This is a genomic window from Amycolatopsis sp. NPDC049159 (genome assembly GCF_040648295.1).
GTDB lineage: Bacteria > Actinomycetota > Actinomycetes > Mycobacteriales > Pseudonocardiaceae > Amycolatopsis > Amycolatopsis pretoriensis_A.
Window position 1 is genome coordinate 60,134 of record NZ_JBEZDL010000013.1, and the last position, 221,706, is coordinate 281,839.

200 protein-coding genes and 1 pseudogene are annotated in these 221,706 nt (G+C 72.5%); 100 read left to right on the forward strand and 101 right to left on the reverse strand.

Annotated elements, in window-relative coordinates:
* Positions 1 to 576 precede the first annotated feature (576 nt).
* Positions 577 to 972, reverse strand: a complete 396-nt coding sequence (locus AB0B33_RS24320) for an STAS domain-containing protein (protein ID WP_247024132.1) — start codon at positions 970 to 972, stop codon at positions 577 to 579.
* A gap of 94 nt (positions 973 to 1,066) precedes the next feature.
* On the reverse strand, positions 1,067 to 1,834 hold the full coding sequence (locus AB0B33_RS24325; RefSeq protein ID WP_360775656.1) for an ANTAR domain-containing protein: 768 nt from the start codon (positions 1,832 to 1,834) through the stop codon (positions 1,067 to 1,069).
* Between the two features lie 218 nt (positions 1,835 to 2,052).
* Between AB0B33_RS24325 and AB0B33_RS24330 the strand changes: the two genes are divergently transcribed.
* Complete coding sequence (locus AB0B33_RS24330; protein WP_360775658.1) at positions 2,053 to 2,991, forward strand: PfkB family carbohydrate kinase; 939 nt, start codon at positions 2,053 to 2,055, stop codon at positions 2,989 to 2,991.
* Between the two features lie 11 nt (positions 2,992 to 3,002).
* Here AB0B33_RS24330 and ligD (AB0B33_RS24335) read toward each other — a convergent pair whose 3' ends face one another.
* The 5 genes from ligD (AB0B33_RS24335) to AB0B33_RS24355 all read right to left on the reverse strand — a co-directional run bounded on the left by ligD (AB0B33_RS24335) (position 3,003) and on the right by AB0B33_RS24355 (position 7,254).
* Complete coding sequence (gene ligD / locus AB0B33_RS24335; protein WP_360775660.1) at positions 3,003 to 4,580, reverse strand: non-homologous end-joining DNA ligase; 1,578 nt, start codon at positions 4,578 to 4,580, stop codon at positions 3,003 to 3,005.
* Between the two features lie 36 nt (positions 4,581 to 4,616).
* Positions 4,617 to 5,168, reverse strand: a complete 552-nt coding sequence (locus AB0B33_RS24340) for a hemerythrin domain-containing protein (RefSeq protein ID WP_360775663.1) — start codon at positions 5,166 to 5,168, stop codon at positions 4,617 to 4,619.
* Between the two features lie 52 nt (positions 5,169 to 5,220).
* Positions 5,221 to 5,406: a hypothetical protein gene (locus AB0B33_RS24345; protein ID WP_247024137.1), complete on the reverse strand. Its 186-nt coding sequence runs from the start codon at positions 5,404 to 5,406 to the stop codon at positions 5,221 to 5,223.
* Positions 5,406 to 5,594 (reverse strand): hypothetical protein, encoded by a 189-nt coding sequence (locus AB0B33_RS24350; protein ID WP_360775666.1) that lies wholly within the window; start codon positions 5,592 to 5,594, stop codon positions 5,406 to 5,408. The genes AB0B33_RS24345 and AB0B33_RS24350 overlap by 1 nt, the downstream gene beginning before the upstream one ends.
* 100 nt (positions 5,595 to 5,694) lie before the next feature.
* Positions 5,695 to 7,254: a glycoside hydrolase family 13 protein gene (locus AB0B33_RS24355; RefSeq protein ID WP_360775669.1), complete on the reverse strand. Its 1,560-nt coding sequence runs from the start codon at positions 7,252 to 7,254 to the stop codon at positions 5,695 to 5,697.
* Between the two features lie 40 nt (positions 7,255 to 7,294).
* Between AB0B33_RS24355 and AB0B33_RS24360 the strand changes: the two genes are divergently transcribed.
* The gene (locus tag AB0B33_RS24360; protein WP_360775672.1) at positions 7,295 to 8,098 is read left to right on the forward strand and encodes a class I SAM-dependent methyltransferase; all 804 of its coding nucleotides are present in this window, start codon (positions 7,295 to 7,297) and stop codon (positions 8,096 to 8,098) included.
* Here AB0B33_RS24360 and AB0B33_RS24365 read toward each other — a convergent pair.
* From AB0B33_RS24365 to AB0B33_RS24400, 8 genes are all read right to left on the reverse strand, one after another.
* Complete coding sequence (locus AB0B33_RS24365) at positions 8,082 to 8,462, reverse strand: hypothetical protein (RefSeq protein WP_360775674.1); 381 nt, start codon at positions 8,460 to 8,462, stop codon at positions 8,082 to 8,084. The two genes, AB0B33_RS24360 and AB0B33_RS24365, sit on opposite strands and share 17 nt — an antisense overlap.
* Positions 8,463 to 8,548: 86 nt before the next feature.
* Positions 8,549 to 11,758: a WXG100 family type VII secretion target gene (locus AB0B33_RS24370; protein WP_360775676.1), complete on the reverse strand. Its 3,210-nt coding sequence runs from the start codon at positions 11,756 to 11,758 to the stop codon at positions 8,549 to 8,551.
* The gene (locus tag AB0B33_RS24375) at positions 11,758 to 12,075 is read right to left on the reverse strand and encodes a hypothetical protein (RefSeq protein WP_360775679.1); all 318 of its coding nucleotides are present in this window, start codon (positions 12,073 to 12,075) and stop codon (positions 11,758 to 11,760) included. Before AB0B33_RS24375 ends, AB0B33_RS24370 begins: the two co-directional genes overlap by 1 nt.
* On the reverse strand, positions 12,072 to 12,335 hold the full coding sequence (locus AB0B33_RS24380; RefSeq protein ID WP_247024143.1) for an acyl carrier protein: 264 nt from the start codon (positions 12,333 to 12,335) through the stop codon (positions 12,072 to 12,074). The genes AB0B33_RS24375 and AB0B33_RS24380 overlap by 4 nt, the downstream gene beginning before the upstream one ends.
* Complete coding sequence (locus tag AB0B33_RS24385; RefSeq protein WP_360775682.1) at positions 12,328 to 13,968, reverse strand: fatty acyl-AMP ligase; 1,641 nt, start codon at positions 13,966 to 13,968, stop codon at positions 12,328 to 12,330. The genes AB0B33_RS24380 and AB0B33_RS24385 overlap by 8 nt, the downstream gene beginning before the upstream one ends.
* A 10-nt stretch (positions 13,969 to 13,978) precedes the next feature.
* Positions 13,979 to 14,284: a cysteine hydrolase gene (locus AB0B33_RS24390; protein ID WP_360775685.1), complete on the reverse strand. Its 306-nt coding sequence runs from the start codon at positions 14,282 to 14,284 to the stop codon at positions 13,979 to 13,981.
* A 198-nt stretch (positions 14,285 to 14,482) separates the two neighbouring features.
* On the reverse strand, positions 14,483 to 15,874 hold the full coding sequence (locus AB0B33_RS24395) for an MFS transporter (protein ID WP_360775688.1): 1,392 nt from the start codon (positions 15,872 to 15,874) through the stop codon (positions 14,483 to 14,485).
* Positions 15,871 to 16,314, reverse strand: a complete 444-nt coding sequence (locus tag AB0B33_RS24400) for a MarR family transcriptional regulator (protein ID WP_360775691.1) — start codon at positions 16,312 to 16,314, stop codon at positions 15,871 to 15,873. The genes AB0B33_RS24395 and AB0B33_RS24400 overlap by 4 nt, the downstream gene beginning before the upstream one ends.
* 80 nt (positions 16,315 to 16,394) lie before the next feature.
* Here AB0B33_RS24400 and AB0B33_RS24405 point away from each other — a divergent pair, with 80 nt between their 5' ends.
* Positions 16,395 to 16,874, forward strand: a complete 480-nt coding sequence (locus tag AB0B33_RS24405) for a DUF2087 domain-containing protein (RefSeq protein ID WP_360775694.1) — start codon at positions 16,395 to 16,397, stop codon at positions 16,872 to 16,874.
* On the opposite strand, the gene AB0B33_RS24410 is transcribed toward AB0B33_RS24405, so the two are convergent.
* Positions 16,838 to 17,791, reverse strand: a complete 954-nt coding sequence (locus AB0B33_RS24410; RefSeq protein ID WP_360775696.1) for a sigma-70 family RNA polymerase sigma factor — start codon at positions 17,789 to 17,791, stop codon at positions 16,838 to 16,840. The genes AB0B33_RS24405 and AB0B33_RS24410 overlap by 37 nt on opposite strands.
* 47 nt (positions 17,792 to 17,838) lie before the next feature.
* A complete protein-coding gene (locus AB0B33_RS24415) occupies positions 17,839 to 18,354 on the reverse strand; it encodes a bifunctional nuclease family protein (RefSeq protein WP_247024150.1) in 516 nt (171 codons plus the stop codon).
* A gap of 159 nt (positions 18,355 to 18,513) precedes the next feature.
* Between AB0B33_RS24415 and AB0B33_RS24420 the strand changes: the two genes are divergently transcribed.
* Both AB0B33_RS24420 and AB0B33_RS24425 read left to right on the forward strand, forming a co-directional pair.
* Positions 18,514 to 18,990 carry an SRPBCC family protein gene (locus AB0B33_RS24420; RefSeq protein ID WP_360775699.1) on the forward strand — a complete coding sequence of 159 codons (477 nt, stop codon included), beginning with the start codon at positions 18,514 to 18,516 and terminating at the stop codon, positions 18,988 to 18,990.
* 81 nt (positions 18,991 to 19,071) lie between these two features.
* On the forward strand, positions 19,072 to 20,505 hold the full coding sequence (locus AB0B33_RS24425; RefSeq protein ID WP_360775702.1) for an MFS transporter: 1,434 nt from the start codon (positions 19,072 to 19,074) through the stop codon (positions 20,503 to 20,505).
* Here the strand turns inward: AB0B33_RS24425 and AB0B33_RS24430 are convergent.
* Positions 20,433 to 21,836, reverse strand: a complete 1,404-nt coding sequence (locus AB0B33_RS24430; protein WP_360775705.1) for a PLP-dependent aminotransferase family protein — start codon at positions 21,834 to 21,836, stop codon at positions 20,433 to 20,435. The genes AB0B33_RS24425 and AB0B33_RS24430 overlap by 73 nt on opposite strands.
* A gap of 81 nt (positions 21,837 to 21,917) precedes the next feature.
* Here AB0B33_RS24430 and AB0B33_RS24435 point away from each other — a divergent pair, with 81 nt between their 5' ends.
* Positions 21,918 to 23,126, forward strand: a complete 1,209-nt coding sequence (locus AB0B33_RS24435) for an MFS transporter (protein ID WP_360775708.1) — start codon at positions 21,918 to 21,920, stop codon at positions 23,124 to 23,126.
* Here AB0B33_RS24435 and AB0B33_RS24440 read toward each other — a convergent pair.
* The gene (locus AB0B33_RS24440; RefSeq protein WP_360775711.1) at positions 23,101 to 24,549 is read right to left on the reverse strand and encodes a helix-turn-helix domain-containing protein; all 1,449 of its coding nucleotides are present in this window, start codon (positions 24,547 to 24,549) and stop codon (positions 23,101 to 23,103) included. The genes AB0B33_RS24435 and AB0B33_RS24440 overlap by 26 nt on opposite strands.
* Positions 24,550 to 24,686: 137 nt before the next feature.
* Here AB0B33_RS24440 and AB0B33_RS24445 point away from each other — a divergent pair, with 137 nt between their 5' ends.
* The 3 genes from AB0B33_RS24445 to AB0B33_RS24455 are packed head-to-tail and all read left to right on the forward strand — an operon-like array spanning position 24,687 to position 27,398.
* The gene (locus tag AB0B33_RS24445) at positions 24,687 to 25,700 is read left to right on the forward strand and encodes an amidohydrolase family protein (protein ID WP_360775714.1); all 1,014 of its coding nucleotides are present in this window, start codon (positions 24,687 to 24,689) and stop codon (positions 25,698 to 25,700) included.
* A gap of 1 nt (position 25,701) precedes the next feature.
* Positions 25,702 to 26,376: an iron-sulfur cluster assembly protein gene (locus AB0B33_RS24450; RefSeq protein WP_360775717.1), complete on the forward strand. Its 675-nt coding sequence runs from the start codon at positions 25,702 to 25,704 to the stop codon at positions 26,374 to 26,376.
* Positions 26,373 to 27,398 carry an NAD(P)-dependent alcohol dehydrogenase gene (locus AB0B33_RS24455; protein WP_360775720.1) on the forward strand — a complete coding sequence of 342 codons (1,026 nt, stop codon included), beginning with the start codon at positions 26,373 to 26,375 and terminating at the stop codon, positions 27,396 to 27,398. Before AB0B33_RS24450 ends, AB0B33_RS24455 begins: the two co-directional genes overlap by 4 nt.
* Positions 27,399 to 27,428: 30 nt before the next feature.
* Here AB0B33_RS24455 and AB0B33_RS24460 read toward each other — a convergent pair whose 3' ends face one another.
* From AB0B33_RS24460 to AB0B33_RS24470, 3 genes are all read right to left on the reverse strand, one after another.
* The gene (locus AB0B33_RS24460) at positions 27,429 to 28,217 is read right to left on the reverse strand and encodes a hypothetical protein (RefSeq protein ID WP_360775723.1); all 789 of its coding nucleotides are present in this window, start codon (positions 28,215 to 28,217) and stop codon (positions 27,429 to 27,431) included.
* Between the two features lie 190 nt (positions 28,218 to 28,407).
* Positions 28,408 to 29,925 (reverse strand): CehA/McbA family metallohydrolase, encoded by a 1,518-nt coding sequence (locus AB0B33_RS24465; RefSeq protein ID WP_360775726.1) that lies wholly within the window; start codon positions 29,923 to 29,925, stop codon positions 28,408 to 28,410.
* 99 nt (positions 29,926 to 30,024) lie between these two features.
* A complete protein-coding gene (locus AB0B33_RS24470) occupies positions 30,025 to 30,351 on the reverse strand; it encodes a hypothetical protein (protein ID WP_360775729.1) in 327 nt (108 codons plus the stop codon).
* Between the two features lie 700 nt (positions 30,352 to 31,051).
* Between AB0B33_RS24470 and AB0B33_RS24475 the strand changes: the two genes are divergently transcribed.
* From AB0B33_RS24475 to AB0B33_RS24505, 7 genes are all read left to right on the forward strand, one after another.
* Positions 31,052 to 31,873, forward strand: a complete 822-nt coding sequence (locus AB0B33_RS24475; RefSeq protein WP_360775732.1) for a hypothetical protein — start codon at positions 31,052 to 31,054, stop codon at positions 31,871 to 31,873.
* A 71-nt stretch (positions 31,874 to 31,944) separates the two neighbouring features.
* On the forward strand, positions 31,945 to 32,184 hold the full coding sequence (locus AB0B33_RS24480) for a hypothetical protein (RefSeq protein WP_247024164.1): 240 nt from the start codon (positions 31,945 to 31,947) through the stop codon (positions 32,182 to 32,184).
* 275 nt (positions 32,185 to 32,459) lie between these two features.
* The gene (locus tag AB0B33_RS24485; RefSeq protein ID WP_360775736.1) at positions 32,460 to 37,931 is read left to right on the forward strand and encodes a biotin carboxylase N-terminal domain-containing protein; all 5,472 of its coding nucleotides are present in this window, start codon (positions 32,460 to 32,462) and stop codon (positions 37,929 to 37,931) included.
* 126 nt (positions 37,932 to 38,057) lie between these two features.
* Positions 38,058 to 38,363: a hypothetical protein gene (locus AB0B33_RS24490; RefSeq protein ID WP_360775739.1), complete on the forward strand. Its 306-nt coding sequence runs from the start codon at positions 38,058 to 38,060 to the stop codon at positions 38,361 to 38,363.
* Positions 38,363 to 39,613 (forward strand): hypothetical protein, encoded by a 1,251-nt coding sequence (locus AB0B33_RS24495; RefSeq protein WP_360775742.1) that lies wholly within the window; start codon positions 38,363 to 38,365, stop codon positions 39,611 to 39,613. The genes AB0B33_RS24490 and AB0B33_RS24495 overlap by 1 nt, the downstream gene beginning before the upstream one ends.
* A gap of 14 nt (positions 39,614 to 39,627) precedes the next feature.
* The gene (locus AB0B33_RS24500) at positions 39,628 to 40,299 is read left to right on the forward strand and encodes an ESX secretion-associated protein EspG (protein WP_360775745.1); all 672 of its coding nucleotides are present in this window, start codon (positions 39,628 to 39,630) and stop codon (positions 40,297 to 40,299) included.
* A 126-nt stretch (positions 40,300 to 40,425) separates the two neighbouring features.
* A complete protein-coding gene (locus AB0B33_RS24505; protein WP_360775748.1) occupies positions 40,426 to 41,745 on the forward strand; it encodes a M14 family zinc carboxypeptidase in 1,320 nt (439 codons plus the stop codon).
* A 1-nt stretch (position 41,746) separates the two neighbouring features.
* Here the strand turns inward: AB0B33_RS24505 and AB0B33_RS24510 are convergent, their stop codons facing one another.
* Both AB0B33_RS24510 and AB0B33_RS24515 read right to left on the reverse strand, forming a co-directional pair.
* The gene (locus AB0B33_RS24510; protein ID WP_360775751.1) at positions 41,747 to 42,784 is read right to left on the reverse strand and encodes a methyltransferase domain-containing protein; all 1,038 of its coding nucleotides are present in this window, start codon (positions 42,782 to 42,784) and stop codon (positions 41,747 to 41,749) included.
* Between the two features lie 68 nt (positions 42,785 to 42,852).
* On the reverse strand, positions 42,853 to 43,521 hold the full coding sequence (locus tag AB0B33_RS24515) for a PadR family transcriptional regulator (RefSeq protein WP_360775753.1): 669 nt from the start codon (positions 43,519 to 43,521) through the stop codon (positions 42,853 to 42,855).
* Here AB0B33_RS24515 and AB0B33_RS24520 point away from each other — a divergent pair.
* The 3 genes from AB0B33_RS24520 (at position 43,510) to AB0B33_RS24530 (ending at position 46,349) form a co-directional block, all read left to right on the forward strand.
* Entirely contained in the window at positions 43,510 to 43,953 is a 444-nt protein-coding gene (locus tag AB0B33_RS24520; protein ID WP_360775757.1) for a hypothetical protein, read from the forward strand. The genes AB0B33_RS24515 and AB0B33_RS24520 overlap by 12 nt on opposite strands.
* 234 nt (positions 43,954 to 44,187) lie before the next feature.
* Positions 44,188 to 45,681, forward strand: a complete 1,494-nt coding sequence (locus tag AB0B33_RS24525; RefSeq protein WP_360775760.1) for a sialidase family protein — start codon at positions 44,188 to 44,190, stop codon at positions 45,679 to 45,681.
* A 110-nt stretch (positions 45,682 to 45,791) separates the two neighbouring features.
* Positions 45,792 to 46,349, forward strand: coding sequence for an STAS domain-containing protein (locus AB0B33_RS24530; protein WP_360775763.1), 558 nt, complete (start codon positions 45,792 to 45,794; stop codon positions 46,347 to 46,349).
* On the opposite strand, the gene AB0B33_RS24535 is transcribed toward AB0B33_RS24530, so the two are convergent.
* From AB0B33_RS24535 to AB0B33_RS24545, 3 genes are all read right to left on the reverse strand, one after another.
* Positions 46,300 to 47,595, reverse strand: coding sequence for an MFS transporter (locus AB0B33_RS24535; protein WP_360775766.1), 1,296 nt, complete (start codon positions 47,593 to 47,595; stop codon positions 46,300 to 46,302). The genes AB0B33_RS24530 and AB0B33_RS24535 overlap by 50 nt on opposite strands.
* Positions 47,596 to 47,672: 77 nt before the next feature.
* A complete protein-coding gene (locus tag AB0B33_RS24540) occupies positions 47,673 to 48,179 on the reverse strand; it encodes a flavodoxin domain-containing protein (RefSeq protein ID WP_247024176.1) in 507 nt (168 codons plus the stop codon).
* A gap of 110 nt (positions 48,180 to 48,289) precedes the next feature.
* Positions 48,290 to 49,429 (reverse strand): nitric oxide synthase oxygenase, encoded by a 1,140-nt coding sequence (locus tag AB0B33_RS24545; protein ID WP_360776186.1) that lies wholly within the window; start codon positions 49,427 to 49,429, stop codon positions 48,290 to 48,292.
* A gap of 439 nt (positions 49,430 to 49,868) precedes the next feature.
* Between AB0B33_RS24545 and AB0B33_RS24550 the strand changes: the two genes are divergently transcribed.
* Genes AB0B33_RS24550 through AB0B33_RS24560 form a run of 3 tightly spaced genes read left to right on the forward strand, consistent with a single transcriptional unit; the run spans position 49,869 to position 54,539 of the window.
* Positions 49,869 to 50,876 carry a GTP-binding protein gene (locus AB0B33_RS24550; protein WP_360775770.1) on the forward strand — a complete coding sequence of 336 codons (1,008 nt, stop codon included), beginning with the start codon at positions 49,869 to 49,871 and terminating at the stop codon, positions 50,874 to 50,876.
* A gap of 59 nt (positions 50,877 to 50,935) precedes the next feature.
* Positions 50,936 to 51,202, forward strand: coding sequence for a hypothetical protein (locus AB0B33_RS24555; protein WP_360775773.1), 267 nt, complete (start codon positions 50,936 to 50,938; stop codon positions 51,200 to 51,202).
* 37 nt (positions 51,203 to 51,239) lie between these two features.
* The gene (locus AB0B33_RS24560) at positions 51,240 to 54,539 is read left to right on the forward strand and encodes a tetratricopeptide repeat protein (protein WP_360775776.1); all 3,300 of its coding nucleotides are present in this window, start codon (positions 51,240 to 51,242) and stop codon (positions 54,537 to 54,539) included.
* Here AB0B33_RS24560 and AB0B33_RS24565 read toward each other — a convergent pair.
* The 3 genes from AB0B33_RS24565 to AB0B33_RS24575 are packed head-to-tail and all read right to left on the reverse strand — an operon-like array spanning position 54,536 to position 57,065.
* Positions 54,536 to 54,982, reverse strand: coding sequence for a GNAT family N-acetyltransferase (locus AB0B33_RS24565; protein WP_360775779.1), 447 nt, complete (start codon positions 54,980 to 54,982; stop codon positions 54,536 to 54,538). The genes AB0B33_RS24560 and AB0B33_RS24565 overlap by 4 nt on opposite strands.
* Before the next feature lie 2 nt (positions 54,983 to 54,984).
* Positions 54,985 to 55,989 (reverse strand): non-homologous end-joining DNA ligase, encoded by a 1,005-nt coding sequence (gene ligD, locus AB0B33_RS24570; protein ID WP_360775781.1) that lies wholly within the window; start codon positions 55,987 to 55,989, stop codon positions 54,985 to 54,987.
* Entirely contained in the window at positions 55,986 to 57,065 is a 1,080-nt protein-coding gene (locus AB0B33_RS24575; protein ID WP_360775784.1) for an ATP-dependent DNA ligase, read from the reverse strand. The genes ligD (AB0B33_RS24570) and AB0B33_RS24575 overlap by 4 nt, the downstream gene beginning before the upstream one ends.
* A gap of 70 nt (positions 57,066 to 57,135) precedes the next feature.
* On the opposite strand from AB0B33_RS24575, the gene AB0B33_RS24580 reads away from it, so the two are divergent.
* Both AB0B33_RS24580 and AB0B33_RS24585 read left to right on the forward strand, forming a co-directional pair.
* Positions 57,136 to 57,642 carry a DinB family protein gene (locus tag AB0B33_RS24580; protein ID WP_360775787.1) on the forward strand — a complete coding sequence of 169 codons (507 nt, stop codon included), beginning with the start codon at positions 57,136 to 57,138 and terminating at the stop codon, positions 57,640 to 57,642.
* Positions 57,642 to 58,565, forward strand: coding sequence for a squalene cyclase (locus AB0B33_RS24585; RefSeq protein ID WP_360775788.1), 924 nt, complete (start codon positions 57,642 to 57,644; stop codon positions 58,563 to 58,565). The genes AB0B33_RS24580 and AB0B33_RS24585 overlap by 1 nt, the downstream gene beginning before the upstream one ends.
* On the opposite strand, the gene AB0B33_RS24590 is transcribed toward AB0B33_RS24585, so the two are convergent.
* Complete coding sequence (locus AB0B33_RS24590; RefSeq protein WP_360775791.1) at positions 58,562 to 59,728, reverse strand: DUF1015 family protein; 1,167 nt, start codon at positions 59,726 to 59,728, stop codon at positions 58,562 to 58,564. The genes AB0B33_RS24585 and AB0B33_RS24590 overlap by 4 nt on opposite strands.
* Positions 59,729 to 59,853: 125 nt before the next feature.
* Between AB0B33_RS24590 and AB0B33_RS24595 the strand changes: the two genes are divergently transcribed.
* Complete coding sequence (locus AB0B33_RS24595; protein WP_360775794.1) at positions 59,854 to 61,371, forward strand: MDR family MFS transporter; 1,518 nt, start codon at positions 59,854 to 59,856, stop codon at positions 61,369 to 61,371.
* Here the strand turns inward: AB0B33_RS24595 and AB0B33_RS24600 are convergent.
* The 3 genes from AB0B33_RS24600 to AB0B33_RS24610 are packed head-to-tail and all read right to left on the reverse strand — an operon-like array spanning position 61,368 to position 63,310.
* Positions 61,368 to 61,907 (reverse strand): TetR/AcrR family transcriptional regulator, encoded by a 540-nt coding sequence (locus AB0B33_RS24600; protein WP_360775797.1) that lies wholly within the window; start codon positions 61,905 to 61,907, stop codon positions 61,368 to 61,370. The two genes, AB0B33_RS24595 and AB0B33_RS24600, sit on opposite strands and share 4 nt — an antisense overlap.
* Before the next feature lie 29 nt (positions 61,908 to 61,936).
* Complete coding sequence (locus tag AB0B33_RS24605) at positions 61,937 to 62,818, reverse strand: TIGR03854 family LLM class F420-dependent oxidoreductase (RefSeq protein ID WP_247024188.1); 882 nt, start codon at positions 62,816 to 62,818, stop codon at positions 61,937 to 61,939.
* 54 nt (positions 62,819 to 62,872) lie between these two features.
* Positions 62,873 to 63,310, reverse strand: a complete 438-nt coding sequence (locus AB0B33_RS24610) for a MarR family transcriptional regulator (RefSeq protein ID WP_247024192.1) — start codon at positions 63,308 to 63,310, stop codon at positions 62,873 to 62,875.
* Between the two features lie 86 nt (positions 63,311 to 63,396).
* Between AB0B33_RS24610 and AB0B33_RS24615 the strand changes: the two are divergent.
* Positions 63,397 to 63,771, forward strand: a pseudogene (locus tag AB0B33_RS24615) (DUF5313 domain-containing protein); the annotation flags it as partial.
* 19 nt (positions 63,772 to 63,790) lie between these two features.
* Complete coding sequence (locus AB0B33_RS24620) at positions 63,791 to 64,729, forward strand: RluA family pseudouridine synthase (protein WP_360775802.1); 939 nt, start codon at positions 63,791 to 63,793, stop codon at positions 64,727 to 64,729.
* A gap of 122 nt (positions 64,730 to 64,851) precedes the next feature.
* Here the strand turns inward: AB0B33_RS24620 and AB0B33_RS24625 are convergent, their stop codons facing one another.
* Positions 64,852 to 65,424 carry a hypothetical protein gene (locus AB0B33_RS24625; protein WP_360776189.1) on the reverse strand — a complete coding sequence of 191 codons (573 nt, stop codon included), beginning with the start codon at positions 65,422 to 65,424 and terminating at the stop codon, positions 64,852 to 64,854.
* A gap of 181 nt (positions 65,425 to 65,605) precedes the next feature.
* On the opposite strand from AB0B33_RS24625, the gene AB0B33_RS24630 reads away from it, so the two are divergent.
* Together AB0B33_RS24630 and AB0B33_RS24635 are read left to right on the forward strand one after the other, a co-directional pair.
* The gene (locus AB0B33_RS24630; RefSeq protein ID WP_360775805.1) at positions 65,606 to 66,181 is read left to right on the forward strand and encodes a dihydrofolate reductase family protein; all 576 of its coding nucleotides are present in this window, start codon (positions 65,606 to 65,608) and stop codon (positions 66,179 to 66,181) included.
* Positions 66,182 to 66,246: 65 nt separating this feature from the next.
* A complete protein-coding gene (locus tag AB0B33_RS24635; RefSeq protein ID WP_360775808.1) occupies positions 66,247 to 66,873 on the forward strand; it encodes an alpha-ketoglutarate-dependent dioxygenase AlkB in 627 nt (208 codons plus the stop codon).
* Positions 66,874 to 66,875: 2 nt separating this feature from the next.
* Here AB0B33_RS24635 and AB0B33_RS24640 read toward each other — a convergent pair whose 3' ends face one another.
* Positions 66,876 to 68,153 (reverse strand): cytochrome P450, encoded by a 1,278-nt coding sequence (locus AB0B33_RS24640; protein ID WP_360775811.1) that lies wholly within the window; start codon positions 68,151 to 68,153, stop codon positions 66,876 to 66,878.
* Positions 68,154 to 68,206: 53 nt separating this feature from the next.
* Positions 68,207 to 69,868: a peptide-N4-asparagine amidase gene (locus AB0B33_RS24645; RefSeq protein WP_360775814.1), complete on the reverse strand. Its 1,662-nt coding sequence runs from the start codon at positions 69,866 to 69,868 to the stop codon at positions 68,207 to 68,209.
* Positions 69,869 to 70,012: 144 nt separating this feature from the next.
* Here AB0B33_RS24645 and AB0B33_RS24650 point away from each other — a divergent pair, with 144 nt between their 5' ends.
* A complete protein-coding gene (locus tag AB0B33_RS24650) occupies positions 70,013 to 70,699 on the forward strand; it encodes a Crp/Fnr family transcriptional regulator (RefSeq protein WP_360775818.1) in 687 nt (228 codons plus the stop codon).
* 3 nt (positions 70,700 to 70,702) lie between these two features.
* Here the strand turns inward: AB0B33_RS24650 and AB0B33_RS24655 are convergent, their stop codons facing one another.
* Entirely contained in the window at positions 70,703 to 71,233 is a 531-nt protein-coding gene (locus AB0B33_RS24655) for a hypothetical protein (RefSeq protein ID WP_360775821.1), read from the reverse strand.
* Between the two features lie 187 nt (positions 71,234 to 71,420).
* Here AB0B33_RS24655 and AB0B33_RS24660 point away from each other — a divergent pair, with 187 nt between their 5' ends.
* The 7 genes from AB0B33_RS24660 to AB0B33_RS24690 are packed head-to-tail and all read left to right on the forward strand — an operon-like array spanning position 71,421 to position 79,116.
* Positions 71,421 to 72,125 (forward strand): Crp/Fnr family transcriptional regulator, encoded by a 705-nt coding sequence (locus tag AB0B33_RS24660; protein ID WP_360775824.1) that lies wholly within the window; start codon positions 71,421 to 71,423, stop codon positions 72,123 to 72,125.
* Between the two features lie 31 nt (positions 72,126 to 72,156).
* Positions 72,157 to 73,413 carry a hypothetical protein gene (locus tag AB0B33_RS24665; RefSeq protein WP_360775827.1) on the forward strand — a complete coding sequence of 419 codons (1,257 nt, stop codon included), beginning with the start codon at positions 72,157 to 72,159 and terminating at the stop codon, positions 73,411 to 73,413.
* The gene (locus AB0B33_RS24670; RefSeq protein WP_360775830.1) at positions 73,410 to 75,692 is read left to right on the forward strand and encodes a hypothetical protein; all 2,283 of its coding nucleotides are present in this window, start codon (positions 73,410 to 73,412) and stop codon (positions 75,690 to 75,692) included. The genes AB0B33_RS24665 and AB0B33_RS24670 overlap by 4 nt, the downstream gene beginning before the upstream one ends.
* Entirely contained in the window at positions 75,689 to 76,708 is a 1,020-nt protein-coding gene (locus tag AB0B33_RS24675; RefSeq protein WP_360775832.1) for a hypothetical protein, read from the forward strand. Before AB0B33_RS24670 ends, AB0B33_RS24675 begins: the two co-directional genes overlap by 4 nt.
* A gap of 48 nt (positions 76,709 to 76,756) precedes the next feature.
* Positions 76,757 to 77,752, forward strand: a complete 996-nt coding sequence (locus AB0B33_RS24680) for a LacI family DNA-binding transcriptional regulator (protein ID WP_360775835.1) — start codon at positions 76,757 to 76,759, stop codon at positions 77,750 to 77,752.
* 9 nt (positions 77,753 to 77,761) lie between these two features.
* Positions 77,762 to 78,628 carry an AraC family transcriptional regulator gene (locus tag AB0B33_RS24685; protein WP_360775838.1) on the forward strand — a complete coding sequence of 289 codons (867 nt, stop codon included), beginning with the start codon at positions 77,762 to 77,764 and terminating at the stop codon, positions 78,626 to 78,628.
* A gap of 59 nt (positions 78,629 to 78,687) precedes the next feature.
* The gene (locus AB0B33_RS24690) at positions 78,688 to 79,116 is read left to right on the forward strand and encodes an SRPBCC family protein (protein ID WP_360775841.1); all 429 of its coding nucleotides are present in this window, start codon (positions 78,688 to 78,690) and stop codon (positions 79,114 to 79,116) included.
* A 37-nt stretch (positions 79,117 to 79,153) separates the two neighbouring features.
* Here the strand turns inward: AB0B33_RS24690 and AB0B33_RS24695 are convergent, their stop codons facing one another.
* A complete protein-coding gene (locus AB0B33_RS24695; RefSeq protein ID WP_360775844.1) occupies positions 79,154 to 79,525 on the reverse strand; it encodes a cupin domain-containing protein in 372 nt (123 codons plus the stop codon).
* 111 nt (positions 79,526 to 79,636) lie between these two features.
* On the opposite strand from AB0B33_RS24695, the gene AB0B33_RS24700 reads away from it, so the two are divergent.
* On the forward strand, positions 79,637 to 82,279 hold the full coding sequence (locus AB0B33_RS24700) for a LuxR C-terminal-related transcriptional regulator (protein WP_360775847.1): 2,643 nt from the start codon (positions 79,637 to 79,639) through the stop codon (positions 82,277 to 82,279).
* Here AB0B33_RS24700 and AB0B33_RS24705 read toward each other — a convergent pair.
* On the reverse strand, positions 82,260 to 82,505 hold the full coding sequence (locus tag AB0B33_RS24705) for an ATP F0F1 synthase subunit C (RefSeq protein WP_360775850.1): 246 nt from the start codon (positions 82,503 to 82,505) through the stop codon (positions 82,260 to 82,262). The genes AB0B33_RS24700 and AB0B33_RS24705 overlap by 20 nt on opposite strands.
* 98 nt (positions 82,506 to 82,603) lie before the next feature.
* Positions 82,604 to 83,668: a serine hydrolase domain-containing protein gene (locus tag AB0B33_RS24710; RefSeq protein WP_360775853.1), complete on the reverse strand. Its 1,065-nt coding sequence runs from the start codon at positions 83,666 to 83,668 to the stop codon at positions 82,604 to 82,606.
* Between the two features lie 247 nt (positions 83,669 to 83,915).
* On the opposite strand from AB0B33_RS24710, the gene AB0B33_RS24715 reads away from it, so the two are divergent.
* Together AB0B33_RS24715 and AB0B33_RS24720 are read left to right on the forward strand one after the other, a co-directional pair.
* On the forward strand, positions 83,916 to 84,977 hold the full coding sequence (locus tag AB0B33_RS24715) for a hypothetical protein (protein ID WP_360775856.1): 1,062 nt from the start codon (positions 83,916 to 83,918) through the stop codon (positions 84,975 to 84,977).
* Positions 84,978 to 85,333: 356 nt separating this feature from the next.
* On the forward strand, positions 85,334 to 85,762 hold the full coding sequence (locus AB0B33_RS24720) for a transposase family protein (protein ID WP_360775859.1): 429 nt from the start codon (positions 85,334 to 85,336) through the stop codon (positions 85,760 to 85,762).
* A 399-nt stretch (positions 85,763 to 86,161) separates the two neighbouring features.
* Here the strand turns inward: AB0B33_RS24720 and AB0B33_RS24725 are convergent, their stop codons facing one another.
* Complete coding sequence (locus AB0B33_RS24725; RefSeq protein ID WP_247024207.1) at positions 86,162 to 86,743, reverse strand: TetR/AcrR family transcriptional regulator; 582 nt, start codon at positions 86,741 to 86,743, stop codon at positions 86,162 to 86,164.
* Positions 86,744 to 86,830: 87 nt separating this feature from the next.
* Here AB0B33_RS24725 and AB0B33_RS24730 point away from each other — a divergent pair, with 87 nt between their 5' ends.
* The 4 genes from AB0B33_RS24730 to AB0B33_RS24745 all read left to right on the forward strand — a co-directional run bounded on the left by AB0B33_RS24730 (position 86,831) and on the right by AB0B33_RS24745 (position 91,468).
* Entirely contained in the window at positions 86,831 to 88,399 is a 1,569-nt protein-coding gene (locus AB0B33_RS24730; protein ID WP_247024208.1) for an MDR family MFS transporter, read from the forward strand.
* A gap of 11 nt (positions 88,400 to 88,410) precedes the next feature.
* A complete protein-coding gene (locus AB0B33_RS24735; protein WP_360775864.1) occupies positions 88,411 to 88,884 on the forward strand; it encodes a universal stress protein in 474 nt (157 codons plus the stop codon).
* 71 nt (positions 88,885 to 88,955) lie between these two features.
* On the forward strand, positions 88,956 to 90,218 hold the full coding sequence (locus AB0B33_RS24740; RefSeq protein WP_360775867.1) for a cation:proton antiporter: 1,263 nt from the start codon (positions 88,956 to 88,958) through the stop codon (positions 90,216 to 90,218).
* Between the two features lie 41 nt (positions 90,219 to 90,259).
* A complete protein-coding gene (locus AB0B33_RS24745; protein WP_360775869.1) occupies positions 90,260 to 91,468 on the forward strand; it encodes an MFS transporter in 1,209 nt (402 codons plus the stop codon).
* Here AB0B33_RS24745 and AB0B33_RS24750 read toward each other — a convergent pair.
* The 4 genes from AB0B33_RS24750 to AB0B33_RS24765 form a co-directional block, all read right to left on the reverse strand.
* Positions 91,465 to 91,668 carry a hypothetical protein gene (locus tag AB0B33_RS24750; protein WP_360775872.1) on the reverse strand — a complete coding sequence of 68 codons (204 nt, stop codon included), beginning with the start codon at positions 91,666 to 91,668 and terminating at the stop codon, positions 91,465 to 91,467. The genes AB0B33_RS24745 and AB0B33_RS24750 overlap by 4 nt on opposite strands.
* 76 nt (positions 91,669 to 91,744) lie before the next feature.
* The gene (locus AB0B33_RS24755) at positions 91,745 to 92,635 is read right to left on the reverse strand and encodes an ROK family protein (protein ID WP_360775875.1); all 891 of its coding nucleotides are present in this window, start codon (positions 92,633 to 92,635) and stop codon (positions 91,745 to 91,747) included.
* Positions 92,632 to 95,442 (reverse strand): beta-mannosidase, encoded by a 2,811-nt coding sequence (locus tag AB0B33_RS24760; protein ID WP_360775878.1) that lies wholly within the window; start codon positions 95,440 to 95,442, stop codon positions 92,632 to 92,634. Before AB0B33_RS24760 ends, AB0B33_RS24755 begins: the two co-directional genes overlap by 4 nt.
* On the reverse strand, positions 95,439 to 96,866 hold the full coding sequence (locus tag AB0B33_RS24765; RefSeq protein ID WP_247024215.1) for an APC family permease: 1,428 nt from the start codon (positions 96,864 to 96,866) through the stop codon (positions 95,439 to 95,441). Before AB0B33_RS24765 ends, AB0B33_RS24760 begins: the two co-directional genes overlap by 4 nt.
* Positions 96,867 to 97,004: 138 nt before the next feature.
* Here AB0B33_RS24765 and AB0B33_RS24770 point away from each other — a divergent pair, with 138 nt between their 5' ends.
* Positions 97,005 to 98,177, forward strand: a complete 1,173-nt coding sequence (locus AB0B33_RS24770; protein WP_360776191.1) for an ROK family protein — start codon at positions 97,005 to 97,007, stop codon at positions 98,175 to 98,177.
* Between the two features lie 85 nt (positions 98,178 to 98,262).
* Here AB0B33_RS24770 and AB0B33_RS24775 read toward each other — a convergent pair whose 3' ends face one another.
* The gene (locus AB0B33_RS24775; RefSeq protein WP_360775883.1) at positions 98,263 to 98,493 is read right to left on the reverse strand and encodes a hypothetical protein; all 231 of its coding nucleotides are present in this window, start codon (positions 98,491 to 98,493) and stop codon (positions 98,263 to 98,265) included.
* A gap of 110 nt (positions 98,494 to 98,603) precedes the next feature.
* On the opposite strand from AB0B33_RS24775, the gene AB0B33_RS24780 reads away from it, so the two are divergent.
* The 3 genes from AB0B33_RS24780 to AB0B33_RS24790 all read left to right on the forward strand — a co-directional run bounded on the left by AB0B33_RS24780 (position 98,604) and on the right by AB0B33_RS24790 (position 101,354).
* The gene (locus AB0B33_RS24780; protein ID WP_360775885.1) at positions 98,604 to 100,091 is read left to right on the forward strand and encodes an MFS transporter; all 1,488 of its coding nucleotides are present in this window, start codon (positions 98,604 to 98,606) and stop codon (positions 100,089 to 100,091) included.
* A 2-nt stretch (positions 100,092 to 100,093) separates the two neighbouring features.
* Complete coding sequence (locus AB0B33_RS24785) at positions 100,094 to 100,651, forward strand: TetR family transcriptional regulator (RefSeq protein WP_247024219.1); 558 nt, start codon at positions 100,094 to 100,096, stop codon at positions 100,649 to 100,651.
* Positions 100,652 to 100,799: 148 nt separating this feature from the next.
* Complete coding sequence (locus tag AB0B33_RS24790; protein ID WP_360775889.1) at positions 100,800 to 101,354, forward strand: snapalysin family zinc-dependent metalloprotease; 555 nt, start codon at positions 100,800 to 100,802, stop codon at positions 101,352 to 101,354.
* On the opposite strand, the gene mftD is transcribed toward AB0B33_RS24790, so the two are convergent.
* The 7 genes from mftD to mftA are packed head-to-tail and all read right to left on the reverse strand — an operon-like array spanning position 101,348 to position 106,950.
* Positions 101,348 to 102,568, reverse strand: coding sequence for a pre-mycofactocin synthase MftD (mftD, locus tag AB0B33_RS24795; protein ID WP_360775892.1), 1,221 nt, complete (start codon positions 102,566 to 102,568; stop codon positions 101,348 to 101,350). The genes AB0B33_RS24790 and mftD overlap by 7 nt on opposite strands.
* The gene (mftF, locus tag AB0B33_RS24800; protein ID WP_360775895.1) at positions 102,565 to 103,974 is read right to left on the reverse strand and encodes a mycofactocin biosynthesis glycosyltransferase MftF; all 1,410 of its coding nucleotides are present in this window, start codon (positions 103,972 to 103,974) and stop codon (positions 102,565 to 102,567) included. The genes mftD and mftF overlap by 4 nt, the downstream gene beginning before the upstream one ends.
* Complete coding sequence (locus AB0B33_RS24805; protein ID WP_360775898.1) at positions 103,971 to 104,756, reverse strand: mycofactocin-coupled SDR family oxidoreductase; 786 nt, start codon at positions 104,754 to 104,756, stop codon at positions 103,971 to 103,973. The genes mftF and AB0B33_RS24805 overlap by 4 nt, the downstream gene beginning before the upstream one ends.
* Positions 104,753 to 105,436, reverse strand: coding sequence for a mycofactocin biosynthesis peptidyl-dipeptidase MftE (gene mftE / locus AB0B33_RS24810; RefSeq protein ID WP_360775901.1), 684 nt, complete (start codon positions 105,434 to 105,436; stop codon positions 104,753 to 104,755). The genes AB0B33_RS24805 and mftE overlap by 4 nt, the downstream gene beginning before the upstream one ends.
* Positions 105,436 to 106,578: a mycofactocin radical SAM maturase gene (mftC, locus tag AB0B33_RS24815; RefSeq protein WP_360775904.1), complete on the reverse strand. Its 1,143-nt coding sequence runs from the start codon at positions 106,576 to 106,578 to the stop codon at positions 105,436 to 105,438. Before mftC ends, mftE begins: the two co-directional genes overlap by 1 nt.
* A complete protein-coding gene (mftB, locus tag AB0B33_RS24820; protein ID WP_360775907.1) occupies positions 106,578 to 106,859 on the reverse strand; it encodes a mycofactocin biosynthesis chaperone MftB in 282 nt (93 codons plus the stop codon). The genes mftC and mftB overlap by 1 nt, the downstream gene beginning before the upstream one ends.
* Entirely contained in the window at positions 106,849 to 106,950 is a 102-nt protein-coding gene (gene mftA, locus AB0B33_RS24825) for a mycofactocin precursor MftA (RefSeq protein ID WP_125307730.1), read from the reverse strand. Before mftA ends, mftB begins: the two co-directional genes overlap by 11 nt.
* Before the next feature lie 109 nt (positions 106,951 to 107,059).
* On the opposite strand from mftA, the gene mftR reads away from it, so the two are divergent.
* Positions 107,060 to 107,680, forward strand: coding sequence for a mycofactocin system transcriptional regulator (gene mftR, locus AB0B33_RS24830; RefSeq protein ID WP_360775911.1), 621 nt, complete (start codon positions 107,060 to 107,062; stop codon positions 107,678 to 107,680).
* A 345-nt stretch (positions 107,681 to 108,025) separates the two neighbouring features.
* Entirely contained in the window at positions 108,026 to 108,184 is a 159-nt protein-coding gene (locus AB0B33_RS24835; protein WP_247024228.1) for a hypothetical protein, read from the forward strand.
* 9 nt (positions 108,185 to 108,193) lie between these two features.
* Here AB0B33_RS24835 and AB0B33_RS24840 read toward each other — a convergent pair whose 3' ends face one another.
* Both AB0B33_RS24840 and AB0B33_RS24845 read right to left on the reverse strand, forming a co-directional pair.
* Positions 108,194 to 109,879, reverse strand: a complete 1,686-nt coding sequence (locus AB0B33_RS24840) for an SIR2 family protein (protein WP_360775915.1) — start codon at positions 109,877 to 109,879, stop codon at positions 108,194 to 108,196.
* A gap of 101 nt (positions 109,880 to 109,980) precedes the next feature.
* The gene (locus tag AB0B33_RS24845; RefSeq protein ID WP_360775918.1) at positions 109,981 to 111,363 is read right to left on the reverse strand and encodes an APC family permease; all 1,383 of its coding nucleotides are present in this window, start codon (positions 111,361 to 111,363) and stop codon (positions 109,981 to 109,983) included.
* 119 nt (positions 111,364 to 111,482) lie between these two features.
* Here AB0B33_RS24845 and AB0B33_RS24850 point away from each other — a divergent pair, with 119 nt between their 5' ends.
* Positions 111,483 to 112,085 (forward strand): TetR/AcrR family transcriptional regulator, encoded by a 603-nt coding sequence (locus tag AB0B33_RS24850; protein ID WP_360775921.1) that lies wholly within the window; start codon positions 111,483 to 111,485, stop codon positions 112,083 to 112,085.
* On the forward strand, positions 112,082 to 113,149 hold the full coding sequence (locus tag AB0B33_RS24855; protein ID WP_360775924.1) for a P1 family peptidase: 1,068 nt from the start codon (positions 112,082 to 112,084) through the stop codon (positions 113,147 to 113,149). Before AB0B33_RS24850 ends, AB0B33_RS24855 begins: the two co-directional genes overlap by 4 nt.
* A gap of 45 nt (positions 113,150 to 113,194) precedes the next feature.
* On the opposite strand, the gene AB0B33_RS24860 is transcribed toward AB0B33_RS24855, so the two are convergent.
* The gene (locus AB0B33_RS24860; protein ID WP_360775927.1) at positions 113,195 to 115,066 is read right to left on the reverse strand and encodes a ricin-type beta-trefoil lectin domain protein; all 1,872 of its coding nucleotides are present in this window, start codon (positions 115,064 to 115,066) and stop codon (positions 113,195 to 113,197) included.
* Between the two features lie 43 nt (positions 115,067 to 115,109).
* Between AB0B33_RS24860 and AB0B33_RS24865 the strand changes: the two genes are divergently transcribed.
* The 4 genes from AB0B33_RS24865 to AB0B33_RS24880 all read left to right on the forward strand — a co-directional run bounded on the left by AB0B33_RS24865 (position 115,110) and on the right by AB0B33_RS24880 (position 116,785).
* The gene (locus tag AB0B33_RS24865) at positions 115,110 to 115,277 is read left to right on the forward strand and encodes a hypothetical protein (RefSeq protein ID WP_360775930.1); all 168 of its coding nucleotides are present in this window, start codon (positions 115,110 to 115,112) and stop codon (positions 115,275 to 115,277) included.
* Positions 115,278 to 115,407: 130 nt separating this feature from the next.
* A complete protein-coding gene (locus tag AB0B33_RS24870) occupies positions 115,408 to 115,560 on the forward strand; it encodes a CopG family transcriptional regulator (RefSeq protein WP_247024235.1) in 153 nt (50 codons plus the stop codon).
* A gap of 2 nt (positions 115,561 to 115,562) precedes the next feature.
* Entirely contained in the window at positions 115,563 to 115,907 is a 345-nt protein-coding gene (locus tag AB0B33_RS24875) for a VOC family protein (protein ID WP_360775934.1), read from the forward strand.
* A 2-nt stretch (positions 115,908 to 115,909) separates the two neighbouring features.
* Complete coding sequence (locus AB0B33_RS24880) at positions 115,910 to 116,785, forward strand: class I SAM-dependent methyltransferase (RefSeq protein WP_360775937.1); 876 nt, start codon at positions 115,910 to 115,912, stop codon at positions 116,783 to 116,785.
* Here the strand turns inward: AB0B33_RS24880 and AB0B33_RS24885 are convergent.
* The gene (locus AB0B33_RS24885) at positions 116,739 to 117,347 is read right to left on the reverse strand and encodes a TetR/AcrR family transcriptional regulator (RefSeq protein WP_360775940.1); all 609 of its coding nucleotides are present in this window, start codon (positions 117,345 to 117,347) and stop codon (positions 116,739 to 116,741) included. The genes AB0B33_RS24880 and AB0B33_RS24885 overlap by 47 nt on opposite strands.
* Positions 117,348 to 117,407: 60 nt before the next feature.
* Between AB0B33_RS24885 and AB0B33_RS24890 the strand changes: the two genes are divergently transcribed.
* The 10 genes from AB0B33_RS24890 to AB0B33_RS24935 are packed head-to-tail and all read left to right on the forward strand — an operon-like array spanning position 117,408 to position 126,208.
* Positions 117,408 to 118,052, forward strand: a complete 645-nt coding sequence (locus tag AB0B33_RS24890; RefSeq protein WP_247025166.1) for a class II aldolase/adducin family protein — start codon at positions 117,408 to 117,410, stop codon at positions 118,050 to 118,052.
* Positions 118,049 to 118,981, forward strand: a complete 933-nt coding sequence (locus AB0B33_RS24895) for a carbohydrate kinase family protein (RefSeq protein ID WP_360775943.1) — start codon at positions 118,049 to 118,051, stop codon at positions 118,979 to 118,981. The genes AB0B33_RS24890 and AB0B33_RS24895 overlap by 4 nt, the downstream gene beginning before the upstream one ends.
* A gap of 49 nt (positions 118,982 to 119,030) precedes the next feature.
* Positions 119,031 to 120,047: an Lrp/AsnC family transcriptional regulator gene (locus AB0B33_RS24900; protein ID WP_360775946.1), complete on the forward strand. Its 1,017-nt coding sequence runs from the start codon at positions 119,031 to 119,033 to the stop codon at positions 120,045 to 120,047.
* Entirely contained in the window at positions 120,044 to 120,931 is an 888-nt protein-coding gene (locus AB0B33_RS24905) for a polysaccharide deacetylase (protein ID WP_360775949.1), read from the forward strand. Before AB0B33_RS24900 ends, AB0B33_RS24905 begins: the two co-directional genes overlap by 4 nt.
* A complete protein-coding gene (locus tag AB0B33_RS24910; RefSeq protein ID WP_247024242.1) occupies positions 120,928 to 122,211 on the forward strand; it encodes an MFS transporter in 1,284 nt (427 codons plus the stop codon). Before AB0B33_RS24905 ends, AB0B33_RS24910 begins: the two co-directional genes overlap by 4 nt.
* Entirely contained in the window at positions 122,211 to 122,990 is a 780-nt protein-coding gene (locus AB0B33_RS24915) for an SDR family oxidoreductase (protein ID WP_360775952.1), read from the forward strand. Before AB0B33_RS24910 ends, AB0B33_RS24915 begins: the two co-directional genes overlap by 1 nt.
* Positions 122,983 to 123,969 (forward strand): 2-dehydropantoate 2-reductase N-terminal domain-containing protein, encoded by a 987-nt coding sequence (locus AB0B33_RS24920; RefSeq protein ID WP_360775955.1) that lies wholly within the window; start codon positions 122,983 to 122,985, stop codon positions 123,967 to 123,969. Before AB0B33_RS24915 ends, AB0B33_RS24920 begins: the two co-directional genes overlap by 8 nt.
* Positions 123,966 to 125,105 carry a M20 family metallopeptidase gene (locus tag AB0B33_RS24925; protein ID WP_360775958.1) on the forward strand — a complete coding sequence of 380 codons (1,140 nt, stop codon included), beginning with the start codon at positions 123,966 to 123,968 and terminating at the stop codon, positions 125,103 to 125,105. The genes AB0B33_RS24920 and AB0B33_RS24925 overlap by 4 nt, the downstream gene beginning before the upstream one ends.
* Before the next feature lie 60 nt (positions 125,106 to 125,165).
* Positions 125,166 to 125,669 (forward strand): helix-turn-helix domain-containing protein, encoded by a 504-nt coding sequence (locus tag AB0B33_RS24930; RefSeq protein WP_360775961.1) that lies wholly within the window; start codon positions 125,166 to 125,168, stop codon positions 125,667 to 125,669.
* A 2-nt stretch (positions 125,670 to 125,671) separates the two neighbouring features.
* The gene (locus AB0B33_RS24935; RefSeq protein ID WP_360775964.1) at positions 125,672 to 126,208 is read left to right on the forward strand and encodes a pyridoxamine 5'-phosphate oxidase family protein; all 537 of its coding nucleotides are present in this window, start codon (positions 125,672 to 125,674) and stop codon (positions 126,206 to 126,208) included.
* Here the strand turns inward: AB0B33_RS24935 and AB0B33_RS24940 are convergent.
* Positions 126,191 to 127,660 carry an FAD-dependent oxidoreductase gene (locus tag AB0B33_RS24940; protein ID WP_360775967.1) on the reverse strand — a complete coding sequence of 490 codons (1,470 nt, stop codon included), beginning with the start codon at positions 127,658 to 127,660 and terminating at the stop codon, positions 126,191 to 126,193. The genes AB0B33_RS24935 and AB0B33_RS24940 overlap by 18 nt on opposite strands.
* A gap of 1 nt (position 127,661) precedes the next feature.
* Positions 127,662 to 128,564, reverse strand: coding sequence for a diiron oxygenase (locus tag AB0B33_RS24945; protein WP_360775970.1), 903 nt, complete (start codon positions 128,562 to 128,564; stop codon positions 127,662 to 127,664).
* Between the two features lie 106 nt (positions 128,565 to 128,670).
* Here AB0B33_RS24945 and AB0B33_RS24950 point away from each other — a divergent pair, with 106 nt between their 5' ends.
* Positions 128,671 to 130,200, forward strand: a complete 1,530-nt coding sequence (locus AB0B33_RS24950; protein ID WP_360775974.1) for an adenylate/guanylate cyclase domain-containing protein — start codon at positions 128,671 to 128,673, stop codon at positions 130,198 to 130,200.
* On the opposite strand, the gene AB0B33_RS24955 is transcribed toward AB0B33_RS24950, so the two are convergent.
* Complete coding sequence (locus AB0B33_RS24955; protein WP_360775977.1) at positions 130,197 to 131,210, reverse strand: alcohol dehydrogenase catalytic domain-containing protein; 1,014 nt, start codon at positions 131,208 to 131,210, stop codon at positions 130,197 to 130,199. The two genes, AB0B33_RS24950 and AB0B33_RS24955, sit on opposite strands and share 4 nt — an antisense overlap.
* Positions 131,211 to 131,506: 296 nt before the next feature.
* Here AB0B33_RS24955 and AB0B33_RS24960 point away from each other — a divergent pair, with 296 nt between their 5' ends.
* Positions 131,507 to 133,369: a DNA/RNA non-specific endonuclease gene (locus tag AB0B33_RS24960; RefSeq protein ID WP_360775980.1), complete on the forward strand. Its 1,863-nt coding sequence runs from the start codon at positions 131,507 to 131,509 to the stop codon at positions 133,367 to 133,369.
* On the opposite strand, the gene AB0B33_RS24965 is transcribed toward AB0B33_RS24960, so the two are convergent.
* Positions 133,364 to 134,182 carry a DUF427 domain-containing protein gene (locus AB0B33_RS24965; RefSeq protein ID WP_360775983.1) on the reverse strand — a complete coding sequence of 273 codons (819 nt, stop codon included), beginning with the start codon at positions 134,180 to 134,182 and terminating at the stop codon, positions 133,364 to 133,366. The two genes, AB0B33_RS24960 and AB0B33_RS24965, sit on opposite strands and share 6 nt — an antisense overlap.
* Before the next feature lie 32 nt (positions 134,183 to 134,214).
* Positions 134,215 to 134,859, reverse strand: coding sequence for a GntR family transcriptional regulator (locus AB0B33_RS24970; protein WP_360775986.1), 645 nt, complete (start codon positions 134,857 to 134,859; stop codon positions 134,215 to 134,217).
* Between the two features lie 22 nt (positions 134,860 to 134,881).
* On the opposite strand from AB0B33_RS24970, the gene AB0B33_RS24975 reads away from it, so the two are divergent.
* Positions 134,882 to 135,298: a VOC family protein gene (locus AB0B33_RS24975; RefSeq protein ID WP_247024255.1), complete on the forward strand. Its 417-nt coding sequence runs from the start codon at positions 134,882 to 134,884 to the stop codon at positions 135,296 to 135,298.
* Here the strand turns inward: AB0B33_RS24975 and AB0B33_RS24980 are convergent.
* Together AB0B33_RS24980 and AB0B33_RS24985 are read right to left on the reverse strand one after the other, a co-directional pair.
* Positions 135,278 to 136,276, reverse strand: a complete 999-nt coding sequence (locus tag AB0B33_RS24980; protein ID WP_360775990.1) for a TerC/Alx family metal homeostasis membrane protein — start codon at positions 136,274 to 136,276, stop codon at positions 135,278 to 135,280. The genes AB0B33_RS24975 and AB0B33_RS24980 overlap by 21 nt on opposite strands.
* Positions 136,277 to 136,355: 79 nt before the next feature.
* On the reverse strand, positions 136,356 to 137,042 hold the full coding sequence (locus AB0B33_RS24985; protein ID WP_247024257.1) for a TetR/AcrR family transcriptional regulator: 687 nt from the start codon (positions 137,040 to 137,042) through the stop codon (positions 136,356 to 136,358).
* 84 nt (positions 137,043 to 137,126) lie between these two features.
* Between AB0B33_RS24985 and AB0B33_RS24990 the strand changes: the two genes are divergently transcribed.
* The 3 genes from AB0B33_RS24990 to AB0B33_RS25000 all read left to right on the forward strand — a co-directional run bounded on the left by AB0B33_RS24990 (position 137,127) and on the right by AB0B33_RS25000 (position 141,099).
* A complete protein-coding gene (locus tag AB0B33_RS24990) occupies positions 137,127 to 137,873 on the forward strand; it encodes a sigma-70 family RNA polymerase sigma factor (protein WP_360775994.1) in 747 nt (248 codons plus the stop codon).
* A 148-nt stretch (positions 137,874 to 138,021) separates the two neighbouring features.
* Positions 138,022 to 139,194, forward strand: a complete 1,173-nt coding sequence (locus AB0B33_RS24995) for a GAF domain-containing protein (protein ID WP_360775997.1) — start codon at positions 138,022 to 138,024, stop codon at positions 139,192 to 139,194.
* Between the two features lie 90 nt (positions 139,195 to 139,284).
* Positions 139,285 to 141,099 carry an NAD(P)/FAD-dependent oxidoreductase gene (locus tag AB0B33_RS25000; RefSeq protein WP_360776000.1) on the forward strand — a complete coding sequence of 605 codons (1,815 nt, stop codon included), beginning with the start codon at positions 139,285 to 139,287 and terminating at the stop codon, positions 141,097 to 141,099.
* On the opposite strand, the gene AB0B33_RS25005 is transcribed toward AB0B33_RS25000, so the two are convergent.
* The 5 genes from AB0B33_RS25005 to AB0B33_RS25025 are packed head-to-tail and all read right to left on the reverse strand — an operon-like array spanning position 141,096 to position 146,530.
* Positions 141,096 to 142,130 (reverse strand): acyl-CoA dehydrogenase family protein, encoded by a 1,035-nt coding sequence (locus tag AB0B33_RS25005; RefSeq protein ID WP_360776003.1) that lies wholly within the window; start codon positions 142,128 to 142,130, stop codon positions 141,096 to 141,098. The genes AB0B33_RS25000 and AB0B33_RS25005 overlap by 4 nt on opposite strands.
* Complete coding sequence (locus AB0B33_RS25010; RefSeq protein ID WP_360776006.1) at positions 142,127 to 143,032, reverse strand: acyl-CoA dehydrogenase family protein; 906 nt, start codon at positions 143,030 to 143,032, stop codon at positions 142,127 to 142,129. Before AB0B33_RS25010 ends, AB0B33_RS25005 begins: the two co-directional genes overlap by 4 nt.
* Positions 143,029 to 144,159 (reverse strand): acyl-CoA dehydrogenase family protein, encoded by a 1,131-nt coding sequence (locus tag AB0B33_RS25015; RefSeq protein ID WP_360776009.1) that lies wholly within the window; start codon positions 144,157 to 144,159, stop codon positions 143,029 to 143,031. Before AB0B33_RS25015 ends, AB0B33_RS25010 begins: the two co-directional genes overlap by 4 nt.
* Entirely contained in the window at positions 144,159 to 145,004 is an 846-nt protein-coding gene (locus AB0B33_RS25020; RefSeq protein WP_360776012.1) for an enoyl-CoA hydratase, read from the reverse strand. Before AB0B33_RS25020 ends, AB0B33_RS25015 begins: the two co-directional genes overlap by 1 nt.
* Positions 145,001 to 146,530, reverse strand: a complete 1,530-nt coding sequence (locus AB0B33_RS25025; RefSeq protein ID WP_360776015.1) for a FadD3 family acyl-CoA ligase — start codon at positions 146,528 to 146,530, stop codon at positions 145,001 to 145,003. Before AB0B33_RS25025 ends, AB0B33_RS25020 begins: the two co-directional genes overlap by 4 nt.
* A gap of 82 nt (positions 146,531 to 146,612) precedes the next feature.
* Between AB0B33_RS25025 and AB0B33_RS25030 the strand changes: the two genes are divergently transcribed.
* The 3 genes from AB0B33_RS25030 to AB0B33_RS25040 are packed head-to-tail and all read left to right on the forward strand — an operon-like array spanning position 146,613 to position 149,679.
* A complete protein-coding gene (locus AB0B33_RS25030; protein WP_360776018.1) occupies positions 146,613 to 147,758 on the forward strand; it encodes an acyl-CoA dehydrogenase family protein in 1,146 nt (381 codons plus the stop codon).
* Complete coding sequence (locus AB0B33_RS25035; RefSeq protein ID WP_360776021.1) at positions 147,755 to 148,516, forward strand: SDR family oxidoreductase; 762 nt, start codon at positions 147,755 to 147,757, stop codon at positions 148,514 to 148,516. Before AB0B33_RS25030 ends, AB0B33_RS25035 begins: the two co-directional genes overlap by 4 nt.
* A gap of 8 nt (positions 148,517 to 148,524) precedes the next feature.
* A complete protein-coding gene (locus tag AB0B33_RS25040) occupies positions 148,525 to 149,679 on the forward strand; it encodes an acetyl-CoA C-acetyltransferase (RefSeq protein WP_360776023.1) in 1,155 nt (384 codons plus the stop codon).
* Positions 149,680 to 149,719: 40 nt separating this feature from the next.
* Here AB0B33_RS25040 and fgd read toward each other — a convergent pair whose 3' ends face one another.
* The 8 genes from fgd to AB0B33_RS25080 form a co-directional block, all read right to left on the reverse strand.
* Entirely contained in the window at positions 149,720 to 150,724 is a 1,005-nt protein-coding gene (gene fgd / locus AB0B33_RS25045) for a glucose-6-phosphate dehydrogenase (coenzyme-F420) (protein WP_247025167.1), read from the reverse strand.
* A gap of 2 nt (positions 150,725 to 150,726) precedes the next feature.
* Entirely contained in the window at positions 150,727 to 151,782 is a 1,056-nt protein-coding gene (locus AB0B33_RS25050; protein ID WP_360776026.1) for a nitronate monooxygenase, read from the reverse strand.
* Positions 151,779 to 152,510, reverse strand: a complete 732-nt coding sequence (locus tag AB0B33_RS25055; RefSeq protein ID WP_360776028.1) for a CoA-transferase — start codon at positions 152,508 to 152,510, stop codon at positions 151,779 to 151,781. Before AB0B33_RS25055 ends, AB0B33_RS25050 begins: the two co-directional genes overlap by 4 nt.
* Complete coding sequence (locus AB0B33_RS25060; protein ID WP_360776031.1) at positions 152,507 to 153,370, reverse strand: CoA-transferase; 864 nt, start codon at positions 153,368 to 153,370, stop codon at positions 152,507 to 152,509. Before AB0B33_RS25060 ends, AB0B33_RS25055 begins: the two co-directional genes overlap by 4 nt.
* A complete protein-coding gene (locus AB0B33_RS25065) occupies positions 153,360 to 154,100 on the reverse strand; it encodes an enoyl-CoA hydratase family protein (RefSeq protein ID WP_360776034.1) in 741 nt (246 codons plus the stop codon). Before AB0B33_RS25065 ends, AB0B33_RS25060 begins: the two co-directional genes overlap by 11 nt.
* Positions 154,100 to 154,978 (reverse strand): SDR family oxidoreductase, encoded by an 879-nt coding sequence (locus tag AB0B33_RS25070; RefSeq protein ID WP_360776036.1) that lies wholly within the window; start codon positions 154,976 to 154,978, stop codon positions 154,100 to 154,102. Before AB0B33_RS25070 ends, AB0B33_RS25065 begins: the two co-directional genes overlap by 1 nt.
* On the reverse strand, positions 154,975 to 155,742 hold the full coding sequence (locus tag AB0B33_RS25075; protein WP_360776039.1) for an SDR family oxidoreductase: 768 nt from the start codon (positions 155,740 to 155,742) through the stop codon (positions 154,975 to 154,977). The genes AB0B33_RS25070 and AB0B33_RS25075 overlap by 4 nt, the downstream gene beginning before the upstream one ends.
* A 216-nt stretch (positions 155,743 to 155,958) precedes the next feature.
* Positions 155,959 to 157,152: a helix-turn-helix domain-containing protein gene (locus AB0B33_RS25080; RefSeq protein WP_360776042.1), complete on the reverse strand. Its 1,194-nt coding sequence runs from the start codon at positions 157,150 to 157,152 to the stop codon at positions 155,959 to 155,961.
* Between the two features lie 80 nt (positions 157,153 to 157,232).
* On the opposite strand from AB0B33_RS25080, the gene AB0B33_RS25085 reads away from it, so the two are divergent.
* Both AB0B33_RS25085 and AB0B33_RS25090 read left to right on the forward strand, forming a co-directional pair.
* Positions 157,233 to 157,901, forward strand: coding sequence for a TetR/AcrR family transcriptional regulator (locus AB0B33_RS25085; protein ID WP_360776045.1), 669 nt, complete (start codon positions 157,233 to 157,235; stop codon positions 157,899 to 157,901).
* Positions 157,902 to 158,082: 181 nt separating this feature from the next.
* Positions 158,083 to 158,730, forward strand: coding sequence for a cutinase family protein (locus AB0B33_RS25090; RefSeq protein ID WP_360776047.1), 648 nt, complete (start codon positions 158,083 to 158,085; stop codon positions 158,728 to 158,730).
* 3 nt (positions 158,731 to 158,733) lie between these two features.
* On the opposite strand, the gene AB0B33_RS25095 is transcribed toward AB0B33_RS25090, so the two are convergent.
* The 7 genes from AB0B33_RS25095 to AB0B33_RS25125 all read right to left on the reverse strand — a co-directional run bounded on the left by AB0B33_RS25095 (position 158,734) and on the right by AB0B33_RS25125 (position 174,447).
* On the reverse strand, positions 158,734 to 159,948 hold the full coding sequence (locus AB0B33_RS25095; protein ID WP_360776049.1) for a lipase family protein: 1,215 nt from the start codon (positions 159,946 to 159,948) through the stop codon (positions 158,734 to 158,736).
* 28 nt (positions 159,949 to 159,976) lie between these two features.
* Complete coding sequence (locus tag AB0B33_RS25100) at positions 159,977 to 160,951, reverse strand: alpha/beta hydrolase family protein (protein ID WP_360776052.1); 975 nt, start codon at positions 160,949 to 160,951, stop codon at positions 159,977 to 159,979.
* Between the two features lie 9 nt (positions 160,952 to 160,960).
* The gene (locus tag AB0B33_RS25105; protein ID WP_360776055.1) at positions 160,961 to 162,538 is read right to left on the reverse strand and encodes an acyl-CoA carboxylase subunit beta; all 1,578 of its coding nucleotides are present in this window, start codon (positions 162,536 to 162,538) and stop codon (positions 160,961 to 160,963) included.
* Positions 162,538 to 169,269, reverse strand: a complete 6,732-nt coding sequence (locus tag AB0B33_RS25110; RefSeq protein ID WP_360776058.1) for a beta-ketoacyl synthase N-terminal-like domain-containing protein — start codon at positions 169,267 to 169,269, stop codon at positions 162,538 to 162,540. The genes AB0B33_RS25105 and AB0B33_RS25110 overlap by 1 nt, the downstream gene beginning before the upstream one ends.
* Positions 169,266 to 170,990 carry a fatty acyl-AMP ligase gene (locus tag AB0B33_RS25115; RefSeq protein ID WP_360776061.1) on the reverse strand — a complete coding sequence of 575 codons (1,725 nt, stop codon included), beginning with the start codon at positions 170,988 to 170,990 and terminating at the stop codon, positions 169,266 to 169,268. The genes AB0B33_RS25110 and AB0B33_RS25115 overlap by 4 nt, the downstream gene beginning before the upstream one ends.
* A gap of 92 nt (positions 170,991 to 171,082) precedes the next feature.
* Positions 171,083 to 172,459, reverse strand: coding sequence for an MFS transporter (locus AB0B33_RS25120; RefSeq protein WP_360776064.1), 1,377 nt, complete (start codon positions 172,457 to 172,459; stop codon positions 171,083 to 171,085).
* Positions 172,456 to 174,447: an MMPL family transporter gene (locus AB0B33_RS25125; protein ID WP_360776067.1), complete on the reverse strand. Its 1,992-nt coding sequence runs from the start codon at positions 174,445 to 174,447 to the stop codon at positions 172,456 to 172,458. Before AB0B33_RS25125 ends, AB0B33_RS25120 begins: the two co-directional genes overlap by 4 nt.
* Before the next feature lie 250 nt (positions 174,448 to 174,697).
* On the opposite strand from AB0B33_RS25125, the gene AB0B33_RS25130 reads away from it, so the two are divergent.
* The 3 genes from AB0B33_RS25130 to AB0B33_RS25140 all read left to right on the forward strand — a co-directional run bounded on the left by AB0B33_RS25130 (position 174,698) and on the right by AB0B33_RS25140 (position 178,439).
* Positions 174,698 to 175,930 carry a helix-turn-helix domain-containing protein gene (locus AB0B33_RS25130; RefSeq protein WP_360776070.1) on the forward strand — a complete coding sequence of 411 codons (1,233 nt, stop codon included), beginning with the start codon at positions 174,698 to 174,700 and terminating at the stop codon, positions 175,928 to 175,930.
* Positions 175,931 to 175,982: 52 nt separating this feature from the next.
* Positions 175,983 to 177,035, forward strand: coding sequence for an aldose epimerase family protein (locus AB0B33_RS25135; protein ID WP_360776073.1), 1,053 nt, complete (start codon positions 175,983 to 175,985; stop codon positions 177,033 to 177,035).
* 699 nt (positions 177,036 to 177,734) lie between these two features.
* Positions 177,735 to 178,439, forward strand: a complete 705-nt coding sequence (locus AB0B33_RS25140; protein ID WP_360776076.1) for a transporter substrate-binding domain-containing protein — start codon at positions 177,735 to 177,737, stop codon at positions 178,437 to 178,439.
* A 3-nt stretch (positions 178,440 to 178,442) separates the two neighbouring features.
* Here AB0B33_RS25140 and AB0B33_RS25145 read toward each other — a convergent pair whose 3' ends face one another.
* Positions 178,443 to 179,396 carry a TIGR03557 family F420-dependent LLM class oxidoreductase gene (locus AB0B33_RS25145; RefSeq protein WP_360776079.1) on the reverse strand — a complete coding sequence of 318 codons (954 nt, stop codon included), beginning with the start codon at positions 179,394 to 179,396 and terminating at the stop codon, positions 178,443 to 178,445.
* Positions 179,397 to 179,677: 281 nt separating this feature from the next.
* Here AB0B33_RS25145 and AB0B33_RS25150 point away from each other — a divergent pair, with 281 nt between their 5' ends.
* The 4 genes from AB0B33_RS25150 (at position 179,678) to AB0B33_RS25165 (ending at position 183,838) form a co-directional block, all read left to right on the forward strand.
* Positions 179,678 to 179,809, forward strand: coding sequence for a hypothetical protein (locus AB0B33_RS25150; protein ID WP_360776082.1), 132 nt, complete (start codon positions 179,678 to 179,680; stop codon positions 179,807 to 179,809).
* 124 nt (positions 179,810 to 179,933) lie between these two features.
* Positions 179,934 to 181,526: an AMP-binding protein gene (locus AB0B33_RS25155; RefSeq protein ID WP_360776085.1), complete on the forward strand. Its 1,593-nt coding sequence runs from the start codon at positions 179,934 to 179,936 to the stop codon at positions 181,524 to 181,526.
* Between the two features lie 425 nt (positions 181,527 to 181,951).
* On the forward strand, positions 181,952 to 183,046 hold the full coding sequence (locus AB0B33_RS25160) for a DnaJ domain-containing protein (protein ID WP_247024289.1): 1,095 nt from the start codon (positions 181,952 to 181,954) through the stop codon (positions 183,044 to 183,046).
* Positions 183,047 to 183,232: 186 nt separating this feature from the next.
* A complete protein-coding gene (locus AB0B33_RS25165; protein WP_360776088.1) occupies positions 183,233 to 183,838 on the forward strand; it encodes a LysE family transporter in 606 nt (201 codons plus the stop codon).
* A 46-nt stretch (positions 183,839 to 183,884) separates the two neighbouring features.
* Here AB0B33_RS25165 and AB0B33_RS25170 read toward each other — a convergent pair whose 3' ends face one another.
* Entirely contained in the window at positions 183,885 to 186,356 is a 2,472-nt protein-coding gene (locus AB0B33_RS25170; protein ID WP_360776091.1) for a M14 family zinc carboxypeptidase, read from the reverse strand.
* A gap of 198 nt (positions 186,357 to 186,554) precedes the next feature.
* Here AB0B33_RS25170 and AB0B33_RS25175 point away from each other — a divergent pair, with 198 nt between their 5' ends.
* Both AB0B33_RS25175 and AB0B33_RS25180 read left to right on the forward strand, forming a co-directional pair.
* The gene (locus AB0B33_RS25175; protein WP_360776094.1) at positions 186,555 to 187,229 is read left to right on the forward strand and encodes a DUF998 domain-containing protein; all 675 of its coding nucleotides are present in this window, start codon (positions 186,555 to 186,557) and stop codon (positions 187,227 to 187,229) included.
* Positions 187,226 to 189,421 carry a hypothetical protein gene (locus AB0B33_RS25180; RefSeq protein WP_360776097.1) on the forward strand — a complete coding sequence of 732 codons (2,196 nt, stop codon included), beginning with the start codon at positions 187,226 to 187,228 and terminating at the stop codon, positions 189,419 to 189,421. The genes AB0B33_RS25175 and AB0B33_RS25180 overlap by 4 nt, the downstream gene beginning before the upstream one ends.
* On the opposite strand, the gene AB0B33_RS25185 is transcribed toward AB0B33_RS25180, so the two are convergent.
* Positions 189,422 to 189,973, reverse strand: coding sequence for an ester cyclase (locus AB0B33_RS25185; RefSeq protein ID WP_360776100.1), 552 nt, complete (start codon positions 189,971 to 189,973; stop codon positions 189,422 to 189,424). It lies immediately after the preceding gene.
* A 75-nt stretch (positions 189,974 to 190,048) separates the two neighbouring features.
* Between AB0B33_RS25185 and AB0B33_RS25190 the strand changes: the two genes are divergently transcribed.
* Both AB0B33_RS25190 and AB0B33_RS25195 read left to right on the forward strand, forming a co-directional pair.
* Positions 190,049 to 191,353, forward strand: coding sequence for a cytochrome P450 (locus AB0B33_RS25190; protein ID WP_360776103.1), 1,305 nt, complete (start codon positions 190,049 to 190,051; stop codon positions 191,351 to 191,353).
* On the forward strand, positions 191,350 to 192,000 hold the full coding sequence (locus AB0B33_RS25195; RefSeq protein WP_360776106.1) for a TetR/AcrR family transcriptional regulator C-terminal domain-containing protein: 651 nt from the start codon (positions 191,350 to 191,352) through the stop codon (positions 191,998 to 192,000). Before AB0B33_RS25190 ends, AB0B33_RS25195 begins: the two co-directional genes overlap by 4 nt.
* On the opposite strand, the gene AB0B33_RS25200 is transcribed toward AB0B33_RS25195, so the two are convergent.
* The 4 genes from AB0B33_RS25200 to AB0B33_RS25215 all read right to left on the reverse strand — a co-directional run bounded on the left by AB0B33_RS25200 (position 191,997) and on the right by AB0B33_RS25215 (position 196,439).
* On the reverse strand, positions 191,997 to 192,650 hold the full coding sequence (locus AB0B33_RS25200) for a GTP pyrophosphokinase family protein (protein WP_360776109.1): 654 nt from the start codon (positions 192,648 to 192,650) through the stop codon (positions 191,997 to 191,999). The two genes, AB0B33_RS25195 and AB0B33_RS25200, sit on opposite strands and share 4 nt — an antisense overlap.
* Positions 192,651 to 192,816: 166 nt before the next feature.
* Complete coding sequence (locus AB0B33_RS25205) at positions 192,817 to 194,265, reverse strand: hypothetical protein (RefSeq protein ID WP_360776112.1); 1,449 nt, start codon at positions 194,263 to 194,265, stop codon at positions 192,817 to 192,819.
* Positions 194,266 to 194,362: 97 nt separating this feature from the next.
* The gene (locus tag AB0B33_RS25210) at positions 194,363 to 195,238 is read right to left on the reverse strand and encodes an LLM class F420-dependent oxidoreductase (protein ID WP_360776117.1); all 876 of its coding nucleotides are present in this window, start codon (positions 195,236 to 195,238) and stop codon (positions 194,363 to 194,365) included.
* Between the two features lie 67 nt (positions 195,239 to 195,305).
* The gene (locus tag AB0B33_RS25215) at positions 195,306 to 196,439 is read right to left on the reverse strand and encodes an adenosylhomocysteinase (protein ID WP_360776120.1); all 1,134 of its coding nucleotides are present in this window, start codon (positions 196,437 to 196,439) and stop codon (positions 195,306 to 195,308) included.
* Positions 196,440 to 196,634: 195 nt separating this feature from the next.
* On the opposite strand from AB0B33_RS25215, the gene AB0B33_RS25220 reads away from it, so the two are divergent.
* Positions 196,635 to 196,889: an FCD domain-containing protein gene (locus tag AB0B33_RS25220; RefSeq protein WP_360776123.1), complete on the forward strand. Its 255-nt coding sequence runs from the start codon at positions 196,635 to 196,637 to the stop codon at positions 196,887 to 196,889.
* Here the strand turns inward: AB0B33_RS25220 and AB0B33_RS25225 are convergent.
* From AB0B33_RS25225 to AB0B33_RS25250, 6 genes are all read right to left on the reverse strand, one after another.
* A complete protein-coding gene (locus AB0B33_RS25225) occupies positions 196,840 to 198,081 on the reverse strand; it encodes an alpha/beta hydrolase (protein WP_360776126.1) in 1,242 nt (413 codons plus the stop codon). The genes AB0B33_RS25220 and AB0B33_RS25225 overlap by 50 nt on opposite strands.
* Positions 198,082 to 198,120: 39 nt before the next feature.
* The gene (locus tag AB0B33_RS25230) at positions 198,121 to 198,534 is read right to left on the reverse strand and encodes a hypothetical protein (protein WP_360776129.1); all 414 of its coding nucleotides are present in this window, start codon (positions 198,532 to 198,534) and stop codon (positions 198,121 to 198,123) included.
* A gap of 243 nt (positions 198,535 to 198,777) precedes the next feature.
* On the reverse strand, positions 198,778 to 201,987 hold the full coding sequence (locus AB0B33_RS25235) for a protein kinase (protein WP_360776132.1): 3,210 nt from the start codon (positions 201,985 to 201,987) through the stop codon (positions 198,778 to 198,780).
* Positions 201,988 to 202,647, reverse strand: coding sequence for an SAVMC3_10250 family protein (locus AB0B33_RS25240; protein ID WP_360776135.1), 660 nt, complete (start codon positions 202,645 to 202,647; stop codon positions 201,988 to 201,990). It abuts the gene before it with no gap.
* Between the two features lie 33 nt (positions 202,648 to 202,680).
* Positions 202,681 to 203,691 (reverse strand): YdcF family protein, encoded by a 1,011-nt coding sequence (locus tag AB0B33_RS25245; protein WP_360776138.1) that lies wholly within the window; start codon positions 203,689 to 203,691, stop codon positions 202,681 to 202,683.
* Complete coding sequence (locus AB0B33_RS25250) at positions 203,688 to 204,539, reverse strand: phosphatase PAP2 family protein (protein WP_360776141.1); 852 nt, start codon at positions 204,537 to 204,539, stop codon at positions 203,688 to 203,690. Before AB0B33_RS25250 ends, AB0B33_RS25245 begins: the two co-directional genes overlap by 4 nt.
* A 300-nt stretch (positions 204,540 to 204,839) precedes the next feature.
* On the opposite strand from AB0B33_RS25250, the gene AB0B33_RS25255 reads away from it, so the two are divergent.
* Positions 204,840 to 207,653: an AbfB domain-containing protein gene (locus AB0B33_RS25255; RefSeq protein ID WP_360776144.1), complete on the forward strand. Its 2,814-nt coding sequence runs from the start codon at positions 204,840 to 204,842 to the stop codon at positions 207,651 to 207,653.
* Between the two features lie 59 nt (positions 207,654 to 207,712).
* Here AB0B33_RS25255 and AB0B33_RS25260 read toward each other — a convergent pair whose 3' ends face one another.
* Positions 207,713 to 208,711: a hypothetical protein gene (locus AB0B33_RS25260; protein WP_360776147.1), complete on the reverse strand. Its 999-nt coding sequence runs from the start codon at positions 208,709 to 208,711 to the stop codon at positions 207,713 to 207,715.
* 68 nt (positions 208,712 to 208,779) lie between these two features.
* Here AB0B33_RS25260 and AB0B33_RS25265 point away from each other — a divergent pair, with 68 nt between their 5' ends.
* Together AB0B33_RS25265 and AB0B33_RS25270 are read left to right on the forward strand one after the other, a co-directional pair.
* Entirely contained in the window at positions 208,780 to 209,364 is a 585-nt protein-coding gene (locus tag AB0B33_RS25265; RefSeq protein ID WP_360776150.1) for a TetR/AcrR family transcriptional regulator, read from the forward strand.
* A complete protein-coding gene (locus AB0B33_RS25270) occupies positions 209,361 to 210,368 on the forward strand; it encodes a hypothetical protein (protein WP_360776153.1) in 1,008 nt (335 codons plus the stop codon). Before AB0B33_RS25265 ends, AB0B33_RS25270 begins: the two co-directional genes overlap by 4 nt.
* Here AB0B33_RS25270 and AB0B33_RS25275 read toward each other — a convergent pair.
* Positions 210,320 to 211,486, reverse strand: coding sequence for a lipase family protein (locus AB0B33_RS25275; RefSeq protein WP_360776156.1), 1,167 nt, complete (start codon positions 211,484 to 211,486; stop codon positions 210,320 to 210,322). The genes AB0B33_RS25270 and AB0B33_RS25275 overlap by 49 nt on opposite strands.
* 37 nt (positions 211,487 to 211,523) lie before the next feature.
* Positions 211,524 to 213,077, reverse strand: coding sequence for a GMC oxidoreductase (locus AB0B33_RS25280; RefSeq protein WP_360776159.1), 1,554 nt, complete (start codon positions 213,075 to 213,077; stop codon positions 211,524 to 211,526).
* A 104-nt stretch (positions 213,078 to 213,181) separates the two neighbouring features.
* On the opposite strand from AB0B33_RS25280, the gene AB0B33_RS25285 reads away from it, so the two are divergent.
* The 8 genes from AB0B33_RS25285 to AB0B33_RS25320 all read left to right on the forward strand — a co-directional run bounded on the left by AB0B33_RS25285 (position 213,182) and on the right by AB0B33_RS25320 (position 221,258).
* Positions 213,182 to 213,742 carry a helix-turn-helix domain-containing protein gene (locus tag AB0B33_RS25285; protein WP_360776162.1) on the forward strand — a complete coding sequence of 187 codons (561 nt, stop codon included), beginning with the start codon at positions 213,182 to 213,184 and terminating at the stop codon, positions 213,740 to 213,742.
* Positions 213,743 to 213,902: 160 nt separating this feature from the next.
* On the forward strand, positions 213,903 to 217,028 hold the full coding sequence (locus AB0B33_RS25290; RefSeq protein WP_360776165.1) for a family 43 glycosylhydrolase: 3,126 nt from the start codon (positions 213,903 to 213,905) through the stop codon (positions 217,026 to 217,028).
* 117 nt (positions 217,029 to 217,145) lie between these two features.
* Positions 217,146 to 217,490: a hypothetical protein gene (locus AB0B33_RS25295; protein WP_360776168.1), complete on the forward strand. Its 345-nt coding sequence runs from the start codon at positions 217,146 to 217,148 to the stop codon at positions 217,488 to 217,490.
* 151 nt (positions 217,491 to 217,641) lie between these two features.
* A complete protein-coding gene (locus AB0B33_RS25300) occupies positions 217,642 to 218,112 on the forward strand; it encodes a MarR family transcriptional regulator (protein WP_360776171.1) in 471 nt (156 codons plus the stop codon).
* A 102-nt stretch (positions 218,113 to 218,214) separates the two neighbouring features.
* On the forward strand, positions 218,215 to 218,802 hold the full coding sequence (locus tag AB0B33_RS25305) for an RNA polymerase sigma factor (protein ID WP_360776174.1): 588 nt from the start codon (positions 218,215 to 218,217) through the stop codon (positions 218,800 to 218,802).
* Entirely contained in the window at positions 218,795 to 219,679 is an 885-nt protein-coding gene (locus AB0B33_RS25310; RefSeq protein ID WP_360776177.1) for a CU044_5270 family protein, read from the forward strand. The genes AB0B33_RS25305 and AB0B33_RS25310 overlap by 8 nt, the downstream gene beginning before the upstream one ends.
* A gap of 15 nt (positions 219,680 to 219,694) precedes the next feature.
* Positions 219,695 to 220,321, forward strand: a complete 627-nt coding sequence (locus AB0B33_RS25315; protein ID WP_360776180.1) for a TetR/AcrR family transcriptional regulator — start codon at positions 219,695 to 219,697, stop codon at positions 220,319 to 220,321.
* 67 nt (positions 220,322 to 220,388) lie between these two features.
* Positions 220,389 to 221,258, forward strand: coding sequence for a trypsin-like serine protease (locus AB0B33_RS25320; protein WP_360776183.1), 870 nt, complete (start codon positions 220,389 to 220,391; stop codon positions 221,256 to 221,258).
* Positions 221,259 to 221,706: the final 448 nt, after the last annotated feature.

The window sequence follows — 221,706 nt, forward strand, 5'->3', positions numbered from 1 at the left end:
CCGAGACCTCCACCCGCACGTGGGCCCCGCCCCAGAGCAGCGGCCGCGGGCGCTCCCCTGAAACCGGAACTCCAACCGGCCACCGCGGACCTACCAATCGCCCGCTGGACGACCCGCTGAAGCCCGAGACCTCCACCCGCACGTGGGCCCCGCCCCAGAGCAGCGGCCGCGGGCGCTCCCCTGAAACCGGAACTCCAACCGGCCACCGCGGACCTACCGATCGCCCGCTGGACGACCCGCTGAGGCCGGGAGCGCCCCACTCGCGCCGGTGGCGCCGAGCTGCGGGCGTGCTGGGCACCGCCTGCGGCTCCTCGCCAGCCGGCCGCCGCGGCTCTCGGCGAGCCTGGTTGTGCAGCAGGATGCCTCGGCAAGCCGCGGGTGCGCTGGGCTGCCCCGTCGAAGTCGCAAGGCCAGTGGGTCGCCGCGGCGTGCTGAACAGTGCCGTGCCCCTCGGCGGGCCCGTCATGCGCCGAGCGCCTCCCCACAGGCCGCGGCGGCTGGCCGCGGGCCCCCACCAAAGCCGGCAATGTCGGCCGGCCACGGGCGTACTGGACACCGCTGCGAACCGGGGCCCCTCTAGCAGGCCGCGTCGCGCATTCCTGTGGCCAGCAGCTCCCGCAGCGCGTCGGACAGCGACGCGAACATCGGCACCCCCGCGGCCAACCCCGTCACCCGGAACAGCCGGGCGAGCGTGCGGCTGTTCGCCACCACGCAGAACCGGCGGCCCTCGGCCTCAGCCCGTTCCGCGGCCGCCGCCAGCGCGCGGGCGCCGGCCAGGCCCACGAAGGCCACGTGCGTCAGGTCCGCCACCGTCGTCCCCGGTGGGGCCGAGCCCAGCTCGCGCTCGAGGATCGGCAAGGTCAGGGCGTCGATCTCGCCGGCGAAGGTCAGCACGAGGAGACCGGGGCGGTACGCCGTCCGGCGCGCCGTGAGGGGCGCGGACCGGGTCGGGACCGGTGGGGTGGGGGACACGGGTTCGGCAGGCCTTCCGCGCCGGGCGGGCCGGCGACGCGACGGGTGATCAACGACGGGGTCTTGGTACCCAAACCCCCGAACGGGAAACGCCCTATTTCGCGGTGAACGCCGCCCAGAGCCGTTCGGCCGCGCGGTGGGCGGGCTCGCCGGGGCGGATCTCGCGGGTGCCCGGCGGCTGTGGTGCGACGCCGCCGCCGAGGTGCTCCACCAGGGCGACCGCCAGCTCCCGGACCTTGACGTTGAACTCCTGGCTCGCCCGGCGCAGCGTCTGCCACGCCTCGTCGGGCGGGCACCGGCGGACGGCCATGATCGCGCCCTTCGCCTGTTCGATGGCGGCGCGTGAGGCGAGCAGTTCCAGCATCTGGTCGGGATCGCCCGCGGTGGCGGTCTCGGCGACCACCAGGGTCATCTCGGTGAGCTTCTCGTACCGCCGCAGGATCGCGAGCGGGCCGGGGCCGGACGGCCGGTCGAGCGTCGCCGACAGCACGAACGCGCCGGTGTCGTCCCAGTACCCGGGGACCGCGACCGCGCCGCGGACCGCCTCGTACCGGACGTCCGCGAACGCCGCCCCGCCGGCCAGCTCCGGCCAGCGCGGGTCGGCGAACAGGTCGTCCGTCGTGACCGGCGCGCCGGTGGCGTCCGCGAGGGCCACCGGGCCGCCGCGCTCCAGCTGCGCGGGCACGAGGTGTTCGGCGACACCCGCGGTGGCCAGCACCCGCAGCGGCCGGTCGCCGTGGCTGACGGTCAGCGCCGCGCCCAGGCACCCCGGCACCTCACCCGCGATCCGCTCCAGCAACGCCTGCAGCAGCTCGGCCAACGGCTTCCACCGGTCGGCCGCGCTCACCAACGTCTCGGTCACCGACACCTCCACCCGTGTTCCCTTCTTGATTTACCGCATGACGCGCCCGCCCACACCCGGCGGCGCGCCGCGGCGGCGCGGGTGCGTCCGTCCGGCGCAACGCCGCCGGGCCGTCGAACACCGCACAACCCGAACGAGCGGTTTGCCCGCCGCCGCCGGACGGGTAGCCGATCAGTGGAACCCGAGGAGGGCACGATGTCCGAGCGGCGGTACCGGTGATGTTCAGCGAAGTCGTCGTAGTCGGGCAGATCGCCCGCGACCTGGTGATCGAAGTGCCCGAGACGCCGGAGGCCGGTTCCCCGGCCCCGGTGCGGCACCGGCAGGAGCTGCTCGGCGGGAAGGGCGCCAACCAGGCCGTCGCGCTGAGCCAGCTCGGGACGTCGGTGGCGCTGGTCGGCGTCGTCGGCCGGGACCGCACGGGGGATTCGCTGCTCACGCAGGCCAGAGCCGACCGGATCGGCACCTCGCACGTCGTCCGCCGCCCCGGCGTCGAGACGGCGCTGCTCGTGGACGTCGTCGACGAGCGCGGCCGGCGCCGCTACCTCGAGCACATCCCGGACGAAACGCTGCTCACCGAGGCCGACGTCCTCGCCGCGTCGGCGCCGATCTCGGCCGCCGGCTCCCTCATCGTGCAGCTGCAGCAGCCCGCCCCGGTGGCACTGCTGGCCGCGCGGCTGGCGCACACCGCGGGCACCCGCGTGGTGCTGGACGGCGCCCCGCAGGACGACGCACTCACCCCGGACCTGCTCGCCCTCGCCGACGTCGTGCGCGCGGACGGCCACGAAGCCGAGCTGCTCACCGGGCAGCCGGTGCCCGACGTCGCCGCGGCCGCCCGGGCCGCCGCCGGCCTCCGGCAGCGCGGGCCGTCGCTGGTCGTGCTGGAGGTGGGCGCGGAGGGGAACCTCTTCGCCGGGCCGGAGGGCACCTGGTTCGTGCCGCACGTCGAGACCGACGTCGTCGACCCGACCGGAGCCGGCGACGCGCTGGTCGCGGCCCTGACCGCGGCGCTCACCCGCCGCCACCCGCTGGAGACGGCGGCCGGCCTGGCCGTCGCGGCGGCCGCGGCGACGACCGAGCACGCGGGCGGCCGGCCGCACCTGTCCCGTCCGGTGCTCGACCGGCTGCAGCCGAGGCACCTGCAGACCGTCCACGCCTGACCCGGAAGCGGTCACCGGTCCAGGCCCGGCAGGCTCTGCTCGAGCCCGAGCAGAGCCGCGAAAGGGTCGCCACGCTCGGCGAGGCGGGCCGGGACGTCGCGGATCGTCCACCGGTCCGGGGCCAGCTCCGGGTCGTCGAGCTCGTCCCACTCCAGCGGCACCGAGACCGGGGCGCCCGGGCGAGGCCGCACGCTGTACGGCGCGACCAGCGTCTTGTTCAGCACGTTCTGCGTGTAGTCGAGCCGGGCGCGGCCACGGCGCTTGTCCTTGGTCCACGCCCAGCTGACCAGGTCCGGCAGCACCCGCCCGATCGTCCGGGACACCGTTTCCGCCCACGCGCGCGTCTGCTCGTACGTGCAGTGCGCCGCGATCGGCACCCACACCTGGATCCCGCGCTGCCCGGTCACCTTCGGCCGCCCGGTCAGGCCGAAGTGCTCCAGCGCGGTGCGGTGCAGCCGGGCCAGCTCGACGACCTCGGCGAACGACGTCTCCGGACCCGGGTCGATGTCGAACAGCACCCACGTCGGGTGGTCGACGTCCGCCGCCCGGGACGTCCAGGCGTGCAGCTCGAGCGCGCCGTAGTTCGCCAGCCACGCCAAGGTCGCGACGCTGTCGGCGACGACGTACCGCTGGCTCTCCCCCGGCTCCGCCCGCTCGTTGCGCCAGGTCGTCAGCCACTCGGGCGCGTGCCGCGGGACCTCCTTCTGCCAGAAGCCCGGCTCGGTCACGCCCTGCGGGAAGCGCTGGGTGTTGAGCGGGCGGCCCGCCAGGTACGGCAGCATGACCGGCCCGGCGGTCGCGTAGTACCGGATGAGGTCCCGCTTAGTGAGCGGGCGGCGGGGCGCCGGGAAGAGGACCTTGTCCAGGTTGGTGAGGGCGAGCTCGCGGCCCGCGACCGACCACTTGCCCTTGGCGCCGAGCGCGTCGAGCGCCGCCAGCTCGTCGTCGGTCGCCGCGGCGAACCCCACGGCTTCCTCCGCCTCGCCGGCCGGCCGGTCGCCGTGCCACAGCGCGTCGGGCGCGGCCGCCACCTCGTCGTTGGTGCGGCCGCTCTTGACCGAGCGCGGGTGGTCTTCGGCGTCCCAGCCGGCCCGGGCGTGCTCGTCCTGCTTGTGCAGCAGGAACCACTGGTCCCGCTCCCCGCGGTTCGTGCGGACGAGGACGAACCGGCCGGCCAGCTTCTCGCCGTCGAGGTCGAAGTGCAGCGTCCCGTCCTCGATCGCCTTCGCCGGGTCGGCGTCGACCGGCCGCCACTCGCCGCGGTCCCAGACGATGACGTCCCCGCCGCCGTACTCGCCGTGCGGGATCACCCCTTCGAACCCGGCGTACTCGATCGGGTGGTCTTCGACGTGCACAGCGAGCCGGCGGGCTTTCGGGTCCAGCGTCGGCCCCTTCGGCACCGCCCAGCTGACCAGGACCCCGCCGAGCTCGAGGCGGAAGTCGTAGTGCAGCCGGCGCGCCCGGTGCCGCTGCACGACGAACCGGTGACCGGCGGGCCCGGCCGGCTCCCCGCCGGCCGGCTCGGCGGTGCGGTCGAAGTCGCGCATCTCCTGGTAGCGCCGCAGTTTGCGGGCCGGGACGTCTGCCATGCCGGCGGGGTACCCACTATCCGAGTCTTGCCGAAGTCAGCGCAGCGCGGCGCGGATCAGGTCGCGCGCCCGGTCCGCGATCGCCGCGGGCGGGCCCAGCAGCAGGTTGGCCTTGGCGCTTTCGACGCCCGGGTGCGGCCGGGTGGGCGCCACCGCTTCGGCCAGCTTGGCGGTCGCCGCCATCGCGCGCAGCCGCTCCGGCGGCCGGTGGGCGCGCAGCAACGGGAATTCCTCGCGCTCCTCGTGTTCGGCGTGCGCCAGCACGTCTTCGCGCAGCTGCACGAGCAGCGTGTCGAACCCGTCCGCCTCGGGCCCCATCTTCTGCAGCGTCGTCAGCAGCTCCTTGGCCCGGTGCTCCTCCCCGAGCCGCGCGTCGACGACCGGGCCCGCCGCGGGTTCGAGGTCCCGGATCTCCGGGTGCACCACCAGTTCCTCCGCCGTCTCGTGCACCGCGAGCAGCCGCACGAGGTCATGGAACAGCTCCTCGCGCCGGTCGCCGTCGGCGGTCTCCAGCCCGGCGAACAGCGCGCGGATCTCCCGGTGCTGGCGCTGCAGAAACTCGATGACGTCTTCTTCGTTCTCGGGCACGGAAAGCCTCCTCGTTCGGGTGGTGGAGGAGGCTTTCCCCGTCCCGGGCGGGTTACCCGTCCCGCTTCGCCTTTGTGAGCCACACCGCGCCCGCGACGGCCAGCGCGATCCCCGCCGCGGTCCACCACGACCACCACGTGAAGAACGCGACGACCAGCCCGACGGCGAGCAGCACCCCGCCGCCCACCGCGGCGGTGTCGTCGTTGCCCGAGCGCGAGAACCCCCCGGCGACGGCCATCAGCCCACCCGCCCGTCGACCGCGGCCACGACGAGGGCGGCGCAGCGGGCCAGCGGCACCCCACGCTCCCGGGCCATCGACGCCAGGGCCGCGTGCGCGGCCGTCCGGTTCAACCCTTGGGCCGCAAGGACTTCCAGTGCCAGGCCGACGACGTCGGTGGCGGGCGGCGTGGCGGTGCGCACGGGCATCGGGGTACCTCCGGGGCGGTCGGGTGCGACGGACGCGACCGGGTACCCCGCCGCGTCCGGTTCCACACCGCTCCAGCGAACCATTCCGGGTGACGGTGGTTCACCTCCCGGCGAGCCACACCGCGCCGTCCGGGGGCACCCGGCCGTCGTCCAGCGGACCGCTCGCGAGGAGCACCCGCGCGCCGTCCGGGAGCTCGTACGGCTCGCCGGACAGGTTGACCACGCACCCGAAGCCCGGCTCGCGCGTGAACGACAGCACGCCGTCCGGGGCGGGCCGCCAGGTCATCGTCCCGTCGCCCAGCGCGGGGTGCTCCCGGCGCGCGGCGAGGGCGGCGCGGTAGAGGTGGAGCATCGAGCCCGGGTCGCCGTCCTGGGCTTCGGCGGTCAGCGCGCGCCAGCGGGCGGGCTGCGGCAGCCACGTCGGCGCGTCGCCCTCGGTGAAGCCGAACGGCGGTTCCGTGCCCGACCACGGCAGCGGCACGCGGCAGCCGTCACGGCCGCGGCGGGTGTGGCCGGAACGCTCCCACGTCGGGTCGGCGAGCACCTCCTCCGGCAGGTCCTCGACCTCCTCCAGCCCCAGCTCCTCGCCCTGGTACAGGTAGGCGCCGCCGGGCAGGGCGAGCATGAGCAGCGCCGCGGCCCGGGCCCGGCGCGGGTCACCGAAGCGCGTCACGTGCCGGACGACGTCGTGGTTGGACAGCACCCACGTCGCGGGCGCGCCGACCGCGCCGAGCGCTTCGAGGGTCCGGTCGATCACCGCGCGCAGGGCGGTGGCGTCCCACTCGCAGCGGAGGAAGTCGAAGTTGAACGCGGTGTGCAGCTCGTCCGGGCGGACGTACCGGGCGAGGCGGTCCGGCCGGTCGACCCACGCCTCGGCGACGAACACCCGGTCCGGGCCGAACTCGCCGGCCACCTTCCGCCACGCGCGGTAGATGTCGTGGACGCCGTCGCGGTCCCAGTGCGGGTGCCCGGTGCGGTCGGGCGGCTGCGCGATCTCCTCGTCCTCGGCGCCGAGGTCGGGGAACGCGGGGTCTTTGAGCAGGCCGTGGGCGACGTCGATGCGCACGCCGTCGACGCCGCGGGCGAACCAGAACCGCAGCAGGTCTTCGAATTCGGCCCGGACCCCGGGGTTGTCCCAGTTCAGGTCGGGCTGCTCGGGGGCGAACAGGTGCAGGTACCACTCGCCGTCGGCGGCGCGGGTCCAGGCGGGCCCGCCGAAGACGCTGCGCCAGTCGGTCGGCGGCCGCTCGCCGCCGGGGCCGCGGCCCGGCCGGAAGTGGTAGCGCGCGCGTTCGGGCGAGCCGGGCCCGGCGGCGAGCGCGGCCCGGAACCAGCGGTGGTGGTCGGAGGTGTGGTTCGGCACGACGTCGATCAGCACCCGCAGCCCGAGCCGGTGCGCTTCGGCGACCAGCGCCGGCAGGTCGTCGTCGGTGCCGAAGAGCGGCTCGACGGCCCGGTGGTCCTCGACGTCGTACCCGCCGTCGACCATCGGCGAGCGGTACCACGGCGTGGTCCACACCGCGTCGATCCCCAGCTCGGCCAGGTACCCCAGCCGGGAGCGCAGCCCGGCGAGATCACCGGTGCCGTCGCTGTCAGAGTCGGCGAAGCTGCGTACGTAGACCTCGTAAACCACGGCGTCCCGCCACCAATTCGCGTCCATGGCACCGAGTATCCGGGACTCGCCGGGCTAGGCTCGGAACGTGACCTGGGAGTGGGACGCGACCCTGTACGCCGGCAGCGCCGCCCACTACGCGCGGGGCCGGCTCCCCTACCCGGCGGCGCTCGGCACGGCCTTCGCCGCCGAGCTGGGGCTGGACGGCACCGGGCGGCTGCTCGACGTCGGCTGCGGGCCCGGTTCCCTGACGCTGCTGGCGCCGTACTTCGCCGAAGCGGTCGGGCTCGACGCGGACGCGGACATGCTCCGCGAAGCGGCCCGGCCCGGCATCGGGAACTGCCGGTGGGTGCACCGGCGGGCCGAAGAGCTGCCGGCCGGGCTCGGGCGGTTCCGGCTGGTCACCTTCGCCCAGTCCTTCCACTGGCTGGACCGGCCGCGGGTGGCCGCGACGGCCCGCGGGATGCTCGCGCCCGGCGGCGTCCTCGCCCACGTCCACGCGGCGACGCACGAAGGCGCCGAAGGATCCGTGCCGCGGGCCGCGATCGCCGAGCTGGTGCGGAAGCACCTCGGCTCGGTGCGACGCGCGGGCCGGGGCGTCCTGCCCGACGGCACGCCCGGCGGCGAAGCGGAGATCTACCGCGCTGCCGGCTTCGCGGGCCCGCGACGGTTCGAGGTCCCCGGCCCGGTCGTCACCCGGAGCCTGGACGAGGTGGTCGACAGCGTCTTTTCGCTGTCCAGCGCGGCACCCCACCTCTTCGGCGACCGCCGCGGCGAGTTCGAAGGCGAGCTCCGGCGGCTGCTGCGCGAGGCGAGCCCGGCCGGCACGTTCACCGAACGGTTCCGCGAGATCGCCGTCGACCTCTGGACGCCGGTCACCAGGGGTTGTTGAAGTCCTCGTCCTCCTCGGCGGCGGTGCGGGGCCGCCGGGTGGATCGCGGCTCGTCCCGCCCGGGCCGCGCCGGCGGAGCCGGGGCCGACGGCGCGAACCCGCCGGGCCCGGGGTACTCCTCCGCGGCGAACGCCGAAGCCGGCTCGGCGTGCGACCGGTCGGTGCTCCAGCCGGACTTCGTCTTGCGCTGCGCCATTTCGCGGACGTGCTGGACGTACCGCTCGGCCGCCTGGACCTGCTTGGTCATGTACTCCTGGGAGCGGGCCTTGATCTCCTCGCCCTGCTGTTCGCGCAGGGCACGGCGATCGGCCTGCTCCCGGACCAGGCCGTCCAGCTCCGCCTTCATCCCGGCGATGTCGCTCATGCGCGCCCCTCGCCGACGCTCGGCGCGGCCTGAGCGGCACGCGCGGTGTTCGATGATTCGCTCGCAAGCTCACTCATGCGTCTCCCTCACCAGCTCCGGCGGGCGGTCGGCGGGTCTTCGTCGTCGTTGAGGGAGCCGATGATCCGGCGGCCGGGCTCACCGAGGTTGTCGAAGACAGCGCCTTCGATCCGGTAGGCGGGCGACTTGCGTTCGGTGTCTCCCCCGCCCGCGCCTTGGCCGCCGCCCATGGCACCCATGCCCGCCATCCCGCCGCCCATCGACGAGCCCGGTGCGCCGGTCGCCCCGGCGGCCGCGGGCGCGAACGCCGCGACGGGCTGCGGCTGCGCGCCGCCCGCGCCGGTGTGGGCGCCCCCGGACATCGGCGTCTCGCCGAGCCCCGCGCCGCCCGGGTCGAAGCCCGCGCCGGTGAGGCCGGCCCCGCCGTGCGAACCCCCGCCGATCCCGGCCGGCGACGGGCTGCCCCCGCCGCCGTGCGAGCCGCCGCCGTGGTCCCCGGCGCCGTGGTCTCCGGCCCCGTGGTCGCCGGCGCCGGGGTCTCCGGCGCCGTGCGGCTTGAGGTCCTCGAGGGTGCCGCGGTGGGTGGGCAGGTCGTCGTCGAGCTTCTTCGACGGCGTGTCCCCGAGCGCGTCCGACGGCTTGTCGTCTTCGCCGAGGGTGTAGGTCGTCGGCTTCCCGGTGCCGTCGTCGACGGTGACGACGGTCGGGCCGTCCGCGCCGTCGGGCCGCTCCGCGGTGATCTTGAGGTCGCCGTCCTGGATGTGGATCTTGCCGTCCGGGCCCGGGCGGTAGCAGTCGTCGTCCGTCCCTTGTGGACCGTCGGTGGACTTGCCGTCGCCGGACCAGTCGAGCTTGAAGTCCTTGGGGTCGCCGGGTCCGTCGCCGACCTTGATGTCCATCTTGCCGTCGTGGTCCGGCTCGGTCATCTCGAAGGTCTTGTCGCCCTGCTTGACCTTGAGGACGTCGGGGTCGTCGTCGCCCTTGGCGTCGGGCTTGCCGTCGCCGTCCTTGTCGCCGCCGAGCAGGCTGTCCGGCTTGCCGTCGCCGTCCTTGTCCGCGAGCGGGTCGTCGGGCTTGCCGTCGCCGTCGGCGTCCAGGCCGGTGTCGCCCGGCTCGGTCTTGATCGGGTCGCCGTCCAGGCCCTTGAGCGCGTCGGCCGCCTTCTTCTTGGCGTCTTCCACCGCCTGCTGCGCGTCGGCCTTGCCGTCGTCACCGGAACCGGAACCGTCACCGGAGCCGGACCCCTCGCCGCCGCCCGAGCCCGAACCGCCGCCGAGGCCGCCGGCGCCGTCGTCGGTCTGGATGCCGGGGCCGCTGAACTCGCTCAGCGCGTCCGCGGCCTTCTTCTTGGCCGCCTCGGCAGCGGCGGCCGCGGCGTCCTGGCCGCTCGAGGACGGGGACGGCGTCGAGGAGGGCGACGTGCCGTCCGAACCCGGACCCCCGCCCGAACCCGAGCCGCCACCCGGACCACTGCCTGCCCCGCCGCCCGAGTCACCGCCGAGTCCCGCGCCCGCGCCGGAGTCCGTCTGGATGCCGGGGCCGCTGAACTGGCCCAGCGCGTCCGCGGCCTTCTTCTTGGCTTCCTCCGCGGCCTGGGCCGCCTGCTGCTTGGCCGCCTCCGCCTGGGCCGCGCCGTCGTCCTGGCCGCCGCCCGGCGAGCCGGAACCGCCGCCCGCGGAACCGCCGCCTCCGGTGGACCCGTCCGGGATCGGCGGGATCGAGCCGCCGGAGCCGGAGCCCCCACCCGAACCGCTGCCGGAACCACTGCCCGAGCCGCCGCCCGCCCCGCTGGGTGTGTCGGTGCCGGAACCCCCGCCGGAGCCGGAGCCCCCGCCCGGCGCACCGGAGCCCGAGCTCGTGTCGGGGATCGGCGGCACCTGGCCACCGCCCCCACCGGTGCCCGAACCACCGGAACCCGAGCCGGACCCACTGCCCGAACCACCGGAACCCGAGCCGGACCCACTGCCCGAACCACCGGAGCCGGACCCGCCGCCCGAGCCGCTACCCGAACCGGATCCGCCGCCCGAGCCACCCGGACCGCCACCGGCGCCGCCGGTCGTGCCGGGACCACCGGGACCGCCCGAGCCCGCGCCGCCGGTGCCGCCGGCGCCCTCGAACTCGTTCTTGACGCTGCCCATGACCTTGTCGAGGGCGTCGTACGCCTGGTCGACGAGGTCCTTCGTGTCCTTGCAGGTCTTTTCGAAGCCCTTGTACAGCCGGTCCCACATGTCGGGGTTGAACTGGTTCTGGATCCACTGCTTGGCCAGGTCCTGGCCGTGCTTCTTGATCTCGTCGCCGTCGCAGCAGCCCTGGTCGTTGAGGGTCTTGACCAGGTTGGTGCCGAAGTTGAGGTCCATCCAGCCCGCGATCTGGGCGAGGTCCTGCTCGTTGCCGTGCTCGCCGCTGGCGACCGCGACGACCTTCTGCGCCATCGTGTAGTCGGCCTTGCCGACCAGGTCGGTGTACATCCCGATGACGGCGTCGGCCTTGCCCTTGCACAGCTGGAACACCGTCGTGGCGGTGTTCTTCGTCGCCTCGCTCGCGTTGCCGAGCGTCTGCGACAGCTTGGCCGCCTTGGGCTGGATCTTGTCGTTGTAGTTGTCGGACGCCGCATCGGCACCCGCGCCGCTCCAGGTCTGGTACAGGGTGCCCAGCTGGGAACCGGTGTCCTGCACCGTCCGGTCCACCGTCTCCGAACCGCGCTTGAAGTGCGCGGCGTCGGCGACGAAGTCCGCGAAGCTGATGCCGCGCTGCTCGTCGAACGGCGTGCGGATGTCCTTGTCGAGGTCGAGCGCGCGGGTGTTGCCGCGGCAGTCGTCCGGGATCTTGGCCAGCAGCGAGCCGAACGTCTCGAACAGCTTCAGCGCGGGCGCGGCGGCGTCGAAGATCTCGTCGGACGTCTTCGTCCCGCTGGTGGTCCCGTCGTCACCGGACGCGGGCGGCTGGCTGCCGTCGAGCTTCGACTTGCCCTCGTCGACGGCCTTCTTTTCCTGGTCTTCGTTGTAGGAGTTCTGGTCGCCGCTCTGCTTGGCCTTGTCGAAGGCCTCGTCGACCGACTGCCCGGCGAACAGCGGGTTGGCGCTGTACGCGTTCGCGTACTTCTCCGCTTCCTGCCGCTTCTGCTTGATCTCGTCCGGTTCCTGGTCGGCCAGGAACGGCGGCGGTGGCGGGTTTTCGCGCAGCCAGCTGCTGATCAGCGCGCTCTTCTGGCCCGCGGGGACGCTCGGGTCGTCCAGCAGCGCCTTGACGTCGGACCACTTCTTCTTCTCGTCCGCCATCAGAGCGTGCCCCCGGCGTTGGTGATCGCTCCGGACTGGTTGTCCTCGTTGGTGCTGTAGTTCGACCCGGCGGTGCCGAGGTTGGTGCCGAACGACCCCAGCGTGCTGCTGTAGCCGGAGACCGCGGCCCACAGCGCTTGCGCGCCCGCGGTGTACTTCGTCGCGTGGGTGCCGTGCGCCCGGCCGAACTTCTCCGCGGTCACCTGCGAATTCTGCAGGTCCGGGTTGTCGTCCAGCAGGTTTTCCGCCAGGTCACCGATCGTCTTCGAGGCCGTCGACAACGCCTCGGTCGTCGCGGTGTACCCCCCGCCGCTCATTTCAGCGCCTCTCCCTCAGTTCCGCCAGTTCCCAGGGCTTCCGCGAGCACGGCGGCCACCGAACCCACGTCGGTGAACCGATCGAGCTGGTCCAGGTCGATCGTCACGCCGTAGTAGACCTCCAGCGCCGCCAGCAGCTTGATCCGGCCTTTCGAGTCGATCCCCAGCTCCTCCAGGGGAGCGTCGGGCTCGACGAGGGCCGGGTCGAGCCGGAAGGTCTCGCTGACGACCTTCGTGACCTCGGCGCGGTGATCACCCACGGTCGCCACCATAACGTGCCTTCGCGGCCGACCGGGCGACCTTCCCGCTGGAGGTGCGCGGAAGTCCACCGGAAGGGACCAGATGCACCCTGCGGAGGGTGAGAGCGTGCTCGGCGGACACCGCGCGCAGCACGGCCCGGGTCACTTCCTTGACGTCCGCCTCGGCCCCGCGCGCCCACTCGGCGACCACCACCGCGCCTTCGCCGTCGTCGTCGGTCACGCCGAACGCGGCGACGCGGTCGCGGCGGACGGCCGGGTGGGCCTCCGCGGCCGCGGCCTCGATGTCCTGCGGGTGGAAGTTGCGGCCGTCGACGACGATGAGGTCCTTGAGCCGCCCGGTCACGTAGAGGTCGCCGCGGTGCACGACGCCGAGGTCGCCGGTGCGCAGCCAGCCGCCGAGCCCGTCGAGGACGCCGCCGAACGCGGCGGCGTCGCCGCGCCCCCAGTAGCCGGTGGCGACGTTCGGGCCGTGGATCCAGATCTCGCCGACGGTGCCGTCGGGCTGCTCGTGTCCGTCGTGGACGATCCGCACGCGCTGCCCGACCGGCCGCCCGACGGACACCAGTTCCTGCCCGTCGACGATTTCGACCGCCTGCCCCTGCGCGAGGGCTTCGCGGTCGAAAACGGCGCCGCGCGGCCCTTCCGGCCCGGCGCTCGCGACGTACACGGTGGCTTCGGCGAGCCCGTAGGACGGCCGGTACGCCTCGCGCCGGAACCCGTGCGGGCCGAAGACCGCCAGGAAGCGTTCCCCCGTGCCCGGGCGGACGGGCTCGGCGCCGTTGAGCGCGACCCGCACGTCCGAGAGGTCGAGGCCGTCTTCCGCGCCGGCCTCGGCCGCGAGGTCGTAGGCGAAGTTCGGGGCCGCGGTGAACACGGCGGGGTAGTCGGCCAGCTGCCGCAGCCACCGCCGCGGCCGGTGCACGAACTCCGCCGGCGCCATGAACACCGCCCGGCCGCCGGCGAAGACCGGCAGGCACAGCAGCTGGATCAGGCCCATGTCGTGGAAGAACGGGATCCAGCCCGCGCAGGTCGTGCCTTCGTCGACGGCGTAGGCCCGGCCGCCCTGCCAGCAGGCGGCGACGATCGCCCGGTGCGGGATCACCGCGCCCGCCGGCTCGCGCGTCGACCCGGACGTGTACTGCAGGTACGCGGGCGCTTCCGGGTCCGGGAACACCGGATCGGCGCCCGGGCCGGTCAGCTCGTCGACCACGACGACGTGCTCGTGCGCGGGCAGCCGCGCCGCCGCGGCCGCCGACGTCAGCCACACGCGGGCGCCGGAGTCGGCCAGCACTCCGGCGAGCCGCTCGGCCTGCGCCGCGTTCGACGGCACCATCAGCGGGACCGCGACGAGCCCGGCGGCCAGCGCGCCGAAGAACGCGAGCGGGTAGGCGAGCTCCTGGCCCGCGAGGATCGCGACCCGCTCCCCCGGCTCGGCGGCCCGCCGCAGCTCCCCCGCGACCACGCGGACCCGGGCGGCGAACTCGGCCCAGGTCAGCGTGTGCTCGGCGGCGTGGGAGTGGTCCTGGTGGGTGTAGAGCGGCCGCGGATCGTCCGCGCGGGCGAAGAGCCGCTCCACGATCGAGACGCGCAGCACGTCCTCGGGCACGGTCACCGGCGCGGTCGGACGGGGCACGCTGCGGAACCTACCGGTCGGCCCAGAGGTCCCCGAGCCCGGCCACGTCCACGACCGCGCACGTGCGCGGGAACAGCGTCCCGGTGAGGAAGTCGCGCGTCGCCGCTTCCCGGCCGGCGCAGGCGTCGCGCAGCACGACTGTGCGGAAGTCGCGGTCCATCGCTTCGCGGACCGTGCTCAGCACGACGCCGCTGGTGCTGATCCCGGCGAGGACCAGCGTCGTGATCCCGCGCGCACGCAGCCGCGCTTCGAGGCCGGTGGTGGTGAAGGCACCCACGCGGATCTTGCGCACCCGGACGTCCTCGTCCTCGGGCACGAGCCGCGTCGATCTGCGTGGCGGGCGCGTCGGCGTGCATCGCGGCCCGGTGGCCCGCGGTCGCGATCGCCGCGAACACGCTCGTTTCCGGGATGGCGTCGAATTCGGCGTCTTCGAACGCGACGCGCACCCAGCCGACGTGCCCGCCGTGCGCGCGGACGCCGCCGATGGCGGCGGCGCAAAGCGGTGCGGTCCGGGTCAAGCGGGGGCATCTTCGTCCTCGGGCCGGGGGGTGCGGCGGGGCAGGGCACGGTCGAACACGGTCAGCAGCAGGAACAGGACGCCGATGCCGACGAGCAGCAGCGCGAACCCGTGCAGGCCGGCGGTTTCGGCGGCGGGGCCGAAGAAAGCGCCTTGCAGCGCGGAAGAGACGATCGCGCCGAGGTAGCCGAAGGTGCGCAGCAGCCCGGCCGACGCGGCGATGTCGGTGGGATTCGCCTGGCGGTACACGGAGTTCTGCAGCGCGAGGCTGTTCAACCCCTGCGGCACCCCGGCCACGAGCGCGATGACGACGAGCAGCCAGACGGCGGCCGAGGCGTCCAGGGTCAGCAGCAGCGCGCAGCCCGCGAGCTGCCCGACCGCGGCGACGACCAGCTTGCCGCGCACGGCTTCCCGGCGGCCGCTGACGAGGGAGACGACGATCGCGGTCGCGAACAGCGGCAGTGTCGCGAGCCCCGCCTGGGCCGCCGACAGGCCGCGGGCGTGCTCGAGCCATTGTGTGTAGCCGTAGAGGAAGCTGTACGCGACAACGTAGGCGAGCAACGCGCGGCCGTAGGTGCGCAGCAGCGGGCCGTTGCGGCCGAGCAGCCGCAGGTCGATGAACGGGTGCGCGCAGGTCAGTTCGCGAACGGCGAAGCCGATGGCCCCGGCGGTCGCGAGGACCGGCAGGTACCACTGCCCCGCGGCCGGGTGCATCAGGAACAGCAGCAACGCGACGAGCATGCCGGCGAACAGTGCCATGCCGGGGAAATCGAGGTCGAACCCGCCTTTCGACGCGCGTTTCGGCGCCTTCAGGAAGCGGCGGGCGCCGAGGACGAAGGCGACGAGCGCGATCGGGATGTTGATCGCGAAGGTCGCCCGCCAGCCGCCGACGCCGATCAGCAGGCCGCCCAGCGCCGGGCCGATCACCGAGATCGTCTGGGTCGAGACCGCCAGGACCGTGAGGACGGACGCGGGGCTGTCGTGGCCGGTGCGTTCGCTTTCGTCGCGGATCAGCCGCATCGCCGCCGGGTAGCCCGCGCAGGTGCCGAAGCCGAGCACGACCCGGGCGGCGATCAGCACGCCGAGGTTGGGCGCGAACGTGCCGAGCACGCCCGCCACGCCGACCAGCGCCGTGGCCGGGAGGAACAGCCGGCGCGGGCCGTAGCGGTCGATCAGCCGGCCGGCGACCGGCTGCCCGACGGCGGTGGCCAGGTACAACGCGGAGATCAGCCACGCGGTGGCCGACGCGGGCTGGCCGAACGCCACGCCGATCGGCACCAGCGCGACCGCGATGATCGTGGAGTTGACCGGGTTGAGCACCGCGCCCGAGATGAGCGGGGCCAGCAGCTTCCGGTCGAACCCGGCCCGCGGCCGTTCGCGCGTCGTCATGGTTCGACGATGCGGCCGAGCAGGGCGAGCGCCTCGTTGACCACGGCGACTTCGGCTTCGGTGAGCTGCTCCGCGAGCGCACGGGCCAGCCACTCCTCCCGTGACGCGCGGGCCCCCTTGGCGTGCGCGCGGCCTTCGGGCGTGAAGAAGATGAGCTGGCGGCGGCCGTCTCCGGGGTCGTCCTCGCGGCGCACCAGGCCGAGCTTTTCCAGCGCGGCCACGGTCGCGGCCATCGACTGCGGGCGCACCCGCTCGGCGCCGGCCAGCACGCTCGCCGTCGTCGGCTCCAGCTTCGCGAGCCGGGCGAGCGCCGAGGCCTGCGCGGACGTCAGGTCGCCGACCGCCGTCGCGTCCATCATCTTCCGCCGCAGCCGTCCCACGAGCACGCGCAACGCCTGCGCGGCCGCGATCGCCGGAGCGGGAACCGTTTTCGGAGGCATATCGACAGGGTAAACTGATCAGGCAACCCTGTCGAGTTTCGCCGACGACGGCGCCGGTGATTTCCGGTACCTTCCGGGCCATGGCCTCACCGGAAGCACTGGTCTCCGCGCTCGCGGACCCGGAACGACTGCTGCTGTTCGCCCGCATCTGCGCCGCGCCCGAGGGGCTGCCGGCCGGCGAGGTCCCGGCCAAGCTCGTCAGACGGCTGGCCGACGCCGGGCTCGTGACCGCCGACGGCGACCACTACCGGCCGGTGCCCGGCGTCTTCCGCGAAGCGCTCGCGAAGGGGCCGACGGACCCGCTCGACGGGCTGTTCCGCCACGGCAGGCTCGTCACCATCCCGCATTCGGGCAAGCGGCGGCAGCTGCTGCTCGCCCACCTCGCCGAGCGGTTCGAGCCCGGCCGCCTCTACACCGAGCAGGACGTCCGCGAGAAGCTCGTGATGGTCCACGACGACCACGCGACCCTGCGCCGCTACCTGATCGACGAAGGCCTGCTGCAGCGCAGCAACGACGGCGGTGCCTACGGGCGCCCGTCGGAGGCCCGCGCCGCCGGCTGAGTCGCGGGCAGGTCGAAGGACGCCAGCACGGCGGGGTCGGCGAACACGACGTTGTGCGCCACGCCCGCTTTCGTCACGGTGAACACCTGCAGGGTGTGCAGCCGGTACACCCCGGTGCCGTCGCGGCAGTACGCGACCAGCGCGGGCTGGCCGTTGGCCGTCGCGGGCGTCATCCGCCAGTCCGGGCCGCGCACGGCGAACAGCCGCTCGAGGAACCGGCCGTAGTCGTCGCGGCCGCGGAACCACAGCGGCACCGGCGGCATCTCCATCACGACGTCGTCGGTCAGCAGCCCGACCAGGCCGGCGACGTCGGCGCGTTCGAACGCCCGCACGTAGCGGTCCAGCACCGCGCGCACCGCCGCGTCGGCCGGCTCGGCGACCTCCTCCACGGACAGCCCGCCGAGGCCGGCCCGGGCCCGCTGCAGCGCACTGTTGACCGAGGCCGGAGTGGTGTCGAGGAAGCCGGCCACCTCCGCGGCGCTGAACTCGAGGACGTCCCGCAGGATCAGCACCGCACGCTGCTTCGGCGGGAGCGTCTGCATCGCCGCCAGCAAGGCCAGCCGGAGCGTGCCCCGGCCGGGGTCGTCCGAGCGCGCGTCCGGGAACGGCTGCAGCCACGGGATTTCGAACGACGGCGTCAGCGGGGCGGCCGGGTCTTCACTCGGCCGGCCGAGCCCGGACGGCAGCGGGCGCCGGGCGCGTCCCTCCAGCGCGGTCAGGCAGACGTTGGTCGCGATGCGGTAGAGCCAGGTGCGCACCGAGGCCCGCGCCGGGTCGTAGCCCGGCCACGCCTTCCAGGCGCGGACCAGCGTGTCCTGCACCAGGTCCTCGGCCTCCTGCACCGAGCCGAGCATGCGGTAGCAGTGCGCCAGCAGCTCACGGCGGTGCGGCTCGGTGGCCGCGGCGAAGTCCGGCATCGGCGTCCCTCCCGCCGCGGAATGTACCGGCGCGAGGGGCGGATCGCTCACAGATCGTCGAAGTCCTCGGGCCGCAGGCCGTCGAGCTCGGCGCGGAAGCGGGCGACCTCGGCCTCGGTGTCGAGCACGTCGGCGGCCGGCCCTTCCGTCTCCTGCTCGACCTCCAGCTGCACGGACGCGACGTCGAGCACCTCTTCGGCGACGCTGATCGGCGCGCCCTGGCGCAGGCCGAGGGCGACCGCGTCGCTGGGGCGGGCGGACACGCGGGTGCCGGAGGCGAGCACGAGGTCGGCGTAGAAGATGCCGTCGCGCACCTCGGTCAGCTCGACCGCGGCGACGCCCTGGCCGAACGCCGCGAGCACGTCACCGAGCAGCTCGATCGTGCCGGGGCGCGGCTGCGCGATCTGTTCCCTGGCTCGCACCAGCGCCTCGGCTTCGCCGTAGCCGATCATGATGGCGAGCCAGCGCCGGGCGCCGTCGGGTTCCCGGAGCAACATCAGGGGTGCTTCCCCCGGCACCGGAACGGCCATCCCCACGACCTCGATCGGGATCACGCTGACCACCGCACCCTCCGTGTCAAGACTCCTCCGCGCGCCAGGTACCCAGAATGACCGGATCGCAACCCGGTTCGCGCCACCGGTTTTTTCACCGCGGCTCTCCTCGGCTGCGGAGTACGCCGGGATGCCTTGCCCGGGCCGCGGGCGCGCTGTCACCGTCGTGGGGTGGAACCGACGATTTCGCGCAGCGTCACCGTCCCCGCCGACGCGGGCACGGTGTGGTCGTGGGTCACCGACCTGCCCCGGATGGGCGAGCTGAGCCCCGAGAACGTCGGCGGCCGCTGGCTCGACGGCACCGGCCCGGCCCTCGGCGCGCGGTTCCGCGGCCGCAACGTGAACGGCGCCCTGCAGTGGTGGACGCGGGTGCGGGTGGTCGCGTTCGAGCCGGAGCGCCGGTTCGCCTTCGACGTGCGGACGCCGTTCGGCTCGCGGGTCTCGCGCTGGGAGTACGTGCTGGCGCCGGCGCCGGGCGGCTGCGTGGTGACCGAGAACTGGTACCGGATCGGCAGCTGGATCGTGCGGAAGTTCATGGGCCCGCGGGTCACCGGCCGCGCCGACCGGCCCGGGTACAACGTCGAGTCGATCGAGTACACGCTCGCGGCGCTCAAGGCGCGCGCCGAGGAGCAGGCCGCCGCCGCGTGAGCTAGGTCGCTCCGAACTGGTCAGTCTCTTGTTGAAACTCACGTTCTCCGGCTAGGTTGCTTTTCCGGACCTAGGAGGGACATGACCGACACCGCGCCGAAGCCCGGCCTCGTGCTGCTGGTCGTCTCGACGGCGGCGTTCCTGGCCAGCCTCGACACGTTCATCGTCACGATCGCCTTCCCCGGCATCCGGGCCGCGTTCCCGGGCGACGACCTGGCGACGCTGTCGTGGGTGCTCAACGGCTACACGGTGCTGTTCGCCGCCTGCCTCGCCCCGGCCGGGCGGCTGGCCGACCGCTACGGCCGGAAGCGGCTGTTCCTCGCCGGGGTCGCGGTGTTCACGGTGGCCTCGGCGGCCTGCGCGGTGGCGCCGTCGATCCCGGTCCTCGTGCTCTTCCGCGCGGTGCAGGCGATCGGCGCGGCGCTCGTGATGCCGACTTCGCTGGCGTTGCTGCTGACGGCGTTCCCGCCGCACCGGCGGCCGCTGGCGGTGGGCGTCTGGGCGTCGGTGGGCGCGGCGGCCGCGGCCCTCGGCCCGCCGGTCGGCGGCCTGCTCGTCGAGGCGTCCTGGCGCTGGGTGTTCCTGGTGAACCTCCCGATCTGCGCGGCGACGCTGCTGGCCGGCCCGCGGGTGCTGCGCGAGTCGCGCGACACCTCGACCGGCGTCCCGGACCTGCTCGGCGCGGCCGGTCTCCTGGCCGGCGTGGGCGCCCTCGCCTACGCGCTGGTGTCGGCCCCGGACGACGGCTGGGGTTCCGGCGGCGTCCTGGCGGCGTTCGCGGTGGCGGCGCTCGCGCTGGCCTGGGTCCCGCTGCGCTCGGCCCGCCACGCGGTCCCGGTGCTGGACCTGCCCGCACTGCGCGTCCCGACGCTGTGGCTGGCGTGCGCGACGACGGGCGCGTTCGCGGCCGGCTTCGCGGCGATGCTGTTCGGCAACGTGCTGTTCCTGACGTCGATCTGGCACGACTCGATCCTGGTCGCGGGCCTGTCACTGGCCCCGGGCCCGCTGATGGTGGTCCCGGTGTCCATCCTCGGCGGCCGGTTCGTCCACCGCTTCGGCCCGGGCCCGATCGTCGCCCTCGGCGGCGTCTCGTTCGGCGCGGGCGTGCTGATCTGGCTGCTGCGCATGGACGCGATCCCGGACTACGCGGCCGCGATGCTGCCGGGCCAGTTGCTGACGGGCATCGGGGTCGGGCTGATCCTGCCGAGCCTGTCGGGCGTGGTGGGCACGGTCCTGCCGCCGGCGAGGTGGGGCGCGGGTTCGTCGATGGTGACGACGATGCGCCAGATCGGAACGGTGCTGGGAACGGCGGTGCTGGTGGCGGTGTTCGCGGGAACGCCGGACCTGACGGACTTCCGCCGCGGCTGGCTGGTGGTACTGGCCACGGCGGTGGCGACGTGCGCGGGCGGGCTGCTGATCGCGGCCCGGCGGCGGACGGACCACTACGGGGAACCCCAGGCCCCGTCCAGCACTTCGAGTCCGTCGTCGATCCTCTCCACCGGGATCGAGCCGTAGCCCAGCACCAACCCGGGCTGCGGGAAGCCGCCGCACAGATCCGACAGCGTCTGCACCGCGGCCCCCGAAGCCGCGGCCCGCGAGGCGATCGGCTCCAGGTCCACCTCCGCCAGCGCGCACAAATGCAGCCCGGCCGCCGACGGGACCACCCGGAGGCGGTCCGCGAACCGGCGGTCCAAAGTGGACACCAGCCGCTCGTGCCGGTCCGCGTACACCTTCGTCGCGCGGCGGAGGTGGCGGGCGAACAGGCCCTCGTCGATGAAGCGGGCCAAAGCCGCCTGCGCTGGGAGGTCGCCGTGCCAGTCGGAGAGCTGGCGGGCGTGGCGCAACGCTTCCCGCAGCGACGCCGGGGCGACCAGGAAACCCAGGCGCAGCATCGGGAGCAGCGTCTTCGAGAACGATCCCACGTACGCCACCCGCCCGCCGCGGTCCAGGCTCTGCAACGGCTCCAGCGGCCGGTCCGAGAACCGGAATTCGCTGTCGTAGTCGTCTTCCACGATCACCGCGTCCGCGCGGGCGGCCCAGGCCAGCAGCGCCGTCCGCCGGGCCAGGGACATCGGGGTGCCGAGCGGGAACTGGTGGGACGGCGTCACGTACACCAGCTTCGTGCGCGGAGGCAGCGCCGCGACGTCGAGGCCTTCGCCGTCCACCGGTACTCCGACCACGTCGGCGCCGTGCGACGCGAACAGCAGCTTCGCCAGCCGGTAGCCGGGCTCTTCGACGGCGACCCGGTCGCCCGGGGACAGCAGCACGCGGCACAGGAGGTCCAAAGCCTGCTGCGCGCCTTGGGTGACCAGGACGTCGCCGGTGTCCGCGCGCACCGAACGCGAGACACCGGCGTGGCGGGCGATCGCCGCGCGCAGGGCCGGGTGGCCGCCCGGGTCGGCGTACTGGGCCACGCCGTCGCGGAGTTCGCGGGAGAGGAAGCGGCGCCAGGTTTCGAGGGGGAACAGCGCCGGGTCCGGGATGCCGACCCGGAAGTCGAAGCGCGGCACCTGGACGTCGGCGGCGACCGGGGGCGGCAGCGAGCGCCAGACCGGCTTCGGTTGCGGCCCCGCCGCCGAGGGTGCCGAACGCGGTCGCGGCGCAGGCAGCGACGCCGAGACGTACGTGCCGGCGCCGACGCGGCCGGTGAGGAAGCCGTCGGCGGTGAGGCGGTCGTAGGCCACCGCGACCGTGTTGCGCGAGACCGCCAGGCGCCGGGCCAGTTCGCGGGTCGGCGGCAGCCGCTCCCCCGCGCGCAGCCTGCCGTCCAGGACGGCGTCGCGCAGCTGGCGGTAGATCCGGACGCTGAGGTCGCCACGCCCGGCCAGGCTGACGTGGAAGTCCATCGCGCGAGCCTACATTGGCCCAATCCAGATAGTCAGAATTGGATCTGGGATCAAGCCAAAGCCGGACCTACCGTCATCCTCATGACGAAGACCCCGGACCGCCTGCTCGCCGCCGCTCAGCTGGTGGGCTCGCTCGGCGACGGCGCGTTCCTGACCTGCTCGGTGCTGTTCTTCACCCGGATCGCCGGGCTGACCCCGGCGCAGGTCGGGCTCGGCCTCACCCTCGGCTGGGCGGTCGGCTCGGTCGCCGGGGTGCCGCTGGGCCACCTCGCCGACCGGCACGGCGCCCGCGGCTCCGCGGTGCTGCTGGCCCTGGCGACCGGCGCGTCGATCCTGACGTTCCTGGTGGTCCGCTCGCCGGTGCTGTTCGTGCTCGCCGCCTGCCTCTACGGCAGCTGCCAGACCGGCCTGGCCGCCGCCCGCCAGGCGCTGCTGGCCGCGCTCGCCGATCCGGAACGCCGGACGCGCATCCGGGCGCAGCTGCAGTCCGCGGGCAACGCCGGGCTCGCGGTCGGCGCCGGCCTGGGCGGGCTCGCGCTTTCGGCCGACACCGCCTCGGCGTACCTCACGGTCTTCGTCCTCGACGCCGGGAGCTTCGCGGTCACCGCGGCGCTGCTGCTCGCGCTCCCCGCCGTGCCGGTGGCGGCGCCGCGCACCGGCGAGCCGAAGCTGGCCGTGCTGCGCGACCGCCCGTACGCGCTGGTGACCCTGCTCAACGCGATCCTGCTGCTGCGCATGCCGTTGCTGAGCGTCGCGATCCCGCTGTGGATCGTCGAACACACCGCCGCGCCGAGCTGGACGGTGTCCGCGCTGTTCGTGCTCAACACGGTCGTGGTGGTGCTGCTGCAGGTGCGGGTCGCCGGACGGCTGGCGGGCACCGGCGCCGCGGCGCGGATGGTCCGCCGGTCCGGGGTGCTGCTGCTCGTCTCCTGCGTGGCCTTCGCGGGCTCGGCGTACGGCAGTTCGCCGTGGATCGCTTTCGCGGTGCTGGTCGTGGGCGCGCTGGTGCAGGTGGCCGGCGAGATGCTGCAGTCGGCGGGCTCGTGGGAGATCGGCTTCGCGCTCGCGCCGGCCGATCAGCAGGGTCAGTACCAGGGCTTCTTCGGCACCGGCGTGTCGGTGGCCCGCGCGCTCGGGCCGGTGCTGCTCAGCACCGTCGTGATCGGCTGGGGCCTGCCGGGCTGGCTGCTGCTGGGCGCGGTCTTCCTGGCCGCGGGCTGGGCGATGGGGCCGGCGGTCCGCTGGGCCCAGGCCGCGAAGCCCGTCAGGATTTCAGTCGCCGCGCGTTGAGCCCGTACTGCGCCAGTTTCCGGTAGAGCGTCGCGCGGCCCATGCCGAGCTTCGCCGCGGCCTGCACGACCGTCGCGCCCGGCTCGGCCAGGCAGCGGACGATCTCGTCGCGTTCCAGCGCCTGCAGCCGGCTCAGCCGGTGCCCGACCCCGGTGAAGACCTCCGCGGGCAGCTGCGGGGTGTCGACCACCTGAGACCGTGAAGCGGCTTCGCGCACAACGCGCCGAAGCTGCTTCGCGTTCTCCGGCCAGTCGTACGCCGTCAGCGCGCGAGCCGCCGCCGGGGTGAACGTGACGTCGCGGCCGCGGTCGCGCCGGGCGAAGTGGCGGGCCAGCGGGAGGACGTCGTCCGGGCGGAACCGCAGCGCCGGGACCTCCACGACCCGGTCGACCAGCGGGCTCAGCGCGACCGGCACCGAAGCGGCGTCCGCGGCGGTGAGGACGAACGGCGGCAGCTCGTCGTGCCGGACCTCGGCGAAGAGCCGGGCCAGCTCCTCCGCCGCCCACGCCGGCAGCGCGTCCACGCCCGAGACGATGACGCAGGTTTCGGCCTTGGCCAGCTCGGGCGTCCACAGCGTCAGCCAGCTGCCGACGTCGTCGGGGGCCGGCGGGCGCGCGTTGAGGACGCGTTCGCGGGGCCGCAGCTCCCGCCGCGCCAGCGACGCCAGCGCCGTCTTGCCCGCGCCCGGTTCGCCGACGACCGCGACGACCCGGCCGCCGGCCAGCGCGGTCCGCGCTTCGGCGACCGCCGTGCTCCAGGCCGGCGAGAGCCGCGGCAGGTCGCCGGGGTCGACCCGGTCGGCGTAGACGCGGAAGACCTCGCCCCGCGGCGTCGGGCGGGCGGTGCGGCCGGACGCGCGGGCCAGCATCAGCGCGGCGGTGTTCCCGGCCGCGGCCTGGGCCAGCGCGAGCAGCAGCTCCGAGGACTGCTCCGACCACGTCGTCAGGTTGACGCTGCCGGCCAGCCCGCCGGTCAGGGGGTCCAGCACCGGCACCGCCGCGCACGTGTAGCCGCGCAGGTCGGTGCAGTAGTGCTCGGCCGCGCGCACCAGCGAGGGCGCCCGGTCGGCCAGCGCCAGGCCCAGCCCGTTGGTGCCCGCGTTGCTCTCCGCGAAGTAGAAGCCGGGTGCCAGGTGCACCTTGTCGAGCGAGCGGTTGATGCCGGCGTCCGTGCACAGCCGGCTCAGCACGAGGCCTTCGCTGTCGGTGATCATCAGGCTGATCGGCTCGTTGGCCAGCGTCGCCTGCAGGCCGCGCAGCACTTCGGTGCCGCATTCGTAGAGCAGCGAGCCGGTGTCGACCGCACCGGAGAACACCGGCACGACCTCGTCTTCCGGGACGCCGTAGCGCTCGCTGCGCTGCCAGGACGCCCGCAGCCGGGCCGCGTCGAACGAACGCGTGACCTGCATTCGCGGGTACTCCACCTCGGCCTCCCGGGACGCCTCGTCGCGTCGGACTCCCAGCCTACGTCCGCCGTCCGGGCCGCGGCCGCCCCGCGCTGTCTCATATCGAGACACCCGGCGGGTCCCTGACCAGCGCCGACATCCCTAGCGTCCCCCGCATGTACAGCAAAGACGGCGAGACCTACTTCATCGTGGACGCCCACGTGGCGCTCTGGGACGCGCGCCCGGAGAACCAGCGGAACATCCACGGAAAGCAGTTCATCGACTGCTTCTACGACTACCACCGCAACCTGAGCCCCGAAGCCGAGGTCTGGCCCTATGAGGACTACCTCTACCAGGGCGGCGAGCGGCTGATGCGCGACCTGTTCGAGAACGGCTACGTCGACCACGCAATCTTCCAGCCCGCGCACCTCGGCGCGTTCTACGAGAACGGCTTCGGGCAGACCGAAGAAGCCTTCGCGCTGACGCGCAAGCACGAAGGGAAGCTCACCTACAACCACTTCTTCGACCCGCGCTTCGAGCAGGCCGGGATCGACCAGCTGCGCCGCGACGCCGAGCGCTTCAACCTCAAGGGCGTCAAGCTCTACACCGCCGAGTGGCAGGGCGATTCGCGCGGCTACAAGCTCGACGACAAGTGGACGTACAAGTACTTCGAAGCCTGCCAGGAACTGGGCATCAGGAACATCCACGTCCACAAGGGACCGACGATCCGGCCGCTGGACCGCGACGCCTTCGACGTCGCCGACGTCGACCACGCGGCGACCGACTTCACCGACCTCAACTTCGTGGTCGAGCACTGCGGCCTGCCGCGGCTGGAGGACTTCTGCTGGATCGCGACGCAGGAGCCGAACGTCCACGCGGGACTCGCGGTCGCCATCCCGTTCATCCACACGCGGCCGCGGTACTTCGCGCAGATCATCGGCGAGCTGCTGTACTGGCTGGACGAGGACCGCATCCAGTTCTCCAGCGACTACGCGCTGTGGACGCCGAAGTGGCTCATCGAGCGGTTCGTCGACTTCCAGATCCCCGAGGACCTGCCGGAGTACGCGCCGCTGACCGTCGAGCAGAAGAAGAAGATCCTCGGGCTCAACGCGGCGGCGATGTACGACATCCCGGTCCCGGCGGAACTGCGGCTGGCTCCGGTCGAGCCGCAGGCCGTCTCGGTGGCGTGACGTGGATGCCTTCACCGCGCTGGACGCGGTTCTCGATCCGGAGCTGGACGAGCCCATCACCGACCTCGGCTTCGTCAAGTCCCTCGCCGTCGACGGCGGCCGCGTGACCGTCCACTTGCGGCTGCCGACGTCGTTCTGCGCGCCGAACTTCGCCTACCTCATGGCCTCGGACGCGAAGGACGTGCTGACGGCGCTGCCGTGGACCACCGAAGTCGTGGTGGAGCTCGACGACCACCACGACTCCCCGCTGATCAACGCCGGTCTCGCCGCGGACGCGGGGTACCGCGGGACGTTCGGCCACGAGGCCGACGAAGACCTCGAAGAACTGCGGGAAACCTTCCGCCGCAAGGCCCACCAGGCGGCGATGGAACGCGCGCTGACCGTGCTGCTGCGGGCGGACGAGGACGTCGACCTGCACGGCGTCACCCTCGCGGACCTGCCGGACGTGCCCGCTTCAGCGGCTTTGCGCCGCCGCCGCGAGGCCCTCGGGCTTCCGGCCGAGCCGTCGTCGCCGGTGCTGGTCGACCACGACGGAACCCCGTTCCCCCGCGAGGAAATCCCGCTGCGGCTGCGGTTCGCCCGATCGGTCCGCATCTCGATCGAGGGCAACTCGCACTTCTGCCGCGGCCTGCTCCGCACCCGCTACCCCGAGTCCACTGTGGAGGTACCAGCGTGAAAGCCGTCCAGGTCGTCGGGTACGACGAACCGCTGCGGATGACCGACGTCCCGGAGCCGTCGGCGACCGGGCCGTACGACGTCGTCGTGCGGATCGGCGGCGCCGGCGTGTGCCGCACCGACCTCCACATCCTGGAGGGGCAGTGGAAGGAGAAGTCCGGCGTCACGCTGCCCTACACGATCGGGCACGAGAACGCGGGCTGGGTGCACGCGGTCGGCAGCGCGGTCACGAACGTCGCCGAGGGCGACAAGGTGATCGTGCACCCGCTCATCACGTGCGGGCTGTGCCGCGCGTGCCGCTTCGGCGACGACGTCCACTGCGAGCAGTCGCAGTTCCCCGGCATCGACACCGCGGGCGGCTACGCGGAGTACCTCAAGACGTCCGCGCGCAGCGTCGTGAAGATCGACGACTCGCTGGAGCCGGCCGACGTCGCGGCGCTCGCGGACGCCGGGCTGACGGCGTACCACGCGGCGGCCAAGGCGACCCGGCGGCTGCGGCCGGGCGACAAGTGCGTCGTCATCGGCGCGGGCGGGCTCGGCCACATCGGCATCCAGGTGCTCAAGGCGATCTCGGCCGCCGAGCTGATCGTCGTCGACCGCAACCCGGACGCGGTGAAGCTGGCCCTCTCGATCGGCGCCGACCACGGCGTCATCGCCGACGGCTCGCAGGTCTCCGCGGTCCTCGACCTGACCGGCGGCCACGGGGCGGAAGCCGTCATCGACTTCGTCGGCGAGGGCGGGGCGACCCGCGACGGGATCGCGATGCTGCGGCGGGCCGGCGACTACCACGTCGTCGGCTACGGCGAGAACATCGACGTCCCGACGATCGACGTCATCTCGACGGAGATCACTCTGGTCGGCAACCTGGTGGGCTCGTACAACGACCTGTGCGAACTGATGGTGCTGGCCGCGCAGGGCCGCGTGAAGCTGCACACGGCCCGCTACCGGCTGGCCGAGTTCCAGACGGCCCTGGACGACCTCACCGCGGGGCGCATCCGCGGCCGCGCGATCCTCGTCCCGTGACCGAGTAGCGCACTTTCACGTGAAAGTGCGCTACTCGCTCGGCTGGGCCGCCGGGGCCTGGTGGAGCGAGAGGTCCTGACCGGCGGCGGAGTCCTGGGCCCAGGCGCCGGACTCCGCCGTCCACGTCTGCCCGGCGTAGCTCACCTTGTCCACGCCCAGCGCCTCCGCGCGGCCGACCAGCCAGCTCGCGTACGCCCAGCCCTGGGCGGCCGGGTGGGCGCCGCTCAGCGTGGCCGTGCCCAGCTCCGCCGTCGCCTTGGCGGCGAGGTCGCCCGGGGCCGCGAGGGTCAGGTTGCGGCAGGTCAGCGCGGCCGGGAACTGGCCGTTGAACGCCGCGGCCATGGCGCGGGCCTGCGACTCCCACTGCGCGTACGCGTCCGGCACCCCCGAACGCTGGATCTCCTGGGCGGCCTCGGTGATCGGCAGCGTCTCCCAGCCCGGCAGCTTCTCGAGCTTCTCGTAGAACGCCGTCGCCGCGTAGACGGGGTCGCGCAGCTGCGCGATCGTGCCCCAGCCCTGGCTGGGCCGCTGCTGGAACAGCCCGACCGAGTCGCGGTCACCGCCCTCGAGGTTGCGCAGCTTCGACTCCTGCAACGCCGTGGCCAGCGCGACCGTGGCCGCGTGCGCGGGCAGGCCCAGCTTCGTCCCGACCGCCGAGATCGTCGCCGCGTTGTCCATCTGCTCCGGCGTGAACGTGTAGCCGTCCTGCCCCGGCTGCGCGACGGTGCACCCCGGCGTCCGCACCGGACTGCGCGACAGCACCACCGCCACGACGATCCCCGCGGTCAGCACGACGACCGCCCCCAGGAAGATCGCCACCTTCAGGCCACACCCGCGCACCCTGCCTCGCCTTCACCCGTTCGCACCAGTCTGCCAAAACCAGGACGCGGGGCGGCGGGTGGAGGTTCAGTGACCGGTGTCTCGGCAGGCCGGGCCCGGGTGCGGTTCGAAGCGCGCCCGGGCGGAGTGACCCGGCGCACCGGACCGGCAGGGCTCGGTGGACCTCCGCTCAGTGACCCGTGCCGAGGAAGATCGGGTTCGACATCGCGACCATCGCGTTCGGCTGGCTCGTGTTCGGGCCGCCCGACGGACGGCGGACCTCGACGCGCACCCAGCGCGAATAACGCGGGTACGTCGTCCACGTCACCGTGGCCGCTCCCGAGTCGCCGATCGTCTCCGTGTGCTCCGGCCCCAGCTGGTCCTGGAACGTCACCGTCGTCCCCGGTACCCCGCCGACCGCCGCGCGCACCGTCACCGGTGTCCCCGTGCCCACCGGCAGCGACGAGCCGATGCCGGCCGTCCGGCCACCACCGGAGGCTGTGAAGTCCAGCTGGACCGCGGCCGACTCGGCCAGCCACGAACGCCCGGCCTTCAGCCCGGCCAGGAGTTCCTTCCGGCGGAGCCGGTCGGCGAGCACGACCGTGTGCGGCAGCCCCACCCGCTGGTCCGGGTTGTGCGCGTCGGAGTCGCCGATCGCCGGGATGAACCGGCCGCCGCGCAGCAGGCCGTCCCAGTGGATGACGCTCGCCTCGTCGTCCTGGGTCCACGGGCCGTTCCAGACCTCGACCAGGTCGGCGATCTCGTACGCGAACTCGTAGGTGCAGCCGAAGCAGTTGGCGAACGGGTGCGCCGCGGTGACCAGGCCGCCCGCGCGGTGCACCTGGTCGGTGAACCGGCGGAAGTCCTGCGGGTCGGCCGCGCGGTAGCGCCAGTCGATCCAGGTGCCGGCGGGCAGGCCGATCGCGGGCCAGTGCCCGGACCGCGTCGTCACCTCTTCGCCGTTGAGGATCAGCAGGTCGTCGGTGGCGTACCGACCCCACACCAGCTGCGAGCTGGACGTGTTGTGGTCGGTCGAGACGATGAAGTCGAGGCCGGCCGCGCGGGCGTCGGCGACCAGCTGGTCCGGCGTGCGGCGGCCGTCGGAGTGGACGGTGTGCAGGTGGCCGTCGCCGCGGTACCAGGCGCGGCCGCGCTCCCGGGCGGGCGCGGTCTCCGGCGCCGGGTCCGGCCGGAACGTCTCGGCGTCCGGGCCGAAGGTGAGCGTGATGTCCACTTTGTAGTTCAGGCCCTGCGGCGCGACCGTGTACGGGCCGAGGATGACGTGCCAGCGGCCGGGCCTGATCGGGCCGGCCAGGTAGCCGGGCGTGGCCTCGGACGCGCTGATCGAGAACCGGTCGCGGAACCCGCCCGACCAGCCGCGGAAGCCGCGGGCGTTGCCCAGTTCGTGGCCCTCGGGCCCGAACACCCCGATGTCGCAGGCGTTCCCGCGGGTGCCGGCGGGCACCTGGGGCTTGTCGTAGGAGTAGCCGACGTCGATCTGCCGCACCCCGCGCGGGACGTCGACGGGCAGGTAGTACCAGTCCGGGACGTCCGGCTTCAGGGTGCCGGTGACGGTCCGGGTCTGGCTGCCGGTGCCGCCCGGCTGGTCGGCGAACGCGACGCCGGGCAGCATCCCGAAGGCCGCCCCGGCCGCCGCCACCCCGCTCGCGCGCAGCAGCGCCCGGCGGCTCAGGTCCCCAGAACTCATGCGTACCTCCGCATCGAAAGACGTCCCGACGCTAGGCCGCGAACGCGAACGCGGACAAGAACCGGCGGTGAACTTTCGGCGCGTGGCGGCCGGTTCCGGTCAGGACCTGGCGCGCCGGGCGAGGATCTTCGCGAGCGCGACCACGGTGACGGCGGCGGCCAGCCCGAGCCGCGTGACGTCGATCGCGGGCACCCAGGTCACGCTGCCGCCCCGGACGACGAACGCGCCGGCGGGCCGGGCGAGCACCCCGAACCCGGCGCCCTCCCGCACCGGCAGGGCACCGGTGTCACCGCCGCCACCGCCCCCGCCGCCGAACACCGTCGCGGCCGGGATGACGACGGCGCCGTCCCGCTCGACGGGCTCGCCGTAGACGAGTTTCGCGGAGAACAGGTTCTGGGCCGACGCGGCCAGCTGCCCGAGTTTCATCCCGCCATCCTGGCCGTACCGGCCCGCCGCGCGCACCTCCCGCCGGGCTGTCCACTACGGATTCGGTGCAGCGCTGAAAAAATTGCGCTGAAGGTGTGGCAAAAAGATGTATCGGAAAGCTTTCCCCGGATTCGGCGGTAGCTTCGCACCGCACGAATCCATTCGGGACAGGCGTCTGCTCGATCGAAGACTTCCCGCCCGGAACCACCGATCTCTCCTGCACCCACGACGACGCCGGCGGTTTCCACAATTACGTCAAGCAGTTCACGGCGCCGAACTTCTGGTACACCGACGGCGGGGTGCTGTCCTGGCTCTACGGCGAGCAGCACGACGACTGGCAGGGCACGTACGGCTTCGACGCGTGCGTCGCCGAGTACCACTCCGGGCACGGAACCATGGACGGCAACGGCGTCTTCCGGATGCCGATGGGCGGCACCCGGGGCGGCTCGGCCTTGGCGAGCTCGGCCGACATGCGGCTGGGCAACGAGGTCGCCCGCTACCTGGGCCTGCGGATGATCTTCGGGTTCGAGTCCACCAGCGTGGACAGCCCGGACTACGGCGCGTACTTCTTCGGCAAGTGGAACGGCAACGGCCACAAGTTCGGCAAGGCGTGGCTGGACGCGTCCTGGGACATCGACCACCACCAGGCGCCCTCGGCCGTCGTGTGCGGTGCGACGCAGGCCGAGGCGCAGGACCGGCTGTGGAACGAGGGCTCCTTCTCGAGCGCCGCCGCGGCTCTCGCCGGCGCAGCTGGGCGAGCTGGCCGGGCGGCGGGCTGCCGGCGGCGCCGGGCCCGCACGGCGTCGTGCTGGGTGCCGAGGGGAGCGGCCCGCGGCTGACCGTCGACCACCGCGGCGTCCGCGAGAGCACGTTCGCCGAGGCGGACGGCACCGGCCGGGACGCGCCGAGCGCTGCCGAAGCGGTCCGGATCGCCCAGGACGCCGTCGAGACGTTCGGCCTGGCCGACCGCGTCGACCTCGTGGCGGACAAGGTGCGCCACTCCTACCACGCGGGCGGCACGCTCGAGGAGGTCGCGGACCCGCGCGTGCGCGAAACCCACGTGGTGTGCACGCAGCTGGTCGACGGCCACCCGGTCGTCACGCCCGGCCTGGGCGAGGTGCGGGTCGCCATCGACGGCGGCGGCACCGGCACGACGATCGTCGACGCCACCCGCGAGGTCGACCGGCTGACCGGGAGCGCACCGGCGGCACCGCCGGCCACCCGCGAGGCGGTTCGCGAACCGTCCACTGTGGACGAGGCACTGGACGCGGCGCTGCAGCGCTGCTTCGTCGCCTCTCGGCCGGCCGCCGAGGTCCGCGCGGTCCCGGATTCGACGGCGGTCGGCTACGCGCTGCGCGGCGACGACGGCACGCACGTCGTCCGGCGGACGGTCGAGGTGGACTGCGGCGAAGGGCTCGCGAAGCGGTACGTGCTGGAGGCGCCGCTGCGGTGTGTGCGGGGGCGGGGCGGGCCGGCACCCGGTCGGGGGGGGGTGCCGGCCCGCCGCACATCCGAAGTGTGAACCCGGTGTATCCGGGGCATTAACCAGGCACACCTGTGTCCAAGGGGAGTGCGTACCGAGGGGAGACCGCGATGACCTTCGACTTCGTCGGCCGCTGGCTGGGCCGGCATCGCGAACAGCCGGGCGTCACGGTGGACCTTTCGTGCGGTGGCCGCGTCACGCTGCGCGAGATCGACGGGCGCCCGGTGCTGGCCATCACGACCGCGCCCGGGCCGGACGGGCGGTGCGAAGTCGCCGCCGTGCCGTTGTCGGATGCCGAACGCCGCGAGCTGGGCCAGGTCCTCGGCCCGGCCGTCCTGCTGGCCTCCTGACCGGGGCCCCTACTTTCGCGGATCTGGATGTTTTCCGGCTCGAACCCGCCGTAGGCTGCGCACCGTGCTTTGTGGCAGCCCTCGCGAGAAACGCGGTCCCGGCAGTGTGGCGCGGGTCGCTTTTTGTGGGGTTCCCACAACGCAGCCGCCTCGGCATGCGCCATGGCGGACATTGGTCTACCCCGCGGTAATCCAGCAGGGTGTAGACAGGTGCAGGCGACGCTCCAGGACAGGTGCGTCGCCTTCTGTGCGTGGGTACTTGGGAGGCTCAGCCGGTGTTCAGTCGTGTCGCCATCGTCAACCGCGGAGAGGCCGCGATGCGGCTCATCCACGCCGTCCGGGATCTGTCGGCGGAAACCGGGACGCGGATCGAGACGGTCGCCCTCTACACCGACGCGGACCGCACCGCCACGTTCGTCCGTGAGGCCGACCTGGCCTACGACCTCGGCCCCGCCTCGGCCCGGCCCTACCTCGACCTCGCCAAGCTCGAGCAGGCGCTGATCGAGACGAAGGCCGACGCCGCGTGGGTGGGCTGGGGTTTCGTGGCCGAGGACCCGGCGTTCGCCGAACTGTGCGAGAAGGTCGGCGTCACCTTCGTCGGGCCGAGCGCCGACGCGATGCGCAAGCTCGGCGACAAGATCGGCGCGAAGCTGATCGCCGAAGAGGTCGGCGTGCCGGTCGCGCCGTGGAGCCGCGGCGAGGTCGCGACCCTCGAAGCCGCCCTCGAGGCCGGCGACCGGATCGGCTACCCCCTGATGCTGAAGGCGACCGCCGGCGGCGGCGGGCGCGGCATCCGCATGGTGGCCTCCGGCGAAGACCTCGCCGACGCCTACGAGCGCACCAGCCAGGAAGCCCTGCGCGCGTTCGGCTCCGGCGTCGTGTTCCTGGAGCGCCTGGTCACCGGCGCCCGCCACGTCGAGGTCCAGGTCATCTCCGACGGCACGACGGCGTGGGCGCTCGGCGTCCGCGACTGCTCGGTGCAGCGCCGCAACCAGAAGATCATCGAAGAGTCCGCTTCCCCCGTCCTCGCGCCGGAGCAGACCGCCGAGCTGAAGACGTCGGCGGAGCGGCTCGCGGTCGCGGTCGGCTACCGCGGCGCGTGCACCGTCGAATTCCTGTACCACCCGGGCGAGAAGCTGTTCGCCTTCCTCGAGGTCAACACCCGCCTGCAGGTCGAGCACCCGATCACCGAGATCACCACCGGCACCGACCTGGTCAAGCTGCAGCTGCACGTCGCGGGCGGCGGCAAGCTCGAAGGCACCCAGCCCGCCGAGCTCGGCCACGCGATCGAAGCCCGGCTCAACGCCGAAGACCCCGACCGCGACTTCGCGCCCTCCCCCGGCCGCATCGCGCGGCTCGCCCTGCCCGCCGGCCCCGGCATCCGCGTCGACACCGGCGTCAGCGAGGGCGACACCATCCCGGCCGACTTCGACTCGATGATCGCCAAGATCATCGCCTACGGCCGCGACCGCGCCGAGGCGCTCGGGCGCCTGCGCCGCGCGATGGCCGAGACCACCGTCATCATCGAGGGCGGCGCGACCAACAAGAGCTTCGTGCTCGACCTGCTCGACCAGCCCGAGGTGATCGACGCCAGCGCCGACACCGGCTGGATCGACCGCGTCCGCGCCGAGGGCCGCCTGGTCACCCACCGGCACTCCGCGATCGCGCTCGCGGCGGCCGCCATCGAGGCCTACCAGGACGAAGAAGACGTCACCATCCAGCGGCTGCTGGCCACCGCCCACGGCGGGCGCCCGCAGGTGCAGCACGAAAGCGGCCGCCCGCTCGACCTCAAGCTCCGCGGCGTCGGCTACCGCGTCAGCGTGGCCCGCGCCGGGCGGAAGCGCTTCCGCGTCGGCGTCTCGGCCGGCACGTCGGACGTGCACCACGCCGAGGTCGAGATCGACCGCTTCGACGCCCACAGCGGCCAGATCCTGGTCAACGGGCGGCGGTTCCGCCTGATCTCGGCCACGCACGGCCCGATCCACCTGGTCGAGGTCGACGGCGTCACCCACCGCGTCAGCCGCGACGAGGGCGGCGTCGTCCGCTCCCCCGCGCCCGCGCTGGTCGTCGCCACCCCGCTGTCCGTCGGCGACGAGGTCGAGGCGAACGCGCCGATCCTCGTGCTGGAGAGCATGAAGATGGAGACGGTGCTGCGCGCGCCGTTCCGCGCCCGCGTCCGCGAGTGCCCGGTTTCCGTCGGCAGCCAGGTCGAGACGGGCGCGCCGCTGATGCGCCTGGAGCCGCTGACCGACGGCGACGAGGCCCAGGCGGCCGAAGAGACCGAGACCGTCGAGATCGAGCTGCCGTCGGTGCCGGACGGCGTGTCCGCGGCCGAGCGCGTCGCCCGCGGCCTGCAGGACCTGCGGAGCCTGCTGCTCGGCTTCGACGTCGACCCGGCCGAGCGCAAGCGGCTCGTCGCGGCCTACCTGGAAGCGCGTGCCGAGCTGGGCAACCGGCCGGTCGAGGGTGAGCTGGACCTGCTCACCGTCTTCGCCGACCTGTCCGAGCTGAGCCGCAACACCCCCGGCGGCGAGCTCGACACCGAGCCCAACGGCGCCGTGCACAGCTCGCGCGAGTTCTTCCACAGCTACCTGCAGAGCCTCGACGTCGAACGCGCCGGCGTCACCGAAGGCTTCCAGGCCCGGCTCCGCCAGGTGCTGGCGCACTACGGCGTCGCCGACCTCGACCGCACGCCGGAGCTGGAGGCCGCGGTCTTCCGGATCTTCCTGGCGCAGCAGCGGATGTCGGCCGACATCGCCGTCGTTTCGGACCTGCTGCGGCAGTGGCTGACCGGCGCGCCGCCGGCGGAGTCGCTCAGCGAGCGGGCCGGACTCACCCTGGAGCACCTGGTCGAGGCCACGCAGGTGCGCTTCCCCGCGGTGTCCGACCTCGCCCGCGGCGTCGTGTTCCGCTGGTTCGCCCAGCCGCTGCTGCGCCGCAACCGCGCCGAGGTGTACGCCGCCGTCCGCACCGAGCTGCGCTACCTCGACCAGCACCCGGACGCACCGGACCGCGCCGACCGGATCCAGGCGATGATCACCGGCTCGCAGCCGCTCGTCCGGCTGGTCGGCCAGCGGATCGGGCGCCCGGGCCGCGACCACGCGCCGCTGCTGGAAGTGCTGACCCGCCGCTACTACGGCAACCGGCGGCTGTCCGGGGTGGCCGTGCGCGACGCCGGTGGCTCCCGGTGGCTGACCGCCGGGCTGGAGACCGCCGACGGCGTGCTGCCCCTGGTCACCACCGCCGTCGACATCGCCGCCCTGCCCGACGCCCTCGCCGCGCTCGGCGAGGTGGCCACCGAAGGCGTGGTCGCCGACCTGTACCTGCGCTGGGAGGACCAGCCCGACGTCGACGCGACCGCCGAGCGGCTCGGCGCGCTGCTGGCCGGGCACCCGGTGCCCGCGAGCGTGCGGCGGGTCGTGTTCACCGTGGCCGGCACCGGCGGCGCGGTGATGCACCACCACTTCACGTTCGAGCGCGACGGCGAGGCGTTCGCCGAGGACCGGCTGATCCGCGGCCTGCACCCGCAGATCGCCCAGCGCCTGCAGCTGCAGCGCCTGCGCGAGTTCGACCTCACGCGGCTGCCGTCGGCGGACGAGGAGATCTACCTCTTCAAGGCCGTGGCGAAGACCAACCCGGCCGACGAGCGGCTGATCGCGATGGGCCAGGTCCGCGACCTGACGCCGCTGCGCGAAGCCGACGGCCGCCTGGTCGCGCTGCCCGCGCTCGAGGACGCGGTCACCGCCTGCCTCGACGCGATCCGCAACATCCAGGCGCAGCGGCCGCAGAACAAGCGGTTCGACACCAACCGGATCATGATGTACGTCTGGCCGCCGACCGACCTCACCACCGACGAGCTGAACACGCTGGTCCAGCGCATCCTGCCGACGTCGGTGGGCGCCGGGCTGGAGGAGGTCCAGTTCCTGGCGCGGCGGCGCACGGACGCGGGCAAGCTGACCGAGCTCGCCGTCCGGATCACCTTCGACCCCGGCCACGGCGCGCGGCTGCACGTCGACCACCCGTCGACCGAGCCGGTCAAGCCGCTGGACGACTACCGCCTGAAGGTCCTGCGTGCGGCGCGGCGCGGGACGGTGTACCCGTACGAGCTGACCGACCTGCTCGCCGGTCCCGGCGGCACGTTCACCGAGCACGACCTCGACGAGAGCGGTGTCCTGGTCCCGGTGGACCGGCCGAAGGGCAAGAACACCGCCGCGCTCGTGGCGGGCGTCGTCACGACCCCGACCGAGCGGCACCCCGAAGGCGTCACGCGGGTGGTGCTCCTCGGCGACCCGACGAAGTCGCTGGGCGCGCTGTCGGAGCCGGAGTGCTCGCGAGTCATCGCGGCGCTCGACCTGGCCGAGCGGATGCGCGTCCCGCTGGAGTGGCTCGCCCTCTCTTCGGGCGCGCGGATCTCGATGTCCTCGGGCACCGAGAACATGGACTGGGTCGCCGCGGCGCTCAAGCGGATCGTCACGTTCACCCAGGACGGCGGCGAGATCAACATCGTGGTCAACGGCATCAACGTCGGCGCCCAGCCGTACTGGAACGCCGAAGCGACGATGCTCATGCACACCAAGGGCATCCTGGTGATGACGCCGGACTCGGCGATGGTGCTCACCGGCAAGCAGGCGCTGGACTTCTCCGGCGGTGTGTCGGCCGAGGACAACTTCGGCATCGGCGGCTACGACCGCGTGATGGGCCCGAACGGCCAGGCGCAGTACTGGGCGCCGAACCTGCCGGCCGCGCGGGAAGTCCTGATGGCGCACTACGAGCACACCTACATCGCGCCGGGCGAGTCCGGGCCGCGGAAGGTGGCCACGACCGACCCGGCGGGCCGCGACGTCTCGTCGTTCCCGCACGCCGTCGTCGGCAGCGACTTCCGGACCGTCGGGGAGATCTTCTCGGCCGAGCACAACCCGGACCGCAAGAAGCCGTTCGACATCCGCACGGTGATGCGCGCGCTGTCCGACCAGGACCACCCGGTGCTGGAACGCTGGGCGGGCATGGCGGACGCGGAGACCTCCGCGGTGCAGGACGTGCACATCGGCGGCCGCCCGGTCTGCCTGATCGGCATCGAGTCGCGGTCGGTGCCCCGCCGCGGCTTCCCGCCCACCGACGGCCCGGACACCTACACCGCGGGCACGCTGTTCCCGCGTTCGTCGAAGAAGACCGCGCGCGCGATCAACGCGGCGTCGGGCAACCGGCCGCTGGTCGTGCTGGCCAACCTGTCGGGCTTCGACGGCTCTCCGGAGTCCCTGCGCAAGCTGCAGCTGGAGTACGGCGCGGAGATCGGCCGGGCGATCGTCAACTTCGAGGGCCCGATCGTGTTCACCGTGATTTCGCGGTACCACGGCGGCGCGTTCGTGGTGTTCTCCAAGACGCTCAACCCGAACATGACGGTGCTGGCCCTCGAGGGTTCGTTCGCGTCGGTGCTCGGCGGTGCCCCGGCGGCCGCGGTGGTGTTCGCCGGCGACGTGAACAACCGCACGGCGAACGACCCGCGGGTGACCGAGCTGCAGGCCCAGGTCGCGGCGGCGGGCGGCGCCGAGCGGGCGGCGCTCAACGCCAAGCTGGCCGAGGTCCAGTCGTCGGTCCGCGCGGAGAAGGTCAGCGAGGTGGCCGCGGAGTTCGACCGCGTGCACAGCATCCAGCGGGCGGTCGAGGTCGGCTCGGTGGACGCGATCATCAGCGCGGCCGAGCTGCGGCCGCGGATCATCGAGGCCATCGAGCACGGCCTGAAGAAGTAGCTCTCCCCAGCCGAACCGGGGCCGGTCACCCACGTGACCGGCCCCGGTTCCGTTTTCCGTAACGGGCCGGGCGGACCCCGCGACTGTCCACTTGCGGCTTCCGCCGCGAGCCGGAGAGGGGACCCGTTGACGCACACCGACTTCGCGCTGGACCCCGACGAAGTACGGGTGCTCCTGGAGCGGCTGCAGGTCGCGAACGACCGCTTGACCGACGCGTGGGCCGACACCGGCCTGCTGACGGGCTCGCGCTCCCCCGCGGGTGATCCGGCGAGCGAGGCCTACACCGCGCGCCTCGCCACGCTGTTCGCGGCCGACCGCGACCACCTCCGGCAGCGGATCGCGTTCCTGCACGACCTGGTCGCGAAGGTCGGCGCGTCGGCCGGGCGGCTGAGCGCGCAGGACGCCGCCGCGGCCGGGGACCTGGCGGGCTGATGCTGTTCCCCTGGTCGAACCCCCGGGTGCGGGCCGCGGCCGACCGCGCCGGCCCGGCGTCCGTGCGTTCGACGGAGGACGCCGAGAAGTGGTCCGCGGGCCTGGCGCACCAGGACGTCGAGGCGCGGGTCGTCTCCCTCGAAGACCTCGTGGACCTGGTGCACGGCGGCAGCGGCACCGGCTGGGCCGAGGCCGCCGAAGCGGCGCAGCGGGTGGGGATGGCGCACCGCGAAGTGGCCGACCTGCTGCATTCGGTGCTCAACCGGCTCGACTCCGCGTGGCGCGGCGACGCGGCCGACGCCGCCGGCGCCACCACCCGCGCGTTCGGCGGCGCCCTCGACACGACCGAGGCGCGGTACGTCCACAATGGACTGAACATCACCGGGGCGGACCACCACTACCGGCAGCTCCGCGCCGAGCTAGCGCACCTGGGACCGCGTCCGGAGAAGAGCCTCTGGGACCACCTCACGCCGTGGGACACCGACACGGAAAAGGCGATCACCGCCTACAACGAGAACGCGGCGCGGTACCTGGAGCACTACCACGCCTACGCCGCCCACCTGGACGACCAGGCCCGCGCCCTGCGGTACGACGAAGGCGACCCGGCCGCCGATCGTGCACGCCCCACCGGCGGTGGTTGCGCCGCCGATCCGGCCTGCGGCGGAAGCACTCCCGCCGTCACCCGGCCGTACTCCGGCTTCCCCGCGACGACCGGCTTCCCGGCTCCCGCCACCCAGGCCCCGGCCGGTGCGGTCCCGCCCCCGGAACCCGCCGTTCCGCCACCGGCGTTCGCGGCACCGCCTGCTCCGGCCGCCTTCTCCCCGGCGCCGGGACCACTGCCGGACTCGCCGGTCACCGCCGCCCCACCCGACGCGACGAGCACGACCGGCTTCGTCCCGACCGGACCCCCGGCGTTCGCCACCCCGGCGGCACCGGTTTCCCCACCGGGGGCGGGAGCCGTTCCGCCGGGCTTCGGAGCCGTCCCGCCGGGCTTCACCGGCAATCCCCGCGGCGGCCTCGTCGGCGGAGAACTCCGCACGGCCGGTGAGAGCCTCCGGGGCGCGGGCGGCACCGGTCCGGGTTCCGGAGCCGCCCCGGCTTCCGGCCGGGGTTCGCGGCGAGAGGGCGACCGGGACCACGAACGCAAGTACGTCCTCGACGACGGCTCCCTCTTCACCGACGAAGAACGGTACGGCTGGGTCGACCCGGTCACCGGCCGGACCACCGTCGACCCCACCATCGGTGCCTGAGCCGGGAGAACCACATGCCCGTCTTCGACGAACCCGTCGTCCTGCCCCGGCCGGCGTTCCTCACCGCCTGGCGCCTGCTCGACCTCGGCGACGCACCCGCGGCCCTCGGCACCGGCCGCCACCACTGGCTCCGCGATGACGCCGCGGCGGAGCTGGAGAAGCGCACGATGGGCACGCTCACCGGCCTCGGGCTCGCGCGCAACGGCCGCCTCAACGACCTCTGGCGCACGTCCCTGCGGACCCTCGCGCACGCCGACCGCGAGTTCTACTCCTGGACCACCCGCCGCGACGGCGGGCACGGCGCCGTCCTCGTCGCGGCGCGGGGCGAGGACGCGGTCCGGCTGGTCGCCGACGACGTAGCGGTGCTCGTCGAGCCCGTGCGCCCGGCCCGGCTCGCGACCAGCCTCCTCGACGGCCTGCCCGAGCTCGACGGCGCCGACGTCCCGGACCAGGTGCAGACCGCGAGCGTCGCGCCGCTGCGGGAACCGCGGGAAGCGGTCCACCAGCTCTACACCGCACGGCGCGAGCGCGGCGTCCGGATCCGCTCGAACCCGGCCACCGCGCTCGACCTCGACCGCGGCCGCGTGCTGACCTACCCGGTCGGCGAAGACGCCGTCGTCGTCGCGCCGGGCACCCCGCGGCTGATCGTCGCCCTGCTGAACGAGACGCACGCCGGGCTGGTCTGAGCGCGCCGGGTTTCGCGACTTTCGGGGGTGTGCCGGGTTTGCCCGTCCCGACACACTGTGCGTGCCGGTGCGGTGACCAAGGGTTCCCGCCGGACCTCCATCCGTGCGGCGTGAGGAGATCCTCCGATGGCGTCAAGGTCCCTGTCCCGGCTCGCCCTCGCGGCGACCGGGGTCCTGCTCACCACCCTGCTCGGCGGCACGGCCACCGCGCAGCCGGCGGACACCCCCGTCTTCTGGCGGGTGCCGGCCACGGCCACCCAGGCGCGGGCGCTCACCGACGCCGGGTTCGACGTCGAAGAGGGCGATGCCGGCGCGGTGTACGTCGTCGGCGGTCAGGCGGTCGCGAACCAGTTGCGGGCGCGGGGTTTCCGGCCGTCGTTCTTCGACACCGTGTACAAGGACCTGCCCGCGCAAGGGAACGCGCTGGCGGCCGACACGTACTACGGCGGCTACCGGACGGTCACCGCGCACGAGAACCACCTCTCCGCCGTCGCTTCCGCGCACCCGGACCTGGCCACGAAGTACACGATCGGCCAGTCGTGGAAGAAGACGAAGGGCCAGGGCGGCCACGACATCCAGGCGCTCTGCCTGACGAAGAAGCAGGCGGGCGACTGCACGCTGTCGACGACGTCGCCGAAGCCGAAGTTCTTCCTGATGGCCCAGATCCACGCGCGCGAGCTGTCCACCGGCGAGCTCGCCTGGCGCTGGATCGACTACCTCGCCGACGGCTACGCGACCGACGCCACCGCGAAGTCCATTTTGGACACCACCGAGGTGTGGGTGGTGCCGATCTCGAACCCGGACGGCGTCGACATCGTCGCCTCGGGCGGGAATTCGCCGAAGCTGCAGCGCAAGAACGCGAACAACACCCGCGGCGGCTGCAGCGGCACGAACATCGGCATCGACCTCAACCGCAACTCGACGTTCAAGTGGGGTGGTGACTCGAACTCCGCGTGCTCGGAGACGTACCAGGGCGTGAGCGCGGGGTCCGAGCCGGAGACGCAGGCGCTGGAGAAGCTGGCCCGCGCGATCTTCCCGGACCAGCGCGGCACCGGGAACAACGACCCCGCGCCGGCCACCGCCAAGGGCACGATGATCACGCTGCACAGCTACGGCAACGACATCATCATCCCGTGGGGCTTCACCCAGTCCACCTCGCCGAACGACGCGCAGTACCGCCGCCTCGGCGCGAAGTACGCGGCGTCCAACGGTTATCTCGTCGGCACCAACGAGGAAACCGTCGGCTACGACACCTCCGGCACCACCGACGACTTCACCTACGGCGAACTGGGTGTCGCCAGCGTGACGTTCGAGGTCGGCGGTTCGAGCGGCACCTGCGGCGGCTTCCTCCCCCGCTACACCTGCGTCGACAGCACGTTCTGGCCGAAGAACAAGGGCGCGCTGATCACGGCCGCGAAGGCCGCGGCGGCGCCGTACCAGCAGTAGGTCAGGGCCGGCAGGCGTAGATGCAGTTCTGCGGACGCGGGGACCCGAGCACTTCGACGTGCCGGAACCCCGCGTCCGCGAGCATCGCGGTGGCGGTTTCGGTACCCCACATGGCCCCCAGCGCGGCGCCGCCCTCGGCCAGCGACGTCGTCGTGCAGTACATCAGGCTGATCGAATAGCACAACGCGGCGAGCGGGTCACCGACGTTTTCGGCGACGTCGCCGGAGAAGTTCGTGTCCACCATGAAGAACACGCCGTCGGGCGCGAGCGCGCCGCGGATCCGGCCCAGCACGACGTCCGGCCGGTCCTGGTCGTGGACGGCGTCGAAGGCGGTGATCACGTCGTACGGCGGATCGGCCGTCAGCTCGGCGGCGTCCCCCACGGCGAACTCGGCGTTCGGGAGGTCCTGGGTGTTTTCGCGGGCCTGGTCGACGACGCCGGGGTTGATGTCGATCCCGGTGAACCGCGACGCGGGGAAGGCCCGCGCGGCGACGGCGACGGCGTTCCCGGTGCCGCAGCCGAGGTCGAGCACCCGAGCCCCGGCGGCGAGCCGTTCGGTCAGGCCGGGGACGGCCCCGAAGAAGCCGTCGACGAGGTGCTCGCGGTAGATGTGCTTCCAGCTGTCGCCGGTCTTGGCGCCGAGGGTTTCGAGGTGGGGCCCGTACGCCGAGCGCGGGACGCCGCCACCTTCGGCGAACGCGCGTTCCAGCTCGGGGAGGATGCCGGTGAAGGCGCTCAGGGTGAGCAGCGAGGGCATGAGGTTCGCCGCGGTCTCGCCGAGCAGGAACTTCGCGTGCTCCGGCGGGAAGGTGTACTCGCCGGCGTCGAGGGTGAAGAGGCCGCCGGTGACCATGGCACCGAGCCACTCGCGGACGTACCGCTCTTGAAGACCGGCGCGTTCGGCCAGCCCGGCACTGGTGGCGGGCCCCCGGGCGGCGGCTTCGAAGAGCCCGGTGCGGTGGCCGACGCCGATCAGCATGGTGAGGGCGCTGCCGGTCATGATCGTCGTGAGGTGGGCGGCGAAGTCCTTTTCCTCCATGGGAGGCGAGCTTACGGTCCGGCCGGGCGGGATCGGCTCGCCACTTCCCCCGCCCGGCCGAGGCGCCGTCAGGCTTCCTCGTCCTCCAGGCCCGCGTCGGCCAGTACGGCGTAGACCCGCCGCCGGGCGTCCGCGAGGATCTTCTTCACCTCGGCCACCTGGGCTTCGGTGCCGCTGTGCCCGACCTGCGCGGCGGCGCCGGACAGCTCGCCCAGCGCGTGCCACAGCGCGGCGAACCGGTCGGCGTTCGGCTCCTCCTCGGGCTCACCCCACAGCGCGGCGAACTCTTCCTCCCGGCCGGCGACGTGCGCACGGCCCGCATCGGTCAGCTCGGCCACCCGACGGCCGGCGGTCTCGACGGTGTGGACCAGGCCTTCGTCCTCCAGCTGCTGCAGGATCGGGTACACGGAGCCGGGACTGGGCCGCCAGCGGTCGTGGGTCCGGCGGCGGATCTCCTGCATCAGCTGGTAGCCGTGCATCGGCTCCTCGGCCAGCAGCGCCAGGACGGCCGGGCGCACCGGACGCGCCGCGGGCCGCCCGCCGCGGAACTCCCGCACCCGCTGCCACGCACCCCCACCGCCGCCCCAGCCGCCCGGACCACCGAACGACCCGGGACCACCGGGGAACCCGGGAAACCCCGGCGGCATCGGCGGCTGGGGCGGGTGCGGCGGGAACCCGCCCGGCGGGCCCCCGCGCGCCAGGTCCGGGCCACCATCCCAATCCTCGTGCCCCGGCACCCCGTGCAGCTCCGGCTCGTGCCCCGGCCCACCGTGACCGCCCAGTCCGCCGTGCCCACCCGGCCCGTGGCCAGGCACGTCGTGCAGGCCCGGCCCACCGTGCCCACCTGGCCCGTGGCCAGGCACGTCGTGCAGGCCCGGCCCACCGTGCCCACCTGGCCCGTGGCCGGGCCCGCCGTGCATCCCGGGTACGTGGCCGTGCAGCCCCGGCCCGCCGTACTCACCCGGATCGTGGCCGGGCCCACCGTGCGGTCCCGGCCCACCACGGCCGCCGTGGTCGTGGTCCGGGCCGCCGTGATCGCCCGGCTCGTACCCGTGCAGGCCGTGCAGGCCCGGGCCGCCGTGGCCGGGCATCCCCGGCATCCCGTGCCCACCCGGGCCGTGGCCGAAGGGGCCGCCGAACCCGGCGAAGATCCGTCCTGCTCGCGCTGACCTGTCCATGCGTTCTCCTCGTGGTAGCCGTATCGTCGACATTCACACGATATATCGCCGCTCGATCGGCGGCAACCCACCCGGAGGAGAACCACCGAGCCCCGGCGACGGCCGCGTTCACCGGAAATTTCCTCCCCGGCCATGAATAGTTCGTTATACGCCGGGTTGTACGGGTCTTGTACGGACCGCGTCGACGCTGCCGCCGAGACGCAAGACGAACCCGTAAGGAGAACCGTGAACCTCACCCGGATCGCCAGAGGCCTCCTGGCCGGGCTGCTGGGGTGCGCCGCCGTGGCCGTGCCGGCGACCATCGGCACCGCCGCCGCGCAGGCCGACGTCAGCAGCACCCTGGTGTTCGCCAAGAACACCGAAGGCCACGACTGCTACCGCATCCCCACCGTCGTCAAGGCGAACAACGGCGACCTGCTCGCCTTCGCCGAAGGCCGCAACGGCGGCGCCAGTACCTGCAACGACCTCGGCGAAATCGACCTCGTGCTGAAGCGCTCCACCGACGGCGGCAAGACGTGGGGCGCCGTGCAGACGGTCATCAAGGCCAACGGCGACACCAAGGGCAACCCGGCGCCGATCGTCGTCCCGGGCAGCAACCGGGTCGTGCTGCTGTCCACGATGCAGTGCTACACCAACCCCGCCTGCGGCCGCGTCCCGCGCGTGTCCCTCAGCGAGGACAACGGGAAGACGTGGGGCGCGCCGCGCGTTCTGACCACCGAACTCGGGTTCGCGAGCGCGCCGGGCTGGCTCGCCACCGGGCCGTCGCACGGGATCGTGCTCACCCGCGGCGCGCACGCCGGGCGGCTCGTCGCCGGGGTCAGCTGGACCACCGGCGGCAAGGACACCGGCGCGCTGGTCTACAGCGACGACCAGGGCACCACGTGGCGCCGCGGGGCGACCGACTCGCCGACGACCGCGATCAACCCGCAGGAGATCAGCGTCACCGAGCTGCTCGACGGCCGCGTCTACGCCGCCGCGCGCAACCAGGCCAACGACGGCGACAAGTGCCTGGCGGGCGGGACGCGCAACCGCGCCTTCGCGCTCAGCTCGGACGGCGGCGCGACCTTCAGCTCGAAGTTCGCCTTCGCCACCGACCTCGTCGCGCCGACCGTCCAGGGCTCGACGGCCCGGATGAGCGCCACCGACACCGGCGGCAGGTACAACCGGGTCGTGTTCGCCGCACCGTCCACTTGCGACCGTCGCAAGGAGCTGCGCGTGCACTCTTCGTTCGACGAAGGCGCGAACTGGACCGGCACCGCGGGCAGCCTGCTCGTGTGGGGCCAGGACGCGGCGTACTCCGACATGGTCCAGCTGTCCCCGTCGTCGGTCGGCGTGCTGTTCGAAGCCGGGCCGGAGCTCCACGCGAACGACACGATCCGCTACGCCACGGTGACCGACGCCGCACTGGGCGCCCCGGCCTGCGGGCTCGGGTACGGCGTCATCGATTCGGCGCCGCTCGGCACGGCGGGCACGGCCTACCTGTCCTACAACGCCGCCACCGGCAAGAACTGCGTCAGCGCGATGAAGAGCGCCAACGCCGGCAAGGCGACGCAGACGTCGGCCTTCCTGGAAGTGCAGGGCTCGGCGCGGGTCACGGACTCGGGTGCGTTCTCGTACTTCGCCGGCCCGGTCGCCGCGGCCGCGGCGGACAAGTGCGTGAAGTGGGGCGGCGCGGCCGACGGCCAGGCCTACACCAGCGGGTTCGAACACTGCGGCTGACGCGGTGGAGGGGACCGCGCCGTGGCCGGGTCCCCTCCCCGTGGCCGCCGAACGCGTCACACCCGCGCCCCGGGTGTTGCACCGGGGCCTCCGGGAGCGATGTAACAACCATGGTCCGCCCCGAAGACGAACAGGACCGCGCACTGGCCGCGGCGCTGCGGGAGTGGGCGCGTCAGGTCGACTCTGTCCCCTACCCCGCCAAGCTCGACATCGACGCCCTGCTGGAGCGGCACTACCAGTCCCAGCGAGAACCGCCGCCCGCCGCGTCGCTGGTGGTCACCGCGACCGCCGACGCCACCGTCGTAGCGGTCACCGGGGACATCGACCTGGCCCGCGAGGACCGGCTGCACGGCCGGCTCGCCGAAGAGGTCGCGCTGGCCCCGCGGGGTCTCGTGCTGGACCTGGCCGGCGTGCGCCACTGCTCCGCCCGCGGGGTGGCGCTGCTGCACGAGGTGGCCGGGCGCGCCACCCGCGCCCGGGTCCCGTTCGCCGTAGCCGGGTGTCCCGCGGTGGTCCGGCGGGCGATCGAAACCCTCCGGCTGAGCCTGCCGCTGCACGCCACCGCCGACGACGCCGTCGAGTGGCTCGGGATCCTGGCCCGGCTGCAGGCGGAGGGGGCTACTTCGCGGCCGCTGGGGCCGTGGCCACCGCCGCCTCGCCGAACTTGATCCCCTTGGCCTCCTTGCCGATCGCGGTCAGCACCGCCACCGCGACCAGGCCGGGGACCACGGTCCACACGAGGGCCGAGGTGTACCCGTGCGACTCCGCGATGGCCTGCTGGATCGGCAGGTTCAGCGCGGCCAGCAGGTTGCCCAGCTGGTAGGTCACGCCCGGGTAGAACCCGCGGATGGCGTCCGGCGACATCTCGGTCAGGTGCGCCGGGATCACGCCCCACGCGCCCTGCACCATGATCTGCATCAGGAACGAGCCGAGCGCGAGCATCCCCGCGCCGTGGTCGAACGCGAAGATCGGGATCACCGGCAGGCCGAGCACCGCCGCCGTGACGATCGTGCGGCGGCGGCCGAGCCGTTCGGACAGCGTGCCGAAGGTCAGGCCGCCGATGATGGCGCCGACGTTGTACAGCACGGCGATCCACGTGCTCGTCGCCGCGCTGAGCCCGGCGCCGCCGTTCTCGTGGGCCTTCAGGAAGCTCGGGTAGACGTCCTGGGTGCCGTGGCTCATCCAGTTGAACGCCGTCATCAGCAGGATCAGGTAGCCGAAGCGGCGGATGACCTTCGGGTTCAGCAGGATGTCCTTGACCGACGTCCGGCTCACCCGCAGCTTCTCCCGCGCGACTTCCCAGACTTCCGACTCCTTCACGCGCGCCCGGATCAGCAGGCTGATCAGCGCCGGGAAGATGCTCAGCACGAAGATCCAGCGCCATTCGAGGTCGAGCAGCGAGTGGAACAGCAGGTACGCGAGCGCGGCCAGCAGGTAGCCGATCGAGTAGCCGACCTGCAGCAGGCCGGAGAAGAACCCGCGGCGGGCCACCGGGATCTTCTCCATCGCCAGCGCCGCGCCGAGGCCCCACTCGCCGCCCATGCCGACGCCGTAGACGAACCGCAGGACCAGCAGCACCGTGAAGTTGGGGGCGAACGCGCACAGCAGGCCGGCCACCGAATACAGCAGGACGTCGGCCATCAGCGGGATCCGGCGTCCCACGCGGTCGGCCCACAGGCCGAACAGCAGCGCGCCGACCGGGCGCATGACCAGCGTGGCCGTGGTGATGAACGCCAGCTGCGTCGCCGTCGCGCCGAACGACTTGTCCTTCGCGATGTCCGCGAGGACGAAGACGACGAGGAAGTAGTCGAAGGAGTCCATGCTCCAGCCGAGCAGCGCCGCGAGGAAGGCGTTGCGCTGATCGGATGTAAGCGCTTTCTTCCCCGGAGCCGGTTCCGTCTTGTTTTCCGTCACGTTTGCCCCGTCCCGTCGGTTTTTCACCGGAAGACCGCAGGCACGGTCTAGCACCCACCGCGGGGTACGGGCAAGGGTCAGAGCGTGACGCGGGTGCGGACGCGGCGGCCGACGTCCCGGGCCCAGGCCTTGATCCGGTCCCAGTCGCGGAAGTCGCCGGCGCGGCGGCCGGAGGCCAGCAGCCGCGGGATCAGCCCGTGCACGGTCGCCGGGTCGAGGCGGCCGCCGAAGGTCGCGGTGCGCTCGGCGTCGATGCGCGCGGCGAGCAGCGCCACGTTCGGCGGCAGGCTGACCTGCTGGCCGGCGGCGCCCGGGCCGCACGGTCCGCTGTGGAACAGCCACACCGGACGCTCGGCCAGCGCCCGGGCGTTGCGCTCCAGCAACCGGACCGCCTCGGGCCGCCACCGGTGGTAGTACAGGGCGCTGCCGACGATGACCGCGCCGTAGCCGTCGACCCCGGCGACGTCGGCGGCGTCGCGAACGTCCGCGGTCAGGCCGCTCCCGCCGAGCTCGGCCGCGATCACCTCGGCGATCTGCCGGGTTCCGCCGTGGCGCCCGGCGTAGGCGACGAGGACTACGGACATGCCTCCATTGTCGGCCCTGGCGGACCGGGCCGCCCCGCGGGCCGCTCACGATCCGCCATACGGGCGCTCTTACGTTGCTCTTCGTGGGTCCGCGAGCCGCCCGTTCACCCTCAAGGGCTCGCGGGCGGTAAAAACGCCGGGCGCAGCGCCGGATCAGGCTCGTCGTAGTAGCGGTGGAACACCGCTGTCTGCCCGCCGGACACGGGCGGCACGATCCAGCTCCAGTCGGCCGGGCAGCGGCGTCCCGCACGCTCTTCGCGCTCCAGGTGGGCCAGGAAGCGCTGCGACTCGGTGTGGTGGTCGGCGATCGTCACGCCGGCGGCGTCGAACGAGTGCTGGACCGCCAGGGTCAGCTCGACCAGCGCCCGGTCGCGCCACAGCGTGCGCTCGGACGCCGTCGGCAGGCCCATCAGCTCGGCGATGACCGGCAGCAGGTCGTAGCGCTGCTCGTCGGCCAGGTTCCGGGCGCCGATCTCGGTGCCGAGGTACCAGCCGTTGAACGGCGCCGCCGGGTAGGTGACGCCGCCGATCTCCAGCGGCATGTTGCTGATCGCCGGCACGGCGTGCCAGCGCAGGCCGAGGCCGGCGAACCAGCGGTGGTCGGGGTGGGTGAGCGGGACCTCCAGCACGGCGTCCGGGGGCAGCGTGAACAGCCGCGGTTCGCCGGGCAGCGCCTCGACCAGCAGCGGGAGGACGTCGAAGGACCCTCTTCGTTCCGGCGGCCGCCAGCCGAGTCTTCGCACCTGCTCGGTGAACCCGGCGTACCGGGGGTCGCCGAGCACGGAGCCGTCGTCGAGGCGGTACCCGGCGTAGCGGATCAGCTGCTCGTTGTGGATGCGCGGGCCCGGCGCGTCCGGGGTGTCCGGGGCGAACACGGTGACGGTCGGGCGGATCCGGCCGCCGCGGGTGGCCTGGCGCAGGTGGGCGACGCATTCGCCGGCGATCGCCGCGGGGTCGGTGACCCGCCGCCGGTCGCGGATGCGGAGGCTGCGCCAGTACAGCCTGCCGATGCAGCGGGCCGAGTTGCGCCACGCGACGCGCGCGCCGTACGCCAGCTCGGCCGCGGTGTGGCGGTAGGTTCCCGCTTCGGCGATTTCCGCGCGGACCGCGGCGAGCCGGTTCTCGAACCGCTCCCCCGCTTCGGCGGCGCCCTCGGCGAACATCCGGTCCAGGAATTCTTCCGCTTCGGCGGAATTGACGCTCTGCTCCTCCGATACGCGCTGTGGGTAAAGCGGCAGCGGCGCCGTCACCCGCTCAGGTGTAACGGTCACCGCGCTTCCCCACTCTCCGGAATCGTGTTCTGCAGCCCGACGAAAAGGTTCACCGTTCCTCCGATGGTCGCCGACGACAAGCCGGCCTGGAGGTCCTGCCGCCCCCGGCACCTCCGGCCAGGCGGGGGAGAGTACCCGACGATTCGCGCGACGCACTCCCCCGATCGTGAATTCCACTCCGCCGGTCCCGGAATGCAGCTTCGGCCAGGGAAAACGTCGGCAAGATAACTGTCACCAAGCGTCATTCGGACATGGCGCAGCGCATTTCCCGTCAATCGATCACAGTGGACAGTGCGGCTTTCGTGATCCTTTCCCGGAAAGGGCCGTTCGGCTGTTCGTGCGCTTTCGCCGAACGGCCTTTCCGGGGCGCGGTCCCCCGTGTATCAGCGCGCCCGCGCGCGACGTTAGAGTCGCGGGCATGAGCCGGATTCCCGTGGTCCTCGTCGCCGGGTTCCTCGGCGCGGGCAAGACGACGCTGCTCAACCACCTGCTCGCCAACCGCGAGGGTGCCCGGGTCGGCGTCGTGGTCAACGACTTCGGCCAGGTGAACGTCGACGCGCTCGCGGTCGCCGGCCAGGTCGACACGATGGTTTCGCTGGGCAACGGCTGCCTGTGCTGCGCCGTCGACGCCAGCGGCCTCGACGCGATGCTCACGCGGCTCTCGTCGTCCGAAGCGGGCATCGACGTCATCGTCGTCGAGGCCAGCGGAATCGCCGAGCCCCGCGACCTGATCCGGCTGATGATCGCCAGCGAGAACCCGGACATCCGCTACGGCGGGCTGGCCGAGGTCGTGGACGCGGTGGAGTTCGAAGCCGCCCGGGAGCGCCACCCCGAACTGGCCGACCACCTGCGGCTGGCCGACGTCGTGGTGCTGAACAAGGCCGACCGCGTGTCCGCGGAGGACCTCGCCAAGCTCACCGCGGCCGTCGAAGAGCTGGCGCCGGGCCGCCCGCTGCTGGTCACCGAGCACGGCCGCGTCGACCCGCGGCTGTTCTTCGACCCGGAACCCCGCGGCGAGCGCGTCGGCCAGCTGTCGTTCGACGACCTGCGCGAGGAGCACGACCACTCGCGGCACCTGCACGCGAGCTACCAGACGGTCACGTTCACGGCCGGGACGCCGCTGGCGCCCCGCGCGTTCGTGGACTTCCTGGAGCGCCGCCCACCTGGGCTCTACCGCATGAAGGGCCAGGCCGACTTCGGCATCGACGCCCGCTTCCACCTGCACACGGTCGGCGGCTTCGTCGAGCTGGCGCGGTCGCCGTGGCCCGCGCGGGCACCGCACCGCACCGAGCTGGTGCTGATCGGCGCGGGCCTCGACACCGGCGCCGTCCTGGCCGAGCTGGAGAGCTGCGTGGCCCCCGACCCCGCGGTGGTCGACGAACGCGGCCTGCTGCACATCCTGCGTTACCTCCCCGACCAGGCCTGACACGCCGACGACCGGCAAATGCGCTCCCGCCCCACCCACGGCGACGGACACTGTCGCCCATGACGACCACCGCGGTGAGCGCACCCCGCTGGTACCGGGTCGGCGTGCTGCCCGAAGACGTCCCCCTGGCCCACCTGATGACCCGCTCCGGCGACCTCCGCTACCGCCGCTCGGCGTGCGGCGAGCGCGAATCCCGCAGCTGGAAACCGGTCGACTTGACGACAGCGGAGGTGACGCCCTGCCCGGGCTGCGTCGCAACGCTGTCGGGAGCATCGGCGACCGAGGGCGAGGACCGCGGCCAGCTGTCGCTGGACCTGGAGGTCTAGGCAGGGCGAAGGGCCGGGAAAGGACGATCGCGGCGCGGTGAAGAGACGGTGGGGGTGGCTCGCGGGCGCCGTGGCGGTGCTCGCCGCCTCCGTGTCGGTCGGCGTCTGGGGATTGCCGTTCGTCGGCTCGTGGTCGGATCGGACGCGCGACGTCGTCGAGGCGTTCAGCTGGATCTTCGCCATCGGTACGCCGGCGGTGGCGGCGGCGGTGTGGGCAGCCAGAGGGGTCCGAGCTGCCGGGAGGCGCCGGACGGAGCCGTCGCTGGCCGGCCGGGCCCTGTTCCTGGTGTCGGGCGCGTTGCCGACGCCGCGAAGCACCACGCTCTGGCAGCTGCGGGTGAAACGGGCGATCGCGTCGCCGTCCAGCGCGGACCGGCACGCGCCGCCCCATGTCCCCCGGGCTCTCGAGAGCGGCCTCGACGAGCAACTGCGGCGGGGTGGGCCGGTGCTGCTGCACGGTCCCGCCGCGGCGGGCAAGACCAGGGTCGCGGCCGAAGCGCTGCGGCGGGTGTTCCCGGACCGGCCGTTGCTGATCCCCGCAGACGGCCCTCGCTTGCGTGAGCTGGTCGACCTGGACCTGGTAACCGCGGAATGCGTCGTCTTCCTCGACGACCTCGAACGCTTCCTGGTGCCGGGCGGCCTCGACCTCGCACTCCTGCAGCGGCTGGTCCCCGCGGTCGCGATCCTCGCGACCCTGCGGGACGACGAGCTCGCCCGATTCGGCCAGGCGTCCCGCCAGGCGGCGGACGAACTGGCCGCGGGCGGCATCCCACTCGCCGCGGTCGACCTGCTGGACCAGATCACCGACGAACGCCGGATCCCGGTCGCGCGCGACCTGACGGACGACGAGCGCGACCGCGCCCACGAACTCGCCCGCCGCGACCGGCGGATCGCCCAGGCCCTGGCGGCGCGGGAGGGCTTCGCCGAGTACCTGGCCGCGGGTGCGGCCATGGTCGAGCGGTGGACAGTAGGCGAAGGGCCGTTGTTCCAAGTGGGCAGCGCGCTGATCACGGCGGCGGTGGAATGCCGCCGGGCCGGGGTGCACGAGCCGTTGCCGGTGGAGCTCTTGGCGGGTTTGGCCCGCGAGTTCGTCGATCCGGCCTGGCGGGACCGCGGCGACCTGCCCTCGGTCGAAGAAGCGTCCGCCTGGGCGACCCGGCGCGTCCTCCAGGCGAGCTCATGTCTGCAGCCCCACCGGGACAAGACCCTGATGGCGATGGACTACCTGGTCGACCACGCCGACCGCGGCGGTCCACCCGGCCACGGCCGCGAAGTGCCGGACGCGGTGTGGAACGCGGTGCTCGACCGACCGGCTCCCGAACGCGCTTACAGCGTGGGTGTCACGGCCTACCTGCGAAGCAGGCGTGACGTCGCGCAGCGCGCATTCCGCGCCGCGGCCGAAGGCGGCCACCTCGAAGGGATGACGGCGTTCGGGGTCCTCTGCTACCAGGGTGAGCGCCTCGCTGAGGCCGAGCAGTGGTGGGCGGAAGCGGCCGGCCAAGGGCAAACCTCGGCGATGGTCAACCTCGGGGTCGCCCACGACAAGCGCGCCGAGCGCGAGACCGCGCTTGCTTGGTGGCGCCGCGCGGCCGACTTGGGTGACCCCGAAGCCGTCTACCGCCTGGGATGCGTCGAAGAAGAGGCGGGGAACACGGCCGCGGCGGAAGAGTGCTTCCGGGCCGCCGCCGAACAAGGCGAACCGCGGGCGTTCTCCAGCCTCGGCGAGCTGCACCGGCAAGCCGGCCGGCTGGACGAGGCGCTGGGCATGTTCCGGGAGTCCTTCCGGCTCGGTCAGCCGTTGGCGGCCTTTTGCGTAGCGTTCGTCCACCAGGAAAGGAAGGAGCTGAAGGAAGCCGCGAAGTGGTTCGCGATCGCGGCCGATCTGAAGACTCCCTTCGCGATCACCAGGCTCGCCACCGTCATGCTCCAGCTGGGGGAAGAAGACCGGGCGGAGGCGTTGTTCCGCAAAGCCGCCGAGGACGACGACGGCGAAGCGCTCGCCTGGCTGGCCGGCAAGACAGACGACGTCGCGGAGTCCGATCGGCTGTACCGGAAAGCAGCGGAGCAGGGGTTCCGCAGTGCCATGACCATCACGGCGATCCGCCTGTTCGCCCGCGGGGACGCGGCCGGCGCCGAACACTGGTACCGGAAGGCGGCGACGGACGGCGAGCCGGCGGCGACGGCCGCCCTGGGGTCGCTCCTGCACACCAGCGGCCGTTACACCGAGGCCGAAAAGTGGTACCGGCGAGTGATCGAGTCACAGCTCGAGGCCGACCCACGCGCGCCGGGACTGGAAGACCAGGTCATGGGCGGCTGCGTGGTCAACCTGTCGAAAATTCTTTACCGCCGCGGAAAACCGGCCGAGGCGGAAGAACTCCTGAGGCGGGGTTCGGCCGCCGGTCTGCCGACGGTCATGACTCATCTCGCGGCTCGCCTCACGAAGAGCCGGCACAAAAGCGAAGCGATGGAGTTGTACGTCCGTGCCGCCGAGGCCGGCGAGGTCGACGCTCTGGTCGTGCTCGGCGAGCTGGCGCTGCAGGAAGGCGACATGGCCGCGACGGAAAAGTGGTTCACGCTCGCCGCGGAACAGTCGGACGTCGACGCCCTCGTGAACCTCGCAGTTCTTCGCCGGAAGGCGGGGGACGTCGAAGGGATGAAGAAGTTCCTGCGGCTCGCGGCCGATCTGGGCGATCCGGACGCCATGGTGGATCTGGGCCGCTCAGCGGATGCCGAGCAGGACGAGAACCAGGCCGAGCTGTGGTACACCCGTGCCGCCGACCACGGAGACGTACCGGCGATGTCGGTGCTCGGCCGCCGGGCGTTGAAGCGGGACGACCCGGAGCTGGCGATGTCCTGGTTCGCCCGGGCCGCGGAAGCCGGCAGCGTCGAAGCGGCCTTCGACTGCGGCACCATCTTGCTGGATCGGGGAAACCCCGCCGAAGCGGCGATCTGGTGGCAGCGCGCCGCGGCCGGCGGCGACCTGCGCGCCACCATGAACCTCGGAGTGTGGCTGAAGAGCCAGGGCGACGTCGCCGCCGGAGTGAAGCTGATCGAGCACGCCGCCCGCGGCGGGCAGGCGGAAGCGATGCTGGCTCTCAGCAGGCACCAGGCCGATCGGGGGCAGTTGCCGGAAGCCATCAGCTGGGCCGTGCGGGCCGCACACCATCGGCACTTCGAGGCCTTTGCGCACACCGCGGCCTTGAACGCGATCGCCGGTGAATTCGAGCAAGCAGCCGAGTGGTACCGCCTCGCCGCCGCGATCGGCGACCCCGCCGGAGAAAGGGGATTGGCGCGGCTCGAGCGGATCGCCGCCGCACGAGGTAGCAACGAAGTCTAACCGAGCGCCTTCTCGTAGCAGATCGACTCGGGATCGCTTTCGTGCGGCGGGAAGTTCGGCACCCGGCGGTACCCCGCGCGCTCGTACAAGCGGATCGCCGCCGGCTGGTGGCGGGCCGTTTCCAGGCGGAGGCGGCGTGCGCCCTGGCCGCGGGCGAGGCGCTCGGACTCCGCCACCAGGGCGCCCGGGACGTCGGTGCCGCGGGCGTCCGGGGCGACGAACAGGCGCTTCAGCTCGGACACGCCCGGCTCGACCGGTTCGACCGCGCAGCAGCCGATCGCGCGGGGGCCGTCGTGGGCCAGGAGGTAGCGGCTCGCCGGGTCCAGCGGGTGGGGCCGGACGTCCGGGGGCAGGTCGTGGACCACGATCAGCTCGGCCGTCATCGCCGTCATCAAGGCGAGCAGCAACCCGTCGTCGGCCGGGCACTCCGCGACGGTCGCCACCTTCACGCCTTCTTCGCCCGGCTCGGCGCCACCCGCGGCGGCTCGTTGGGCATCTTCGGGTAGACCGGCGGCCACGGCGCGTCCATCAGCCCGTTCGCCAGGTCCGCTTCGGACATCGCCAGCAGCGGCTCGATCGACTGCGGCCGCTCCCCCGCGCCGGCCCACGGATCGCCGCGCTCGGCCACGCGCGCGGGCACCGTGCTCAGCGTGAGCTCGTCCGGCTCCACGGTGTCCAGTTCGTCCCAGCCGATCGGCGTGGACACCTGCCCGCCCACCCGCGGGCGCACGCACCAGGTGCCGAACACGGTCTTGTGCGGCGCGTTCTGGTTGAAGTCGACGAACACGCGCGAGCCGCGTTCCTCCTTCCACCACTGCGCGGTGATCTTCTCCGGGTGACGGCGTTCGAGCGCCCGCGCCAGCGCGACCGCCGCGGCCCGCACCTGGAAGCTGTCCCAGCGCGGTTCGAGCAGCACGTACAGGTGCAGGCCCCGCGAACCGGACGTCTTCAGGTGGCCTTCGATGCCGTGCTCGGCCAGGAACTCCCGGGTCAGCACAGCGGCCTCGCGCAGGTCGTCGAAACCGATGCCGGGCGACGGATCCAGGTCGACGCGCAGCTCGTCGGCGACCTCCGGCGTGTCCGCCAGGTACGGCCACACGTGGAAGCCGAGGCAGCCGAGGTTCACCGCCCACAGGATGTGCGCGAGGTCCTTCGCCACCAGCGCGTCGCTCGTCGTGCCGTTCGGCGTCGAGACGACGGCGGTGCTCAGCCACGGCGGCGCGCCCTTCGGCACGCGTTTCTGGAACCAGTTCTTGCCACCGGCACCGTCCGGGTAGCGCTCCAGCAGCAGCGGGCGCCCGCCGAGCCGGGCCAGCAGCGGGCCGGAGATCGCGCGGTAGTACTCGACGAGGTCGAGCTTCGTCTCGCCGCGCTCCGGGAAGTAGACCTTGCCCGGGCTGCTGATCTTGACCTCGACGCCGTCGACGTCCAGCAGCACCGCCTCGCTCATCGCGCCTCCCCGAACAGCTTGGCGAGCTCGGCGGGCGGCGCCTCGTCGAGCTGGGCGTACGTGCACGACTCCGGCGTGCGGTCGGGCCGGAACCGGACCAGCCGCCCGCCGTGGCGGAACCGGCCGCCCTGCAGGTGCTCGTAGCGGACCTCCGCCACCCATTCGGGCCGCAGCGGCTCCCAGGAGAGGTCCTTCTGCGGCGCCCAGCGGCTCATCGCGCCCGGTTGCCGGCCGGGCTCGGGTTCGTACTCGGCCCAGGACCGCCACGGGTGGTTCTCGAGCGCGTTCTCCCGCAGCGGCGCCAGCTCGTCGACCAGCTCGGCCCGCCGCGCCTTGGTGAAGCTGCTGGCCACGCCGACGTGGTGCAGCACGCCCTCGCCGTCGAACAGCCCCAGCAGCAGCGAACCGACGCCGGCGCCGTCCTTGTGCCAGCGGAACCCGGTCACGACGCAGTCGGCCGTGCGCTCGTGCTTGACCTTCAGCATCACCCGCTTGTCCTGCTCGTACGGCAGGTCCGCGGGCTTGGCCATGACGCCGTCGAAGCCCGCGCCCTCGAACCGGGTGAACCAGTCCTCGGCCTGCGCCGGGTCGTCGCTCAGCGGGGTCAGGTGGACGCGCTGCAGCCCTTCGGCGTCGGTGCGCAGGATGCTCTCCAGCCGCGCGCGCCGCTCGCGGAACGGCTCGCCGGTGAGGTCGGTGTCGCCGAGGGCGAGCAGGTCGAACGCGACGAAGCTGGCCGGCGTCTCCTCGGCGAGCTTGCGCACGCGCGAGGCCGCCGGGTGCAGCCGCAGCTGCAGCGCCTCGAAGTCCAGCCCCGCCGGCGTGACCAGCACGATCTCGCCGTCCACGACGCAGCGGGGCGGCAGCGCGGCGGCCAGCAGCTCGGCCAGCTCGGGGAAGTAGCGGGTCAGCGGGCGGTCGTTGCGCGAACCCAGCTCGATCTCGTCGCCGTCGCGGAACACGACGCAGCGGAAACCGTCCCACTTGGGCTCGAACAGCAGCCCCGGGTCACGAGGCACCTCGTGCACGGCTTTCGCGAGCATCGGCCGCACCGGCGGCATCACGGGCAAGTCCACCGCGCGAGCTTAAAACACAGGTACGACACTTCTTGAAAACAACACAGTTGAGCGTGATACACACTGACTCGTGACCACCGAACGCCCAGAACCGCCCCTGACCGGGGGCGAGCGCGAAATGCTGCGCACCTTCCTCGACTTCCACCGCGCCACCCTCGCGATGAAGTGCGACGGACTGTCCGACGAGGACCTCCGCCGCGCCGCCAGCCCACCGTCGACGCTGTCGCTGCTCGGCCTGGTCCGGCACATGGCCGAAGTGGAGCGCACCTGGTTCCGGCGCGTGATCAACGCCGAAGACGTCCCGCTGCGGTGGTCGGCCGAAGGCGACTTCCAGGCCGCCTACGACGCGAGCTCCTCGACGCGTGAGGAAGCCTTCGAAGCGTGGCAGACCGAAGTGGAGCACTCCCGCAAGATCGAAGCGGCGGCCGAGTCTCTCGACGTCACCGGGTACCAGGCCCGCTGGGGCGAGGACGTCTCGCTGCGGCTGGTGATGCTGCACATGATCCACGAGTACGCCCGCCACAACGGCCACGCGGACTTCATCCGGGAAGCCGTCGACGGCGCCACGGGAGCCTGATGGACGTGCTCGCGTGGCTGCTCGACTCGGACCCGGCGCTGCGCTGGCAGGTCGAGCGCGACCTCGCGGGCACCCCACCCGAGATCTGGGAGGCGACGCGCGCCCGCGTCGCGACGGAAGGGTTCGGCGCGCGCCTGCTGGCGGCGCAGGACCTCGACGGCCAGTGGGCGGGCGGCGCGTTCTTCCCGGCCGGCTTCCGCGGTGACGAACCGCAACCGTGGACCGCGACGACGTGGTCGCTGAACGCCCTGCGCGAATGGGGTCTCGACGCCGCGGTCCTGAGCGGCACGGCCGGGCTGCTGGCCGCGAACAGCCGCTGGGAGTACGACGACCTGCCGTATTGGAACGGCGAAGTCGACTGCTGCATCAACGCGTGGACGCTGGCCAACGGCGTGTGGCTGGGCGCCGACGTCGCCGGCATCGCCGACTGGTTCGCCCGACACCGGCTGCCGGACGGCGGCTGGAACTGCGAGTGGGTCGAGGGGTCGACGCGCTCGTCCGTCCACTCGACACTCAACTCGCTCAAAGGCCTGCTGGCGCACGAAACCGCGACCGGCGGCACCGCGGAAACCCGCGAAGCCCGCCGCCTCGGCGAGGAGTACCTCCTGGAACGCGGGCTGTTCCGGCGGCGGTCGACGGGTGCGCCGCTCGCGCCGTGGGTGCGCGAATTCGGCTACCCGATGCGCTGGCACTACGACGTCCTCAACGCCGCTTCGTACTTCCGCGACGCGGGGCGCCCGGACGAGCGGCCGGCGGCGGCGATCGAGCTGATCCGCGCGGCCCGTCAGCCGGACGGCACGTGGCTCCAGCAGCGCACCGACGCCGGCCGCGTGTGGTTCCCGGTGGACGTCCCGGCCGGGCAGCCGTCGAAGTGGCTGACGTTCTTCGCGACCCGCGTCCTGGACTGGTGGGACGCCCGCTAGAGCTCCGCGAGCAGGAGCCCGCTGCGCGGCTTCGGCGTGAAGTAGGTGGCCTTGCGCGGCATCCGGCGGCCCGCCGCGTGCACGGCGAGGACGTCGGCGTGGCTCACCGGTGCCAGCAGGACCACCGCGTCGGCGTCCGGCGGCACCGGGCGGCCGTCCGGGAGCGGGTGCGTGCACGGGCCGTCGGGGTCGATCCCGAGCGCGTCGGCGAAGAGGATCCGCTCGACGATCTCGTGGTCGATCACCGGTCCGGGCCCGGCGAAGCCCGTCCGCGGCAGCGGGACCCTCAGCACCGCGTCGCTCGCGCGTACGACAGCCTCGCCGGTGACCGGGACCGCGTGCTCGTCGTAGCGGACGTCCAGGCCCGCCGCGGACCAGCGCGACACCAGGTCCTCCGGGCCGAAGCCGGTACCGGTGAGCACCCGGTGGATCGCGCCGATCCGCAGCGACGGACCCGCGGTGACCAGGGCGAGCAGCCCACCGTGCCCGGCCGCCGCGGCCGCGGCCACGCGGTGGTTGCCGTCGGCGACCAGCAGTTCGGCGGCACCGGCCGCGCCGAGCAGGCGGTGCTGCAGCGGCCCGGCGGGCACCACCCACAGGTCGTGCCGCCGCCCGGCCGCGTCCGAAGTGGACAGATCGGGCAGGCCGAGCGCGCCGCACGCGCGCGTCACCTCTTCGGTCAGCAGCTCGCCGCCGGCGGCCGGGACGAGCAGCGCCGCGCTGGTCGCGCAGCCCAGCCCGGCGAGCACGGCGGCCCGCTCGGCGACGACGTCGGGGTAGACGTCCTCGGTGTGCCGGACCCGGGCGGTGCCGTCGTCGGTCACCGCGGCCGGGTCGACCAGGCAGAGCAGGCCCAGCGCGACACCGTCCGGCCCTTCGATCCGGTAGGGCGCGACGACGTCCCGCACCGGCCGGTAGGCCCGCTTGCGGAGCCGTTCGAGCGCCGCGCGGGCGATCGGCACGGCGGCGGCCAGGTCGAGGCCGCGCGCCAGCGCCGCGGGCGTGCGCGCGGGGTGCTGCACGGCCAGCAGCGTGTCCCCCGCGCCGGGCTTGGCCAGCGCGTAGGCCACCCGGTCGGGCTCGGCGAACTCGTCGACGTCGGGGCCGGGGACCTCGTCGCGGACCACCCAGCCCCGGCCGATCGGCCGGATCCAGTCGTTCATCCCTCCCATCTTCCGCGAAGAGGCCGAAGACGGAAATTCACTGGGTGCGCCGCCCCGTCGATGGAATGCTTAGGACTGCAAAGCAGTTGACCCCGGTCATGACCGTCCCGAGGAGCAGCCCGCCGATGACGACACCCGCCGCCACCAGCGTGAAGGGGGTCGGCTTCCGATCCGAACGCGGCCCGGTGCTGGTCGCCGTCATGCTCAGCACCGCGCTGGTCGCGCTGGACAGCACGATCATCGCGACCGCGGTGCCCTCGGTGGTGCGCGACCTCGGCGGGTTTTCGCAGTTCCCGTGGCTGTTCTCGATCTACCTGCTCACCCAGGCCGTCACGGTGCCGCTCTACGGCAAGTTCGCCGACGTCCTCGGCCGGCGCCCGGTGATGTTCTTCGGGATCGCGGCGTTCCTCGTCGGCTCGGTGCTGTGCGGCGCCGCGTGGAGCATGCCGGTGCTGATCGCCGCCCGCGCGGTGCAGGGCATCGGCGCGGGCGCGATCCAGCCGATGTCGATGACGATCATCGGCGACCTCTACACGGTGGAGGAACGCGCCAGGGTGCAGGGCTACGTCGCCAGCGTCTGGGGCGTCGCGTCGGTCGTCGGCCCGACGCTGGGCGGCGTGTTCGCCGAATACCTGGACTGGCGGTGGATCTTCTTCGTCAACCTGCCGCTGGGCGCGATCGCCGCGCTGATGCTGCACCGCAACTTCGCCGAGCGGGTGGAGCGCAAGCCGCACAAGGTCGACTACACCGGCGCCGCGCTGCTCACCGTCGGCTGCTCGCTGGTGATCCTGGCCCTGCTCGAAGGCGGCGTCGCGTGGGCGTGGGGTTCGCTGCCGAGCGTGGGGATCTTCGCCGCGGGCGCGGCGCTGCTGGTCGCGTTCGTGCTGGTGGAGAAGCACGCGGCCGAGCCGGTGCTGCCGCTGTGGGTGTTCACCCGGCGGACCCTGGTCGGCGGCAACCTGGTCGCGGTCGTGGTCGGCGCGGTCCTGATGGGCCTGACGTCGTACCTGCCGACGTACGCGCAGGGCGTGCTCGGCGCGGGCGCGCTGGTGGCCGGGTTCGCGGTGGCGGCGCTGACGGTCGGCTGGCCGATCTCGGCTTCCCTGGCCGGCAAGATCTACCTGCGCATCGGCTTCCGCGACACGGCGCTGATCGGCAGCGTGTTCATCATCGCGGGCGGCGTGCTGGTGGCGATGCTCGGCGCGACGTCGTCGATCTGGGCGGCGGCGACCGCGGCGTTCGTCCTCGGCATCGGCCTCGGCCTGGCGGCGAGCCCGACCCTGGTGGCGATCCAGTCGGTGGTCGGCTGGGACCGCCGCGGCGTGGTGACGGCGACGAACCTGTTCAGCCGGTCGTTGGGCAGCGCGGTCGGCGCGGCGGTGTTCGGCGCGATCGCCAACGCGACACTGGCTTCGCGGTTCGCGAACCCGCCGGCGGAGGTGGCGGGCAAGCTGCCGCCGTCGGTGGACGCGACGAGCCTGGTGCTGGGCGGGCACACCGACGACACCCCGGTGGCGAGGTTCGTCCGGGGCGCGCTGAGCGACGCGACCCACTACGTGTTCGTGGGCCTGCTGGCGGTGGCGGTGCTGTCGGTGGTGGCGCTGCTGCTGATGCCGCGCAAGACCGAGCAGCTGGAGTTCTAGGCGCGCCCGAGCAGCGCGAGGATCCCCTCGATCGCCTGCTCGAACGGCTCGGTGCTGTCGGCGGCCTTGGCAAGGACGTAACCGCCTTGCAGGGTCGCCACGACGGCCGCCGCGGTCGCCGCCGGGTCGAGGCCGCCGTCGTCCTCGGCCACCACCTCGGCGAGCCGGGTGCGCAGCCAGGAGAAGGTCTCTTCGACCGGCTCCCGGAGGGCGGGCGCGGCCATCACGTCCGGGTCCTGCGTCAGGCGGCCGACCGGGCAGCCTTTCAAGACGTCGCGCTCACGGCGGAGGTACGCCGCGATGCGCTCGAGCGGCGCGCCCGGCCCGGACAGCTGCGCTTCGGCGGCGGCGCGCATCTCCTCGGCCGTGCGGTCGATGGCCGCGCGCGCCAGCTCCTCCTTGCCGGCGAAGTGGTGGTACATGCTGCCCTGGCCGGCGCCGGCGAGCCGCTGGATGGTCTTCGGGCTGGTCCCGACGTAACCGCGCTCCCACAGCAGCGTGCGGGTGCTTTCGATGAGACGTTCCCTCGTGTCCACGGAACTCAGTGTACCTACCAGTAGGTACATCAGTTCTGCAGCGGCATGAGCTCCGCCTGGAAGTTCGCCAGGAACTCGTCGAAGTCGCCGTGGCCGGGCCGGATGACGAACTTCGACAGCCCGGCCTCGATGTGCTGTTCCACCAGCCGGCGCGCCTCGGGCCAGCTCGTCGCCACCAGGTCGGTGACCGGCACGCCGGGACGCCGCTTGGCCGCCGCGGCGATCAGCTCGTCCGGCAGCCCCTTGTCGGCCACGGCCAGGCTGAGCCCGAAGTGGTCCGCTTCGATCTCCCGGCCCGCCTCCGCCGCGGCTTCCTGGATCGCGATGCGGGCGTCGCGCGCCTGGGCCGGCGTGTGGAAGCTGCCGAGCCACCCGTCGGCGAGCCGTCCCGTGCGGCGCAGGGCGGCCGGCGCCGCTCCCCCGAGCCAGACGTCGAGCCGCTTGGCCGGGCGCGGCCCGAGGTGGACGCCGTCGACGTGGAAGAACTCGCCGTCGAAGGAGACTTCGTCCTCTTCGAGCAGCCGCCGCAGCAGGGTCAGTGACTCGTCGAAGACGGCGGCCCGGCGCCCGGCGGGCACCGGGAAGAGGTCGTGCTCGGCGGCGCGGGCCGGGCGCAGCCCGAAGACCGGCAGCACCCGCTTGGGCGCCAGGCCGGCCAGGGTGAGCAGCTGCTTCGCGACGAGCACCGGGTGCCGGCCCGGCAGGATCGCCACACCCGTGCCGACCTTGAGCTTCGCGGTCGTCGCGAGCGCGTGCGTCATGCCGATGAGGGGATCGACTTCGGGTGAGTAGACGAGTTCCGACAGCCAGAGCGAGTCGACGCCGGCGTCCTCCAGCCGCCGCGCCAGCCCGGCGAACTCGCCGGGTCCCGTTCCCGCCGCGGGTGCGACGCCCAGCCTGATCTTCAGCACGGTTCCTCCCGGAAGGCTCTCCCAGGGGCAACGCGCCGGGCGGCCGGGAATTCCTCAGGCGGTCGCGCTGATCACCCGGCTCAGCGCGGCGTGCAGCGCCTCCAGCTCCGGCAGGTCCATCCCGAGGGTCTCGACGACCTTGTACGGGATCTTCTCCGCCTCCGCCCGCAGTGCGCGCCCCTGCTCCGTCAGCTCGACGGTCAGCTGCCGCTCGTCCGCGCGGCTCCGCGCCCGTGTCACGTACCCCAGTGCCTCCAGCCGTTTCAGCAGCGGGGACAGCGTCGCGGGCTCGTGGCGCAGCGACGCGCCGAGGTCCTTCACCGAGCGCGGCGAGCGTTCCCACAGCGCGAGCATCACCAGGTACTGCGGGTGGGTCAGGCCGTACGGCTCGAGCAGCGGCCGGTAGATCGCGATCACGCTGCGCGAAGCCACCGACAGCGCGAAACACACCTGCCGGTCCAGCTTCAGCGGGTCCTCACCCAGGTCGATCATGTCCCCGATCCTACTGTGTCGCCGGTCGCGCTAATGATTAGTGCACTAAGCATTAGTGTACTATGGAACTCATGGAACGACCGAGTGTGCTCCGCTGGTTCGGCTACGCCGTGGGCGTCCGGCTTCCCGCGCGCCTCAACGACTGGGCCCTGCACGACGCGACGTCGAAGCACTGGCGGGCGCGGTACGTCCTGCAGCGGTCGGTCGGCATCCTGCCGCTGTGCGCGGTGTGGCTGCTGCTGCCCGGCTCGATCTGGCTGCGGCTCTCGCTGGTTCTCATGGCCGCGCTCGTCGCGTACTTCTACTCCTGCGCGTACATGGAGGAGAGCGTCGAGCACCGGCTCGGCCGGCAGGGCTTCCCGCACAACACCGGACGCCGCCTGCGCGCCGAAGCCGCCGAGTCGAAGAACGCCGAAGCGACCGCCCGCTACCTCGCGCGCTACCGGACCCCCTCGGAGGGTTGGTTAGAGTCCGGGGACCATGAGACGCAAGCTCCGGCCCCCGATCCCGCCGCGCCACGGGCTGGACCCCGCCCGGCTGAAGCTCCCTGACGAGGGCGGGTGGCCGACCCTGCTGGCGCACCTCGTCGACCGGCTGCCGAGGGTGGCACCGGACCGCATCGAGGAAATGCTGCGCGAGGAGCGTATCCACGGCCTCGACGGCCCGCTCGGCGTCGACACGCCGTTCGAGCCCGGCTCGTTCATCTGGTTCCACCGCGACCTGCCGGACGAGGTGCCGGTCCCGTTCGAGATCCGTGTCGTGCACCGCGACGAGCACCTGCTGGTCGTCGACAAGCCGCACTTCCTGGCGACCATCCCGCGCGGCCAGCACATCCTGGAGACGGCGCTCGTGCGCTTGCGGCGCGAGCTGGACCTCCCGCAGCTCTCGCCCGCGCACCGGCTCGACCGGGTCACCGCCGGCCTGGTGATGTTCGTGATCACGCCGGAGCTGCGCGGCAAGTACCAGACGCTGTTCCGCGACCGCCGCGTGCACAAGGAGTACGAGGCGATCGCCCCGTACGACGCCACCCTGGAGCTGCCGCGGACGGTCCGGAGCCGGATCGTCAAGGAGCGCGGGGTGCTCGCCGCGCGCGAGGAGCCGGGCGAGCCGAACGCGGAGACGTACGTCGAACTGGCCGAGCACCGCGACGGCCTGGGCCGCTACCGGCTCCGGCCCTCGACCGGCCGCACCCACCAGCTGCGCGTCCACCTCAGCGGCCTCGGCATCCCCATCCTCGGCGACGACTTCTACCCGCAACTGCGGGAAAAGCCCCTCGGCGACTTCACGAAACCGTTGCAGCTGCTGGCGAAGGTGCTCGCGTTCGACGACCCGGTCACCGGGACACCCCACCGCTTCACCAGCGGCCTGCGGCTTTCCGCGTGGGACGACCTCGCCGCGTGGGCGGCACCCCCGGCGTGACCCGGGAACGCCGCCGGTGCGTCCGAGCGCCGGCCAGCGCCAAATCCGCTCCCGATGACCGTTGCGGACGCAACAAAGCAAGACGCGGCGAACGACCAACGGCAGGCCGGGCTGCGTCTCTCCTACTTGTGCCAGAACTTCACGCCGCTCCACTGCACCGTGATCGGCCCCGCGCCGCTGGACGTGCGGTAGCTGCCGAACTTGTCGTAGTAACTGCCGCTCGCGCTGGCGATCGTCTGCTTCAGCGAGCCGTTGAGGTACACCTTGTGCGAGCTGCCCACCTGGTTGATCGTGTTCACCCGCACCGCCGTGCCGACGGTCGCGCCGCTGCCCAGCGTCGCCCCGCCCTCCACCGCGTACATCCGGCCGCCCTTCTCGACGGCCAGCAGGAAGTACGGCCCGGCGTTCGAGCCGTCGCGGAACGTCTGCTTGAGACTGATCCGCGTGCCGCTCATGCCGGCGATCTTGAACGAGCCCTCGAACTGGTGGGTGCCGCCGGTGTAGGTGGTGTAGCGGCGTTCCGCGCGCTGGTCACCGCTGCCGGTCGAGCACGTCAGCTGGAAGGTGAGGCCGGAGAGCTGCCCGCAGCCCCGCTCCTGCTCGGTGTAGCCCGGCGAGTCCGGGGTCCACGGACCGGTCCCGACCTGGGCGTCCGCCGTGGGCGTGAGGATCGCGAGTCCTGCCGCGACCGCCATGAGCACGCCCGCACCGTGAATTCTGCGCACCGTCGACCTCCTGGGTCACTCGAGGCGGCGGTGCTGTGACTGTACGAGCCGGAGCCGTCACGGACAAGAGTTTTCCCGGGCGGTGTCGAATCCGCCGGACCTCGTTCGACAGACTCGTGAAGGCACCACCGATCATCCCCGAGGAGCACCCATGCGCACCCTGATCTCCACGTCGTTCGTCTCGCTCGACGGCGTCGTCGAAGCCCCGGGCGGCGAGGCCGGCTACCGCAACGCGGGCTGGACCTTCAAGGACGTCGAGTTCGACCCGGCCGCCTACGAGATGAAGGGCACCGAGCAGGAAGAGGCCACCGCGCTGCTGCTGGGCCGCGTCAGCTACGAGGCGTTCGCGCCGGTCTGGCCGGGCATGACCGTCGAGTTCGCCGGCTACAACGCGATGCCGAAGTACGTCGTGTCGACCACCCTGCAGGACACCGAACTGGTGGACAACTGGGGCGAGACGACGATCCTGCGGTCGCTGGACGACGTCGCCGCGCTCAAGGAGACCGAGGGCGGGCCGATCATCGTCAACGGCAGCGCCACCCTGAACCGCTCGCTCGCCGACGCGGGCCTGCTCGACCGGCTCCACCTGCTGGTGTTCCCGGTGCTGCTCGGGGCGGGCAAGCGGCTGTTCAGCGAGACCGACAAGGACAAGCAGAGCCTGAAGCTGATCGACAGCGCGTCGTACGGCAACGGGATCCAGAAGCTGGTCTACGAGTTCGTGCGCTGACCGCCGCGGGTCCGGCCGGTGTTTCACGTAGAACACCTGTTCGAACGTGGTGTACGGTCGGACCCATGACGACCCCGGCACTGCAGGCTTCGCTGTTCGGCGAATCCGGCCCCGTCACGCTGCACCCGCTGGCACCGCGCCGGACCGAACTCGGCTCCGGCGCGTGGATCGACGTCCAGCCGGGCTGGCTCGACGGCGCCGACGAGGTGTTCACCGACCTCGTCACCGGCGTCCCGTGGCAGGCCGAGCGGCGCCGGATGTACGACCGGCTCGTCGACGTCCCCCGGCTGCTGTGCTTCTACGGCGAAGCGGCGCCGCTCCCCCACCCCGTGCTGGCCGAGGCGCGCGCCGCGCTGAGCGAGCACTACGCCGGCGAACTCGGCGAACCGTTCCGCACGGCGGGCCTCTGCTACTACCGAGACGGCCGCGACAGCGTCGCCTGGCACGGCGACACGATCGGCCGCGGCAGCACGGAGGACACGATGGTGGCGATCATCTCGGTCGGCACGGCCCGCCAGCTGGCCCTGCGCCCCCGCGGCGGCGGCGAGTCCCACCGCTACGCCCTCGGCCACGGCGACCTCATCGTGATGGGCGGCTCGTGCCAGCGCACGTGGGAACACGCGATCCCGAAGACGAGCCGTGCGGTCGGCCCGCGGATCAGCATCCAGTTCCGGCCGCGCGGCGTGCGCTGAGGTCAGTCGACCAGGACCGGCAGCTCGTCCAGTCCGTACACAATGGACACCTGGCGGAACGAAAGATCCTTCTCCGGCACCGCGAGCCGCAGGTTCGGGAAGCGCTTGATCAGTGCCGGGTACGCCGTGCGCAGTTCCATGCGGGCCAGCTCCGCGCCGATGCAGCGGTGGATGCCGTAGCTGAACGCCAGGTGCGACGTCGGCTCGCGGGTGGCGTCGAAGTCGTCCATGCCCGCGCCCAGCTTCGGGTCGCGGTCCGCGGCCGACAGCGACACCAGCACGATGTCGCCCTCGGCGATGTGGACGCCGGCGATGTCCATGTCCTGCTTGGCGAAGCGCGGGAACGCCATCTGCACCACGGTCAGGTAGCGCAGCAGCTCCTCGACGAAGCGGTGCACGGACTCGTCGTCGCCGCGGACGGCTTCCACCGCCTTCTCGTCGCGCAGCAGCACCAGCGCGCCGAGCGCCAGCATGCTCGCCGTCGTCTCCAGGCCGCCGGTGAGGACGCCGTCGGCGAGACCGGCCAGCTCGCGGTCGTCGATCTCGTCGCCGTGTTCCTTGATCAGCATGCCGAGCAGGCCGTCACCGGGCTCCTCGCGCTGCTTCTTCACGATGTCGAGCAGGTAGGTCAGCGACTCCGACATCGCGCCGAGCGACGCGCCCGCACCGCCGAAGAGGTCGAAGCGCGCGGTGCTCAGCCGCTGGAACTCGGCGCGGTCCTCATAGGACACCCCGAGCAGTTCGCAGATGGTCAGCGACGGGATCGGCAGCGCGAACGCCTGCCACAGGTCGACCGGGCCGCCGGTCTTGGCCATCGCGTCAAGCTGCTCGGCGACGATCTCGTCGATCCGCGGGGCCAGCCGGCCGAGCCGTCGCATGGTGAACTCGGGCGTGAGCAGCTTGCGCAGCCGCGTGTGCACCGGCGGGTCCGCGAAGCCGAGGCCGCCGGGGTTCTGGTCCGCGGTCACCCCGGCGTTGCCGACGAGGTTGCCGAAGTCGCTGGAGAACCCGGTGGCCTTGCCGAGGATGGCCTTCGCCTCGTCGTAACCCGTGACCAGCCAAGCGTTCATCCCGAAGGGCAGGTCGAGCTTGCCGATCGGCGCCTCGGCGCGGCGCTCGGCCATCGCGGCGACCGGGTCGAGCCCGTCGCGCTTGAGCGGCAGCAGCGCCGAATCGGGCAGGAGCGATGACATCTTTTCGAGGTCGAAGCCTTTTTTCGACTGCCGGGCGAGGTACCGGCGGCCGGCCCAGCCCAGGACCCGTGAGCGCAGACTCCCCATGTACCCGACAGTACCGCACTAGCCCGATCGGGTGAGCGACGGCGAGACGGGGCTCACCCCCGGGGCGGTACCTCCCGGTCCACGGTGATCAGCCCGTGCTCGCTCGCGGCGTAGTGGAAGTACGGGCGGCCCCGGTCGTCCGAGCCGGCGAACGACGTCTGCGAGCGCCCGTCGGCTTCGGTGTTGACGCCGTTCGTGCGGGCCAGCACGCCCGAGGAGCTCAGCCACTCCCGCGACGCGCGCACCGGCCGCCAGCTCCGGCCGTCGCCGGTGAGGTCGCCGAGGACCTTGGTCATTTCGGCCGCGCCGGAGATCCGCAGGTTCTGGTCGTCGGTGACGTTCGCGGTGGCGTCGGTGGTCAGCGGGTAGGACCACGTGTGCCGCGCGGCGGACCGCACCCGTCCGTCCACTGTGGACGTCGATGTCTGCTGCCCCGAATCGGCCTGGACGACGTGCTGGGTGAAGCCGCCGCCGGTGACGTCGTCGCTGTTGCGGTAGTCGCGGGTGCGTTCGACGCGCGTGTACACGCGGCCGGCGGAGGTGTCGACGTAGCCCGCGGTCACGTCGTGGCGCTTCGCGGTGACGGTGACGTTCACGCCGCCGTCGATGTCCTTCACCGTCGTTTTCCGCACGGGCGCGGCGGCGACGTCGTCCTGGACCAGTGCGCCGGACGTGCGCGTCGCGTTTTTGTCGGTGTAGAGCAGGAGCGTCGGGACGACGGTGAACTCGCCGCCGATGTCCGGGAAGGAGAAGGAGAAGTCATGCGCACCGCCGTCCACGAGCCGGCCCGCGAACGGTGTCACGTCGTAGGTTTCGGCGTGCAGGCTGAAGGTGTCGATCGCGACGATCGGCCGCCACAGCTGCGGCACGATCCCGCCGGAGTAGATGTGCGGGAAGGTGAACGCGCTGCCGGCGGCGGTCCCGTCGATCGCGAAGTTCGCTTCGCGGTAAGGCCCCTTGCCGCACAACCCGGCGGCCGGATACTTCGCGGAGACGTCGTCGGGGACGTCGTCGAACCACTGCTCGTCGCACGCGTGCCCTTCGAGGGTGACCTCGAGGTAGGCGCGGGTGATGTTGCGCGGCAGGTCTTTCGCGCTGAAGTGCACGGTGGGCGCGGCGGGCGTCGCGTCGGCGTGCCCGAACCCGGCGACGTGGTCGGCGGTATCGGGCGCGGGGTGCCTGCGGTCGGCCTGGTAGTAGGTGAGCGTCACGGTCTGGGCGTAGACACCGGTGTAGACGGGCGAGTTGTAGTTCTCGATACCCCCGCGGAAAGGCTGCGGCGAGCGCAACAAGGCGGCGTAGGGCGTGAGGTCCTTGTCGAAGTGGTAGGTGATCGCCCGGCGGCCCTCGCCACTGGGCTCTTCGGTCGTGCCCCACCAGACCTCGGTCCCCCCGATCCGCAGATCCCCGATCCGGTCGTACTGCCGCCCGCTCACGGTGACGCTCTGATCCATGACGACCTTCGCCCACGGCCCCGGACAAGCCTTGGGCGGCGCGAGCGTGCCTTCGTAGAACTGCGGCGTGCCGTCGGCGGCGTTGGAGCGGAAGGCATCGGCGAGGGTGACGCTGCAGTGCGCGGTGTCGGGCCGCGTCACCGCGGGCGCGGCGGTCACCGGATCGTCGGTGTCCCCTTCCACGACGGGCGAGGCCGAGGCGACGGCCCCGGAGAGCACCCACGTCAGCACCAGCGACAGGACGATCGTGAAGATCCGCACCCGGTCACCCTAGTCCCGCGGCGCCGACGTGGTCCTCCGACGAACGGCTGGACATCGACGCGACAAAACCCGGCCACCCAGCTCGCCGCACTTGGGTCCGCCGGTGGCGGTCCGTACCATGCTCGGCGGCGAGGGAGGACAGCCTTGAGCAGCCTGACCGGGAACTTTCCCCAGAGCAGCTTCCTGGCAAATCTGCCGGAGGCATCGAGAACCGGCCTGCTCGAATTGGGTGTCCCGCGCGAGTACTCCCCGGGCAAGGTCCTGCTCCGCGAGGGTGAAAGCACTTCGCACGTCCTCGTGATCGTGACCGGATTCGTCAAGGTGACGGCCTCGACGCCGGAAGGGACCGTGGCCCTGCTCGCGATCCGCGCCGCCGGTGAACTGATCGGCGAGCTCGCGAGCATGGACGGACAGCCCCGGGTGGCGACGGTCACTTGCGCTGGCCAGGTCCGCGCCAGGCTCGTCACCCAGCCCGAATTCCGCCACTTCCTCGGCGGCCACCCGGAAGTGGCGCTGGCGGTCGGGAGCAGTGTGGGCGGCAAGCTCCGCTGGGCCACCCGCCGGAGAGTCGACTTCGGGAGCCGCGAGGTGCGGATCCGGCTCGCGCGAGTGCTGCTCGAGCTGGCCACAGCGTACGGCACGGCCGAGCAGGCCGGTGTCGAGATCGGGGTGGACCTCACCCAGCCCGAGCTGGCCGGGCTGGTCGGCGCCGCCGAGCCGACGGTCCACCGCGCACTCGCCGGGTTCCGGCACGCCGGCCTCGTCGGCACCGGCTACCGGCGGATCGTCGTCGTCGACCGCGCCCGGCTGGAGACCGTCGCGGACGGATGAGTCCTAGGCGAACCCGGTGACCAGGAGCAGGAGCGGACCGCAGAGGAACAGCACCCCGGTGCCGGCCAGGGCACGCCGGACGTGGTGGTGTTTGACCATGGCCAGCTCCGCGAGCAGCTTGGAGAGCTGCTGAGCTTCAGTGCACTGCTGACGCAACGAAACGGGAACCCTCGTCAGGGAAGCACCCGCCACGGTCGGAAAGGCGAACCGGTTGGGCACGGCGAGGCGTTCCGTTCGCGGCCGCAGAGCCTGGACCAGCTCGTACGCCGAATAGACGTAACCCAAGACGAAGAACGCCAGGATCGCGAAGACGACGGCTCGCAGGCCGGGCGACGGCTGGGCCGCCGGGAGGAACGCCAGCTGGGCGGCGACCAGAGCCGTGATCGTGCTCTGCACCGCGACCACGGTCCGCACCTTTTCGTCCGCGTGCTGAACCGCGCCTTGGAATGACGTCACCGTGCTCAACGCTGTGTCCAGCTCACGCGCCACCGCGGCGCCCGGTACCGAGGCGCGTTTCATCGTCCTGAGGCTCATGCACGTCTCCGTTCTTCTCCCGGCCACCAGCTTCGCGAACCCCGGATTCCCGCACCCCATCAGACGACGGGTTCGCCGGCGACGAAGGCGGGTTCCATGGCGTAACAGCCCACGCACGCGCCGCGACACGAGCACTCGGACCTCGGGAGTTGCGCTGAACCAAAGACGAGAGTGGCCCGCGGACTCGGTGCTCGGCCTCCTGGGGGCGCGCACCAGGAACGCCCTGCTGAGCTCCGGGACCACCGTGGCCTACGGCCCGCGGCAGACCGTGATCAGGCAAGGCGAGCAGAGCCATCACGTGGTGATCCCGCTGTCCGGCACGCTCAAGGTCATGGTCGACACCGAGTTCGGCCGCCCGATCTTGCTCGCGTTGCGCGGGCCGGGCGACATCCTCGGCGAAATGTCCGTCTTCGAGGGACGGCAGCGCTCGGCCAACGTGCAGACCTGCACCTCCGTCCGGGCGAAACTCGTCGGCAAAGCCCAGCTGAACGAGTTCCTCGACCGCCATCCCGACGTGTGGCGGGCGGTGGCCAGCTCCCTGAGCACCCGGCTCCACTGGGCGAACAGCCGTCGCGCCGAGATCCTCACGTGCCCGGCTCCGCTACGCGTCGGCCGGGTGCTGGCCGACATCGTCCAGCGCCACGGCCGCCGCACCGCCGACGGCTGGGTCCTCGACCTGTCCCTCACCCAAGCCGAGATCGCATCGCTCACCGGTGTCGCGCTGAGCACCTTCGAGAAGACGACTCAGCGCCTCCACCGGCTGGGCGTCCTCCGGAGCGAATATCGACGCATCGTGGTCGGGGACCTGGGCGCCCTGCTCCGATTCAGCAACCTCGCCGACCGAAACCCGTATCAGTACGGGGTCGAAGGGACGGATGTGGCTCAGAGTTAGGACAACTCGAAATCGATCACCGGAGGTCACCGTGGCGGACGACGGACAGTTCTCCCGGACGCTGCTGCTCGCGGTGGACGCCTGGCGGTACGGAACCCGGGACGACCTGCAGCAGCGCGACCTGCAGCGAGCGCTCGGAACCGCCGTGCGCGAGTCGGCGCTGCGCAGCGACCTCGACCCGGCGCGGTGGCAGCGGCAAGACGCCGGCGACGGGATGTTCACGCCGATCACGGACGGAAGCGCCGAGCCGAAGGTGATCGGTTCCTTCGTCCGGGAGCTGGACGAGTGGCTCGGCCGGTACAACCACGACCTCCAGCCACAGGCCCGGCTTCGGCTGCGGGTGGCGGTTCACCACGGTGTGGCGATCCCGGCGGCCCTGGGCCACGCCGGAGCCGCCCCGGTGCACGTCTGCCGGCTGCGTGACGCCCGCGTCGTCCGCGAATTGCTCGAAGTGTTCTCCGAGGCGAATCTCGTTCTCGCCGTTTCCGAGGAGATCTTCGAGGGCTCCGTCCGCCCGCGACACACGTCGTTGTCCGTGAAGGACTTCACCCGGGTCGAGGTGGCCGAGCAGGCGAAGGAGTTCTTCGCCACGGCTTGGGTGCACGTGCCAGGGGTGGCCGGTGAGCGGGTCGGTGCCCAGCTCGACGCCTTCGCCGTAAGCCTGAGCTTCGCCGGGACAGCCGTCCCTCCTCCCCGGTTCTTCGAGCAGGCCGTGTGCCGGTCGTTCGACGCCATCGGCGCGCCTGGCCCGGAAGGAGCGGAGGCATCCGGTGAGGTTCTTTCCTTCCCCGTGCCCGCCGGCCTCTCCGGAACCGTGCTGACCGGAACCTGGATCGAGCACCTGCGCAAGAACACCGGCGCACAGTTCCCCGGCATCCGGTTGGCGGCGGGGATCGCCAGGGCTCCTGACCCGGCGGTGGCCTGCGCCGAGGCGACCCGGCTCGCCGGTTCGGACGCGGCCGGCCGCCTGCTCGCCGCCTCGACTCGAAGCCGTCTCGTCATCGTCGTGTCCGAGGAGGTCTACGACGCGGTGGTGAGCCGGGGTGGGAGGTTCGTGTTCCCCATGTCCTACCGGCATCACGAAGCCGGAACGGGTTGCTGGTTCAGGGTTCCGGGCCATTCGATACCCCCGGATCCCGGACCGCCGCAGGACCAGCCGGCCACCGGGGCCGGCTCGCCGAGCGCCACCGCCACGACCTACGGAGACCACTCCACGGCCATCGGCCACGGCACGTTCACCGCCCCGTTCATCATGGGCGACGTGCACCAGCACGGGAGCGACCGATGACCGAAGCGTCGAGCACGCCGTCGCCGACGGGACCGGCGGACAGCTCCGGCCCCGCGGGCGGCGCCAAACCGGATTCCTCAGCAGCACCTGACACCGGCGAGAAAACCGACGGCAACCTCCTCGGCGAAGAGAAGCGCAGCTTCACCAAGACGTTCCGGCAGGGGCAGCACTTCCTCTCCCCCGAGATCAACCAGTACGGTCCGGCGGCGTCGATCGGCCGGGCCGACATCAAGGAGCTTCAGGTCGGTGACCGGACCCAGATCTTCATCGGGCACACCGTTTCCCGCACTTCGGGCCCGGTCCGCGAGGAAGTCCTGGCGTGGATCCGGGATCGCTACCTCGAGGTGTCCGGCTACGAGGAAATGCTCGACGCCCTGAAGGCCAACCGGGTCCTGCTCCTGCGCGGCCACCCGGGCACCGGCCGGGTCACCACCGCGCTGCACCTGCTGGACCACCTCGCCGAGGGGCGGGTCTTCCGCTTGGACAGCGGAGAAACCGTCAAGTCACTGACCGAGGCCGGACTGTCCGAAAACAACGCCGGTTACGTGGCCGAAGTCCCCCGGCGCGTCGCGAGCTCGCTCACCGAAACCCACTTGGAGAAGCTGCACGGGCTGTTCAAAGGCGGCGAATCCTATTGCGTCCTGGTCAGCGAGACCGATCCCCGGCCTTCCCACGTCTTCGGCGGGTACGCGCACGACTACACCGCTCCGGACGCCGGGGCGCTCCTGGAGAAGCACGCGTCGCACGAAGCCATCACCGAGGACGCGGAAGACTTCGAAGACCGGATGTCGAGCCTGCTGACCGCGGACTGGGTCGCCAAGGCACTCGGCCCCTGCCCGCGTCCGCTCGAATCCGTCCGGATGGCCGCGCTGCTGGCCCAGCACGCGAGGGACGAACTCACCCAGGTCGACGTCGAGCGCGAAGCTGCCCAAGCGGTGTACTTCCAGATCACCGAGTGGTTCGCTGGGCTCCAGGCGATGCCGACCGGCGAAGAGCGCGACGAGGCACTGCGCCTCGCCGCCTTCCGGATCGCGCTGGCGGTCCTCAACGAATCGCCGTACCACATCGTCGCAGACGCGGCCGGCCGGCTGGCCCGGCGGCTCGTCGCCGCCACCGGGCCGACCGGTACTAGGCGTACTTCGCTGTTCTCGGACGACCAGGAGAACCGACTGCCGGCCCTGCGCGCCAAGGTGGTCGACGGGCACACCACCTTCGGCCACGAACTGGTACCCATGCCGCTGCTGTTCTTCCACGACGAGCGATACCCCAGCGCCGTTCTCAAGTACGTCTGGGAAACCCACCACCGCATGCGGGACGCCATCGCCTGGTGGCTGACCAAGCTGAGCAAGGACACCCGACCCATCGTCTGGGTTCGGGCCGCGCAAGCCACCGGGTACCTGTGCGGACTCGACTTCATCTACGGCTTCGGGAAGATGATCCAGCCCGGCGCCTTCGCCGTCCCCGGCAAGATGAGCTCGACCCGGCGACGGATATCCGCGGCCATCGCGCTCGACCAGGCCGCCCAGGAGGAAGCCCTCCGGCCGGCGATCCGCGAGCGACTACGCCGTTGGTGCCGCTCCGGGAGCTACTCGGCGCGCTGGACCACGGCGTCCGCGCACGGGTTCACCATCGGCAGGCGTTACGCCACCGAATCGTTGAACGAGTTGCGCATCCTCGGAACTCCGACGGAACGACCGCCGACCACCGGTCCGGACGGCGTACTCGTCGAGGTCGCCGGGTTCAGCGTGGCGAAGATCTTCGCGTTCGGCGAAATCCGGCCGGTTCTCGACTGCCTCGGCCGGTGGATCCGGAACGATCGCAGCAGTCTTCGCCGCCTCGCCCTGTCCGCGATCGATCACCTGACCGATCTCTACGGGTTCGAACTCGACTACCTGGCGATTTCAGTGACCGGTGAGCGACCCGAACTGCCCGCGGCAGCGGAGAAGTGGCCGCTGCTGCTGACGCTGCAATGGCAGCAACCGGACCTCACCGAGCCGATCGCCGATCTGCTTCGCCAGTCCCTCCGCGCACGGGCGGGCGGGAACACCGCCAAGAAGTTGCTCGGCAAGTGGATCCGCGTGGCCGAGCGGGACGGCGACTGCCTGGAAACCCTGGCCCGGTTCCTCCCCTACGTGATTGAAACCGATAGCGACGAGCGCCGCCTCGACCACCTGATCGAGAAACTGCGAGAGGACTGGGTCGATCCGCTGCGGCCCGAAGTCGCGGCACGACTGACCGAAGCGGTACGCGCCCGAAAAGAGAGGTACGCGTCGGCATGAGTGACGAGAAGAAATCGGCCGAGACACCACCACAGCCGGTCGAGCAACCGCCGGTTCACACTCCGGAACCCAACTGGCGAGAGGATGCGAAGCAGGAAACTTCACCGGAGGAGGAGGTTCGCACCGTCGAGCCGTCCAACTTCAAGCCGCTCGTCGGCGAATACCGGATCGGCCGCTTGGACTTCCTGGTCCGGCGAGCTCCGGCGCGGCCTTGGATCGCCCTGGTCTTCGTGCACAAGAACGGGACCATGACCACGTTGCGGGACGGGAAGCAGCCCACCCTCCCGCAACTGTTGTGGGGCGGATTCCGGAGCCAGTACGAAGTGGACATGTCGCTGCGCCGCCTGACCCTGGCGATCACCCTGCCGAGCGCGGAAGACGTTTTCGTTTTCCGCGCGGCGGTCGATGTGCAATGGCGGGTCGTGGCTCCCGAACTGGTGGTGAAAGGCGGCCTGACAGACATCCGCCGAGTACTCGTGCCGCAGTTGCTCGAGGGACTCCGGCAGGAGACGCGATCCCTTCGAGTCGGCGACGTCGAGTCCGCGGAAAAGGCGGCCGCCGCTCGGTTCGAGCACGCCTGGCTCGAAGAAGAGCACGGGTTGCGGACCACCGTGCTCGTGCGTTTGCGGATGGACAAACAGGCCGAGCACAACCTGCGGCTCGCGTCCGAAGTGCAGGCGTTCAAGACGCTGATCAAGGGCGGCGACATCGACCAGTTCGCGCTTCAGCTGGCCCAGAATCCCCAGCAGGTCGGCCCGGTGGTCCAGGAACTCGTCAAAGAGCGAGACACCCACCGTCGTCAGGTATTCGACTTCATCACCAAATTGCTCGCGTCGGACGCGCTGGATCGCTGGCAGATCGACGATCAGGTCCGCGTCACGCTCGAATGGCTCAAGGTCTCGATCAACCGGGTCATCTCCGGCACCGACGAAGCCCGCCAGCTGTCTTTCACCGGGACTCCGCCGAGTTCGGTCAACGGCCACGACAACGGTGCGGTGGCCGACACAACCCCTTAAAACGTTTCAGATCGTGGTAGGCTCACGCCTTCTCAGCGAGGGGGTGCGGTGGTCGGCATCAAGGACGTCGCCAAGCGCGCGGGCGTCTCGATCGGCACGGTGTCCAATGTGGTCAACCGGCCGCACGTGGTCGCGACGGCCACCCGGAACCGGGTGCTTTCGGTGATCGAAGAGCTCGGCTACGTCCGGGACGAGTCGGCCCGGCAACTGCGCGCCGGCCGGAGCCGGATCATGGGGCTGCTCGTGCTCGATCTCGGGAACCCGTTCTTCGTCGACGTCGCCCGCGGGGCCGAGCAGGCCGCGCACGCCGAGGGCCTCAACATCATCACCTGCAACAGCGGCCAGCGTTCCGACCTCGAGGCGTCGTACCTGGCGATGTTCGCCGAGCAGCGGGTGCGCGGAGTGCTGCTCAGCCCGGTCGCGACGTCCGGTGAGGCCCTGCGCGCGTTCCGGCGCAGCGGCACGCCCTACGTCTTCGTCGACCGCAAGGCGCCGGCGTCGGAGGCCAGTTCGGTGGCGGTGGACGACATCGCGGGCGGTGCGCTCGCGGCCCGGCACCTGCTGGAGACCGGGCACCACCGGATCGCGTTCGTCAACGGCCCGGCGATCCTCACCCAGTGCCGCGACCGCGAACAGGGCGTCCGCTCCGCCCTCGCGGGTTCGACGGCGGAGCTGACCGTACTGGAGGCGATCGGCCTGGACGTCAGTTCGGGCCGCGACGCGGGCGCGCGCCTGCTGGGCACGAGCCCCCGCCCGACGGCGGTCTTCTGCGCGAACGACCTGCTCGCCCTCGGCGTGCTGCAGGCCATGGTCGGCGCCGGCATCCGCGTCCCGGAGGAGATGGCGATCGTCGGCTACGACGACATCGAGTTCGCCGGCGCGGCCGCGGTCCCGCTGACGTCGGTCCGCCAGCCGGCCCGCCGCCTCGGCCGCACCGCGGCGGAACTCCTCCTGGCGGAGACGGCGGACACGACGGTGGAGCGCCAGGCGGTGGTCTTCACCCCGGAACTGGTCGTCCGCGAATCGACCCGCGTCCGCCGGTAGCCTCGGGCCATGGTGTTCGACTCCGCCCGGTTCGACCTCCAGCCCTACGCCGGTGTCCCCTGGGAGCGCTACGTCCGGCGGACCTTCTGCAGCTGGGAGCACCTGAACTGGCGGTCGCTGCTGGTCCAGCGGTTCGAGCACGTGCCCGTCGCCGAGGAGGTGCGCCTGCCCGGCACCGCCGACCTGCACCTGGTGCTCCCGGTGTCCGGCCGGGCGGAAACGGCGGCCGGCGCGCCCTGGGTTCCCGGGCGGCTCCAGCTGGGGATCCCGCACCGGCCCGCGCTGCGCCGCTACCGCGGGGGCGCGTCGATGCGCAGCGTCCAGATCCACGTCCCGCGCGACACCGTCGACACCGTCGCGGCCGAACTGGGCGGCGCCGTGGACTTCGACGCCGTGGCCGCGTCGCTGGCCACCGGGGACGCCCTGCTCGAAGAAGCCGTCCGCACGCTCGGATTCCCCGGTGAGGCCGGCGAGCTCTACGCCGAATCCGCCGCCGCCTTCCTGACCACGCACCTGCTCACCCGGCACGGGCAGCGGCCCGCCGGGCGGACGCCCGCCCGGGAAGACGCTCGCGTGCGCACCGCCGTGGCGCTCATGCGCGAGCGGCTCGCCGAGCCGGTCACCCTCGCCGACCTCGCCGCCGAGGTGCACCTGTCCGTCTTCCACCTCGTGCGGGTGTTCAAGGAGACCACCGGCGAGACGCCGCACCGGTTCCTCACCCGGCTGCGGATCGAGGAGGCGAAGCGGCTGCTGCGCACCACGGACCTCGCGCTCGACCGGATCGCGGCGCGCTGCGGCTTCGCCGGCCCCGGCCCGCTTTCGGCCGCCTTCCTGCGGCACACCGGCACCCGCCCGTCGGCCTACCGCAATTCCTGAGCGGGGCACCGCAATCCCGGACGTGGAACCGGGACCGGCCGCCGCCCTAGCGTTGCGCCATGACCGCAACGCAGTCCTACGACGTCACGGCCGACTCCACCGCACCGCCCTCGGCCGTGTGGGCCCTGTTGCTCGACGCACCCGGCTGGCCGTCGTGGTCGCGGATCGACGCGCTGGAAAGCGAGCAGCCGGCCGGGGTCGGCGCGGTCCGGGCGTTCCGCACCGGGAAGGTCGTCACGAAGGAGCGGATCACCGCGCTGGAGCCCGGACGCCGTTTCGCCTACGAGGGCGCGGAAAACCCGCAGCTGACGGACTACCGGGCCGCCGTCGAACTGCTCGGACTCCCCGGCGGCGGGACGCGGATCCGGTGGCACGGCACGTATTCGGCGCGCTGGGGGATACGCTGGTTCCTGCGCCGGTACCTCCGCCGCTTCATGCAGGACATGGCCAACGGACTGGCCGCCCACGCCGCCCGCGTGCAGCAGTGACGGACGGCCGCCCACGGCGGCAGGTGCGGTCGGTCCTTCAGAAGGTGACACCGGCTTCGGCGGCCCGGGTGTCGTCGAGGAAGTCCTGTTCGATGCGCGGGGAGGCGTGGATGCACATCATGCGGAGCGGCTCGGCGCCGACCGCGCGGAACGCGTGCGCGGTGCCTGCCCCGACGACCACGACGTCGCCCTGGTTCGCCGTGACTTCGCCCTCGGAGGTGCGGATGAGCGCTTCGCCGGCGAGCACCACCCACGTCTCCGAGTACGGGTGGACGTGCGCGGCCGGGCCCTGGCCCTCGGTGTTGTGCACGTGGAAGAACGAGATGCCCGAGCCGTAGGCCTCGCCTTCGAACCGGGCGGTGCGCCCGCTGCCGATGCGCAGGTCGTCTTCCTTCGCGATGACCACCATGGGGTTCTCCTTTCGGGGTGTGGTGGTCATCCTCGGGCCGGCCGCGGCCGCGTGACATCCGTGGTGACCACGGATTCCGCCACGGAGAACCCGTGCGGCATACTCCGTGGCATGCCGCCCGCGCCGACGATCTCGCCGCGCGAGCGCGAGGTCCTGCTGGCGCTCGCGGACCGGCTGACCAACGCCGAGATCGCGGAGCGGCTCTTCGTTTCGGTGCGGACCGTCGAGAGCCACGTGTCCGCGCTGCTGCGCAAACTGGACGCCCGCGACCGCCGCGGACTGGCCGCGAAGGCACCGGAGTTCACGGCCGAAGCGGCGGGGCTCGTGGTCGGCGCGCCGAAGCCGCCGACGAGCTTCGTCGGGCGGATCGCCGAGCGCGACGCCGTCGTGCGGCTGGTCGCCGAGAGCCGGGTGACGACCGTGCTCGGGCCGGGCGGGGTGGGCAAGACCCGGCTGGCCGTGGCCGCGACCGAGGTGGCGTCGGCGGGCTTCCCGGGCGGCGCGACGTTCGTCAGCCTCGTCCCCAGCCGGCCGGGTTCGGTGCTCGAGTCGGTCGCGGCCGGGCTCGGCGTCGTCCCGCGGCCGCAGCAGCCGCTGCCCGACGCCGTCGCGGCGCAGCTGGCCGGGCGCGCCCTGCTGGTGCTGGACAACTGCGAGCACGTGGCCGACGACGTCGCCGACGTGATCACCACGCTGACCGCGGCGAACCCGGGCCTGAGCGTGCTGACGACCAGCCGCGAACGGCTCGGTGTCCCCGGCGAGACGGTGCTGCAGCTGGGTCCCCTGCCCGCGGCGGCCGCCCTGTTCACCGAACGGGCGAAGGCGGTCGACCCGGCGTTCGAAGCCGACCCGGCGCAGGTGGCCGAGTTGTGTCGTGAGCTGGGCGGCTCCCCGCTGAACATCGAACTGGCCGCCGCGCGGGTCGCCTCGCTCGGCATCGCCGGCCTGCGCGCGGGCCTGGCCGACGACCCGCTGCGGGTACTGGCCGCCGGCCGCGGCGGGGAGCCGCGGCACCGGTCGCTGCGCTCGGTGGTCGAGTGGAGCCACCGCCTGCTGACGGACGAGGAGCGCACGGCACTGGCCCGCGTCTCCCGCTTCCGCCACGGCTTCGACCTCGACGGCGCGACGGCCCTGTCCCCCGACCTGTCGGTCGGCGCCCTCTCGGACCTGCTGGGGCGGCTGGTGGACAAGTCACTGGCGCACCGGACGCCAGGCGGGTGGGCCCTCTACGACGGCGTCGCCCGGTTCGCGCGCGAGCGGTTGGCGGATTCGGCCGAGGCACCCGAAATCACGGACCGCTACTTGCAGTGGGCCACCCGCCGCGCCCGGGAGTTGATCGCCCGCCTGGGCGGCGACTGGCGCGACGAGTTCGACCGGCTCGCCGACGACCTGCGTGCGTGCGTGGCGGAGGGGCACGAGCACGACCTTGCCGCCGAGTTCGCGCGGCTGACCTACGCGCGCGGGTTCCTGGCCGAGGCGGCGGCCCACTGGCGCACGGCCGCGGACCGGGCCCCCTCCCCCGCGAGCGCCGCCCTGGACCTGGCCCGCGCGGGCAGCTGCGCGCACCTGCTCAACCACGCCCGCGACCACTACGACCTGCTGCTCGTCGCCGCTGAGCGCGCCGACGGCGATCCCGCCACGAGGGCGCTCTGCCTGGCCGACGCCGTCGTGCTGGCCGAACGCTTCCGGGGCGCCGGGTTCATCACCCACCCGGTGCCCGACGGCGAACTGGACCGGATGCTCGCCGAAGCCACGGCGCTGGCGGAGGGCGTCGCCTCACCGACGGCGCACGCGCACGTGGCCGTCGCTCGGGCGTGGCTGTCCGGGCCGACGCCGCAAACGGTGACCGCCGAAGCGGCCGGCCTCGCCGTTGCCGCCGCCGGGGATCCGCTGCTCCTCAGTGCCTCGCTCGACGCCCGCTGCACCGCCGAAGCCCTCGCCGGACGGCCGGATCTGGCCCACCGCACCACGCAAGAGCGCCTCGAGCTCGTCACCGCCGTGGACCGGAGCGATCCGCGGGCCGCGCTCGAGGTGCTCGACGCCTTCCGGTCCGCGATCGCCTACGCCGTCGCCACCGGGGCGCCGGCCGACGCGCTCCGCGTGAGCAGGCAGGCCGCCGGGGATCCGGCGATCGCCGGGCACCCGTACTGGGGCACGAGCGGGCTGGTCACCGCCCTCGTGCTGACCGGGCGGTTCGCCGACGTCCGCACGCTCGCCGAAGAGATGTGGCAAGCCACCGCCGGAAACGGGCCGCCGCGCAACGCCACCCTCGGGGTTCCGCTGCTGGCGGCCGCGCTCGCCGCCGGGCTTTCCGGCGACGAACCGGCGATGACGACGTGGCGCGCCCGCGCGGCCGCCGTCGCCGGCGTCGCCACCCCGGCCGGGTCGCCGAACCTCGCGCCGCTGGACGCGTTCGTCCGCGGCCGGGTCGCGCTGCACACCGGTACCGGCCTCGAGAAGGCTTTCGCCGACGCCGCAACGGACTTCGCGCCCGGCCGGTTCGACGGGTACGCCGCCGGCGTGGCGGCCGAGCTGGCGGTGGTGCTCGACGTCCCCGACGCCGAGCACCACCTCCGGCGCGCCGGACGGCACACCGAGCACAACAGCTGGACGGCCGCGGCCGCGATCCGCGCCCGAGCCCGCCTTCGGCACGACGCCGGACTGCTGCGGGACGCCGCGGACCACTTCGCCGGAATCGGCGCCGCATTCGAAGCGGAAACGACGTCGCGCGAACTCACTTCGTGGACGCGATGAAATAGATCACGATGCCGATCAACGCGAGCACTTCGGTGAGCACGAACGTCGAATAGGCGATCGCCTGCAGTTTCCCCCGCGCTTCCGGCTGCCGCGCGGTACCGTTGATGACGGCGGCGAAGATGAGGCCGACGCCGATTCCGGGGCCGATCGCGCCGAGGCCGTAGCCGATCGCCGCCAAGCCGGGGTTGATGTTGGCTGCCTGGGCCAGAACGTAGTCACTCATGACATTCCCCTTCACAACGAATGCAGAAGAATCGAAGGTTTCGGGAATTCGAGAACCGAGCGGTCCGGACACCACAAGAGTAGCAGAAAACGTCTTGCTCAAGCCATGATCGCGTCGTAGGCCGCCATCACGAGCCCGAGCCCGCGGGCGTACCCGTCCTCCCACCGGACCTGGTTCATCACGTACGCCACCGTCATGCCGAGATCGGCGTCGACGAGCACCACCGAACCACCCCAGCCGCCCCACGAACACGTGCGGCCGTCCAGCCGGTACCCGAGGCCGTAACGGATCGGGGCGCCGATCACGCGGTCCACGCCGTCGTGCTGTTCCTCGAAAACGCGCTCGCTGCCGGCCGCCGAAAGGAGCCGGACGCCGCCGGCCACTCCCCCGCACGCCAGCGCCGACTGCAGCGTGGCCACCGAGCGGGCGTTGCCGTAACCGTTGACGGCAGGCAGTTCTGCGCGTCGCCACGCCGTCGCGTGCGAATCCGACACCCCGAGCAGGAAGCCCGGCGGCTTGTCGCCCCGGGGATCGGCGAGCAGCGGCGCGACCCGGTGGTCGTGCTCGGCGCCCAGCCCGATGTGGAAGTCGGCGCCCACCGGACCGGCGATCTCTTCGGCGAAGAACGTGCCGAGGCTGCGCCCGGTGACGCGGCGGACGACCTCGCCGATCAGGAACCCGAAGGTGACGGAGTGGTAGCCCGCCGCGCTGCCCGGCGGCCACTGCGGCGCCTGCGCGGCCAGCCGCGCCGTCACGGCGGGCCAGTCGTAGAGGTCCTCGACCGTGATCGGCCCGTCGAAGTCCGGCAGGCCCGCGGTGTGCCCGAGCAGGTGCCGCACCAGCACGGTTTCCTTGCCCGCGGCGGCGAATTCGGGCCAGTACGCCGCGACCGGCGCGTCCAGGTCCAGCTGCCCGCGGTCGGCCAGCACCAGCGCGCACAGCGCGGTCATCGTCTTGGTCGTGGACCAGACGGTGGTGATGGTGTCGCGCTCCCACGCCGTGGTGCGCGCCGCGTCGAGGTGCCCGCCCCACAGGTCGGCCACGAGCTCGCCGTCCACGACGACGGCGACCGAAGCGCCCACGTCGCCGGCGTCCAGCGAGGCCGCCAGCGCCTCGCCCACCTTGTCGAACCCGTTGTCACACTCACCCCAGATGTCGGCCACGGCAGCAAGGTAGCCCCGCCGACCCTGGGCGCACGACCCATTTTCCGCGTCGCGCCCGGCGAAAGATCACCGGAAATCCGGGAACGGGAAAACGGCGAACGGGAAACGGACCTGTTCGACCTTCCGGTCCAGCGCAATTCCACCGGTGGCACCACGGAAATCGCCCTTACCCGTTCGGGCGAGAGCCGGGAAGCGGAAAAAGGGGTAACGTCGGCCGCCGTTCCACCACTGAGGGGAAGGCCGAACCGTGCCGTACACCCATTTCCGTTACATCGCCTACGAAGTCCCGACGGCCACCCGCCGCACCGACGTGCCGGGGCCGACGCTGGCGGGGCTGCCGCCCGGCAAGCTCTGCGATCCGGTGCCCGACATCGCCGTGCCGAAAGCGCCGGAGAGCACCGACTGGTTCATCCGGCTGCGGCGGCTCGCCGCGGTGGTCAACATCGCGCGGGCGAACGTGGGCGACGACGACCCCGGCACGCTGAAGGTGTTCGTGGCACCGGAGTTCTACCTCCGGCCGGCCGACCCGGCGACGAGCCACACCTACTCCACGAACCAGTACTCGCAGGTCTGGGACGCGCTGGAGAAGATGTTCCGGACCCCGCGGTTCAAGAACTGGCTGATCGTGCCGGGTTCGGTGCTCTGGTATTCGGACGTGCTGGTCGCGAACGAGAAGACCTACTTCAACAGCGTGCTGTACCTGCGCGGCGGGGCCGACGGCGGCGAGGCCGGGCGCATCGAAAAGAAACTGGCTTCGTCGATGGACGGGGTGCCGACCCGGTCCGCGGTCGGGAACGTCAGCGAGCCGTTGGTGAAACGGGCGTACTCGGAAGCGGCGTTCCTCCGGGAGCGGTTGTTCGAAATCGACGCGAAAGCGCATTTCGGTCTCGAAATCTGCCTCGACCACCGCCTGAAGGTGCTCAAGCAGACCCTGGCCGACCGCCAGGCCGACGGCGCCGACCCGTGGAAGCGCGGCGGCCCCGCCCTGCACGTGCTGACCGCGGGCGGCATGCCGCTCAACCCGGCGTCGGTCGCCGCCCGGCCCGGCGGCTACGTCCTGCGCAACGATGGTTACGCCGATCCGCCGGCCTCGGAGCTGCGCAAGGTGACCGCGTACCAGCTGCCTTCGAACGCGCCGGGGCAGGCGTGGGACGACAAGGCGGTCGCCACGCTCGAAGCCGATCCCGGCACCGCCGTCGAGATCCCCCTCCGCGGCGACGCGGTGCTCGTGCCCCCGATCGCCGGCCCGGGCACCTACGACATGCCGGCCCAGCGCCTGCGGCTCTACCCGCCCCTGCCGCTGCCCTGAGCCACGCCCGGCCCGCCGAAGCGCCCCGATGTGGCGTTGGTTGCGTTGGACGCACCGAACGCCACATTGGGGTTGTTTCATCGTGGTTGTGCCTGGCGGGGACGCTGGAGCAGGCCTGTTTCGCCGGCGGGGCGGGAAGTGGCGCCGGGACCGGCGTGGTGACCCGGACATGGGCGAAGCCCTCGGCAAGTTCGAGATGTGAGTCAACAACCCGCCGAGGGCTTCGGTTCTCTTTCCTGCCAGGTCACCTTCCCCTTTCCCGCCAGACCCTGCATCTGGTCGCCGAACCGATCCGGACACGACGGCGGCGGGTGCGGCCACGATGCTGCAAAGCCGCCCCGGCCGAGCAGGCACTGGTGGTGCCGACGGTGCTGCGCCATGACCCGCGGCTGGCTCACATCGGCGGCGGTCAGGGTGTAGCGGCCTCCACGGTGCGGCGCTGGGTGCTGGAGGTCATCGCCCTGCCGGCCGCTCGTGCTCGCCGGTTGGGGCAGGTGTCGAACCGGCCGGCCCGCTCCGGTGCGTCGGTGGTGCTGGTGGACGGGACCTTGATCCGGACCCGCCGCCGCACCCGCCGCGCCAACCGGGCCAATTACAGCGGCAAACACAAACAGCACGGGTTGGTCGTGCTCGGCGTGACCGACGAGACGGGCCGGCTGATGTGGGTCTCGGCGGTGCTGCCAGGCCGGACCGCCGACATCACCGCCTCCCGCCGGTTGCGTCTGCGGGAACGGGTGCACACCCACGGTCTGTCCCCGGCCGGGATCAGAGGGTGCCACAGCTGACACAAAGACATCCGCGACACGCGTGCTTGCAGCCGGTGCGGCGGGCGTGTGAGCGATCGTGCTCACGCCCTACAAAGCCGAAGCGAGCCGGCCGTTGACCGCGGGTCAGCGGCAGGCCAACGCGGCTTTCTCGGCGATGCGTTGCGCGGTGGAGGGCGGCTTCGCCGCCCTCCACGTCCTGGCGCATCCTGGACAAGCTGCGGTTGCACTCTCGTCATGCCACGACCTTTTTGCGGGCGTTGCTGGTGTTGAGCCAGCACGAGCAACGCGTCCGTGATGCTGACCGGGCGGCAGGAGCCTGACCGTTACCACAGCTGGTCAACCCAGCATGACCAGCACAAACCACGATGAAACAACCCCATTAAGGTGCTCGGCCGGACCGTCGAACACCCCGCGAACTCAATCGAAGTGGACGCGGCCGAGCAGGTCGTCCACCAGTTCGGCCAGTGGGCGTTCGTCCGCGCTTTCCAGCCACAGCACGGCTCCGGTGCGCAACGCGGCGAGGAACGTCGCCGCCATCAGGCGGGCCGTTCCCTCGGCCAGGCCGGGCTCGCGCGTCACCAGCACGGTGGCCAGGTCGCGTTCCAGCGCGATCTGGTCGCCCGCCTGCCGGGCCAGCAGCGACGGGTGCCGTCGCAGCAGGCGCAGCTGCGCCACCCACTCGCGGTCGGGCGCGGCCCCCGCGCGGTTCAGGTCGCGGCTTGCCGCGCGCAGCGCCGGCCACGGCTGCTCCCCCGCCGGCCTCCCCTCGACCAGGGACACCAGCTCGCGGGTGCGCTCGCGGTCGGCGTGCAGGACCGCGTCCTCCTTGTTCGCGAAGTAGTTGGAGAACGTCCTCCGCGACACGCCCACGGCGTCGGCGATGTCCTCGACCGTCACGCCGTCGAGCCCGTGCTCCATCGCCAGCCGCAGCGCCGCCTCGTGCAGCGACTGCCGCGTCGCCGCCTTCTTGCGGTCGCGCAGCGAGCCGGGGATGTCCATGCAGGCAGCCTAGCGACGGGAATAAGTTGCTCATTGCGCAAGTTTGCTCAATGAGCAATACTTGCCCGGATCGTGCGAAGGGATGCCATGAAGTCCGAAACAACCGACCCGTCCGGGGCGATGCGGCACCGCGAAGTGCTCGAATCGCTGTCCGGCCTGCTGCTGGCCCTGTTCGTGGCCATGATCAGCTCGACCGTCGTGTCGACGTCGCTGCCGCTGATCATCGGCTCGCTGAACGGCACCCAGACGCAGTACACGTGGGTCGTCACGGCCACGCTGCTCGCGGCGACGGCCACCACCCCGATCTGGGGCAAGCTCGCCGACCTGTTCAACAAGAAGACGCTGGTCCAGGTCGCGATCGTGATCTTCGTGGCCGGCTCGACGATCAGCGGGTTCAGCCAGGACACCGGCCAGCTGATCGCCGCGCGCGCGTTCCAGGGCATCGGCGTCGGCGGCCTGCAGGCGCTGGTCCAGGTCGTGATCGCCGCGATCATCCCGCCGCGCGAGCGCGGCCGGTACAACGGCTACCTCGGCGCCGTCATGGCGGTCGCCACGGTCGGCGGGCCGCTGCTGGGCGGCCTGATCGTGGACGTGCCGTGGCTGGGCTGGCGCTGGTGCTTCTTCGTCGGCGTCCCGATCGCGGTGCTCGCGTTCATCGTGCTGCAGCGCACCCTCAAGCTGGAGACCGTGCGCCGCGACGACGTGAAGGTCGACTACCTCGGCGCCGCGCTGATCGCGGCCGGCGTGAGCGTGCTGCTGATCTGGGTCTCCTTCGTCGGCAACGCCTTCGACTGGCTCTCCTGGCAGACCGGGGTCATGGTCGCGGGCGGGCTCGTGCTGCTCGCGCTCGCCGTGCTGGTGGAGACGAAGGTGCGTGAACCGGTCGTGCCGCTGAAGATCGTCGTCCAGCGCACGCCGGCGCTGGCGATCCTCGCGAGCCTCGCGGTCGGCATGGCGATGTTCGGCGGCGCGGTGTTCCTCGGCCAGTACTTCCAGATCGGCCGCGGCTACACCCCCACCGAAGCCGGCCTGCTGACCATGCCGCTGATGGCGGGCGTGCTCGTTTCCTCGACCGTCTCCGGACGGCTGATCAGCCGCACCGGCAAGATCAAGCCGTACATCGTCGGCGGCACCATCACCCTGGTCGTCGGCTTCCTCGCGCTGGGCACGGTCGACCACGCCACGCCGCTGTGGATCGTCGGGATCGCGATGGCCGTGGTCGGTCTCGGCGTGGGCATGACCATGCAGAACCTCGTGCTGGCCGTGCAGAACGACGTCCCGCTGCGCGACCTCGGCGCGGCGAGCGCGTCGGTGACGTTCTTCCGGTCCCTCGGCGGCACCATCGGCGTGTCGGTGCTCGGCGCCGTCCTCGCCAACCGCGTCTCCGCCGACCTGGCCGCGGCCCTGCACGTGCCGGCGGGTCAGGCGTCGACGGGCGGGGTCAGCGCGCTGAACCTCAAGGCGCTGCCGCCGGAGGTCCAGGCGGTCGTGCACACGGTGTACGGCGACGCCACCGCGCACATCTTCCTGATTTCGGCGGCGGTCGCGGTCGTCGGTGTCCTCGCGGCGCTGCTGCTGAAGCCGATCACCCTGCGCACGACGATCGACCTGGACAAGGACGGCGAGCCCGCCGCGCCGGAACCGGCCGCGCGGTAGGAGTGGATCCGATGGAGGGGGCGTTCCAGTCCACTGTGGAGCACTTCGGCCCGCGCCGCGACCCGGCGGCGCGGGCCATCCTGGCCGGGGTGGACGGCTCCGACACGGCCATGCGGGCGGCGGCCTTCGCGTTCGGCATGGCACGGCGGCAGGGCAGCCGGCTGGTCGTCGCCTTCGTCGCCGGCCACGCGCCGCTCATGCCGCTGCGGCCGGCCGTCGCGACGCTGATCGACCACGACACGGCCACCCACCTCTCGGCGGAACTGCGCGGCCAGATGCGCGAAGCGGCCGAGGAGCTGGGGGTGCCGGTCACGTTCGTGACGTCGTTCGGCGACCCGTACGCGACGCTCCGGGACACCGCGGACCGCTGCCAGGCCGACACGGTGGTGGTCGGTGCCTCCCAGAAGGCGGGGCACCGGTTCGCGGGTTCGGTCGCGACGAAGCTCATCCGGGCGGGTCATTGGCCGGTCCTCGTGGTCCCGTGAGCCACGTCTCCCTCCACATCGGACGGTAGGCTCGGCGGCGACCCGAAGCCGACCCCCAGCCGTGGAGCCCGATGTTCATCCCCGCACTCCTGGTGCTTTCGGCCGCCTTCCTGCTCCGCTCGCTCGCGGCCGCGCAGCTCGACCGGTGGAACATCGCCGCCCCGGTGCTGATGGTGGTGTGCGGGGCCGCGGCCGCGCTGACCGTGGCGCCGGACGCGCTGGTCGAGGTGTTCAACACCGAGATCGCCCAGCACGTCGCCGAGCTCATCCTCGCGATGCTGTTGTTCGTCGACGCCACCGAGGTCCGCGGCGGACGGCTGTGGGGCCGCTCCCCCGGCCTCGTCGCGCGCGTGCTGCTCATCGCCATGCCGGTGAGCATCGCGCTGGCCGTGCTGCTCGGGGCCGTGCTCCTGCCCGACCTGTCGTGGCCGCTGCTCCTGCTGATCGCGTGCATCGTGATCCCGAGCGACTTCGCCGCGGCCGAGCGCGTGGTCCGCGACCGCAACCTGACGACGCGGGTGCGCGGCGTCCTCAACATCGAAAGCGGCTACAACGACGGGCTCGTCTCGCCGGTGTTCCTGTTCGCGCTGATCCTGGCGCGGACCGACAACCAGCAGAACACCGCGGAAGACGCGCTCGCGACGGCGCTGCCGTTCGCCATCAAGGCGGTCATCATGGGCGCCGCGATCGGCGCGCTGATCGGGCTCCTGCTGTTCCTGGCCGCCCGCGCCGGCTGGACGTCCGCGCAGGGCCGCCGGATCGCCGTGCTGACGACCCCGCTGCTGGCCTACGCGGCGACCGTCGCGATCGGCGGCAACGGCTTCGTCGCCTCGTTCGTGTGCGGCATCGCGTTCCGGTACGTCTTCCGCGGCAGCGCCGCCGCCTACATCCGCAAGGTGCCGGAGCGGGCCCGCGACGTCCTGACCAGCCCGACGGCCGAGCTGCAGCTGCTGGAGGAGGTCACCGGCCTGCTGACCATGGGCATGTGGTTCGTGGTCGGCGCGATCAGCGTGCTGGTGGTCCAGTTCGGGCTGAGCTGGCAGGTCGTGGTGTTCTGCCTCGCCGCGCTGACCGTCCTGCGTATCGGCCCGGTGCTGCTGTCCCTGCTCAAGACGGACCTGCCCGGCCGCGACCGGTTCCTCATCGGCGCGCTCGGCCCGCGCGGGACGACGTCGATCGTGTTCGGCCTGCTCGCGCTCAACGGGCTCGCCACCGGCGACGAAGACATCGTGCTGACGATCACGGTGGTCTGCGTGCTGGGCAGCGTGGTCCTGCACGGGATCGGCTCGGCACCGCTGACGAACCGCCTCGGTGTGGGGCGCCGGCGGCCGTAAATCGGTTGGGTCGAGGGCCCGGCTTGGGCAGGGTGGTGATCATGGCGAGCAGATGGGTGCGGTTGCAGGCTGTCGCGGTGTCCGGTTCGTCCGCCGAAGGGCTGATGCTGGCCGCGTTGCCCCTGCTCGCCGTGTCCGTCACGACCGATCCGCGGGAGATCTCGCTGGTCAACGTCGCCGGGCAGGCGCCGTGGCTGCTGCTGTCGCTGTTCGCCGGGGTGCTCATCGACCGCGTGCGGCGGACCGCCGTGCTGGCCTGGGCCTACGCCGTGCAGGTCGGGGCCGCGCTGGTGCTCGGGGCGGTCGCGTCGGCCGGGTCGCTGAGCCTGCCGGTGCTGCTTGTCGTCGCGTTCGTCGTCACCTCCGCGCAGGTGCTCGGCGACGGCGCCAGCGGCGCGCTCGTGCCGGAGCTGGTCGCCCCGGACCGCCTGGCCCACGCCAACGCGCGGCTGACGGTGATCGACCGGGGCGTGGTGCAGTTCGTCGTGCCGCCGCTGACCGGCTTCCTGGTCGCCGTCACGGCCGGGGCGCCCGCGTGGCTGGCGGCCGCCTGCGCGCTGCTGGCGCTGCTGCTGACCCGCCGCATCCCGTCGACGTCCGTGGTCGCCGCGCGCACCCACCCGCTGCGCGACCTCTCAGCCGGGCTCACCCACCTGGTCCGGACGCCGCTGCTGCGCTCGATCACGCTGAACGTCGCGCTCGGTTCGTTCGCCGCGAGCGCCGGCAACGCGATGTTCGTGCTGTACGCGACGCAGATCCTGCACGTCGGCTCGGTCGGCTACGGCCTGCTGCTCGCGTGCATGGCGGTCGGCTGGGTGGTGTCGTCGTTCGTGGTCCAGCGCATCGTCGACCGCCTCGGCTATTCGTGGTCGATGCGGCTGGCGCAGAGCCTGGGCGCGGTGGCCCCGCTGCTGCTGGCGGTGCTCCCGCCGTGGCCGCCGCTCATCGGCGTGGTGCTGGTGTTCCTGACCTCGACGGTGCTGGTCTGGAACGTCTGCTCGCAGTCCAGCCGCCAGCGCTTCACCCCGGCGCCACTGCTGGGCCGGGTGCTGACCAGCCACCGGGCGCTGGCCTGGGGGTTGACGCCGCTGGGGGCGTTGACCGGCGGTTTGGTCGCGGCGCACTGGAGCCTGCGGGGCGTGTGGGTGATGGCCGCGGCGGTGCAGGCGCTGAGCGCGGTGCTGGTCTGGTTCCAGCTTTCCCCGGCGGCTTTCCGGCGGACCGAGGAGCTGGCGGCGGCCGGAGCCTAGGCCGGGCGGCCGAGAACGCGGCGAGGGCGAACGCGGCCGCGATCCCGAGGAAGCTCCCCTGCCACGCCAGTTCGGGGTAAGACCACGAACGCGGTGGTCACCACCAGCACGATCATGGACAGGTTCGCGATCCACACGCCCAGGTCGCCGATCCACGCCGGCCGCGCCACCGTGAGGGCGAGCACCGGCGCGGTCACCACGACCGCGGCACCCGGCCGCTGTCACGTGATGCCGGGTGGCGCGCCGGGTCGGGGCACCGGTGCGCCACCCGGACGCCTACCCTCCCAGCGCCAGCGCCACCGCGCCCAGCAGCGCCGCGTCCTGGTCGAACCGGGCCGACACCAGCTCGGGCGGGAACGGGACCGCGTGCGCCAGGCGGTCCGCCAGCGCCGGCAGCAGCACGTCCGCCGAGCGGACCAAGCCCCCGCCGACCGCGATGCGCTGGGGATCCAGGGCGATCGCCAGGTTGGCCACGTGCATCGACAGCTCGTCCAGGGCCGCCGTCACCAGTTCCTTGGCCTCCACGTTCTCCTTGGCCAGTGCGAACAGCTCCCCGGCGGTGACCGGGCGGCCGAGCAACTCGCTCGCCCGGCCGCCCAGCCCACGCCCACCGACGGCTTCCTCGAGCGGCGCCGCTCCGCTCGCGAAACCCTCGGTGTCCTGCGGTGAGAGCAGGTTGTACCCGATCTCACCCGCAGCTCCGTTGGCGCCGGTCAGCAACCGGCCGCCGACCAGCACCGCTGCCGCGATGCCGGTGCCCAGGGAGAGGAACACCGCCGGGTCGGCGCCGGCCAGTGCGCCCCAGCGCCATTCCGCCAGTGCCGCCGCCTTCGCGTCCGTGCCCACCGAGATCGGCACGGCCGGGAACTCCGCGGCCACCAGCTCCGCCAGGTGCAGCTGCTCCCAGCCCGGCACGTTCGGTGCCAGCAGGATCTCCTCCGGCAGCACGATCCCCGGGCTGACGACGCCGACGGCAGCCGGCTCGGCACCCGCCTCGGCCAGGAGCGACCGGGCCCCGGCCAGCGCGCGCACCACCACCTGCTCGGCCCCCGCGTGCGCGTCGGTGTCCAGCCGGCGCGTGGCCAGCAGGGTGCCGTCGCGGTCGGCGAGCCCCAGCGCCACCTTCGTGCCGCCGAAGTCGATCCCGAGAATCCGGTCCTCGCTCACGCGCCGCTCCCCCGCACCACGATCCGGCCCGTGTTCAGCCCGTCGACGCTGATCACCGGCGCCGCACCCCGCAGGTCCGACGCTTTGTACGTGACCGTCAGCGTCTGCGACTGGCCCGGCCACAGCGTGATGTCGTTGTCGTCCCAGGTCGCGTTCGCGAGCTGGTTGTCCCCCGCCGCCTCACGGCCGTCCGGCGTGCCACGGCGGACGTCGGCCCGCAGGAAGAACGCCGCGCCCGGCGTCTTCGACGTGTTGGTCACGGTCACCGTGGAGACCAGGTCGCCACCGCCGAAGCGGGTCGACGCCACGGCGGCGACCTGCGACTTCGGCAGGTCCTGCAGCGCCTGCAGGTTGCTGTACTGCGACAGCGTCGCCTGCGGGTTGCCGAGCGTCTTGCCCCAGTCGACGACGTCCTTCTGCGTGGACAGCCAGTAGACGTTCCGGTCGACGACCTTCCCGCCGTGGGAGACCTGCAGCTCCACGAAGTAGACCTGCGCCTTCGCCGGCGCCTTCGTCTCGGCGGGCACCTTGGGCTTCAGGACCCCGGTCCGCACGCCCTGCGAACCCAGCGAGAGGCCGGACGCGGTCTGGTCGTCGAGGACCCTCCCCGCGGTGTCCAGCACGCGGGCCTGCACCGAAAGCCCGGACTGCGTCGCCGCGCCGAGGTTGTCGAGCGTCACGGATCCGTTGTCGTAGCCGTAAAGCGCGTGCAGCGGCTGGTTCGCCTTCTTGGCGCCGAAGAACGCGCCCGCCTGGTCGCCGTCGTCGTTGTAGAGCGACCACAGCAGCGTCGGCCAGCCCTTGTTCAGCTGCCAGTAGACGACACCGGTCGACGGGCTGTCCTTGTCCTTCGAGTGGTGCAGGAAGGCTTCGAACTGCGAGCGCGTGTTCTCGTAGTTCGCGATGTTCGCCAGGTCCACATAGGACTTGAGCGAGTTCCACTTCCCGTACCGCTGCCGGATCGACTGGTCGAGCGTGTACAGCGTGCCGAACGCGTAACCGCCGTGACCGGGCTCGAAGTTCGCGTGGTACTGGTTGTACGCCGGGTCCTGCCAGAGCTTCGCCTGCTCGGTCGGCGAGAGGAACCGCTTGATCGAGTCGAGCGTCGGCACGGTGTGCCCGGCGCTCTGCTCGCTCGCGAAGCCCCACGCGCCACCGGCGTTCGTGCGGGAGGAATCCTCGGCGTCGAAGTGCGAGCTGTCGTACCAGTAGGACGGCGGAACCCAGTCGTACGGCCCCTCCTTCTCCCCGGACTGGCCCAGCGCCGGCGTGCTCTTGTACTCCGCCGAGGCGATCACCGGCACCTGGAAGTCGGCTTCCCCGAACGCCTTAAGCGTCTCGGACTCCTGGCGCGGCACCGGCTCGTTGTCGCTCCAGCCGTAGTTGAAGACGCTGGGGTGGTTCCGCTCCATCTGCGCGATCGTGTACGCCGAGTCGTGCATGATCCGGTAGTCGCGCTCGGTCAGCGTCGAGGCGTCCTCGGGCTGCCAGGCGTCACAGCACAGGAACCCGCCGATGACGAGCAGCCCGGCGCGGTCGGCCTGGTCGTAGAAGTCCTGCGGCATGTCGTGGCCCTCGAGCCGGACGCCGGACAGGCCCATGTTCTTGATCAGCGCGATCTGGTGCGCGGTGTCGGCGGCGTCGTAGCGCAGGAACAGGTCCGGCGCGAAGCCGCCGCCGCGGAACACGAAGTCCTTGCCGTTGATCGTGAACTGCCGCGCGCCCTCCGGCAGGGCCGCGGACTTCCCGACCAGGCGCGAGGTCACCGTGCGGATGCCGAAGGTGCTCTTCGACGACGTCGAGAGCGTGCCGTCCTGCGAGACCGCGGTGCTCAGCGTGTACAGCGGCTGGTCGCCCATCGAGTACGGCCACCAGACGCGCGGGTGCGCGATCTTCACCGGCGCGAACGCCACGGTCCGCTTGGTGTTCGCGGGGATCGTCACGCGCTGCTTGACGACGACCGGCGCGCCCGAGGGCGGGGTGATCGTCGCGGCGACGTCGCCGGTCCGCGGCGCGGCCGCGTCGTTGGTGACGTCGACCTTCACCGTCAGCTTCGAGCTGGACAGGTCGGCGGCGTTGTCCTGCACGACGTGGGCGTTGTCGCCGGTGAGCGCGTCGGACACCTGCAGCGTCGGCGGGAACTGGATGCCGGTGTTGTTGTCCGGCGGGATCTGGCCCCAGTCGACCTGGTCGAGGGTGTACATCTTCAGCGGGTCGTTCGGGTAGACCTTGATCGCCAGGGTGTTCTTGCCCGGCTTGACCAGCTTCGTGACGTCGAAGGTGTGCCCGGCGAACGCGCCGCTGACGATGTCCTTCGTGGCGACGAGCTTGCCGTTCACCCAGACGTCGCCTTCGCCGACGATGCCCGGGATGGTCAGCTTCGCGTGCTGGCCGGCCTTGAAGCCGGGAGCGAAGTCGGTCCGGTACCACCACGGGTCGGAGAACGGTTTCGTGACGACGGGGCCGAGCTTGTCCACGTACCCGAAGCACTTGCGCATGTTGTCCGAGTAGAAGACGTTCGGGCACTTGCCGTTCTGGACGAGGGCGGTGATCTCGGTGCCGGGCGCGCCGGCGTCGTCCGGCTTCACCGGCAGCCAGCCACGGGTGGCGTACCCCGGCGTGGAGACCTTTTCCCCGCCGTCCTTGACGTTCGCGGTGGTCAGCACCTGCCAGCCCTGCGTGCCGATGGTGGTGAGCCCGTGTGGCTTGGCGAACGCCTGCGTGTCTTGAGCGGCGGCCGGGCCGGCGACGGCGAGCACGCCGGGGACGAGCACCAGTGCGGCCACCGCCGCGAGTTTCCGGGTCATGCCTGGGCCCCTTCCGGGTCGGCGGCGAAAGCTTCCTTGATCTCCTTGGGACCGAACGGCCACGTGTTCTCCGTCTTGGCGTAGACGAGGTACGCGAGCGCGCCGAGGGCGATCCAGCCCAGCGACAGCCCGATGGACAGCGGCGTCGCGGAAACGTAGATGTAGACCCAGCCGACCAGCGCGAGCAGCGTCGGCAGCGGGTAGAGCCACTGCCGGTAGGGCCGCTTCAGCTCCGGCTGGCGGCGGCGCAGCGTCCAGATGGCCGCGACCTGGGCCAGCGACTGGATGATGACCAGGGTGGAGACGGCGGCGTTGATGACGTCGGTCAGCGTGAACAGCGAGCCGATGATCGTGATGGCGCCCATGGTGAGCACGCCGGCGGTCGGCAGGTTCAGCTTGGGGTGCAGCTTGCCGAACATGGACAGGAACACCTTGTCCCGCGCGGCTTCGAACGGCACGCGCGAGCCGCCGAGCAGGCCGGCGAACACCGAGCCGATGGCCGCGACGACGATGAAGACGGTGACGATCTTCGCCGTCACGGTGCCCCACGCCTGCTCCAGCACGGTCGAGGCGACCGAGGTGGCGGTCTTCAGCTCTTCCAGCGGAACCGAGCCGAGGACGCCGACCTGCAGCAGGAAGTACAGGCTCATGATGCCCACGATGGAGAAGAGGATCGACCGCGGGAGCGTCCGGCCCGGGTCGCGGACCTCGCCGCCGAGGTAGGCGCTGGTGTTGTAGCCGAGGTAGTCGTAGATCGCGATGATCAGGCCGGCGCCGAGGCCGCCCCAGAACGTGCCCGTGCCGGCCGAACTGAACGCGCCCGGGGTGAAGGCGAACGCCTGCGCGCCGCTGAAGTGCGTGAACGCGGCGACGACGGTGGTGAGCACCGCGATCAGCATGACCACGAACAGCACCGTCGTGAGCTTGCCGATCTGGCCGATCTTGCGGAACAGCGCGGCGACGATGACGAGCGTGATGCCGACGCCGATGATCTTGCCCAGCGGCGTGGTGCCCGCGTCGTCGGTGACGCCGGGGATCAGGTAGCCGAGGTACTGGACGAGCCCGATGATGCCGGTGGACATGATCAGCGGGATGAACAGCACCGCGCTCCACACGAACAGGAACGGCATCAGCCGTCCGGTGCGGTACTGGAACGCTTCGCGCAGGTACAGGTAGGTGCCGCCGGCGCCCGGCATGGCGGCGCCGAGTTCGGCCCAGATGAGCCCGTCGGCCAGCGCGACGATCGCCCCGATGATCCAGCCGAACATCGCCTGCGGCCCGCCCATGGTGGCGACCATGGCGGGGATCGTGACGAACGGGCCGATACCGCACATCTGCGTCATGTTGATCGCGGTCGCCTGCAGCGGGCCGATCTTGCGCTCAAGGGCCGGTTGCGGCGCCCCTGAACGAGTGGGTGAACTCACGACGTGCCTCCGGCTAGTAGTTAGTAAAGTTTCTTAACATAGAACGGGCGGAGTCGAAAGAGTTCCGTGGATAAACTTGCGGCAACACAGGAGGATTCAGTGGGGCAAAACGGGCCGCAGGTGGGAACCCCGGCGAACATGCGGGCGCTGAACCAGCGCCTGGTCCTGGACCGGCTTCGCGGTCAGGGCGAGGCGACGCGACCGCAGATCGCGGCGGACACGGGACTTTCGAAACCCACGGTCGGACAGGCGCTGCTCGACCTCGAGCAGCACGGACTGGTCCGGACCACTGGGCGCAGCCTGGCCGGGCCGGGGCGCGCGGCGGTCGTCTACCAGGCCGCGCCGGACGCCGGGCACGTCGTCGGCGTCGACATCGGGCGGCGCGCGATCCGGATCGCCGTCGCCGACCTCGAAGGCAGCATCGTCGCCCGGCTCGACGAGCCCAACCGGTGCCGCTCGGCGAGCGCGCTGGTGCGCACGGTGAGCGAATCCGTCGAACGCGCGGTGGCCGCGGCCGGGCTGCGGCCGCACGAGGTGGTGGCGACGGTCGTCGGCACCCCCGGCGTCCCCGACCCGGCGACGGGCACGGTGCACCGCGCACCCAACCTGCGCGGCTGGGAGCGGCGCGGGCTGCTGCACGAACTCGTCGCCGCGCTGGCCGTCGCCGGCTCGGACGTCGTGGTGGAGAACGACGCGAACCTGTGCGCGGTCGGCGAGCACGCCCTCGGCGCGGCGCTCGGCGTCGACGTGCTGGTGTGCCTGACGGTCGGCACCGGCATCGGCATGGGCCTGCTGGTCGACGGCCAGCTGTTCCGCGGCGCGCACGGCGCGGCGGGCGAGATCGCGGACCTGCCCTACGGCCCGCTGCCCGCCGGCGCGGCCGCCCGCCGCCCCGGCCCGGTCGAAACGGCGGCCGCGGGCCAGGCGGTGGTCGACGCGGCCCGCGCGCTGGGCTTGACGAAGGCACGCACGGCGAAGGACGTGTTCCGGCTGGCCCGGTCAGGCGACGCGCGGGCGCTGCGCGTGGTCGAGGAAGAAGCCGAGAAGCTGGCGTACGTGGTCTCGGCGGTGACGGCCGTCCTGGACCCCCGCCTGATCGTGCTGGGCGGCGGCATCGGCGGCAACGCGGACCTGCTGGCCGAGCCGATGCGGCGCGCGCTGGCGGCGACGATCCCGGTCGTCCCGGAGATCGCGGCCGGCCAGCTGGGCGAGGACGCGGTGCTGGCGGGCGCGATCGCGACGGCGCTGGGCACGGCCCGCGAGCTGGTCTTCGACCGCCGCGGCCTGCACCGCACGGCCAGCGGCGCCTGACCGGTCAGCCGCGCGCCCACTGTTCCAGCACCGCGACCTGCCTCGCCCCGCCCTCGACCACGCCGCGATCCTCGCTACAGGTGAGCTAGTCCGAGGGACCGCGCAAGGTCAGCACCACCCGCAGCACGTACTCCACCGCCGTCGGGAAGGTCGCGCCGCGAAGTTCACCGCGGTCGGCCAGGTTGCGGGAGGCGAACTCCAGTTCGCGCTCCGGCCCACCCCGGCGGACGACCAGGGCCGCGATGTCCTCGAGGTCGAGGTCCGGGTGGTCGAGCCGGATCAGCGCGAACTCGATCATCAGCTCTTCGGCCGTCATCCCGCTCCTCCCGACTCCTCCAGCGTAGCCACAACCGCCGGGCCGGGACCGGCATTCCGTGGCCGAGCTCACCCGCATTACTGTACCGTCCAGACGGTATAGTAGTCGGCATGACCACGACCCGCGCCCCGATCCGGCAGACCCTCAGCCCCCGTCGCCGGTGGGCCGCGCTGGGCGTGCTCGTCGGCGCGGTGCTCCTGCTCGCGATCGACGGCACCGTGCTGTACCTCGCCGTGCCGTCCCTGACCCGCGAGCTCGCGCCGACCGCCACCGAAATCCTGTGGATCGGCGACATCTACTCGCTCGCGCTGGCCGGCCTGCTCGTCACGGCGGGCAACCTCGCCGACCGCTTCGGCCGCAAGAAGGTGCTGCTCCTCGGCACGGCCGCGTTCGGCATCGCCTCCGTGCTGGCCGCCTTCTCCCCCACCGCCGGCGTGCTCGTCCTCGCGCGGCTGCTGCTCGGCGTCGCGGGCGCGACGATCATGCCCTCGACACTCTCGCTGATCCGCACGCTGTTCACCGACCCGCGCGAGCGCACCCGCGCCATCGCGATCTGGTCGGCCGGGTCCGGCGGCGGCATCGCGCTCGGCCCGCTCGTCGGCGGCACCCTGCTGGAGCACTACTGGTGGGGTTCGGTGTTCCTGATCAACGTGCCGGTCGTCGTGGTCTTCCTGATCGCGGGCGCGTTCCTGCTGCCGGAGTCGCGGGACCCGAACCCGGGCCGCTTCGACCTGCTCTCGGCGGCCCTCTCGATGGTGGCGATCGTGCCGCTGGTGTACGCGGTCAAGCACGCCGTCAGCGAGGGCCTCGACGTCCGGGTGGCCGTGGCCGCCGTGCTGGGCGTCGCCGCCGGCGTGCTGTTCCTCCGCCGTCAGCGGCGGGCGGCCGATCCGCTGATCGACGTCGGGCTGTTCCGCAACGGCGCCTTCAGCGGCGCGGTGCTCGCGAACTTCATCTCGGTCTTCGCGTTGATGGGACTGCTGTTCTTCTTCTCGCAGTACCTGCAGCTGGTTCGCGGCTTCTCGCCGCTGCGGGCCGGGCTCGCGGAGATGCCCGCGACGCTGGCCTCGATCGTCGTCGTGGCCGCCGTCGGCGTGCTCGTCCGGCGGCTCGGCCAGGGCCGGGCGGTCGCCGCGGGCCTGGGCGTCGCCGCGCTCGGGCTGGCGCTGGTCGCGGTCGCCGAGCAGGCGCCGCAGTACTGGTGGCTGGGCCTGACGCTGGTACCGGTCGGGCTCGGCGTCGGCCTGGCGCTGACGCTGACCGTCGACTCGGTGCTGTCCGCCGTCCCGCGGGACAAGGCGGGCTCGGCGTCGGCGATCTCCGAAACGGCCTACGAACTCGGTGCGGCGCTGGGCATCGCGCTCCTCGGCTCGCTGGTCACCGTGGTGTACCGCGCTTTCCTGCCCGCGGGGGCGCCCGGCGAGGTCCGGGAGTCCCTCGCCTCGGCGGTGTCCGCGCTCGACCCGGCGTCGGACCTCGCCCAGGCGGCCCGGGACGCCTTCACCGGCGCCATGCAGGTCACGTCGCTGGCGGCGGCCGCCGTCACCGCCGTCGCGGCGCTGATCGCCTGGCGTACGATTCCGTCCGGAAAGGACTGAGCATGCCTCGCAAAGCCGGGCGCAGCCCGGAGGAAACGCGCCGGGCGCTGCTCGACGCGGCCGCGACCGCCATCCGCACGCGCGGGATCTCGGCGTCCCTCGACGACATCGCGCGGGTGGCCGGGGTGTCGAAAGGCGGGCTGCTGTACCACTTCCCGGCGAAGGACGCGCTGGTGCGCACGCTCGCCCAGGACATCCTCGACACCTTCCGCACCGAGGTCCACGCGGCGCTCGACCCGGCCGACACCGCCCCGGGCCGGCTCGTGCGCGCCTACGTCCGGGCGTCGCTGGACACGTCCCAGGACGAGGTCGCGATCCGGGAGAACATCGCGCTGATCGCCCAGCTCATCTCGATCCCGGAGATCGCCGGGCTGGCCCGCGCGGACGCCGAGCGGTGGGACCGCGAGCTGCACGACGACGGCCTGCCGGCGGACGTGGTCACGCTGGTGGTCGCGGCGGCCGACGGGGCGAGCACGGCACCGCTGTGGGGCGTCGGCATCGACGTCGCGGCGGCACGGAGGCTGGAGCGGCAGCTGCTCGACCTGACCCGGGGCACCTGACCAGGGCCGTGTCAACCCGTCGAAGGTGTTGGTAAATCACCACTTCCCGGCCCCTACGTTAGTCGGCTCCGGCGAACGTGTCTTCCGGGTAAATTTTCGACAGCGCGCGCAATTCCGGCAAATCCCCGTCCCCACGAGGAGTTCTCCGATGTCGAGGAAGTTCGCCCTGGTCGGCGCAGCCGCACTCGCCCTGACCATGACCCCGCTCGCCGCGGGGACCGCGTCGGCCGCCACGGACCAGGAAGCCGCGGTCACGACGGTGTACTACAGCACCGCCAGCGCACCGTCGTTCCGCTCGGTGATCAACGCCGGTGCCGCCAACTGGAACAACAGCGTGACCAACGTCAGACTGGTCGAGCGCAACTCCGGCGCCAGCCTGCGCTACACCGAGGGCAACGACCCGCGTGGGTCCTACGCCTCGACCAACGGTCACGGCAGCGGCACCATCTTCATCGACTACACCCAGGCCCGGCAGTACAACCCGACCCGCATCGCGGCGCACGAGACCGGTCACGCCCTCGGGCTGCCGGACCACTACTCGGGCCCGTGCTCGGAGCTGATGTCGGGTGGCGGCCCCGGCCCGTCCTGCACCAACGCGGTGCCGAACTCGACCGAGCGCAGCCGCGTGAACTCGCTGTGGGCCAACGGCCTCGTGGCGACGAACGCGCAGGAGCGCGTCTACGAAACCGTGTACGGCTACTGAGTTCGCTGAAGGTGGCCCGGGCTCCGGTCCGGGCCACCTTCGCGCGCGGCCCCGAGTTCGGCCGCGAAGCCCGCCGGCACCAGCACGTCCTCCCGGGTGAGTTCGTGGACGCTCTTCTTGCCCAGCGCCAGCAACGTCGAGTCGATCCCGTTGCGCAGCACGTCGAGGACGTTCTCCACCCCGGCCTGCCCGCCGGCGGCCAGCCCCCACAGGTACGCGCGGCCGATCAGCACCGCCTTGGCGCCCAGCGCCAGCGCTTTCACGACGTCGCTGCCGCGGCGGATCCCGCCGTCCAGCAGGACTTCCACCTCCGAGCCGACCGCGTCCGCGATCGAGGGCAGGGCGCGGATCGTCGCCGGGGTGCCGTCGAGGTTGTTGCCGCCGTGGTTGGACACCGACAGCGCGCTGACGCCGGCGTCGACCGCGCGGCGGGCCTCGTCGACCCGGATCACGCCCTTGAGCAGGAACGGCCCGTCCCACCGCGCACGCAGCCAGGCCACGTCCTCCCACGACGGCGGCGGCGTCTGCATCCACTGGCCGTAAGCGCCGAAGAACGTCGGTGCTTCTTCGCCCGGCGACGCCATGTTCGGCACGCTCAAGTCGGGCAGCCGCCGCGTTTTGACGTAGTCCAGGAGCCAACGCGGGCGGGCGATGCCTTCCGGGGCGAACCGCAGCAGCTCGCGCGGAGTCAGCCGCTCGGGGATGTGCGGGCTGCCCCAGTCGCGGCTGTGCGAGAACGACCAGTCGAGCGTCAGGATGATGCCGACGGCCCCCGCGGCGCGGGCCCGGTCCAGCCGCCGCTCGATGTCGTCGCGGGTGCCCGTCCAGTAGACCTGGAAGTACGTGTTCGGGTTCGCGGCGACCACCTCCTCGATCGGCTTGCTGCCGAAGGAGGACAGCCCGATCGACGTCCCACGCGCGGCGGCCGCCCTGGCCACCGCGACCTCGCCGTCGGGGTGCACGGCCTGCACCCCGGTCGGGGAGATCAGCACCGGGAGGGCGACGTCGCGGCCGAGCACGTGCGTGGCCAGGTCGCGCTGCCCGTAGTGGCCGGCCGTGCGCGGCGCGAACCGCAGTTCGTCGAACGCGCCGAGGTTGTCGGCCAGCGTGAGGCCCTTTTCCGAGCCCGCGATGAGGGCGGAGTAGACCGAAGCGGGCAGCCGTTTCTTCGCGCGCCGCTGTGCCTCCGCGACGGATTCGAACCAGGTGGTCATCGGGTTCCCTTCGTGGTGAAGCGCAGCGGGCGCCGGACGAGCGCCGGGCGGACCGGCTCGAGCGTGCGGTGGGCCAGGCAGCCGGCCCAGACGCCGCCGCCGTACGCGACGTCGTCGGCGATCGCCGCCGCGGTGTAGCGGACGGGATCGAGTCCGGGCCGGGTCTTGGCCCACGCCGTCAGCGGCGGGCCGAGCAGCAGCGATGCCACGGCGGCGCGGCGGCCCCACCCCCGCGGGACGAGCAGGGCGGCGAGCAGCGGCGCCGCGAACTGGGTGCCGTAGCGGCCGCAGCCGAGCCACGTCTGGTGCACGGCGGTGGCCATCGCGCGCACGACGCCGTCGGCCGGGACGTCGTGGGCGCGCAGGGTGCGGACCATGCCGCCCACCGCGCCGGCGAACCCGCCCGCGGCGAGCAGCGGACGCCCGGCCAGCAGCGCGCCGACGGTCAGCGCGGGCCACGGGTGCAGCCCCAGCGGCGCGAGCGCGCCCGGGTGCCGCTTCGCCAGCGGCGCGGCGGAAGTGCCGTAGCGGGCGCGCCGGCCCAGCAGGGCGCGCCAGGTTTCCGGTTCGTCGTGGCCGACGGTGACGTCGGGGGCGTACCGGACGCGGTACCCGGCCGCGTGCAGCCGCCAGACCAGGTCGACGTCCTCGCCGACGCGCAGCGCGGGATCGAACGCGCCGGCCTCGACGAGCGCGCTCCGGCGGACGACGAGCGCGGCGGTCGGCACGTACGACGTCCGGGTGCCGGGCGCGACCCGCGCGGGCCGGTCGCCGAGGTCGAGGCTGGAGGCGGCGCGCGTGTACCGGCCGGCCGCGGTGTCCGCGGCGAGCGGGCACACCCGGGGCGCGACCGCGGCGACGAGCGGGTCGGCGAAGTGCGCGGCCAGCGGCTCCACCCAGCCGGGCGCGGGCACGCAGTCACTGTCCACAAAGGCCACCAGCTCGGTGGGAACGTGGTCCAGCGCGGTGTTGCGCGCGGCGCCGGGGCCGCCGTTGACGTCCCGGCGCACGAGTTCCGCGCCGTGCGCGGCGGCCACCCCGGCGATGGCGGCGGGGTCTTCGGAGCCGTCGTCGACGACGAGGACGGGGTGCCGGTCGCCGAGCCCGGCGAGGCAGCGGGCCAGAGGTCCTGGCCGGCCGAGGGCCGGGACGACGACCGTGACGTCCGCGGCGCGGTCCGGTTCGGGCGGCAACGGGTGGGCGAGCCCGGCGTCGGTGAGGTGCCGGGCGAGCGCGCCGGTGGCCGCGGAGGAGACCGGGCCGTCGGCGAGTTCGCGCAGCGCGGCCTGCCCGGCGGCGGTCAACCGCAGGACACGGGCCGGGGAGCCGCCGAAGAGGAGGGCGGCGGTCAGCTGCCGGGTGTCGCGGTCGAGGGCGATGCGGAACCCGGGTGGCAACGGCGTCACAGGGCCAGCCCGCCGTCCACGGGCACGACGGCCCCGGTCACGGCCCCGCTGTCCGGCCCGGCGAGGAACGCCAGCACAGCGGCGACTTCGCCGGCGTCGAGCAGGCGGTGCACGGGTTGCTGCGCGGCGAAGGCGGCCGCGTCGGGCAGGGCGTAGAGGCGGGCGCTCTCGGCGAGGATCGGGGTGTCGGTCGAGCCCGGGCTGACGGCGTTGGCGGTCACGCCGGTCTCCCCCAGTTCGGCCCCGAGCGCGCGGACGAGCCCGGCGACCCCGGCTTTCGCGGCGCAGTAGGCGGCGAGCATGGGCAACCCCCGCGTGGCGGCGGCCGAAGCGACGGCCAGGAACCGCCCCGACCGCGGTTGTGGCCTGCGAAGCAGGGCGGGCACGGCGGCGCGGGCGAGGTGGACGACGCCGTGGAGGTCGACCTCCAGGACGGCCCGCTCCTGGTCTTCGGGCACCTCCCACAGGGGTACTCCCCCGGCGATGACCCCGGCGGCGGCGATGGCGACGTCGAGGCCACCCCAGCATCGTTCGGCTTCCTGGACGGCGGCGGCCATGGCCGCGGGATCCCTCACGTCGGCGACGAAAGCGGCGGCGTGCTCACCGGCTTTTTCCACGACGGCGGCGAGGTCGGCTTCGGTCCCCATGGGGTAGGGCAGGGCGGGGTCGTCGGCGGCCACGTCGACGGCGAGGACGGCGTAGCCCTGCTGCGCCAGGCGCAGGACGGTGGCGGCCCCGATCCCCCGCGCGGCCCCGGTGACGAGCGCCGTCCGGTGCGTCATGCCCGCCTCCATTCGTCCACATGCGACACCAGCGCGGCCGTCAGCCCGGCCAGCAGTTCCTCGCCTTCCACCGCGGTCGCGCCGGTCGGATCGCCGAGTACTCCGGTCGCCGTGACCGCCCGCACTCCGCCCGCCCGCAGCAACGGCAGCAGCTCCCCGAGAGGGCGCCGATCCCCCGCGACCGCTCGTTCCATCCGGACGCTGCCCGGCCGCATCGTCAGCTGCAGGGCCGTTTCCGCGCGGCCCGCGTGCGGCTCCCCCGGCCACCGCGGCCGGAACACCGACACGTCCCGCGACTCCGCCCGAAGCCGGGCCGCCGCACGCGTCACCGGCCCGGTGTTGCCGCCGTGCGCGGACACGAACAGCAGCCGCCCGAACGTCTCCGCCGCCGAGCGGCCCAGCTCCAGCAGCAGGAACTCCGTCGCCTCCTGGCCGATCGACAGCGTCCCCGCGAACCCCGCGTGCTCGCCGCTCGAGCCGTACGGCACCGCGGGGGCCACCAGGACTTCCGGGCGCGCCGCCGCCAGGCCGTCGCACAGGGCGAGGGCGATGTCGGTGTCCGTCGTCAGCGGCAGGTGCGGGCCGTGCTGCTCGGTCGCGCCGATCGGGACCGCCAGGATCGCGCCCGCCGCCGCGCGGGCGGCGACGCCGGGCGAGGACAGGTCCGCGAGGCGCACCATCAGGCCAGCGGGTTTTCGTCGCAGGGGCGGCGCATCCCGATGGTGACCGGGACCGGACGCCGCCGGTGCGAGTGGTCCAGCGACGGCTTCGGGACGCTGGTGACGCCCGCCAGCGCGAGTTCGCCGTGGCCGCGCACGCACTCCGGGTCCGGGCCGTCGAGCGGCAGGCCGGTGAAGAACTTCGCGGCCATGCAGCCGCCGCGGCAGGCGTCGAACGCCGAGCACGACGTGCACGCGCCCGCGCTTTGCGGGCTGCGCAGTTCCGTGAACAGCTCGGATTCGCGCCAGACGCGCGTGAAGCCGCCCTCGGACCGGGTGTTGCCGGCCAGGAAGGTGTCGTGGATGGCGAACGGGCAGGCGTAGACGTCGCCGACCGGGTCGACCAGGCACACCACCCGCCCGGCGCCGCACAGGTTCAGGCCCGGCAGCCCGCCGCCGCCGTAGCCGGCCAGGTGGAAGAACGAGTCGCCGGTGAGCACGTTCTCGCCGTGCGCCACGAGCCAGTCGTAGAGCTCCCGCTGCTGGGCGGCCGTCGGGTGCAGCTCGTCCCAGGTGTCGGCGCCGCGGCCGGACGGGCGCAGCCGCGTGATCCGCAGCTGGGCGCGGTAGCGGTCGGCGATCGCCTTGAACGCGTCGAGCTGGGCGATGTTGTGGCGCGTCATGACGACCGAGATCTTGAAGTTCTCGAAACCGGCGTCGGCGAGGTGCTCCATGGCGCGGATCGCGGTGGCGTAGGAGCCGACGCCGCGCACGTGGTCGTTGACCTCGGCGGTGGCGCCGTCCAGGGAGATCTGGACGTCGACGTAGTCGCTCCCGGCCAGCCGTCGCGCGACTTCGGGCGTGATCTTGACGCCGTTGGTGGAGAACTTGACGCCGACGTGGTGCTCGGTGGCGTAGTCGACGAGCTCCCAGAAGTCCGGGCGCACGGTCGGCTCACCGCCGCCGATGTTGACGTAGAAGATCTGCATGCGCTCGAACTCGTCGATCAGCGCCTTGCACTCCACTGTGGACAGTTCGCGCGGGTCGCGCCGACCGGAGGAGGAAAGGCAGTGCACGCAGGAAAGGTTGCAGGCGTAGGTCAGTTCCCAGGTGAGGCAGATGGGCGCGTCGAGCCCGTACTGGAATTCGTCCACGAGGGACATCAGAGACTCCTCGGCTGGATCATCCGCGACTCGGCCAGTGCGGCGAGCGCGGCGCGGTAGCGCGGCAGCTCGGGGGCCCCGACCCCGGCACCGGCGCAGGCGGCGCGGGCGCTCGCGTGCGCGTCCAGCGACCGGACGACGTCCAGCAGGGCCGGGCTCTTCAGGAACGACAGGCGGCGGGTGCCGAAGTGGTAGAGCAGCGCCCCGAACCGTTCCGGCCGGATCGCGACCCGGCTGTCGAGCCGCCAGGCCGCGTCCAGGTCGAACGGCTCAGTAGACACCGCACATCCCGTCGATCGAGACCTCCTCGACCAGCAGGTCTTCGGCGACGGGGGTCTCTTCGACGGGCTCTTCGGCGATCTTCTCGGTCATCGTGACTCCTTCGGCACGGAACTCCTATTTCGACACACTGTGACGAATATCGAGCAGAGTAATGTCACGCAGTGTCGGAAACAACCCCCGGAAAGGGAACGGCACCCGGATGACCCAACGCACCCCCGCGGCCCGCCGCGGCAGGCCACCCGGCACGAGCGCCCGCGAACTGGAGGTCATCGCGCTGCGCCTGTTCACCGAACGCGGCTTCCACGAGACGACGGTCGACGAGATCGCCGCGACCGCGGGCGTCAGCCGCCGCACGTTCTTCCGCTACTACGACGCCAAGTCCGACGTCCTGTGGAACGAGTTCGACGCGGAGGTCGGCACGATCACCGAGCACCTCGCCGCGGCCGACGGCACCCTGCCGGTCCTGGACGCGGTCCGCGAGGCGGTCATCGCGGCCAACCACTACCGCGCCGAGGACGTCACGGAACTCCGCATGCGCATGCACCTGCTCAGTTCGGTCCCGGAACTGGCGGCGAGCGCGACCCGCCACTACGACGCGTGGGAGCGCGCGGTGAGCGCGTACGTCGGCGCGCGCACGGGCCAGCCGGCGGACGCGCTGTACCCGCTGGCGGTGGGCCGCGCGGTGCTGGCCACGTGCCGAGCGGCGTACGAACGCTGGTCGGCCCGCGCGGACGCGGATCTGACCGTGTACCTGGACGCGGCTCTGCGAGCGTTGGCCACCGGCTTCGCCGACCCGTCCCCCATCGAACCCGGGAACTGAGGGCGGCCGCTGAATAAACAGGGCCGCGCCGATTCGGCTTCCCGCGGTAACAGTTCGGCCGGGGCCGGCGACTTCGGTAGCAACCAGATTGCCCACTGATACCACCGCCCGTAACATATTCACTGCGATCTGCCAGATTGAGGCAGGTCCGGCGTTGGTACCCCGAAGTGATCTGATCAGCCGACTGGATGCGGAGGGTGATCGCATGAATGCCTGGAAACCGTGGGCAGCGACATCAACCCCCGATCGGCGTAATGTGGGTAGCGGGGAGTGTTCTTCAACCACTCCTCAAGACCGCTGTGGCATCCTCCGCACAGAGGTCGTCCGACGCGAAGGGTTGACGCCATGAGCACAGACGCGGCGGCGCGCGAACGGGAAACCCCCAGCGGACGCGGCGAGCCGATCATCGGCCAATCCCCCAAGCGGAAAGTCGGCAACTCGGTCTACGTTTCCGTACCCGGCCGCGTGCCGGTCATCAAGGCGAAGCGCGCCAAGAAGGACTGACGCCTGCCCTCAGTTCGGGTGGATCGCGTACTGCGCGGCCTTGTCCAGGCTGTCGAGCAGCAGGTTCTTGGCCGCCGAATCCAGCTTGCTGATCAAGGACAGATCCTCGTCCGCCACGCGCTCGCCGTTGGTCCTGATCACGAACGTCGAGTTGAGCGTGATGGCACCCACCGTCAGGACGTCGGCCGGGTCCTCCCCGATCATCCGGTCACTCCCGATCCCGGCCAGCAGGATGGGGGTGGCGAAGATCCCCCGCCAGATCTGGGCGATCGGGGTCGGCGTCAGGTTCGTCGCCTGCACGTTGCCGGTGAAGACCGCTTGCGCGGCCGCGAACTCCGTTTCCCGGCTGATCTTCACGTGGTGGCGCAACGACCAATCTTCGCGGTGCGCGTACACCGACGTCCCGACGAGGTTGAGGATGTAGCGGTGCCGCTCGTCTTCGAGCTCCCGGCTGCGCAGCCACAGGAACAGGCCGAAGTTCTCGCCCGCGCCACCGCCGAGCGGATGACCGTACTGCCGGGCGAGTTCCCGCAGGACCTGCAGCGGGCCGTCGTCGATTTCCAGCGCCAGGTGCAATCGGGTCGTGAGTTCTTCGGCGGCCTGGCCGGTGGGGATTTCCGCGCCTTTCCCGCAGCCGACGCCCGCGTAGCAGTCGTCCAGCGCCCGCGTGAGCCGCCGGCGGTAGACGAGCGAGGCGTCGCTCTTCACGGTGGGCCGGTACCGCCGCGGTTCCACGACGGCGAGCGCGAGATCCGAGATGACCTGGTTCAGCTGTGAGTAGGACTTCAGGAAGATCGGCCGGAGCCCCAGCTTGTCCTCGAGGTAGCGCGCCGAGCTGATGGCGTAGCGAGCGGCCTCGGTCGTGGTGACTCCGTTGACGCCGGGTGGCACCACCAGGGAGAAGCGCGGCGGCCTCGCCTCCGCGGTGGCGTAGAGCGGGCCGATGAGGTTCGGGTCCGACATGCCCAGCCCGATGAAGATCGTGCAGGCACCCTCGAGTGCGTTCGAGATGACGTCCCGCACCTGCGCACCGTGCTTCAGGAATTGGGACTCGGTCAGGACGATCGGCTCCTCCGGATCGCCGTCCTGGCGGACCAGGCCGTGCAGGTGCATCACGCCGATCCGGCCGAGGCGCCGATCCCAGGCCTTCCACGCGGAACTGCCGCCCGGCTTGAGCGAGAACGATTCCACGTCTTCTTCCTCGAAGTACGCCCTCAGCGCCGCTTCGAGGATCTCGTCGAAGTTCGTCGTCAGCAGCCGCGCCCTCTTGCCGGCGTACTTCCGGTTCGCGCAGACCAGCCGGGCGATCGAATCCGCCAGCACTCCCGGCGTGGCGTGCGAGTCGGAATAGAGCGCTCGCCGGATGATCGTGTGGTCCTCGACGTCCTGCCCGCCGTCCTTCAGGATCTGCAGGACGATTTCGGCCTTCCGCATCAAATCGGAATCATCTCGCAGCGCGATCTTCTTCGTGCTCGCGTTCTTGATCTCGTTGGTCATCTTGTCGATGAGGTCCCGCCAGGACGGCAGGCTGGAGTTCATCGACACCCCGGCGCCGACGACGACGGTCAGCGGCTTCTTCCGCGCCCGCACGGTTTCGAACAGTTCGCCGAGGTAGGGCTGCGCGTCGAAGCAGAAGATGTCGCCCCGGTCGAACAGATCGGGGTCGAGCATTCTCGACGGAGAACCTTCGGCCATGCGCAAACCTCGGTGCATCGTATTCGTTTCGTCCGGATATCGCCTCCGCTAGGTCGTGCAACGCACTGGTCCTGTTACAAGGTTCCCGCACGCACGAGTTGTCAACTATTTGTCCGGGAATCGGAAGTGTGCTCCACCGGTTCGGCCAGCTGCCACCCGCCTCGGCGCCGCAGCACCAGTACGTAATACCCCACCGCCAGCAGGACGATCCCCGCCGTCACGATCAGGCTCGGGCGGCCGACCGCCGGGTCCACGACGTTCTGGTACACCACGAACACCAGCACCGCCAACGCCAGCACCGGGGCCACCGGGAACCACGGCATCCGGTACTGCGCGTGGGCCGTCGCGCCGGTGCGGCGGCCGACGATCGCGCCCAGGCAAAGGGCCGCGTACACCGCCACGATGGACGTGCTCGTCACCACCAGCAGCAGCTGCGGGTCCACGAAACACAGCGCCGCCGCGACGATCCCCGTGCCGGCCGTCGCCACCCACGGGGTGCCGAAGCGGGGGTGGACCGCCGCCAGGGCTCGGTTGACCGCGCCCGGCCAGGCTCGGTCGCGGCCGCTGCTGAAGACCAGGCGGGAGCTGATCAGGACGATCGCCAGAACCGCGTTCATGATCGCCAGCGCCACCGCCAGGCTGAGCACCGTGTCGAGCGTGCTGCCGCCGCGGGCGGTGATGAACGTCGACAGCATGTTCTCCGAGCCGAACAGCGCGCCCAGGTCGGGCGCGCCCAGCAGGACCGCCGTCACCGGGACCAGCTCGGCGACCACCGTGATCGCCAGCGCCAGGAGGATCGCGCGGGCGATGCCGCGAGGGGCGTCCTGGGTCTCCTCGCCGAAGTACACCGCCGAGCCGTAGCCGTTGTAGGCGAACATCGCCACCGACGTCGCGATCGCGATGGCGCCGATCGTCGCGGGGCCGCCGCCGGCCGCCACCGGGTGGGCGACCAGGTCGGTGAGCGGGCGGGCCGGGTGGAGCAGCCCGAGCGCGCTGACCACCACCAGCGCCAGGATCTCGATGGCCAGGAAGATACCCGTCACCCAGGCGTTCAGCTTGATGTCGAACACCCCGACACCGGCGGCCAGCACGCACGTCACCGCCGCGGCCACCGGGCCGGGCAGGCCCGGGAACAGCACCCCCAGGTACGTCCCGACGCCGAGCGCGATCACCGCGACGATCAGCACCTGCGTGATGATCATCAGCCCCAGCACGGCGAACCCGGGCAGCCGCCCCAGCGTGCGGGCCACGATCGCGTACTCGCCGCCCGCGACCGGGAACGCCGACGCGAGCTCGGCGTAGACGAAGGCCATGAACACGCCGACCACCGCAGCGGCCGCGAAGCTGAAGAACGCGCCGGTCCCCGCGCCGGCGAGCACCCCCGGCGCGATGATGAACACCGACGACGCGGGGCTGATCGCCGAGAGCGTGATGAGCAGGGTGCCGAGGGTGCGCAGGCCGCGGCGCAGGGCAGGAGTGGTCACGAGCGGGCCTCCAGTTCTTTGAAGCTCCTTCGAACAACCAGGTGACCACGCATCAAAGGCGCTCGTGGCAGACAAGTCAAGGTCTTGTTTTTTCCGAAGTTCCTTCGAAGAATGACCTCATGGCACGACCGAGCAGGGCCCCCGAGCGGCGGGCCGAGCTGATCGCGGTGGCGCGCCGCGCCGTCGTCGAACGTGGCATCCTCAACCTGCGGCTGCGGGACGTCGCCGACGGCGCCGGCCTGTCCTCGGGCTCGGTCCTCTACTACTTCCCCACCCTGACCGACCTCCTGCGCGAGGTGCAGCAGGAAGCCGTCGAGCGCTTCTGCACCCAGCGCGAGGACGCCGCCCGGGGCGGGACACCGCGCGAACGCCTGCTGGCCACGATCCGCAGCGGCCTGCCCACCGGGCCGTCCGACGAACTGTGCGTGCTGCTCTACGAACTCGGCACGATCGCCCGCCGCGACCCCGCCTACGCCGCCCGGCACGTCGCCCTGTTCGAGCGGCAGGTGCGGATCTACACCGGCATCCTCGAAGCCGGGGCGGCGACCGGCGAATTCACCCTGACCGCCGAGCCGGTCGCGATCGCGCGCAACCTCGTCGCACTCGAGGACGGCTACGGCCTGCACCTCACCCAGGCGGTGCCCACAGTGGACCGGGCCACCGCCGAAGCGATGCTGCTTTCCTTCGCCCGCACCGCCTGCACCTGGGAGGACCTGTCATGACCCGTGCCCGCGACCTGGGCATCACCCTGCCCGGCCGGCCCGGCACGCACAACGCGCTCACCGACGTCGCGGGCGTCGAAGTCGGCTACACGACGTTGATCGAAGGCGATTCGGTGCGCACCGGCGTCACCGCGGTCCTCCCCCGCGGCCGGGCGGACTTCGCCGTGCCGTGCGCGGCCGGGACGTTCTCCCTGAACGGCAACGGCGAGATGACCGGCACCGCGTGGCTCGCCGAGACCGGGTCGCTGGCCCTGCCGGTGCTGATCACCAACACCCACGCCGTCGGGCCGTGCCACCGCGGCGTGATCGACTGGGTGGTGCGCGAGCGCCCCGACGTCGCCGCGGAATGGCTGCTGCCGGTGGTCGCCGAGACGTGGGACGGCTACCTCAACGACATCAACGCCCCGACGATCCACAGTGGACACACGGGCGCGGCCCTCGACGCCGCCCGGGGCGGAGCGCTCGACGAAGGTTCGGTCGGCGGCGGCACCGGGATGACCTGCTACGGCTTCAAGGGCGGCACCGGCACGGCGTCCCGGCTGGTGCCCTACGGCTCCGACGAGTACACCGTGGGCGTGCTGGTGCAGGCGAACTTCGGCAGCCGCCGCGAGCTCACGGTCGCGGGCGACCACGTGGGACCGCGGCTGGCGGCGGACGACCCGATGGCGCACTGGGCGCCGGCCCCGCCCGGCGCGGGTTCGGTCATCGTCGTGGTCGGCACGGACGCGCCGTTGCTGCCGGGCCAGTGCACGGCGCTCGCCCGGCGCGTCCCGCTCGGCCTGGCCCGCACCGGCACGACGGGTTCGCACTTCTCGGGCGACCTGTTCCTCGCCTTCAGCACGGCGAACCCCGGCGCGCTGACGAGCGCGTTCCCCCGCACCGCGGAAGCCGAGTACGAGCAACTGCGGTTCGTGCCGTGGGGCCGGATCGACCCGTTCTTCGAGGCGGTCGTGCAGGCGGTGGAGGAAGCGGTGCTCAACGCGCTCGTCGCGAACCGCGAGATGACCGGCCACCGCGGGCACCGCGCGCCCGCATTTCCCGCCGATTTTTCCCGGCGGAACTGACCGGATCGGCCCCCGACGGTGCGCCCGGTGGTCCGGCCGCCCGGGTCACCGCCGGGTCCACTGCTGGTTGGCACCGCCGCCGCAGGCCCACAGGATGATCTTCGTGCCGTTCCCGGTGGCCGCGCCGCCGGCGTCCAGCCAGAGCCCGGACACCGCGTTCGTGATGGTCCCGTTCGCGTTCAGGGTCCACTGCTGGTTGCGCCGGCCGTTGCAGTCCCAGCTGACCACCGCGGTTCCGTTGGCGGTGCCGTTGTCGTAGGCGTCCAGGCACTTCGTGCCGTTGACGACGAGCTGGCCGCGGGCCGGCACCCACGTCTGGTTCGGTCCCCCGGCGCAGTCCCACAGCTGCGCCTGGACGCCGTTGGTGATGCTGTTGTCGTCGATGTCGAGGCACCGGCCCGACTGCGTGCCGGCCACCTGGACGCCGTTCGTCCCGGGCAGCGGCAGGACGGCGACGTCGCTGAGCTGCGGTGGCGTGCCCGAGAACGTGAGGTTGTCGGTGCCCTTGCCCAGGGAGACGACGGCGGAGACGGTCCTGGCCGCTCCCCCGGTCGCCGGGAAGGCGACGACGGTCGGCTGCTGGCCGTTCACCGCGAGGGTCGCGGTCCGGGTGGTGGTCGCGCTGTAGGTGAAGGTCGCGACGGCCGATCCCGTCGCGGCCGCGGTGATCGTGGTGCCGTGCGTGGCCGCGGCGTCGGTGCCTTGGACGGTCAGCAGCACGGAGTCGTTGGCCGGGACGCTCACGCTGTATCCGTTGGCGTAACTGCCTTTGTCGGAAGCGCTCCAGAGGTTCCGGACCTTCGCGGTGGCGGCGGTGAGGCCGAGGTCGGCCCACCGCGCGGTCATGGTCGCCGCCGACGACGTCCGGTTGAGCAAGAGCACCGCGCGTTTCCCGGAACCGGCCAGGACCTTGCCGTACACCTGGAGCCCGGCGGCGTCCTCGGCGACCTTCACGCCCTGCAGGCCGCGCGGATCCTGGTCGACGGCGATGACTTCGCGGTTCTTGAGGACGTTCGCCGTCTCCGCGCTCATCGTCACGAGGTTGTTGCCGGCGAGCAGCGGCGCCCCGGAGACCGCCCACATCCCGAACTCGGTCCGCCCCTGCGCGGCGGACAGCCCCGGCATCCCGACGGTCAGCATGTCGGGGTCGTTGACGTACCCGGTGTGCTGCGAAACGGGGTGCTGCGCCTGGTCGAAGTTGGTGAGCGCCTGCGGGAGGGTCGCGGTCTGGCCGTAGTAGATGATGTCCGTGCTGGTCCGCCACATCGGGGCGGTGCCGGCGCCCCAGTTCCACGGGTTCTTCTTGCCCCAGTCACAGATCGAGAGGGTGAGCGTGCGCCCGGTCTGCGCGGTGGCGGCTGTGTTGGCGTCGCTGATCGCCCGGTAGGTGCTCGCCGGGTCGAGGCCTTCGGCGTCGCCGCCGCACCAGTCGACCTTGACGAAGTCGAAGCCCCAGCGCTGGAACTGCAGCAGGTCCTGCAGGTAGTGGCCTTCACTGCCGGACCCGGGCGCCGCGGGCCGCCCGGTCGGGTAGTAGTACCCGCAACCGTCCCGCCCGGCGTCGGTGTAGATGCCCGCCTTCAACCCCTTGCCGTGCAGGTAATCCGCGATGGCTGCCATGCCGCCGGGCCATTCGGCGGTGTCGACGGTGATGTTCCCGGAGCCGTCGCGGGTGCCCTGCCACCAGCCTTCGTCGATGTTGACGTAGGTGTAGCCGGCGTCCTTGAGCCCGGCGGAGACGAGCGCGTCGGCCTGCGCTTTGATGGTGGCGTAGTCGATCTTGGCGGCGAAGGTGTTCCAGGAGGCCCAGCCCATGACGGGAGCTGGAGTCACCACCTCTGCCGCTGCGGCGGCTCCTGCGCCTTGGACGACTCCGGCGAACGCCAGGAGCACGGACAGCAGAACGCGCAGCTTCATCGCATCGCTCCGACCTCGTCGTCAGGAATGTTAGCGTTAACAAATGGTGCTGGTTCTGCATTTTGGACGGCGGGGCGATCGCCCGTCAAGCGGCGAACGGCCGACCTTCGGCAGCACCTACTCGCTGAGCCATTCCGCCGACGGCCGGAAATATCCCGCCCAGCCGAAGATCAACGAGCCTCGGAGATCGATGTTCGTGGCGCCGTCGTAGCGAATGACGAGGCCGGAGAACGACCACCGGTTCGGTCACGGCAATCCGGTCGAACACGGTCGAACGCCGCCGCGTAGACCGGCCCAGCACCAGGGCGCCTCTAGCTTGCTAGCATGCTAGGATCAGCCGCGTGGGCGATGACGACGTCAAACAGTTCAACGTGTACCTGCCGATCGGCCTGATCCGGCAGCTCAAGCACCGAGCCGTCGAAACCGAACAATCGCTGTCGGCGCTCGTCGCCGAAGCGCTGCGCGCCTATCTCGGAACCGAAGAGGAGCACTGAACATGACGACCGAGGGCATCGACGCCGTGTACCTGGAGACGCACAACTGGGGCAAGGCCGCCAAGTTCTTCCAGGCGCTGGGCTACGAAATCGACTTCGCGACCGACCACAACTCGGGGCTGCTCCGCAACGGCGACGGACCCCCCTTGTTCATCGCCGAGGTACCCGCGAGCCAGGAACCGCGGCAGCAGGTCGTCTTCAAGGTGCCGGACGCCGACGCCTTCCGGGCCGACGACATCGTCGAAGTGGTCACCCCGTTCGAGGACACCCACTACGGGACCCGCGAGATGACCGTCCGCGATCCCGACGGGCGGACCTGGACGCTCTCGGCGCCGGCGGCGGGCTGACGATGACCGCGCCGGACAGCACCGCGGTGCGGACCGCCTTGTGGCGGGCGCTGCACGTCGCCGTCGATCCGCCGCCGCACGTGTTCGACGACGAACTCGGGCTGCGGCTGGCCGGTCCGGGCGAGGGCTGGCGGGACCGGGACGACATGGACCCGGCCACCGCCGGGCGGTACCGGGCCGGGATGGTCGCGCGGGCGCGGTTCGTCGAGGACCTCGTCGTCGAACACGCGAGCCGCGGGGTCGGGCAGTACGTCCTCCTCGGAGCCGGGCTGGACACCTTCGCCCAGCGCCGCCCGGAAGTCGCGGCGCGGCTGCGCGTGTTCGAGGTCGACCAGCCCGGCCCGCAGGCCTGGAAACGCGCGCGCCTCGACGAACTCGGGCTCGGCGTCCCCGAGTGGCTGCGGCTGGTACCGGTCGACTTCGAGACCACGTCGTGGTGGGACCGGCTCACGGACGCGGGTTTCGCGGCGGACGAACCCGCGGTCGTCGCGTCCACCGGCGTCAGCATGTACCTGACCAAGGCGGCGAACGCGGCCACGCTGCGCCGGATCGCCGGGTTCGCCCCGGGTTCCACGCTGGCGATGACGTTCATGCTGCCGCCCGAGCTCCTCGACGACGGCGAGCGCGCCCGGCACCGCGCCACCGCGGGCAAGGCGGAAGCGGCCGGGACGCCGTTCGTCAGCTCCTTCTCCCCCGCCGAAATCCTGGCGCTCGCCAAGGAAGCCGGGTTCGGCGAGGCGGTGCACGTCTCGGGCGACGAGCTGGACGAGCGCTACTTCGCCGGGCGCGCCGACGGGCTGCGGCTCGCCCGCGGCGAGGAATTCCTCGTCGCTACGGCCGGGGCAGCTGACCGAGGTAGGCCCGCAGCATCGTCTTGACCGGGTCCAGCAGTTCGGGCGCGCCGTCGCCGCGGAACGCTTCCTGGAGCACGGCGTCCGCGGCGAGGAACGCCGTGCGGCACGCCACCGCGGCCGCGTAGTCGTCACGCAGGAGGCGCTGGGCGACCAGGATGCGGTGCACGCCGATGGCCATCACGCGCTTGTGCGCGCGGTCGGCTTCCCGGGCGCCGTCGGTGAGGCCGCGCCCGAACCACAGGGCGCGGAACCCGGGCTCGGCGCGGTAGAGCCCGGCGAACGCGTCGACGAGGAGGCCGACCGGGTCGTCCCAGGCCTCCTCCGCCGCTCGCTCGGCGACGGCGTCCATGAGGTCTTCCAGCCGGGCGAGGTAGCCCACGGCCAGCGCCTCGGTGATCGCCTCTCGATCCGGCAGGTACTGGTAGAGCGCGCCGACCGAGACGCCGGCCTCGGCGGCGACGCGGGTCGTCGTCAGCGCTTCGACGCCTTCGCGGGCGAGCAGGCGGTCCGCGGCCGCCAGCACCCTGGCCAGCTTTTCCCGCGAGCGCGCCTGGCGCGGCACCCGGCGCGGCCGGCCTTCGGTCATCCGCTCCCCAAACCTGAACGTGACTTTGTTTCGTATTTATCCTAGCCTCGGCGCATGGCAATGGCGAGTTCGATGCTCGACGAAGCACGGCGGTCGGTGGCGAGGGCCTGTCACGGGCTCGCGGGTGAAGGCCTGCTCATCGGCAGCGCGGGCAACGTGAGCGTCCGGGTGGGCGAGCACGTGGCGGTGACGGCGACCGGCGTCGTGCTGGGCCGGGCCACGGCCTACGACGTCACCGTCGTCGACCTCGACGGCGAGGTGGTCGCCGGCGAGCGGACCCCGACCTCGGAACTGGAGCTGCACCTGGGGATCTACCGGCGCTACGGCGCGGGCGCGGTGGTGCACACCCACTCCCCGCAGGCCACCGCGGTGTCCCTGGTGCTCGACGAGCTGCCGTGCGTCCACTACCAACAGCTGGCCCTCGGCGGCGCGATCCGGGTCGCCCCGTTCGCCGTCTTCGGGTCGGCGGAGCTGGCCGCGGAAACGCTCACCGCGCTCGACGGCAAGTCCGCGGCGCTGCTGGCCAACCACGGCGCGGTCGCCCACGGTCCCTCCCTCGAAGCCGCGGTCGACAACGCGCTGCTGCTCGAGTGGGCGTGCGGCCTGTACGTGCGGGCCGCGACGCTCGGCGCCCCGCGGGTCCTCGATCCCGCGCAGCAGGAAGCCGTCGTGGCCGCGGCCGTGCGCCGGGGGTACGGGCAGTGACGCAGACGGTCGTGACGCTCGGGGCGCACGTGTTCGACGTGCAGGTCCGCCCGGTCGAAGCCATCCCCGACGGCCAGGGCGCGACCCTGGTGGAGCAGATCCGGTTCGGCCCGGCGGGCACGGCCGCGGGCACCGCGGTCACGCTGGCCAAGCTGGGCGCGGCGGTCCGCACGGCGGGCGCGATCGGCACCGACCCGGTCGGTGACCTGCTGCTGGCGATGCTCGCGCGCCACGGCGTCGACACGTCCCTGGTACTGCGCCGCGAGAGCGTGCAGACGTCGGCGTCGGTGCTGCCCATCCGCGCCGACGGCAGCCGCCCCGCCTTCCACGTCCCCGGCGCGAACCTGACCTACGAGCCCTCGGACGCCCCGGGGTCGGAGATCGCCCGCGCGACGCACCTGCACCTGGGCGGCCCGGAGCTGATGGGCGGCGAAAAAGCGGCGCAGATCCTCGGCCCGGCCCGCGCGGCCGGCGTGGTGACCTCGGCCGACCTGCTCGCCCCCGGTGACCCCGGAGTGCTGGCCTGGCTCGCGCCCGCGTTGTCCTCTTTGGACTACCTGCTGCCGAACGAGGACCAGCTGCTGGGCTTGACGAACGCGGACACCCTCGAAGGCGGCGCCCACGCGCTCCTCGACGCCGGCGTCGGCTGCGTCGCGGTGACGCGGGGCGCGCTCGGCGCCCTGGTGGTGACGGCGCGGGAGGCGCTCGAAGTGCCGGCGTTCGCGGTCCCGGTGGTGGACACGACCGGCTGCGGCGACGCCTTCTCGGCGGGCTTCCTCCGTGGCCTGGGCCTCGGCCGCTCGCTGCGGGACGCGGCCGTCCTGGGCAGCGCGGCCGCCGCGCTGGTGGCCCAGGGCCTCGGCAGCGACCACGGCGACTTCGACCTCGCGGCGGCGGACGCTCTCGCCGCAGTCACGCCCACTCTCTGACGCATTCTTGCATCGCCACCCCTTGACTTGACGTTTTCCTGCATTCAGGATGCCTCTCGTGCAGATCGAAGGCAAGGCACCTGAACTGGACCGGCGGATCGTCGCGGCCCTGCAGCTCAACGGCCGGGCGTCCTGGGGCGCCGTCGCGCGGCACGTCGGGGCCAGCGAGTCCACCGTCCTCCGCCGGGCCGCGCAGCTCACCGACAGCGGCCGCCTCCGGGTGATCGGGGTCGTGGACGTGCTGCGATGCGGTCTCGGCGTGCCCGTGATCGCGCGGCTGCGGTGCCGGCCGGGTACGGCCAACGGCGTGGCCGAGGCGCTCGCCGCGCGGCCCGAGGTGCGGTACGCGACCGTGCTCGCCGGCAGTGCCGACTGCTCCGCCGAGTTCGTCCTGCCCTCCTACCGCGAGATCGCGCGGCTGCAGGAGAACGGCTTCCCCGGCGACGGGGACGTCCGCGACGCCGAGACCTTCGCCGTCATGCGGACGTTCACCTCCAACCACGACTGGGACTCCGGCGAACTGAGCCGCGAGGCCGTCACCGACCTGCGCGGCGGCGAGGTCCGGCCGTTCGAAGAGCAGCACTGGGAGCGCCCGCCCGAGCAGCTCGACGAGCTGGACCTCGCGATCTGCGCGGCGCTCGGCGAAGACGCGCGGGTGCCGTTCAAGGAGGTGTCCAGGCACGTCGGGACCAGCGAGTCCACTGTGGCCAGACGCGTCGACTCGCTGGTGCGCCGCGGGTGCCTGCGGTTCCGGACGCTCGCCGAGCCGTCGATGTTCGGCTACGCCCTCGAATTCATGCTCTGGCTTTCGGTGGTCCCCGGCGAGCTCGACCGCGCCGGCCAGCAGCTCGCCGCCCACCCCGGCACGAAGTACCTCTCCGCCACCACCGGCCGGTTCAACCTCGTCGGCCAGATCGTGCTGCGGCACTACGGCGAGCTGTACCGGCACACCACCGACGTCGTCGGCGCGCTGCCCGGGCTCCGGGAAGCCGACGTGACCCTGCAGGTTTCGACGCTCAAGCGCGCGTGGGCCCCGACACCCGCCGCCAAGCTGGAGGACGCATGACCGAACAACCGTGGCAGTGGGACGAAGCGACCTGGCGCGGCCACGTCGAGCACGTCCGCGCGGGGCGCCCGCTGCGCCCGGCGGCGTGGCCCGGCGGCGCGAAGGTGGCCGTGGCGCTGTCCTTCGACTCCGACCACGAAACACCCTCGCTGCGGGACGGCGACGTCCTGCCCGGCAAGATGGCGCAAGGCGAGTACGGCGCCCGCGTCGGCGTCCCCCGCATCCTGAAGCTCCTGCAGCGGCACGACGCGCCCGCGTCCTTCTTCGTGCCCGCCGTGTCCGCTCTGCTCCACGACGGCGAAGTCAAGTCCTATGTGGACGCCGGGCACGAAGTGGCGCTGCACGGCTGGATCCACGAGCGCAACACCGCCCTCACCGAAACCGAGGAACGCGACCTCGCCTTCCGCGCCGCCGACGTGCTCGAGCGCCTCGCCGGCACCCGGCCGGTGGGCATCCGGACGCCGTCGTGGGACTTCTCCGCGCACACCCTCGCCATCACCCGCGAGCTGGGCCTGGCCTACGACTCGTCGCTGATGGCCGACGACGACTGCTACGAGCTCCTCGAACACGGCGAGCCGACCGGGATCGTCGAGCTGCCGGTCGAGTGGATCCGCGACGACGCGCCGTACTTCATGATGGACCGGTTCGCCTCGCTGCGGCCCTACACCCCGCCCCGCGGCGTGCTTTCGATCTGGCGCGACGAGTTCGACGCCGCGTACGCCGAGGGCGGGATCTTCCAGCTCACCATGCACCCGCACATCATCGGGCACCGGTCCCGGATCGCCGTCCTCGCCGAACTGCTCGACCACATCGGCGGCCACGACGGGGTCTGGTACGCCACGCACGCCCAGATCGTCGACCACGTCCTCCGGGAGCAGGCATGACCACTGTGGACACCGTCGTCAGCCACCGCTTGACGGCCCAGCAGCGCAAGGCGATCGTCGCCGGCGCCGTCGGCAACACCGTCGAGTGGGTCGACTGGGCCGTCTACGCGACCTTCGCGCCGGTCTTCGCCGGCCAGTTCTTCGCCGGCGGCAACGAAACCACGGCCCTGCTGTCCACGTTGGCCGTGTTCGCCGTCGGGTTCGTCATGCGGCCGATCGGCGGCGCGGTGCTCGGCGCGTACGCCGACCGGAAGGGCCGCAAGAAGGGCTTGACGCTCACCATCTCGCTGATGGCCGCGGCGTCGATCGTCATCGCGTTGTGCCCGACGTACGCGCAGATCGGCGTGCTGGCCCCGATCGTGCTGCTGCTCGCCCGGCTCGTGCAGGGCTTCTCGGCGGGCGGCGAATTCGGGTCGTCGTCGGCGTTCCTCATCGAGTCCGCCGCACCCGGGCGCCGCGCGTTCGCCGGTTCGTGGCAGCAGGTTTCGGTCGGTCTCGGCTCGCTGATCGCCGCGCTGATGGGCACGATCCTCAACGCGACGCTGTCCGACGGAGACCTGCACGGCTGGGGCTGGCGGCTGGCGTTCGGCATCGCCGGCCTGCTCGGCCTCGTCGGTCTGTGGCTGCGCGTGTCGGTGCACGAAACCGAGGCGTTCACCAAGATCTCCGCCCAGCCGCGGCGGAACCCGGTCGTCGCGATGCTGCGCGACCACCCGGGCGCGGCGCTGCGCGTGGCCGGCGTGACCATCGCCGGGACGCTGATCTACTACGTGTGGGTCTCCTACATGCCGGCCTACGCCCACCTGAGCACCGGCATCCCGCTCAAGACCGCGCTGCTCGCCAACACCCTCGCGATGGTCGTGTTCATCGCGCTGCTGCCGTTCGGCGGCCTGCTGTCCGACCGGATCGGGCGCAAGACGACGATGACCGCGTTCGCCGCCGGGTTCGTGGTGTTCGCCTGGCCCGCGTTCCACTTCCTGGGCAACAGCTTCTGGAGCGTCTTCGTCATCGAGCTGATCGGGCTGGTGCTGATCGTCGGCTACTCGGCGAACTGCGCGGTGATCATGGCCGAGCAGTTCCCGGCCGAGGTGCGCACCACCGGCATCGGCCTGCCGTACGCGCTCGCCGTGGCGATCTTCGGCGGGACCGCGCCGTACGTGACGACGTGGCTGAACGCGAACCACCTCGGCCACCTGGTGTGGGTCTACGTCGCCGCGGCCGCGCTCATCGGCGTCGCGGTCTACCTGACCATGCCCGAGACCAAGGGAAAGGAGCTGTAGTGCGGACCGTGCTCGTCACCGGCGCCGGCGGCGGGATCGGCGCGGCCATAGCCGCCCGGTTCGCCGCCGCGGGCGACCGCCTCGTCCTGGCCGACCTGCGCCCGGCCGAACTGTCCGCGGTGGCGGCCCGGCTCGGCACCGACGTCGTCGAGCTGCCCGGCGACCTCGCGGACGCCGGATTCGCCGGGGGACTCGTCGGGCAGGCCGGACCGGTCGACGTCCTCGTCAACGCGGCGGGGATCTACCCGGCCACTCCCCTGCTGGAGATGACCGCGGCGACCTGGGACCGCGTGCAGGACGTCAACGTCCGGGCCGCTTTGCTCACCACCGTCGCGTTCGGACGGTCCCACGTGGCCGCCGGGACCACCGGCGCGGTCGTCAACATCTCCTCCGGCGCGGCGACCCGGGCGCGGCCCGGCGCCGCCCACTACGCGACGTCGAAGGCCGCGCTGGAGATGCTCACCAAGGCGTGCGCGGTGGAACTCGGCCCGCACGGCATCCGCGTGAACGCCGTCAGCCCCGGCTTCGTCACCGTGGACAGCTCCGCCAACCCCGTCACCGAGGCGTACGCGGAAGCGGTGTCGGTCAACCCGCTCGGCCGTCGCGGCGAACCGCGGGAGGTCGCCGACGCGGTGTTCTGGCTCGCCGGACCGGAAGCGGCCTGGATCACCGGCGCGGTCCTGCGCGTCGACGGCGGGTCCACCGCGGGCGCGGCCGGCCTGCCGCTGCACTGGACCGGGGAAACCCCCGTGCAACAAGGAAAGGAAGCGCATGTCTGACCGGCGCTCGTACACGGTGGTCGGTGGCGGCGCGATCGGGGGGACGCTCGCGTTCCACCTCGCGCGCGCCGGCCACCCGGTGTCCATCGTGGACGCCGACGCGGCGCACGTGGCCGCGATCGAAGCCCGCGGCCTCACCTTGCGCCGCCCGGAGGGCGCCGAAACCGTCGAACTGCCCGCGTTCACCCCCGCGGACGCCCCGCCGGTCCTCGGCCGCGTCCTGCTGGCCGTCAAGGCCCAGGCCACCGAAACGGTCCTGGAGTGGCTGACACCGCGGCTGGCGGAAGACGGCTTCGTCGTGTCCCTGCAGAACGGGCTCAACGAGCGGCTGATCGCGTCCCGCGTCGGTCCGGAACGGACGGTCGGCGCGTTCGTGAACCTGTTCGCCGACGTCGTCGAACCCGGTGTCGTGCGGGACGGCGGCCTCGGCGCCCTGGTCGTCGGCGAACCCGACGGCCGGATCACGCCGCGGGTCGAGGAGGTCGTCGCGGACCTGCAGGTGTGGGGTCCGGCGAAGGCGACCGCGAACGTCGAGGGCTACCTGTGGGCGAAGCTGGGGTTCGGCGCGATGCTCACCACGACCGCGCTCGCCGACGCGCCGATGGCCGACCTGATCGACCGGCACCGGCCGCTCATGCACGCGCTGACCGCGGAGGTCTTCGCCGCCGCGGGCGAGCGCACCCTGGAGGCGTTCGACCAGTTCGACCCGGCCGCCTACCTCCCGGGCGCGACCGGCCGCGAGGAGGCGACCGACCGCCTGGTCGCGTGGCTGCGGAGCCAGCCGAAGGACCGCAGCGGCATCTGGCGCGACATCGCCGTGCGGCACCGGCCGGTCGAGGTCCACCACCACTACGCGCCGGTGCTCGCGGAGGCTCCCGTGCCGCTGCTGCGCGCGGTGCTGGCCCGGCTGCGCGAAGTCGAGAGCGGCGCCGTCGCGATGTCCGAAGACCACCTGACCGAATTGGAGCGAGCTCTGTGATCCGGGACCTGCACGAGTGGGTGCGCGCGCACCGCGACGACCTCCTCGCCGACCTCGCCGCGTACGTCGGCATCGAGACGCCGAGTGACGACAAGCCCGCTTTGGACCGCGGACTGTCCTGGGTGGACGGCCGGCTGCGCGAGCGGCTGGGCACCCCGGAGAACGTCCGGGACGTCGACGGCGGGCGCTACGGCGACATCAAGGTCTACGACTTCGCCGGCAGCGGAGAACCGGTGCTGCTGCTCTGCCACTACGACACGGTGTGGCCGCTGGGCACCCTGGCGGAGTGGCCGTTCACCGTGGACGGCGACCGCGCGACCGGACCGGGGATCTTCGACATGAAGTCGGGCCTGGTGCACGCGGTGTGGGCGCTGCGCGCGCTCGACGCCGCCGGGCTGCCGCGCCCGGCCGTCCGCCTGGTCCTCAACGGCGACGAGGAGATCGGCAGCCCGGCGTCGCGGCCGGTGATCGAGGAAGCCGCCGCGGGCACCCGTGCCACGCTGGTGTTCGAGGCGAGCGCCGGCGGCGCGGTGAAGACCGCGCGCAAGGGCGTCGGCCTGTTCCGGGTGCGCACGACGGGCGTCGAGGCCCACGCGGGCCTGGACCCGGCGAAGGGCGCGAGCGCGATCGACGAACTGGCGCGCGCGATCCTGGCCCTGCACGGACTGTCCGATCCGGACGCCGGCACGACGGTCAACGTCGGCGTGATCGACGGCGGCACGCGCTCCAACGTGATCGCGGGCGCGGCTTCGGGGCAGATCGACGTCCGCGTGTCGAGCGCGTCGGAGGCGGCCCGCATCGACGCGGGCCTGGCCGCGCTCAAGCCCCACGACCCCCGAGCGACCCTCACCATCGAGGGCGGCTGGAACCGCCCGGTGATGGAACGCTCCGCCGCCATCGCGAAGGTGTACGAACTGGCGCGCGAAGAAGCGGCGGAGCTGGGCGTGACGCTGCGGGAGTGTTCGGTGGGCGGCGCGAGCGACGGCAACTTCGTGGCGGCACTGGGCCACCCGGTCCTGGACGGCTTCGGCGCGGTCGGCGACGGCGCCCACGCGCGGCACGAGCACATCAGCGTCGAGGGGATGCTGGAGCGCACGGCGCTGGCCGCCGCCGTCCTGCACCGCCTCGCGGGTTGACCACCGGCCGCGTGCCGCGCATACTGCTCTCGTAATGCAACCAGTTTTGAGGTGAGAGCGGTGCGCGACACGCGGTCCGGGTGCCCGATCTCCCTGTCGCTGGAAATCTTCGGCGACCGGTGGACGCTGCTCGTGCTGCGTGACGTCGTCTTCGGCGGCGCCCGGCACTTCCGCGAGCTGCTCGGCGGTGCCGAGCGGATCTCGTCGAACGTGCTGGCGGACCGGCTCGGCGTGCTCGTCGAACACGGGCTGCTCACCCGGGCCGGCGACCCTTCGCACAAGCAGAAGGTCACCTACAGCCTGACCGAGCGGGCCATCGAGCTCGTCCCGGTGCTCGTGCAGCTCAGCGCGTGGGGCGTCCGGCACCTGCCGGTCGCCGACGAGTACGCCGCGCGCGCCGCGGTGCTCACGGACGGCGGTCCGCCGCTGTGGGAAGCCTTCATGGACGAGCTGCGCGAGGCCCACCTCGGAACCCGTCGCGGAGAAGCGCCGGACGGTCCCCCCGTCGCGGCGCGCCTGGCAGCGGCCTACACGGCGGCGCTGCCGGGCCGACGATCGGAGTGACGATGGAAACCCGGCTCGACGAACGGTTCAGCGACCCCGGTACCCGGGCCACGGACTGGGCCGAAACCGCGCGAGCGCTGGAAGCGGCGCAGATCAGCTGGCTCACCACGGTGCGGTCCGACGGCCGCCCGCACGTCACGCCGCTGGTCGCGGTGTGGCTGGACGGCACACTGCACTTCGCGACCGGCGAGACCGAGCAGAAGTACCTCAACCTGACCGCGAACCCGAACGTCGTGCTGACCACCGGCCGCGACTCCTGGGACGACGCGCTGGACGTCGTGGTCGAAGGCGTCGCCCGCCGCGTCAAGGGCCGCGCCGAGCTGACCCGGCTCGCCGAGGCCTGGCTGGCCAAGTGGGACGGCAGCTGGGTCTACGAGGCCACCGACGACGGCTTCCGGCAGGGCGGCCACGACGCCGCGGTGTTCGCGGTCGAGCCGGCGAAGGTCCTGGCCTTCGGCCGCAAGCGCACCACGACGGACGCCTCGATGCTGTCCACTGTGGAATTCACCCACACCAGCCATTCACCGGCGGGCGGCTGACCGGCCGAACACCCGGGCCAGTCCGCGCCGGGGTGCGCGGGTGCACAGCCGGCCGGCGACGGCGTCCTCCAGCAGGGCGCCGACCGTCTCCCGGGCGCACGCCTTGTTCGCGCCGATCCCGCCCGACGGGCCGCGCTTGATCCAGCCCGCGACGTACGTCCCGGGCGTGACCCGGCCCGAGACGTTCGGCACGGTCCCGGTTTCGGCGTCGAACGGCAGCCCCGCAACCGGCGCGCCGCGGAAGCCCGCGGCCCGGACCACCCGGCCCGCCGGGATCTCGGCGCCGCCGGAGGTGAGCACGCTGCGCACCTCGGTGTCGCCGGTGAACGCGACCGGCGAAGAGTGGAACCGCAGCACGGTCCGCCGTCCGTCCGGCGGTGGCGACGACCAGTCCACGGCCTCCCGCGGCAGCCCCCGGAGCAACGCGGCTTTCCCGTCCCCGCCGTCGATCGCCGCGGCGATGCGTGGGTCGTGGCCGTCCACGACGAGGTCGCCCCGGGCCGCCAGCGCCAGCAGTTCCGACCGCGTGTACGCGGCGTCCTCCGGGCCCCGGCGGGCCAGCACCACGACCTCGCGGACCTTGCTCGACCGCAGCTGAGCCAGGGCCGCCGGGGCAAGGGACGTACCGGCCAGCGAAGACGGATCCGCCGTCAGGATCCGGGCGACGTCGAGGGCCACGTTGCCGGTGCCCACCACGACCACCCGCTCGGCCGAGAGGTCGACGGCGTCCGGCGCGATGTCCGGGTGGCCGTTGTACCAGCCGACCACCGCGGCGGCCGGGAGGCTGCCGGGCAGGTCTTCGCCCGGGATGCCGAGGGGCCGGGCCTCCGTCGCGCCGACCGCGTAGATCACCGCGTCGTGGCGCTCGGCCAGCTCCGGACCGGCCTCGACGCCGAGCCGCAGGCGCAGCCGCGGGTGGTCGTGGAAGCGGGCGAACGTCTCGCCGATCTTCTTCGTCGACGGGTGGTCGGGCGCGACGCCGTAACGGATCAGCCCGCCCGCCGCCGGCAGCCGGTCGATGAGCGTGACCCGGGAATCGGTGTGCAGCAACAGGTCCTCGACCGCGTACATGCCCGCCGGCCCGGTGCCGACGACCGCGACGTCGAGCGGCGCGAAGTCGCTCGGGAGGATCCGGGCGAACGACGGCGGCGACCACCGGTGGAAGTTCGGCGCGACGGTGGCCTCGGCCAGCACGTCCCGCTCCGCGTAGTACTCCGCGTTGATGTCGGGGTAGGCCGCGAGCGGCCCGGTCAGGGCGCCGGCCGGGAAGATCGCGTCGACCGGGCACGCGTCGGCGCAGGCACCGCAGTCGATGCACGTGTCCGGGTCGACGTAGAGCATGTCGGTCGTGCCGAAGTCCGGCTCGTCCGGCGTCGGGTGGATGCAGTTGACCGGGCAGACCGACACGCAGGACGCGTCGGCGCAGCAGGTCTGCGTGATCGCGAACGCCATGTCAGATCAGGTTCGCGCGCTTGTAGAACCACAGCGACGGCTTGGTGAGCAGCCCGGCCGAGTGCAGGAACTCCATCAGCCCGGAGCAGCTCGAGCGCAGCATCGACTTGTGGTGTTCGTTCGCCTTCGCCTCGCGCCGCGCCCGCTTGCCGTCCAGCCCGGCGTTCTCGTACACCTTGGCGTTCACCATGCTGGTGACGATGAAGTACGACGCCACCGCGACGACGAAGCCGTTGATCTGGCGGCGCAGCCACCCGGCGCCTTCGAGCCGCTCGCGGGTCTCCTCGCGGGCGAACTTCATGTGCCGCGACTCCTCGACCACGTGGATGTTGTTGATGGTCCGCACGAACGGGACCACGCGCTCGTCGCGCATCCAGTCGCGCTGCATGACGTCGAGGACCTCTTCGGCGACGAGGATCGCCGCGTACGCCGCTTCCCCGGTCGCGGTGGCCTTGAAGACCCGGCCCAGTTCGACGACGAACCGGCGCGGCCGGTACGCGGGCGCGCGCAGCTTCGCGGCACCGCGGGCGAACATGATCGAGTGGCGGCACTCGTCGGCGATCTCGGTCAGCGCCCACTGGAACGCCGGGTCCGTCGGGTCCTTGCCGTAGAAGTCGCGCAGCACCATCTGCTGGAGGATCATCTCGAACCAGATCCCGGTGCTCGCCACCGACGCCGCCTCCTGGCGGGTCAGCTCGCGCTGCTGCCCGGGCGTCATTTCGGCCCAGTAGGAGGTCCCGTAGAGCGTGCTCCACTCCGGGCTCGCACCGTGGTAGTCGGTGTCGAGCGGCGTCTCCCAGTCGACCTCCTTGACGGGGTCGTAGGACAGCTGCTCCGACGAGTCGAGCAGCCGCCGCGCCACGGTCTCCCGGTCCGACACGCCCGCTTCGCCGATGCTCGTCATGGCCGACCTCCTCGTCAGGTGTTACCCAAGTTCACTGTTACCAACCGTAACACATACTTTCCCGCCCGCCAGCGGGCATCTGAGTGAACGGTTGTACACTCAGCTGGTGAAACCCCTGCCGTACGGCTCCGGGCTGCTCGGCCCGCTGGACCAGAACGTCACGGCGTTGCGGCGGCGGGTCCAGCGGCTGCTCACGGCCGCCCTGATCGCCACCAACGTCATCGGCGCACTGGTCGTGGTCGGGCTCGCGGCCCTGCTCATGCCGGCGCCGGGGATGTCCGCCGACCTCGTCCGCGTCACCGCGATCGCGGTACCCGTGTACGTCGTTTCGGCGGTCGTCGTCGGCACGCTGTGGGGCACCGGCGGCGCGTTGCGGACGCTGCACTGGGCGGCCGAGGGGCGCCGGCCCACCGACGCCGAACGCACCGCGAGCCTGCGCGTCCCGCTGCGGCTCACCGTGCTGCAGGCCGTGCTGTGGGGCGTCGCGACACTGGTGTTCGGCGGGCTCGCCGTCCTCGTCCAGCCGTCGGTGGCGCTGACCGAGCTCCTCGTCGTCGCCTTCGCCGCCGTCGTCGTCTGCGCGATCGCCTACCTGTTCGGCGAGTTCGCGCTGCGGCCGTACGCGGCACTGGCGCTGGCGGGCACGACGCCGCCGCGCCCGGTCACCGGCGGCGTCAACCTGCGGATGCTGCTGTTCTGGTGCCTGGGCACCGGGGTGCCGGTGGCCGGGCTGGTGGTGACCGCGGTGCTGGCCTGGGTCCGCGGCGACGTCTCGACGACGAAGCTGGCCGTGTCGGTGATCGTGCTCGGGCTGGTCGTGCTGTGCTTCGGCCTGCTGGTCACGGTGTTCACCGCCCGCGCGGTGGTCAACCCGATCACGTCGGTCCAGGACGCGCTGGGCCGCGTCCGGGCGGGCGAGTTCGCCGTGGAGATCCCGGTCTACGACGGCAGCGAGCTCGGCCTGCTGCAGGCGGGGTTCAACGGGATGGCGGCCGGGCTGGCCGAGCGCGAGCGAATGCGCGACCTGTTCGGCAGGCACGTCGGCCACGAGGTCGCGGTCGAGGCCATGCGCACGGCCACCGAGCTGGGCGGCACGGTGCGGACGGTGTCGGTGCTGTTCGTCGACCTCGTCGGCTCGACGGCGCTGGCCGCGAGCCGCCCGCCCGAGGAGGTCGTCGCCCTGCTGAACCGGTTCTTCGCCGTGGTGGTCGACGAGGTCGACCGGCACCACGGGCTGGTCAACAAGTTCGTCGGCGACGCCGCACTGGCGATCTTCGGGGTGCCGGCCCCGCTCGCCGACCACGCGACGTGCGCACTGGCCGCCGCCCGCGCGATCGCCCGCCGCCTGGCCGCGGAGGTCCCGGACGGCCCGGCCGGCCTCGGCGTGGCCACCGGCGACGCGGTCGCGGGCAACGTCGGCGACCCGCGCCGCTTCGAGTACACGGTGATCGGCGACCCGGTCAACGAAGCCGCCCGGCTGACGGAGCTGGCCAAGAACGCCCCCGCCCGCCTGCTGGCCTCCTGGACGGCGGTCGAGTCCGCCGCGGAGACCGAGGCGGCCCAGTGGGTGGCGAAGGAGGAAGTGGTGCTGCGCGGACGATCCCGCCCCACCACGCTCGCGTCGCCGAGGACTTAGCGCCGCGGGTCGATGTGGACCTTCGGCCCCGCACCGCCGGGCCGCTCCCCCGCCAGCACCGCGCCGACCCCGTCGAGGCCGACGGTCGCCCCCACCAGCGGGCGCGGGTCGACCGCTCCGCTCGCGTACGCCTCGATCGCCTCCGCCAGGCCCGGTGACGCCGACAGGACCCCGACGGCCGTGACGTCCTTGAAGACCAGCGCACGCGTGTCCACCCGGCTGGGGTCGCCCGACAGTCCGATGTAGACGACCCGCCCGGCCGGCTCCACGAGGTCCACCGCGAGCGCGGGCGCCGCGGCCGCGCCGGTGGCGTCGACGACCGCGTCGAACGGCAGGTCCGGCAGCGTCTCGCGGGTCCAGACGCCGGTGAAGCCCAGGCCGCGGGCGAAGTCCAGCGCGGCCACGCCCATCAGGTGCACCTCGGCACCCGCGGCCCGCAGGAACATCGCCGTCAGCAGCCCGATCGTGCCCGGCCCGAGCACGAGCACCCGGTCGCCGGGGCCGGCCTGGGCGGCCCGTGCCGCGCGCAGGGCGTTGCCGCCGGGTTCGACCAGGGCGCCGAGCACGGCGTCCACCGGGTCCGGCAGCGCGTGCAGCGACCACGCCGGCACGGCGAGCCGCTCGGCCAGCGCGCCCGGCCGGCCACCGCGGATGCCGACCTCCTCGCGCTGCTCGCAGGTGTGCTGGTGCCCCTTCCGGCACCGGCGGCACGTCCGGTCGCCGAGCATCGTGTCGCCCATGACCCGGCGGCCGAGCCAGGCGGGGTCGACGCCGTCGCCGATAGCCGAGACCGTGCCCGCCCATTCGTGCCCGAGCCGCATCGGGTAGGCGGCGTGGCCGTCGTGCAGGTAGGGCATCTCGCCGGTGAAGAACTCGACGTCGGTGCCGCACACGCCGGCGCGCTCGACGTCGACGACGACCTCACCCGGTGCCGCGGCCGGCGCGGGAACCTCCCGCACGGCGTACTCCCGGGGGCCGGTGAGCACGAACGCCCGCATGATCGAAGACATGGCAGGATGCTCGCACGCTTGCCCGCCGGTGGCGGTCTCGCCCGTCCACGCACGTTCGCCCTGACCCGGTCCGGGACGTCGTGAACGACCCGTTCACCGCGTCCGGCGCGGTGAACGACCCGTTCACGACGTTGCGAACCGCCGGACCGGCCGCGCGCCGGGCGGTTATTTTTCTCCCTTTCTCCGAATGAAGCGAAAATGAACCATCACATTCCGGCCGATACAACGGAATTCGTGTAACGGACCCCGGACGAATGCGACTAACGCGGTGATTCCGCTTCGTCCGGGGAGGCACCGTGGACGTCAAGACCGAACGGCCGTCCGCTCAGCAAGCGGCCGCCGCCGCGCGAGCCGGACGGCGGATCGTCGAACGGCGGGCCAAGATCGCGCTGCTGCGCACGCCCGGCGGGATCGCCAGGGCCGACGAGCCGCGCCGCGTGGCCACCCGGATCGACCGGCTCGCCCGCTACCACCCCGACGTGCGCCCGGTCAGCCCGGCGGCGATCGTGGCAGGCGAGCCCGCGGCGATGGCGGCCGCGGGCGCGATCCTCGAACGGATCATCCTCACCGACGACCTCCTCGGCGTCGGCTACCTCGAAGGCGGTGTCCGGGCGGCGTCGGCCGTGGGCCGGGTCAACATCCGTGACGACCGCGGCCGGCTCACCGGCTACGGCACCGGGTCGCTGGTGTCGCCGGAACTGCTGCTCACCAACCACCACGTGCTGCCCGACGCGGCGACCGCCGGGTTCAGCGTGATCGAGTTCGACTACCAGGACGGCGTCGACGGCCTGCCCCGGCCGGTGCGCGCGTTCCGGCTGGACCCCGGCCGCTTCTTCGTCGCGGACGAGGATCTCGACTTCGCGCTCGTCGCCGTGCAGGCGTCCGCGGACGACCTCGCCGCCTTCGGGTACAACCGGCTGATCGGCACCGAGGGCAAGGCGATCGTCGGCGACTTCGTCACCATCGTCCAGCACCCCCAGGGCGACAAGAAGAAGGTCGCGCTGCGGGAGAACCGCGTCGTCGACGTGCTGGAGCAGTTCCTGCACTACGAGACCGACACCGAACCCGGGTCGTCGGGCTCGCCGGTGTTCAACGACCAGTGGGAGGTCGTGGCGCTGCACCACGCGAGCGTCCCCACCGGCGACCACGCCGAGCTCGGCCGCTTCATCAACGAAGGCATCCGGGTCAGCAAGCTGCTGGCTTTCCTGCGCACGCACCGGTTCCCGGCCGAGCAGCAGGCCCTCGTCGACCGGCTGGCCGGCCGCGCCCTGCCCGTGGCGGCCGCCCGGCCGGAGACCGGCCGGATCGACCCGGACTACTCGAACCGCGAGGGCTACGACCCGGCCTTCCTGCCCGGGCACGCCGTGCCGCTGCCCGCCCTGCCCGAGGCCCTCGTGCCGCTGGCCGCGCTCAACCGGCAGGCCACCGCCGAACCGCGGTACGTGCTGCCGTACCACCACTTCAGCGTCGTGCTGCACAAGGAGCGGCGGCTCGCGCTGTTCACCGCGGTCAACATCGACGGGCGCACCAGCCGGTCACTGCACCGCGAAGCCGATCACTGGTCGCTGGACCCGCGCGTCGAGGAGGCCGAGCAGGTCGGTGAGGAGATCTACCGGGCCAACCCGCTCGACCGCGGCCACCTGGTCCGCCGCCTCGACCCGGCGTGGGGTGCGACCGAAGCGATCGCCCAGCTGGGCAACGACGACACGTTCCACTTCACGAACTGTTCGCCGCAGCACAAGGACTTCAACCAGAACAAGACCACGTGGGCCGGGCTCGAGGACTACGTGCTGAACAACGCGGACAACCACGACCTCAAGGTCACCGTGCTGACCGGCCCGGTGCTGGCCGAGGACGACGACCGCTACCGCGGGGTGCGGTTGCCGCGCCAGTTCTGGAAGGTCGTCGCGATGGTGAAGACCGACGGCACGCTCTCGGCGACGGCCTACCTGCTGAGCCAGGAGGAACTGATCAAGGGACTGGAGCTGGCGGGCGAGTTCAGCTACGGCGCCTACCGCACCTACCAGGTCCCGGTCCGGCGCGTCGCCGAGCTGACCGGGCTGTCGTTCGGCGAGCTGCCGGACGCGGACCCGTTGGCGCAGCAGGAATCCACGCGCGAGGTGCGCGAGATCGGCGGTCCGGCGGACCTGGTGCTATGACCAGGGCGTGACCGGCCGCGGCTGCCGCTCCCCGTCCAGGAAGACGTCGACGCGTTCGGTCAGGAAGGCGATGTACCCGGCGACGTCCCGCGCGTCGGACAGCGGTTCGCCGTACGTCCAGGCGAGATCGGGGTGCGCGCCCACCGACCAGTAGCTCGCGTGTCCTTTGTAGGCGCACGTGGTGCGGGTGCCCGACGGGGTCAGCAGCTCCATCCGGACGTCTTCGCGCGGCAGGTAGTAGCGGGTGGTGATGCCGGTTTCGAACAGCATCCGGGGCGCGGCCGAGTCGGCCACGACGACGCCGTCGACCTCGATCCGGACCCGGCTGTCGCCGCGCCGGACGTCGATGCGCGAGAACGGGTCCCGCGGATGGCCGACGATCGGTTCGGCTTCCTCGAGCCACTCGTCGAAGGCGGCGAAGTCGAGGACGACGTGCTCGCCCAGGTCGGGGTCGGCGGGCCGGAAACCCGCGCCCGGCAGCGTCACGCCGTCGCCGGCCAGGGTCAGCGGCTCGCCCGCGCACGTGTGCACGGCGAACGCGGTCCGCGGGTCGAGGACCGGCGGGCCGCCCTCGGCCAGCCGGACCGGGTGCTCCGGCGCCGCCGCGGTGTCCGCGGGGGCCGGGGTCGCGCGCAGGTCCGCGAGCGGGAACGCGTACGAGGGCACCACCCGCTTCGGTTCCCAGACCAGCACGGCCCGGCGCGAGTCGGCGAACGTCCGTCCACTCGCGACCGCCCGCACCCGCTTCGCCACCGGTTCGTAGCGCAGTTCGGCCAGGTCGCCGGTGAACCGCGCACCCATGCGTGTCGCCATCGGTCCACGATCCGCGCCGGACGACGCCGGCGTCAACTCCCGCGCAGGATCTCGTACGCGTGACGGCGGTGCACGGCGAAGAGCTCGAGCGCCGCGTCGAGGTCACGCGCCCGCAGCGCCTCGGCGAGCTCGCGGTGCTCGGCCGGGATGCCGTCGAGGTAGCCCTCGGCCTCGACGCCGATCCGGGTCAGCAGGAACAGGTGCACCTGCGAGCGGATCGCTTCCCACGCTTCGCGCAGGCGCCGGTGGCCGGCGGCGGCGTAGACCGCGTCGTGGAACGCGAGGTCGCAGCGGACCATTTCGTGCGCGTCGGCGGCCCGTTCCATCCGGCCGACGACGGCGTCGACCTCGGCCAGGTCGGGCGCGCGCTCGACCACCAGGGCGACGGCGAGCTGTTCGAGCGCCGCCCGCAGGCTGTCCAGCTCGGCGACGTCCGCGTCGGACAGCGCGGTGACCGTGGTGCCCCGGTGCCACTCGCTGCGGACGAGCCCCTCGCGCTCCAGTTTGAGCAGCGCTTCCCGCACCGGCCCGCGGCTGACGCCCAGCGCTTCCGCGAGCTCCACCTCCCGCAGCGCGCTGCCCGGCGCGTAGACACCGCCGAAGATCGCGTCGCGGACGCGGTCGGCCACCTCGTCGGCCAGCCCGCGCCGGCGCGCGGGGGCCACTTGAGCACTCATGTCGTAATGTTAACATCCAGACATGACTCTCCCTCGCTTCCACCTCGCGATGCCCGTCGACGACCTCGCCGCCGCCCGCCGCTTCTACGGCGAAGTCCTCGGCCTCGAACCGGGCCGCAGCGCCGACACCTGGGTCGACTGGAACCTGCACGGGCACCAGTTCGTGACGCACCTGGCGCCGTCCCGGCCGGAGCGGGTGCACAACCCGGTCGACGGCCACGACGTGCCGGTGCCGCACTTCGGGCTGCTCCTGACCGTCGAGGAGTTCCACGCCCTGGCCGAGCGGCTGCGCGCGGCCGGGACGGCGTTCGTGATCGAGCCCTACCTCCGGTTCGCAGGGCAGCCCGGTGAGCAGTGGACGATGTTCCTGCTCGACCCGGCCGGGAACGCCCTGGAGTTCAAGGCGTTCGCCGACGACTCACAGGTCTTCGCGGTCTGAGGCGGACCCGCGCAGCGAGCCCGGGTGCGCCTTCGCCCCGGGGTCGCGGCGGGTCTTGAGCAGGCTGGCGACGGTCACCACGGCCAGCACGCCGATGATCACCGCGAGGCTGACCGGGGTGGCGATTTCCGGGACGCGCTCGTCGAGGTCGACGTGCGCCCAGTGCAGGATCAGCTTCACCCCGATGAACGCGAGGATCACCGCGAGCCCGGCCGAGAGGTAGACGAGCCGGTCGAGCAGGCCCTTCACGAGGAAGTACAGCGCGCGCAGGCCCAGCAGCGCGAAGGCGTTCGCGGCGAAGACGATGAACGGCTCGTCGGTCACCCCGAACACCGCCGGGATCGAGTCCAGCGCGAACAGCAGGTCGACGCCGCCGATCGCGACCAGGACGACCACCAGCGGGGTGACGAGCCGCCGCCCGCCGGCCGTGGTGGTCAGCCGGCCGCCGTCGTAGGTCTCCGACACCGGCAGCAGCCGCCGCGCGGTGCGCACGACGAGGTTGTGCTCGATGTCGGGGTCGGCGTCGCGGTGCCGGAACAGCTGGACGCCGGTGAAGATCAGCAGCAGGCCGAACAGCAGGAACATGAAGGAGAACAACGCGAGCAGGGCCGCGCCGAGCGCGATGAAGAGCCCGCGCATCACCAGGGCGAGGATGATCCCGAACGTGAGCACCTTGTGCTGGTGCTCCTCCGGGACCGCGAACGTCGTCATGATGATCACGAACACGAAGAGGTTGTCGACCGACAGGCTCTTCTCGACGATGTAGCCGGCGAAGTACTCCGCACCGAACTCGCCGCCGTGGGCGAGCGCCAGCCAGACGCCGAACGCCACCGCGACGAGGATGTAGCCCACCGACCAGGCGACGGCCTCGCCGAACCCGACCCGGTGCGGCCGGACCGCGGCGAGCACGAGGTCGACGGCCAGCAAGGCCAGGACGATGCCGATGGTGACGAGCCACGTGCCGGCCCCGATGCCCATCCGTTCCCCCGCTCCCGCGTGCTTGCGGCGATCGTAAGGGCGGGCCCGCCACCGCGCACCCGGACTCCACTGTGGACGGTCAGGGCGCGGTCAGGTCGGCCGCGGCGAGCGGCACGTCCGGGTCGAGGGTGACGCCGCCCGCGCGCAGGGTGTCGTCGACGATCCCCCAGACCCAGCGCGCCAGCAGGGCGGCCAGCTCGGCGCGGGTGACGCCGCGGGGGTTCTCGAGCCAGCGCGAGGTGCTCGTCTCCACCAGGCCGACGAGCCCGAAGGAGACGGCCTCGCAGACGCGGGTGTCCATGCCGAAGAGCCCGAGGTAGTGCTCGAAGACGACGGTGAGCTGCCGGGCGATGGCGGTCTTGCCGTCGGCGAAGACGTCGGGGGCGCCGTCCATGCCGTGCCGGGTCAGGTAGCGGTAGAGCGAGCCGTGCTCGGCCAGCCAGCGGGTGTGCGCGCCGATCGCCGTCCGGATCAGGTCCATCGGCGTGCCGGCGGGGCTCCACAGCGGCGCGAACTCGGTGGTGATCAGCTCCGCCACCCGGCCCGCGATGGCGTGCTGGAGGTCGGCGGCGCCGTCGAAGTGCCGGTAGAGCCGCGTGCGGGCGACGCCGGCTTCGTCGGCGATCTGCTCGGTGGACACCTCGGGCCCGTACCGCGCGATGGCGCGCAGGCCCGCCTCGACGAACTCGCCGCGACGGCGTTCCCGCTGCCCGGCCCACCGCGCGGCCCGCCCATCCGGCGGCCGCGGTCTGTCCGTCGATGTCATCGGCACGGAGTGTACCGGCGCGACGCTATCGCGTACACTGCCGTACCTCTTACTTTGGGTGCAGCGTGGTCACGGAGAGTACCGATGAGGACAGCAAACGAGGACCCGCCGGACGCGGAACTGCTCGCCGCCCTCCGCGCCGGCGACCTCGCCGCGGGCGGCCTCCTGTTCCGCCGCCACGAGGGCCCGTTGCGCCGCATCGCCGGCAGCTGGGCGAACCAGCCCGCCGAGCGCGACGATCTGGTGGCCGAGGCCTTCACCCGGGTCCTGGCCGTGGTCCGCGCCGGCGGCGGCCCGGACGGCGACCTGCGCCCGTACTTGGTCGTGACGATGCGGAACCTGGTGTCCCGCTGGGGAAAGCAGGGCAGCCGGGTCGAGCTGTGCGAGACGGTCCCCGAGGCTCGCGCGACCTGCGGAGCCGATGAGCGGGCGCTGCACCGGTCGAACGAGAAGCTGGTGTGGACGGCGTACTGCACGCTGCCGGGGCGGTGGCGGACGGTGCTGTGGCGCACCGAAGCCGAGGGCGACACCCCGACGGAGGTCGCTCCCCTGCTCGGACTTTCACCCAACAGTGTGGCGGCGCTGGCGATGCGGGCGCGGGAAGGGCTGCGGCAGGCGTACCTGCAGGTCCAGGTGCCGGACGCGGAGGAGCCGATCTGCCGCGAGCCCCGGCGGCGGATGGGAGCCTGGGTCCGCGGGGCGTTGTCGCCCCGGCGAGCGACGGCGATCGCGGAGCACATCGCCCGCTGCGCCCCCTGCCGCACGGTGGCCAGCGGCCTGGACGAGGCCAACCGCGAACTCCCGGCGACGGCGGCCCGCCTCACCGGCTGACCCCGGACTGGTTTCGAACCGGCTGCTGCGGACAACGCAACCCCTCGGTCGAGCGCCGGACGCGGTGCGGGGGCCCCGGGGGTTGCGGGAAGGTTGCCCCACCCCCCACCAGGCGGGTTACCGTGAGGCCACGGCCCAGGAGGTGGCGGTGGACGAAGGCGTCTGCGCGGTCCGGCCCGGCACCGACGTCGCCGGGCACGCCCGGCTGCTCGCGGGCATCCACGACGCCGTCCTGGCCGGCAAAGCGCCCCGGACCGCGCCACGCCTGCTCGTCGAACGGTCCTGGCGCCGCGTGGCCGCGCAAGGCGTCGATCCCGACCGGCCGCCCGCGCCCGATCCCCTCGGCGCCGCCGAAGTCGAACGGCGCCGGACCGGCTGCCGGCTGCACGAAGTGCTGCCCGAGCTGCGGGGCGCGCTGACGTCGGTCGCCGAAGACGCGCACCACCTCATGGTCGTCACCGATGCCGACGGCGTCGTCCTGTGGCGGGAAGGGGCGCGCCGGGTGCGGCACCGCGCCGACTCGCTCGGGTTCACCGAAGGGGCCACCTGGTCGGAGCCCGCCATCGGGAGCAACGCGATCGGGACCGCGCTGGCCGAGGCCGCGCCCGTGCAGATGTTCGCCGCCGAGCACTTCGTGCGGTCGCACCACGCCTGGGCCTGCACCGCCTACCCCCTGCACGACCCGCGGACCGGGGAGCTGCTCGGCATCGTCGACGTCAGCGGGCCGGCCGAGACCGTGCACCCGATGACGGTCGCGCTGGTCGGCACGTCCGTGCGGCTCGCCGAAGCCCTCCTGTGGCAGCGGCACGAAGCCCGGCTCCACGGGCTCCGGCAGCTGTCCGGGCACGTCCTCACCGGCGGTCCCGGGCTGGTCGTCGACGACCACGGCTGGGTCGCCGCGCACCGCGGGGTGCCGGGGCTCGACCGGGTCGCCGCGCCGAGCCCGGGAGTCCCGGTCGCGGTGCGCGGGCTCGGGACGTGCGAACCCGAGCCGGTGCCCGGGGGCTGGCTGCTGCGGCCGAGCCGGCGCGGACCGCTGCGGCTCACGCTCGAACTCGGGCCGCCGCGGGCGATCGTCGAAGGCTCGGCGCGGTGGACGCACCCGCTCGGGCGGCGCCAGGCCGAGCTGCTGCGGCTGATCGCGACCGCGGGTCCGGCCGGGGTGTCGGCCGCGCAGCTGTCGGAAACCGTTTACGGCGACCGCACGCACGTGGTGACCGTGCGCGCCGAGCTGTCGCGGCTGCGCAAGCTCGTCGGCGGCCTGCTGCTCGCCCGCCCGTACCGGCTCGCGCCCGGCGTCGAAGTCGTCGTGCAACCTTAGGGCAACCCTTACGCGGACCCCGGCCGCCGGGGTTGGCTGCCCTCAACGCGCCGCCGACGACGACGGTGCCCGAGACGGGGAGGTCCGCTCATGACCCAGACCCTCGAACCCGCCGCGGCGCTCGGTGCCCGGCAGCGCGTCGACGGCTGGCTCGCCGACTTCGAGGCCGCGCTCGCGGCCCGGGACGCCGACCGGGCCGCCGCCCTCTTCGCCACGACGTCGTTCTGGCGCGACCTGGTCGCCTTCACCTGGAACCTCAAGACCGTCGAAAACCGTGACGGCGTAAAAGATCTGCTGCTCGCCACGATGGAAACCACCGACGCGAGCGGCTTCCACGCCACCGAAGAACCGACCGGAAGCGACGGCGTCGTCGAGGCGTGGATCGGCTTCGAAACCGCGGCCGGCCGCGGACGCGGGCACCTGCGGCTCACCGACGAAGGCGCGTTCACGCTCCTCACCACGCTGCACGAGCTGAAGGGCCACGAGGAGCCGCTCGGCACCGCCCGGCCCAAGGGCGCCGAACACGGCGTCAACCGCGACCGCGTCACCTGGTCCGAAGCGCGGGACGCGGAAGCGACGGAGCTGGGCACGACGCGGCAGCCGTACGTGCTCGTCATCGGCGGCGGCCAGGGCGGGATCGCGCTGGGCGCCCGGCTGCGCCAGCTCGGCGTGCCGCACGTGGTCGTCGACCGGTACGCCCGCCCCGGCGACCAGTGGCGCGGCCGCTACAAGTCGCTGTGCCTGCACGACCCGGTCTGGTACGACCACCTCCCCTACCTCGACTTCCCGCGCAACTGGCCGGTCTTCGCGCCGAAGGACAAGATCGCCGACTGGCTCGAGATGTACACGAAGGTCATGGAGGTCAACTACTGGTCGTCGACGACCTGCCGGAGCGCCTCCTACGACGAGGAAGCGAAGGAATGGACGGTCGTCCTCGACCGCGACGGCGAAGAGGTCGTCCTCAAGCCGAAGCAGCTGGTGCTCGCGACCGGCATGTCGGGCAAGCCGAACATCCCGGTGCTGCCCGGCCAGGACCGCTTCCGGGGCGAGCAGCACCACAGCTCCCAGCACCCCGGCCCGGACGCCTACCGCGGCAAGAAGGCCGTGGTCATCGGGTCCAACAACTCGGCGTTCGACATCTGCGGCGCGCTGTGGGAGGCCGGCGCCGACGTCACCATGGTCCAGCGCAGCTCCACGCACATCGTGAAGTCCGACTCCCTGATGGACCTCGGCCTGGGCGACCTCTACTCCGAGCGCGCGCTGGCCGCCGGGATGACGACGCAGAAGGCGGACCTGACGTTCGCCTCGCTCCCCTACCGGATCATGCACACCTTCCAGCAGCCGGTGTACGCCGCGATCAAGGAGCGCGACCAGGAGTTCTACGACCGCCTCGAGGCCGCGGGTTTCCGCCACGACTGGGGCGACGACGACTCCGGCCTGTTCATGAAGTACCTGCGCCGCGGCTCGGGCTACTACATCGACGTGGGCGCCGCGGACCTGGTGGCCGACGGCGAGGTCAAGCTCGCACACGGCCAGGTCACCGAGCTGACGGAGAACTCGGTGAAGCTCGACGACGGCACGGAGCTGGAAGCGGACCTGGTCGTCTACGCCACCGGGTACGGCTCGATGAACGGCTGGGCCGCGGACCTGATCAGCCAGGAGGTCGCCGACAAGGTCGGCAAGGTGTGGGGCCTGGGCTCGGACACCACGAAGGACCCGGGCCCGTGGGAAGGCGAGCAGCGGAACATGTGGAAACCCACGCGGCAGGAGGGGCTGTGGTTCCACGGCGGGAACCTGCACCAGTCCCGCCACTACTCGCTTTACCTCGCGCTGCAGCTCAAGGCCCGCGCCGAAGGCCTGCCGACGCCGGTGTACGGGCTGCAGGAGGTGCACCACCTGGCCTAGCAGCCGAGCGCGCGCACGGGATCGCCGAACAGGAGGGCGGTCCCGTGCGCTCGCTTGAAGTACAGGTGGGCGTCGTGTTCCCAGGTGATCGCGATGCCGCCGTGCAGCTGGATCATTTCCGCGGCCGCGTGCGAAAACGCTTCGCCGCACACGACTTTCGCGGTCGACACCGCTTCCGCGTCACCGTCCACAATGGCCGCGTACAACGCCGAGCGCGCGGCCTCGACGTGGACGTGGACGTCGGCCATCCGGTGCTTCAACGCCTGGAAGGACCCGATCGGGCGGCCGAACTGACGGCGTTGCTTCGTGTACTCCACTGTCAGTTCCAGCGCCCGGGCCGCCGCGCCGACCTGCTCCGCGGCCACCGCGATCACCGCCGTGTCGAGCACCTGCCGCAACGGCCGGTCGAACCCGCCGGTGTCGAGGCGCCGGGCCGGGGTCGAGGCGAAGTCCACGACGGCCAGCCTGCGGGTCGGGTCGAGGGTGGTCACGTGCTCGCGGTGAACGCCGTCCAGCGGCACTTCGAAGAGCCCGGTGCCGTCCGAAGTGCGGGCCACGGCCAGGAGGACGCCCGCGAGGTCGCCGTCCAGGACGTAGTGGGCGCGGCCGTCGAGGCCGGTGGGCGACGCGGTCAGCTCCGGTGTCCAGTTCTCGCCGGACCAGGCCAGCGCGGCGAGGGTGGTGCCCGCGGCGATGCCGGGCAGCAACCGTTCGCAGGCTTCGTCGTTGCCGGCGCGGAGCAGGGCCTCGCCGCAGAGCAGCGCCGACCCCAGCAGCGGCGACGGCGTCAGCGTCCGGCCGAGTTCCTGCAGCACCACGCACGATTCGGCGAGTCCCGCGCCCGCGCCGCCGTAGTGCTCCGGGATGGCGAGGGCGGCGACGCCGATCTGCTCGCACAGCGTCGACCACAGCTTGTCGTCGTAGCCCAGCGGCGAGTCCATCGCGGCCCGCACCGCCGATCGGCGGGTCAGCAGCGCCCGGACGGCCTCCCGCAGGGCACGCGCCTCCTCGGTGTCCATCGGGTCGGTCATCGCAGCACCCGGTCGCGGTGGAACGACCCGGTCCCCCACGCCCCGGCCAGCGCGCGGACCTTCGTGAGCCGCAGGCCGAGGTCGTGTTCGGCGGTGTAGCCGATGGCGCCGTGCACCTGCAGCGCGGTCCGCGCGGCCAGGCAGGCGGCGTCGGCGGCCATGACCTTGGCCGCCGAGACGTCCCTGGCGAACGTCCCCCCGGCGACGGCCGCGCCGTGGAGCAGCGGCCGCGCCAGTTCGAGCCGGGTGACGACGTCGGCGAGCAGGTGCTTGATCGCCTGGTACTCGCCGATGGCGCGGCCGTACTGGCGGCGCTGCTTGGCGTAGGCGACGGAGGTGTCCAGGAGCCATTGACCCGCACCGAGGAGCTGCGCGGCCACCGCGAGCACGCCGAGGTCGGGCACGGGTCCCGCGGCCGCGCCGGGGACCCGGAACAGGCGCCGGACCGGGTCGATCGAGCGGACCGCTTCCGCCGCGGTGAGTTCCGCGCCGGTCAGGTCCAGGACCACGCCGGCGACGTCGGCGTCGAGGGCGAGGGGGACTTCCGGCGGGGCGACGACGGTGGCCAGGAGGTCGCCCTCGGCGAGGGCGGTCAGCTTGGCGCCGGTCAGCAGCGCCGGGGCGACCGCGGCCGACTCGGCGAGCGGGCCAGGGACCGCGTGGTAACCCAGTGCTTCGAAGGCGACGACCAGGTCGACCGGGCCGGCGCCGAGACCGCCGTCGTCCTCGCCCACGAGCAGCGCGAACACCCCGACGTCGGCGAGCGCGCGCCAGAGCTTGAGGCCGCGGTCGTGCTCCCCGGCCGCCCACGCCCGGGCGGTGGTCGCGGTGTCCGCCCCGCCGAGCAGCTCGTGCAGCGTCGCGGAGAACTGCCGGTGTTCCGGCGAAAGCTGGAACCTCATCGGCGGGCCTCCCTCGGGAGCTTCAGCAGCCGCTCGGCGATCGTGTTCCGCTGGATCTGGTCCGTGCCGCCGTAGATCGGCCCGGCGAGGGAGAACAGGTAGCCGTTCACCCAGTCCTGGTCCGTTTCCCCGGCCGGGCCGAGGACGTCGAGCGCGGTCTCGTGCAGTTCGACGTCGAGGTGGGACCAGAAGAGCTTGTTCACGCTGGACTCCGGGCCCAGCTCGCCGCCCTCGGCGAGCCTGCTCACCGTCCCGAACGTGTAGAGCTGGTAGGCCCGCGCCCCGATCCACGCGTCGGCCACGCGGTCCTTTGTGGACTCCGGCTCGTCCTGCGCGCGCCACAGGCCGACGAGCCGATCGGCGGCGGCGAGGAACCGGCCGGGGCTGCGCAACGACAGGCCGCGCTCGTTGTTGGCCGTCGTCATCGCGACCCGCCACCCCTGCCCGGCTTCGCCGATCACGTCGGCGTCGGGCACGAACACGTCGTCGAAGAAGATCTCCGCGAACCCGGGTTCCCCGTCCAGCTGCGGGATCGGCCGCACGGTGACGCCGTCGGCACGCAGGTCGGCCATGAAGTACGTCAGCCCGTGGTGGCGCTGCGCGGCCGGGTCGGTGCGGAACAGGCCGAACGCCCGATCGGCGAAGGCGGCCCGCGAACTCCACGTCTTCTGCCCCGACAGCAGCCAGCCGCCGTCGGTGCGCACGGCCGTGCTGCGCAGCGCGGCGATGTCGCTGCCCGCCTCGGGTTCCGACCACGCCTGTGCCCAGATCTGCTCGCCGCGGGCCATCGGCGGGAGGATCCGGTCGCGCTGCTCCTGCGTGCCGTGGGCGAACAACGTCGGGCCGAGCATGAAGATGCCGTTCTGGCTCACCCGGCCCGGCGCGCGGGCGGCGTAGTACTCCTCCTCGAACAGCAGCCACTGCAGCATCGAAGCGTCCCGGCCGTGGTACTCGGCCGGCCACGACACGACCGACCACCGCGCCTCGGCCAGCTGCGCTTCCCATTCCCGGTGCGCCGCGAAGCCTTCCGCGGTGTCCATCGACGGCAGCACCCGCACGTGCGAAGCCAGCCATTCCCGGGCCTCGTCGCGGAAAGCCGCCGAAGCCCCGTCGATGTCGAGGTCCATCAGCCCCCCTTGTTCGCGTCGCGCATCGACCGCGCCGACTGGCCGCCGAGCGCGTCATCCGAGGTCTCCGCGTTGTGGGCGTGCGCGAAGTGGTGCAGCCCGAACACCGAGTCCATTCCGGACCGCAGCCCCATCAGGTCCTCGGCCTGGTTGACCGCCTTCTTCGCCAGCGCCAGCCCGAACGACGGCATCCCGCTGATCTTCTCCGCCAGCGCCAAGGTGTGCTCTTCCAGCTCCGCGCGCGGCACGATCCGGGTGACCATGCCCCATTCCTTGGCCTGCTGCACGGTGAACCGTTCGCCGGTGAACAGCACTTCCTTCGCCGCGCGGGGCCCGAGCACCCACGGGTGCGCGAAGTACTCGACACCCGGGATCCCCATGCGCACCACGGGATCGGCGAAGAACGCGTCGTCGGCCGCCACGATCAGGTCGCACACCCACGCCAGCATCAGCCCACCGGCGATGCACGCGCCCTGCACGCTGGCGATCATCGGCTTCGGGATTTCCCGCCACCGGCGGCACATCCCGAGGTACACCTCGGACTCGCGGGCGAACCGCTGGTCGCCGCCCACCTTGTCGGTGTGGTCCCACCACATCACGGCGCGCCGGTCGAACGGCTGGTCCGCGTCCCGGCCCGGGCTGCCGATGTCGTGCCCGGCGGAGAAGTGCTTGCCCGCCCCCGCCAGCACGATCACCTTGACCTCGGGGTCGTTCACCGCGGCCGTGAAGGCGTCGTCCAGCGCGTACGTCATCGCGGAGTTCTGGGCGTTGCGGTAGTCCGGCCGGTTCATCGTGACGACCGCGACCGGCCCGCGCCGCTCGGAACGGACCACCGGTTCACTCATGCGTTCTCCTCGGTCAGCAGCCGCTTCAGCACCTTGCCGGAAGCGTTGCGGGGCAGTGCGTCCACGAACTCGACGGACCGCGGGGTCTTGTAGTTGGCGAGCCGGTCGCGGCAGAACGCGACGACCGCCTCGGCCGTCAGCCCGGTGCCGACGACGAAGGCCTTGCCGACCTCGCCGAGCCGCCCGTCCGGGACGCCGACGACGGCGACGTCGCGGACGCCGTCCAGTTCGGTCAGCGCGTGCTCGACCTCGGCCGGGTAGACGTTGAAGCCGCCGCAGATGTACATGTCCTTGAGCCGGCCGGTGATCGTCAGGTTGCCGGCCTCGTCGAGCTCGCCGACGTCCCCGGTGTGCAGCCAGCCTGCTTCGTCGACGGCTTTCGCGGTGGCTCCGGGGTCGTCGAGGTAGCCGAGCATCACGTTCGGGCCGCGGACGACGATCTCGCCGGGCGAGCCGTGGATCGCGACTTCGAACCCGGCGGTCGCGCGGCCGGACGTCCGGGACACCAGCTCGGCGTCGTCGCCGGGGCGGCACATCGTCACCACGACGGCTTCGGTGAGGCCGTAGGCGGTGAGCACGATCTCGAACCCCAGCTCGGCCCGCATCCGCCGGACCAGGGACGCGGGGACGGTGGCCGCCCCGGTCACCGCGAGCCGCAGCGACGGCAGGTCGCCCCGGCGTTCCTGGAGCAGGGACTGGAAGATCGTCGGCGCGCCGGGCAGCACGGAGATGCGCTCCCGCTCGATGAGGGCCAGTGCCGCGCGGACGTCGAACACGGCTTGCGGGACGATCGTCGCGCCGGTCAGCAACCCGACCAGGATCCCGGCCTTGTAGCCGAAGCTGTGGAAGAACGGGTTGATCACCAGGTAGCGGTCGTCGGCGGTGACCCGCCCGCAGTCCGCCCACGCGGCCGCGACGCCGACCGCCTGGCGGTGGGCCGAGAGCACGCCCTTGGACCGGCCGCTGGTGCCCGAGGTGAACAGGATGTCGCTGACGTCGTCCGGCCGTACCGCGTCGGCCCGCGCTTCAGCCTCGGCGAGGGACACACGCTCGGCGAGCCCGAGGAACTCGTCCCAGCCGAGGGTGCCCTCGACCGGCCGGTGCGGCTCTTCCAGGGCCACCCGGACGACGGTGCCGAGGTCGGGCAGCTGCGCCCCGGTCGCCCGGACGGCGGCGTAGCGGTCGGTGCCGAGGAAGTCCGCGGCCACGACCAGCGCCTTCGCCCGGCCGCGGACGAGCAGGTCGACGGTCTCGGCGGCGGTGAACCGGGTGTTGACCGGCACCAGCGTCGCGCCCGCGTAGAGCGCGCCCAGCGCCGTGAGGACCCAGTGGTGGGTGTTCGGCAACGTGATCGCGACGCGGTCGCCGGGCTCGACGCCGCGGGCGAGGAAGGCTCGCGCGACCGTTCGAACACGTTCCAGAAGCTGGTCGAAGCCGAGCCTCAGCTCCCCGTCGACCAGGGCCTCCGTGGAACCGAACTTATCGGCAGCGTCCCGGACGACGGCCGGGATCGTGGTTCTTCCCACCACACCCTCCTCTGGACCGGCAAACTAGAACGTGTTCTCATTACCCTAGGTGCCGGACCGGCCCGGCAGCAAGGAGGCGTGCGTGGAAGCGACGGGATTCCGCCGTGAAGTCGCCGGCTGGCTGGCCGCCAACCTGACCGGCGAGTTCGCCCGGCTGCGCGGCCTGGGCGGCCCGGGACGCGAGCACGAGGAGTTCGACCTGCGGCTGGCCTGGGAACGCCACCTCGCCGCCGCGGGCTGGACCGGCGTCGGCTGGCCCGTCGAGCACGGCGGCCGCGGGCTGTCCCTGGCCGAGCAGGTCGCCTTCCACGAGGAGTACGCCGCTTCCGGCGCCCCCGCCCGCGTCAACCACATCGGCGAACAGCTCCTCGGCCCGACGCTGATCGCGTTCGGCACACCGGAGCAGCGATCCCGGTTCCTGCCGAAGATCCTCGCCGTCGAGGAGCTGTGGTGCCAGGGCTACTCCGAGCCCGGCGCCGGCTCCGACCTCGCCGCCGTCTCGACGTCCGCGGTCCGGCGCGACGGCGAATGGGTCGTCAACGGCCAGAAGATCTGGACTTCGCTGGCGCACGTGGCCGACTGGTGCTTCGTCGTCGCCCGCACCGAACCCGGCTCCCGGCGTCACCACGGCCTGTCCTACCTGCTGGTGCCGCTGCGCCAGGACGGCGTCACCGTGCGGCCGATCCAGCAGCTCACCGGCACGTCGGAGTTCAACGAAGTCTTCTTCGACGACGCCCGTACCGACGCCGGCCTCGTCGTCGGCGAACCCGGTGAGGGGTGGAAGATCGCGATGGCCACCCTCGGGTTCGAACGCGGGGTGTCGACGCTCGGCCAGCAGATCGGCTTCCGCCGCGAACTCGACGACATCACGGCCGAGGCCGAACGGCTCGGCACCTACGACGACCCGCTGCTGCGCGCCGACCTCGCCCGCGCCCGGATCGGCCTGCGCGTCCTGCGGGCCCACGCCCTGCGGACGCTCGGACAGGCCGCAGGGCCGGAAGTCGCCGTCGGCAAGCTCCTGTGGGCGCAGTGGCACCGCGGCCTGGGCGAACTGGCCATGCGCGCCCGCGGAGCGCGTTCGCTCACCTCGGCCACCACCGAACTGGACGACTGGCAGCGCCTCTACCTGTTCACCCGCGCCGACACCCTCTACGGCGGCTCGGACGAAATCGAACGGAACATCATCGCCGAGCGCGTCCTCGGCCTGCCCCGGGAGGCCCGCCCGTGATCCCGAACTACCCACCCGGCCACGACCTGCTCGCCGGCAAGGTCGTCGTGGTCACCGCCGCGGCCGGCACCGGCATCGGCTCGGCCGTGGCCAAGCGCTGCCGGGAGGAGGGCGCGAAAGTCGTCATCAGCGACTGGCACGAGCGGCGGCTGAAGGAGAAGGCCGCCGAACTCGGCGACGTGCACGCCATCCCGTGCGACGTCACGCGGGAAGACCAGGTCCAAGCCCTCATCGACGGCGCCGTCGAGCACTACGGGCGCATCGACGTCATGGTCAACAACGCCGGGCTCGGCGGCACGAAGTCCGTGCTGGACATGACCGACGACGAGTGGTCCCGCGTCCTCGACATCACGCTCACCGGCACCTTCCGCTGCACCCGCGCGGCGCTGAAGCAGTTCGTAGCCCAGGGTGGCGGCGGCGCGATCGTCAACAACGCGTCGGTGATCGGCTGGCGCGCCCAGGCCGGGCAGGCGCACTACGCGGCCGCGAAGGCCGGGGTCATGGCGCTCACCCGCTGCTCCGCGCTCGACGCCGCCGAACACCACGTCCGGGTCAACGCCGTCGCCCCCAGCCTCGCGATGCACCCCTTCCTCGCCAAGGTGACCAGCGACGAACTCCTCGAAGACCTCACGAAACGCGAGGCGTTCGGCCGCGCCGCCGAACCGTGGGAGGTCGCCAACGTCATGGTCTTCCTCGCCAGCGACTACGCCGGTTACCTCACCGGCGAAGTCGTCTCCGTCAGCAGCCAGCACCCCTAGGAGCGCCCGTGCCCGAAGCCTTCCTCCTCGACGCGGTCCGCACCCCGGTCGGCCGGCGCGGCGGCGCCCTGTCCGGGTGGCACTCCGCCGACCTCGGCGCGCACGTCATCCAGGCGGTCGTCGCCCGCGCGGGCGTCGACCCGGACCTCGTCGACGACGTCATCCTCGGCTGCACCGACACGCTCGGCCCGCAGTCGGGCAACATCGCGCGCACGGCGTGGCTGGCGGCGGGGTTCGGCGACCACGTACCGGGGGTGACGGTCGACCGGCAGTGCGGGTCGAGCCAGCAGGCCGTCCACTTCGCCGCGCAGGCGGTCATGTCGGGGACGCAGGACCTGGTGCTGGCGGGCGGCGTGCAGAACATGAGCCGCATCCCGATCAGCGCGGCCATGCTGGCCGGGCGCGAACACGGCTTCGAAGACCCGTTCTCCGGGTCGAAGGGCTGGCAGGAGCGCTACGGCAGCGTCGAGGTCTCGCAGTTCCGCAGCGCGGACATGATCGCCTCGCACTGGGACATCAGCCGGGAGACCATGGAGGAGTACGCCTTCCACAGCCACCAGCGGGCCATCGCCGCCGTCGACTCCGGGCGGTTCGACGCGGAAATCGCGCCGGTCGACGGCTTCCGGCACGACGAGGGGCCGCGCCGGGACACGTCGCTGGAGCGGATGCGCGGGCTGAAGCCGCTCGCTCCGGAGTCCCGGCTGACCGCGGCCGTGGCCAGCCAGATCTCCGACGGCGCGAGCGCGGCCCTGCTGGCGTCCGCGTCGTTCGTCGAGGAGCACGGCCTGACGCCCCGGGCACGGATCCACCACCTGTCGGTGCGCGCCGCGGACCCGGTGTGGATGCTGACCGGCCCGATCCCGGCCACCGCGCACGCACTGCGCCGCGCCGGGCTCACGATCGGCGACATCGACCTGTTCGAGGTCAACGAAGCCTTCGCCAGCGTCGTGCTGGCGTGGCTGGACGAAACCGGCGCGGACCCCGACCGGGTCAACGTGAACGGGGGCGGCATCGCCCTCGGCCACCCGATCGGGGCCACCGGCACCAAGCTCCTGGCGACGCTCCTGCACGAACTGGAACGCCGCGGCGGCCGCTACGGCCTGCAGACGATGTGCGAAGGCGGCGGCACCGCCAACGTCACCATCATCGAACGCCTGTCGTGAGTGTTCAGGCGGGTGCTAACCCGCCTGAACACTCACGACGTCAGGCGAGCTCGCGCAGCTTCGGCAGGACGTCCTCGGAGAACTGGCTCAGGAACCGCTCCTGGTCGTGGCCCGGGCCGTGCACGACCAGGTGGTTCAGGCCCGCGTCCACGTACGGCTTGACCAGCGCCACGGCCTCGTCCGGGTCGGACGCCACGATCCAGCGCTTCGCGACCTGCTCGATCGGCAGCTCGTTGGCCAGCCGCTCCATCTCGTCGGCCGACGAGATCGTGTGCTTCTGCTCCGCCGTCAGCGACAGCGGGGCCCAGAAGCGCGTGTTCTCCAGCGCCTTCTCCGGGTCGCGGTCGTAGGAGATCTTGACCTCGATCATCCGGTCGATGTCCTTGACCTCGCGCCCGGCGGCTTCCGCGCCCTCGGCCACGGCCGGCATCAGCTTCTCGGTGTAGAGGTCCATGCCCTTGCCCGAGGTGCAGATGAAGCCGTCGCCCGCGCGGCCCGCGTACTTGGCCACCACCGGGCCGCCCGCGGCGATGTACACCGGCAGCGGCTGGTCGGGGCGGTCGTAGATCCGCGCGTCGACGAGCTTGTAGTACTCGCCGTCGTGCGAGACGTTGTCCTCGGTCCACAGGCGGCGCATCAGCGTGATCGCCTCGCGCAGCCGCGCGAACCGCTCCTTGAACTCCGGCCACTCCATGCCGGAGACGGCGATCTCGTTGAGCGCCTCGCCGGTGCCGACCCCGAGGATCACCCGGCCCTCCGAAAGCAGGGACATCGACGCGAACGCCTGCGCGATCACCGCCGGGTTGTACCGGAACGTCGGGGTCAGCACGCTCGTGCCGATCTGCACCCGGTTCGTCCGCTCCGCCACCGCCGGGATGAACGCCAGCGCCCACGGCGCGTGCCCGCCTTCGTGCCGCCAGGGCAGGAAGTGGTCGGCCACCCAGACCGAGTCCAGGCCGACCTCCTCGGCGCGCACGGCGAACTCGACCAGGTCGCGCGCCCCGAACTGCTCCGGCGACGCCTTGTAACCGACCTTGAGCGCCACTGTCATCCTCCCGTTTCCCGGCCGAGGCGCCGCAGGATCTCACCCGCCTCGGCCACCGTGCCCTCGACGATCTCGCCGACCGTGGGCAGGTCGTGGATCATGCCCACCACCTGCCCCGACGCTAGCACCCCGGCGTCGGTCCGGCCCTCGACCAGCCCCGCACGCAGCAGCATGGGGGTGTTGGCCGCCATGACCAGCTGACTCCAGGTGAGATCGTTGCCGTGCTTCATCGCGAAGCCTTCTTTGACCATGGCAACCGGGGACAGTCCGGTGATATTCCGGAACCGGAGGGCGTTCCGCGCGGCCTGCGCGAGTCCCTTCACGCGGCCGGCGCGCTCCAGCTTGTCGACGAGCGCGGTGCGCAGCACCCGGTGCGGCAGGCCGTCCACCCGGCGGGTGACGACGGTCCCGGCGAGCCCCTGCTCGAGGTACACGCGCTTGACCTCGTCCGGGACCGTGCTCTCCTTGCTGAGCAGGAACCGGGTGCCCATCGCCACGCCCGCGGCCCCGTAGGCCAGCGCGGCGGCGAGCCCGCGGCCGTCGAAGAAGCCGCCGGCCGCGATCACCGGGATGTCGACGGTGTCGAGCACGGACGGCAGCAGGAGCGTCGTGGCGACACCGCCGGTGTGGCCACCGCCTTCGCCGCCCTGGACGATGACGGCGTCCGCGCCCCAGCCCGCGACCTTCTCGGCGTGCCGGGCGGCGCCGACCGACGGGACCACGACGATGCCGTGGTCGCGCAGCTTCGCGATCATCTCCTTCCGCGGCGCGAGCGCGAACGACGCCACCTTCACGCCTTCGCGGATCAGCAGGTCCACCCGGTCGCCCGCGTCGGCGGCGTCGGCACGCAGGTTGACGCCGAACGGCTTCTCCGTGCGCTTCTTGACCTCCGTGATGGCGGCTTCGAGCTCGAGGTAGGTCATCGTGGCCGAGGCGAGGATGCCGAGCGCGCCCGCTTCGGCGGTCGCCGAGACCAGCCGCGGGCCGGCCACCCAGCCCATGCCGGTCTGGACGATCGGGTGCTCGACGCCGGCGAGGTCGGTCAGCGCGGTCTTCACGCCGGGACTTCCTTGTCGCGGAAGTTCTTCGGGTCGAGCACGTCCCGGATCAGCCGCAGTTCTTCCGCCGTCGGTTCGCGGCTGGTTCCGGCTCCGGAAAAGTCGATCTCGAAGCTGGTCGCCGCCGCGACCTCGTCGCGCGTGACGCCCGGGTGCAGCGACACCGCGCGCATCGAGTGGTCCGGGGTGCCGAAGCCGAAGACGCCGAGGTTGGTGACGACCCGGTGGACGTCGTGGTACTTCTCGGCGGACGGCCCCGCCTTGGCCGCGTTGTCGTAGCCGACACCGGAAACGACGTCCACGGCGTCCACGAACACCCGCGGGGAATGCCTCGGCACCCAGTAGCTGGTGCGGTGGTTGACCGTGTTGCCGGGCGCGCCGCGCACGCCGAGCAGCTGCTTCTTCGGGTGCGCGTGGTCGCCGATGGCGGAGATGTTCTGGTTGCCGTGGCGGTCGACCTGGTTCGCGCCCATCACGACGTGCCGCCGCCCGTGCGGGACGATCGTGTCCAGCACCTTCCGGAACGGCTGCCAGCCCTCGACCACGCCGTCGGGCGTGACCAGGTACGCCTCGCCGTCGGACATCAGCAGGTCCGGCTCGAACGTCAGCCGCGCGAGCTTCGCGCCCAGCTGCGGGATCAGGCCCATCGGGCTGGCCACGATCTCGCCGTCGCCGCGGAACAGCTCGGCCACCGCCACCACGGCGATCTCGGCCCGGGTCGCACTCATGCCGCCTCCGCCTCGAACTTGTCCACTTCGGACAGGTACGCGCGCTCGTCACCGGAGAGGAACCGGTCCGCGAACCCGGACCAGGCATCGAGATCCTTCGCGCACGTCGCGTAGTGGCGCTGGAACCGTTCGTCCCGGCCGTAGTCCGGCGCCGCCGTGGTGAAGTGCGCACCCCGCGGCGCCTCGACGACGCCGTCCACGCTGCCGCGGTTGAGCAGCAACGACTGCACCGCCCCGCCCGCCAGCAAGTCCGGCGTCTCGACGACTTTCTCGACCGACACGAACCGTTTCGCCGCCGCCAGGCAGAACAGGTCGTCGAAGTACGGGTCCGGCCCGAGGTACTGGGCGTTGCCGCGGGCGTCGGCGCGGTTGAGGTGCACCAGCGCCACGTCCAGGTGCCGCGCCGGGACCGCGACCAGTTCCTCGGCGTCGGCGTACGGCGAGCGCACGGTCCGCAGGTCCGGGTTCGCGCGCATCACCTCCGACCCGAGCCCGGCGCGCATCGGCAGGAACGGAAGCCGTTGCGCCGCCGCGGAAAGCGCGGCGCCGAACATGCCCTCGTCGTACTCGGTCACCTCGATCGCGCCGGTCTCCCGCGCCCGGCCGAACCACGGGTCGAACGGGATCGAGTCCAGCGTGACGAACCCGAACACGACCCGCTTGACCTTGCCGGCCGCGCACAGCAGGCCGACGTCCGGGCCGCCGTAGGAGACGACGGTGAGATCCTTGACGGGCGTCCGGAGGATCGCGCGGACCAGGGCCATCGGCTTGCGCCGCGAACCCCAGCCGCCGATGCCGAGGGTCATGCCGTCTTCCAGTTCCGCCGCGGCTTCGTCGGCGGTCATGCGCTTATCGGCCATTCAAGAACTCCTCGCGGGCCTCGTCGGACGCGCCGAGCAGGTTCAGCTCGAAGGTGAACCCCTGCTCGAACCGGTAGCTGCGGTGCACCTGCTGGGTGTCGATCCCGTTCAACGCCTCCTTGGCGGCCCGGATCACGCGCGGGTCCTTCCCGGCGATGTCGGCGGCGACGGCCATCGCCGCGTCGTCGAGTTCGGCGCGGGGCACGACCTGGTACACCGAGCCGTGGGCGTGCAGCTCGGCGGCGGTGATGGTGCGGGCGGTGAAGTACAGCGTGCGCATCAGGTGCTGCGGCACCAGCCGGGCCAGGTGCGTCGCCGCGCCGAGCGCCCCGCGTTCCACTTCGGGGACACCGAAAGTGGCGTCGTCGGACGCGATGACGACGTCGGCGTTGCCGACCAGCCCGATGCCGCCGCCGAGGCAGAAGCCGTGCACGGCCGCGACGACCGGCACCTCGCAGTCGTAGACCGCGCCGAAAGCCGCGTAGCAGCCCCGGTTCGCGCCGACGAGCGCGTCGTACCCCGCGCTGCGCTGGATCTCCTTGATGTCCACGCCCGCGTTGAAGCCCCGCCCCTCGGCGCGCAGGACGACGACGTGCACGTCCGGGTCGCGCCCGGCCCGCGTGAGCGCGTCGGCGAGGTCGAACCAGCCCTGGACGGGCAGCGCGTTGACCGGCGGGAAGTCGACCGTGACGACCTCGACTTGCGCGTCGCGCTTGGTGCGGATGCCCATCAGCTCGCTCCGTAGACGGGTTCGGGCTCGGGCGCGCGCTCGAGCAGGTCGGCAACGACCGGGCCCAGTTCCGCCGGGTCCCAGCGCTCCCCCTTGTCCACGGCCGGGCCGTGCCGCCAGCCCTGCGCGAGGGACACCTTGCCGCCCTCGACCTCGAACATCCGGCCGGTGACGTGCGAAGATTCCGCGCTGCCCAGCCACACGACGAGCGGCGAGACGTTCTCCGGCGCCATCGCGTCGAAGCCGCTCTCGGGCCTCGCCATCGACGCGAAGACCCCTTCGGTCATCCGCGTCCGCGCGGCCGGCGCGATCGCGTTCACCGTCACCCCGTACCGCGCCAGCTCGGCCGCCGCCACGACGGTCAACCCGGCGATACCGGCCTTCGCCGCCGAATAGTTGCCCTGGCCGACGCTGCCCAGCAACCCGGCGCCCGAACTGGTGTTGATCACCCGCGCCCGCGGCGGCCGGCCCGCTTTGGCCTCGGCCCGCCAGTGCCCGGCGGCGTGCCGCAACGGCGCGAAATGTCCCTTCAGGTGCACGCGGATCACCGCGTCCCACTCGTCCTCGTCCAGGTTGGCCAGCATCCGGTCCCGGACGAACCCCGCGTTGTTGACCAGCACGTCGAGGCGCCCGAAGGTCTCCAGCGCCGCGCCGATCAGTTCCGCGGCCCCGGCCCAGTCGGCGATGTCCGAGGTGTTCGCCACCGCCTTCCCGCCGCGTTCCCCGATCTCGGCGACGACCTCGGCGGTCGCGTCCCCGGCCACGTCGTTGACCACGACCAGCGCCCCTTCGGCGGCGAACGCGAGGGCGTGCGCGCGCCCGATCCCGCGTCCGGCTCCGGTCACCACGACCACCCGGTCCTGGCACAACCCGCTCACGAATCCTCCCGATGGTTGACGTCGGCCGCGGCGAGGAAGGCCGGGACCTCACCGCCGCCGTGCACGCGCAGGGTGGCGCCCGAGACGTAGGAAGCCAGCGGCGAAGCCAGGAACGCGGCACAGGCGCCGACCTCCCGGGGTTCGGCGAGCCGGCCCAGCGGCACGGTCTTCCCGACCGCCTCGACCGCGGCTTCGCTGCCGTAGTGCAGGTGCGACTGCTCGGTCCGCACCATCCCGACGGCCAGCCCGTTGACCCGCACCTTCGGCGCCCACTCGACGGCCAGGCTCGCGGTCAGGTTGTCCAGCCCCGCCTTCGCCGCCCCGTAGGCCGCCGTCCCCGGCGAGGCGCGCGTCCCGCTGACGCTGGAGATCATCACGATCGAGCCGCCGTCGTCCTGCCGCTGCATCACGGCGTTGGCGTGCTGCGAGACCAGCAGCGGGGCCAGCAGGTTGAGCTGCACGATCTTTTCGTGCAACCGCGGCGAGCCCTCCGCGGCCGGGACGTAGGGCGCCCCACCGGCGTTGTTCACGACGACGTCGAGCCGCCCGTGCCGGTCGACGATCCCCTCGACGAGCGCGGCGACCTGCCCGTCGTCCCGGACATCGCATTGGACGAATTCGGCGTCGGTGGGTGCCTCGCGCCGCGCGCAGGTGATCACGCGTGCCCCGTGGGCCAGGAACACGTTGCAGATGCCCTGGCCCACGCCACGGACACCGCCGGTGACCAGCACCACGGCACCGGCCAGGCCCAGATCGGTCTTCACGTCACAAAACTAGAACACGTTCTCGCTTTGGGCAAGGTGGCGTGCCCGGTCCGGATCTCATGAACGAGTCGTTCACCGCGTCCGGCGAGGTGAAAGGGTCTTTCATGACATCCGGACCGCCGGACCGGCCGCGCCGATCCAACCTTGCCGGCGCCGTATCACCGGACGCGATGAACGAGTCGTTCACGACACTCGCCCGCGCGGCTCCGGCGACAGTCAGGCTCGCCGCGACCTGAGCCCCGAAGCGCGCAACGCCGCCTGCATCGCGAACCGGGCGTCGGCGTCCTCCAGCCGCTCCCCGAACGCCTGCTTCAGCTGCCGCACGCGGTAGCGCACCGTCTGCGGGTGCACCGAAAGCTCCACGGCGATCTTCTCCGAGTTGCCCCCGTTCTGCAGCCAGGACAGCAGCGTCTCGCCCAGCCGCCGCCGCGTGCGGTCCGGGAACTGCGCCAGCGGGGCCAGTTCGCGGTCGGCCAGCTGGTCCGCCAGGGGCGCGTCGGACAGCAGCCACAGCGTGGTCAGGTACTCCGCGGACCACGTCACCGGGACGTCCGGGAGCGCGCCGTCGGCCACCAGGCGCAGGGCGGTGCGGGCCCAGCGCAGGGAGTCCGCCGCCGAAGCGACGTCCGTCGCCGGGCCGACCGCCACGCGCGTGCCGAGGCGGGTCAGCGCGCCGGCGGCGGCCGGGGCGGGCAGGAGCAGGTACGGCTGCGGGGGTTCGAGGTCGGTGAGCACCTCGGGACCCCACGACGTGCCGGCCGCCGTCTCCGCCGCGATCGCCACCACCGAACCGGGGACGGGCCAGCCGGCCGCGGCCGCGAGCTCGGCGAGGACCGGCTCCGGGAGGGTGCCCGGGCCGACGAGCAGCCGCAGCAGCCGGCGGCGCAGGCCCGCCCGCGTGCCGTCGATCTCCGCGCGCGCCTCGCGGTAGCCCTGCGCCGACATCCGGGCCAGCTCGTCCGCGTAGCCGAACAGCATCTCGGCCAGCCGCGCCATCGCCGCCGACGACAGCCGGTGGCGACGGCCCAGCCGCATGATCCAGCGCCAGCCCGCGCGGGTGCCGGCGCGGTACGCCGCCTGGAGGTCGTCGAGCATCCGGCCTTCGCGGGCTTCGCCCGCACCGAGCCGGTGGCAAGTCGCGTACAGCCGGTCGCGCGGCGCCCGCGGGTCCTCGACGAGGTCCACGAAGAGCGCGACCGCGCACTCGACGCCGTGCCGGGTCACGCGGCCGTAGGACCCGTCCCCCGGCCGGGCGTAGACCGGGACGACCCGCCACACCTCCTGGACGATCCAGTCCACCAGTGCCGGCAGGGCCGGACGCATGAGCGCCGCCAGCTCGCTCCTCCCGAGGATCTCTTCGCCGTCGTCCCGGTGAGCCGGAACGCGTGGCCGGGCACTTTCGGGGGACACCAAGGGTTCCTCCACCGGGGACGGGCGACGGAACGAGCTTTACCGGACGGTAAAGCAGCGGGACCGTACAGTACACCTCCATGAGCCGGCCGAGTCGTCCTGATCGATCCAGCGCTCGCCGCAGCCCGGCCGCCCGGCCCACCGACGGCGAACTGCTCGACGCCGCCCGCGCGGTCTTCGCCGAGCGCGGCTACGCCCAGGCCACCATGGGGCTGATCGCCGAGCGCGCCGACTCCACCAAACCCACGCTCTACGCCCACTTCGGGGACAAAGCGGCCCTCTTCCGCGCCACCGTGACCCGCGAAGTCGCCGCGCTGCGGGACTGGGTGCTCACCGCCTACGAAACCGCGAGCGCGCGGCCACTGGAAGAGCGCGTGCGGCTCTCGGTGATGGCGATGTTCGGCTACGCCGGCGCCCACCCGGACAGCTTCCGGCTGCTGTTCGACTCCGCCGTCGACGAGATGTCGAACGAGCGCCGCGCGCTGGCCGACACCGTCACCACACACGTCCTCGGCCGGATCCACGAGCACCTGCTGGCCCACGGCCGCACGCCCGGCCCGGGCGCGGACCTGCTCGCCGCGATGATGGTGGGCCTCGTCGGCCGCGCCGCGATGCACGTTTCGCACTCCCCCGGCGTCGACCCGATCGCGGCGGGCGAACTGGCCACCGGGTTCGTCCTGGCCGCGCTGCGCGGCCTCGACCCGGCGCTGCTCGACCGCGTCGACGACGCGCGCCAGTGCGCCACCTGAGCATCCACACCGGACTGGTTGTCACCCGCCGGACAATTCCCGCCGGCCTTCGCAATTGACTCTTGCCGCGGTCGGCGGCCACTGCGACGCTGCCGTTACCCGCAAGCGCCGAAATGCATTTCCGATCCACCCGGAAAGCGCTTGCCGAACCCGTTTTCCCGCGAAGAGGTGTTGATCAGCCATGAAAACGCGCTTGTTTTCCGCCGCCGCCGCACTCGGTATCGCCATCACCGGTCTGAGCGTCGCGGCCGCGCCGGCGGCGTCCGCCGCGCCGTGCACCGACATCGACGTCCCGGTCGCCCGCGGCACCGGCGAACCCGGCACGCTCGGGTTCATCGTCGGCGACCCCGTCTACCAGGCGGTCCAGAATTCGCTGCGCCCGCGCACGCTGAGCAGCTACCGGGTGGACTACCCGGCCGACCTCGGCGAGCCCGCGTCCGTGCAGAAGGGCAACACGGACCTGGTCAACCACGTCAAGGCCCAGGCCGCGGCCTGCCCGCAGCAGCGGTTCGTGCTGGTCGGCTATTCCCAGGGCGCGAACGTCGTCGACAACTCGATCGGCATCAGCAGCGACGGCGCCGTCGTCGGCGGCCCGATCGTCGCGACCATCCCCGCGGAGCTCGCGCCCCGGATCGCCGCGATCCTGCTGTTCGGCAACCCGATCCGCGCGCTCGGCCGCCAGGTCACCGGCACCTACCAGAGCCGCACCAAGGACTACTGCGCCACCGGCGACCCGATCTGCCAGGCGGGCGGGTTCAACTTCCTGGCCCACCTGAGCTACGGGAACAAAGCCGCCGACGCAGCAGCCTTCGCCGCCGCGAAGGTCTGATCGTCAGCAGTTCGACGGCGCCGCCGCCCCCGTGAAGCGGTTGACGATCCACTGGTGGGCGTCGGCGTTGCCCGCCAGGATTCCTGTCGCGTGGTCGGAGATGTAGGTCTTCCACTGCTCACGGACGCCGGCCGCGCAGTACGTCCGGTGCAGCGTCTCCGCCTGCGGGGTGTTGACGATTTCGTCGGTGCTCGCGTGGTACTGGAACACCGGCACCCGCGGCGGGTTCGCGCCCAGCTTGTTCTGCGCGAGCCGCGCCTGCCACTGCGGGGTCGCCAGCGGATTCGACGTCGTGTAATCACTGATCTTCTTGAACGAATAGTTCAGCAGCAGTTCCGCCACGCACGCGTTCTTCTTGGCGTCGGACAACTGCTGACGGCCGGTGTCGTTGAGGAACGAATCCAGTTTCAGGTCCGGGTAGGCCGCGTCCAGCCCGACCGCGGCGAACGCGAGGAACCCGAACCCGATGTACCCGTCGAGGCCCTTGGCGACCTCGGTCAGGTCGGCCGGGACGCCGCCCGCGACGACGCCGACGAGGTTCAGCTCCGGTGCGTACGAAGGCTGCTTCTCCCCCGCCCACATCGCCCCGCCGCCGCCCTGCGAGTAGCCCTGGAAGATCACCTTGGCGCTCTTCGCCAGCCGGGCGGACGGCAGGTTCTGCGCCGCCCGCACCGAGTCGATCACGGCCGGGCCCATCGACTGCCCGGTGATGTAGGTCGGCACGGTCGCCGGCGAGTAGCCCTCGTAGTCGGTCACCGCGACCGCGTAGCCCGAGGACAGCGAGTCGTTGATGGCCGGCTGGTCGTACAGCGTGCCCCGCTCCATCGCCTTGGACGCCGTGCACTTGAACGCCGGGCCCTGTGTACCCACCGCGTACCCGACGATCGGCGCCGCCGCGGGGTCCTTCCCCTTGGGCACCAGGATGGTCCCGGTCACCGCGTCCGGACGGCCCTGGGCGTTGGTCGAGAGGTACATCACCTGCCAGGCGTCGGCGTTGGCCGCGTTCAGCAGCGGGACCGTGGGCCGCCAGCGCAGCACGTCCCCGGGTTTCCCGGCCGGCAGCGGCGACGGCGGGGTGTAGAACGAGTCGTCGAACGGCCCCGGCAGGATCGGGGCGGCGGCCGCGCCGGCGGGCGGGCTCGCGGCCACCACCCCCAGCGCCACCAGGCAGCAGCTCACCAGCGCCGACACCAGCTGTCGCACGTGGACGGACTTCACCACAACCTCCATCGGTCGAACGGGAAGATCAGGCCGGAAGGCCCAGTGCGCCGGCGAGGACCGGCCACGAGTTGTGCAGGGCCCGCTGCCAGTACGGCCAGCTGTGCGTGCCAGGCCCGTAGTAGTCGACGGTCGCGGGAATCCCCTTGGAGCGCAGCAGGTCCGTGAAGCTCTGCGACGACAGCAGCGCCGACGGCTCCAGGACGTCGGACTGGCCGGGCGGGTCGAGCGGGCCGGTCTGCCCGTTGCCGCAGGAGATGTAGAGCGCCGTACCGCGCAGCTGGTCGGCGTGGTCGTAGGGGTTGCCCGCCGACCAGAGCGGCCGCATCCCGAAGGAGTCGCCCCACAGCTGCAGGTAGTTGAAGATGCCGGCCCGGGCGAGGATGCCGATGATCCAGACCGGGATGCCGGGGAAGAGCGTGTTCGGTACGCCGCTGTAGGACGCGGCCGCGCCGAACATCCCCGGGTGCTTGAACGCGTAGGCGAGCGCGCCGTACCCGCCGATCGACAACCCGGCGACCGCCCGTCGGGTACCCCCGTGGTACCCGCGTTCGACGATCTGGCGCACTTCGGCGGTGTGGAACGTGTCCCAGTCCGGGGTACCGCTCAGGCCGAAGTTCCACCACTTGGTGTACATCCCGGCCGGCCCGTCCGTCGGCATCACGACGAGCGCGTCCTTGTTCGCGGTGAACGCCTTGACGTCGGTGAACTGGTCCCACGACTTGTAGTCGACCGGCTCGCAGCAGCCGTGCAGCAGGAACAGCACCGGCCAGGTCCGGCTCGGCTGCGCCGCCCAGCCGGCCGGCACGATCAGCCGGACCATCCCGGTGGTCCCGAGCGCGGGCGAACTGATCTTGAGGTCGACGGTCCGGGCGTCCAGCCAGGTTTCCGAGACGACCTTCGCACCGTCGTCGGCCACCGCCGGGGCCGCCTGGGCCGGGGCGACGCCGCCGCCGGCGAGCAGGAGCACCGCCGACAACGCCAGCAAAGCCAATCGCTTCATCGCGACTCCTCACAAGGGGATGTTGCCGTGCTTCTTCGCCGGCAGGGTCTGACGTTTGGTCCGCAGGGTCCGCAGCGCCCGCGCCACGTGCAGGCGGGTTTGCGACGGCGTGACGACCTGGTCGACGTAGCCGCGTTCGGCGGCCAGGTACGGGCCGCCGTGGTGCTCGCGGTACTCGTCGGTGAGCCGGCGGCGCGCCGCTTCCCGCTGTTCCGGGGGCCGGGCGGCCAGTTCACGCCGGTGCAGCACCTGCACCGCGCCTTCGGCCCCCATCACCGCGATTTCGGCGGTGGGCCAGGCCAGCACGACGTCGGCGCCGAGGTGCTTCGAGCCCATCACCGCGTAGCCGCCGCCGTAAGCCTTGCGCACGACGACGGTCACCTTCGGCACCGTCGCCTCCGAGTAGGCGTAGATCAGCTTGGCGCCGCGGCGGATGATCCCGCCGCGTTCCTGCCCGGTGCCCGGCAGGTAGCCGGGGACGTCGGCGAGGGTGAGCAGCGGGATGCCGAAGGCGTCGCAGAAGCGTACGAACCGGGCGGCCTTCTCGGACGCGTCGATGTCGAGGACGCCGGCCTGGTGGCGTGGCTGGTTGGCGACGATGCCGACCGTCCGGCCCTCGACCCGGCCGAACGCGCAGATCATGTTGGCCGCGAAAGCGCTGTGCACCTCGGTGTACTCGCCGTCGTCGGCCAGCGCGGCGATCAGCTCGGCCATGTCGTAGGTCCGGTGCGGCGAGTCGGGCACCAGCCGGTCGAGCGCGAGGTCGGCCGGCGTGACGACCGCGCTGGTGTCGTCGGCGTATTCCGGGGCGAGGTCGAGGTTGTTCGACGGCAGGTAGGCGAGCAGGGTCTGCACCCACTCGACGGCGTCCTCCTCGTTCGCGGCCCGGTGGTGGGCGTTGCCGGCCACTTCGGACTGCACGGCCGCGCCGCCGAGCTCCTGCGCGGTCACCCGCTCGCCGGTGACGGCGTGCACGACGTCCGGGCCGGTGACGAACATGTGCGAAGTCCCGTCGACCATCACGGTGAAGTCGGTGATCGCCGGCGCGTAGACGGCGCCGCCCGCGCACGGGCCCATGATCATCGAAATCTGCGGGATGACGCCGGACGCGTGGGCGTTGCGGCGGCCGAGCTCGGCGTAGTACGCGAGCGAGACGACGCCTTCCTGGATCCGCGCGCCGCCGGAGTCGTTGATCCCGACGACCGGGCAGCCCAGCGACATCGCGAGGTCCATCACCTTGAGGACCTTCTCGCCCGAGACCTCGCCCATGCTGCCGCCGAAGACGCTGAAGTCCTGCGAGAACACGCAGATCTGCCGCCCGTCGACGGTGCCGTGCCCGGTCACGACGCCGTCGCCCCACGGCCTGTTCGCGTCCATCCCGAACTCGGCGCACCGGTGCCGCGCGAACTGGTCGAGTTCCACGAAGGACCCGGGGTCCAGCAGCAGCCCGATGCGTTCGCGCGCGGTCAGCTTTCCCTTGGCGTGCTGCCGGTCGACGGCCCGCTTCTCGGCGATCCGCACGGCTTCGTCCTGCCGGGCGGCGAGGTCGGCGATCCGGAACGCCGTCCCCGGCGTGAGCTCGTCCATCACCGCACCACCGTTCCGAGCCGGGCAGCGAGCGCGGCGGCCAGCGCCGTCACGTGCGGCGGGTCGATCATCGACACGTGGTCACCGGGCACCCGCACGACTTCGAGGGCGCCGCAGTACGCGTCCCAGCCGAGGGTGTCGTCGGTGCGCAGGTACCGCGGGTCCAGCGCGGTGGTCAGCGGATGCGGCTCCTGCGCCCGCAGCAGCACCACGCGCCCGCCGCAGGGCTCGGGGACGTACCGCTCGGCGACCCTAGCGTCCACATAGGACTCGTACTGGTGCCGCAGCACGCCGGCGCCGAGGTCCGGCACGAGTTCGGCCAGCTTCGCCATGACCCACCGGATCTGGGCGTCTTCGTCGAGCCGCGTGAGTTCTTCGCGCGGCACCGAGAACGGCACCCCGTACGTGCGCGAGACGTGGTCGGCGAACCGGTCGAAGCGGTCCAGCAGCAGCTCTTGCGCCGGTGTGCCGGGTGCGGGCAGCGGCAGGATGGTGTCGATCAGGAACACCAGTTCGGCGCCGCCGAGCTGCCGCGCGGTCTCGTAGGCGAGGCAGCCGCCGAACGACCAGCCGCCGAGCCGGTAGGGCCCGTCCGGCTGGATCTCGCGGACCAGCTCGGCGTAGCAGGCGGCCTTGGCCTCGACGGTGTCCTCGTCGTCGATCCGCTCGAACCCGTACACCGGCTGCCCTTCCGGCAGCAGCCGCACGAGTTCGCGGTACACGCTCGCCCGGCCACCCGCGGGGTGGAACAGGAACACCGGATCGCCGGCCCCGTCCCGCAACACCCGCACCGGCCCGCCGCCGTGCCCCTCGAGCTCGTCCCGCACCAGATCGGCCATCGCGGCGACGGTCGGGGTGTCGAACAGCCGCTCGGGCAAGACATCGAGCTCGGCGGCGAACAGCGCCCGCAGCCGTTCCGGATCCCCGCCGGCGGCGAAGAAGTCGTCGTGCACCCCGGGTTCGGCCCCGCCGACGACGGTCCGCCAGTGCCGCGCGACCCACCGTTCAGCGGGATCCCGCGGCCCGGCGACCACCCGCTCGACCGGCGCGGCGGTCCCGAACCCGGCCTGCTCGGCGAGGTGCCCGGCGAGTTCGGCGAGGCTGGCTCCGCGCAGGAGGAGCGGAATCGGCAGCGGCAGCCCGAAGTCGCGTTCGACGGCGCCGCGAGCGCGCATGGCCGAGAGCGAGTCCAGCCCGAGCCGGGTGAGCGGCACGTCCCGATCGACTTCGGCGAAGCCGAGGAGTCCCGCGATGAGCCCGGCGAGGTGGTCGCCGATCGCGGCCCTGGCCTGCTCGGGCGTCGCCGCCCTCAGTGCCTCCACACCGTCCCAAGTGGACTCGCGCCGCGGGGTGAAGATTTCGAAGAACGGACGTTCGCCGAGACGTGGGAACATTTCCAGCACGGTTTCGGCGTCGATGCGGGCGACCCCGGTCTCTCGCCGATCCCGCGCCAGCACGGCGTCCAAGGCGGCCAGGGCTTCTTCGGTACCGAGCGGGGTGAGCACCGGATTGACCGACCCGGCCGCGGCGCCGACCTCGCCCCAGGCACCCCAGTTGATGGTCGCGGCGGGAAGCCCCCGCGCTCGCCGCCAGGCGACGAGGGCATCGGCCCAGGCGTTGGCACTGGCGTAGGCGGCCTGCCCCGGCGACCCGAACAACGCGGCGGCGGAGGAGTAGACGAGCCACCAGTCGAGGTCGTGCTCGGCGGTCGCTTGGTGCAACCGCCAGGCACCCAGAGCTTTGGGCCGCCAGACGGCTTCGATCGTCGGGCCATCGAGGGTGATCGCGGCCCCATCGCCAAGCACCCCGGCGGCGTGCAGCACCCCACGAAGCGGCACACCCCCTTCGACGGCAACCGCAACCAGCTCCTCGGCGATCCCCGGCTCGGCGATGTCGCCGGGCACCACGCGGACTTCGACGCCCGGGTAGGCGCGGGACTGAGCATTTTCGGCCTGGTCGCCGGTCACTTGCCCGCCCACGCCTGCCTCGGCGAGACCACCAGCCACTTCCCCAGCCACGGCCACCTCGGCGAAACCGCCGGCCGCCTGCCCACCCGCGGCCGCTTCGGCGAAACCACCGACCACTTGCCCGTCCACGCCCGCTTCAGCGAGGCCACCGGCCACTTGCCCACCCACGCCTGCCTCGGCGCAACCGTCAACCCCTTCCCCAGCCGCGGCCGCTTCGGCAGAACCGCCGGCGCCCTGCTCAGCCATGCCCGGCTCGGCGAGGCCACCGGCCACTTGCCCACCCGCGCCTGCCCCGGCGAGCTCACCAGTCACCTGCCTGCCCGCCCCGGCGAGCCCGCCGGCCGCTCGCCCAGCCAAGCCCACCTCGGCGAGACCATCGGCGGGCCGCCCAGCGCCGGCCGCTTCGGCGAAGCCGTCGGCGCCTTGCCCAGCCATGCCCGGTTCGGCGTGGCTGCCAGCCGCTCGCCCACCCACGCCCGGCGCGCCAGCCGTTCGCTCAGTCGCGCCCGAATCGGCGAGGTTCGCAGCCGAGCCCCCCTCGGCGCGCAGCGATCCGAAGCCCAGCTCGGCCGGGTCCACCGCACGGCGGCTGCTGAGCACCACCCGCGTCGCCCCGCGCTCGGCCAGCCACTTCGCCGCCACCAAACCGAGGCCGCCCAGCCCGCCCGTGATGATGTACGCGCCCTCCCGCACCGGCTCGCGGATCGGGTCGCCGAGCTCCGGACGGGAGAGCCTCCGCGCGTACCGGACACCGTCGCGCCAAGCGATCTCGTCGTCCGGGGCGTCCGCGTGGATCTCGTCGCGCAACCGGGCGAAGTCGTCGCAGTCCACCAGCGACGCCCGCAGCTCCGGGTGCTCGAACGCGAGCACCCGCACCAGCCCGCGCACCGCAGCCGGCCCGGGATCGCCCGCCTCCCCGGGCCGCACGGCCTGCGCGCCCGCCGTGACCAGCCACAACCGCGGCGGTGCCGGCAGCTCGGCCAGCTCGGCGACGACCCCCGTCAGCGTCTCGACCAGCCGCGCGGCCGCCTCGGGGTCCGGACCGCCCGCCGAACCCAGGCGGGCGATGACCGCGGTCGTCTCACCGTCCCGCAACAGCTTCGCCAGCGCCGCGCGGTCTCCGAGACCGGCGGTGTCCAGCTCGATCCAGTGGTGCTCGCGCGACGGTGCCTCGGGCAGCTCCACCGGCTGCCAAGCCGCCTCGAGCAGGAGGCGCCCCACCGCCGCATCGCGCAGCCGGCGGCAATAGACGTCGCGGAACTCCACCAGGATCACGTCCTCGGCGTCGACCAGCTGGACGCTCCCGAGCAGGCCGTCGCCGGACGGCGCGACCACCGCGTCCACCCGCACGCCCCGCCGGGGTTCGCCCGCGACGACCACCTCGCCGATCGAAAGCGGCAGGTAGAGGCCGTCCGCCGAACCGACCGCCGCGGCCAGTGCGTGCAGGCAGGCGTCGGCGAGGGCCGGGTGCAGCACGTACGCCGGGTGGTCGGCCTCGGGCAGTGCGATCGACGCCGACGCGCGGCCGCCGCTGGCCACGACCCGGCGCAGGCCGCGGAACGCCGGCCCGTAGGACTGCCCCAGCTCCGCCAGCGCGCGGTAGACGTCGACGGGCTCGCCCTCGACCGCCCCGAGCGGCGGGGACGGCGTCCCGCCGGTCCCGATCCGCGCGGTGGCGTGGCGGACCCACTCGCCGGACGCGGACCTGGCGTGCACGCTCAGCTCGCCGCCGGTCAGGGTGGTCGTCACCTCGGTGTGCCCGGCGAGCGGGAGCACCTCCCGCAGTTCGAGGTCGTGCACGTGCCGGCCGGCGGCCAAGGCCAGCTCGAGGAACCCGGTCGCCGGGAACACCGGGCGGTCCCGCACGGTGTGGTCGGCCAGCCACGGCAGCACCTCGGTGCCGACGTCGGCGCGCCAGAGGTGCCCACCGTCCGGGTGTTCGATGTGGACACCCAGCAGCGGGTGGCCGCCGCCGGCGCGGACGGGCCGCCGCGGCCAGAACCGCTCGTGCCGCCAGACCGGCCCCGGCAGCTCGACCGGCGCCGCCGCGGGCCGGGCGGCGAGCACGCCGGGCAGGCCCAGCACGTGCAGCCGGGCGAGGCTGGTCAGGAACGCCGTCCGCTCGTCGGCCCGGCGGCTCCCCGACGCCAGGCCGAGCACGCCGGCCTGCTCGATCGCGGCCAGCGCGACGGGGTGCGGCGCGATCTCGACGAAGACGGTGTGCCCGTCGCCGGCCGCCGCGGCGAGGGCCTGGCTGAACCGCACCGGACGGCGCAGGTTCGCGGCCCAGTACTCGACGTCGAACGCGGGCGTCTCCCGCGGATCGTCGAGAACGCTGCTGTAGCAGGGAATTGTGGCCGGACCGGGGACGAGCCCGGCCAGGTCGGCGCGCAGCCGCCCGAGCACGGCGTCGACGGCGGCGGAGTGCCCGGCCCCGCCGACCGGCAGCCGTCTTGCCAGCCTGCCGAGGCTCTCGGCGTGCTCGACCAGCGCTTCGACCTGGTCGGCGGGCCCGCTGACGGTGCACTGCGTCGCCGACGCGTACACCGCGATGGCGACCTCGGGGAAGTCCGCGAGTTCGGCCGGCGACAGCTCGACGACGGCCATCGCCCCCTCCCCCGACTCGTCGAGTTCGGTGAGCAGCCGTGCCCGGGTGGCCATGACCCGCAGGCCATCGCCGACGTCCAGCGCCCCGGCGACCACGGCCGCGGCGACCTCGCCCATGGAGTGCCCCAAGACAGCGGCCGGCGTGACACCGTGCGCCCGCCACAGCGCGGCGAGGGCGAGCTGCACGCCGAAGAGGGTGAGCTGGGTCGCGGCCAGGTCCGGCAGGTCGCGGCTCAATGCCTCGCGCAGCGAAAACCCGGCCTTCGCACGGAAAACGGGATCGAGCGCGTCGACCTCGGCCCGGAAGGCGGGCTCGGCGCCGAGGAGGAGCCTGCCCATCCCGCACCACTGCGAACCGTAACCGGAGAAGACGAAGACGACGCTGGGCTCGTGCTCGGCTTCGCCCACGACACCGGGGCCCGCCGCCAGCTCACGCAGGGCCTCGACCACCTCGCCGCGGCTCTCCCCCACCACCGCACCCCGCGCCGGCAGGTGCTCCCTCCGGTGGGCCAGCGTCGCCGCGACCGCCCCCAGCGGCACATCGGACGCGGCGAGCCAGTCGGCCAGCTCCCCGGCCCGCGCCCGCACCACCCCGTCCGACCGCGCCGAAAGCGCGAACACCTGCGGCTCCGCCGACTCCCCCCGAGGCGGGAACGCCGCGGCGGGCCATTCCTCCAGCACGACGTGGGCGTTGGTCCCTCCGAACCCGAACGCCGAGACCCCGGCCCGCGCGGTCCCGGAGTACCGCGGCCACGAAGTCCCCTCCGTGACCACCCGCAGCCCGCTGAAGTCGATATACGGATTCGGCGTGCTGAAGTGCAGGCTCGCCGGCAGCCGCCGGTGCGTCATGGCCAGCACCACCTTGAGCAGCCCGGCGATCCCGGCCGCCCCTTCGAGGTGCCCGAGGTTGCTCTTCACCGACCCGAGCAGCAACGGCCGGTCCGCGCCGCGCCCGAGTACCGCCGTGAGTGCCCCCGCCTCCAGCGGATCCCCCAGCGGCGTGCCGGTCCCGTGCGCCTCGACGTAGTCCACAGTGGACGGATCGATGCCCGCGTAGGCGTCCCGCAGCAGTGCGGCCTGTGCCTCGGGGTTCGGTGCCGTCAACCCGTTGGAGCGCCCGTCCGAATTCACCGCGCTGCCGCGCACCAGCGCCAGCACCCGGTCGCCGTCCCGCCGGGCCGCGCGCAACGGCTTCAGCACGACCACGCCGCACCCCTCGCCCCGGACGATCCCGTCCGCGCTCGCGTCGAACGGCTTGCACCGGCCGTCGGCGGCGAGCACCCCCGCGCGGTGGAAGCCCGCCGTGATCCCCGGCGACAGCAGCACGTTCACCCCCGCCGCCAGCGCGAGGTCGCTCTCGCCGCGGCGCAGGCTCTCCACCGCCTGGTGCACCGCCACCAGCGACGACGAGCACGCCGTGTCCAGCGTCAGGCTCGGCCCGCGCAGGTCGAGCAGGTACGACAGCCGGTTCGCGGCGATGCTCGCCGCCGCGCCGGTGCCCGACCAGACGTCGACGCCCGCGACGTCGGTCATCGTCAGCGAGCCGTATTCGGTGGCCGACAGCCCGACGAACACGCCGGTCCGGCTGCCGCGCAGGCGCTCCGGCGGGATCCCGGCGTGCTCCAGCGCCGCCCACGCGACCTCCAGGAGGATCCGCTGCTGCGGGTCCATCGCCTCGGCTTCGCGCGGGGTGATGCCGAAGAACGCCGCGTCGAACCCGGCGACGTCGTCGAGGAAACCGCCGCGCGCCGGCAGCCCGGCCAGGTCTTCCGCGGGCGCGAACGTCTCCCAGCGGCCTTCCGGGACCTCGCCGATGGCGTCCCCGCCGCCGTCGAGGAACCGCCAGAACGCCGCCGGCGACTCGAGCCCACCCGGCAGGCGGCAGCCGAGGCCGACGATCGCGATCGGCTCCCCGGCCTCCCGCCGCGGCTCCGGGACCGGCGCCGTCTCCACTGTGGACAGGTGGGCGGCGAGCGCGGCGATCGTCGGGTACTGCCAGACGAGCGTCGGCGCCAGCGGCCGGCCGACGAACCGGCCCAGGTCGGCGGCGAGCACCGTCGCGTCCCGTGAGGACAGTCCGAGTTCCTGGAGCGGGCGGTCGGCGTCGACGTCGCCGAGCCGGGCGAGCAGCCAGGCGCGGATCCCGGCCGCGTTCACCCGAGCCGCCGCTCGGTCAGCGAACCGTCCGCATAGGACGCCCGGGAGCGCGCCCGGCTGATCTTGCCGCTCGACGTGCGCGGCACCTCGCCGGGCGCCAGGAAGACGACGTCGTGCAGGCGCAGCCCGTGCCCGGCCGACACCGCGGCCCGCAGGTCCGCCGCGGCGTCGGCGACGCCGGCTTCGAAGTCCTTGGCGCGTTCCAGCACGACCACCGCGGCCTCCCCGTCGGGGACTTCGATCGCGAACGCCGCCGCCGAGTGCGGTCGCACGGCGGGATGCGCTTCCACGGTCTGCTCGATGTCCTGCGGGTAGTGGTTGCGGCCGTCGACGACGACCAGGTCCTTGAGCCGGCCGGTGACGAACAGCTCGCCGTCGAAGACCACGCCGAGGTCGCCGGTCGCCAGCCAGCCCTCGCCGGTGTCCGGGTCGAGCGGGGGCAGGCCGAAGGTCGCCGCCGACGCGTCGGGCCGTCCCCAGTAGCCGCGGCCGACGTTCGGGCCGCTGACCCGGATTTCGCCGACTTCCCCCGGCTCGACGTCGCTCCCGGTCACCGGGTCGGCGATCCGCACCCGCTGGCCCGCCGGGCGGCCGCACGAGACGAGCGTCGTGCCGGACGCGGCCGGCACGGCGAGCCCGGCGGCGAGGCGGTCCCGGTCGAACGTGACCTGCCGGGCCACTTTCCCGCTGTCCGTCACGGAAACGAGCACGGTGGCCTCCGCCAGGCCGTAGGAGGAGCGGTGGACCTCGGGTCGCAGCCCGCACCCGCCGAAGGCGTCCTGGAACTTCGCGATGGTGGCCGGCAGCACCGGTTCGCTGCCGTTGATCAGCGACACGACCCGGCTCAGCTCCAGGAAGTCCTTTTCGGCCTCGGTCACGCGGGAAGCGCTGTAGGCGTAGGCGAAGTTGGGGGCCGCGCTGATCGCGCCCGGACTCGCGGAAAGCGCTTGCAGCCACCGCGCCGGACGTTCGAGGAACGCCAGCGGGTCCATCAGCACCGAAGCCATCCCGCCCATCATGGGCGCACCGATGCCGAGGATCAGGCCCATGTCGTGGAACAGCGGCAGCCAGCTGACCGTCGACGTCGTCCGGCTCTCGACCCCGTAGGCGGCGCAGGCTTGACGCGCGTTGGCGAGCACGTTCCGGTGGGTCAGCACGACCCCGGCGGGCGACCGCGTCGACCCCGACGTGTACTGCAGGTAGGCGGGCGCGTCGGGATCCGGCCGGGGCCACTCGCGCGCTTCGGCTTCCGGCAGCGCGTCGACGGCGACAACCTCCGGCCCGGCGGTGAATTCGCAAACAGCGTCGAAGTCGGCCGAGGTCGTCAGCACGACCCGCGGGGTGCAGTCGGCGAGCGCGCCGGCGAGGCGGCCCTCGTGGCCGGGCAGGCCGGGCGCGAACAGCGGCACCGCGACCAGCCCCGCCCGCAGCGCGCCGAGGAACGCCACGACGTAGCCGACCGACTGCCCGGCCAGCACCGCCGCCCGCTCCCCCGGTGCCGCGAGGTCCGCGAGCCGCGCGGCGACCGCGTCGACGCGCTCGTCGAGGGCACGCCAGGAGAGCGTGACCGCGCGACCGTCCGCGGTGGCGCGGTAGTCGAGGTGCGTCACGGCGGTTTCGTCGCCGAGCACCCGCGCCCACCGGCCCAGCAGGGTCGCGAACGATTCGCCGTCGCCGAGCGTTTCCGGTGTACCGGGAATCGGCTGGGAAATGGTTTCCATGGTCCCTCGCAGAGAGCGTTTACCGGCGCAGTGAATAGCCGCGCCCGTGCGGTTGTCAATCGGCGGATCCCGGATGCTCACCGGGAAACGGGTCAGGGCACCGCGCGTTTGTCACGCGGCGACGAAGTATCGGCGGAACGGGTCTTCGACACGCGCACGGCCAGCAGCGCACCGGCGAACGTCAACCCGGCCGCGGTGAGCAGCCCGGTGGTGTAGCCTCCGGCCAGCGCGGCCGGGGGTGCGGTACCCGCTTCGAGCCGCGCCGCGCGCACCGCCGTCAGCACCGCGCCGATCAGCGCGACACCGAGCGCGCTCGACAGCTCGCGCGCCGCGGTGAGCAAGCCCGACGCCGTGCCGGAATGCCGCTCCGCCACGACGTCCAGCGCGTGCGACGTCATCGGGACGGTGAACGCCGAGCCCGCCCCGATCAGGACCAGGCCGGGCACGCGGGGCCAGATCTGCGGGATCGCGTTCACCGCGGCGAGCGCGAGCAGCCCGGCCCCGACCACGGCGAGCCCCGCCGCGACCGTCCGAAGTGGACCGTGGTGGGCGACGGCTCCCGGCACCAGCGGCGTCGCGGCGACGACCGCCACCGCGACCAGCACCAGGGGCAGCCCGGCGCCGACCGGGCCGAGGCCGAGGAACTCCTGGTGCAGCAACGGCGTGAAGAAGAAGATCCCGGAAATCCCGAGTCCCCACAGCAGCTGCAGGCCGAGCGAGCCGGCGAACACGCGGTTCCCGGTCAGCTCCGCGGGGACCAGCCGGTCCCGCGCCCGCCGCTCCCGGACGGCGAACCCCACGCCGAGCGCGGCACCCGCGGCGAACAGCGGGAGCGCGAACCGGGGTTCGGCCAGTGCGGCGGTGAGCAGCACCAGGCTCGCCGTCACCAGGACCATCGCCGCGAGCGGCGGCGCGCGGGTGTCCCCACCGGCCCGGCCGGGGACCGTCGGCAGCAGCACCAGCATCGCCACCACGAACGGGAGGTTCACGAAGAAGATCCAGGCCCAGCCGAGGTATTCGCTCAGCACCCCGCCGAGCGCGGGGCCGAGCGCCAATGCCGCGGCGAGGCACGCGGTCCAGACCGCCGCACCGAGCGTGCGACCGCGCGCGTCGAGGTTCGTGCGCAGGAGGCTGAGCAGGCCCGGCACCAGGAACGCGGCCGCCATCCCCTGCAGCACCCGGGCGGCGACCAGCAGCCACAGCGACCCGGCCAGCCCACCTGCCGCCGCGCCGAGCCCGAACGCGAGCAGCGCGGCGGTCAGCGTCCGGCGAGGACCCCAGCGGTCGGCCAGCGCGCCCCCGGCCGGTAGCAAGCCGGCGAAGGGGAGCATGTAGCCGAGCGCGATCCACTGCAGCGCATCGAGGTCGAGAGCGAGGTCGCGGCCGATCGACGGCGCACCGGCGGCAACGATGGTGTTGTCGAGCGTCGTGACGAACGCACCGAGCGCGAGGAGTACGAGGGTCTTCATCGCGTGCTCCCCACCGGCTCGCGGGTGAGGACGGGCCGCCGTCGCGGGAACCACCAGTTAGCGGCGCCGAAACGGGCCATCACGGCGGGCACGAGCACGCAGCGGACGACGACCGCGTCCAGCAGCACGGCGACGGTCAGCCCGACCCCCGCTTCCCGCACGACGCGGGCGTCGACGAAGGCGAACGACACGAACACCAGCGCCATGATCAGCGCGGCCGCGCTGATGGTCCGGCCGGTCGCCGCGACGCCGTCGACGACCGCGGCCCGGGTGTCGCCGTGGCGGCGCCAGGCTTCCTGGATGCGGGCGATGAGGAAGACCTCGTAGTCCATCGAGAGCCCGAACAGCCCGGCGAACAGGAACACCGGCAGGTACGGCTCGATCGGGGCGCCGAAGGTGCAGACCACCGCGCCGGTCGTCGCGGCCGCGGTCAGCAGGTTCATCACCGCCGCCGTCAGCGGGATCAGCACGCTGCGGAACACCCAGGCGAGCAGCAGGACCGCGATGCCGACGACGCTGACCAGGAACACCGGCAGCCGCGCGGTGATCGCCGCCGAGAAGTCGGCTTGGGTCGCGGCGATCCCGCCGACGTGCGCGTCCGGGCCGCCGATGGTCGCCGCCATGGTCCGCGTCCAGGCCAGCAGCCCGGCGGTGGCCGGGTCGCCGGGCGCGGTCCGCGGGACGACGGTGAGCAGCCAGCCTCCGCCGGACAGCGCGGTCGGCGGGCCCGCGTCGGCGCGGGCGAGCACCGCTTCCCGCAGCGTGCCCAGCGAGGCGTCGCCGGTGCCCACCACCAGCAGCGGGGCGCCGGCGCCGGGCCCGAACCCGTCGGTCAGCAGCTCGGCGCCGGTCCGGGTGATGCTGCCGGGCGGATCCTGCGCGGCGTCCGGCACGCCGAGCCGCAGCCCGGTCATCGGCAGCGCGAGCACGGCCACGACCAGCACCGCCGCCAGCGTGTACGGCCGGGGCCGCGCGGTCACCGAACGCGCCAGCCGGGCCCAGCGGCCGCCGTTCCCGCCGGGCTTGACGCGCATCCGGGCGACGGGCCGCAGCAACGCGGGCAGCAGGGTCAGCGCGGCGAGCGCGGTCAGCAGCACCGAAACCGCGGCGGCCACGGCGATCCCGTCCAGGAACGGCATGCCGACGGTCAGCAGGCCGCCCAGCGAAACGCACACGGTCACGCCGGCGAAGACCACGCTGCGCCCGGACGTCGCGGCGGCGGTGGCCAGCGCGACCGGCGGCGGGGCGCCTTCCCCGAGGCCCTGCCGGTAGCGGGTCAGCAAGAACAGCGCGTAGTCGACGCCGACGCCGAGCCCCAGCAGCGCGGCGATCTCGGTGCTGATCTTCGGGACGGTCATGACGTGCGAAAGCAGCGTGACCGTGGCCAGTGCGCAACCCACCGAAACCGCCGCCGTGAGCACCGGGAGCAGCACGCACGTCATCGAACCGAAGGTCACCAGCAGCACCAGGGCCGCGGCGAGCAGGCCGATCCCGGCGTTGCCGAGGTCTGGCGCGGCCGCCGTCATCGCGGCGAGTTCGCCGGCGGCCCCGGCGGTCAGGCCGCGGGCGTCGCGCACGACCGCGGCCAGCGCGTCGGCCACCGGCTGCCCGAGGTCCGCGGCCGGCGCGTCGAACCGCACGCCGAGCACGGCGGTCCGCCGGTCGGCGGAGAGCCCGCCAGGGGTGACCGCGACGACGTGCGGCAGCGCGGCCAGCCGGGCGGCGAAGTCGTCGAGCCGGGCCCGGCCGGTGCCGGTGTCGAGCGGGCTGTCCGGCGTGCGGGCGACGACGCGTTCCTCGGCCCCGCCGGCACCGTTGCCGCGCAGCAGGTTCGCCGCCGCCGTGCTGTCCGCGGCGGGCAGGTCGATCGTGTCGCGGAAGGCCGCGCCGGTGTGCAGCGCGGCGGAACCGAGGCCGCCCAACGCCACCAGCCACAGCACGACGACCGCGGCGGCGCGCCGGGAGCACCACGATACGAGCGTCGTCATCCGGCCTCCTCGGTTGATCACGCTAACAACGAGGAAGGGCGCGAAGATACCGTCCCGCACCACAAATCGAGCCGCGGAAACCCTTGTGCGCGTGAGTGTTCCGCCGTTTGGCGGACAGGTGACAATAGTGGCCGCCGCCATTGGTCCCCACGTGACAGAACCCAGTCGCGCGGCAGGATCGGCGGTTGCCAACTCCGATCCCGTGTGAGTACATGACCTTCGCGCACCGGTGCCGGAAAGGGGTTGTGGCATGACGACGACCACCCAGGTGATCCCGAGACCCCGGGGCACCGGCCGCGCCCGCCAGCTGTGGTGCTCGCTGCCGGCGGAGGTCGCGCGGCGGTTCCGGCCGCACGCCGACCCGCTCGCCCGGCGGATCCTCGAGGAGGTCCAGCGGGCCGTACCGGAGTACGCCAAGCCCCTCGAAGGCGAGTTCGGCAAGGTGATCGTGCTCGCGATCGAGCAGGCGGTGCTCAGCTGCATCGACAGCATCGAAGACCTGCCGTCCACACCGGACGATTGGGCGAACTTGTTCGTGGAGGTCGGCAAACGCGTCCACCACGACGGCGGCAGCGTCAACTCGCTGCAGGCGGCCTACCGCGCGGGCGGCCGCGCGGCGTGGCGGTACATCGCGGAACTCGGGCAGGCGCACCGGTTCCCGGCCGCGGTGCTGTGCATCGGCGCGGAGGCGATTTTCGCTTACGTGGACGAGATTTCGGCGTATTCGGTCGAGGGGTACACGCTGGCGCAGGCGATGGCGACGGGCACGCTCGAACGCCGTCGCCGCCGGCTGCTCGAACTGCTGCTCGCCACCCCGCCGTCGTCCCCGGCGACGCTCGCGACGATGGCCGAAGCCGCGCGGTGGCCGATGCCGGAGCAGGTCGCGGTCATCGCGCTGGAGCCGTGGACCGGACCGCACCCGCCTTCACTGCACTTCGCCGACGACGTACTCGTGGACCTCGACGGTCCCGAACCCTGCGTGCTGACCCCGCACCCGGACCGTGACCTGCTCGGCCTCGAAGGCCGCCTGCCCGGCCGGCGCGCGGCGGTCGGCCCCCGCGTCCGCCCGGCCGACGCGGCGACGTCGGCGAGCTGGGCCCGCCGCACGCTCGCCCTGGCCCGCCGAGGCCTGGCCGGTGACCAGCCGGTGGCGCACACGGCCGACCACCTCGCGACGCACTGGCTGCTGGCCGACCGCTTCCTGCTGGACGAGCTGTCGGCGAAGGTCTTCGCGCCCTTCGCCGATCTGACGGCGAAGCAGCAGACCCGGCTGGCGGAGACGTTGCTGTGCTGGCTGGAGCACAACGGGAGCACGCCGGAGATCGCACAGACGCTGGGGATCCACCCCCAGACGGTCCGCTACCGGGTGGGCCAGCTGACCGAGCTGTTCGGCGACCGGCTGGCGGATCCCGCGCGGCGCTTGGAGATCCAGATGGCGTTGCGCGCCCACCAGCTGCTGGGAACACCCGCGTCGGGCTCTTGACCGCGCCCCGCGCGCGATCCTAGAGTTCCGGCACGGTGTTAGCGTTAACAGCGTGCTGGAGGGCGTCCCGATGACCGCACCCGTTCCCGAGTTCTTCGGCCGCGCCGGCGACGAGGACGTCCACCGCTACACGCTGACCCACCCCGGCGGCCTCACGGTGCGGATCCTCGACTACGGCGCGGTGATCCAGTCGATCGAGGCCCCGGACCGCGACGGCCGGTGTGAAGACGTCGTCCTCGGCTACCCGGACCTGGCCGGGTACGTCGCGAACAACCACCCGGACGCGGCCCGGGTCTTTCTGGGCGCGGCGATCGGCCGTTTCGCCAACCGCATCGCGGGCGGCACCTTCACCCTCGACGGCGTCCGCCACCGCGTCCCGCAGAACGACGGCAAGAACAGCCTCCACGGCGGCCCGGCAGGATTCGACACGCGAGTGTGGTCCGCGACGGTGCTGCCCGACGGGGTACGTCTGACCCTGATCAGCCCGGACGGCGACCAGGGGTACCCCGGCTGCCTGACGACCGAGGTGACGTACCGCCTCGAGGCACCGGGGCGGCTGCACATCGGTTATCGCGCGACGACGGACGCGCCGACGGTCGTCAACCTGACCAACCACACGTATTGGAACCTGGCCGGCGCGGGCGATGTGCACGACCACCACGTGGAGATCGCCGCGAACCACTTCTGCCCGACGGATGCGGGCCTGATCCCCCTGGGCGCGCCGGTCCCGGTGGCGGGCACGCCGTTCGACTTCCGCCACCCGTCCCGGATCGGCGCACGCATCGGTTCCGGCGACCCCCAGCTGAGGCTTGCGGACGGCTACGACCACAACTGGGTGTTGGCGGAGGGGGCTCCGTTCGCCGCGCGCGCGTGGGACCCGGCGTCGGGGCGCCTGCTCACGATGCGCACGACGGAGCCGGGCCTGCAGTTCTATTCGGGCAACCACCTGCCCAAGCGCGGTGCGGGGTTCGCGTTGGAGGCGCAGCACTTCCCCGACTCACCGAACCACCCGGACTTCCCGACGACGGTGCTCCGCCCGGGCGAGACGTACCACCAGGAGACGGTGTACGAGCTCAGCACAGCGGACGGCCTGCCTGCGGAGTGATGGCGGCCCGCCACCGCCGGCCACCCGACCGCGGCGGTGGCGTCGGCGGCTATCGAGCCGCACGGGCCGCGCCGACGATGCGGCCCGCAGTCGTTGGACCCCTCGAGTGCGGCGGGCCGTCTGCCGGCCGGCACCGCAGCCGCCTGGCCGCGGCGGGTGGCCAGCGGCGGGGTGAGCAAGCGCCCCGCACCCGCAGCGAGCGGGCCGCAGCGGCGCGACCGGATGGCCGCCGGTGGGGGGTGCGAGCGCCCGGCACCCGCAGCGACCGGGCCGCAGCGGCGCGACCGGATGGCCGCCGGTGGGGGGGTGCGAGCGCCCGGCACCCGCAACAAGCGAGCCGCCGCGGCGCGGCCGGATGGCCGTCGGCGGGATGAGCAAGTGCCCCGCACCCGAAGCCGCCTGGCCGCAGCGGGTGGCGTGAGCAAGTGCCCCAGCGCCCGCAACGACCGGGCCGCCGCGGTATAACCGGGTGACCGTCGGTGGAGTGAGCAGGTACCCGGCACCCGCAATGTCCGGGCCGCCACGGCGCGGCCGGGTGACCGCCGACGGGACGAGCAAGCGCCCCGCACCCGCAACAACCGAGCCACCGCGGCGCGACCGGGTGGCGTGAGCAGCGGTCCGGCTGCGGCGGCGCCCCGGCGGTGGCGTGGGTGACACTTCGGTCACTCGCGCCGCGGTGCGCGGTTACCCTCGCCGGTCATGGGAGATCTTTCCGCCGACCTTGCGCCCACCGGTGTGCTGCGGGCCGCCATCAACCTCGGCAATCCCGTGCTCGCGCACGGGACCGCGACCGAACCCGGCGGGGTCACCGTTGATCTTGCGCGGGAGGTGGGCGCGCGCCTGGGGGTCGAGGTCGAACTCCGGTGCTTCCATGCCGCCCGGAAGTCGTTCGAGGCGCTGACCTCGGGTGCCGCCGACCTGTGCTTCCTGGCGATCGAGCCGGCGCGGGCGGCCGAGGTCGCCTTCACCGCTCCCTACGTCGTCATCGAGGGGGTGTACGTCGTGCCCGACGGGTCGCCGGTCCGGTCGCCGGGCGATGTTGACCGGCCCGGGGTGCGGATCGGTGTCAAGCAGGGGTCGGCGTACGACCTCTACCTCACCCGGACGCTCTCGCACGCCACGATCGTCCGCGGCGAGGACGGGGTCGCCGTCTTCGAGGAGCAGGGCCTCGACGTGGCCGCCGGGATCCGGCAGCCGATGACGGCCTACGTCGCCGCGCGTCCCGGGACACGGGTCGTCGATGAGCGGTTCATGCAGATCCGGCAGGCCGTCGGGACCACCCCGGACCGCCGGCCCGAGACCATCGCCTTCCTGCGTGACCTGGTCGAAGAGCTGAAGGCGAGCGGGTTCGTCGCCGACGCCCTGCGCCGCGCGAACCAGGGCGACGCGACCGTCGCGGACTGACTCTCAGGCCAGCCGGGGCAGCACCTGGGTGCGCCAGGCTTCGAAGAACTTCTCCTGGTCGGGCCCGATCTGCTGGACGTACACCTCGTCGAACCCGGCGTCGGCGAACTCGCGGACGGCCTCGACGTGCCGGTCGGCGTCCGGGCCGCACGCGAACTGCTCCCGGACCATGTCCTCGGTGACCAGGCTGGCCGCGGCTTCGTAGTCGGCCGGGGTGGGCAGCACCGACGGCAGCCGGCCGGGGAGCAGCTCGTTGCGCCACAGCCGGTGCGCGGTGCGCACGCCGTCGTCTTCGGAGTCGGCCCAGCACACCTTGAGGCCGCCCTGCACCGGCCGGTCGCCGCCACCCGCCTCGCGGTACTGGCGGACCAGGTCCGCGTCCGGCATGACGGTGCAGAAGCCGTCGCCGGCGCGCGCGGCCAGCTCGGCGGCCGCGGGGCCGAACGCCGAGACGTAGATCGGGACGGGCTCGTCGGGCACGGTGTAGAGCCGCGCGTGGTCGACCGTGTAGTGCCGGCCGCGGTGGTTGACCTCCTTGCCGGTGTGCAGCTCGCGGATGACGTCGATCGCCTCTTCGAGCATCTCCAGCCGCACCGGCGGCGAGGGCCACCGCTCCCCCGTGACGTGCTCGTTGAGCGCCTCCCCGGTCCCCACCCCGAGCACGAACCGGCCCTCGAACTGGACCGCCGCGGTGGCGGCCGCCTGCGCGACGACCACGGGGTGCGTGCGGATGATCGGGCAGGTCACCGCCGTCGAGATCGGCAGCGACGTCACCTCGCTGAGCGCGCCGAGCACCGACCAGACGAACGGGCTGCTGCCCTGCTCGTCCAGCCAGGGGTGGAAGTGGTCGGAGACCCACAACCGCTCGAAGCCGGCGGCCTCGGCGAGCCGGGCCTGGCGGACCAGCTCACGCGGCGAGAACTCTTCGGAAGACAGGAAATAGCCGACACTCACCATTCCCGGGGACTACCACCGGCGCGCCCGCCAAAACCCCCGCACCGGGTTGTCCGGACGTTGATGTCCGGTCCTCGCGCCCCGGCGCCGGACAACGGCCGTGCGTTAGACCTGAAGATCATCTGATCTGGAGGGGACGACCACCATGACTCGCCTGCCGGCCCTCGCGCTGACCTTGCTCGTCTGCGCCGCCACCGTCCACGGCCCGGGCGGCGCCGCCTTTCGCTACCGCGTTCGAGCACGCTGACCGGGGCGTCGGCGCGCACTCGATCGCGGTGCACCGGGTGCTCACCCGGCTCTCGGTGGAGCCCGCCGGTCCGGGGAAGCCGGTGCGGATCCACGTCGTGCTGGCGGAGGTGACCGTGACGACGGCCTTCGTGACGCCCGGTCAGTCGGCCCAGGTCCGGCGCCCCTGACATCGGGAGGCCCACCGACATCGATCATCCGTTGCCGCCGTCATCGATGCGTTATTGCGTCTTCTCGACGGTCGCAACGAGTGCTACGTTCCTCGGGGTGCAGGTCGAGACCCGAGGGGCTGCGATGAGGCTTACTCCCAGCGCTCACACCGACTCGTTCTGCCGCGACCGGCTGCCACCCGGCGAGCAGTGGCCGCGGCTGGTGTTCGACCTGCCGGAGCTGAGCTACCCGGACCGCCTCAACGCCGCGACGGCACTGCTCGACGCCACGGCCGCCCGCCTCGGCCCGGACCGCCCGTGCCTGCGTTCACCGCACGAGACGTGGAGCTACGGCGACGTACTGGCGCGCGCCAACCGGATCGCACACGTGCTCACCGCCGAGTTCGGAGTCGTGCCCGGCAACCGCGTGCTGCTGCGCGGCACCAACACGCCGTGGCTCGCCGCGTGCTGGCTCGGCGTTCTCAAGGCGGGGGCCGTCGCCGTCACGACCATGCCGATGCTGCGCCGCCACGAGCTCGACAAGATCGCTGACCGCGCCCGCCCGAGCGTCGCCCTCTGCGACGAGCGCCTGCTCGACGAGCTGCCGCCCGGCCTGCCCGCGGTGCCCTTCGGCACCGAGACGGCCGAGCTGGCCGGCCGCTGCGCCCGCCACCCGGCGACCTTCGCCGACGTGCCCACGGCCGCCGACGACGTCGCGCTGCTCGCCTTCACCTCCGGCACCACCGGGACACCGAAGGCGACCATGCACTTCCACCGCGACCTGCTCGCGATCGCCGACACGTTCTCCCGGCACGTCGTGCGCCCCACCGCGGACGACGTGTTCTGCGGAACGCCGCCGCTGGCGTTCACCTTCGGCCTGGGCGGCCTGCTGGTGTTCCCGCTGCGCGCCGGCGCGTCCACGCTCCTGGTGGAACGCGCGACGCCCAAGGAACTGGCCTCGGTCGTCGCCGAGCACGGCGTGACCGTGCTCTTCACCGCGCCGACCGCCTACCGCGCGATCCTCGGCGCCGGCGACGGGCCGCTCCTGGCCGGCGTGCGCCGCGCCGTCTCCGCCGGGGAAGCGCTGCCCGGCGCCGTGGCCGAGCGGTACCGCGAGGTCACCGGCCGCCCGCTGATCGACGGCATCGGCAGCACGGAGCTGCTGCACGTGTTCATCTCCGCGGCCGACGACGACGTCCGCCCCGGCCGGACCGGCAAGGTCGTGCCCGGGTTCCGCGCCGCCGTCCTCGACCTCGACGGCGCGCCCGTGCCCGACGGGACCCCCGGCCGGCTCGCGGTCCAGGGCCCCACCGGCTGCCGCTACCTCGAAGACCCGCGGCAGGCCGACTACGTCCGCGACGGCTGGAACATCACCGGCGACACCTACGTCCGCGAGTCCGACGGCTACTTCAGGTTCGTGGCGCGCAGCGACGACATGATCGTCTCCTCCGGTTACAACATCGCGGCCCCGGAGGTCGAAGAAGTGCTGCTGACACACCCCGACGTCGAGGAGTGCGCGGTCGTCGGCACGCCCGACCCGGACCGGGGCTCGGTCGTGACCGCCTTCGTCGTGCCGCGACCCGGCGCCGTTCCCGGCCCGGACCTCGTGCACGCCCTGCAGGAGCACGCCAAAGCCGTTGCGGCGCCGTACAAGTACCCGCGCCGGGTGCGCTTCATCGACGCGCTGCCGCGCAACGCCAGCGGGAAGCTCCAGCGGTTCCTGCTGCGCGAGCGCTGACGGGGGTGACGGACCCGCTGCCGAGGTGGGGTGGCGGTGGGCCCGTCACGTCTGAGGGAGGTCGAGGACAGGACCCCAGCTTAGCCGAACATTCGAACACGTGTTCGCGTCTGTTCAGGTGAATTCCGACCACGAATAGTCACCATAACCCCGGCTTTCCCGCCCATTACAACACTTCCGGGCGACATTAAGTCCTCAATGGACAGTCACAGAGCACCACAAACGCGCTCCGGGGACCGGACGGCGGCCCGTCACGCGCCCGGCCACCCGCCGCGGACGGGGTCCCGCGAAGCGCGGTAAAACTCCGGACACGGCCCTGACCTGGTCCGCAGGACCATCACCCCGGCGCGCCGCGGAGGCGGTCGCCGGGGCCGGAACCCGACCCCATAAGGTTTTCGCGCAGCCATCCGGAGGTGAACGCCAGCGTGCCCGAGGTCGACTACTACGAGGTGCTCGGCGTCCGCCGGGACGCCACGGCGTCCGACGTCAAAACGGCCTACCGCAGGCTGGCCAAGAGCATGCACCCGGACGGCGGCGGCACCGTCGGCACGTTCCGGCTGCTGCGCGAGGCCTACGACGTCCTGAGCGACCCCGTCAGCCGCGCCCGCTACGACTCCGGCGGCGCCACCGTGGTGCCCGTGCCGGTCCGCCCGCGGCCCCGGCGGCGTTTCGGCGACGAGCCCGGGTTCGTCCCCGACCTGCCCGACCTGGACGCCGAAGACCTGAGCTGGTGGCACTTCGCCGGCGAGGACACCCGGATGCGGCACGGCCGCCGCCGCGGGCCGGGGCACACGCCGGTCGTCGCCGCGGTGGCCGGGATGGTGCTCGTGCTGCTGCCGCTGGTCACCGGGGTCGGGTTCTCGCCGCCGGTGCTCGTCGTGTGGCTGCTGCTGACCGCGGGCACGGCAGTGCTCGTCCAGCGGCTGGCGCGCGGCTACCTGCGCGCCGCACGGGCCCGCGACGCCTACGCCGAGGAGTTCGGCGGCCGCACCACCTTCGGCGCGCCGGGCACCGAACGCGACGAGCTGGCCGAGCGCCTGACGGCCGAGCTGCTCGAGGCCTACCTGACCCGCCTCCCCGGCGCCCGCATCTTCCACGGCCTCGCCTGGCCCGGCTCGGTGTTCGCCGACGTCGACCACGCGGTCCTGTGCGGCAAGCGCCTGGTGCTCATCGAGTCCAAGCTCTGGCTGCCGGGCCACTACGAGACCGCCGAGGACGGACGCCTGCTGCGCAACGGGAGGCCGTTCCGCGGCGGCGGGAGCCGGCTCGCCGAGAGCCTCGCGGCCTACCGCGACCTGCTGCCGGGCGTGGCGCTGCGCGGCGCGATGATCGTGTACCCGAGCCGCAGCGGCGACCTGACCACGGCCGACCCCGGCGACCTGACGGCGGCGCCGATGACGCCGGAGGAGTTCCTGCACGAGATCGGCGAGTGGCTGGCGGCCGATCCGTCCACTGTGGACCACCAAGCGCTGCGGACGGTCCGCGACCAGGTCGTCGGCGGAGGCGGCCGCGCGGCGTGACCCGGCCCGCCTCGCTCCCGGCGCGCGGCGGCGAGCCAGGGCTGTGCCGGACCGGCGTGGCTGGTCCGGCGGTCACACCGTCATGAACGAGTCGTTCACCTCGCCGGACGCGGTGAAAGGGTCGTTCATGACTTCCGGACCCGCCGGCCCGCCACGCGGGGTCGCCGGACCAGCGGCGCCGGCCCGATGAGCCCCGCCGCCACGCTGGGCACCGTCCTGCTCGCCTACCTCCCGGCCGCGGTCTCCCCCGGCCCGAACTTCATCCTCATCGCCCACACCGCGGCCGCCGGCACCCGCCGGGCCGCGCTGGCCGTCGCGCTCGGGGTCGTCGCCGCCGGGGGTCTCCTGGCCGCCGTCGCCGTCTTCGGGCTCGGCGCCGTCCTGGCGCACCACCCCTGGCTCGCCACGACCCTCCGCATCGTCTGCGGCGCCTACCTGGCCTGGCTCGGCCTCCGCCTGTGGCTGACCGCCAAGGCCCCGGAATCCGCCCCGCCGGAAGCCCGCGGCAACGCGTTCCGCCGGGGCGTCGTCAGCAACCTCACCAACCCGAAGGCCGCGGCCTTCTTCGGCAGCGTCCTGACCGCGACCCTGCCGCCCACCGAGCCCACCGCCGTCAAGGCCGCCGCCGTCGCGCTGATCGTCGCCGCGTCGGCGGCCTGGCACCTGAGCGTGGCCCTGCTGTTCTCCTCCCCCGCCACCCAGCGCTGGTACGCCCACGCGAAACCGGCCCTCAACCGGGTCGTGGGCACGATCCTCGTCGTACTCGGGGTCGTCCTGGCCACAACGCCGTGAAGGCCCCCTCGCGGCGGGCGAGGAGGCCTTCACGAACCCACGAGAACTACCGGACGCCGCCCGAAGCGCGCTGCTTCTGCGCGTGCGCGGAGCGGGTGCAGACCTCGCCGACGTCGACCGTCTGGCCGCGGTCGACGAAGACGTCCGCCACGCCGACGAGCTTGCCCTTCGGCGACGAGCACGTCAGCTGGTAGGCCTCCTTCGTCCCGTACGTCGGCGGGATCGGCGACGAGAACGACACGTCCCCGGCCCAGTCGTCGACGGCGTTCGGGTCGGCCTGGTCGTAGTTGACCACCACGGCCTTGTAGTCGCCGGCCGGCGGGTCGAACAGCACGGCGTGCTCGGACGTCGTACCGCCGTTGGCCGACGAGCTGACCAGGTTGCCCGCCGAGTCGTAGACGTAGAGGTCCCAGTCGGTCGCGGTGTTCGCCCAGTTGATGTTGACGCTGAACTTCCCGTTGTCGACCTTGGGCAGGCCGTCGACGTGGAAGGTGAACGAGTCACCCGCTGCGTCGGCCGGGTAGTTCTGGTTGATCGGCGGCACGCCGGCCGGGTTGGCGACCGCGTAACCCTGCTGCGCCGGGCCCTGCGGGTCGCGCCCGTACCGGCCGGCCACGTACGGCCGCGTCGACGGGTTGACCGACCAGGCGAAGCGCCCGCCGGAGGTGGTGAACTTCGAGTTCAGGTCGTCGGTGTAGTAGATCGGCGGCTTGGTGGAGCCGTCGGGCTGGATCACCGGCGACGTCGGCGTCTGGAACGTCTTGTGCAGCTTGAGCTGGTAGCCCTTCGGCGCCGAACCGATCAGCGTCGAGTGCTGCTGCGGGTCGGCCGCGTTGCCCAGCATGTCCAGGAACGCCTGCCGGTTGCCGCCCTTGCCGGCCCCGGCCGCGGGGGCCAGGCCTTCGTACTCCGCCACGACGCTGTCGGCGTAGGGGCCGTGGAAGCCGTTGCCGCCGACCTCGATGGTGAAGCCCCAGCCACCGGTGGCCCAGTACGACCAGTCTTCGGTGGTGCCGGTGGTGTCGTAGAGCGCCCAGCTCGGCTCGCTGGTGTAGCCGTTGCGCGAGGCCAGCTTGTCGCCGAGGGCCTTGTACTGCGGTTCCTCCAGCGGCGCGCGGACGTCCGCCACGCCCGGCGGGCGCAGCACCAGCGCGGCGACGGTGTGCATCGTGATCAGGTTCGTGACCTGGCGCGACGACACGATCGAGCGAACGTTGCGCACCTCGGGCTCGCTGAACGGCGCGGACCCGCGGAAGGTGTCGCCGCTCCAGGACAGCTCGGCGCCGTTGCCGCCCCAGAAGCCGCCGTAGTTGCGGTTCGGGTCGGTGCCGCGGACGCGCCCGCCCGGGTTCGCCTTGCACACGCCGGTCGCGAACTGCGGCGGCGAGTCGTTGACGTTGCAGTTCTTGCGCTTCATTTCGTAGTCGAACCGGGTGAAGTCACCCTTCGGCTCGGCCTCGCGGGAGATCTCGAAGCCGTCCGGGTTGACGATCGGCACGATGATGTTGCGCGTCTTGCTCACCATGCTGCGGATGGCGGCGTCGTGCGAGTAGCCGTTGATCAGCTCGTACGCCCACTCGATGACGTGCTCGGCCGCCGGCCACTCCCGGGCGTGGTGCACACCCATGGTGAAGTTGACGGGCTTGCCGTCGGTCACGTTCTTGACGTCGGTGGCGATTTCGACGCCGACGACGTCGCGGCCTTCCCAGGTCGATTCCGGCATGGTGAACGCCGAGACCAGGTTCGGGTTCTTGCGGGCGAGCTCCTTGAGCTCGTAGTTGTACTCGTAGAGGTGCCGGTAGCTGGTGCGCCCGGACGGCAGCGCGGAGGCCGCGGTCTTCGCGGCGTACTCGCGGTCGGTCTTGGCGTCCTGGACCGACTTGGCCGACAGGTCCGCCTCGACGACCTTCGACTTGAAGCCGCTGTCCTTGAGCGTCTTGCGGTCGGCGTCGTTCGCCAGCACCACCTCGACGCCGGTCGCGTCGCCCTTCTCGGTGACGTCGAGGCCTAGGCCGTTGAGCTTGTTCTTGTCGGCGCGTGTCGGCGTCTCGACGCGGACGAGCTCCGCGCGCTGCGACGCGGCCGCGGTGCCGGTCGGCGTGCCCTGCGGGGTCAGCGCGAGGAAGTCGACGCCGAGCTGGGCCTGCCCGGCCGAGCCGCCGTAGCGGCAGCCCTGGACGACGAGCTGCTGGCCCTTCTTCACGAAGCTCTCGGCGAGTTCGTGGGTGCGCAACGCGGTCGACGCGGCGACGACGGCGCCGGTCGCCTTGTCGAAAACGGCGACGTCCCAGTCGCCTTCGGTGCCCGGCGTCGCCTTGAGGCGGGCCTGGACGAGACCGTCCACGGTGGACGTCAGCTCGCGGCGATCGGTGCCCGAGGTGCCCTTGGGCAGCACTTTCGCGAAGCACGAGCGGGGTACGGACTTGTCGGCGCGCAGGATGTTCTGCGCCGCACCGGCGGTACCGGCCGGTAGCGCGACGAACGTTCCGGCCAGCGCGACGGCCGAAGCCAGCAACACTAGCCGTCTTGGTGAATTCCCCACAGGAAAAGACCTCCTTGCCGAGGCCGGCAGCACGGACGTACCGGTAGCGAGTGACCATAATGGAGGAAATCCGGCTGCGGTAACCGCCGTAAGTCGTACAGCCTCAAGCCCGTACGGCTGCCCGGATGGACCTTTTCACCGGGAGTTCAACCGGTGGTCGGCTACTGTCGGTCCATGGTCACGGTCCCTGCGCGACGGGTTTCGGTCGCGGTCTCGCTCAGCGGTCTGGCCGCCTTGGCGATCGGCGCCGGCCTGGTGCTGCTGCTGCAGGTCATCCCGCCGACCGACGCGATCAGCCCGACCCGCCGCACGATCAGCGAGTACGGCCTGTCCGACCACAAGTGGGTGTTCGACCTCGCGGTCGTCTTGGTGGCCCTGGGCTCGGCCGCGGGCCTGGCGGTGCTGGCCGGGCAACGGCGGCTGCCGGTCCCCGCGGCCATCCTGGGTACATTGTGGACGGTCGGGCTGCTGGTCATCGTGGCTTTCCCGAAGCCGGACTGGGCCACGGTCTCCCGCGCGGACTTCGGCGGGACGCTGCACCGGATCGCGAGCGTGGTGGCGTTCGTGGCGTTGCCGCTGGCGGTGCTGGTGGCGGCGCGGACGGCGTTCCCGGCGTCACCGGGACGGCGCCGGCTCGCACGCGTGCTGGCGCTCCTGTCACTGGGCTGGTTCGCGGTGATCCTGGGCGCGGTGGTGGTGGCCGCGGCCGAGGACGGCCGCTGGTGGACCCTGATCCCGCTCGGCCTGGTGGAACGCGGGATGGCGCTGACGGAGCTGATCGCGCTGGGTGTCCTGCTGGCGCCGGTCGGCGTAACTGACGATGATCGGCTCGCGACTAGCCGGGAGTGAGTGACGATCCCCTGCCGGTGCTGACCGACCTGACCCCGCCGGAGCTTGAGCTGCTCGACAGCGCCCGGAGGGGCGTGGTGGCGCAGGTCAGCGAGTTGCCCGCGCATCTGCTCGCCGTGAGTGACGTGAGTGGGCACCTGGTGCGGGGGCGGTTTCTGCGGGAGCTGCTGCTGGGGCGGCATGGGGAGCTGGACCCGCGTGGTGTCCGGCTGACCGGAGCGCGCATCACGGGTGATCTGGACCTGGCCCACGTGCGGGCGAAGTGCGGGCTGTACCTGACCCGGTGCACGATCGAGGGCTCGTTTTCCGCAGCTGATGCGCACATCGAGAACCTGACCTGCGAAGACAGTCGGATCGACCATCTCGACGCGGGCCGCCTTCGAGTCGAGGGCGTACTGGGTTTGGCAGGGACACGGATCACCGAAGCGGACTCGGATGAACCACCGATCAACCTCGGCGACGCCCATGTGGGCGAACTCGATTGCAGCGGTCTCGAGATCCGCACTGGTTCCATTGCCGCCCTCTTCGGTGATGGTTTGCACGTCGACGGCGACGTGACCCTTTGGCGTGCACGGATCCACTGCTTCGCGGAGTACGGCGCACTCCGTCTGACAAGTGCCCGGATCGGCGGCCAGCTCGACGGTGCCGAACTGCAAGTCGTCAATGACGCAGGACCTGCTGTCCAGGCCGACGGTCTGCAAGTGGGAAACAACCTGTACATGATGAACGCCCACATCATCGGAGCCGGCCAGCTCGGCGCGTTGCGGTTGTTGAGAACGGAGATCGGCGGTCAAGCCCAGTTCGCGGAGCTCCAGGTCAGTAACCCGTCCGGCCCAGCCATCACCGCTGACAACCTGCGCGTGGCCAGCACCCTCTACCTCGGCAAAGCGCGCATCGCCGGCAACGGGTCAGACGGTGCGCTCCGTCTCCCGGGAGCGCAGATCGGTGGCCAGCTCAGCGGGGACGAACTCGACGTCCACAACTTCGCGGGGCCGGCCATCATCGCCGACGGGATCGGGGCGACCAGCCAGCTATCCCTGCGGGACGCCCGTCTCACGGGCAGCGGCGAACTTGGGGCCCTCCGTCTGCTCGGCGGGAACATCAGGGGCCAATTCAGCGCCGCAGATGCCCGGATCATCAACGAGACCGGCCCCGGAATCGTCGCCGACGGCCTCAAGGTCGAGGGAGATCTGTACCTGAACAGGGTCCACGTCACCGGTGCGGGCCCGTCCGGCGCGGTCCGCATGGTCAGCACCAGAATCGGTAGCCAGCTCACCTGCACTGACATGCGGGTGGTCAACAGGTCGGGGCCCGGGGTCACTGCCGACCGTCTGGACGTCACGGGCAACTTGTCGTTCAAGAACGTGCGAATCACCGGTAACAGCGGGCGCGGAGCCCTCCGGCTCCCCTCGGCAAAGATACGAGGACAGCTCAACCTCACCGCCCATTCGATTCGAAATCCCCACGGCAGCGCCATCAACCTCATCGGTGCCCGGACCGACGGCGTGATCTTTCTGCCCTGCCGGCTCGTGTGCGTTCAGGCGTGGGGCCGCTCCTGCCGCTGGTCGACCAAAGTAGATCTCGACGATTTCACGTTCGGCTCGTTGGCATCGCTCTCGTGGCGAGAGTGGCTGCACCTGATCCGCTTCCACACCCCGCGCTACACCCCGTCCCCGTACCAGAAGCTGGCCGCATCAGAGCGGGCCGCGGGGCACGACGGCAACGCACGGCACGTTCTCATCACCCAGCAGCAAGACCTCCAGCGCCGCGACTCCAGGGCACTCGGCGGTCGGCTCACCCACCTGTTCCACCGCTCCTGGGGCCTCCTCGCCGGCTACGGCTACCGAGCCCGCCGAACCGCCGCCGCACTCCTGATCGCGCTGATCGCCGCCGCCACCGTCGGTCTCGTGGCGGGGCACATCACCGATGGCACCCACCACGCCGCGGAGCGCGTCACCAGCTTTGCCCAGCCGGCCGGGCAACCATGCAGCACCGTCGAACTCATCGGCGTCGGTCTCGATCGCGGCCTCCCGCTCTCGCCGACCGGCGTCCGCACGCGCTGCGACCTCAACACCGAAACCACCGCCGGGGAGTGGTTCACCCTGCTGATCTGGCTCATCCAAGCCGCCGTGTGGGGCCTGGCCACCCTGGCCCTCGCCGGGTACACCGGGCTTATCCGCAAGCCCGCGTGATCAGGTCAGCTCCGGCTCCACAGTGTTGACGAGCCGCGGATCGGGTTCGCCGCTCGACATCTTCAGGAACCCCCGCGCGACCCGTACCAGCAACAGCCAGTTCTTCGGCTTCTTCTTGTCCACCCCGCCGACCAGCTGCTTGAGCATCGAAAGCGTGTCGAAGTAGATCCGCTCGCACACGAGCCTCTCCTGCGCGTCGAACACGAAATAAGCCGTCATGCGCACGCGGAAGCGCGAACCCGTCGCCGGGACCGGGCCCAGTGGGCCCGAATGCGTTCCCAGCAGCCAGAACTCCACGATGACCGCGTCGGCGCTGTGCCGCAGCGCGATCAGCTCGTGGTGCTGGTCGGGGAACGCCGTGCGCGTGTCGTGGTAGTAGCCGCGGACCGCGCTGTCGCCGTCGTGGACCGTCATCGTCGCGATGACCTCGTAGTGCGGGTGGGGGAACGTCGACAGCGTCGCGTCCCAGTCCTGGGCGACCTCGTCGCGGAAGTGGTCGAGCACCAGCTTCTGCCGCGCCGCGAGGACTTCGGGAGCGGGGATCTGCGGCATGACGGCTCCTATATCTACGGTGTAGGTATCCGACGATAACCTACACTGTAGGCACGCCGAAAGAAGGGGGAAGCCGTGCTCGAAGGAGCTCTGGCCCGCGCGAAACCCGTCGTCCGGTGGAGCCTCGGGCACGCGCTGCCCCGGACCGTGCTGCGCCGCGAGGCCAAGCGCGGCGACCTGCAAGGACGGATGGTCGTGGACGCGGCCGCCGGGCGGGATCTGACCGGGCTGTTCGAGGAGATCCGCGCCGCCGGGCCGCTGGCGCGCACCCGGTTCGGCTGGATGACCACCACGCACGCCGCGGTCCGGGAAGTGCTCTCCAGCGACGACTTCCGCGTCGGCGTCATCGGTGCCGACGGCTCGCCGCTCGGCCGGCTCGTCGAGTGGTCGGCCGGAGAGCACCTGCACCCGGTGCGGCCGCCGTCGCTGCTCGCCGTCAACCCGCCCGAGCACACGCGCTACCGCAAGCTCGTGACCGGCGTGTTCACCGCGCGCGCCGTCGAGCAGCTGCGCGGCCGCGTGCAGGAGATCGCCGATGGCCTGCTCGACGGCCTCGACCCCGGCCGCCCGCTCGACCTCGTCGAGTCCTACTGCGGGCTGCTGCCGGTGACCGTCATCAGCGAGATCCTCGGCGTGCCGCCGTCCGACCTCGGCAAGGTGCTGGCCCTGGGCTCGGCGGCCGCGCCCAGCCTCGACCTCGGCCTGGGCTGGCGCACCTTCCGCCACGTCGAGACCGCGCTCGGCGAGTTCGACACCTGGCTCGGCGAGCACCTCGACCACCTGCGCCGCCACCCCGGCAAGGACCTGTTCAGCAAGCTCGTCGCCGCCCGCGACGACGGCGTCGGCCTCACCGGGACGGAGCTGAAGTCGACCGCCGGCCTGGTGCTGGCGGCCGGGTTCGAGACGACGGTCAACCTGCTCGGCAGCGGCATCGCGCTGCTGGCCGGCGACCCCGGGCAGCTCACCGTGCTGCGCGAGCGGCCCGAGCTGTGGGGCAACGCCGTCGAGGAGGTGCTCCGGTACGACCCGCCGGTGCTGCTGACCGGACGGCTCGCGACCCGCGCGACCGAGGTCGCCGGGGTGCCGCTGCCGCGCGGCGCACTGGTCACCACCGTGCTGGCCGGCGCGAACCGCGACCCCGGGGTCTTCGCCGATCCGGCGGTCTTCGACGTCACCCGGGAGCGGGCGCGCGACCACCTGGCGTTCGGTTCCGGCCGGCACCACTGCCTGGGCGCGTCGCTGGCGCGGATGGAGGGCGAGATCGGGTTGCGCACGATCTTCGAGCGGTTCCCCGGCCTGCGCGTGCTGCCCGGCGGCCGTCGCCGGTCGACCCGGATCCTGCGCGGCTACGAAAACCTGCCCGCGGTGCTCGCGACGTGACGACCCGGCGTGGCCGTCCGCCCAAGGACCTCGGTGGCCTGTCCCGGGACCGGATCCTGCGGGAGGCGCTCGCGTTGGTCGACGAAGAGGGCCTGGACGCCGTCAGCATGCGCAAGCTCGCGCGGCGGCTCGGCGTCGACCCGATGAGCTTGTACAACCACGTGGACGGCAAGGACGCGCTGCTCGACGGCGTCGCCGAGGTGCTGCTGGCGGCGATCCCGGCGCCCCCGCCCGGCGACCTGCGGGAGACGATGTCCGCGCTGGCGCACGGCTTCCGGGCCGCGATGCTCGATCACCCCCGCGCGGCGCCGCTCGTGCTCACCCGCCAGCTCGCGTCGATGACGGCGCTGGCGCCGGTCGAGGCCGTGCTCGGGCCGCTGCTCGCGGCGGGTTTCCCGCCGGACCGCGCGGTGCACGGGCTGCGGGCGGTGCTGGCGTTCCTGATCGGCACGCTGATGCGGGAGGTCGAGGCCGCGCCGACGTTCAGCGGCACCGACCCCGACGGCGCCCGCCGTCGCTTGGCGGACCTCGAGGGCTCCGGCCTGCCCGCCGTCACCGCGGCGGCGCCGTACCTCGCCGTGTGCGACCACGAGGCAGAGTTCGAGTTCGGGCTGCGGATCCTGCTCGACGCGCTCAGCGAGCTCTAGCGGATCCGCTCGTGCAGCGCGGCCATCCGCGCGTCGAGGTCGGCCGCCGTCCTGGCCGCGGCCGACAGCTCGCCCGCGAAGTCCGGCGGGACGCTGTCGCGGTATTTGTACGACAGCTTGTGCTCGACGGCCGCCCAGAAGTCCATCGCGATGGTGCGCAGCTGGACCTCGACCTTGACCTTTTCGACGCGGTCCGACAGGAACACCGGGATGCGGACGATGAGGTGCAGGCTGCGGTAGCCGTTCGCCTTGGGTTGCGCGATGTAGTCCTTGGTCCGCAGCAGCTCGACGTCGTCCTGCGCGGTGAGCATCCGCGCGACTTCGTAGACGTCGGACACGAACGGGCACACGACGCGGATCCCGGCGATGTCGTCGAGCGCGCCGGCGGCGGACACCCAGTCGGTGCCGAGGCCGCGGCGGTGCACTTTTTCCCTGATCGCCTCGGGCCGCTTCACCCGGCTGGTGATGTGCTCGATCGGGTCGTGCTGGTGGACGAAGTCGAACTCCTCGCTGAGGATCCGCAGCTTCGTCATCAGCTCTTCGATGGCGAACTTGTACATCAGGAGGAACCGCGGGAGCTGCCCGGCGACGGCGAGCTCGTCGGCCGCCTCACGCAGGGAAGCGTCCTCGGCCGCCGGGTCGGTGGTCACTGAAGCCTCGTGCTGTCGTCGGTCGCTTGCGAACGCCAGGGTACTGCGCTCTGAACCGACAACGGCCGGCGCCGGGCCGGAGTTCCCCCGGGTCACCGGATCGGGGGTCACCGGGAGGGCGGAGGGTGAGCACCGGCCCGCCGCCGGTGCTCACCCTCCGGGTCTTCTACTTGCCGGCGGTGGCCGTCGCTGTGGCGGTGGCCTTGGCCGCTTGTGCGGCGACGCACTTCTCGGCGGCCGCGGCGGTCTGGTCGGCGGCCTGGGCCTGGGCCTTCTGGTGGCCCTTGCCCTTCTGGTCGTCGGCCATGCCTTGCTGCTCGGCGGCCATGCCCTGCTGGTCGGCTGCCGCGCTCTGGTCGGCGGTGGCCTGGGTCACGCAGTCGAGGATCGCGGCGCAGTCCTGGTCGGAGACGGCGTTCTGGGCAGCGTCCTGCTGAGCGGCCATGCCGTTCTCGTCGGCCATGCCCTGCTGGTTCGCCATACCGTTCTGGTCGGCCGCGCCGTTCTGCCCGGCCATCGCCTGCTGGTCGGCCATGCCGTTCGGGTGGGCCGCGCCCTGCTGGTTCGCCATACCGTTCTCGGCGGCCATGCCGTTCTCGTCGGCTGCGCTGTTGCTGCCGGCCATGCCGTTTTGCTCGGCCGCGCCCTGCTGACCGGCCATGCCGCTCTTGTCGGCCGCGCCGTTCTGCCCGGCCATCCCCGGTTGGTCGGCCATGCCGTTCTCGGCGGCCTTACCGTTCTGCTTGGCCGCGCCGTTCTCGTTGGCCATGCCCTGCTGACCGGCCGTGCCGTTCTGCTCGGCCTCGCCGTTCTGGGCGGCCATGCCTTGCTGGTCGGCCACCCCGTCGGCACCTGCGACTTGGGCTACGCACTTCTCGACCACGGCGCAGGCCTGAGCGGCCGCCGCGTTCTGGTCGGCGGCGTTCTGCTGGTCGGCCGCCTTGCCCTTCTCCGCGGCCTTGCCCTTCTGCTTGGCCTTGCCGTTCTGGCCGGCCATGCCCTGCTGCTCGGCCATGCCGCCCTGCTCGGCGGCGCCGTTCTCATCGGCAGCCTTGCCGTTCTGCCCGGCCATACCCTGCTGCTCGGCCATGCCGCCCTGCTCGGCGGCGCCGTTCTCACCGGCGGCCACGCCGTTCTGGTCGTCGGCGCCGTTCTCGTCGGCCGCCATCCCGCTCTTCCCGGCGGCACCGTTCCTGTCGGCGGCCATGCCGTTCTCCTTGGCCGCCGCCTTCTTGCCGGCCATGCCCTTCTGCTCGGCCGCCGCACCCGGCTCCGCCGCTCCGGCCACCGCCGCGCACTCGGCCGCAGCCGCGTTCGCCGCTACCTTGCCTTCACACCCGGCGGCCTCGCGCCTCTGTTCGATCTGCTGGACCACCGCCTGGCGGTTGGCGATGCGGGCCGCCGATTGGGCGTCCGGGGCGGCTTGCTGGCCTGCGATGAACGTGAGGTTGTTCTGCAGCGCCGTGTCCAGACCACTGCAGTTCTCGGTCGCCGCGTTGCTCGCCGGGCTGCTCAGGGCGATCGCCGTCGCGGTCGCCCCCGCGACTCCCAGCAGCGCTACCAGCCCGATCGTCGCCGGTTTGCGGTGTCGTCCGGTCCTGCGCGTTTGGGGCATCAGCCCCTCCTCTCGGGTCGCCACCTCACCCACTCACACGGGGCGATCGCCCGAGTGGTTCAAAGTGCGGGAAAACGACCCGAGAGTCCTTTGTGGACTAGCCGAGCGAGGCCAGCTGCGGCACCGCCGGGGCCATGCCCTCGATCCACGTCGACGGCGAGCCCGTCGTCGGGGTGACGATCGCCGTCTCGATGCCCAGCTTCGCGTAGGCCGCCATCGAACGGACGAAGTCGTCTCGCGTTTCCGGGGTGGGGCGGGGGTTGTTGGCCAGGATCGTCTTGCGGATCGTCGTGTAGTCGCGGCCGACGTCGTCGCAGTGGCGGCGCAGGACGTCCAGCTTGTGCGCCACGTCCTCCGGTGACGTGCCGAACAGGTTGCACGCGTCGCCGTACTGGGCGACCAGGCGCAGCGTCTTGCGCTCGCCCGAGCCGCCGATCAGGATGTTCGGGCGGTGGATCGGCTGCGGCGAACAGAGCGTCTCCGCCAGCTGGTAGTGCTTGCCCTCGAACGGGCCGTTGGCGGTCGGGTCCCACATCCGGCCGCAGATGCGCAGCGTCTCTTCCAGGCGCTCGAAACGCTCGGCGACCGGCGGGAACGGGACGCCCATGCCCCGGTGCTCGCGCTCGAACCACGCCGCGCCGATGCCGAGGGCCGCGCGGCCGCCGGACACGACGTCGAGGGTCGTGACGATCTTCGCGAGCAGGCCGGGGTGGCGGTACGTCACGCCCGTGACCAGCAGGCCGAGCTCGATGCGGGACGTGTGCGCGGCGAGGTAGCCGAGCGTCGTGTAGCCCTCCAGCATGTTCGACTCGGCGGGGAGGCCGGTGGGTTCGATCTGGAAGTAGTGGTCCATGAAGGACAACCAGGTCGCACCGGCCTCCTCCGCCGCGGCGCCCACCCGGGCGAGCTCGCCGGCGATGGCGGGGGTGCCGCCGTCGATGTCGAAGATGGGCAGGTGGAAACCGAGTTCCATGGGGTGTTCTCCTGACGTGCGGTCGACGTGACCCCACGTTAGGTCCTGGAGCGCGCTCCAGGTCAAGCTAGCTCAGCCGCGCCACCAGGTCCGTCGCGATCCGGTGCTCCACCGGCGCCGGGACCGGCTGGACGCCCGGGGCCAGGCCGCCCGCCACCGCCGCCAGGCTGCGGACCTGCAGGGTCAGGCCCAGGTCCATCGCCTGGATCGAGTTGCCGTTGGCCGCGGTCAGGTTGAGCATCCGGCCGCGGTCGAGGACGACGATCTCGCGGCCGCCGGCCAGCACGTGCCCGGTGCGGCGGCCCGGCTCGCCGTACTCCACCGTGCGGACCGTCGCCGCCCGCAACGCCGCCGCGTCGATCTCCCACGCGAAGTGCCCGACGCCCGCGATCAGCGCACCGTCCGGCAGGGCCGCCAGTTCCGCGGCACCGACGACGCCGGGAGCGCCCGTCGCGGTGAAAACCGCTTGCGCGTCCGCCAGCACCTCCGTCGACGAAGCGACGCGATGACCGTCCAAAATGGCCTGCAGCGCCCGCATCGGGTCCGGTTCGCACACCGCGACGCGCGCGCCGAGGCGCGACAGCGTGTCCGCGACGCCCTTGCCGCACGGCCCGTAGCCGAGCACCGCCGCGCGCATCCCCGGCACCATCAGGTTGGTGGCGTTGAGGAAACCCTGCACGACGCTCTGCCCGACGCCGAATTCGTTCTCCACCAGCAGTTTCAGCCGCGAGTCGTTGATCACGACGATCGGGTGGGCGACGCGCTCCTCGCGCAGCCGGACGCCGCCGGTCGTCGTTTCCTCGGTACCGCCGAGCCAGCCGGACGGCGGACCCGAGCGCAGCAGCGAAAGCGTCAGGTCGGCGCCGTTGTCGAGCGTGAGGTCGGGTTCGCACTCGAGCACGAGGGCTACGTTGCGGGTGTGGCCGGTCTCGTCGTCGGCACGGCGGGTGTGCACGCGCACCCCGAGTTCCCGCAGCGCGGCGGCGACGTCGTCGTGGGTGGTGCCGGGCGAGCCGGTCAGGCTGACCTCGACCCCGGCGCGGGCGAGCAGCGTGACCAGCGCCGCCGTCTTGGGTTCGACGTGCAGGCACATCGCCAGGCGCCGCCCGGCGAGCAGGGGCGCGGCTTCCGCGACCGCGGCAGCGGTCAGCGGCATGTGCTTGAGCGCCCACTCGGTCCCGGCGTGAACGAATGAAGGCATGACTGTCCTTACGGTTGAAGGGAAAATGGGGCCGGGAACCCCGTCAACCGTAGAAGTCGCAGCGGTACGAGTGATCGCCGAAGATCGCCCGTCCGCTCATGCCGTCCAAGCTACCGCAGCCAGCCTCGAGGAGTTCTTCGCCCTGGACGAGGCCTTCCACCAGGGCCTGCTGACGTTGAGCGGGCACGCGAACGCGTGGACGACGGTGGCGTCGCGAAGGGGCACCTGGATCGCGCCCGCCGGCTCGGGCTCTACGACGCGCAGTCCCCGGCGGAGTTCGCGACGCAGCACGTGGAGATCCTCGACGCGGTCCGCGCGGGCGACATCGCGGTGGCGCGCACGGCGATGCGCCGGCACCTGCGGGCGGTGTTCGAGGACGTGGAGCGGGTGGGAGTGACGCTCAGCGCAACGCCGTCGCGAAGAACGCCGAGACGTCCGATGACGTCGTGACCGGGACACCCGCCTGGCGCAGGTGGTCGGCGAACTCCGCCGACTTCCGGCCGCCCGCGACGAGGAACGGGGGCGCGCCCGCCGCCGGGTGGGTCAGCGGGCTCGCCGAGCGGAGGGTCTCCGGGGCGCGGCCCAGCGCCACGAGCACCGACGCCCGCGTCGCCGGGTCCGTGCCGCGGAGGTCCGTGAAGTCGGCCGGGGCCGAGAGCGCCGCCGCCGCGCGGACGTGGGTGCCGGGCGTGAGGGCGAGCAGCGACGCCAGCGTGCCGCCCGCGCCGGTGCCCCACACCGCGATGCGGGCCGGGTCGATCGCCAGCGCGGCCGCGTTCGCCTCCAGGAACCGGACCGCGCAGCGGGCGTCGTCGAGCGGGGCGGGCCAGCGGGCGGCGGGCGCGAGGCGGTAGTCGATCGAGGCGACCGCGAAGCCGTGCGAGGTCAGGTCGTCCGGCCGCGTCCCGGCGAGCAGCGCGCCCGGCCCGGACGGCTTGCGGTTGCCCAGGAGCAGGCCGCCGCCGTGGAGGGACAGCACGACCGGCGCCGGGCCGTTGCCAGGCGGACGGCGGAGGTCCATCGCCAGCGGGACGCCGTCCGGGTGGCAGTACTCGACCGTGCCGCCGTCGAGCAGGGTCGAAGCGCCGGTGCCGCGGATGCCGTCGCCGGCCGCGACCGTACCCGCCACGCCGGTCGCGATGACGAGCAGGAGCACCGGGAACAGCACGATCCACGCCGACACCCGCCGCAGCGCGGACGGCCGCGGGTGCGCCCGGTGGCGGGCCACCACCAGGAAGCCGCCCAGCGCGACGACCTGCAGGCCGGCGGCCACGTAGTCGGTGAAGCCGACGACGGTGTCCGCCGGCTGCCAGGGATCGAGCCGGACCAGCAGCCCCAGCGGCCGGCTGAGCACCCAGAGGGTCAGGGCCGCGAACGCGGTGAGCGCGCCGAAGTGCGCGGTCTTGCGCGTCGGCCACCCGACCACGGCCACGACGGCGAGCACCTCGACCGCGGCGACGGCACCGAAAACCATCGCGTACAGCTGCCAGATCCGCCAGAGCGCGGGCACCGCGGCGGCCGGGATCAGCGCCCCGCCGAGCCCCGCGAAAGCAGCCGTGACCAGCACCGGACCACGACTGAGGGCCGCCGGTGAGGTCGACGGCGGGCGGTACGCGCTCCGCTGCCCGTCGACGACCTTCATCCCGCCAGTGTCACCCCGGACGCCCGCGCCCCGCCACGCCTACCCGCGCGCGGCCGTGTAGTTCCGGAACAGCAGGTAGGTGTCGAGGATGTCGGCGGGCGCGCTCTCGACCGAGCGGTGGATCCCCCACTTCGGGCGGACGTAATCGCCCTGATCGGGGATGGTCACGCCGCTCCTGCTGCCCCGCGCGGCGACCGGGGCGCCCGCTCCGGTGCCGTTGCGGATGCCGCACGACGCCTTGCCCTTCGAGCCCGGCGTGCACGTCCACTCGATGGTGATCCACTTGTTCCGCAGCGGCGAGAGGTCGGTCGCGGCGATGCTCGGCGAGCCCGGGTCGGCGTAGGCGCGGGCGTTGAGCAGCTCCTTGCCGCCGCTGCGGGTCAGGTCCGGCGTCACCCGCGGGCCGCCGTTGGTCGACGGCGTCTTCGTCTGGAAGATGCCGTGCTGCACCATGCCCTTCGATTCGGTGCGCTGGCGGTCGCCGCCACCGGTGGTGTCGCGGTCGTCCTTCCAGATGGCGAAGCGGTAGTGGTCGCCTTCGACGACGACGTACTCGCGGTCGGGGTGGTGGTGGCCGCGGTCGGCCTCGATGCCCTCGAAGGCGTTCAGGCCGTCGGTGGCGGGGTCCGGGTGCCAGAGCGGAGCGACCCGGGCGGGGGGCCAAGGCGAGTCAGCCGATGTCCTGCGCCACGAGACTCAGGGCGACCGGTAGTCCCAGTCCAGTTCCCAGCACTGCAGGTGGTGGTACCCCAGGATGGCCACCGCCGCGCAGCCGTCGGGCGACAGCTCCGCCGCGATCACGTCCTCGCCGCACTCGATTTCGGTGACCAGGCCGCCGCTGGGCAGGTGCCACAGGCGCAGCAGCCGGGACGACGCCGTGAGCAGGAGGTCGCCGTCCGCGCTGAGGGCCAGCGACGTCACCCGGTCGTCCGCCACCTGGGCCACGGCTTCGGCCGAGCCCGCGACGGACAGCACGATCTCCCCCGTGTTGTCGAAGCCCAGGCGGGTGCCGACGAGGACGCGGCCGTCCGCGCTCGCGACGAGCGACGACTCGCCGGGGTACACGCGCGCCTGGCGCACCGACGTGAAGTCGCCGGCGTCCAGCACCCAGGCCCGGCCGTCGTCCTTGACCAGTACGGCGACCGACCCGGACAGGACCAGGCGCTCGTCCTCGCGGACCGCCCAGCCGTGCAGCGGGCGGCCCGTCAGGCGGTTGCGCAGGATGCTGAGGCCGTCCCCTCGCACGAACTCGAACGCCGGGTTTTCGTCCTTCAGCACGGGGTTCCCGGCGTCGTCGCGCACGACGACGCCGGCGCGGCGGGCCGTCCGGAGGTCCCACAGGACGTCGGCGCCGTCCGAGTCCGTCGTGAGCACGTGGCGGTCGTCCGCGCAGGCCGTCGCGCGCTCGAGGTCCAGCTCGTGCCGGTCCGGGGCGGCCACCACCTCGCCGGTGCGCAGGTCGATGACCCGGACACCGCGGCCGAAGAAGTCCGCGAAGGCGTAGTGGACGTCGCGGGTGAGCGCCGTCCGGCCGTGCAGGACGGCGTCGAAGCGGCGGGTCGGCCACACGCCCGCGAGCGCGGTCCGCTCGCTGAGGCCGCCCACCCGCCGCCACAGCGTCCGGAGCTGCGGGTGCCGCCGGTAGGCGGGCATCGCGCGCACGACGTCCAGCTGCCGCCGGGCGTCGGCGAGCCGGCCGGTGTCGAGGAATTCCGCGGCCAGGCCGAGGTTCTCCGCGGCGGCCAGCGCGTCCCCGGCCATCCGGTCGGTCGGCTGCGGGCGGGCGTAGCTCCACGGCGCGGCGGGCCCCGGCTCGGGCACGTGGACGACCGCCGTGGTGTGCACGGTCTGCGGGGTGCGGCTGCCGAGCAGGACCAGCACCGTGCGCCCCTCGGCGTCCGCGGCGACGGTCATCGGGTCGCGGGAGTGGACGGTCGTGGTGAACGTGCACCTTCCCTCGTCCAGCCGCCAGCTCTGGAGCTGGACGTCGAAGGTGTTCACCGCGGTGCGGCCGTCGTCGCTGACGGCGAGCCAGCTGAAGCCCTTGTTCCACAGCAGGGCGCTGCCGATGGCGGTGACCTCGGCGGTCGTCAGGTCCACCCGCACCACGTTGTCGTCTTGGGTGGCCGAAAGCGCGTACCGGGCGGAGGGGCTGAGCGCGCAGTTGTGCCGCAGGCCGCCGATCCGCCACAGCTCCTCGCCGGTGCGGGCCAGTGCCCGCAACGTCCAATCGAAGCCGTCGAACACGACCAGGCGCTCGTTGTCCGCGGTGACCGCGATCGCCCAGCCCCGGCCGGACCCGGATTCCGGGTGCCCGGCGCGGATCAGCTCCAGGGCGTCGTCCAGCACGTGCACCGCTCCGTCACCGGAGAGGGTGGCCACCACGGTCCCGTCGGGGCTGACCGCCACGGCCGCCACCCCCGGCACCACCACGACCCGGGTGCACTCCCCCGTCGTCGTGTCCCAGACCCGGACCTGCCCGGCCTCGTCGGCGGAGACCAGGACCCGGCCGTCGGCGCTCAGGGATTGCGACCGGAGGCGGGCTTCGTGGCCCGCCAGGCTGTACCGCACCCGGCCCTCCGGCAGCGACCAGACTTCGGCCTCCCACTGCCGGAAAGTCACCGCGGCCACCCGGCCGTCGGCGCTCAGCGCGAGCGGGTGCGCCAGGCCGCTGTGGATGATGCCGGGCCGCTCGGTGACCGCGCGGTCCGGCAGGGCGCGCGCGAGCGCGGTGTCCGGGCTGTCCGGCAGGTCGTCGAGCAGGCGCAGCGCCGCTTCCTTGTCCCCGCGTTCGATGTGGACGGCGGCGATCAGGTGGTCGGCGGTCCGGTCGCCTTCGTGGCTCAGCCGCACCGCGTCCAGCTCGGCGAGCAGCTGCCGGTCGGTCTGCGCGCCGGACCGCCACCGGCGCAGGCCGCGGTTGTAGGTCGCGTGCGGGTGGTGCGGGTCGGCCCGCAGAGCCTCCGCCCAGAGCTCGTCCGCCTGCTCGGCGCGCCCGAGGTCCAGCAGGGACAGCGCCCGGTTGGACAGCGCGTCGGCGAGCAGCGGGGCTTCGTCCGGCCGCTGCCGCGGGTAGGGCTCGAAGACCGTGGCACGGTAGAGCTCCGCGAGTTCGTCGGCGAGTTCGCCGAAGCCCGCGGGCCGGGCCGCGGGGTTCTCGGCGAAGCACCGCCGCAGCAGGTCGGCGACCCCCGGCGGCACCGGCGGGAGGACGGGGTCGGCGGGACCGGCCTCGAGGAACTGCGCGAAGACGCCGGCCGCCGCGTGCCCGAACATCGCGGGCGGCCCGCCGGAGAACATTTCGAACACGCTGACCGCCCACGACCAGACGTCGGTCGCCGGGCCGAGGATTTCGCCACGGGCCTGCTCGGGCGAGCAGTACTCCAGGGTCATGCCCCCGCCGCCGGTGGCGTTCGCGAGGCCGAAGTCGGTGACCTTCGCCGCGCCGCCGGTGTCGAGCATGACGTTGGCGGGCTTGACGTCCTGGTGGACCACCCCGCGCGCGTGCGCGTGCCCGAGGCCCCACGCGGTCTGGATCGCCAGGTCGAGGATCCGGCGCACCGCCGGGCGGTGGCCGTCGCCGTAGAGCGCGCGGTCGCGGACGGCCTCGGCGAGGCTGCCGCCGCCCGCCCATTCGGCGAACACCCGGGGCGTGCCGTCGACGCGGCGGACGTAGGCGCAGCTCACCAGGTGCGGGTGCGCGCCGAGGCCGACCCAGGTCTCCGCCTCGGCCTCGAACCGTTCGGCGTCGGCCGGGGACGCGACCAGCTCCTGGCGCGGGGTCTTGACCGCCAGCTCCATGCCCCACTGCCGGTGCCACACGCGGTAGACCAGGCCCATGCCGCCGGTCGTGACGACGTCACGGACCTCGTACACCCCGAGCACCACGTCCCCCGGGGCCCACATCTAGTCCACCTGCGCCACGTACAGCGGGGTGCCGAGCAGGACGGTGACGCCGTCGGTCGTGGGGCTGGGCCCGTGCAGCAGCCGCTTGGCGACGAACTCGAGGTTCTGGTCCGGTCCCGGCATGGCCTCGTTTGCCCGCTGCACGGCGGCCAGCGCGCCCTTGTGCGCCCCGTCGTCCTCGTGCTTGATCGCTTCGGTCAGCGCCCCGATCTCCGGATCGCTGCGCAGCCCGGCGAGCAGCGACGGCAGCACCGACCGCGGCGCCCCCGGCGCGGCCGGGGCGCCGCCGAGGATGTGGTGCCCGGACCCGCCGAGCCCGACGACGGTCCGCCCGGTGGTGCCGCCGAAGTAGGCGAGCGTCGGCTCGGCGGGGAACGGTCCCCAGTTCATCGGCAGCAGGCCCCAGAAGAACTGGCCGGGTTCCTCGACCGTGCCGAGGTCGCCGTGTTCTTCGAGGTAGCGGACGACCCGCTGCAGCTTCGCGGTGCGCTCGCCGCCCGCGGGCGCTTCCCTGGCCTGCTTGCCCCCGAAGAGCTTCAGGTTCACGCTGACCTCGGTCGTGCGCTTCTGCGCGAAGCCCGGCGCCAGCTGCGCGAGCAGCATGTCGACTTTGCTGTCACTGACGTACAGGTAGTACTGGAACGACAACGTGCTTCCCATCCCCCGACGACGCTGGCCGGATCATACCGGCCGTCAGACCGCCTTCAGCACGCTCGCCAGCACGATCGTCGCGCACACGATCCCGTTGAGGATCCGGTGGTCCACGATGATCGCGGCGAATTCGCGCAGCGTGGCGCTCGGCCAGAAGTACCACGCCGTCGGTGCGCCGATGACCTGGCCGTTCACCTTGGTCTTGCGGGCCAGCAGCGCCGCGCGCAGGACGTGGAAGTTGTTGGTGACCACAACGCACCGGTAGTCCGCCCGCCGCTCGCGCATGAGGCCTGCGCTGAACGTCAGGTTCTCCCGCGTGGTGCGCGATCGGTCTTCCAGCACGATCCGCTCGCGCGGCACGCCGCGGCCGGTGAGGTAGTCCGCCATCGCGTGCGACTCCGGCAGGTCTTCGCCCGGCCCCTGCCCGCCCGAGGTGACCAGCAGCGGCTCGCGGCCCTTGCGGCATTCGGCGTCGAGCACCCGCCGCCCGCGGTCGAGGCGGGCGGCCAGCAGCGGCGGGACCTTCCTGCCGCCGAGCAGGCCGGAGCCGAGCACCACCACGAAGTCCAGCGGGCGGCGGGTGCGGATCCGGCCGTAGACCAGTGAGTACAGCAGGAAGCAGACGAAGAGGAACGCCAGGTAGGCGACGATGCCGTTGACGCTGTCGCGGACCGCTTCCAGCGGCGCCCAGCCCAGCTGCCCGACCACGAAGTCGAACACGATGAGCGCCACGATGCCCACGCCGGCGGCCAGGGACAGCAGGTTGGCCGGGCGGCGGCCTTCGCGGCGCAGCATCGTCACGCCGTTGCCGATCAGGAACACCGCGAGCACGACGATGGTCAGCGGGATCAGCGCGACCAGCCCGAGCGCGACGAAAGCCGCGGCCTCCGGCGAAATCGACGCCAGCAGCGCGAGCAGCGTCAGCCCGAAGAACGCGAGTGCGAAGAACAGGTAGAAGCCGTTGCGCAGCTTGCGGCGGTCGAGCAGGAAGCTGACCAGGAAGACGGCGAAGCAGAAGACGGCCGCGACGAGCGGGAGCAGGGCCGGGTTCACGCGACCTCCAGCCGTCGCCAGGTCGCCAGGAACACCAGTGCCGCGGCGACGGAACCGAAGGAGGCGAACGAGTTCGCGGCCAGGTAGACGACCCAGGCGTTGTCCCGCACCGTTTCCGCGTACCCGCCGCCGGCCAGCGACGCTCCGATGAGGACGGTGCCGAGGCCGAAGAACACCACGGCACCGAGGACGGCGACGGTCACCACGAGCACCCGCGGGATCCGGCGCGGCCCGTCGTGACGGCTGATCGCCCCGCGCCGCGCGAGCCACCACGACGCCAGGCAGGCCAGCGCGAGGGCGATCGCGTCCGCGGCGAGCGTGTCGGACAGCCGGTGCCACTTCGCCGTCACCGTGTACGCGCCGATGCCGACCGCCCAGGACAGCAGGAAGAACAGCGTGACCCCGCGCCAGCGGTAGGGCACCACGATCAGGGCGGCGAACAGCACGGTCATCGCGATCGTCGTGTGCCCGCTCGGCAGGCTGTTGGCGGCGTAGTGCCCGGTCACCTCGACGAGCCGCGGCCGCGGCAGCACGTACCGCTTGAGGACCTGCGTCACGAGCTGGCCCGCGACGATCACGCCGGCCGCCGCGAACGCGAGGTCCAGGCGGCGGCGCAGCAAGCCGACCAGCGCGACCACGACGACGGCGGCCACCAGCGAGACCAGCGTGATCCGGCTCAAGCTCGCGTCGGCGACGGCCTGGTCGCGCGCGGCGGCCTCGTCGGCACCGCGCAGCGCTGCGTTCTCCAGCTCCTGACCGGGCACCGTCCAGACGGCCAGGAAGTAGACCGCGGCCAGGACGACGGCGCACGCGGCGGCGACGACCGGCCAGCGACGGACGGGAACCACCCCGGGGACCTCCTGCCGTGCCGTTGGTCCGGACAGCCTAGTTGCCTGCTGCGACCGGCCGCACACCGAGGGTGAGACGCAACCTTCGGCGGGCTTCGCGCGTGGACCTGGTGTTCGAGTGGTCTGGTGTTGATTCTCTGGTGTTTTCTGAGTTATTCCGTTTGCCCGTGTTCCGTGTTACGTTCGGTTTGACGAGCCCGCGGTAGTGCTCCGGGCTCGGCGTGCCCGCCCCCGCCCGGAGTGCTCCGCCGTCCCCGCCAGGCCGGTGCGCGGTTCCGTGCGCGTCCTCGGAGGAGTTCGATGCGCCGTCTCGTCGTCCTGGTCCTCGCGCTGCTGTCGCCGCTCGTCGTGGTGACCGCACCCGCGAACGCCGCCGTCACCCCCAAACCACCGCCGCTGTCGACGCCGTGGACGTCGCAGGTCAGCACGACCGATCCGCTGCCGGAATACCCGCGGCCGCAGATGACGCGGCCCGACTGGCAGTCCCTCAACGGCGAGTGGGAGTTCCTCAACCCCGCCACCGGCTCCGGCGGCAGCGTCGACCGCAACGCCGCACCCCCGCTGGGACAGACGCTGCCCGAGCGCATCCTGGTGCCCTACCCCGTCGAGTCGGCACTGTCGGGCATCATGCGCAACGACAACCGCGACCTGATGTTCTACCGCCGCACCTTCACCGTGCCGCCGGCCTGGGCCGGCCGGAACGTGCAGCTGCACTTCGGCGCCGTCGACTACGAAGCGACCGTGTGGGTCAACGGCGTCCAGGTCGCGGCGCACAAGGGCGGCTACGACCGGTTCGAAGCCGACATCACGGCGCGGCTCAACGGCGGCGCGAACGAACTCGTCGTGCGCGTGTACGACCCGACCGACGGCCGCGGCGAGAAGCAGCCGGTGGGCAAGCAGGCCACCACGCCGTCGAACATCTTCTACACGCCCACTTCGGGGATCTGGCAGACCGTCTGGCTGGAACCGACGGCGCCGTCGTCGATCTTCTCGGTCGACATCTACCCGAACCTGGCGAACAACACCGCGCGCGTGCGGGTGTTCGGGCGGGGGAACGTCAGCGGGTACTCCGTACTCGCCGAATCGATGACCGGCGGTGCCGTCGTCGGCAGCGCGACCGGTGGCTTCACGGAGTTCTCGGTGCCGGTGCCGAACGCGCGGCGGTGGTCGCCCGACGACCCCTTCCTCTACGACCTGCGGGTGTCGCTGCGCACCGCCTCGGGCGCGACGGCCGACCAGGTGGTCAGCTACTTCGGCATGCGCGAAATCGGCACGAAGAACGTGAACGGCGTCCTGCGGCCGACGCTCAACGGCGAGTTCGTGTTCCAGATCGGTACCCTCGACCAGGGTTTCTGGCCCGACGGCCTGTACACCGCGCCGACCGACACGGCGCTGGCCTCGGACCTGCAGAAGCACAAGGATCTGGGCTTCACCATGGTCCGCAAGCACATCAAGGTCGAGCCGGCGCGCTGGTACTACTGGGCCGACCGGCTGGGATTGCTGGTGTGGCAGGACATCCCGTCGACACCGACAGCCGACAGCAACCGGACGCCGGCGCAGATCGCCGAGTTCGAAACCGAAGCGCGCGAGATCGTCGACGAGCACCGCTTCTCCCCCGCCGTCGTCACGTACGTGCCGTTCAACGAAGGCTGGGGCGAGTGGAACCTCGACGAGACCAAGCGCGTCACGACCAGCCTGAAGAACTACGACCCGACCCGGCTGGTGAACGCGCACAGCGGGTTCAACTGCTGCGCCTCGAAGGGTGACCCGGGCACCGGCGACATCATCGACTGGCACGTCTACACCGGACCGGACGCGCCCCGCCCGTCCGGTAACCGTGTGTCGGTGCTCGGCGAGTTCGGCGGGCTCGGCCTGCGCAACCCCGGTCACGAGTACAGCCCGACCGGCAACTTCTTCGCCTACGAACAGATGGCGAGCGCGGCGCAGCTGAACGACCGCTACACCGGCATGGTCCGGGACGCGAAGCAGCTGATGCTCACCAAGGGCCTGTCGGCGTCGGTCTACACCGAGATCACCGACGTCGAAGGCGAGTACAACGGGCTGCTGACCTACGACCGGCGGGTGCAGAAGGTCGACACCGCCCGCGTCCGCGCGGCGCACACCGACCTGATCACCGCCTCGAAGAACCTCAACGCGGCCGTGCCGCTGACGCTCGGGCACCTCCGGTCGTTCCGGGTGACCACGCCCGGGTACACCGACCGGTACCTGCGGCACGCGGATTCCCTCGCCCGCACCGATGTCCTGACCACGGGCAGCGCGGACGGGGCCCGCCAGGACGGCTCGTTCCGCACGGTCGCGGGGCTCGCGAACCCGCGCTGCTTCTCCTTCGAGTCGGCGAACTTCCCCGGGAAGTTCCTGCGCCACGCCGACAACCGCGTCCGCATCGACGGCGACACGGGCGGCTCGTTCGCCGCGGACGCCACCTGGTGCTCCCGGCCGGGCCTCGCCGCCGGCGGGACGTCGTTCGAGTCGTTCAACTTCCCGGGCCGGTTCATCCGGCACTACAACGAGAGCGTCTACCTGGCCGTCAGCGGCGGGCCGAACCCGTGGGACACCGCGACGAGCTTCGCCGCGGACGCGACGTGGGACGTCTCGGCGCCGGCGCTCTGGCGCAGTTCGGTACCCCTGGCGGTCAACGCACGGCAGTCGCTGCAGGTCACGACGTGGGGCTACACCGACCGCTACCTGCGCCACGCCAACGGCCTCGCCTACACCGAGGTGGTGAACAACGGCAGCAGCGCGCTGCTCAAGCAGGACGCGACGTACACCGTGCGGCGCGGGCTGGGCGAGTCGTCGTGCTACTCGTTCGAGTCGGTGAACTACCCGGGCCAGTTCCTGCGCCACCAGGACGGCCGCGTGCGCAATTCGCCGGACGACGGGTCGGCGCTGATGCGCGCGGACGCGACGTTCTGCAGCCGCCCGGGCCTGGGCGGCACCGGCGTGACGTTCGAGTCGCTCAACATCCCCGGCGCGTACCTGCGCCACTTCGACTCGGCGGTGTACATCGCGTCCGGCGCGGGCACCGGCTCCGACCGCCCGCAGACGGTGTCGGCGGACAGCAGCTGGACCGTGGCGGCGCCCTGGGCCCCGTGACCGGCGGTGGTCCGGTGTGGACTGTCCACACCGGACCACCGGACCACCGGACCACCGGCTCACCCGGCGTAGCACTCCGCCAGCGCGCCGAACGCCGCCTTCGGTTCCCACGGCACGTCCGGGTACGTCTCGCCCGTGCCGTTCTCCAGCACCTTCACCACGCCCCAGCTCGCCATGTCCAGGTCCTCGGCGGGATCTTCCCGGTGCCAGAGCCCGTAGCAGACGAACGTGCACGCGAAGGCCGCGTCGACGCCTTCGGTGGTGAACACCTCCAGCAGTTCGCGGAAGTACCGCGCCTGCTCCTCTTCGTCGCGGACGTACGCGCCCTTCAGCCGGACCGGGACGTCCCCCTCGTACTCGAGGATCTCGCCGCAGCGGGCTCCCAGGTCGGCCGCGCCGCGGTACGGGGTCACGCCGAACTCCGTGATCGCCACCGGCTTCCCCGCGGCGACCAGCGCGCGGATGCCGTCGCGGTAGCCGTGCGCCACCTCCTTCGAGCGGTGCGCGTCCACGGACACGATGTCGAACGGCGCCCAGTCCACGCGCTCCAACGGCACCGACGCGTAGGTGATCCGGCCGACGAAGCGGGCCCGGACCGTCCCGGCCGCGCGGGCGAGGAACTCGTTGACGCGGGCCGGGAGGCCGGCCACCAGTTCGCGGGACGCCAGCAGGTTCACCACGCGGTCCTCGAGGCCGTCGCCGGGGACGAAGCCGTGGTTGAACAGGCTCAGCTCGGCGCCGGTCACGAACACGACCTCGGCACCCGCGGCGCGCAGCCGTTCCGCGCGGGCCGCGCCGTCGGCGAACTGCGCGAGGATCTCCTCCGGCCGGCGGTCCCAGGGGAACGGCGAAAACCACACCTCCAGCCCGAGCGCGGCCGCCTGGCGCGCGGCGGATTCGATCCGGTCGAGGTCGGTGCCGATCAGCCGGACGGCCGTGCAGTGCAGGTCGTCGCGGATGATCGTCAGCTCGCGGCGGACCAGGTCCGCGTCGAAGGGGCGGTTGAACCGCCCGTCGCGCGCGAGGCCGGTGTCGTAGCCGATGCCCTTGGCTCGCATGGGCGAAGCTCCTCCCAGTTTAGGTACGGTACGTACCGTACCCTACAACTACGGTACGGTCGGTATCCATGGCCGAAGTGAAGACCCGGCGCCGGGGGACGGAGCTGGAAGACGCGATCCTGCGCGCCGCGGCGGACGAGCTCGCCGAGGCGGGCTACGCCGGGCTGACCATGGAACGCGTGGCCCTGCGGGCGGGCACCAACAAGAACGCGCTCTACCGCCGCTGGCCGAACCGCGCCGCACTCGGCGTCGCCGCCTACCGGCACCTGGCCGGCGACCGGCTGAGCCCGCCCGGCACGGGTGACCTGCGCGAAGACGCCCTGACCCTGCTGCGCGCGATCAACTGCGGCCAGTCCTCCCCCGCCGCCCGGATCCTCCGCGGCCTCCTGGCCGGGGTCGGCGACGAACCGGAGCTCCTGGCCCAGCTGAACGAACAGGCCACCGAAGGTGTCACGAACACCTGGCAGACGGTCGTCGACCACGCGATCACCCGAGGCGATGCGCCGCCCGGAGCACGGCACCCGCGGGTCGCCACCGTCGCGCTCGTGCTGCTGCGCAACGAATACCTCACTCGCGGACTGACCACAGTGGACGACTCCGTGCTCGTCGAGATCGTCGACGAGGTCTTCCTGCCCCTGGTCCGGCGCCGGTGACGCGGCTCGAGCGCCACACGAAGATCGCCGACGCCCTCGCGGACGCACCGGACGACTTCCTGGCCGCCGCGCGCCCGCTGGGCACCGGGATCGGCGGCTCGACCTGGCTCCTGACGGTCGAAGGCGAGCCCGTGTTCGTGAAGCGGGTCGCGCTCACCGACGTCGAGCGGCGGCACGAGGGTTCGACGGCGGACCTGTACGGCCTGCCGCCGTGGTCGCACTACGGCGTCGGTTCCGCGGGCGGCGGCGCGTGGCGGGAGCTGGCCGCGCACCGGGCGGCCAGCGATTGGGTCCGCACCGGACAGTGCGGGAACTTCCCGCTGCTGCACCACTGGCGGGTCCTGCCCGGCCTGCCGCGCCCCCGCACCGACCTCGAGCACGACGTCGCGTTCTGGCACGGCGACCCGGGCGTGCGGCGGCGGCTCGAAGCCCTCGACGGCGCCACCGCGGACCTCGTGCTGTGCCTCGAACACGTCCCGGAGAACCTGACGCGGTGGCTCGAGCGGAACCCCGGAGGGATCGAACTCGCCCACCGGGACCTCCGGGCCGTCACCGAATTCCTGGCCGGGCAAGGTGTCCAGCACTTCGATGCGCACTTCGCGAACGTCCTCACCGACGGCGAACGCCTGTACCTCACCGACTTCGGCCTGGCGGCGCTGCCGGACTTCACGCTGTCGGGCGCCGAGGCGGAGTTCCTCGCCCGGCACGCCGACCACGACCGCGCCTACGTCTTGACCCACCTGGTCAACTCGATCGTCCGGCCGCTCGTCCCCGAGCCGGACTACCGCGTCCGCCACGCTTTCGTCCGCGACTGCGCGGCGGGACGCGCGCTGCCGGAGCTGCCCTCGGCCGGGCTCCTGCGGCGCTACGCCCCGCTCGCGGTCGTCGTGAACGAGTTCTACGTTTCCCTGCACGGGGAAAGCCGCAAGACCCCGTACCCCGCCGGGGAAATCGCTCAGCAGCTGGAGCGCGCCGGCTTGCCCGCGAACCGGCCGGCCAGGTAGCCCACGACGTCGCCGGCCGAGAACGCGAGCGTCGTCACGTGCTCGCCGAGGTAGCCGCCCCAGGTGACCGGGACCCCCACCGCGCAGTATTCGCGGCGCAGGGTCTGCGCCTGGGCGAGCGGGATGATCTCGTCGGCCGTGCCGTGGAACAGGAACACCGGGGCCTTCGGCGGCCGGGCGCCGAGCTTGTTCTCGGCCAGCCGGGCCTGCCACTTCGCCGTGGTGAGCGGGTTCGCCGTCGTGTAGTCGGCGATGTGCCCGAAGGCGTAGCCGAACACCGCGTCGACGCAGGCGTCCCGCTGGGTCGCGTACAGCGTGCGGCCGCGGTCGTTGAGGTAGGCGGGCAGGTCCAGCTCGGGGTAGGCCGCGTCCAGGCCGAGCGCGGACAGCAGCAGGAAACCGAACCCGACGCTGCCTTCGAGGTTCTTCGCCACCGCGTCCAGGTCCGCGGGCGTGCCGCCGGCCGTGATGCCCGCGACGGCCAGCTCGGGTGCGTACGACGGCGCCAGCTCCCCCGCCCAGGCCGCTCCCCCGCCGCCTTGGGAGTAGCCGGAGAACGCGACCGGACCGCCCGCCGCGAGGCCCGCGGCCGGCAGCCGGGTGGCCGCGCGGGCCGCGTCGATCACCGTGTGGCCCTCCGACCGGCCGACGACGTAGGTGTGCGTGCCGGGTGTGCCGAGGCCTTCGTAGTCGGTGATCGCCACCGCCCAGCCGCGGCTCAGCATCGCGTCGACGAAGAGCGGTTTCTCGTAGTCCGGCTGGAACTTCGACGGCGCGCAGCGGTCGCCGATGCCCCGCGTGCCGCTGGCCACCGACACGATCGGCCGCGGCCCGGCGCCGGTCCACGGCTGGGCCGGCACCAGGACCCGGCCGGACACCGCGATCGGGGTGTCCGTCGCGGACCGCGACCGGTACAGCACCAGGTAGCCCTCGGCCCCGGGCTGGTCCGGCAGCGGCCGCCACCACACGACGTCGCCGTCGGCACCGGCCGGCAACGGGCTCGGCGGGGTGTAGAAGGCGTCTCCGGCGGGGCCCTGCGGCGGCTCCGCGGCGTTCGCCGGGCTCGCCGTGGTGGACACCAGGAGAACGGCCAGCAGGACCGTCCACAAGCGACGCATGGGAACTCCTCGTCGAGTCCGTTGTCGGGGAACTGCTTCAGAAGACGCGGTCGACGTCTTCGGTGATCAGGTGGTCCAGCGCGCGCTCGGCGACGGCGGCGATGGTCATCGAGGGGTTGCAGGCGGCGGTCGTCCCCGGCATCAGGGCGCCGTCGAGGACGTACAGGCCGCGGTGGCCGAGCACGCGGCCTTCGAGGTCGCAGACCGTGCCCATCGCGGCGCCGCCGAGCGGGTGCCAGGTGCTGGGCACGACGGCGGTCGTGTCGAGCAGCACGCCGAGCGGCCCGGCGATGCGGGAGATGCGTTCGTGGATGCGCGCGCTCAGCTTCGCGTCGGCGTCCGACGGCCAGTGCAGGACGGCGTCGTCCTTCGCGGCGTCGTAGACGAACCGGCCGCGCCCGGCGCTGATGCCGTAGCCGACGAGCATCGTGGTGCGCAGGTCCGGCAGCGGCGGCAGGGACGCCTGGATGACGGTGTTGGCCGTCGCCGGGTCGTCCCACTCCTTGCTGCCGTAGACGACCGGACCGCCTTGCGGGGCACCGAAGTCGTCGGCGAGGTTCGTCCAGGTGTAGATGCGGTCGCCGTTGGTGCCCCAGCCCGCGCCCAGTTCGTCGGGCAGGTCGGGGATGTCGCCCTTCGCGCCCGCGCGCATCAGCAGCCGGGTCGTGTTCGCCGTGCCGGCCGCCATCACGAGTGCTTTCGCGGTCAGGATCTTCTTTTCGAGCACGTTGCCGGCGGTGTCGATGCGGTCGACGCGGACTTCCCAGCGGCCGTCCGGCGCGAGCGCGACATCGGTGACGTTGTGGAGGACCGCCACGGTGCAGCGGCCGGTCGCTTCGGCGGCGGCGAGGTAGGTGACGTCGACCGAGTGCTTGCCGCCGTTGTTCACCCCGAGCGCGCAGTCCCCGTTGGTGTAGGACGGTTTCACTTCGCCGTCGAGCTCGCGCAGCGCGAAGTCCCAGTCGATCGGCATCGGGATCTTCTCGACGTCGTAACCGGCGTTGCGCGCGTTGCGGGCGAAAACCCGGGCGGCTCGGTAGGTCCTGCTCTCGACGAGGGCGTCCGGCGCGGTCTCGATGCCCAGCATCGCGGCGACGCGGGGGTAGTGGTCGGCGGCCATCCGGGCGTAGTCGAGCTGTTCGGGGAAGCAGGCGTGGAACAGCTCCGCGGTCGGCTGCAGCGTCATGCCCTGGTAGACGAGCGAGCCGCCACCGACACCCGCCGCGCACATCATGCTCATGCCTCGACCGCTCACTTGTTCCAGCAGCCCGGTGTAGCGCTCGAACGGCGGCAGCGACGGCAGTCCCGGCAGCGAGGGCGCGGAGCCGAGCCAGAAGATCCGCTTGTCCGGCGACGTCGGGTGCGGGAACGTCTCGGCGTCCGGCCCGGTCGGCCAGCGCCGGCCGCGTTCGAGCACCAGCACGGGCACGCCGGCCCGGGCGAGCCGCAGCGCCGTCACCCCGCCGCCGAACCCGGACCCGATGACGACCACCCGGTGTTCCTCGCGGGTGACCCGGGCGGCCCCGAGGGCGGCGGCCCCGGCGACGGCGGCGGCGCCCTTCAGGACGGTGCGGCGGTTCAGGACGGGCATCAGGCTCCTCCGGCGGTGGTCGTGACCTGGGGTAACGGTAGGAACCCGAACCGAGAGATGGAACGGATTGCCGGTCTCACTACTCACGAGTAACGTGCTGGCCCATGCGCGCAGGGCGACCGTCACCGGCCGTACCCCGCCGCGTCGACGCGCGCCGCAACCGCGAAGCGATCCTGCGCGCAGCCGACGAGGTGTTCAGCGAAGAGGCCGACGTCGTCCTGGACGAAGTGGCCCGCCGGGCCGGTCTCGGCCGCGCGACGGTGTACCGCCACTTCCCCGACCGCACGGCACTGGCGTTCGCCGTCGCGGCCCACCACCTGACGGCGCTCAAGGGCCTGGTCCGCGACGAACCGTTCCGAGAGCTGCTGTGGCGGGTCCTGGCGATGCAAGCCCGGCGGCGGCCCCTCGTCCGGGTGTTCCGCGAGCTGCCGGAACGCAGCCAGCGGCAGTACACGCAGGCCCTGATCGCGTTGCTGCGCCCGGCTTTCGAGCGAGCCCAGCGTGAGGGCGGAGTGCGCGCGGACCTGGAACCGGCGGACCTGGCGTTGCTGTTCGAAATGCACGAAGCGGCGTTGGTCGCCGGGCCGGCGCCGCGAGAGCGGACGGAACCGGCGGAGCGGCTGGTGCGGGTGTTCCTGGACGGCCTCGCCGGCGCGGGCGGCTGATCGCGCGGTCACTCACCCGCTCGGCCGGATCTCGTCGAATCGGGGCGACGCGACCGGGGACAGCGGAGACCGATCGGCTCTTGACCACCACCCGGAGCGGACATAAAGTCAGCGTGCCCGCCCGATGTTAACGTTAACATCTTGCCCGAAGGGTACAACGATGAAGTTGTCCTCCCCGCGCCGTTTCGGCGTCGTGCTCGCCCTCGTGGCCGCACTCGTCCCCGTCCCCGGTGCGAGCGCCGCGCCACCGGCCGCCGTGAAAGCCGCCGCCGAAAGCCTTTCCGTGCCCGGGATCGACGACGTCCGCGGCAACCTCACCCTCCCCGCCGGCGGCCCGGACGGCACGACCGTCACCTGGACGTCGAGCGCGCCCGCCGTCATCACCCCGACCGGGGAGGTGACCCGGCCGCCGTCGGGGAGCGAGCCCGTGCACGTCGGTCTCACCGCGAAGGTGAGCGCGGGCCGTGACAGCGTCACGCGGCGGTTCACCGCCACCGTCGTGCCCAAGCCCGTCCAGGAACCCCTTGCCGGGTACAGCTTCTTCTACTTCACCGGCGAAGGCACCTCCGACGGGGAGCAGATCTACTCCGCGCTCAGCCGCGGCAACGACCCGCTGAACTTCACCGAGCTCAACAACGGCCGGCCGGTCCTCAAGTCGAGCCTCGGCGAACTCGGCGTGCGCGACCCGTTCATCCTGCGCTCCCCCGACGGCGACAAGTTCTACCTCCTCGCCACCGACCTGCGGATCTACGCCGGCCGCGGCTGGGACGCCGCGCAGCGGACCGGGAGCCGGTCGATCATGGTGTGGGAGTCCACCGATCTCGCGCACTGGTCGCGCCAGCGCAGCGTGCAGGTCTCGCCGCCGACCGCCGGGAACACCTGGGCGCCGGAAGCCTTCTGGGACGCCAAGCGCGGCACCTACGTCGTCTACTGGGCTTCCAAGCTCTACGCCGAGAACGACCCGAACCACACCGGCGACAGCTACAACCGGATGATGTACGCGACCACCCGCGACTTCGTCACCTTCAGCGCGCCGCAGGTGTGGATCGACCCGGGCTATTCGGTGATCGACTCGACCGTCATCAAGGACCAGGACACCTACTACCGCTTCACCAAGGACGAGCGCAACACCACGTCCTCCACGCCGTGCAGCAAGTTCATCACCGAAGAGAAGTCCACCGACCTGCTCGACCCGCACTACGGCTTCGTGGCCGACTGCATCGGCAAGGCGACGGCGACCGGTCCCGGCCTCTCCGCGGGCGAAGGGCCCACCGGCTTCAAGTCCAACACCGAGAACAAGTGGTACCTGTTCATCGACGAGTTCGGCGGCCGCGGGTACGTCCCGTTCGAGTCCACCGACCTGAACTCCGGGAAGTGGACGATGTCGACCGGCGCGCACCTGCCGGCGTCACCGCGGCACGGCACCGTCCTGCCCGTCACGCAAGCGGAGATGAACCGGCTCAGCGCTCCCCCGGCACCCGTGCGGGCCGACGCGAACGGCCTGGTCGCGCACTGGCCGCTCGACGCGAAGTCCGGCACGGTCGCGGCCGACACCACCGGGCACGGCTACGACGGCGCCCTCGCCGGCGACGTGAGCTGGACCGACGGCGCGCTCGCGTTCGGCGGCAGGAACGGGCACGTGCAGCTGCCGAACAACCTGCTCACCGGCGCCGCCGCGGCCACCGTTTCCGCCGACGTCCTGGTCGATCCAGGCCAGCAGACGCCGTACTTCCTGTGGGGCCTGGGCAACACGGCCGAGGACGGGACCGGCAACGGCTACCTGTTCACCACGGGCGGCACCGCGAGCGGCGGGCTGCGCGGCGCCATCGCGACCGGGAACTGGACCACCGAACAGCAGGTGGCCTCCGCCGGCGGGCTCCCGCGCGGGGTCTGGAAGAACGTGACCCTGACCGTCGGCGACGGCGTGGCGGTGCTCTACCTCGACGGCGTCGAAGTGGCCCGCAACGCGAACGCCACGATCAAGCCGTCGGACCTCGGCGGCGGCGTCACGGCGGCGAACTACCTCGGCCGGTCGGTGTACGCGGGCGACAAGACCCTGATCGGCAAGATGAAGGACGTGCGGCTCTACGACCGGGCGTTGTCCGGGGTGGAGGTCTCCGCGCTGCCGTCGAACAGCACCGCCATCCGCTCGGTGGAGCTGGCCTCGCTCAAGACGCCGGCCGTCGTCGACTCCGGCGCCGGGACGGTGGTGCTGCCGGTCAAGCCGGGCACCGACCTGCGCAAGCTGGCGCCGACGTTCGGCCTCGCGCCGGGTTCGACCATCAAGCCGGGCAACGGGAAGCCGGTCGACCTCAGCACGCCGAAGCGGTTCACGGTCACCGGGGCGGGCGGCGACCGTCGCGTGTGGACGGTCGAGGCGCACGAGGTGCGCAGCCCCGTCCTGCCGGGCTTCACCGCCGATCCGAACATCGTCGCGTTCGGCGACACGTACTACCTCTACCCGACCACGGACGGCTTCGACGGCTGGAGCGGCACGAAGTTCTCGGCGTGGTCGTCGAAGGACCTGGTGCACTGGACGGACGACGGCGTCATCCTGGACCTCGGCCCCGACGTGAGCTGGGCCGACAAGAACGCTTGGGCGCCGACGATCGCCGAGCACGACGGCAAGTACTACTTCTACTTCTGCGCCGAAGCCAAGATCGGCGTGGCGGTGAGCGACTCGCCGACCGGCCCGTTCGTCGACTCCGGCAAGCCCTTGATCGCGAGCAACCCCGACGGCGGCCAGGCGATCGACCCCGCGGTTTTCCGCGACCACACCGGGCAGCCGTACCTGTACTGGGGCAACGGCAACGCCTACGTCGTCCCGCTCAACGACGACATGGTGTCCTTCGACCCGGCGAAGATCACCCACCTGACCGGCCTCGACGGCTTCCGCGAGGGCCTGTTCATGGCGGAGCGCAAGGGCACGTACTACCTGAGCTGGTCGATCGACGACACGCGCAGCGAGGACTACCGCGTCGGCTACGCGACGGCGCCCTCGCCGGCGGGACCGTTCACCAACCGCGGCCTGATCCTGAGCAAGGACGCCCACCTCGGCGTCCTCGGCACCGGGCACAGCTCGATGCTGCAGGTCCCGGGCACCGACGACTGGTACCTCGCCTACCACCGCTTCGGCATCCCGGGCGGCGACGGCACCCACCGCGAGACGACGATCGACAAGCTCACCTTCCGCCGCGACGGCACGATCGCCCCGGTCGCGCCGACGCTGGAAAGCGTGCGGCCGCAGCGGATCCCGTGGCACTGCGGAGCGGTCCGGGCGATCTAGCCAGGATCACTCGAAGCGGTGAGACGGAGATCACGAGCGTGGACGTTTACCCCTGCCAGCGCGGGGTAAACGTCCACCGTTCAGGTTGCTTCGCCGCTTCCGCCCAGGAGTCGTTTGATGACCAGCGTCCTGACCGACGGCCTCGAAAACGCCCGACCGGTCCCCCGGCCGCGCCCGCGTCCCGTCGCGTCCGAAACGCTCACCGAGCTCGCCCGCCTCGCGGCGCTGGCCGAGCTCGCCCGGCGCTCGTCGCCGTCCCTCATGCACCACGCGATCCTCGCCGGCACCTCGCCCGCCACGGTGGCGGCCGCCGCGCAGATCGACGTCGCCGAAGCGCACATCCGCTGGCACGAATGGGCCGACACCGCGGTCGGCCGCGACGAGTACCTCCGGGTGCACACCGCGTTCGCCGACGCCGTCGTCGCCCGCCACCGGCCCTTCGCGGAGGAGCCGTGCCCGTGACGACCGGAGAGACGACCCTGGCCGACCTCGCCGCGCTGGACAAAGCCGCGGCCGAGCTGCTCGACCAGATCACCGAACAGCTGGCGACGGTGGCCGAACGGCGCTGAGCCGGAGCCTGGGTTCGAATTTGAACACCGGGTACCGTGGTGGCATGGGTCATGCGCGGGGGCTGAGCTCCGAGGAGAAGCGGGCCTGGAACGCGTTCCGCACCAGCTTCACCCTGCTCCACCAGCGGATGGACCAGCAGCTCAAGCGCGACGCCGGCCTGTCCCACCTCCAGTACGAGATCCTCGCCCGGCTCGGCGCCGCCCCGGGCCGCGAGCTGCGGATGGCCGAGCTGGCCTGCGCGGTCTCCAACTCCAAGAGCGGGCTGACCTACCAGATCGGCCAGCTCGAGCAGGCCGGGCTCGTGCGGCGGCGCGCGTGCGAGAGCGACGTCCGCGCCGTCTACGCCGTGCTGACCGACGAAGGCGCGGCCCTGCTGGACCAGGCCGTGCCCGGGCATGTCGCGCTCGTGCGGGAGCTGCTGCTCGACGTTCTCACCCCGGCTCAGCTGAGCGCGCTGGCCGACGGTCTCGGGGAGGCGAACCGCCGCATGCTGGCGGCCGAAGACTGCTCTTGACGTGACCTGGGTCACTTTTCGCCGGGAACGCCCTCGATCCTGGAACCCGTTCCGCCCCTTCCGTGAACAGCTGAGGACACCGGCAGCAGCGGAAGGCGGGCGATGACCCGGGAAGACACGAAAGACGACGACGCGAGCGTGATCACGCGGTCGCGGCGGGAGCCGAGCCTGTTCGCGGTGATCTTCGACCGCCACGCGCGGCACATCCACCGCTACCTGGTCCGGCGGCTCGGCCCGGCGGCCGCGGACGACGTCCTCGCCGACACCTTCCTCATCGCGTTCGACAAGCGGGCGAAGTTCGACCCGGCGCGCCCGGACGCCCGGCCGTGGCTCTACGGCATCGCCACGAACCTGGTCTCGCGGCAGCGGCGGGCGGAGGTGAACGAGCTGAAGCTCCGGCTGGCCCTCGGGCCGCCACCGGCCGAAGCCGGGCACGCCGAGCAGGTCGCCGACCGCGTCAGCGCCCGGGCCCTCGGCGACCGGCTCGACCGGGCGCTGGCCGCCCTCCGGCCGCGCGAGCGGGACGTCCTGCTGCTCGTCGCCGCCGAAGGGCTCGGCTACCAGGAAGTCGCCGAAGCGCTGGCCATTCCCGTCGGCACCGTGAAGTCGCGGCTCAACCGCGCCCGCCACCGCGTCCGCGCCGAACTCGGCGCTCTCAACCTCGTGAAGGAGACCTCGGACCATGGATGAGCTGGACCTGATCCGCGATCGCGCGGACGCCGTCGGCTTCGCGACGGCGGAAGAGCTCGTCCCGGCCCGGGACCGGCTGCTGGCGGCGGCGCGAACCGGGCGGCCGCGCCGGGCGAGGCGCTGGTGGTGGACCGCGGGCGCCGCGGCCGGGCTGGCCGCGGGCATCACCGCCGTGGTGGCGCTCGCCCCGGCCGGCGAAACCGGCGCCGGGGTCGGCGTCGGGGTCGCGCAGGCCGACCCGGTGCGGGTGCTCACCGAAGCGGCCGGCGCGGCCCTCGGGGAGCAGGCCACGCCCCCGCGCGCGGACCAGTACCTGTACGTGAAGACGGAGTACCCCGGCCACCAGACCCGCGAAGTGTGGTTCTCCGTCGACGGGACCCACGACGGCCGGATCGGCGACATGAAGATCCCCGGCTGCCGCGACGGCAAGGCGCCCATCTACGGCGCGAACGACCCGAGCAGGGAGGGGACCTTGGAAGACTGCACTCCCTCCCCCGCCTACCGGACGGACCTGCCGACCACGGCGGACGCGATGCTCGCCTACCTCCACGAGCACCACAGCGGTGAGCGGGGCGACGTCAACGCGCTGGGCAAGGACGTCGTCACCCTCGCCCACGAACAGGCCCTCCTGCCCGCCTCGTACTCGGCGTTGTTCGCGGCGGCGGCGAAGATACCCGGCCTGACCGCGCTGGACCACGTCACCGACGGCGCCGGCCGCCCGGGCGTCGGGATCACCTGGCCGGTCCCGCCCGGTTCGTCACCGAAGGCCAAACCGGAAGTGCTCGTCTTCGACGCCACCACCCACCGGTTCCTGGGCACCCCGGGCAGCGCGGTGACCGTGAAGACCTTCGTCGACCGGGTGGGTCAGCGCCCCTGACGTTAGGCTGCGGAGGTGGCTTCCCGGGACGCGACCGACGAAGAAGCCGCGTCGCGGCCCGGCGGACGTCCCCGCGACGCGGCGCTCGACGAAGCGATCATCCTGGCCACCCGGGCGCGGCTGGTGCGCGACGGCTACTCGCTGATGACCATCGGCGACATCGCGTCGGACGCGAAGGTCAGCCGCCCGACGCTGTACCGCCGGTGGCGCACCAAGTTCGACCTGGTCGTGGACGCGCTGGACTACGGCTTCCGCAAACAGCGCGATTCGTACACAGTGGACTTGAGCCGGATGGCGCCGCGGGAGGCCTTCACCGAAGCCGTCCGCCGGCTGGATCCCGCGTACTTCAACCCGGACGCGATGGTGCTGATGGGCAACTTCGCCGGCGAGGCGATCCGCACCCCCGAGCTGCTCGAGATCGTCCGCGAGCACGCCGTCGAACCGCGGGTCGCGCTGGTCGAGAACGTGCTGACCCAGCTCCAGGCGAGCGGCGCGGTCCGGGACGGCATCGACAAGCACACCATCGCGACCCTGTGCTTCGGCAGCTACTTCGCCGCGTTCCACCGCGGCGACGACAAAGACGGGATCCCCGCCGCCGTCGTCGCGGTGCTGTGGCCGTCGATCGCGACGCCACCCGCCTGACCGGCGGCGACGCGGTTCACGCCGGAAACTCGCAACCATTCCGGCCTCCCGCCCGTGTATCAGGGGTGTGAGGACTTCTTCGCAACGACGGCGGCTCTTCCGGCCGCGGGCGACGGCCGTCGCGGTGCTGGCCGGGGCCGGGCTCGCCTTCGCGCACACGACCACCGGAGCGACGCTCGCCGGGCCGATCCTGGCCGCCGCGGCCGGCGGGCACGGCCTGCCCGACCCGGCGGCCCCGGTGCCTTCACCGGTGACCACGACGCCCCGGCCGGCGCCGAACCCGACGTTGCCCTTCAACGCGAAGCTGACGTCGGACGACATCCCGGTCCCGGGCGGCGGCGTGCGCAACGGCGCCTGCAGCGGGTCGCTGATCGCGCCGCAGTGGGTGATCACCGCGGGCCACTGCTTCCACGACCTGGCCGACGCCCGCATCGGCGGCCGCCCGCCGTACACGATGACGGTGACCATCGGGAAGGTCAAGGACACCGACCCCGGCGGCCACACGGCCCGGGTCGTGGACGTCAAGCAGTCCCCGGTGAACGACCTGGCACTGGCCGAGCTGGACCTCGCGATCAACGACATCCCCCCGGTCACGCTGAACACCCAGCAGCCGGTGGTGGGCCAGCAACTGCAGTTCGCCGGCTGGGGTTCCCACTCGGCGACCGTGCTCGGGCCGTCCGACCACCTGAAACGCGGCCGCTTCACGGTGTCGGGCATCGGCCAGTCGACGCTGGAGGCCCAGCCGGTGGGCAAGCGAACCGTCGAAAACGGCCCGTGCCCGGAGGATTCGGGCGGCCCGTTCTTCACCTCGGACGACGACCACACGGGCACGCTGGTGGCGATCGTCAACACCGGTCCCCCATGCCCGCAACCGGGCGCGGAGACGATCGCCCGGGTGGACGTGGTGGCCAACTGGATCCGCGAGCAGACCGGCTGACCGGCGACGCCCGGGACGCGGGCGCCGCTGTGATCGGTGGTCCCGGCGCGTTCCGAGCCGGCTGACCCAAACCCCGTCTCGCACCGCCACCTGGCCGGCGATCTCCCAGCCTCCACGGCGGACCGATCCGACCTTCGGACCCCACCTCAGCGCACGCCCGCGCGCGACCAAACGGCTGACCGGCGGCGCCCGGGACGCGGGCGCCGCCGTGATGGATGGCCCCGGCGCGTTCCGGACCGGCTGACCCGCCCCCGTTCTCGCACCGGCATCTGGCCGGCGATCCCCGGCCCGTCCGGCGAAACGATCCGACCTCCGGACCACACCACGGCAACCGCCCGAGCGCGCGAGCAGACCGGCTGGGCGGCGGCGCCCGGGCCAACCTGCTCGTGACGACCTACGTGCCGACGAAGTCCGGGCCCGTCACCTACCACCCGGCCGCGGCGCAGAC

Bases quoted from the DNA above. Each gene is read 5' to 3' on its own strand.
- AB0B33_RS24355 (WP_360775669.1), bottom strand. From the start codon at position 7,254: ATGGACGCGAATTGGTGGCGGGACGCCGTGGTTTACGAGGTCTACGTA.
- AB0B33_RS24935 (WP_360775964.1), top strand. From the start codon at position 125,672: ATGGAAACCCGGCTCGACGAACGGTTCAGCGACCCCGGTACCCGGGCC.
- AB0B33_RS24975 (WP_247024255.1), top strand. From the start codon at position 134,882: ATGACTCTCCCTCGCTTCCACCTCGCGATGCCCGTCGACGACCTCGCC.
- AB0B33_RS24745 (WP_360775869.1), top strand. From the start codon at position 90,260: ATGGCGAGCAGATGGGTGCGGTTGCAGGCTGTCGCGGTGTCCGGTTCG.
- AB0B33_RS25290 (WP_360776165.1), top strand. From the start codon at position 213,903: ATGAAGTTGTCCTCCCCGCGCCGTTTCGGCGTCGTGCTCGCCCTCGTG.
- AB0B33_RS24835 (WP_247024228.1), top strand. From the start codon at position 108,026: ATGAGCACAGACGCGGCGGCGCGCGAACGGGAAACCCCCAGCGGACGC.
- AB0B33_RS24725 (WP_247024207.1), bottom strand. From the start codon at position 86,743: ATGGACATCCCCGGCTCGCTGCGCGACCGCAAGAAGGCGGCGACGCGG.
- AB0B33_RS24905 (WP_360775949.1), top strand. From the start codon at position 120,044: ATGACCGAACAACCGTGGCAGTGGGACGAAGCGACCTGGCGCGGCCAC.
- ligD (WP_360775660.1), bottom strand. From the start codon at position 4,580: ATGGCAGACGTCCCGGCCCGCAAACTGCGGCGCTACCAGGAGATGCGC.
- AB0B33_RS24345 (WP_247024137.1), bottom strand. From the start codon at position 5,406: ATGGCCGTCGCCGGGGGGTTCTCGCGCTCGGGCAACGACGACACCGCC.
- AB0B33_RS24970 (WP_360775986.1), bottom strand. From the start codon at position 134,859: ATGAGTGCTCAAGTGGCCCCCGCGCGCCGGCGCGGGCTGGCCGACGAG.
- AB0B33_RS25165 (WP_360776088.1), top strand. From the start codon at position 183,233: ATGAGCCCCGCCGCCACGCTGGGCACCGTCCTGCTCGCCTACCTCCCG.
- AB0B33_RS24410 (WP_360775696.1), bottom strand. From the start codon at position 17,791: ATGCCGGACTTCGCCGCGGCCACCGAGCCGCACCGCCGTGAGCTGCTG.
- AB0B33_RS25085 (WP_360776045.1), top strand. From the start codon at position 157,233: ATGAGCCGGCCGAGTCGTCCTGATCGATCCAGCGCTCGCCGCAGCCCG.
- mftD (WP_360775892.1), bottom strand. From the start codon at position 102,568: ATGACCACCTGGTTCGAATCCGTCGCGGAGGCACAGCGGCGCGCGAAG.
- AB0B33_RS24555 (WP_360775773.1), top strand. From the start codon at position 50,936: ATGACGACCACCGCGGTGAGCGCACCCCGCTGGTACCGGGTCGGCGTG.
- AB0B33_RS24505 (WP_360775748.1), top strand. From the start codon at position 40,426: ATGGCGTCAAGGTCCCTGTCCCGGCTCGCCCTCGCGGCGACCGGGGTC.
- AB0B33_RS24775 (WP_360775883.1), bottom strand. From the start codon at position 98,493: ATGACGGCCGAAGAGCTGATGATCGAGTTCGCGCTGATCCGGCTCGAC.
- mftR (WP_360775911.1), top strand. From the start codon at position 107,060: ATGACCCAACGCACCCCCGCGGCCCGCCGCGGCAGGCCACCCGGCACG.
- AB0B33_RS25310 (WP_360776177.1), top strand. From the start codon at position 218,795: ATGGATGAGCTGGACCTGATCCGCGATCGCGCGGACGCCGTCGGCTTC.
- AB0B33_RS24610 (WP_247024192.1), bottom strand. From the start codon at position 63,310: ATGATCGACCTGGGTGAGGACCCGCTGAAGCTGGACCGGCAGGTGTGT.
- AB0B33_RS24470 (WP_360775729.1), bottom strand. From the start codon at position 30,351: ATGAAACTCGGGCAGCTGGCCGCGTCGGCCCAGAACCTGTTCTCCGCG.
- AB0B33_RS24705 (WP_360775850.1), bottom strand. From the start codon at position 82,505: ATGAGTGACTACGTTCTGGCCCAGGCAGCCAACATCAACCCCGGCTTG.
- AB0B33_RS24510 (WP_360775751.1), bottom strand. From the start codon at position 42,784: ATGGAGGAAAAGGACTTCGCCGCCCACCTCACGACGATCATGACCGGC.
- AB0B33_RS24540 (WP_247024176.1), bottom strand. From the start codon at position 48,179: ATGTCCGTAGTCCTCGTCGCCTACGCCGGGCGCCACGGCGGAACCCGG.
- AB0B33_RS25125 (WP_360776067.1), bottom strand. From the start codon at position 174,447: ATGACGACGCTCGTATCGTGGTGCTCCCGGCGCGCCGCCGCGGTCGTC.
- mftA (WP_125307730.1), bottom strand. From the start codon at position 106,950: ATGACCGAGAAGATCGCCGAAGAGCCCGTCGAAGAGACCCCCGTCGCC.
- AB0B33_RS24875 (WP_360775934.1), top strand. From the start codon at position 115,563: ATGACGACCGAGGGCATCGACGCCGTGTACCTGGAGACGCACAACTGG.
- AB0B33_RS24855 (WP_360775924.1), top strand. From the start codon at position 112,082: ATGACCCGTGCCCGCGACCTGGGCATCACCCTGCCCGGCCGGCCCGGC.
- AB0B33_RS24395 (WP_360775688.1), bottom strand. From the start codon at position 15,874: ATGACGACGCGCGAACGGCCGCGGGCCGGGTTCGACCGGAAGCTGCTG.
- AB0B33_RS24790 (WP_360775889.1), top strand. From the start codon at position 100,800: ATGTCGAGGAAGTTCGCCCTGGTCGGCGCAGCCGCACTCGCCCTGACC.
- AB0B33_RS25175 (WP_360776094.1), top strand. From the start codon at position 186,555: ATGGTCACGGTCCCTGCGCGACGGGTTTCGGTCGCGGTCTCGCTCAGC.
- AB0B33_RS25130 (WP_360776070.1), top strand. From the start codon at position 174,698: ATGACGACGACCACCCAGGTGATCCCGAGACCCCGGGGCACCGGCCGC.
- AB0B33_RS25260 (WP_360776147.1), bottom strand. From the start codon at position 208,711: ATGCGAGCCAAGGGCATCGGCTACGACACCGGCCTCGCGCGCGACGGG.
- AB0B33_RS24350 (WP_360775666.1), bottom strand. From the start codon at position 5,594: ATGCCCGTGCGCACCGCCACGCCGCCCGCCACCGACGTCGTCGGCCTG.
- AB0B33_RS25185 (WP_360776100.1), bottom strand. From the start codon at position 189,973: ATGCCGCAGATCCCCGCTCCCGAAGTCCTCGCGGCGCGGCAGAAGCTG.
- AB0B33_RS25240 (WP_360776135.1), bottom strand. From the start codon at position 202,647: ATGGGAAGCACGTTGTCGTTCCAGTACTACCTGTACGTCAGTGACAGC.
- AB0B33_RS24920 (WP_360775955.1), top strand. From the start codon at position 122,983: ATGTCTGACCGGCGCTCGTACACGGTGGTCGGTGGCGGCGCGATCGGG.
- AB0B33_RS25285 (WP_360776162.1), top strand. From the start codon at position 213,182: ATGCGCGCAGGGCGACCGTCACCGGCCGTACCCCGCCGCGTCGACGCG.
- AB0B33_RS24685 (WP_360775838.1), top strand. From the start codon at position 77,762: ATGGTGTTCGACTCCGCCCGGTTCGACCTCCAGCCCTACGCCGGTGTC.
- AB0B33_RS25105 (WP_360776055.1), bottom strand. From the start codon at position 162,538: ATGGACGAGCTCACGCCGGGGACGGCGTTCCGGATCGCCGACCTCGCC.
- AB0B33_RS24760 (WP_360775878.1), bottom strand. From the start codon at position 95,442: ATGACCCGGAAACTCGCGGCGGTGGCCGCACTGGTGCTCGTCCCCGGC.
- AB0B33_RS25000 (WP_360776000.1), top strand. From the start codon at position 139,285: ATGACCCAGACCCTCGAACCCGCCGCGGCGCTCGGTGCCCGGCAGCGC.
- AB0B33_RS24495 (WP_360775742.1), top strand. From the start codon at position 38,363: ATGCTGTTCCCCTGGTCGAACCCCCGGGTGCGGGCCGCGGCCGACCGC.
- AB0B33_RS24980 (WP_360775990.1), bottom strand. From the start codon at position 136,276: ATGGGCATCGGGGCCGGCACGTGGCTCGTCACCATCGGCATCGTCCTG.
- AB0B33_RS24690 (WP_360775841.1), top strand. From the start codon at position 78,688: ATGACCGCAACGCAGTCCTACGACGTCACGGCCGACTCCACCGCACCG.
- AB0B33_RS24675 (WP_360775832.1), top strand. From the start codon at position 75,689: ATGAGTGACGAGAAGAAATCGGCCGAGACACCACCACAGCCGGTCGAG.
- AB0B33_RS24430 (WP_360775705.1), bottom strand. From the start codon at position 21,836: ATGGACTTCCACGTCAGCCTGGCCGGGCGTGGCGACCTCAGCGTCCGG.
- AB0B33_RS24910 (WP_247024242.1), top strand. From the start codon at position 120,928: ATGACCACTGTGGACACCGTCGTCAGCCACCGCTTGACGGCCCAGCAG.
- AB0B33_RS24955 (WP_360775977.1), bottom strand. From the start codon at position 131,210: ATGTCTTCGATCATGCGGGCGTTCGTGCTCACCGGCCCCCGGGAGTAC.
- AB0B33_RS24730 (WP_247024208.1), top strand. From the start codon at position 86,831: ATGAAGTCCGAAACAACCGACCCGTCCGGGGCGATGCGGCACCGCGAA.
- AB0B33_RS24780 (WP_360775885.1), top strand. From the start codon at position 98,604: ATGACCACGACCCGCGCCCCGATCCGGCAGACCCTCAGCCCCCGTCGC.
- AB0B33_RS25120 (WP_360776064.1), bottom strand. From the start codon at position 172,459: ATGAAGACCCTCGTACTCCTCGCGCTCGGTGCGTTCGTCACGACGCTC.
- AB0B33_RS25140 (WP_360776076.1), top strand. From the start codon at position 177,735: ATGGGAGATCTTTCCGCCGACCTTGCGCCCACCGGTGTGCTGCGGGCC.
- AB0B33_RS24480 (WP_247024164.1), top strand. From the start codon at position 31,945: ATGACCTTCGACTTCGTCGGCCGCTGGCTGGGCCGGCATCGCGAACAG.
- AB0B33_RS24735 (WP_360775864.1), top strand. From the start codon at position 88,411: ATGGAGGGGGCGTTCCAGTCCACTGTGGAGCACTTCGGCCCGCGCCGC.
- AB0B33_RS24635 (WP_360775808.1), top strand. From the start codon at position 66,247: ATGACGACCCCGGCACTGCAGGCTTCGCTGTTCGGCGAATCCGGCCCC.
- AB0B33_RS25065 (WP_360776034.1), bottom strand. From the start codon at position 154,100: ATGGGCATCCGCACCAAGCGCGACGCGCAAGTCGAGGTCGTCACGGTC.
- AB0B33_RS25300 (WP_360776171.1), top strand. From the start codon at position 217,642: ATGGGTCATGCGCGGGGGCTGAGCTCCGAGGAGAAGCGGGCCTGGAAC.
- AB0B33_RS25005 (WP_360776003.1), bottom strand. From the start codon at position 142,130: ATGACCGACCCGATGGACACCGAGGAGGCGCGTGCCCTGCGGGAGGCC.
- AB0B33_RS24940 (WP_360775967.1), bottom strand. From the start codon at position 127,660: ATGGCGTTCGCGATCACGCAGACCTGCTGCGCCGACGCGTCCTGCGTG.
- AB0B33_RS24700 (WP_360775847.1), top strand. From the start codon at position 79,637: ATGCCGCCCGCGCCGACGATCTCGCCGCGCGAGCGCGAGGTCCTGCTG.
- AB0B33_RS25215 (WP_360776120.1), bottom strand. From the start codon at position 196,439: ATGCCTTCATTCGTTCACGCCGGGACCGAGTGGGCGCTCAAGCACATG.
- AB0B33_RS25210 (WP_360776117.1), bottom strand. From the start codon at position 195,238: ATGGAACTCGGTTTCCACCTGCCCATCTTCGACATCGACGGCGGCACC.
- AB0B33_RS24965 (WP_360775983.1), bottom strand. From the start codon at position 134,182: ATGGCGACACGCATGGGTGCGCGGTTCACCGGCGACCTGGCCGAACTG.
- AB0B33_RS25090 (WP_360776047.1), top strand. From the start codon at position 158,083: ATGAAAACGCGCTTGTTTTCCGCCGCCGCCGCACTCGGTATCGCCATC.
- AB0B33_RS25295 (WP_360776168.1), top strand. From the start codon at position 217,146: ATGACCAGCGTCCTGACCGACGGCCTCGAAAACGCCCGACCGGTCCCC.
- AB0B33_RS24400 (WP_360775691.1), bottom strand. From the start codon at position 16,314: ATGCCTCCGAAAACGGTTCCCGCTCCGGCGATCGCGGCCGCGCAGGCG.
- AB0B33_RS25275 (WP_360776156.1), bottom strand. From the start codon at position 211,486: ATGCGTCGCTTGTGGACGGTCCTGCTGGCCGTTCTCCTGGTGTCCACC.
- AB0B33_RS25305 (WP_360776174.1), top strand. From the start codon at position 218,215: ATGACCCGGGAAGACACGAAAGACGACGACGCGAGCGTGATCACGCGG.
- AB0B33_RS25265 (WP_360776150.1), top strand. From the start codon at position 208,780: ATGGCCGAAGTGAAGACCCGGCGCCGGGGGACGGAGCTGGAAGACGCG.
- AB0B33_RS24590 (WP_360775791.1), bottom strand. From the start codon at position 59,728: ATGAACGACTGGATCCGGCCGATCGGCCGGGGCTGGGTGGTCCGCGAC.
- AB0B33_RS24890 (WP_247025166.1), top strand. From the start codon at position 117,408: ATGGCGAGTTCGATGCTCGACGAAGCACGGCGGTCGGTGGCGAGGGCC.
- AB0B33_RS24840 (WP_360775915.1), bottom strand. From the start codon at position 109,879: ATGGCCGAAGGTTCTCCGTCGAGAATGCTCGACCCCGATCTGTTCGAC.
- AB0B33_RS24985 (WP_247024257.1), bottom strand. From the start codon at position 137,042: ATGACATCGACGGACAGACCGCGGCCGCCGGATGGGCGGGCCGCGCGG.
- AB0B33_RS24640 (WP_360775811.1), bottom strand. From the start codon at position 68,153: ATGGGGAGTCTGCGCTCACGGGTCCTGGGCTGGGCCGGCCGCCGGTAC.
- AB0B33_RS25100 (WP_360776052.1), bottom strand. From the start codon at position 160,951: ATGAAGCGATTGGCTTTGCTGGCGTTGTCGGCGGTGCTCCTGCTCGCC.
- AB0B33_RS25010 (WP_360776006.1), bottom strand. From the start codon at position 143,032: ATGAGGTTCCAGCTTTCGCCGGAACACCGGCAGTTCTCCGCGACGCTG.
- AB0B33_RS25235 (WP_360776132.1), bottom strand. From the start codon at position 201,987: ATGTGGGCCCCGGGGGACGTGGTGCTCGGGGTGTACGAGGTCCGTGAC.
- AB0B33_RS24740 (WP_360775867.1), top strand. From the start codon at position 88,956: ATGTTCATCCCCGCACTCCTGGTGCTTTCGGCCGCCTTCCTGCTCCGC.
- AB0B33_RS24850 (WP_360775921.1), top strand. From the start codon at position 111,483: ATGGCACGACCGAGCAGGGCCCCCGAGCGGCGGGCCGAGCTGATCGCG.
- AB0B33_RS24500 (WP_360775745.1), top strand. From the start codon at position 39,628: ATGCCCGTCTTCGACGAACCCGTCGTCCTGCCCCGGCCGGCGTTCCTC.
- AB0B33_RS24425 (WP_360775702.1), top strand. From the start codon at position 19,072: ATGACCGACACCGCGCCGAAGCCCGGCCTCGTGCTGCTGGTCGTCTCG.
- AB0B33_RS24880 (WP_360775937.1), top strand. From the start codon at position 115,910: ATGACCGCGCCGGACAGCACCGCGGTGCGGACCGCCTTGTGGCGGGCG.
- AB0B33_RS24405 (WP_360775694.1), top strand. From the start codon at position 16,395: ATGGCCTCACCGGAAGCACTGGTCTCCGCGCTCGCGGACCCGGAACGA.
- AB0B33_RS24330 (WP_360775658.1), top strand. From the start codon at position 2,053: ATGTTCAGCGAAGTCGTCGTAGTCGGGCAGATCGCCCGCGACCTGGTG.
- AB0B33_RS24630 (WP_360775805.1), top strand. From the start codon at position 65,606: ATGCGCACCCTGATCTCCACGTCGTTCGTCTCGCTCGACGGCGTCGTC.
- AB0B33_RS25145 (WP_360776079.1), bottom strand. From the start codon at position 179,396: ATGGTGAGTGTCGGCTATTTCCTGTCTTCCGAAGAGTTCTCGCCGCGT.
- AB0B33_RS24885 (WP_360775940.1), bottom strand. From the start codon at position 117,347: ATGACCGAAGGCCGGCCGCGCCGGGTGCCGCGCCAGGCGCGCTCGCGG.
- AB0B33_RS24585 (WP_360775788.1), top strand. From the start codon at position 57,642: ATGGACGTGCTCGCGTGGCTGCTCGACTCGGACCCGGCGCTGCGCTGG.
- AB0B33_RS24865 (WP_360775930.1), top strand. From the start codon at position 115,110: ATGGTGCTGGTTCTGCATTTTGGACGGCGGGGCGATCGCCCGTCAAGC.
- AB0B33_RS24670 (WP_360775830.1), top strand. From the start codon at position 73,410: ATGACCGAAGCGTCGAGCACGCCGTCGCCGACGGGACCGGCGGACAGC.
- AB0B33_RS25230 (WP_360776129.1), bottom strand. From the start codon at position 198,534: ATGGTGCAGCACGGCATCTTCCAGACGAAGACGCCGTCGACCAACGGC.
- AB0B33_RS25060 (WP_360776031.1), bottom strand. From the start codon at position 153,370: ATGGCCGATAAGCGCATGACCGCCGACGAAGCCGCGGCGGAACTGGAA.
- AB0B33_RS24375 (WP_360775679.1), bottom strand. From the start codon at position 12,075: ATGAGCGGCGGGGGGTACACCGCGACGACCGAGGCGTTGTCGACGGCC.
- AB0B33_RS24530 (WP_360775763.1), top strand. From the start codon at position 45,792: ATGGTCCGCCCCGAAGACGAACAGGACCGCGCACTGGCCGCGGCGCTG.
- AB0B33_RS24770 (WP_360776191.1), top strand. From the start codon at position 97,005: ATGCGGGCGCTGAACCAGCGCCTGGTCCTGGACCGGCTTCGCGGTCAG.
- AB0B33_RS24435 (WP_360775708.1), top strand. From the start codon at position 21,918: ATGACGAAGACCCCGGACCGCCTGCTCGCCGCCGCTCAGCTGGTGGGC.
- AB0B33_RS25020 (WP_360776012.1), bottom strand. From the start codon at position 145,004: ATGAGTGAACCGGTGGTCCGTTCCGAGCGGCGCGGGCCGGTCGCGGTC.
- AB0B33_RS25115 (WP_360776061.1), bottom strand. From the start codon at position 170,990: ATGGAAACCATTTCCCAGCCGATTCCCGGTACACCGGAAACGCTCGGC.
- AB0B33_RS25205 (WP_360776112.1), bottom strand. From the start codon at position 194,265: ATGCCCCAAACGCGCAGGACCGGACGACACCGCAAACCGGCGACGATC.
- AB0B33_RS24625 (WP_360776189.1), bottom strand. From the start codon at position 65,424: ATGGCGGTCGCGGCAGGACTCGCGATCCTCACGCCCACGGCGGACGCC.
- AB0B33_RS25015 (WP_360776009.1), bottom strand. From the start codon at position 144,159: ATGGACCTCGACATCGACGGGGCTTCGGCGGCTTTCCGCGACGAGGCC.
- AB0B33_RS25225 (WP_360776126.1), bottom strand. From the start codon at position 198,081: ATGAAGGTCGTCGACGGGCAGCGGAGCGCGTACCGCCCGCCGTCGACC.
- AB0B33_RS24595 (WP_360775794.1), top strand. From the start codon at position 59,854: ATGACGACACCCGCCGCCACCAGCGTGAAGGGGGTCGGCTTCCGATCC.
- AB0B33_RS25155 (WP_360776085.1), top strand. From the start codon at position 179,934: ATGAGGCTTACTCCCAGCGCTCACACCGACTCGTTCTGCCGCGACCGG.
- AB0B33_RS24695 (WP_360775844.1), bottom strand. From the start codon at position 79,525: ATGGTGGTCATCGCGAAGGAAGACGACCTGCGCATCGGCAGCGGGCGC.
- mftC (WP_360775904.1), bottom strand. From the start codon at position 106,578: ATGTCCCTCGTGGACGAATTCCAGTACGGGCTCGACGCGCCCATCTGC.
- AB0B33_RS24445 (WP_360775714.1), top strand. From the start codon at position 24,687: ATGTACAGCAAAGACGGCGAGACCTACTTCATCGTGGACGCCCACGTG.
- AB0B33_RS24860 (WP_360775927.1), bottom strand. From the start codon at position 115,066: ATGAAGCTGCGCGTTCTGCTGTCCGTGCTCCTGGCGTTCGCCGGAGTC.
- AB0B33_RS25255 (WP_360776144.1), top strand. From the start codon at position 204,840: ATGCGCCGTCTCGTCGTCCTGGTCCTCGCGCTGCTGTCGCCGCTCGTC.
- AB0B33_RS24655 (WP_360775821.1), bottom strand. From the start codon at position 71,233: ATGAGCCTCAGGACGATGAAACGCGCCTCGGTACCGGGCGCCGCGGTG.
- AB0B33_RS24465 (WP_360775726.1), bottom strand. From the start codon at position 29,925: ATGAGTTCTGGGGACCTGAGCCGCCGGGCGCTGCTGCGCGCGAGCGGG.
- AB0B33_RS24550 (WP_360775770.1), top strand. From the start codon at position 49,869: ATGAGCCGGATTCCCGTGGTCCTCGTCGCCGGGTTCCTCGGCGCGGGC.
- mftE (WP_360775901.1), bottom strand. From the start codon at position 105,436: ATGGTGCGCCTCGCGGACCTGTCCTCGCCCGGCGTCGCCGCCCGCGCG.
- AB0B33_RS24990 (WP_360775994.1), top strand. From the start codon at position 137,127: ATGAGGACAGCAAACGAGGACCCGCCGGACGCGGAACTGCTCGCCGCC.
- AB0B33_RS25280 (WP_360776159.1), bottom strand. From the start codon at position 213,077: ATGCCCGTCCTGAACCGCCGCACCGTCCTGAAGGGCGCCGCCGCCGTC.
- AB0B33_RS24370 (WP_360775676.1), bottom strand. From the start codon at position 11,758: ATGGCGGACGAGAAGAAGAAGTGGTCCGACGTCAAGGCGCTGCTGGAC.
- ligD (WP_360775781.1), bottom strand. From the start codon at position 55,989: ATGAGCGAGGCGGTGCTGCTGGACGTCGACGGCGTCGAGGTCAAGATC.
- AB0B33_RS24620 (WP_360775802.1), top strand. From the start codon at position 63,791: ATGAGACGCAAGCTCCGGCCCCCGATCCCGCCGCGCCACGGGCTGGAC.
- AB0B33_RS24365 (WP_360775674.1), bottom strand. From the start codon at position 8,462: ATGAGCGACATCGCCGGGATGAAGGCGGAGCTGGACGGCCTGGTCCGG.
- AB0B33_RS25055 (WP_360776028.1), bottom strand. From the start codon at position 152,510: ATGAGTGCGACCCGGGCCGAGATCGCCGTGGTGGCGGTGGCCGAGCTG.
- AB0B33_RS24945 (WP_360775970.1), bottom strand. From the start codon at position 128,564: ATGACGAGCATCGGCGAAGCGGGCGTGTCGGACCGGGAGACCGTGGCG.
- AB0B33_RS24900 (WP_360775946.1), top strand. From the start codon at position 119,031: ATGCCTCTCGTGCAGATCGAAGGCAAGGCACCTGAACTGGACCGGCGG.
- AB0B33_RS24785 (WP_247024219.1), top strand. From the start codon at position 100,094: ATGCCTCGCAAAGCCGGGCGCAGCCCGGAGGAAACGCGCCGGGCGCTG.
- AB0B33_RS24805 (WP_360775898.1), bottom strand. From the start codon at position 104,756: ATGACGCACCGGACGGCGCTCGTCACCGGGGCCGCGCGGGGGATCGGG.